Origin of the sequence: Winogradskyella sp. (genome assembly GCF_003712105.1) — a bacterium.
In the GTDB taxonomy this organism is placed as follows: Bacteria; Bacteroidota; Bacteroidia; order Flavobacteriales; family Flavobacteriaceae; genus Winogradskyella.
Genome location: NZ_RHLG01000004.1, coordinates 115,344 through 346,029, shown reverse-complemented (window position 1 = coordinate 346,029; position 230,686 = coordinate 115,344). Strand labels below are relative to the sequence as shown.

At 33.5% G+C, this 230,686-nt stretch carries 222 protein-coding genes, 7 tRNA genes, 1 other RNA gene and 2 pseudogenes (2 of these 232 only partly in view); 115 read left to right on the top strand and 117 right to left on the bottom strand.

The features are described from left to right. The 6 genes in view from ED556_RS11295 to kynU are tightly spaced (at most 58 nt apart) and all read right to left on the bottom strand, a layout consistent with a single transcriptional unit that may run on beyond the window. On the bottom strand, nucleotides 1–635 hold the 5' portion of the coding sequence (locus ED556_RS11295) for an SDR family oxidoreductase (RefSeq protein ID WP_296323712.1). Its footprint begins 148 nt before the window's first position; 635 of the gene's 783 nt are visible here — the first part of the coding sequence; the start codon lies at nucleotides 633–635; its stop codon lies off the left edge, out of view. Next, nucleotides 636–1,160, bottom strand: coding sequence for a hypothetical protein (locus ED556_RS11290; protein ID WP_296323709.1), 525 nt, complete (start codon nucleotides 1,158–1,160; stop codon nucleotides 636–638). Nucleotides 1,161–1,218: 58 nt separating this feature from the next. After that, complete coding sequence (locus ED556_RS11285) at nucleotides 1,219–2,658, bottom strand: aldehyde dehydrogenase (protein ID WP_296323706.1); 1,440 nt, start codon at nucleotides 2,656–2,658, stop codon at nucleotides 1,219–1,221. A 35-nt stretch (nucleotides 2,659–2,693) separates the two neighbouring features. Further along, on the bottom strand, nucleotides 2,694–3,095 hold the full coding sequence (locus ED556_RS11280; RefSeq protein ID WP_296323704.1) for a RidA family protein: 402 nt from the start codon (nucleotides 3,093–3,095) through the stop codon (nucleotides 2,694–2,696). 5 nt (nucleotides 3,096–3,100) lie between these two features. Beyond that, nucleotides 3,101–4,501 (bottom strand): NAD(P)/FAD-dependent oxidoreductase, encoded by a 1,401-nt coding sequence (locus ED556_RS11275; protein ID WP_296323701.1) that lies wholly within the window; start codon nucleotides 4,499–4,501, stop codon nucleotides 3,101–3,103. Next, the gene (gene kynU / locus ED556_RS11270; protein WP_296323698.1) at nucleotides 4,498–5,763 is read right to left on the bottom strand and encodes a kynureninase; all 1,266 of its coding nucleotides are present in this window, start codon (nucleotides 5,761–5,763) and stop codon (nucleotides 4,498–4,500) included. Before kynU ends, ED556_RS11275 begins: the two co-directional genes overlap by 4 nt. Nucleotides 5,764–5,871: 108 nt before the next feature. Between kynU and ED556_RS11265 the strand changes: the two genes are divergently transcribed. Then, entirely contained in the window at nucleotides 5,872–6,291 is a 420-nt protein-coding gene (locus tag ED556_RS11265) for a (4Fe-4S)-binding protein (protein ID WP_296323695.1), read from the top strand. Nucleotides 6,292–6,398: 107 nt separating this feature from the next. On the opposite strand, the gene ED556_RS11260 is transcribed toward ED556_RS11265, so the two are convergent. Next, nucleotides 6,399–7,058, bottom strand: a complete 660-nt coding sequence (locus ED556_RS11260) for a hypothetical protein (protein WP_296323692.1) — start codon at nucleotides 7,056–7,058, stop codon at nucleotides 6,399–6,401. A 57-nt stretch (nucleotides 7,059–7,115) separates the two neighbouring features. Here ED556_RS11260 and ED556_RS11255 point away from each other — a divergent pair, with 57 nt between their 5' ends. Then, nucleotides 7,116–7,922: a class I SAM-dependent methyltransferase gene (locus tag ED556_RS11255; RefSeq protein WP_296323689.1), complete on the top strand. Its 807-nt coding sequence runs from the start codon at nucleotides 7,116–7,118 to the stop codon at nucleotides 7,920–7,922. Here ED556_RS11255 and ED556_RS11250 read toward each other — a convergent pair. From ED556_RS11250 to ED556_RS11215, 8 genes are all read right to left on the bottom strand, one after another. Beyond that, a complete protein-coding gene (locus ED556_RS11250; protein WP_296323686.1) occupies nucleotides 7,912–8,454 on the bottom strand; it encodes a hypothetical protein in 543 nt (180 codons plus the stop codon). The genes ED556_RS11255 and ED556_RS11250 overlap by 11 nt on opposite strands. Before the next feature lie 57 nt (nucleotides 8,455–8,511). After that, nucleotides 8,512–8,931, bottom strand: coding sequence for a hypothetical protein (locus ED556_RS11245; RefSeq protein WP_296323685.1), 420 nt, complete (start codon nucleotides 8,929–8,931; stop codon nucleotides 8,512–8,514). Continuing rightward, nucleotides 8,897–9,079 (bottom strand): hypothetical protein, encoded by a 183-nt coding sequence (locus tag ED556_RS11240; protein ID WP_296323682.1) that lies wholly within the window; start codon nucleotides 9,077–9,079, stop codon nucleotides 8,897–8,899. Before ED556_RS11240 ends, ED556_RS11245 begins: the two co-directional genes overlap by 35 nt. A gap of 49 nt (nucleotides 9,080–9,128) precedes the next feature. After that, nucleotides 9,129–9,758: a hypothetical protein gene (locus tag ED556_RS11235; RefSeq protein ID WP_296323679.1), complete on the bottom strand. Its 630-nt coding sequence runs from the start codon at nucleotides 9,756–9,758 to the stop codon at nucleotides 9,129–9,131. Continuing rightward, nucleotides 9,748–11,370: a hypothetical protein gene (locus ED556_RS11230; protein ID WP_296323676.1), complete on the bottom strand. Its 1,623-nt coding sequence runs from the start codon at nucleotides 11,368–11,370 to the stop codon at nucleotides 9,748–9,750. The genes ED556_RS11235 and ED556_RS11230 overlap by 11 nt, the downstream gene beginning before the upstream one ends. A gap of 274 nt (nucleotides 11,371–11,644) precedes the next feature. Beyond that, nucleotides 11,645–12,307: a peptide-methionine (S)-S-oxide reductase MsrA gene (msrA, locus tag ED556_RS11225; protein ID WP_296323673.1), complete on the bottom strand. Its 663-nt coding sequence runs from the start codon at nucleotides 12,305–12,307 to the stop codon at nucleotides 11,645–11,647. Between the two features lie 128 nt (nucleotides 12,308–12,435). Then, the gene (locus ED556_RS11220) at nucleotides 12,436–13,218 is read right to left on the bottom strand and encodes a C4-type zinc ribbon domain-containing protein (protein WP_296323670.1); all 783 of its coding nucleotides are present in this window, start codon (nucleotides 13,216–13,218) and stop codon (nucleotides 12,436–12,438) included. A 2-nt stretch (nucleotides 13,219–13,220) separates the two neighbouring features. Beyond that, nucleotides 13,221–14,315: a Nif3-like dinuclear metal center hexameric protein gene (locus ED556_RS11215; RefSeq protein WP_296323667.1), complete on the bottom strand. Its 1,095-nt coding sequence runs from the start codon at nucleotides 14,313–14,315 to the stop codon at nucleotides 13,221–13,223. A 180-nt stretch (nucleotides 14,316–14,495) separates the two neighbouring features. On the opposite strand from ED556_RS11215, the gene lpxK reads away from it, so the two are divergent. Further along, nucleotides 14,496–15,494 (top strand): tetraacyldisaccharide 4'-kinase, encoded by a 999-nt coding sequence (gene lpxK, locus ED556_RS11210; RefSeq protein WP_296323665.1) that lies wholly within the window; start codon nucleotides 14,496–14,498, stop codon nucleotides 15,492–15,494. A gap of 3 nt (nucleotides 15,495–15,497) precedes the next feature. On the opposite strand, the gene ED556_RS11205 is transcribed toward lpxK, so the two are convergent. Genes ED556_RS11205 through ED556_RS11175 form a run of 7 tightly spaced genes read right to left on the bottom strand, consistent with a single transcriptional unit; the run spans nucleotide 15,498 to nucleotide 22,791 of the window. Further along, on the bottom strand, nucleotides 15,498–17,720 hold the full coding sequence (locus tag ED556_RS11205; protein WP_296323662.1) for an ATP-binding protein: 2,223 nt from the start codon (nucleotides 17,718–17,720) through the stop codon (nucleotides 15,498–15,500). Nucleotides 17,721–17,747: 27 nt separating this feature from the next. Continuing rightward, nucleotides 17,748–18,764, bottom strand: coding sequence for a type I glyceraldehyde-3-phosphate dehydrogenase (gap, locus tag ED556_RS11200; RefSeq protein WP_296323659.1), 1,017 nt, complete (start codon nucleotides 18,762–18,764; stop codon nucleotides 17,748–17,750). After that, nucleotides 18,764–19,636, bottom strand: coding sequence for a lipoyl synthase (lipA, locus tag ED556_RS11195; protein ID WP_296323657.1), 873 nt, complete (start codon nucleotides 19,634–19,636; stop codon nucleotides 18,764–18,766). The genes gap and lipA overlap by 1 nt, the downstream gene beginning before the upstream one ends. 50 nt (nucleotides 19,637–19,686) lie before the next feature. Further along, nucleotides 19,687–20,928 (bottom strand): divalent metal cation transporter, encoded by a 1,242-nt coding sequence (locus tag ED556_RS11190; RefSeq protein ID WP_296323654.1) that lies wholly within the window; start codon nucleotides 20,926–20,928, stop codon nucleotides 19,687–19,689. After that, nucleotides 20,921–21,478 (bottom strand): sigma-70 family RNA polymerase sigma factor, encoded by a 558-nt coding sequence (locus tag ED556_RS11185; protein WP_296323651.1) that lies wholly within the window; start codon nucleotides 21,476–21,478, stop codon nucleotides 20,921–20,923. The genes ED556_RS11190 and ED556_RS11185 overlap by 8 nt, the downstream gene beginning before the upstream one ends. Next, a complete protein-coding gene (locus tag ED556_RS11180) occupies nucleotides 21,469–22,581 on the bottom strand; it encodes a glycosyltransferase (RefSeq protein ID WP_296323648.1) in 1,113 nt (370 codons plus the stop codon). Before ED556_RS11180 ends, ED556_RS11185 begins: the two co-directional genes overlap by 10 nt. Nucleotides 22,582–22,587: 6 nt before the next feature. After that, a complete protein-coding gene (locus ED556_RS11175; protein WP_296323644.1) occupies nucleotides 22,588–22,791 on the bottom strand; it encodes a membrane or secreted protein in 204 nt (67 codons plus the stop codon). A gap of 124 nt (nucleotides 22,792–22,915) precedes the next feature. Here ED556_RS11175 and aqpZ point away from each other — a divergent pair, with 124 nt between their 5' ends. Beyond that, on the top strand, nucleotides 22,916–23,587 hold the full coding sequence (gene aqpZ / locus ED556_RS11170; RefSeq protein ID WP_296323640.1) for an aquaporin Z: 672 nt from the start codon (nucleotides 22,916–22,918) through the stop codon (nucleotides 23,585–23,587). Between the two features lie 70 nt (nucleotides 23,588–23,657). Here the strand turns inward: aqpZ and ED556_RS11165 are convergent, their stop codons facing one another. The 4 genes from ED556_RS11165 to ED556_RS11150 are packed head-to-tail and all read right to left on the bottom strand — an operon-like array spanning nucleotide 23,658 to nucleotide 27,232. Next, nucleotides 23,658–24,443 carry an RNA polymerase subunit sigma-70 gene (locus tag ED556_RS11165; protein WP_296323638.1) on the bottom strand — a complete coding sequence of 262 codons (786 nt, stop codon included), beginning with the start codon at nucleotides 24,441–24,443 and terminating at the stop codon, nucleotides 23,658–23,660. A gap of 11 nt (nucleotides 24,444–24,454) precedes the next feature. Then, nucleotides 24,455–24,985 (bottom strand): RNA polymerase sigma factor, encoded by a 531-nt coding sequence (locus tag ED556_RS11160; protein ID WP_296323634.1) that lies wholly within the window; start codon nucleotides 24,983–24,985, stop codon nucleotides 24,455–24,457. 42 nt (nucleotides 24,986–25,027) lie between these two features. Next, complete coding sequence (murB, locus tag ED556_RS11155; RefSeq protein ID WP_296323631.1) at nucleotides 25,028–26,041, bottom strand: UDP-N-acetylmuramate dehydrogenase; 1,014 nt, start codon at nucleotides 26,039–26,041, stop codon at nucleotides 25,028–25,030. Further along, a complete protein-coding gene (locus tag ED556_RS11150) occupies nucleotides 26,042–27,232 on the bottom strand; it encodes a pyridoxal phosphate-dependent aminotransferase (RefSeq protein WP_296323627.1) in 1,191 nt (396 codons plus the stop codon). A 248-nt stretch (nucleotides 27,233–27,480) separates the two neighbouring features. On the opposite strand from ED556_RS11150, the gene ED556_RS11145 reads away from it, so the two are divergent. Then, complete coding sequence (locus ED556_RS11145; RefSeq protein ID WP_296323623.1) at nucleotides 27,481–28,716, top strand: aspartyl protease family protein; 1,236 nt, start codon at nucleotides 27,481–27,483, stop codon at nucleotides 28,714–28,716. A gap of 16 nt (nucleotides 28,717–28,732) precedes the next feature. On the opposite strand, the gene ED556_RS11140 is transcribed toward ED556_RS11145, so the two are convergent. Next, complete coding sequence (locus ED556_RS11140) at nucleotides 28,733–29,161, bottom strand: DUF1573 domain-containing protein (protein ID WP_296323620.1); 429 nt, start codon at nucleotides 29,159–29,161, stop codon at nucleotides 28,733–28,735. A gap of 184 nt (nucleotides 29,162–29,345) precedes the next feature. On the opposite strand from ED556_RS11140, the gene ED556_RS11135 reads away from it, so the two are divergent. Further along, a complete protein-coding gene (locus ED556_RS11135; protein ID WP_296323617.1) occupies nucleotides 29,346–31,982 on the top strand; it encodes a valine--tRNA ligase in 2,637 nt (878 codons plus the stop codon). A 42-nt stretch (nucleotides 31,983–32,024) separates the two neighbouring features. On the opposite strand, the gene ED556_RS11130 is transcribed toward ED556_RS11135, so the two are convergent. The 11 genes from ED556_RS11130 to purH form a co-directional block, all read right to left on the bottom strand. Beyond that, entirely contained in the window at nucleotides 32,025–32,486 is a 462-nt protein-coding gene (locus tag ED556_RS11130) for an anthrone oxygenase family protein (RefSeq protein ID WP_296323615.1), read from the bottom strand. Between the two features lies 1 nt (nucleotide 32,487). Beyond that, nucleotides 32,488–32,919: a hypothetical protein gene (locus ED556_RS11125; protein ID WP_296323612.1), complete on the bottom strand. Its 432-nt coding sequence runs from the start codon at nucleotides 32,917–32,919 to the stop codon at nucleotides 32,488–32,490. Further along, nucleotides 32,912–33,421, bottom strand: a complete 510-nt coding sequence (locus ED556_RS11120) for a hypothetical protein (protein WP_296323610.1) — start codon at nucleotides 33,419–33,421, stop codon at nucleotides 32,912–32,914. The genes ED556_RS11125 and ED556_RS11120 overlap by 8 nt, the downstream gene beginning before the upstream one ends. Nucleotides 33,422–33,667: 246 nt before the next feature. Next, entirely contained in the window at nucleotides 33,668–34,543 is an 876-nt protein-coding gene (locus ED556_RS11115) for an RNA polymerase sigma factor (RefSeq protein ID WP_296323607.1), read from the bottom strand. A gap of 108 nt (nucleotides 34,544–34,651) precedes the next feature. Next, nucleotides 34,652–35,176, bottom strand: coding sequence for a DinB family protein (locus tag ED556_RS11110; RefSeq protein WP_296323604.1), 525 nt, complete (start codon nucleotides 35,174–35,176; stop codon nucleotides 34,652–34,654). A gap of 46 nt (nucleotides 35,177–35,222) precedes the next feature. Beyond that, a complete protein-coding gene (gene rodA / locus ED556_RS11105; RefSeq protein WP_296323602.1) occupies nucleotides 35,223–36,503 on the bottom strand; it encodes a rod shape-determining protein RodA in 1,281 nt (426 codons plus the stop codon). Next, a complete protein-coding gene (mrdA, locus tag ED556_RS11100; protein WP_296323599.1) occupies nucleotides 36,500–38,431 on the bottom strand; it encodes a penicillin-binding protein 2 in 1,932 nt (643 codons plus the stop codon). The genes rodA and mrdA overlap by 4 nt, the downstream gene beginning before the upstream one ends. Further along, complete coding sequence (locus tag ED556_RS11095; protein WP_296323596.1) at nucleotides 38,428–38,931, bottom strand: rod shape-determining protein MreD; 504 nt, start codon at nucleotides 38,929–38,931, stop codon at nucleotides 38,428–38,430. The genes mrdA and ED556_RS11095 overlap by 4 nt, the downstream gene beginning before the upstream one ends. Beyond that, nucleotides 38,924–39,739, bottom strand: coding sequence for a rod shape-determining protein MreC (gene mreC, locus ED556_RS11090; RefSeq protein ID WP_296323593.1), 816 nt, complete (start codon nucleotides 39,737–39,739; stop codon nucleotides 38,924–38,926). Before mreC ends, ED556_RS11095 begins: the two co-directional genes overlap by 8 nt. Before the next feature lie 10 nt (nucleotides 39,740–39,749). Then, nucleotides 39,750–40,778 (bottom strand): rod shape-determining protein, encoded by a 1,029-nt coding sequence (locus tag ED556_RS11085; protein ID WP_296323590.1) that lies wholly within the window; start codon nucleotides 40,776–40,778, stop codon nucleotides 39,750–39,752. 111 nt (nucleotides 40,779–40,889) lie between these two features. Further along, on the bottom strand, nucleotides 40,890–42,416 hold the full coding sequence (gene purH / locus ED556_RS11080) for a bifunctional phosphoribosylaminoimidazolecarboxamide formyltransferase/IMP cyclohydrolase (protein ID WP_296323587.1): 1,527 nt from the start codon (nucleotides 42,414–42,416) through the stop codon (nucleotides 40,890–40,892). 145 nt (nucleotides 42,417–42,561) lie between these two features. Here purH and ED556_RS11075 point away from each other — a divergent pair, with 145 nt between their 5' ends. Further along, a complete protein-coding gene (locus tag ED556_RS11075; protein WP_296323581.1) occupies nucleotides 42,562–43,812 on the top strand; it encodes an ABC transporter permease in 1,251 nt (416 codons plus the stop codon). A 73-nt stretch (nucleotides 43,813–43,885) separates the two neighbouring features. Further along, nucleotides 43,886–45,139: an ABC transporter permease gene (locus ED556_RS11070; RefSeq protein ID WP_296323578.1), complete on the top strand. Its 1,254-nt coding sequence runs from the start codon at nucleotides 43,886–43,888 to the stop codon at nucleotides 45,137–45,139. 6 nt (nucleotides 45,140–45,145) lie between these two features. Here ED556_RS11070 and ED556_RS11065 read toward each other — a convergent pair whose 3' ends face one another. Then, entirely contained in the window at nucleotides 45,146–45,601 is a 456-nt protein-coding gene (locus ED556_RS11065; RefSeq protein ID WP_296323575.1) for a GAF domain-containing protein, read from the bottom strand. 92 nt (nucleotides 45,602–45,693) lie between these two features. Here ED556_RS11065 and xrtF point away from each other — a divergent pair, with 92 nt between their 5' ends. The 5 genes from xrtF (at nucleotide 45,694) to ED556_RS11040 (ending at nucleotide 49,797) form a co-directional block, all read left to right on the top strand. Beyond that, entirely contained in the window at nucleotides 45,694–46,248 is a 555-nt protein-coding gene (gene xrtF, locus ED556_RS11060; protein ID WP_296323573.1) for an exosortase family protein XrtF, read from the top strand. Beyond that, nucleotides 46,241–46,669, top strand: coding sequence for an exosortase F system-associated protein (locus tag ED556_RS11055; protein ID WP_296323570.1), 429 nt, complete (start codon nucleotides 46,241–46,243; stop codon nucleotides 46,667–46,669). Before xrtF ends, ED556_RS11055 begins: the two co-directional genes overlap by 8 nt. Nucleotides 46,670–46,719: 50 nt before the next feature. Further along, the gene (locus ED556_RS11050; RefSeq protein WP_296323568.1) at nucleotides 46,720–47,124 is read left to right on the top strand and encodes a hypothetical protein; all 405 of its coding nucleotides are present in this window, start codon (nucleotides 46,720–46,722) and stop codon (nucleotides 47,122–47,124) included. 68 nt (nucleotides 47,125–47,192) lie between these two features. Beyond that, nucleotides 47,193–49,430, top strand: a complete 2,238-nt coding sequence (locus ED556_RS11045) for a TonB-dependent receptor (RefSeq protein ID WP_296323565.1) — start codon at nucleotides 47,193–47,195, stop codon at nucleotides 49,428–49,430. A gap of 1 nt (nucleotide 49,431) precedes the next feature. Further along, on the top strand, nucleotides 49,432–49,797 hold the full coding sequence (locus ED556_RS11040; RefSeq protein ID WP_296323562.1) for a heavy-metal-associated domain-containing protein: 366 nt from the start codon (nucleotides 49,432–49,434) through the stop codon (nucleotides 49,795–49,797). 44 nt (nucleotides 49,798–49,841) lie between these two features. On the opposite strand, the gene ED556_RS11035 is transcribed toward ED556_RS11040, so the two are convergent. Both ED556_RS11035 and ED556_RS11030 read right to left on the bottom strand, forming a co-directional pair. Continuing rightward, a complete protein-coding gene (locus tag ED556_RS11035; RefSeq protein ID WP_296323557.1) occupies nucleotides 49,842–50,648 on the bottom strand; it encodes a DNA alkylation repair protein in 807 nt (268 codons plus the stop codon). Continuing rightward, on the bottom strand, nucleotides 50,645–51,004 hold the full coding sequence (locus ED556_RS11030) for a hypothetical protein (protein WP_296323555.1): 360 nt from the start codon (nucleotides 51,002–51,004) through the stop codon (nucleotides 50,645–50,647). The genes ED556_RS11035 and ED556_RS11030 overlap by 4 nt, the downstream gene beginning before the upstream one ends. A gap of 97 nt (nucleotides 51,005–51,101) precedes the next feature. On the opposite strand from ED556_RS11030, the pseudogene ED556_RS11020 reads away from it, so the two are divergent. The 5 genes and pseudogenes from ED556_RS11020 to ED556_RS11000 all read left to right on the top strand — a co-directional run bounded on the left by ED556_RS11020 (nucleotide 51,102) and on the right by ED556_RS11000 (nucleotide 55,975). Further along, nucleotides 51,102–52,168, top strand: a pseudogene (locus tag ED556_RS11020) (DUF2652 domain-containing protein). Then, on the top strand, nucleotides 52,165–53,877 hold the full coding sequence (locus tag ED556_RS11015) for a LytTR family transcriptional regulator DNA-binding domain-containing protein (RefSeq protein ID WP_296323547.1): 1,713 nt from the start codon (nucleotides 52,165–52,167) through the stop codon (nucleotides 53,875–53,877). The pseudogene ED556_RS11020 and the gene ED556_RS11015 overlap by 4 nt, the downstream one beginning before the upstream one ends. A gap of 134 nt (nucleotides 53,878–54,011) precedes the next feature. Beyond that, a complete protein-coding gene (locus ED556_RS11010; protein ID WP_296323545.1) occupies nucleotides 54,012–54,806 on the top strand; it encodes a DUF1330 domain-containing protein in 795 nt (264 codons plus the stop codon). Nucleotides 54,807–54,834: 28 nt separating this feature from the next. Further along, nucleotides 54,835–55,440: a hypothetical protein gene (locus ED556_RS11005; protein WP_296323542.1), complete on the top strand. Its 606-nt coding sequence runs from the start codon at nucleotides 54,835–54,837 to the stop codon at nucleotides 55,438–55,440. A gap of 145 nt (nucleotides 55,441–55,585) precedes the next feature. Continuing rightward, nucleotides 55,586–55,975, top strand: a complete 390-nt coding sequence (locus ED556_RS11000) for a hypothetical protein (RefSeq protein ID WP_296323539.1) — start codon at nucleotides 55,586–55,588, stop codon at nucleotides 55,973–55,975. Between the two features lie 72 nt (nucleotides 55,976–56,047). Here ED556_RS11000 and groL read toward each other — a convergent pair whose 3' ends face one another. The 7 genes from groL to miaB form a co-directional block, all read right to left on the bottom strand. Next, nucleotides 56,048–57,679 (bottom strand): chaperonin GroEL, encoded by a 1,632-nt coding sequence (gene groL / locus ED556_RS10995; protein WP_296323536.1) that lies wholly within the window; start codon nucleotides 57,677–57,679, stop codon nucleotides 56,048–56,050. Nucleotides 57,680–57,803: 124 nt separating this feature from the next. Beyond that, a complete protein-coding gene (locus tag ED556_RS10990; RefSeq protein ID WP_296323533.1) occupies nucleotides 57,804–58,079 on the bottom strand; it encodes a co-chaperone GroES in 276 nt (91 codons plus the stop codon). A gap of 143 nt (nucleotides 58,080–58,222) precedes the next feature. Continuing rightward, nucleotides 58,223–58,558 carry a preprotein translocase subunit SecG gene (gene secG / locus ED556_RS10985; RefSeq protein ID WP_296323531.1) on the bottom strand — a complete coding sequence of 112 codons (336 nt, stop codon included), beginning with the start codon at nucleotides 58,556–58,558 and terminating at the stop codon, nucleotides 58,223–58,225. Next, on the bottom strand, nucleotides 58,551–59,432 hold the full coding sequence (locus ED556_RS10980; RefSeq protein WP_296323527.1) for a hypothetical protein: 882 nt from the start codon (nucleotides 59,430–59,432) through the stop codon (nucleotides 58,551–58,553). Before ED556_RS10980 ends, secG begins: the two co-directional genes overlap by 8 nt. Nucleotide 59,433: 1 nt before the next feature. Beyond that, nucleotides 59,434–59,934, bottom strand: a complete 501-nt coding sequence (locus ED556_RS10975; RefSeq protein WP_296323525.1) for an LptE family protein — start codon at nucleotides 59,932–59,934, stop codon at nucleotides 59,434–59,436. Between the two features lie 29 nt (nucleotides 59,935–59,963). Next, nucleotides 59,964–61,232 carry a sigma-54 dependent transcriptional regulator gene (locus ED556_RS10970; protein WP_296323522.1) on the bottom strand — a complete coding sequence of 423 codons (1,269 nt, stop codon included), beginning with the start codon at nucleotides 61,230–61,232 and terminating at the stop codon, nucleotides 59,964–59,966. Between the two features lies 1 nt (nucleotide 61,233). Continuing rightward, on the bottom strand, nucleotides 61,234–62,679 hold the full coding sequence (miaB, locus tag ED556_RS10965) for a tRNA (N6-isopentenyl adenosine(37)-C2)-methylthiotransferase MiaB (protein ID WP_296323520.1): 1,446 nt from the start codon (nucleotides 62,677–62,679) through the stop codon (nucleotides 61,234–61,236). Between the two features lie 237 nt (nucleotides 62,680–62,916). On the opposite strand from miaB, the gene topA reads away from it, so the two are divergent. The 7 genes from topA to ED556_RS10930 all read left to right on the top strand — a co-directional run bounded on the left by topA (nucleotide 62,917) and on the right by ED556_RS10930 (nucleotide 72,571). After that, a complete protein-coding gene (gene topA / locus ED556_RS10960) occupies nucleotides 62,917–65,412 on the top strand; it encodes a type I DNA topoisomerase (protein WP_296323517.1) in 2,496 nt (831 codons plus the stop codon). A 6-nt stretch (nucleotides 65,413–65,418) separates the two neighbouring features. Beyond that, on the top strand, nucleotides 65,419–66,585 hold the full coding sequence (locus ED556_RS10955) for a formimidoylglutamase (RefSeq protein ID WP_296323514.1): 1,167 nt from the start codon (nucleotides 65,419–65,421) through the stop codon (nucleotides 66,583–66,585). Between the two features lie 159 nt (nucleotides 66,586–66,744). Beyond that, nucleotides 66,745–68,097, top strand: a complete 1,353-nt coding sequence (gldK, locus tag ED556_RS10950) for a gliding motility lipoprotein GldK (RefSeq protein WP_296323512.1) — start codon at nucleotides 66,745–66,747, stop codon at nucleotides 68,095–68,097. An 80-nt stretch (nucleotides 68,098–68,177) separates the two neighbouring features. After that, nucleotides 68,178–68,801, top strand: coding sequence for a gliding motility protein GldL (gene gldL, locus ED556_RS10945; protein ID WP_296323509.1), 624 nt, complete (start codon nucleotides 68,178–68,180; stop codon nucleotides 68,799–68,801). Nucleotides 68,802–68,841: 40 nt separating this feature from the next. Continuing rightward, nucleotides 68,842–70,413, top strand: a complete 1,572-nt coding sequence (gene gldM / locus ED556_RS10940) for a gliding motility protein GldM (protein WP_296323506.1) — start codon at nucleotides 68,842–68,844, stop codon at nucleotides 70,411–70,413. A 65-nt stretch (nucleotides 70,414–70,478) separates the two neighbouring features. Further along, a complete protein-coding gene (gene gldN, locus ED556_RS10935) occupies nucleotides 70,479–71,426 on the top strand; it encodes a gliding motility protein GldN (RefSeq protein WP_296323503.1) in 948 nt (315 codons plus the stop codon). A 95-nt stretch (nucleotides 71,427–71,521) separates the two neighbouring features. Further along, nucleotides 71,522–72,571, top strand: a complete 1,050-nt coding sequence (locus tag ED556_RS10930; RefSeq protein ID WP_296323501.1) for an FAD-dependent oxidoreductase — start codon at nucleotides 71,522–71,524, stop codon at nucleotides 72,569–72,571. A 7-nt stretch (nucleotides 72,572–72,578) separates the two neighbouring features. On the opposite strand, the gene ED556_RS10925 is transcribed toward ED556_RS10930, so the two are convergent. Beyond that, nucleotides 72,579–72,962: a DUF983 domain-containing protein gene (locus tag ED556_RS10925; RefSeq protein WP_296323498.1), complete on the bottom strand. Its 384-nt coding sequence runs from the start codon at nucleotides 72,960–72,962 to the stop codon at nucleotides 72,579–72,581. Nucleotides 72,963–73,073: 111 nt separating this feature from the next. On the opposite strand from ED556_RS10925, the gene ED556_RS10920 reads away from it, so the two are divergent. From ED556_RS10920 to ED556_RS10885, 8 genes are all read left to right on the top strand, one after another. Further along, nucleotides 73,074–74,993, top strand: a complete 1,920-nt coding sequence (locus ED556_RS10920; protein WP_296323495.1) for an ABC-F family ATP-binding cassette domain-containing protein — start codon at nucleotides 73,074–73,076, stop codon at nucleotides 74,991–74,993. A 61-nt stretch (nucleotides 74,994–75,054) separates the two neighbouring features. Further along, nucleotides 75,055–76,191, top strand: a complete 1,137-nt coding sequence (locus ED556_RS10915) for an HlyD family efflux transporter periplasmic adaptor subunit (protein ID WP_296323493.1) — start codon at nucleotides 75,055–75,057, stop codon at nucleotides 76,189–76,191. Between the two features lie 2 nt (nucleotides 76,192–76,193). After that, nucleotides 76,194–79,433 (top strand): efflux RND transporter permease subunit, encoded by a 3,240-nt coding sequence (locus tag ED556_RS10910; RefSeq protein WP_296323490.1) that lies wholly within the window; start codon nucleotides 76,194–76,196, stop codon nucleotides 79,431–79,433. 49 nt (nucleotides 79,434–79,482) lie between these two features. Then, nucleotides 79,483–80,808, top strand: coding sequence for a TolC family protein (locus tag ED556_RS10905; protein ID WP_296323487.1), 1,326 nt, complete (start codon nucleotides 79,483–79,485; stop codon nucleotides 80,806–80,808). 9 nt (nucleotides 80,809–80,817) lie between these two features. Further along, nucleotides 80,818–81,000 (top strand): CPXCG motif-containing cysteine-rich protein, encoded by a 183-nt coding sequence (locus tag ED556_RS10900; RefSeq protein WP_296323484.1) that lies wholly within the window; start codon nucleotides 80,818–80,820, stop codon nucleotides 80,998–81,000. Nucleotides 81,001–81,129: 129 nt separating this feature from the next. Beyond that, entirely contained in the window at nucleotides 81,130–81,975 is an 846-nt protein-coding gene (locus ED556_RS10895) for a Two component regulator three Y domain protein (protein ID WP_296323482.1), read from the top strand. Nucleotides 81,976–82,089: 114 nt separating this feature from the next. Continuing rightward, a tRNA-Met gene (locus ED556_RS10890) sits at nucleotides 82,090–82,162 on the top strand. A 544-nt stretch (nucleotides 82,163–82,706) separates the two neighbouring features. Continuing rightward, entirely contained in the window at nucleotides 82,707–83,558 is an 852-nt protein-coding gene (locus ED556_RS10885) for a histidine kinase (protein ID WP_296323479.1), read from the top strand. A 7-nt stretch (nucleotides 83,559–83,565) separates the two neighbouring features. On the opposite strand, the gene ED556_RS10880 is transcribed toward ED556_RS10885, so the two are convergent. Continuing rightward, entirely contained in the window at nucleotides 83,566–84,309 is a 744-nt protein-coding gene (locus ED556_RS10880) for a LytTR family DNA-binding domain-containing protein (protein WP_296323476.1), read from the bottom strand. 265 nt (nucleotides 84,310–84,574) lie between these two features. After that, entirely contained in the window at nucleotides 84,575–85,300 is a 726-nt protein-coding gene (locus ED556_RS10875; protein WP_296323473.1) for a DNA/RNA non-specific endonuclease, read from the bottom strand. Nucleotides 85,301–85,446: 146 nt separating this feature from the next. Here ED556_RS10875 and ED556_RS10870 point away from each other — a divergent pair, with 146 nt between their 5' ends. From ED556_RS10870 to era, 4 genes are all read left to right on the top strand, one after another. Next, complete coding sequence (locus ED556_RS10870) at nucleotides 85,447–86,205, top strand: DUF481 domain-containing protein (RefSeq protein WP_296323472.1); 759 nt, start codon at nucleotides 85,447–85,449, stop codon at nucleotides 86,203–86,205. A 582-nt stretch (nucleotides 86,206–86,787) separates the two neighbouring features. After that, nucleotides 86,788–90,150 (top strand): T9SS type A sorting domain-containing protein, encoded by a 3,363-nt coding sequence (locus ED556_RS10865; RefSeq protein ID WP_296323469.1) that lies wholly within the window; start codon nucleotides 86,788–86,790, stop codon nucleotides 90,148–90,150. Nucleotides 90,151–90,175: 25 nt separating this feature from the next. Continuing rightward, the gene (locus ED556_RS10860; RefSeq protein ID WP_296323466.1) at nucleotides 90,176–90,634 is read left to right on the top strand and encodes an RNA methyltransferase; all 459 of its coding nucleotides are present in this window, start codon (nucleotides 90,176–90,178) and stop codon (nucleotides 90,632–90,634) included. A 21-nt stretch (nucleotides 90,635–90,655) separates the two neighbouring features. Beyond that, nucleotides 90,656–91,537, top strand: coding sequence for a GTPase Era (gene era, locus ED556_RS10855; protein ID WP_296323463.1), 882 nt, complete (start codon nucleotides 90,656–90,658; stop codon nucleotides 91,535–91,537). A gap of 11 nt (nucleotides 91,538–91,548) precedes the next feature. On the opposite strand, the gene ED556_RS10850 is transcribed toward era, so the two are convergent. After that, complete coding sequence (locus tag ED556_RS10850; RefSeq protein ID WP_296323460.1) at nucleotides 91,549–92,061, bottom strand: GTP-binding protein; 513 nt, start codon at nucleotides 92,059–92,061, stop codon at nucleotides 91,549–91,551. A 101-nt stretch (nucleotides 92,062–92,162) separates the two neighbouring features. Here ED556_RS10850 and der point away from each other — a divergent pair, with 101 nt between their 5' ends. Beyond that, a complete protein-coding gene (gene der / locus ED556_RS10845; RefSeq protein ID WP_296323457.1) occupies nucleotides 92,163–93,470 on the top strand; it encodes a ribosome biogenesis GTPase Der in 1,308 nt (435 codons plus the stop codon). Nucleotides 93,471–93,485: 15 nt separating this feature from the next. Continuing rightward, complete coding sequence (locus ED556_RS10840) at nucleotides 93,486–95,903, top strand: T9SS type B sorting domain-containing protein (protein ID WP_296323454.1); 2,418 nt, start codon at nucleotides 93,486–93,488, stop codon at nucleotides 95,901–95,903. Nucleotides 95,904–95,907: 4 nt separating this feature from the next. On the opposite strand, the gene ED556_RS10835 is transcribed toward ED556_RS10840, so the two are convergent. The 5 genes from ED556_RS10835 to ED556_RS10815 are packed head-to-tail and all read right to left on the bottom strand — an operon-like array spanning nucleotide 95,908 to nucleotide 99,079. Further along, nucleotides 95,908–96,723, bottom strand: a complete 816-nt coding sequence (locus ED556_RS10835; RefSeq protein WP_296323451.1) for a YgcG family protein — start codon at nucleotides 96,721–96,723, stop codon at nucleotides 95,908–95,910. 7 nt (nucleotides 96,724–96,730) lie between these two features. Further along, nucleotides 96,731–97,168: a TPM domain-containing protein gene (locus ED556_RS10830; RefSeq protein ID WP_296323448.1), complete on the bottom strand. Its 438-nt coding sequence runs from the start codon at nucleotides 97,166–97,168 to the stop codon at nucleotides 96,731–96,733. A gap of 9 nt (nucleotides 97,169–97,177) precedes the next feature. Continuing rightward, complete coding sequence (locus tag ED556_RS10825; protein WP_296323445.1) at nucleotides 97,178–97,762, bottom strand: LemA family protein; 585 nt, start codon at nucleotides 97,760–97,762, stop codon at nucleotides 97,178–97,180. Nucleotides 97,763–97,774: 12 nt separating this feature from the next. Beyond that, nucleotides 97,775–98,104 carry a MerR family transcriptional regulator gene (locus ED556_RS10820; RefSeq protein ID WP_296323442.1) on the bottom strand — a complete coding sequence of 110 codons (330 nt, stop codon included), beginning with the start codon at nucleotides 98,102–98,104 and terminating at the stop codon, nucleotides 97,775–97,777. Nucleotides 98,105–98,107: 3 nt separating this feature from the next. Beyond that, nucleotides 98,108–99,079, bottom strand: coding sequence for a M23 family metallopeptidase (locus ED556_RS10815; RefSeq protein ID WP_296323439.1), 972 nt, complete (start codon nucleotides 99,077–99,079; stop codon nucleotides 98,108–98,110). A gap of 137 nt (nucleotides 99,080–99,216) precedes the next feature. On the opposite strand from ED556_RS10815, the gene alaS reads away from it, so the two are divergent. The 3 genes from alaS (at nucleotide 99,217) to ED556_RS10800 (ending at nucleotide 103,564) form a co-directional block, all read left to right on the top strand. Beyond that, nucleotides 99,217–101,829: an alanine--tRNA ligase gene (gene alaS / locus ED556_RS10810; protein WP_296323437.1), complete on the top strand. Its 2,613-nt coding sequence runs from the start codon at nucleotides 99,217–99,219 to the stop codon at nucleotides 101,827–101,829. Further along, a complete protein-coding gene (locus tag ED556_RS10805) occupies nucleotides 101,830–102,789 on the top strand; it encodes a GSCFA domain-containing protein (RefSeq protein WP_296323433.1) in 960 nt (319 codons plus the stop codon). 67 nt (nucleotides 102,790–102,856) lie between these two features. Continuing rightward, a complete protein-coding gene (locus ED556_RS10800; protein WP_296323429.1) occupies nucleotides 102,857–103,564 on the top strand; it encodes a DUF6498-containing protein in 708 nt (235 codons plus the stop codon). Between the two features lie 8 nt (nucleotides 103,565–103,572). On the opposite strand, the gene ED556_RS10795 is transcribed toward ED556_RS10800, so the two are convergent. From ED556_RS10795 to ED556_RS10780, 4 genes are read right to left on the bottom strand one after another with little or no spacing between them, the layout of a single operon-like run. Beyond that, nucleotides 103,573–104,019 carry a HEAT repeat domain-containing protein gene (locus tag ED556_RS10795; RefSeq protein WP_296323426.1) on the bottom strand — a complete coding sequence of 149 codons (447 nt, stop codon included), beginning with the start codon at nucleotides 104,017–104,019 and terminating at the stop codon, nucleotides 103,573–103,575. Between the two features lie 46 nt (nucleotides 104,020–104,065). Next, nucleotides 104,066–104,521 (bottom strand): pantetheine-phosphate adenylyltransferase, encoded by a 456-nt coding sequence (gene coaD / locus ED556_RS10790; RefSeq protein ID WP_296323423.1) that lies wholly within the window; start codon nucleotides 104,519–104,521, stop codon nucleotides 104,066–104,068. Continuing rightward, complete coding sequence (locus ED556_RS10785; RefSeq protein WP_296323421.1) at nucleotides 104,521–104,922, bottom strand: hypothetical protein; 402 nt, start codon at nucleotides 104,920–104,922, stop codon at nucleotides 104,521–104,523. The genes coaD and ED556_RS10785 overlap by 1 nt, the downstream gene beginning before the upstream one ends. Before the next feature lie 6 nt (nucleotides 104,923–104,928). Continuing rightward, a complete protein-coding gene (locus ED556_RS10780; RefSeq protein WP_296323420.1) occupies nucleotides 104,929–105,906 on the bottom strand; it encodes a D-alanine--D-alanine ligase in 978 nt (325 codons plus the stop codon). 128 nt (nucleotides 105,907–106,034) lie between these two features. On the opposite strand from ED556_RS10780, the gene ED556_RS10775 reads away from it, so the two are divergent. The 5 genes from ED556_RS10775 to ED556_RS10755 all read left to right on the top strand — a co-directional run bounded on the left by ED556_RS10775 (nucleotide 106,035) and on the right by ED556_RS10755 (nucleotide 110,247). Continuing rightward, entirely contained in the window at nucleotides 106,035–106,598 is a 564-nt protein-coding gene (locus tag ED556_RS10775) for a PASTA domain-containing protein (RefSeq protein ID WP_296323418.1), read from the top strand. 9 nt (nucleotides 106,599–106,607) lie between these two features. Further along, nucleotides 106,608–107,630 (top strand): RluA family pseudouridine synthase, encoded by a 1,023-nt coding sequence (locus ED556_RS10770; RefSeq protein WP_296323415.1) that lies wholly within the window; start codon nucleotides 106,608–106,610, stop codon nucleotides 107,628–107,630. 234 nt (nucleotides 107,631–107,864) lie between these two features. After that, nucleotides 107,865–108,623, top strand: a complete 759-nt coding sequence (yaaA, locus tag ED556_RS10765; RefSeq protein WP_296323412.1) for a peroxide stress protein YaaA — start codon at nucleotides 107,865–107,867, stop codon at nucleotides 108,621–108,623. 29 nt (nucleotides 108,624–108,652) lie between these two features. Beyond that, on the top strand, nucleotides 108,653–109,375 hold the full coding sequence (locus ED556_RS10760) for a hypothetical protein (protein ID WP_296323409.1): 723 nt from the start codon (nucleotides 108,653–108,655) through the stop codon (nucleotides 109,373–109,375). A 131-nt stretch (nucleotides 109,376–109,506) separates the two neighbouring features. Then, the gene (locus ED556_RS10755; RefSeq protein ID WP_296323407.1) at nucleotides 109,507–110,247 is read left to right on the top strand and encodes a uracil-DNA glycosylase family protein; all 741 of its coding nucleotides are present in this window, start codon (nucleotides 109,507–109,509) and stop codon (nucleotides 110,245–110,247) included. A gap of 97 nt (nucleotides 110,248–110,344) precedes the next feature. On the opposite strand, the gene ED556_RS10750 is transcribed toward ED556_RS10755, so the two are convergent. From ED556_RS10750 to ED556_RS10690, 13 genes are all read right to left on the bottom strand, one after another. Further along, a complete protein-coding gene (locus ED556_RS10750; RefSeq protein ID WP_296323405.1) occupies nucleotides 110,345–110,686 on the bottom strand; it encodes a ribose-5-phosphate isomerase in 342 nt (113 codons plus the stop codon). A gap of 3 nt (nucleotides 110,687–110,689) precedes the next feature. Further along, on the bottom strand, nucleotides 110,690–111,580 hold the full coding sequence (locus ED556_RS10745; RefSeq protein WP_296323403.1) for a YitT family protein: 891 nt from the start codon (nucleotides 111,578–111,580) through the stop codon (nucleotides 110,690–110,692). 5 nt (nucleotides 111,581–111,585) lie between these two features. Next, the gene (locus ED556_RS10740) at nucleotides 111,586–113,394 is read right to left on the bottom strand and encodes a glycoside hydrolase family 2 TIM barrel-domain containing protein (protein WP_296323398.1); all 1,809 of its coding nucleotides are present in this window, start codon (nucleotides 113,392–113,394) and stop codon (nucleotides 111,586–111,588) included. A 110-nt stretch (nucleotides 113,395–113,504) separates the two neighbouring features. Then, entirely contained in the window at nucleotides 113,505–113,960 is a 456-nt protein-coding gene (locus tag ED556_RS10735) for a tRNA (cytidine(34)-2'-O)-methyltransferase (RefSeq protein ID WP_296323396.1), read from the bottom strand. Between the two features lie 36 nt (nucleotides 113,961–113,996). After that, nucleotides 113,997–114,761, bottom strand: a complete 765-nt coding sequence (trpA, locus tag ED556_RS10730; RefSeq protein WP_296323393.1) for a tryptophan synthase subunit alpha — start codon at nucleotides 114,759–114,761, stop codon at nucleotides 113,997–113,999. A gap of 2 nt (nucleotides 114,762–114,763) precedes the next feature. Next, nucleotides 114,764–115,945, bottom strand: a complete 1,182-nt coding sequence (trpB, locus tag ED556_RS10725) for a tryptophan synthase subunit beta (protein WP_296323390.1) — start codon at nucleotides 115,943–115,945, stop codon at nucleotides 114,764–114,766. Next, nucleotides 115,929–116,543 carry a phosphoribosylanthranilate isomerase gene (locus ED556_RS10720; RefSeq protein ID WP_296323387.1) on the bottom strand — a complete coding sequence of 205 codons (615 nt, stop codon included), beginning with the start codon at nucleotides 116,541–116,543 and terminating at the stop codon, nucleotides 115,929–115,931. Before ED556_RS10720 ends, trpB begins: the two co-directional genes overlap by 17 nt. Before the next feature lie 280 nt (nucleotides 116,544–116,823). After that, entirely contained in the window at nucleotides 116,824–117,612 is a 789-nt protein-coding gene (gene trpC / locus ED556_RS10715; RefSeq protein WP_296323385.1) for an indole-3-glycerol phosphate synthase TrpC, read from the bottom strand. Nucleotides 117,613–117,725: 113 nt separating this feature from the next. Continuing rightward, the gene (gene trpD / locus ED556_RS10710; protein WP_296323383.1) at nucleotides 117,726–118,718 is read right to left on the bottom strand and encodes an anthranilate phosphoribosyltransferase; all 993 of its coding nucleotides are present in this window, start codon (nucleotides 118,716–118,718) and stop codon (nucleotides 117,726–117,728) included. 110 nt (nucleotides 118,719–118,828) lie between these two features. Next, entirely contained in the window at nucleotides 118,829–119,395 is a 567-nt protein-coding gene (locus tag ED556_RS10705) for an aminodeoxychorismate/anthranilate synthase component II (RefSeq protein ID WP_296323380.1), read from the bottom strand. A gap of 1 nt (nucleotide 119,396) precedes the next feature. Next, entirely contained in the window at nucleotides 119,397–120,803 is a 1,407-nt protein-coding gene (locus ED556_RS10700; RefSeq protein WP_296323377.1) for an anthranilate synthase component I family protein, read from the bottom strand. 200 nt (nucleotides 120,804–121,003) lie between these two features. Then, on the bottom strand, nucleotides 121,004–121,567 hold the full coding sequence (locus tag ED556_RS10695; RefSeq protein WP_296323371.1) for a YceI family protein: 564 nt from the start codon (nucleotides 121,565–121,567) through the stop codon (nucleotides 121,004–121,006). Between the two features lie 11 nt (nucleotides 121,568–121,578). Continuing rightward, the gene (locus ED556_RS10690; protein WP_296323369.1) at nucleotides 121,579–122,034 is read right to left on the bottom strand and encodes a MarR family transcriptional regulator; all 456 of its coding nucleotides are present in this window, start codon (nucleotides 122,032–122,034) and stop codon (nucleotides 121,579–121,581) included. A 103-nt stretch (nucleotides 122,035–122,137) separates the two neighbouring features. Here ED556_RS10690 and ED556_RS10685 point away from each other — a divergent pair, with 103 nt between their 5' ends. The 5 genes from ED556_RS10685 (at nucleotide 122,138) to ED556_RS10665 (ending at nucleotide 126,303) form a co-directional block, all read left to right on the top strand. Next, nucleotides 122,138–122,671, top strand: a complete 534-nt coding sequence (locus tag ED556_RS10685; protein WP_296323366.1) for a TlpA disulfide reductase family protein — start codon at nucleotides 122,138–122,140, stop codon at nucleotides 122,669–122,671. Nucleotides 122,672–122,700: 29 nt separating this feature from the next. Then, a complete protein-coding gene (locus ED556_RS10680; protein WP_296323362.1) occupies nucleotides 122,701–123,315 on the top strand; it encodes a thioredoxin family protein in 615 nt (204 codons plus the stop codon). A 106-nt stretch (nucleotides 123,316–123,421) separates the two neighbouring features. Continuing rightward, entirely contained in the window at nucleotides 123,422–123,742 is a 321-nt protein-coding gene (locus tag ED556_RS10675; protein WP_296323359.1) for a rhodanese-like domain-containing protein, read from the top strand. A gap of 21 nt (nucleotides 123,743–123,763) precedes the next feature. Then, nucleotides 123,764–124,174: a rhodanese-like domain-containing protein gene (locus ED556_RS10670; RefSeq protein WP_296323356.1), complete on the top strand. Its 411-nt coding sequence runs from the start codon at nucleotides 123,764–123,766 to the stop codon at nucleotides 124,172–124,174. Between the two features lie 131 nt (nucleotides 124,175–124,305). Further along, complete coding sequence (locus tag ED556_RS10665) at nucleotides 124,306–126,303, top strand: cytochrome c biogenesis protein CcdA (protein WP_296323354.1); 1,998 nt, start codon at nucleotides 124,306–124,308, stop codon at nucleotides 126,301–126,303. Here the strand turns inward: ED556_RS10665 and ED556_RS10660 are convergent, their stop codons facing one another. The 6 genes from ED556_RS10660 to msrB are packed head-to-tail and all read right to left on the bottom strand — an operon-like array spanning nucleotide 126,304 to nucleotide 130,103. Beyond that, complete coding sequence (locus ED556_RS10660) at nucleotides 126,304–127,032, bottom strand: nitroreductase family protein (RefSeq protein WP_296323352.1); 729 nt, start codon at nucleotides 127,030–127,032, stop codon at nucleotides 126,304–126,306. Then, nucleotides 127,033–127,272, bottom strand: coding sequence for a hypothetical protein (locus tag ED556_RS10655; protein ID WP_296323349.1), 240 nt, complete (start codon nucleotides 127,270–127,272; stop codon nucleotides 127,033–127,035). A gap of 8 nt (nucleotides 127,273–127,280) precedes the next feature. Further along, entirely contained in the window at nucleotides 127,281–128,843 is a 1,563-nt protein-coding gene (locus ED556_RS10650; RefSeq protein WP_296323346.1) for a protein adenylyltransferase SelO, read from the bottom strand. After that, nucleotides 128,828–129,091, bottom strand: coding sequence for a glutaredoxin domain-containing protein (locus ED556_RS10645; RefSeq protein ID WP_296323344.1), 264 nt, complete (start codon nucleotides 129,089–129,091; stop codon nucleotides 128,828–128,830). The genes ED556_RS10650 and ED556_RS10645 overlap by 16 nt, the downstream gene beginning before the upstream one ends. Nucleotides 129,092–129,109: 18 nt before the next feature. Then, nucleotides 129,110–129,652, bottom strand: a complete 543-nt coding sequence (gene msrA / locus ED556_RS10640) for a peptide-methionine (S)-S-oxide reductase MsrA (protein ID WP_296323341.1) — start codon at nucleotides 129,650–129,652, stop codon at nucleotides 129,110–129,112. After that, nucleotides 129,645–130,103, bottom strand: a complete 459-nt coding sequence (gene msrB / locus ED556_RS10635; RefSeq protein WP_296323338.1) for a peptide-methionine (R)-S-oxide reductase MsrB — start codon at nucleotides 130,101–130,103, stop codon at nucleotides 129,645–129,647. Before msrB ends, msrA (ED556_RS10640) begins: the two co-directional genes overlap by 8 nt. A gap of 632 nt (nucleotides 130,104–130,735) precedes the next feature. Between msrB and ED556_RS10630 the strand changes: the two genes are divergently transcribed. From ED556_RS10630 to ED556_RS10590, 9 genes are all read left to right on the top strand, one after another. After that, nucleotides 130,736–132,748, top strand: a complete 2,013-nt coding sequence (locus ED556_RS10630; protein ID WP_296323336.1) for an ATP-binding protein — start codon at nucleotides 130,736–130,738, stop codon at nucleotides 132,746–132,748. Further along, nucleotides 132,745–133,392 carry a response regulator transcription factor gene (locus tag ED556_RS10625; RefSeq protein ID WP_296323333.1) on the top strand — a complete coding sequence of 216 codons (648 nt, stop codon included), beginning with the start codon at nucleotides 132,745–132,747 and terminating at the stop codon, nucleotides 133,390–133,392. The genes ED556_RS10630 and ED556_RS10625 overlap by 4 nt, the downstream gene beginning before the upstream one ends. 201 nt (nucleotides 133,393–133,593) lie before the next feature. Then, nucleotides 133,594–133,857, top strand: coding sequence for a hypothetical protein (locus tag ED556_RS10620; protein WP_296323330.1), 264 nt, complete (start codon nucleotides 133,594–133,596; stop codon nucleotides 133,855–133,857). A 398-nt stretch (nucleotides 133,858–134,255) separates the two neighbouring features. Beyond that, complete coding sequence (locus ED556_RS10615; protein WP_296323327.1) at nucleotides 134,256–141,815, top strand: HYR domain-containing protein; 7,560 nt, start codon at nucleotides 134,256–134,258, stop codon at nucleotides 141,813–141,815. 29 nt (nucleotides 141,816–141,844) lie between these two features. Then, nucleotides 141,845–142,636, top strand: coding sequence for a T9SS type A sorting domain-containing protein (locus ED556_RS10610; RefSeq protein ID WP_296323324.1), 792 nt, complete (start codon nucleotides 141,845–141,847; stop codon nucleotides 142,634–142,636). Nucleotides 142,637–142,807: 171 nt separating this feature from the next. After that, on the top strand, nucleotides 142,808–143,662 hold the full coding sequence (locus ED556_RS10605) for an AraC family transcriptional regulator (protein ID WP_296323321.1): 855 nt from the start codon (nucleotides 142,808–142,810) through the stop codon (nucleotides 143,660–143,662). A 92-nt stretch (nucleotides 143,663–143,754) separates the two neighbouring features. Continuing rightward, nucleotides 143,755–144,156, top strand: a complete 402-nt coding sequence (locus ED556_RS10600) for a DUF5367 family protein (protein WP_296323318.1) — start codon at nucleotides 143,755–143,757, stop codon at nucleotides 144,154–144,156. A 4-nt stretch (nucleotides 144,157–144,160) separates the two neighbouring features. After that, nucleotides 144,161–144,658, top strand: a complete 498-nt coding sequence (locus tag ED556_RS10595) for a DUF1772 domain-containing protein (RefSeq protein WP_296323315.1) — start codon at nucleotides 144,161–144,163, stop codon at nucleotides 144,656–144,658. Nucleotides 144,659–144,670: 12 nt separating this feature from the next. Then, complete coding sequence (locus ED556_RS10590) at nucleotides 144,671–145,513, top strand: NAD(P)H-binding protein (RefSeq protein ID WP_296323314.1); 843 nt, start codon at nucleotides 144,671–144,673, stop codon at nucleotides 145,511–145,513. A gap of 749 nt (nucleotides 145,514–146,262) precedes the next feature. Here ED556_RS10590 and ssrA read toward each other — a convergent pair. After that, nucleotides 146,263–146,656: a transfer-messenger RNA gene (gene ssrA, locus ED556_RS10585) on the bottom strand. A 208-nt stretch (nucleotides 146,657–146,864) separates the two neighbouring features. Between ssrA and ED556_RS10580 the strand changes: the two genes are divergently transcribed. Then, nucleotides 146,865–148,082: an NAD(P)-dependent oxidoreductase gene (locus tag ED556_RS10580; RefSeq protein WP_296323311.1), complete on the top strand. Its 1,218-nt coding sequence runs from the start codon at nucleotides 146,865–146,867 to the stop codon at nucleotides 148,080–148,082. Here the strand turns inward: ED556_RS10580 and ED556_RS10575 are convergent. The 8 genes from ED556_RS10575 to ED556_RS10535 form a co-directional block, all read right to left on the bottom strand. Beyond that, a complete protein-coding gene (locus ED556_RS10575) occupies nucleotides 148,036–148,704 on the bottom strand; it encodes a DUF1361 domain-containing protein (RefSeq protein ID WP_296323308.1) in 669 nt (222 codons plus the stop codon). The two genes, ED556_RS10580 and ED556_RS10575, sit on opposite strands and share 47 nt — an antisense overlap. 4 nt (nucleotides 148,705–148,708) lie before the next feature. Further along, the gene (locus tag ED556_RS14640; RefSeq protein ID WP_366663750.1) at nucleotides 148,709–149,734 is read right to left on the bottom strand and encodes a DUF2809 domain-containing protein; all 1,026 of its coding nucleotides are present in this window, start codon (nucleotides 149,732–149,734) and stop codon (nucleotides 148,709–148,711) included. Beyond that, nucleotides 149,735–150,217, bottom strand: coding sequence for a Coq4 family protein (locus ED556_RS10560; RefSeq protein WP_296323305.1), 483 nt, complete (start codon nucleotides 150,215–150,217; stop codon nucleotides 149,735–149,737). 367 nt (nucleotides 150,218–150,584) lie between these two features. Further along, nucleotides 150,585–151,970 (bottom strand): DUF4153 domain-containing protein, encoded by a 1,386-nt coding sequence (locus ED556_RS10555; RefSeq protein ID WP_296323302.1) that lies wholly within the window; start codon nucleotides 151,968–151,970, stop codon nucleotides 150,585–150,587. Nucleotides 151,971–152,037: 67 nt separating this feature from the next. Then, the gene (locus ED556_RS10550; RefSeq protein WP_296323299.1) at nucleotides 152,038–152,331 is read right to left on the bottom strand and encodes a transcriptional regulator; all 294 of its coding nucleotides are present in this window, start codon (nucleotides 152,329–152,331) and stop codon (nucleotides 152,038–152,040) included. Nucleotides 152,332–152,338: 7 nt separating this feature from the next. Continuing rightward, nucleotides 152,339–152,620, bottom strand: a complete 282-nt coding sequence (locus ED556_RS10545) for a hypothetical protein (protein ID WP_296323298.1) — start codon at nucleotides 152,618–152,620, stop codon at nucleotides 152,339–152,341. Between the two features lie 7 nt (nucleotides 152,621–152,627). Beyond that, nucleotides 152,628–153,239 (bottom strand): hypothetical protein, encoded by a 612-nt coding sequence (locus ED556_RS10540; RefSeq protein ID WP_296323295.1) that lies wholly within the window; start codon nucleotides 153,237–153,239, stop codon nucleotides 152,628–152,630. 59 nt (nucleotides 153,240–153,298) lie between these two features. Beyond that, nucleotides 153,299–155,656 (bottom strand): T9SS type B sorting domain-containing protein, encoded by a 2,358-nt coding sequence (locus ED556_RS10535; protein ID WP_296323292.1) that lies wholly within the window; start codon nucleotides 155,654–155,656, stop codon nucleotides 153,299–153,301. Between the two features lie 195 nt (nucleotides 155,657–155,851). Between ED556_RS10535 and ED556_RS10530 the strand changes: the two genes are divergently transcribed. Further along, nucleotides 155,852–156,205 (top strand): hypothetical protein, encoded by a 354-nt coding sequence (locus tag ED556_RS10530; protein WP_296323289.1) that lies wholly within the window; start codon nucleotides 155,852–155,854, stop codon nucleotides 156,203–156,205. An 8-nt stretch (nucleotides 156,206–156,213) separates the two neighbouring features. Beyond that, a complete protein-coding gene (locus ED556_RS10525) occupies nucleotides 156,214–156,600 on the top strand; it encodes a DUF1801 domain-containing protein (RefSeq protein ID WP_296323286.1) in 387 nt (128 codons plus the stop codon). Here the strand turns inward: ED556_RS10525 and kdsA are convergent. Next, on the bottom strand, nucleotides 156,590–157,408 hold the full coding sequence (gene kdsA / locus ED556_RS10520) for a 3-deoxy-8-phosphooctulonate synthase (RefSeq protein ID WP_296323283.1): 819 nt from the start codon (nucleotides 157,406–157,408) through the stop codon (nucleotides 156,590–156,592). The two genes, ED556_RS10525 and kdsA, sit on opposite strands and share 11 nt — an antisense overlap. Nucleotides 157,409–157,506: 98 nt before the next feature. On the opposite strand from kdsA, the gene typA reads away from it, so the two are divergent. The 5 genes from typA (at nucleotide 157,507) to ED556_RS10490 (ending at nucleotide 165,041) form a co-directional block, all read left to right on the top strand. Then, the gene (gene typA, locus ED556_RS10515) at nucleotides 157,507–159,306 is read left to right on the top strand and encodes a translational GTPase TypA (protein ID WP_296323280.1); all 1,800 of its coding nucleotides are present in this window, start codon (nucleotides 157,507–157,509) and stop codon (nucleotides 159,304–159,306) included. Nucleotides 159,307–159,643: 337 nt separating this feature from the next. Next, nucleotides 159,644–160,942, top strand: coding sequence for an O-antigen translocase (locus tag ED556_RS10505; RefSeq protein ID WP_296323275.1), 1,299 nt, complete (start codon nucleotides 159,644–159,646; stop codon nucleotides 160,940–160,942). A gap of 133 nt (nucleotides 160,943–161,075) precedes the next feature. Then, nucleotides 161,076–162,368, top strand: coding sequence for an O-antigen translocase (locus tag ED556_RS10500; RefSeq protein ID WP_296323273.1), 1,293 nt, complete (start codon nucleotides 161,076–161,078; stop codon nucleotides 162,366–162,368). Continuing rightward, nucleotides 162,334–163,941 carry a phosphoethanolamine transferase gene (locus ED556_RS10495; RefSeq protein ID WP_296323270.1) on the top strand — a complete coding sequence of 536 codons (1,608 nt, stop codon included), beginning with the start codon at nucleotides 162,334–162,336 and terminating at the stop codon, nucleotides 163,939–163,941. The genes ED556_RS10500 and ED556_RS10495 overlap by 35 nt, the downstream gene beginning before the upstream one ends. Next, nucleotides 163,941–165,041: a glycosyltransferase gene (locus ED556_RS10490; RefSeq protein ID WP_296323267.1), complete on the top strand. Its 1,101-nt coding sequence runs from the start codon at nucleotides 163,941–163,943 to the stop codon at nucleotides 165,039–165,041. Before ED556_RS10495 ends, ED556_RS10490 begins: the two co-directional genes overlap by 1 nt. Here ED556_RS10490 and ED556_RS10485 read toward each other — a convergent pair. Genes ED556_RS10485 through ED556_RS10475 form a run of 3 tightly spaced genes read right to left on the bottom strand, consistent with a single transcriptional unit; the run spans nucleotide 165,022 to nucleotide 167,952 of the window. Continuing rightward, complete coding sequence (locus ED556_RS10485; protein ID WP_296323265.1) at nucleotides 165,022–165,969, bottom strand: glycosyltransferase family A protein; 948 nt, start codon at nucleotides 165,967–165,969, stop codon at nucleotides 165,022–165,024. The two genes, ED556_RS10490 and ED556_RS10485, sit on opposite strands and share 20 nt — an antisense overlap. Continuing rightward, nucleotides 165,962–167,269 carry a hypothetical protein gene (locus ED556_RS10480; RefSeq protein ID WP_296323262.1) on the bottom strand — a complete coding sequence of 436 codons (1,308 nt, stop codon included), beginning with the start codon at nucleotides 167,267–167,269 and terminating at the stop codon, nucleotides 165,962–165,964. The genes ED556_RS10485 and ED556_RS10480 overlap by 8 nt, the downstream gene beginning before the upstream one ends. A gap of 2 nt (nucleotides 167,270–167,271) precedes the next feature. Next, on the bottom strand, nucleotides 167,272–167,952 hold the full coding sequence (locus tag ED556_RS10475; RefSeq protein ID WP_296323259.1) for an ATP-binding cassette domain-containing protein: 681 nt from the start codon (nucleotides 167,950–167,952) through the stop codon (nucleotides 167,272–167,274). 245 nt (nucleotides 167,953–168,197) lie between these two features. On the opposite strand from ED556_RS10475, the gene ED556_RS10470 reads away from it, so the two are divergent. The 3 genes from ED556_RS10470 (at nucleotide 168,198) to ED556_RS10460 (ending at nucleotide 174,829) form a co-directional block, all read left to right on the top strand. After that, nucleotides 168,198–171,221, top strand: coding sequence for a tetratricopeptide repeat protein (locus ED556_RS10470; protein WP_296323255.1), 3,024 nt, complete (start codon nucleotides 168,198–168,200; stop codon nucleotides 171,219–171,221). Nucleotides 171,222–171,294: 73 nt separating this feature from the next. Continuing rightward, a complete protein-coding gene (locus ED556_RS10465) occupies nucleotides 171,295–173,019 on the top strand; it encodes a TonB-dependent receptor (RefSeq protein ID WP_296323252.1) in 1,725 nt (574 codons plus the stop codon). Between the two features lie 193 nt (nucleotides 173,020–173,212). Then, nucleotides 173,213–174,829 (top strand): amidohydrolase, encoded by a 1,617-nt coding sequence (locus ED556_RS10460; protein WP_296323249.1) that lies wholly within the window; start codon nucleotides 173,213–173,215, stop codon nucleotides 174,827–174,829. Between the two features lie 6 nt (nucleotides 174,830–174,835). On the opposite strand, the gene ED556_RS10455 is transcribed toward ED556_RS10460, so the two are convergent. Then, nucleotides 174,836–175,534 (bottom strand): class I SAM-dependent methyltransferase, encoded by a 699-nt coding sequence (locus ED556_RS10455; protein ID WP_296323246.1) that lies wholly within the window; start codon nucleotides 175,532–175,534, stop codon nucleotides 174,836–174,838. 302 nt (nucleotides 175,535–175,836) lie between these two features. On the opposite strand from ED556_RS10455, the gene ED556_RS10450 reads away from it, so the two are divergent. The 5 genes from ED556_RS10450 (at nucleotide 175,837) to ED556_RS10430 (ending at nucleotide 179,410) form a co-directional block, all read left to right on the top strand. Further along, nucleotides 175,837–176,331, top strand: coding sequence for a YkgJ family cysteine cluster protein (locus ED556_RS10450; protein ID WP_296323243.1), 495 nt, complete (start codon nucleotides 175,837–175,839; stop codon nucleotides 176,329–176,331). A 3-nt stretch (nucleotides 176,332–176,334) separates the two neighbouring features. Continuing rightward, nucleotides 176,335–177,237 (top strand): hypothetical protein, encoded by a 903-nt coding sequence (locus tag ED556_RS10445; protein ID WP_296323240.1) that lies wholly within the window; start codon nucleotides 176,335–176,337, stop codon nucleotides 177,235–177,237. Between the two features lie 3 nt (nucleotides 177,238–177,240). Further along, nucleotides 177,241–178,083 (top strand): sterol desaturase family protein, encoded by an 843-nt coding sequence (locus ED556_RS10440; RefSeq protein ID WP_296323236.1) that lies wholly within the window; start codon nucleotides 177,241–177,243, stop codon nucleotides 178,081–178,083. Continuing rightward, nucleotides 178,046–178,939 (top strand): glycerophosphodiester phosphodiesterase family protein, encoded by an 894-nt coding sequence (locus ED556_RS10435; protein ID WP_296323232.1) that lies wholly within the window; start codon nucleotides 178,046–178,048, stop codon nucleotides 178,937–178,939. The genes ED556_RS10440 and ED556_RS10435 overlap by 38 nt, the downstream gene beginning before the upstream one ends. 111 nt (nucleotides 178,940–179,050) lie before the next feature. Continuing rightward, the gene (locus tag ED556_RS10430; protein ID WP_296323229.1) at nucleotides 179,051–179,410 is read left to right on the top strand and encodes a hypothetical protein; all 360 of its coding nucleotides are present in this window, start codon (nucleotides 179,051–179,053) and stop codon (nucleotides 179,408–179,410) included. Between the two features lie 6 nt (nucleotides 179,411–179,416). Here ED556_RS10430 and ED556_RS10425 read toward each other — a convergent pair whose 3' ends face one another. Continuing rightward, nucleotides 179,417–180,664, bottom strand: coding sequence for a DUF1343 domain-containing protein (locus ED556_RS10425; protein WP_296323227.1), 1,248 nt, complete (start codon nucleotides 180,662–180,664; stop codon nucleotides 179,417–179,419). Between the two features lie 8 nt (nucleotides 180,665–180,672). On the opposite strand from ED556_RS10425, the gene ED556_RS10420 reads away from it, so the two are divergent. The 27 genes and pseudogenes from ED556_RS10420 (at nucleotide 180,673) to ED556_RS10290 (ending at nucleotide 206,413) form a co-directional block, all read left to right on the top strand. Beyond that, on the top strand, nucleotides 180,673–181,905 hold the full coding sequence (locus ED556_RS10420) for an FtsX-like permease family protein (RefSeq protein ID WP_296323223.1): 1,233 nt from the start codon (nucleotides 180,673–180,675) through the stop codon (nucleotides 181,903–181,905). A 68-nt stretch (nucleotides 181,906–181,973) separates the two neighbouring features. Continuing rightward, nucleotides 181,974–182,954: a pyridoxal-phosphate dependent enzyme gene (locus tag ED556_RS10415; RefSeq protein ID WP_296323220.1), complete on the top strand. Its 981-nt coding sequence runs from the start codon at nucleotides 181,974–181,976 to the stop codon at nucleotides 182,952–182,954. 61 nt (nucleotides 182,955–183,015) lie between these two features. Further along, nucleotides 183,016–184,289: pseudogene (locus tag ED556_RS10410) on the top strand (DUF2851 family protein). Between the two features lie 8 nt (nucleotides 184,290–184,297). After that, on the top strand, nucleotides 184,298–184,525 hold the full coding sequence (locus tag ED556_RS10405; protein ID WP_296323217.1) for a PspC domain-containing protein: 228 nt from the start codon (nucleotides 184,298–184,300) through the stop codon (nucleotides 184,523–184,525). Nucleotides 184,526–184,528: 3 nt separating this feature from the next. Further along, the gene (locus ED556_RS10400) at nucleotides 184,529–185,548 is read left to right on the top strand and encodes a TrkA family potassium uptake protein (RefSeq protein WP_296323214.1); all 1,020 of its coding nucleotides are present in this window, start codon (nucleotides 184,529–184,531) and stop codon (nucleotides 185,546–185,548) included. A 96-nt stretch (nucleotides 185,549–185,644) separates the two neighbouring features. Next, complete coding sequence (locus ED556_RS10395; protein ID WP_296323211.1) at nucleotides 185,645–187,279, top strand: alanine/glycine:cation symporter family protein; 1,635 nt, start codon at nucleotides 185,645–185,647, stop codon at nucleotides 187,277–187,279. Between the two features lie 24 nt (nucleotides 187,280–187,303). After that, nucleotides 187,304–188,176, top strand: coding sequence for a helix-hairpin-helix domain-containing protein (locus ED556_RS10390; protein WP_296323207.1), 873 nt, complete (start codon nucleotides 187,304–187,306; stop codon nucleotides 188,174–188,176). 15 nt (nucleotides 188,177–188,191) lie between these two features. Next, nucleotides 188,192–189,358 (top strand): acyl-CoA dehydrogenase family protein, encoded by a 1,167-nt coding sequence (locus ED556_RS10385; protein WP_296323204.1) that lies wholly within the window; start codon nucleotides 188,192–188,194, stop codon nucleotides 189,356–189,358. A 127-nt stretch (nucleotides 189,359–189,485) separates the two neighbouring features. Further along, nucleotides 189,486–190,916 carry a carboxypeptidase-like regulatory domain-containing protein gene (locus ED556_RS10380; protein ID WP_296323201.1) on the top strand — a complete coding sequence of 477 codons (1,431 nt, stop codon included), beginning with the start codon at nucleotides 189,486–189,488 and terminating at the stop codon, nucleotides 190,914–190,916. An 87-nt stretch (nucleotides 190,917–191,003) separates the two neighbouring features. Next, complete coding sequence (gene rpsU / locus ED556_RS10375; RefSeq protein ID WP_296323198.1) at nucleotides 191,004–191,198, top strand: 30S ribosomal protein S21; 195 nt, start codon at nucleotides 191,004–191,006, stop codon at nucleotides 191,196–191,198. Nucleotides 191,199–191,312: 114 nt separating this feature from the next. Continuing rightward, a complete protein-coding gene (locus ED556_RS10370; RefSeq protein ID WP_296323196.1) occupies nucleotides 191,313–192,203 on the top strand; it encodes a tyrosine-type recombinase/integrase in 891 nt (296 codons plus the stop codon). A 20-nt stretch (nucleotides 192,204–192,223) separates the two neighbouring features. Then, complete coding sequence (gene raiA / locus ED556_RS10365; RefSeq protein WP_296323193.1) at nucleotides 192,224–192,526, top strand: ribosome-associated translation inhibitor RaiA; 303 nt, start codon at nucleotides 192,224–192,226, stop codon at nucleotides 192,524–192,526. 113 nt (nucleotides 192,527–192,639) lie between these two features. Continuing rightward, nucleotides 192,640–192,713 (top strand) — tRNA-Thr (locus tag ED556_RS10360). 86 nt (nucleotides 192,714–192,799) lie between these two features. Further along, nucleotides 192,800–192,882, top strand: a tRNA-Tyr gene (locus tag ED556_RS10355). Between the two features lie 125 nt (nucleotides 192,883–193,007). Continuing rightward, nucleotides 193,008–193,080: transfer RNA gene (locus ED556_RS10350), tRNA-Gly, on the top strand. 57 nt (nucleotides 193,081–193,137) lie between these two features. Then, a tRNA-Thr gene (locus ED556_RS10345) sits at nucleotides 193,138–193,209 on the top strand. A 57-nt stretch (nucleotides 193,210–193,266) separates the two neighbouring features. Next, nucleotides 193,267–194,454, top strand: a complete 1,188-nt coding sequence (tuf, locus tag ED556_RS10340) for an elongation factor Tu (protein WP_296323191.1) — start codon at nucleotides 193,267–193,269, stop codon at nucleotides 194,452–194,454. A gap of 61 nt (nucleotides 194,455–194,515) precedes the next feature. Then, nucleotides 194,516–194,588: transfer RNA gene (locus ED556_RS10335), tRNA-Trp, on the top strand. A gap of 15 nt (nucleotides 194,589–194,603) precedes the next feature. Then, nucleotides 194,604–194,798 (top strand): preprotein translocase subunit SecE, encoded by a 195-nt coding sequence (secE, locus tag ED556_RS10330; protein WP_296323188.1) that lies wholly within the window; start codon nucleotides 194,604–194,606, stop codon nucleotides 194,796–194,798. A 15-nt stretch (nucleotides 194,799–194,813) separates the two neighbouring features. Next, complete coding sequence (gene nusG, locus ED556_RS10325; protein ID WP_296323185.1) at nucleotides 194,814–195,371, top strand: transcription termination/antitermination protein NusG; 558 nt, start codon at nucleotides 194,814–194,816, stop codon at nucleotides 195,369–195,371. Between the two features lie 71 nt (nucleotides 195,372–195,442). Next, a complete protein-coding gene (gene rplK / locus ED556_RS10320; protein WP_296323182.1) occupies nucleotides 195,443–195,883 on the top strand; it encodes a 50S ribosomal protein L11 in 441 nt (146 codons plus the stop codon). 10 nt (nucleotides 195,884–195,893) lie between these two features. After that, on the top strand, nucleotides 195,894–196,583 hold the full coding sequence (gene rplA / locus ED556_RS10315) for a 50S ribosomal protein L1 (RefSeq protein WP_296323179.1): 690 nt from the start codon (nucleotides 195,894–195,896) through the stop codon (nucleotides 196,581–196,583). A gap of 19 nt (nucleotides 196,584–196,602) precedes the next feature. Further along, entirely contained in the window at nucleotides 196,603–197,124 is a 522-nt protein-coding gene (gene rplJ / locus ED556_RS10310) for a 50S ribosomal protein L10 (RefSeq protein ID WP_296323176.1), read from the top strand. 60 nt (nucleotides 197,125–197,184) lie between these two features. Beyond that, on the top strand, nucleotides 197,185–197,562 hold the full coding sequence (rplL, locus tag ED556_RS10305; protein WP_296323174.1) for a 50S ribosomal protein L7/L12: 378 nt from the start codon (nucleotides 197,185–197,187) through the stop codon (nucleotides 197,560–197,562). A 132-nt stretch (nucleotides 197,563–197,694) separates the two neighbouring features. Continuing rightward, a complete protein-coding gene (gene rpoB, locus ED556_RS10300; RefSeq protein WP_296323171.1) occupies nucleotides 197,695–201,507 on the top strand; it encodes a DNA-directed RNA polymerase subunit beta in 3,813 nt (1,270 codons plus the stop codon). Nucleotides 201,508–201,565: 58 nt separating this feature from the next. After that, nucleotides 201,566–205,867 carry a DNA-directed RNA polymerase subunit beta' gene (rpoC, locus tag ED556_RS10295; protein ID WP_296323167.1) on the top strand — a complete coding sequence of 1,434 codons (4,302 nt, stop codon included), beginning with the start codon at nucleotides 201,566–201,568 and terminating at the stop codon, nucleotides 205,865–205,867. Nucleotides 205,868–206,095: 228 nt separating this feature from the next. Next, nucleotides 206,096–206,413, top strand: a complete 318-nt coding sequence (locus ED556_RS10290) for a DUF3467 domain-containing protein (RefSeq protein WP_296323165.1) — start codon at nucleotides 206,096–206,098, stop codon at nucleotides 206,411–206,413. Nucleotides 206,414–206,496: 83 nt separating this feature from the next. On the opposite strand, the gene ED556_RS10285 is transcribed toward ED556_RS10290, so the two are convergent. The 5 genes from ED556_RS10285 to ED556_RS10265 are packed head-to-tail and all read right to left on the bottom strand — an operon-like array spanning nucleotide 206,497 to nucleotide 211,256. Beyond that, a complete protein-coding gene (locus ED556_RS10285; protein WP_296323162.1) occupies nucleotides 206,497–208,083 on the bottom strand; it encodes a peptide chain release factor 3 in 1,587 nt (528 codons plus the stop codon). Nucleotides 208,084–208,109: 26 nt separating this feature from the next. Continuing rightward, the gene (locus ED556_RS10280) at nucleotides 208,110–209,606 is read right to left on the bottom strand and encodes an ATP-binding protein (RefSeq protein WP_296323159.1); all 1,497 of its coding nucleotides are present in this window, start codon (nucleotides 209,604–209,606) and stop codon (nucleotides 208,110–208,112) included. Then, on the bottom strand, nucleotides 209,603–210,094 hold the full coding sequence (locus ED556_RS10275; protein ID WP_296323156.1) for a Rab family GTPase: 492 nt from the start codon (nucleotides 210,092–210,094) through the stop codon (nucleotides 209,603–209,605). Before ED556_RS10275 ends, ED556_RS10280 begins: the two co-directional genes overlap by 4 nt. Then, complete coding sequence (locus tag ED556_RS10270) at nucleotides 210,094–210,897, bottom strand: cell envelope biogenesis protein OmpA (RefSeq protein ID WP_296323154.1); 804 nt, start codon at nucleotides 210,895–210,897, stop codon at nucleotides 210,094–210,096. The genes ED556_RS10275 and ED556_RS10270 overlap by 1 nt, the downstream gene beginning before the upstream one ends. 5 nt (nucleotides 210,898–210,902) lie before the next feature. After that, nucleotides 210,903–211,256: a fructose 1,6-bisphosphatase gene (locus ED556_RS10265; protein ID WP_296323151.1), complete on the bottom strand. Its 354-nt coding sequence runs from the start codon at nucleotides 211,254–211,256 to the stop codon at nucleotides 210,903–210,905. Nucleotides 211,257–211,500: 244 nt separating this feature from the next. On the opposite strand from ED556_RS10265, the gene idi reads away from it, so the two are divergent. From idi to ED556_RS10240, 5 genes are all read left to right on the top strand, one after another. Next, nucleotides 211,501–212,025, top strand: coding sequence for an isopentenyl-diphosphate Delta-isomerase (gene idi, locus ED556_RS10260; protein WP_296323146.1), 525 nt, complete (start codon nucleotides 211,501–211,503; stop codon nucleotides 212,023–212,025). Beyond that, complete coding sequence (locus ED556_RS10255) at nucleotides 212,022–212,429, top strand: 6-carboxytetrahydropterin synthase (RefSeq protein ID WP_296323144.1); 408 nt, start codon at nucleotides 212,022–212,024, stop codon at nucleotides 212,427–212,429. Before idi ends, ED556_RS10255 begins: the two co-directional genes overlap by 4 nt. Before the next feature lie 9 nt (nucleotides 212,430–212,438). Continuing rightward, complete coding sequence (locus ED556_RS10250; RefSeq protein ID WP_296323751.1) at nucleotides 212,439–213,404, top strand: type I phosphomannose isomerase catalytic subunit; 966 nt, start codon at nucleotides 212,439–212,441, stop codon at nucleotides 213,402–213,404. Between the two features lie 72 nt (nucleotides 213,405–213,476). After that, entirely contained in the window at nucleotides 213,477–213,746 is a 270-nt protein-coding gene (locus tag ED556_RS10245) for a hypothetical protein (RefSeq protein ID WP_296323141.1), read from the top strand. A 49-nt stretch (nucleotides 213,747–213,795) separates the two neighbouring features. Continuing rightward, nucleotides 213,796–213,869: transfer RNA gene (locus ED556_RS10240), tRNA-Thr, on the top strand. Between the two features lie 289 nt (nucleotides 213,870–214,158). On the opposite strand, the gene ED556_RS10235 is transcribed toward ED556_RS10240, so the two are convergent. From ED556_RS10235 to ED556_RS10190, 10 genes are all read right to left on the bottom strand, one after another. Continuing rightward, complete coding sequence (locus ED556_RS10235) at nucleotides 214,159–214,872, bottom strand: DUF4369 domain-containing protein (protein ID WP_296323138.1); 714 nt, start codon at nucleotides 214,870–214,872, stop codon at nucleotides 214,159–214,161. 49 nt (nucleotides 214,873–214,921) lie between these two features. After that, a complete protein-coding gene (locus ED556_RS10230; protein WP_296323136.1) occupies nucleotides 214,922–216,232 on the bottom strand; it encodes a DUF819 family protein in 1,311 nt (436 codons plus the stop codon). A gap of 62 nt (nucleotides 216,233–216,294) precedes the next feature. Further along, entirely contained in the window at nucleotides 216,295–216,462 is a 168-nt protein-coding gene (locus ED556_RS10225; protein ID WP_296323133.1) for an Arc family DNA-binding protein, read from the bottom strand. Beyond that, nucleotides 216,455–216,961, bottom strand: a complete 507-nt coding sequence (locus ED556_RS10220; RefSeq protein ID WP_296323129.1) for a hypothetical protein — start codon at nucleotides 216,959–216,961, stop codon at nucleotides 216,455–216,457. The genes ED556_RS10225 and ED556_RS10220 overlap by 8 nt, the downstream gene beginning before the upstream one ends. Further along, nucleotides 216,961–217,119 (bottom strand): DUF4177 domain-containing protein, encoded by a 159-nt coding sequence (locus ED556_RS10215; protein WP_296323127.1) that lies wholly within the window; start codon nucleotides 217,117–217,119, stop codon nucleotides 216,961–216,963. Before ED556_RS10215 ends, ED556_RS10220 begins: the two co-directional genes overlap by 1 nt. Nucleotide 217,120: 1 nt before the next feature. Further along, nucleotides 217,121–217,603 (bottom strand): hypothetical protein, encoded by a 483-nt coding sequence (locus ED556_RS10210; RefSeq protein ID WP_296323123.1) that lies wholly within the window; start codon nucleotides 217,601–217,603, stop codon nucleotides 217,121–217,123. Continuing rightward, the gene (locus ED556_RS10205) at nucleotides 217,596–217,775 is read right to left on the bottom strand and encodes a hypothetical protein (RefSeq protein WP_296323121.1); all 180 of its coding nucleotides are present in this window, start codon (nucleotides 217,773–217,775) and stop codon (nucleotides 217,596–217,598) included. The genes ED556_RS10210 and ED556_RS10205 overlap by 8 nt, the downstream gene beginning before the upstream one ends. A 1-nt stretch (nucleotide 217,776) precedes the next feature. Beyond that, the gene (locus ED556_RS10200; protein ID WP_296323119.1) at nucleotides 217,777–218,637 is read right to left on the bottom strand and encodes an SPFH domain-containing protein; all 861 of its coding nucleotides are present in this window, start codon (nucleotides 218,635–218,637) and stop codon (nucleotides 217,777–217,779) included. A gap of 298 nt (nucleotides 218,638–218,935) precedes the next feature. Beyond that, nucleotides 218,936–219,868: an alpha/beta hydrolase gene (locus ED556_RS10195; protein WP_296323118.1), complete on the bottom strand. Its 933-nt coding sequence runs from the start codon at nucleotides 219,866–219,868 to the stop codon at nucleotides 218,936–218,938. A gap of 360 nt (nucleotides 219,869–220,228) precedes the next feature. Beyond that, nucleotides 220,229–220,834: an alpha-ketoglutarate-dependent dioxygenase AlkB gene (locus ED556_RS10190; protein ID WP_296323117.1), complete on the bottom strand. Its 606-nt coding sequence runs from the start codon at nucleotides 220,832–220,834 to the stop codon at nucleotides 220,229–220,231. Nucleotides 220,835–220,861: 27 nt separating this feature from the next. On the opposite strand from ED556_RS10190, the gene ED556_RS10185 reads away from it, so the two are divergent. After that, on the top strand, nucleotides 220,862–221,548 hold the full coding sequence (locus ED556_RS10185; protein ID WP_296323115.1) for a M15 family metallopeptidase: 687 nt from the start codon (nucleotides 220,862–220,864) through the stop codon (nucleotides 221,546–221,548). On the opposite strand, the gene ED556_RS10180 is transcribed toward ED556_RS10185, so the two are convergent. Next, nucleotides 221,549–222,538 carry a hypothetical protein gene (locus ED556_RS10180; protein ID WP_296323113.1) on the bottom strand — a complete coding sequence of 330 codons (990 nt, stop codon included), beginning with the start codon at nucleotides 222,536–222,538 and terminating at the stop codon, nucleotides 221,549–221,551. An 88-nt stretch (nucleotides 222,539–222,626) separates the two neighbouring features. Continuing rightward, complete coding sequence (locus tag ED556_RS10175) at nucleotides 222,627–222,971, bottom strand: DUF6249 domain-containing protein (RefSeq protein WP_296323111.1); 345 nt, start codon at nucleotides 222,969–222,971, stop codon at nucleotides 222,627–222,629. Nucleotides 222,972–223,105: 134 nt separating this feature from the next. Between ED556_RS10175 and ED556_RS10170 the strand changes: the two genes are divergently transcribed. Continuing rightward, nucleotides 223,106–223,684 (top strand): RNA polymerase sigma factor, encoded by a 579-nt coding sequence (locus ED556_RS10170; RefSeq protein WP_296323108.1) that lies wholly within the window; start codon nucleotides 223,106–223,108, stop codon nucleotides 223,682–223,684. After that, entirely contained in the window at nucleotides 223,674–224,072 is a 399-nt protein-coding gene (locus tag ED556_RS10165; protein ID WP_296323106.1) for a hypothetical protein, read from the top strand. The genes ED556_RS10170 and ED556_RS10165 overlap by 11 nt, the downstream gene beginning before the upstream one ends. Here the strand turns inward: ED556_RS10165 and ED556_RS10160 are convergent. The 5 genes from ED556_RS10160 to ED556_RS10140 are packed head-to-tail and all read right to left on the bottom strand — an operon-like array spanning nucleotide 224,069 to nucleotide 228,422. Beyond that, the gene (locus tag ED556_RS10160) at nucleotides 224,069–225,394 is read right to left on the bottom strand and encodes a hypothetical protein (protein WP_296323104.1); all 1,326 of its coding nucleotides are present in this window, start codon (nucleotides 225,392–225,394) and stop codon (nucleotides 224,069–224,071) included. The two genes, ED556_RS10165 and ED556_RS10160, sit on opposite strands and share 4 nt — an antisense overlap. A 44-nt stretch (nucleotides 225,395–225,438) precedes the next feature. Next, complete coding sequence (locus ED556_RS10155; RefSeq protein ID WP_296323102.1) at nucleotides 225,439–226,674, bottom strand: DEAD/DEAH box helicase; 1,236 nt, start codon at nucleotides 226,672–226,674, stop codon at nucleotides 225,439–225,441. Next, nucleotides 226,675–227,085 carry a hypothetical protein gene (locus tag ED556_RS10150; RefSeq protein WP_296323100.1) on the bottom strand — a complete coding sequence of 137 codons (411 nt, stop codon included), beginning with the start codon at nucleotides 227,083–227,085 and terminating at the stop codon, nucleotides 226,675–226,677. 17 nt (nucleotides 227,086–227,102) lie between these two features. After that, a complete protein-coding gene (locus tag ED556_RS10145) occupies nucleotides 227,103–227,870 on the bottom strand; it encodes an anti-sigma factor (RefSeq protein ID WP_296323098.1) in 768 nt (255 codons plus the stop codon). Between the two features lie 3 nt (nucleotides 227,871–227,873). Then, on the bottom strand, nucleotides 227,874–228,422 hold the full coding sequence (locus ED556_RS10140; protein WP_296323095.1) for an RNA polymerase sigma factor: 549 nt from the start codon (nucleotides 228,420–228,422) through the stop codon (nucleotides 227,874–227,876). A 131-nt stretch (nucleotides 228,423–228,553) separates the two neighbouring features. Between ED556_RS10140 and ED556_RS10135 the strand changes: the two genes are divergently transcribed. The 3 genes from ED556_RS10135 to dnaJ form a co-directional block, all read left to right on the top strand. Beyond that, complete coding sequence (locus ED556_RS10135; RefSeq protein ID WP_296323093.1) at nucleotides 228,554–229,066, top strand: fasciclin domain-containing protein; 513 nt, start codon at nucleotides 228,554–228,556, stop codon at nucleotides 229,064–229,066. Between the two features lie 166 nt (nucleotides 229,067–229,232). Next, on the top strand, nucleotides 229,233–229,784 hold the full coding sequence (locus ED556_RS10130) for a nucleotide exchange factor GrpE (protein ID WP_296323092.1): 552 nt from the start codon (nucleotides 229,233–229,235) through the stop codon (nucleotides 229,782–229,784). Nucleotides 229,785–229,827: 43 nt separating this feature from the next. Next, nucleotides 229,828–230,686: the 5' portion of a molecular chaperone DnaJ gene (gene dnaJ / locus ED556_RS10125; RefSeq protein WP_296323089.1), read on the top strand. Its footprint extends 251 nt past the window's final position; only the first 859 of its 1,110 coding nucleotides appear in the window; it begins with the start codon at nucleotides 229,828–229,830; its stop codon lies off the right edge, out of view.

Here is a 230,686-nt window from a genome sequence, read left to right as displayed (position 1 = left end):
GATGATTCTTCCTCAGATTTACCTGTTTTAGCCGATTTGTTTTTTATAATTTGGGTTAAACGCTCAGTTGCAGTTGCGCCAGGTAATACATTGTTTACTGTAATACCAAATTGACCTAGTTCGTTAGCCAGAGTCTTACTCCAATTGGCTACAGCTCCGCGAATAGTATTACTAACTCCTAAGCCGTCCAATGGTTGTTTTACCGAAGTAGAAATTACATTAATTACTCTTCCGTAAGCTTCACTTTTCATAAAAGGAGCTAAAGCTTGTACCAATACGTGATTACATTTGAGATGCTGTGTAAAAGCAGTTTGAAACTCTTCAACTTCAGCAGAAAAAATGGGTCCACCAGGAGGACCACCAGTGTTGTTTATTAGAATATGAAAGCCGTGGTTCGACGATATGTAATTATCTAATTTTTCTTTTAATTCAGTTGGGTCGGAAAAGTCAGCGACGATGTAATTGTGATTTCTGTGTTGAGGTAATTCAGCCAATGTAGCTTTTAACTTGTCTTCATTTCTAGCAATTAACACTACATTTACACCTTCTTCTGCAAGAGCTATCGCTGTTGCTTTTCCTATACCTGCCGTACTACCGCAAACCAGTGCATATTTATTATTTAGACCTAAGTCCATTTAATTCACAAATTTAAAGCTCTTCATCATGGCGTCAGCAGCTTTAACATAATCATCATATTCTGAAACTGTACTTGAAAACGTTAATGCATAACCGGAATCACCTCGCGTAAAAATAAATTGATTGAATTTTAAAACCATACTATTCCCAAAATCTGCAGACCATATAATTTGTTCACCTTCTATACCATTAATTGTAACAGGCTCATTAGAAATAATATTGGCATTAGGGATTTGAGCTTTAACTTGGTCAAGGGATATTTTAGCATATTCTGAAGTGCTTATTTTTTGTCCTCGAAGTGACTCTTTAGACAAGTTTAAGTTTTCTCTAAACTTATCTTTAGCTTGAGTAGACTCATCAGACAGAATAATAAACTGAACTGAAGGTTGAACTTTTTGTTCGCTAGATGCCCAAGTAGCTGGATAATCTATGGTATAGTTGTTCTTTGTGAATGTCTTCATTTCTTGTGCAGAAAGGGTAATAGACATAAATAATACAATCAAAAATAAAATTCTAGTTTTCATAATTTCTAGGTTTTAGACTAACAAGATGACTAAATAAATTCAAGAAGACAAATAAGTTTTAATATTTAATACACACATTTTTGGGTTCGGTAAAGAATCGTAATGCTTCAAATCCACCTTCACGACCTACTCCAGAGTTTTTAACACCACCAAAAGGTGTACGTAAATCTCGCATTAACCAAGTATTTACCCATACAATTCCTGCTTGTAATTGGTTGCTAATTCGCATTGTACGTTTCAGATCATTAGTCCAAAGTGTTGCAGATAATCCATACACTACTTTGTTAGCCATATTAAGAACTTCCTTCTCAGTATTAAAAGGCATTATAGTAACTACTGGTCCAAATATTTCTTCTTGATTTACGCGACATTCGTCTGTTGGTACTTCAATAACTGTTGGTTGCATATAGTAACCGTTTTCATAACCTTCGATAGTCACACTATTTCCACCGCAAAGTACAATTCCGCCGTCTTCTTTAGCAATTTCCACATAACTCATCACTTTGTCTAGATGGGCTTTTGAAACCAAAGCACCAACTTTTGTATCCGATTCTGAAGGATGTCCAACCTTTAAGGCTTTAACCTTATTGACAAAGTCAGTTTTGAATTGCTCATAAATAGAGGCCTCAACAAAAATGCGACTTCCACAAAGACATATTTGCCCTTGATTTGCAAAGGACGAACGCACAGTAGTTGCCATCATATCTTCGTAATCACAATCAGCAAAAATGATATTAGGGTTTTTGCCACCAAGTTCTAAAGACAATTTCTTAAACATTGGAGCAGCAATCTTAGCAATATGTGCTCCTGTGGTTGTACCTCCTGTAAAACTAATAGCTTTAATATTAGGATGCTCAATAATTGCCTGACCGGTTGAAGTTCCTAAACCATGTACAATATTCAAAACACCTTTAGGTAAACCGGCTTCATTGCATATGTCACCGAGTAAATAAGCTGTCATAGGCGTCACTTCACTTGGTTTAGCAACAACACAATTACCGGCAGCAATTGCTGGAGCAATTTTCCATGTAAATAGGTATAACGGTAAATTCCATGGGCTAATACAACCTACAACTCCAATAGGTTGACGTAAGGTGTAATTAATAGCATTTTGACCGATACTCTCGTGACTTTCACTAGCAAATTGAGTAATGGCATTCGCAAAGAATCTAAAATTACTCGATGCTCTTGGTATATCAACAGCTTTTGCTAACCAAAGTGGTTTGCCATTGTCTTTGCTTTCTGCTTCGGCAAGTTTATCTAGATTAGCTTCGATCAGTTCTGAAATTTTCAGCATTATTCGGCTTCGTTCTTCTAAAGTAGTGTTACTCCAAAGCTTAAAAGCTGATTTGGCACTTTGGTAAGCTTGCTCAATATCTTCTTTGTTAGAGTTTGGAATCTGACCATAAACTTCGCCATTAGATGGGTTATAGTTATCTATCCAATTGTTAGAAATTGGGTTTTGAAAGTTGCCGTTTATGTAGTTTTTTATATCCATTAAGCCATTTGTGCTCGACGTAACATTAATTTTAATTACAACGGCTTATAAGCCATAACTTTAATTTCTACAACCAAATCCGGATGTGGTAATTGATGTACAGCAACTGTTGTACGGGTTGGTCCGGTTTCTTTATCAAAAAACTCAGCATAAGCTTTATTATAGCCAGCAAAATCATTCATATTAACTAAAAACGATGTCACATCAACCACATCTTTTAAAGACGCTCCCACTTTTTGCAAATTCCTGTCGATATTTTGCAAAACCTCACGAGTTTGTACTTCGATATTTAATCGCTTGGTACCCATGTTGTCTATAATATCTACTCCTGCAATGGTATTATCAGCGCGTCTTGAACTGGTGCCTGATACAAATATAAAGTCGCCCACACGTTTTGTATGTGGATAAGCACCTCTGGGTGTTACATTATTACTCATAGTTATTAGCCTAATCCAGCAACTCTATCATCTTCAAGAATTGCTTCAGTTTCTGTTTTTACTTTATCTAAAATATCTTTTATATCGTCTGAGGTTGAAATAACACCATCAGATAACATATTTAATATGGCTTTGTCCTGAGCTCGACCTCTTAACATAGCTTCTCTATAACCAATATCTTCATTGAAAGTTACTAAACTATATTTAGAAGAATAATCTTCAGGAAATTCTTTTTCTAAAGCCATTTCAATCTTACGTTTTTCTTGAAAAATAGCTTGACCGACATGGTCTTTCATTTCATGAAAATTATCGATCGCTAAATCAGCTATAGCATCGGTATCTTTCTTGCGTTGTTTCTCGTATTCTGAATATACCGTTTCCCAATCACCTTCAAACTTGTCTAATACACTATCAAAAACAACAACATCTTCAAAAGAGGCATTCATGCCTTGTCCATAAAACGGTACTATGGCATGTGCAGAATCACCCATCAATAATGTATTGCCTTTATAATGCCATGGCGAACATTTTACGGTACCTAAGGGCGCAGTTGGATTCTCGAAAAACTCTTCTGTAAGGTTTGGCATTAACTCTAAGGCATCTGGAAATTCTTTTTGAAAGAATTCGGTAACAATTTCAGGAGTAGTAAGATTATTAAAATTATACTCGCCTTCATCATAACTCAAAAATAATGTTACCGTAAAACTGCCATCTAAGTTGGGTAATGCAATAATCATAAAATCGCCTCTAGGCCATATATGTAAAGCATTTTTGTAGGTTTTATAACCACCATTTTCGGTAGGAAGTATGCTCAGTTCTTTATAACCGTGGGTCAACCATTCTTGAGAAAAACTGAACAAAAACTTTTTCTCTAAATAATAGCTCTTTCGTAAAGCCGAACCAGCACCATCAGTGGCAATAATACAATCTGCATCTTCTATAAATTCGTCTTTAGTATGATAGTCCGAAAATAGGGCAGTGGTATTTTCAAAATCTACAGACTCACATCTTTTATTAAAATGGATAGCTACATTTTTATGTTTTTCTGCTTCATCTAGCAATAAAGCGTTTAGTTCTTGTCTTGAAATCGAGTTGATATATTCGTAATCACGACCACTGTAGTTAGATAGGAATGTATTTCCGTCTTTATCATGAAGCATACGTCCATTCATAGGAATACAAAGATCTCTAACCTTATCTTCTATGTCTACCATTTTCATGGCTTTATTGCCTCTGTCAGAAAATGCTAAATTAATAGAGCGACCTGCAGAGATATCAGTACGACGTAGGTCTGGACGCATCTCATATACGGTTACATTATAACCACGCTGACCGAGGCGTAATGCTAACAAGCTTCCACAAAGCCCAGCACCAATAATAAGTATGTTTTGTTGGTTATTGCTCATAGTACTATTTTCAATATTTCTACAAATTCATACACATCAATGAACGAATTATACAGTGGTACAGGTGCGCAACGTATTACATCTGGTTCGCGCCAATCGGTTACAATGCCGGCTTTTGTAAGTTTATCATGCAATGTTTTATCGGCATTTTTTACTTGAATAGAAAGCTGACAGCCACGTTCGTCAGGGTTTGCTGGTGTTATAATTTTAATATCAGAATTATTTAACTCATTAATTAAAAACTCAAAGTAGCCAGTTAAGTCTTTAGACTTTAAACATAACTTATCAAAACCTGCTTTTTTAAACACATCGAGAGATGCTCTAATTGCAGCCATTGATAAAATAGGCGGATTACTCAATTGCCATCCTTCAGCACCTGGAAGTTGGTCAAACTCATCACGCATAATAAAACGGGTTTCTTTATTATGACTCCACCAACCTGTAAATCGGTTGAGGTCTTTTCTGTTTGCGTGACGTTCATGTACAAATGCACCTGATAAGCTTCCTGGTCCAGAATTAAGATATTTATACGTGCACCAAACCGCAAAATCGGCACCAGAATTATGAAGATTTAACTGCACATTCCCAGCGCCATGAGCGCAATCAAATCCAACAGTACAGCCGTAAGAATGTCCTAGTTCTGTTATGCGTTTTAAATCAAAAAATTGTCCGGTGTAGTAGTTAACACCACCAATCATTATTAATGCAATTTCCTCACCATGTTGAGCTAAAATCGATTCTAAATCATCGTAGTTAGCAAGTTCTTCACCTTCACGAGCTTTCCAAAGGATTAAACCTTCTTTATCATCATAACCATGGTGTCTTAGTTGAGACTCCACAGCATATTTATCAGACGGAAAAGCGTCTGCTTCGATTAATATCTTATAGCGTTCTTTGGTAGGTTTGTAGAAGCTGACCATCATAAAATGAAGGTTTGCAGTAAGTGAATTCATTACAACAACTTCAAGTGGTTTTGCACCAACAATACTTGCCATAGTTTCGGTTAAGAATTCATGATAATGTAACCATGGGTTTTTACCTTCTGTATGGCCTTCAACTCCTAAGTTTGCCCAATCTTCAAGTTCTTGTTGAATATAATCTTTGGTGATTTTTGGTTGTAAACCTAAGGAATTGCCAGTCATATAAATAAGCTCATTTCCATTTTCATCTTTTGGAATATGAAACTCGTTTCTAAACTGAGATAATTGATCATTTCGGTCCAGTTCTTTAGCAAAATCTAAACCTAATTTATAGCTGGGCAACGTGTGATTGAGTTTTGGTGTCTAACAAAAATAAGAATTAATAATGACTGTTTAAAGTGCTTTTGTTTCATCTTAATTATTACTAACTTTAAAACAAATTCGAATGCTATGGCTAAAATTAAAGAATACACTAATGGTGATGTTACTGTGGTTTGGGAAGCTGAAAAATGCATACATTCTGCAATGTGCGTTAAAGGCTTACCTCATGTTTTTAAACCCAAAGAACGTCCTTGGATTTCTGTTGATGCTGCATCGACAGACGAACTTATTGAGACTATAAAAAAATGCCCTTCCGGAGCTTTGAGTTATTATATGAATGCTCAAGACAATAATGAAGCCGTAAAACTCGAAACCCAAGTCGAGGTTTTAGAAAATGGGCCGTTATTAGTTTATGGCACTCTGAATGTCACCCATAAAGATGGCTCTCAAGAAACCAAAAACAGAACCACTGCGTTTTGTAGATGTGGTGCTTCTCAAAACAAACCTTATTGTGATGGCGCTCACGTAAAACTAGAATTTAAAGGATAAAAAAAGCGCCTTGTAAACAAAGCGCAGGAGAATATATATGGACGCCTAATGGCGGGAATGTAAGATATACATCTTATGTCGAAACATAAACGCTAACCTTACATATATTAATTAACTTTTATATCATCAAGGACTAAATTCCAGCTGCCATCTTCTTGCTTATGGTCTTCGGCTATTTTGATGCCATTAAAATCGTTATAGTTTTCGAATGTTGTAGATAATGTAGGGTCTTCAGAATTCCCTTTTCTAAAGGTCCATTCTCTAATCATATAACCCTTATCAAAATAAATATCATAAGCATCGCCTGGTGTGTAACCACCTTCGCTTGGATAGGTAATAGTAATCATATCCATTTGGGTTTTACTTATAGGAGCTTCTGCTACTTTTGCTTCTGAAATTGTTGCTGAGCTATCCCAAATTAATTGAAAAGGTACCAAAAGCCAATACTTATCATTTATAAAAGCCCTATCAATATTAGTAGGTATGTTACTCTTATCAGCTAAGCTGTACTTTACAATTTGGTCACCAGCTTGCATAACAACACTGTCTTTTTTGGTTAGCCATGTCCAAGAGCGCGCATTTCCTTTAATGGTATCTCTGTCAACTCTAAAGCTGAATTCTACATGTTCTATATTTTCCCAATTTTCAAAACCGTGAGCTTGGGCTATTTTTTCTGCAGTAGAAAGTGGTTTGGTAGTTTCTTTTTTGTCAGATTTGCAACTTACAATAAGAAATAAAAGTAAGAGAAAAGGCGATAAAGACTTCATATTTAAAAATGATAATTTAATTTTGAGTGGCATTAAGTTGCGTAAAATTAAGAAACCATGAACGAGAATACTAATTATTTTGAAACCAATAAAGTCACTTGGAATAGAAAGGTTGCAGTACATGCACAAAGCGAGATGTATGATATGGAGGCTTTTAAGTCTGGTAAAAGCTCTTTGATGCCATATGAGTTAAAAGCTTTGGGTGATGTTAATGGTAAATCTTTGTTGCATTTACAATGTCATTTTGGTCAGGATACGTTAAGCTGGAGTCGTATGGGTGCCAAATGTATGGGTGTTGACTTGAGTGATGAAGGCATAAAACTGGCGCAACAACTTAATACTGAATTGGGGTTAGATGCAGAATTTGTGTGCTGCAATGTTTTGGATGTATCACAACATATTTCTCAACAGTTTGATATTGTGTATACGAGCTATGGTGTTATAGGTTGGTTGCCAGATTTAAAGCCTTGGGCACAGATGATTGCTGAACGCTTAAAACCTGGTGGCGTGTTCTATATGGTTGAGTTTCACCCAATTTTATGGATGTTCGATTATACTGATGGTAAGCCAAAGATGAAATATCACTATAACCAAGATGAGGTTATTTATGAAGAATACGAAGGTACTTATGCTGATGGAAGCTCGAATATGGTAAGTAAAGAATATGGTTGGAATCACGGCTTAGGTGAAGTGATCAATGCACTTATTGAAGCAGGATTGACTATTGATTATCTTAACGAATACGACGAAAGCCCATACGATGTATTCCCAGATTTAGTAAAAGGTGATGATGGAATGTATACCATGAAAGACCAACTATTCCCTATGATTTTTGAGGTGAAGGCGGTTAAGTCTAGTCAATGACTTTTAAAGAATTTAGGTGTAATAACACCGAGTTTCCACTAACATTAAAACACGCGCCACTAACACCTTTGTAATCTATATGAAACGCCATGATATCTTTACTCATAAAAGTAACCCCAAACTCGTCTAAATTAAAATGTCTAAAATTTATCTGCTTGACACAATTCTTTAAGTCAGGATACTTCAAGTCAGTATTATAGTCTTCTTTTAGTTTTTTATTAAGTAGTTCCTCAATCAGTTTTGTTTTATCTTTAAAAAAGTTTGAGTTTTTTGTTTTTGTAGTGTCAGTACCAACTATCTTGAATATTTGATATTCATACGAATATCTCCCTTTATAATCAGGAATTCCAACAGATTTAAATAAATGATTTTTATAAAAACATTCTTTAATTATTACCGAGTCTATAGTTTCTGAATTTTCTACATATGTCTCCGAACAGATTGGAGTAGTATTTATTTCATGACTACTAGGCCTAATATTAAATGCTATTATTAAAGTTACTATTGCTAAAATGAATTTTACTTCTTTCATGAATTCGTGGGTTTACTGTGCTTTTAATTATTGAGTTTTCTAAAACTTTATTGATCGTTAGTTTTTTGTAGTGTCTACTTTTGTAGTTGTATGCACTTTAACTTTGAACTTTTTCTTAAACTCTTCAAGCTCTTTTATATCGTTAATAAATAATGCTTTACTTGAATCTATATCTTTAAGACTAACGGCTCTATAATTTTTACCTTCAAAAACTCTATTTATTTCTAAAATTGTTAATAGTCTTTTTGGAGAATAATTTGAACGAAAAAAAGAATCTAAAATAGCTGATGCTTTCTCTCTTGTTAAAGAGTCTTTGACTGATAATTTGAGTTCATTAATTACCGCTTTATTGTCTTTAATCTTCTTGAAATCTTTCTTTCTAATACTGAACTCTTTCTTTAATTGATTGTAATTTTTTGTATTCTGAGAAACTATCTTGTCACTACATTCTAAAGTTATACCAATAACAATATTCATTTGTAAAAACCCACTTGCTATCGGTGTCATTTTCAAGTATCCAACTACCTATAATATCTTCATCAAGATTATTGAAAGAGGTTAACAATATGAATCCTAATAAGGTTAAAGAGGATAAAATAGCTCCTGTTTTTAACATATTTTTCATCTATAAGTTTTTTTATTTACAATCAATTGAGTCTTTAGCTTTAGGAGACTCATTTTCTATTTTCTTTATAGACTAAAATCCATTTATCATCAATTTTTTTTAAAAAATAAAGTGTCCTATCTCTCCAACTAATTGTTGATTTTTTTGTAAAAACAATTGATTTATTTTTATCTAAGTTATATAATGGTTTAGAAATAGAGAATGATTTTTGAGCAATCTCTCTTTCACTCAAAAAATTATTTTTATGACTGCCATTCAAATTCCATGTAATACTATCAATTATCTTATAGTTAAAAGTATCTTTTAAAAATTCTTCAGCGTCTTTATTTATTCCCTTACCCATGATTATGTAATTATCAGTCTTAATCTCACTTATATTTTGGATTAATTTCCTATTAAAGTCTATAACACTATCATTGGTTTTAACATCTATCTGATTTTTAGCAATAGGTTGGATTACAAAAAACTCCTTATTTCTATCTCCAAAAAAATCTATTACTCTCTTGTTGGATGCGTTATTTATAAAAAATATTGAGTCTTCTATTTTGAAATTATTTTCATTTAAAACAAATTCTAATATTTTATAATCATCAATATGTGTTTTTTCTACACATGATAAAGCGAATAATATGTAGATAAGAAAAAATCCTAAAATATTTTTTTTGTTATTAACAATCATCTCCTAGAGCATTTTCAGTGTTTTCTTGTTCATTATATGTTTTATCTCTAAGGTCTTCTGCTGTGCTATTTCCTGTATTGATTTCCTCCATTGCCGGTGTATGATAAAAAGAACCTTTAACAATATCTGTACAATACTGGTGGTCAATATTGTTCATACCAACACGTTCTGCATATTTGAAAAGAGAATATGACATTTGACCTATGAAATCTACCATGGCTTTATGAGATTCATCTAATGCTATTTGCCCATTTTCTGACGACCTATTTTCTAGGAAAATATCAAAACTTTCTTTTAAAGTAGTATATTGGGGATACTGTGCCAATAAATTACCTTCAAGATAAGAATATATTAATTTTGCATGCACCATTTCATGTATTAATACAAGTGCAATAGAAAGTTTTGTTGGATTATTATTAAGATAATTTTCAGAAACTGTTATAATTATATTATATGTTCCATTATCTATAGCAGTTTGTTCATCAAAATCTGTAGCGGCAAGGGCATTTTCTGGTACATCTTCATCATCCCTGAAAAATAAAGTAACATCTGAATCATAAAAGAATATATTTCTGATATCATTCAAAAGGTTTGTATAGACCCCTTCGCTAGTACCTAGTAAATTATTTTGAATCATTAACCTTGCACAGTCATTGTCAAGATTATTTATACTAATATTTTCATCAAACAGACATGAATCTGTACTATTGCCAGATAAAACACAATCGCAAATATTTTCATTATTCTGTTCTAATAAGCATAATTCATAGTCACTTAATTCACAATCTAGATTTATATCCCCTTCAACAGGTTCTATGCAGGAGTCAGAACTCAAACACCCATCAGCCGTAGAAATCCCAACATCACCTCTTTGGTTCTCACAAGTATCTGGAGGTATTGGTGTGGTATGTGGATTATCATTTGGCTCCATACCGGTGCCTGTTCCACCGCCACCTCCATCTCCTGCATCAATAATAACTGTTGTAGGATCTTCTTGGCAAACCAAAGTAGTTTCTGTCCACATAAACGCTGGTGTACAATTAGGTCCGGCATCATGAGTGTCATCACACTCATTTCCCCAAGACCAACAACAATAGGTATTTGAAACCATTTGACAAAAACGTTGAGCTCTTCCAACACTATTACCAATTGATTCGTACTCAACTGTACCTTGAAATGCTGTTTGGTGATAATCTACATAGTTGTTAAGATACTCTTGAGTTGGCACATAGTTAAGTATAAACTCTTCTTCAGGGTGACCGTTAACATATTTAATTACTAAGTTACTAAAACCAAACTCCGAATGGTTTACCTTTTGTATGGGTAAGGTAAAAGTTGTGCCTAGCGTATCAGAAAATATATAAGCGTCTATATGTTCTAGTAGTGTATAATACACTTCATTTTCGGTACGCAACAATTGCCTAGATTTCGATAATTCAATAGCATAAGATTTAACTTCTGGGAAGTTATTAATATTAGCCCATTGTATAAAATTATTTGTGCCATGTGCTAATGGTGTCCAGTTATTAATTTGCGTTGGCTCCCTTTCACAGGATAGCATCGTATTACCTAATATAAAAATAAGTAGTAGCTTAAAAATTATTTTCTTCATCTAAAATTTGGGATTGATTCAGCGTATTATATTTCAGATTTAAACTCATGTTGTTCTGATGTAATATGTAAAACTAAGTCAAGATGAAGCTTAAAAAATGCGCCATCGTTTTAACGGCGCGTACTATTTGTTAAGCGGACAGAATTGTAGATTTTAGGTAAAAATAATTGGTGCGTCTACTCAATTATTTGTGTAGTTTTTATCAATTGGTATAAAATAAAAAAGCCAATACAACAAAATGTTTATTGGCTTTAAGTGTTTGAATTTTTGTTCTTTAATGCTTAGCATTCTTTTTTAAGACCTCAGGCATTTTGGCTTGAAAACGTCTTAAACGCGGTATGGATACACCTTGTATATATCTTTGATTTGGATGTAGACGTTCATAATTTTGATGGTAAGCTTCAGCTACCCAAAATTTTTGAAACGGATATACCTCTGCTGCAATTTTAGCATTTAACTTTTTGGCTAAAGCCGCTTTCTTTTCTTCAATAATTTTTTTCTGTTCATCATTTTGATAAAAAATGATAGAACGATATTGCGAACCTCGATCTGGACCTTGGCCATTAACCTGTGTAGGATTCTGAGACGCAAAATAGACATCTACTAGTGTTGCAAAACTCACCACGTTTGGGTCGTAAATAATCTCTACAGCCTCTGCATGTCCGGTTCTACCAGTATTACTAGCCTCGTAAGTTGGGTTTTTAGTATAACCGCCAGAGTAGCCACTTATGGATTCTTCTACACCTTCAACGCTTTCGTAAATAGCTTCTACACACCAAAAACAACCACTAGCAAAATAAGCTCTTGCTTTTCCTTTTTTTAGTGGTACTACAACTGGATCAGCATCAATAACTGCCTGTTGTTTCGGGTTAACTTGTGCTTGATTATGACAGCTAAATAATAAGGCTGCGGTTAAAATGTATACTAGTTTTTTCATGGTTCTAATTTTCTTTTTCAATAGACGTATAAAAATACGATTCCTTAACAAGACATTTTTTAAAATTATGCTAAAACAAAAGCCACTGAAATTTCAGTGGCTTTTAAGAATTACTATTGGGTTAATTATTAGCTAAGCTTAGCAAATAACTTTTCCATTTTTTCTTTTTCTTCTTGTGCTAAAACCGCATCCACTAGTATACGACCACTATGCTCATCAGTAATTACTTTTTTACGAGCTGCAATCTCTACTTGTACTTGTGGTGGAATTGTAAAGAACGAACCACCAGAAGCACCTCTTTCGATAGGTACAACTGCAAGGCCATTTTTTACGTTGTTTCTAATGCGTTTGTACGCAACAACTAAACGCTCTTCGATTTTCTTTTGGAATTCTTCAGACTTTTCTATTAAAGCTTTTTCTTCTTTTTCAGTCTCTTTAAGAATCTCGTCTAACTCACTTTTCTTATGCTTTAAGTGCTCAGTACGATCTTTTAATTTATCCTTAGTTTCAGAAATAACTTCTTTCTTCTGCTCAATTTGCGCTTTAAATTCTTTAATGTGTTTTTCAGCTAATTGAATTTCTAATTCTTGGAACTCAATCTCTTTACTTAAAGAATTATACTCTCTGTTATTTCTTACGTTCTTTTGTTGTTCGTTGTATTTGCTGATTAAAGCTTTAGATTCTTCAATTAAGTTTTTCTTAGATTTAATCTCTTGGTCAATGGTTTCAAGATTGTCGTTTAATTTATCTAATCTTGTATTTAGGCCAGCAACATCGTCTTCTAAATCTCTTACTTCTAAAGGAAGTTCACCTCTGATGTTTCTAATTTCGTCTACTCTAGAATCGATAAGTTGTAAATCGTATAATGCTCTTAATCGTTGTTCTACAGTAGCTTCCGCTTTTTTTGCCATAGTTATAAATACTTTACCGGATTTGTATTTGTGTTTGATAAAATGATTGCAAAATTAGTAATTTTTTTTGAGAGATAGTCGACTAAAAACGTTTTTGTGAATTGTTCGCTCTCATAGTGTCCAATATCTGCTAAAACAATTTTATTTTCAGCACTGAAAAAATCATGATATTTAAGGTCTGCAGTAATAAAAACATCAGCACCAGCAGCCTTTGCAGCACCAATTGCAAAACTACCCGAGCCACCTAAAACGGCTACTTTTTTTACGGGTTTGTTTAATAATTTTGAATGCCTTACAACTCCAGCATTCATTTTTTCTTTTACATAGCCCAAAAATTGACGTTCTGATTGCTCGGAATCAAGCTCGCCAATCATACCCATGCCAATTTTTTGATTGGTATTTTCTAATGTGATCACCTCATAAGCGACTTCTTCGTATGGATGGGCATCAAATAACGCTTTTAGAACACTAGATTCTACATGTTTTTTATAGGTAACACTAACCATAGTTTCATCTTCGGTATGGAGCTTTCCTTTTACGCCAATAGTTGGGTTAGATTCATCATTACCTTTATAAGTACCTTTACCTTCTGAATTAAAACTACAAGAAGCGTAGTTGCCAATATCACCAGCTCCAGCTTCGAACAGTTGCGTTCTTAATTCTTCTGCATTCGCCTTAGGAACATAAGTAGTAAGCTTCTTTATAGTCTCTTTTTGTGGAATTAAAATGCGTTTATTTTTAAGCTCAAGCTGATCACAGATAATACTATTAACACCTTGGAAAGCGTTATCGAGCGCAGTATGAATAGCAAAAATTGAAATATTATGTCTTATAGCCTTGATGGCTACACGCTCTACATAGTTTTTACCAGTGAGTTTTTTTAAACCTTTAAAAATGATTGGATGAAAACTCACAATAAGGTTACAGTTTTTCTCAATTGCCTCATCAACCACATCTTCAAGTGTATCAAGCGTTACCAAAACACCAGTAATTTTCTGGTTTTTATCACCTACCAAAAGACCAACATTATCAAAGTCTTCGGCGTAGGCTAGAGGCGCTAAATGGTGTAAATGGTTAATAACATCTTGTACAATCATTGTATATGGGTTTTATCAAATATAAATATATATTACTTTCGTTATCATGAAATGAGCATAAACAAAATTTATTTTTTGTATCAACCCTAAAAATAAATTTTTTTATGTGAAAGCTCTGCGGTTGATTTCAGCAGAAAATTTTTATTTGTTTCATTTTAATGGAATAAAAATTTTGAATAAATGAAAATTCTTAGAATCCTATTGTTTCCTGTTATGCCGATCTACTTTTTTGCAACATGGTTAAGAAATAAACTTTACGATTCTGGGAAGATGACATCAAAATCTTACGATTTCCCTGTGATTTGTGTTGGTAACCTTAGTACAGGTGGTACAGGAAAAACCCCAATGATAGAATACCTCGTAAGATTGCTTTCTAAAGATAAGAAAGTAGCGACTTTAAGTCGTGGATACAAACGTGTCTCTAGTGGTTTTTTGTTGGCAGACCAGTCAGTAAATGTCCATACGCTTGGTGATGAACCTTTTCAGTTTTATCATAAGTTTAATGATGTATATGTTGCAGTTGATGAAAACAGACAAAATGGTATTTCTGAGCTGAGAAGATTAAATCCGCAGCCCGAGGTTATATTATTAGATGATGCGTATCAGCATCGTAAAGTAAAAGCTGGTTTAAATATTCTTCTTACGGCTTATAATAATCTTTATACCAAAGATGTTGTTTTACCTAGTGGAAATTTAAGAGAACCTAGGTCTGGCGCTAAACGAGCCAATATCATTGTAGTTACAAAATGTCCTGAAACTATTTCCGATTCAGAAAAGGAAACCATAGTGAAAGGTATTAAACCAAATTCTAATCAAGAGGTCTTTTTTAGTCACATCAAATATTCTGAAACTATTTTTAGTAATAATGATTCTAAAAACTTATCTGACTTTAAAAATTTTACACTCGTAACAGGCATAGCTAATGCACAACCATTAGTGAAATATTTAGAATCGAAATCTCCTGATTTTGAGCATTTAGAATATGGTGATCATTACAATTTTACACCTAAGGATATAGAAGTATTACAGACAAAAGATAGAATACTTACAACAGAGAAAGATTATATGCGGCTATTTGAAGTAGAAAGCCTACAACGTAAACTTTACTATTTACCTATAGAGCTAATGATAGATAAAACTTCAAGGTTTAATGAGATGATTAAAAGCTTCGTAGAATGAGAATTAACCTGCGACTTCAGTTTTTTCTGAAAGTGCAACAAACAATTTTTTCTCAAATGTATCTTGCTTAAATGGTTTAGAGATGATGTCATCAAAACCAGCTTCTTCAAACTCATGCATTTTGTCCTCAAGAGTTACAGCTGTTAAGGCAAAAATGGTAAGCTCTTTATTAAATCCACGGATGCGTTTAGTAGCTTCTAAACCACTTATTCCTGGCATGTGAATATCCATTAATACAACATTGTATTCAATGTTTCTTACCTTTTCAACGGCATCTTCTCCATTATCAACAATATCACATTCTAGTCCCATTTTATTGAGGATCTTCTTTGTAATCATCTGGTTGATTTTGTTATCCTCAACCACCAAAATTTTAATGTTTTCTATGTCCAATGATTTAATGTTTTCGATGTGTTTACTTTCTTTTTTAACGTCTTCCTTTTGTTTAGGTTCTACGTGCTTTAGAGGGATTTCGAAGAAGAAACTTGTACCTTTCCCGAGTTGACTCTTCAGGTAAATTTTACCATCAAGAATCTTAATTAATCCTTTCACAATAGAAAGTCCTAAACCAGTACCACCATATTTCCTGTTAATCTGAATGGAACCTTGAGAGAAACTTTCGAACATTTGTTCTTGTTTTTCTTTAGAGATGCCAATACCATTATCCTGGATTTCGAAATGCAATTTATAAGTGTCTTTCCTTGATGACTTTTTATTAACTCTTACCCAGATATCACCATCTTTTGTAAACTTAATAGCATTACCAAGCAGATTAATAAGTATCTGTGAAATCTTAAGTTGATCGCCCACATACGTTTGAGGTAATTTATCTTCGTACTCAAAATGAATTTTGGTATTGTTGTCTTTGGCAGAGTTGTTTAAAGCCGCGATGACGTTTTCAATTTTTACTTTAAGATTAAACTCTTCTGGGTCAAGCTCTACCTTATTAGCTTCAATTTTATTTATCTGAAGGATATCATTAATAAACGTTAGAAGGTAATCTCCAGAAAATTTCAAAGATTTAAGATGCGGAATCTGCTTTTCTTTTGGTTCCTCATCTAGTAATAAATTGGTCAATCCTGTAACAGCATAAAGTGGCGTTCTAAGCTCGTGTGTAACAGTTGATAAAAAGTTTGCTTTAGTTTTTGAAGCTAACTCAGCCTTTTCTTTTGCAACAATAAGTTCATCGTTTTTCTTTTGAAGCATATTGTTTGTCCTTAACCTAATGTTGTTGTTCTTGTATAATGAGAGTGTTAACAAGGATAAGATTGTAATCAAGGATATACTCAGAATCGTTGTAATTCTGGCTAGGTTACTGCTTGTCTCTGCTTCTGATACTTGGTCCTCAAGTTGTTTATCTTCTGGATTCAAATTTTTTAGAATCCCTGTTGCTACAAAGTTTTCTTTTTCAGAATTATAAATTGAATCTGTAAGTTTTAGGTGCTTGTTTAAATAATTATTAGCGGATTTAAATTGATTTTTACTTTGGTAAATTTTACTCAATATTAAATAAGCATCATTAATATTATCTGTAGAATTTGCTTCTATTGCAATATCAAGTCCAGATTGTGCTTGATCGAGAGCTAAATTGTAGGCTTCTTTTCTAAAGTAAATGTCAGCATTTTTTAAATAACTGCTACTTAGTACCCGATTTAAATCGTATTTTTTTGCAATAAGTATGGCGCGTTCAAGTCTTTCTTGAGCTACTTCGTCTTTGCTTTGTTTTAGAAAAACCCTAGCTTCATTTAGGTTAACTTCGGCAAGATATTGCTCTGAATTTCTTTCCTGAAGACTTTGTCTGGCATTTGAAAAATATTTTAATGCCGTATCGTACTGTTTTAAGTTGCTATGAATAACTCCTTGAATATTATAGGTTAAGCCAAGGTTAGTATTGTCATTAATTTCTCTCTGAATTTTTATAGCTTTAGACAGCGATGATATAGCCTGCTCTGGTTGATTTAGCAGATATTCGAGTTTAGCTATTTTGGTATGTATTGTACCTTCACTTTTCTTGTTATCAGAAGAAATGGCGACTTCAAGTGCTTTTTTAAGATTATCCTTTGCATTGGTATAATCTCCTCTTTCAGAAAATAGCTTTGCTTGGTCTAGGTTTTGCTGTAGTGCTATTTCTGGTTCTTCTATATCAATTTCTGACTGCGATAGAGCTTCAAAATTGACTAAAAAACATAGAAAAAATAAGAATATGTAAGGTTTAATTTGGGACATTACAATCTATTTATCAAACAAATATAATTATTTATTCGATAAAAGTGTATTTTTTTCCGATAAATTACATATGAGGTCAATTAATCTAGAGCTGTAGCCTGTCTCATTATCGTACCAGCCTATAATTTTTATCATGTTCCCTATTACCGAAGTCATTAATGAATCAAAAATGCAAGAATGTGTATTTCCAACTATATCAATGGATACAATTGGATCTTCAGTATATTGAAGTATGTGTTTTAGCTTACCATTAGCAGCATTTTTAAAAAGACTATTTACTGTTTCAATAGATACCTCTTTTTCAACATTAAAAGTTATATCTGTTAATGACCCATTAGGTACTGGAACTCTTATTCCACAACCGCCTATAACATCAGATAGGTCAGGAAATATTTTTGTAAGTGCTTTTGCGGCTCCAGTAGTTGTAGGTACAATAGATTGTCCCGCAGCTCTAGCACGTCGCAAGTCTCTATGTGGTTGATCATGCAAACTTTGATCTGTGGTATAGCTATGAATAGTAGTTATGTATGCTTGGGTAACAGTAAAGTTTGAGTGAATTAAGTCAAACATCGGAGCAGCATTATTCGTAGTACATGAAGCATTAGAGATTATCTTTTCGTGACCATCCAAAATCTGTTCATTAACACCAAGAACAACTGTCTTTATGCTATCATCAATAGGTGGTACCGATAATACAACCCGTTTGGCACCATTTTTTATGTGATGATTAAGTTGTGCTTTAGTTTTAAATTTACCGGTAGCTTCTAAAACAAAATCTGGTTGAAAAGCAGACCAGTTAATGTTCTCAATTTTAGGCTCGTTTAGCAAAGGAATAGTAGTCTCATCTGCAGTGATACCCTTGTCATTGTGAGATACATTTTTGTTTAAAACACCATGAATACTATCGTATTTTAGTAGGTGGCTTAATGTTTTGGCATCAGCTAAATCATTGATGGCGACAACCTTAATGTTTGGATTATCCAATGCAAGTCTGAAGAATCGCCTACCGATTCGTCCAAAACCATTTATAGCAACAGTAATCATTAATTGATATGCTTTTGAGCTTTATAAGAGGAACGCACTAATGCACTACTTTCAACATGTCTAAACCCTAATTCTAAGCCGATAGATTTGTACTCATCAAATTCTTCAGGATTAATAAAACGTCTAACAGGCAAGTGCTTTTTACTTGGTTGAAGGTATTGACCAATAGTAACAACATCGACATCATTTTCTCTTAAATCATGAAGTGTTTGGATAACTTCTTCACGCGCTTCACCTAAACCAAGCATTATACCAGATTTTGTTCTTCGTTGTCCTTGTTGTTTAAGGTATTTTAAAACACCCATGCTACGATCATATTTTGCTTGTATTCTAACTTCACGAGTAAGTCTTCTAACCGTTTCTATATTGTGCGAAACAACTTCAGGAGCCACATCGATAATACGGTCGATATGTCTTTCAACACCTTGAAAATCTGGAATAAGTGTTTCTAGTGTAGTGTTAGGATTCATGCGCCGTACAGCTTTTACTGTTTCAGCCCACATGATGCTTCCCATGTCTTTTAAATCATCTCTATCAACACTAGTTAAAACAGCATGTTTAATGTCCATGATTTTAATAGAACGTGCTACTTTTTCTGGTTCATCCCAATCTACTGTTTCTGGACGGCCTGTTTTTACCCCACAAAAGCCACAAGAACGTGTACATACGTTACCAAGGATCATGAAAGTAGCGGTGCCTTCTCCCCAACATTCTCCCATATTTGGGCAACTTCCTGAGGTACAAATCGTATTTAATTTGTACTTGTCTACAAGACTTCTTAACTCGGTATATTTTTTACCAGTAGGTAACTTAACTCTAAGCCATTTAGGCTTACGCTCAGGTAATATATTTGAAGCTGTATGTGTTTCCATTGAACGTTAATTTCAATACACAAAGATACGAAGTAAATACTTAAATAATCCTAAAGAATAGTAATATACCAAATGCTAAATCCTAATAGAAAAATAATTCCTAACCAACTTAAAATTTGTAATTTCTGTTTTGGTCGCCATTCTTCAGGAACATGTTTTGAATTGATAAGTTTATAATTTACTATAGCGTAGAAGGGTGCAGTTAAAAAAGATAATACGGTAGCTGTTTTGACTAATGTTCCCAATTCTGAACTTAGAAAAAAGAATATTATTAGTGTGCCAAGAACCAATACAATAAGCCATGAGTTATAGCTGTTTTTTACTTTTGAATAAGACAATAAAGTTGTAGTTCGTTCCATCACTCTAGGTGATGCATCTAGCGTTGTAATTGTAGTACTTAGCATAGTAGTAAAAGCAGCAAGGCCAATAATTATATACGCCCAATCTCCTAAACTCTGAGTATACATTTCTATAAGCTGAGAAGAAAATCCTGCAGCGGTTGTACTCAAAGTTTCTCCAGAATTAAAGAAGACTAAAGCGCCTAAAAGCAAAAATCCTAAACCTAAAATAAGCGTTGTTATATATCCGATATTAAAATCGAAAAGTGCTGTTTTGGTATTAAATTCGGTTTCGTCTTTTTGTTTTTCTATTGACCATAACGAATGCCAAATCGAAATATCTAATGGTGCCGGCATCCAACCCATAAAAGCAATAAGAAAAACCCAGCTTGTTTTTTCTGGAAAAATCTGCTGAAAACTAAGAGTATTTTCGGTATTAAAACCTGATGCAAATACAGCTAGTACAGTCGAAATTGTAAGTGTTAGTATAATAAACTTCATAAGTTTGTCTAACAACTTATAACGACCAATTGTAAGCATTATAGAACACAAAAGTAAAAGGATCACTGTCCATATTTGAACACTGCTTAATGTAAAACTAAAAATAGTTATTGATTGAAATTCGTATATAACAAATGATGCCAAACTAGCAGTTACAATTGTTACTGCAGTTTGTATGGTAAACATGGTAGCTAATGTTAGGATAAAATAAAAGACTAACACCCCTTTACCAAGACGTTTGTATCCATCTATTAAACTTTCTCCAGTAGCCATTGCATACCTTGGTCCAAACTGAAAAAAAGGGTACTTAAATAAGTTAACCAGAACAAGAGCCCAAAGCAAACCTAGTCCAAAATTTGCACCAGCTCTTGTAGATTGCACTAAGTGAGACACACCAATAGCAGCACCAGCAAATAATAATCCGGGTCCTAATTTTTTTAAAAATTTAAACATTTGGGTTAGTAATTATTTGAGCTAATAGTTTTTTTGCACGTAGTAGTTTAACTTTAACATTATTAATGGGTTCATCTAATTCTTTCGAGATGTCCTTATAGCTTAATTCCTGAAAATATCTAAGATTAATAATTTCTTGATAATGCGGTTTAAGTTTTTTGATGTCTTTTAGAAGTTTAGCTAAATTCTGTTCTCTAATAATCTTATCCTCAGGAGTAGGAGACTCATCAGGGATATTGTAAACGATATCGTCGTCATCATTAGAGTGTGTTTTACTATTTATTGAAGACTGATACTTTCGTACCAAATCAATATGTATGTTTTTTGAAATGGTAATTAGCCAAGTTTTAAAAACATACTTGTCATTATAACTATCAATTTTGTCAAAAGCTTTTGAAAATGTTTGAATCGTAATGTCTTCAGCATCATTTTCGTTTTTGGTACGTTTTAGCTGAAAATTATAAATATCATTCCAATAGGTATCTAGTAGAAAATTAAAAGCAGCTTGGTCATTTTGCTTAGCAAGTTCAATAGCTTTCTTTATTTCCAATGTTTTGGTTTTGAAATGAGATTAGCACTAAAGATAGTTAATTGAAATAGAATTAAGAAAATTTCTAAAATGGGTAACAATACAATGAGATCAGATGATTTTAATTTTTTAGCAGATATACCAAGCGAGATCATTTGCAAAAATATCCTAACACCCAAAAGCGTCAGTACAATTTTCCAATGAAATAAAAATGACAATAATAGTAGTGCTAATGACCAAAATAAAAATTGACTTAAAAAATATAAACCAAGCAGAAACTTATGAGCTGGCTTATAATATTTTGCGGTACTTATATGTCGTCGTTTTTGTCTAAACCAATCTCTAAAAGAAGTCTTAGGTTCTGATAATGTAAACCCTTCTTCAGAACAACATAAAGCAGTATTATTTTTATTCGCGACCGTATTGATGAATAAATCATCATCACCAGATTTAATAGTCATATGTTCCTTAAATCCTGAGTTGTTGAAAAATAGTTCTTTTCTGTACGCCAAATTTCTACCAACACCCATGTATGGCAATCCAATTCTTGCATAAGAAAAGTATTGGACAGCAGTTAATAGTGTTTCAAAACGTATAAGTTTATTTAGTAATGAAAATTTTATTTTTTTATGAGCTCCAAATCCCAAAATAATAGACTTTGTATTACTAAAATGGCTGCTCATTTCTTTAATCCAATGCTTGGAATTTGGAATGCAATCGGCATCGGTAAAAAGCAAAAAGTCATGATTTGAAGCTTTTATACCAAGCGTTAAAGCATATTTTTTATTACCCCAAAAATGTTCAATGGGTTTAACATTAACGATACTTATATTTTGGTGTTTAGATGCAAAACTTTCCATGACTTCTAACGTGTCATCGGAAGAATTATCATTAATCAGTATAATTTCAAAGTTGTTATAATCTTGATTAATGATTGTTGGTAAGTTATCTTTTAAGTTTTCGGCTTCATTTTTAGCGCAAATTATGACTGAAATAGGAATATTATTCCGACTTACAGAAGTCTTTTTTTGTAATGCAAAATAATTTAGAAATCCTAAGTAAAAGAAAAATTGTATTACACCAACACCAATGAAACAATAGAAAAGTACGTGTAGTACAGCCATTAAATGCTAAGAATGTTGAGGTTCTGTACAACTGTCAAATTGGTCAGGAGTTTTGCCACAAAAACCACATGCTTCACCATCTTGATTTAACATTGGGTTTTGGCTAGCGCACGTACCTGCAAATTTACCATCTTTTTTAGCCCAAATTTTAATTGCGATTCCGGCAACAGCTAACAATAAAAGCCCAAGGGTTATAAGTAAAAGTTTCATTGCGTGAAAAATGCTTAATTTAAATGCAAAGATACACCTTTTGACTTAGTTACTATTTTAATTAAAGTGACTTTTTCCTCAATAGGTGTGTCCAAAATTTAATATTAACTAACAACAACATATTATGAAAAAATTATTTGCAGAATTTTTTGGAACATTTTGGCTTGTCTTTGGTGGTTGTGGTAGTGCTTTATTTGCTGCTTCAGTAGATTTAGGTATTGGCTATACAGGTGTTGCTTTAGCATTCGGTCTTACAGTATTGACTATGGCTTATGCCGTTGGGCATATCTCTGGAGGACATTTTAACCCAGCCGTTTCTATTGGATTATGGGCAGGTGGAAAGTTTAGTGCTAAAGACTTACCAGGATATATTGCGTCGCAAGTATTAGGAGCAATTGTAGCTGCTTTAGCTTTAAAAGCAATTTTAGCTGATAAAGGTGTTGGTAGCTTTGCTTCTAATGGATATGGTGAGTTATCACCAGAAAATTATGGAATGGTTTCTGTAATTATTGCTGAAGTGATTTTAACTGCGTTCTTTTTATTCATTATTTTAGGAAGTACTAGTGAAAAAGCGCCTAAAGGATTTGCTCCAATTGCTATTGGTTTGGGATTAACACTTATACATTTAATAAGTATCCCTATATCTAATACATCAGTAAATCCAGCGCGTTCAACAAGCCAGGCCTTATTTGCTGATGGTGCTTATTTATCTCAAGTTTGGGTGTTTTGGCTAGCTCCAATTGCAGGTGCAATTATTGCTGGAATAATCTATAAAACACTTTTTGATAAAGACTAATATAAATTCTGTCTAACAAAAAAAGCCCATAAGCAAAGAGCTTATGGGCTATTACATTTATGACAACTATCTAATTGTTTCTAAGTGAAATTTCCGCAACTTCTTCTTCATCAGACGCGTTGGAAGTAGAATCTCTATTTTCAATAACAATACTTAGCGCTAATGCATCTTCAAAATAAGGAATTGGTTTAAGAGTTCTTTGGTAATCTTCAAGATGACCCAAACTTACCATTCTGTCTTCTAATTCCGCCCGTAATTGATAAACCTTGTCTTCAGGAAGTTTAGGTAATGACACAACATCTATCATTGATGTTTTGTCTACTGAGTTTATATATGCGACCGTTTTCAAGTCTTTTGCACGGTCATTACCTTCAAGTAAGTACTTTTTTGAATCAGGATTATTAAGCTTTTGCAGTTCTAATGCTATGGCGTCAAGCTTAGAATTATTTTTTTCTAAATCACCTCTTAAATCAAAAATTTCTTCTACAACAACATCATTCTCGTTTAAAAGTGCTTTGTTTTTTATATAATAATAGGTTGTAGATGCTGCAAAAGCTAAAGCAGTTACACTGGCAGCAATACTGTACCAAGGTGTTTTTCGTCTTGGAAGCTCAATAACTTTAGTATCTTGTTTTGTAGCTTGCAAAATCTTATTCAAACTTCCTAAAGGCGGCTCAACAGCATTTGCTTTGGCTACAATTTCAAGATTAGTTTGCAATATATTATAGGCTTCAGCTGCTTCGCGATAATTTGTTATGAAGTGTTCAGCTTCTAAATTTTCAGCTATAGAGGTATCACCTACTAGATAACGCTCTAATAAGCCAGAGTTTAAAAAAGAATGTAGTTTTTCTTCCATAGTTTTAAATTTTAAAAATCATAGACTTTTCTGAGCTCACGCAAGCCAATTTTTAATCTAGATTTTACAGTTCCTAAAGGTATTTCTAACTCATCACTTGCCTCTTGTTGCGTCATACCTTCAAAAAATAAAGCATTAAGTACGATTTGGTACTTTTCTTCTAATCCAGAAACATGTTCTCTAATGTCAAGGACATCTTGGTTGAGGTTAGTTCCTGGGAGAATATATACGTTAGATTTATCTATTTGGACTTCTTTATGAAAACGGTTATTAAAACTTCTTAATTTATCTATTGCTGTATTTCGCGCAATTCTAAATAACCAAGTAAAGAGTTTTGCTTTTGTTGGATCGTATTTTTGCGCATTTTTCCATACCTTAATAAAGGTTTCTTGCAAAGCATCCTCTGCTATTTCTTCATTCTTTGTAACCTTTAAAATTGCACCATATAGACTGTCTGAATAATTTTCATATAGCAGATTAAGCGCATATTGATCATTGCGCTTTAGTAGTTTTATTATCTGTGTTTCTATAGTACTACTCAATGGTTTTAATTTAGTTTTGGTCGAGCAAATACGCGATTAAAATTAAATGATATTTACTTCAGTCTCTATATTGATATTAAAAAGTCTTAAAATTGTTTTTTGAATAAGTATAGCCAACTCATGGATGTCTCTACCTTTAGCATTTCCGTAATTAACGAGAACGAGAGCCTGTTTAGTATGAACTCCATAGTCATTAAAACGTTTGCCTTTAAATCCTGCGGTTTCGATTAACCAGCCCGCTGGTACTTTAACGTCATTATCTGATACTATATAATGAGGCACATTTGGGAAATTGATTTTTAGTTTTTCAAAATCAGATTTAGATATAACTGGATTTTTAAAGAAACTACCACTGTTGCCAATCTCTTTTGGATTAGGAAGCTTACTTTCTCTAATTTTTATAACAGCTTTTGAAACATCTTTTATACCAGGATTGTCAATACCAATTGATTGCAATTCGTTTTTGATAGCGCCGTATTCTATATTAATTTTGTGGTTTTTTTTGGTAAGCTTTAAGCGAACGCTTGTGATAATAAATTGGCCTTTAAGCTCTTGCTTAAAAACGGATTCTCTATAATCAAACCTACACTCTGAATTGGTGAAGGTTCTAATGTTTTGGTTAGAAATGTTAATTGCAGTACAGCTCTCAAAAACATCTTTTAGTTCAACGCCGTAGGCGCCTATATTTTGAATAGGAGCTGTGCCTATATTTCCAGGAATTAATGAAAGATTTTCTATACCACCTAAATTATTTTCTAAACACCAAAGTACAAACTCATGCCAATTTTCTCCTGCTTTAGCCTCAACGACAGCATAATCTTCGTTTTCTTCAATAATTGAAATTCCTCTAAGATTGAGGTGTAAGACCAATGCATCAATGTCTTTTGTTAGCAGCATGTTACTGCCGCCTCCAAGCACAAATAGAGCGTCTTTATTTTTAGACTTTAGTATAGTTTTTAACGATGAAAGACTTTGTACATCTGCATATAATTTTGCTTTGGCATCGATACCAAACGTATTATATGTCTTTAATGATACATTTTCTTGTATTGTCATTTAGTCTTTGTAGGTTTTTAGAGCTTCAGCGATAATGTTAACAGCTTTAATTAGACGCTCTTCTTTAAGTACGTATGCAATTCGGATTTGGTTTAGACCAATGTTTGGGGAAGAGTAAAAACCAGCCGCTGGAGCAACCATAACTGTCTCATTATCAACAGAAAAATGTTCTAAAAGCCATTGAGCAAATTTGTCAGAATTTTTTATGGGTAGTTGAGCAATACAGTAAAATGCTCCATTTGGTTTTGCCACTTTTACACCTTCTATTTTTTCTAATTCTCTAATTAGGGTATTACGACGATTAACATATTCTTCGTTAACCTCTTTAAAATAACTGTCTGGCGTATCCAGGGCTGCCTCACTAGCAATTTGTGCTAAAGTCGGAGGACTTAATCGGGCTTGAGCAAATTTAAGTGCAGTAGCGATAAGAGTTTTGTTCTTTGAAACCAAATAGCCAATTCTTGCACCACACATGCTATAACGTTTAGAGACAGAATCAATGACAATAGCATGTTCTTGCAACCCGTGTTCTTGAAGTATTGAGTAGTGTGAAACGCCATCATAAACAAACTCACGATATACTTCATCAGCAATTAAAAATAAATCATGCTTTTTTACTAATGCAGCTAATTTTTTAATCTCGTCTTTTGAATATAAATACCCAGTTGGATTACCCGGATTACAAATAAGTATGGCTTTAGTTTTAGAAGAAATTAGCGTTTCGAAATCTTCAATTGGTGGCAAGGCAAAATTATCTTCAATTTTAGATACAACTGGTACAACTTTTACACCTGATGAAGCCGAAAATCCGTTGTAATTGGCATAAAAAGGTTCAGGGATTATTATTTCATCATCGACATCCATAATACTACCAAAAGCAAAAAGTAAAGCCTCACTACCACCTGTAGTTACAATAATATCGTCATGATTAACACTTATATCATTTTTAGCATAATAGTCTGCTATTTTTTGGCGGTATGTTTCTGAACCTTCTGACCTTGAATATGCCAAAATATCTAGAGTAGTATTAGTTATAGCATCTAAAGCAACTTGGGGTGTTTTAATGTCTGGTTGACCTATATTAAGATAGTAAACTGTTTTACCTTCTTTAGTGGCTTGCTCTGCATAAGGAACAAGTTTTCTTATTGGAGACGAAGGCATATGATGTCCTTTTTTAGAAATCTTTGGCATGGTTGGCGTTATTTTATTTCAAAAATTATAACTTTCTTAAAGTTTAATTAAAAATTAAGTACAAAATTAAGCTATTGCAACTAGAATTGTATTTTAATGTTATGATTTTAAAACTAACTAAATTAAAATTCACCCTTTTGGTATTTAGTTTGTGCTTTGGTTCTATATTATTAGCGCAGACAAGTTTTAATCTTAAGAAAGTTAAAAGCTCTAAAATTAGATTTCAGCTTATAAATAACATTATTGTTTTGCCCATTGAATTAAATGGTGTAAAGCTTTCTTTCGTGCTTGATACAGGTGTAAGCAGGCCAATACTTTTTAATCTCGCTAACTTAGATTCACTTCAAATAAAAAATACTGAACAATCATTTTTAAGAGGATTAGGCAATAAGGGCACCATTACTGCTATTAGATCAAGAGGTAATCTCATTAAAGTTGGTGAAGCCATTGCTGTTAATCGTGATATTTCTATGGTCTTTGATCCAACAATAAATTTCACATCACGATTAGGCGTGCCAGTTCATGGAATCATTGGGTACGATATTTTTAAGGATTTTATTGTTGAAATGAATTATCAATCAAAATATATTCGCCTGCATAAACAGCATTCTTTCAAAAAACCTAAGTCTTCAAGTTGGCAAGAGGTTGGTATTGAAATTATTAAGCGAAAACCATATATCAATGGTGTCGTCTATGATAACAGTAATACTATACCAGTAAAGTTGCTTATAGATACAGGAGGTAGTGATGCTCTATGGTTGTTTGAAGGCAGTAAGCAAGACATTAAAATTCCGGAAGACAAATACTTCAAAGATTTTTTAGGTAAAGGATTAAGCGGTCCAGTCTACGGTAAACGTTCTAAGGTTAATGCATTTTCATTAGGTGATTTTAGGCTTAATGATGTTAATGTGGCATATCCTGATTCTTTGTATCTAAGTATTGCGACTAAAATTAAAGAGCGCAACGGCAGCGTGTCCGGTAATATTTTAAGACGGTTTAACTTATTCTTTGACTATCAAAGTGGTCGACTATGGTTTAAAAAAAATAGTAGTTTTAAGTTACCATTTTACTATAATAATAGTGGTATTACAGTTGAGCAGAATGGCTACAGAGTTGTGAAAGAAAAGCAAACCTCTTCGCGCTTAGACTCATATGGGCGTAATATTAGTGATAACTCTAAAGGCATTGATTTGACCGATATATATAGGTTGGTACTAAGACCTTCATTTCAAGTTGTTGAGTTAAGAGAAAATTCTAATGCCAAACACGCAGGTGTTCAACTAGGTGATATTATTTTAAGCATAAATGGCAATGAAACTAGTGCCATGTCACTTCAAGAGGTTAATTCATATTTTTACGATAGAAAAGGAAAAATGATTCGACTTAAAATAGAACGAGATAAAGAAGTGATTGTAATGAGGTTTGCTTTGGATGATGTGTTTCAAAAAAAAGAGCCTATAGTAAACTCTATAGACTCTAACTAATTGCAGTTTAATTTATTTATTGTTCGACCGAACTTTTCTTTTTCTTTTCTAAAACACTTGTTTTACTAGGGTCAACTACTAATCCTTTAATTTTTAATGCCACAGTTGGTGTGTCTGCATTAGATAAAACTGTAATAGTTTTTCTAATAGGTCTTACCAAGTTTGTATTGTATTTAACCTCTATTTCTCCCGTTTCACCTGGCATAATAGGGCCTTTCGGCTTTTTAGGAATTGTACAGCCACAAGTAGATTTTACATTAGAAATTATAAGTGGTGCGTTACCAGTGTTTGTAAACTCAAATGTACGTACACCATCTGCTCCTTTTTCAATAGTTCCGTAATCAATGACGTCTGTCTTAAATTCTATTTTAGCAACCTTCTTCTCTTGTGCAGTTAAACCCAAGCTCATTACACCAATAAATAAAATAGTAATTATATTTTTCATCTTTTAAAATTTTATTTGACTTTCAAAACTAGGTACTTTTTGTTTCTATTCAAAATTAATACGTTGTAATGCACTTATATTTAACACAAAGTTCAATTAAAAGTCACATTATTTAAGCATTTATTCCTCAAAAAAAGAAATATAAGTACTTTTGTCAGTCATTATTCAAAAAGTATTCCAAAGTATGAGTATTCCATCTAAATATGATGCAAGTTTAGTAGAAGGTAAGTGGTACGATTACTGGATGAAAAACAACTATTTTCATTCAGAACCAGATGAGAGAGAATCATATACTATTGTAATTCCACCGCCAAACGTTACAGGTGTTTTACATATGGGGCACATGCTCAATAATACGATACAAGATGTACTAATTCGTCGCGCACGTTTACTTGGTAAAAATGCGTGCTGGGTGCCTGGAACTGATCACGCATCTATTGCTACTGAGGCAAAAGTTGTTGCTAAGTTAAAGGAACAAGGAATTGATAAAAACGATTTAACCCGAGAAGAGTTTTTAAAACACGCATGGGATTGGACAGAAGAATATGGCGGAGTCATCCTTGAACAACTCAAAAAATTAGGTTGTTCTTGCGATTGGGATAGAACTAAATTTACCATGGATGATGATATGGTAGAAGGTGTAATTAAGGTATTTGTAGACTTGTACAATAAAGGCCTTATTTACAGAGGTTATCGTATGGTGAATTGGGATCCTGAAGCTAAAACTACTTTGTCTGACGAAGAGGTTGAATATGTTGAAAAACAAGGCAAACTCTACTATGTAAATTATAAAATTGAAGGCAGCGATGATGTTTTAACTATTGCCACCACAAGGCCTGAAACTATTTTAGGAGATACAGCTATTTGTATTAACCCTAATGATGAAAGACATCAAAATTTAAGGGGTAAAAAAGCTATTGTTCCTATTAGTAATCGTGTAATTCCGATTATTGAAGATGACTATGTAGATGTTGAGTTTGGTACAGGTTGTCTTAAGGTAACACCAGCTCATGACGAGAATGATAAAGTTCTAGGCGATAAGCATAATCTTGAAACTATAGACATCTTTAATGAAGATGCTACATTGAATAGCTTTGGCTTACATTATGAAGGTCAAGACCGATTTGTTGTACGTAAAGCAATTGTTAAAGAGTTAGAAGAGCTGGGTCATATCTATAAAATTGAAGATTATACCAATCGTGTGGGTATTTCTGAACGTACTAAGGCCATTATAGAACCTCGATTAAGCGATCAGTGGTTCTTAAAAATGGAAGAATTGGTTAAGCCAGCTATCGAAGCTGTTCTGGGAGATGACCGTGATGTAAAGCTATTTCCTAGAAAGTTCGAAAATACATACCGTCATTGGGTAGAAAATATTAGAGATTGGAATATTTCTAGACAGCTGCGATGGGGACAACAAATCCCTGCGTATTATTATGGTGATGGAAAGGAAGATTTTGTTGTAGCAGAAACAATAGAAGGCGCTTTAAAATTAGCTCAAGAGAAGACTTTAAATCCTGGCCTTCAGATATCTGATTTAAAACAAGAATCTGATGTGGTAGATACATGGTTTTCAGCTTGGTTATGGCCAATGAGTGTTTTTGATGGTATCCGTAATCCTGAAAATAAAGATATTAAATACTACTACCCAACAAATGATTTGGTAACTGGACCAGACATTCTATTCTTCTGGGTAATTCGCATGATTATTGCGGGTTATGAGTTCAAAGATGCTCGTCCTTTTGAGAATGTTTACTTAACAGGATTGGTACGCGATAAGCAACGTCGTAAGATGAGTAAATCTTTGGGCAATTCGCCAGATGCATTAAAATTAATCGAAGAATTTGGTGCAGATGGAGTTCGTGTTGGTTTACTATTAAGTTCTGCAGCAGGAAATGATTTGCTATTTGATGAAGCTTTATGTCAGCAAGGTAAAGGCTTAGCCAATAAGGTTTGGAGTGCATTTTATCTCACCACGCTTTGGGATGTGTCTGACACGGTTGAGCAACCACAATCTAGTACCATTGCAATTGATTGGTATCGCTCTAAATTCCAAAAGGCATTTATTGATATAGAAGACCACTTTAGTAAGTATAGACTATCTGATGCTTTAATGGCTATCTATAAGCTTATTTATGATGATTTTTGTGGCTTATTCCTAGAGTTGGTAAAACCACCATATCAACAGCCAATAGATGCTAAAACCTATAATGAAGTTATTGCCATTTTTGAAGATAACTTAAAGTTGTTACATCCGTTTATGCCGTTCTTAACTGAAGAAGTATGGCAAACTTTAAAGTCTCGAACAGCAGAAGAAGCATTGATTATTGCAAACTATCCTAAGCAGACAACTTTTAACGCGCAGTTAATTACAGATATGGATTTTGTGTCAGATATTATTTCTGGTCTAAGAACTGTGCGTAAAGAAAAGAATATAGCGTTTAAAGATGCTATTGAAGTTTTTGTAATTAATAATGAAAGCTTCTCTGACACGTATAATTTAGTTATTCAAAAATTAACTAATGCTTCTAGTATAACAGCTATTAAAGATAAAGTTGACGGCGCATCTTTTAGAGTAAAGTCTAACGAGTATTTCGTGCCTATTTCTTTAGATAATATTAATGTTGAAGAAGAAATTGAAAAGCTGACTAAAGAATTAAAACGTGCCGAAGGCTTTTTAATAGGTGTGCAAAAAAAGCTATCTAATGAACGCTTTGTATCTAATGCACCAGAACAAGTAATTGCACTAGAACGCAAAAAAGAAAGCGATACTTTAGCAAAAATTGAGACGCTAAAAACAAGTTTGGCAAGTCTGAATTAGTTTTTTTGAAAGTGCCCTAAACAATAATTTTGTAAGAACTTTTTATTCCTTTTTTAAGGCACTTTCAAAACCTTTCAATGCAAATATTCCTGCAAGAATAGCAACTGCAACCCGTAGCCAATGAAAAAACAACCAAGAGTTGAGTTTTCCTGCTACCTCACCAATAGTAATTTTTTGATTTATAAAATCAATATTTAAAGGTAAAAAGTAAGCAACAGTAAAAACACTAATTAACAAAAGGCTAAACAACGCATATAGCCAATACTTTTTGGTTAATGATTTTCTCTGACTCATAAAAAACACCAACATTGTTGATATAAATGCAGGAAGTAATGTAGTAGCTGTAGGTAACAGCAGTAAGGTGAAGTCTGTTGCGAAACTCTCCATGAAAGAAATAGGTTCCAAAGATTTCCATTGAATTCCATAGCTTAAGCCTATGTTTATCATATTACCTGTAAAAGCAGCAATGGCTATAATTGCAATAAACGAAATCACCTTTTTCATATTAAGAATTTTTAGTTATTCCAAAATGATTCATAACACTTGTTTTGAACAATAATAGGATTGCTGTAAGCTGAAATATTATCGACGCAGTTAGTGATGCAAATACCAATTTTTCACTTACCATTTCTTTTGGTAAAGGATCTTGCCATTGTGTAATTAAGCCATTTAAGTAATCGAATGCCCCAATTACACTATATATTAAAATCAACGCCCAAGTTTTTATGCCTTTCCCCTTTAAAATGAAATAAATAATTACTGGTAATAATAGCCCTAAAATTGAATCAGTTACCCAAGGTCCAAGCCAAGCATTTGGACTATGACCTTCAAACATTTCTAAACTAGAAATAAACATTCCAGCCTGGATACGTGTAATAGTAAGACCCGTTAATATGGCAATTATGTATATTATTTTTGGTGTTTTTTTTCTATCCATGATTCGTTGTTTTTTGTTTTTTTAAATTTTTAAAAAGGCGATAGAAAATATAGAAGTGGGTAAACGTCATAAATGGACCTACAATTACAAATAAGAACCAAATGCCACCAATGTCATAATTATAAAATTCAAGGCCAAACGTGTTTGGAAATGCATACATGAGATCCACAAATCCATAAATATTAAATACCCATACTAACGGAATCGCATACTTCCATTTTATCTTTAGTGTATATGAAGTAATCATTGCTAAAATTGCAACTGAAAAATCCCAAAGACCTATCGTCTGCCCAATATCTTTTGGGAAGTCATCATAAATCATTTGGTTGTCTACCATGAACATCATTCCTAAGTAGCGCAGACTATGAACAAATACTAATGGTAATAAAACATCATAAATACTTAGATTAGTAATTCTTGGAGTAACCCACCATCTAAAAAAGAGGTAGATCATAATTAAAGCAGTAAAAGTTTGTAAGTTGATAATTGTGAAATTGTCCATAATTTTTATTTTTTGTGGTTATAAGAATGATTTAGCAATTTGAATGGGTTCATTTAGGATTCTGCTAGTAAAACCTCTCATTTCATAATATTCGATTGAAGGGAATTATTTGGTAAATCGAAAGTTCGGTAATTGCACTTTTACCATTAATAATTATGAATGTTCTTGTTTTCTCCATTCGCACCAAGGGTGTTTTTACCTTTTAGACAAGGAAAAAACTTAGGTGTGACCACTTTGAAGAAAAAATTAATTTAAGTTGAGGTTGTTTTGCCAGTTAGGACTTTCTAGAATAGATTGAAGAAAACTTTTTTTATCAAATTGAGTTTTAAAGCTGTGCTCTCTATGTAATTGGTTGTAAAATTGCTCTGATTCTTCAATTAATAAGTTAGCCTTTGGCTCAATTTCTTTTTGAAATGTAGAATATTCTTTTCTGTTAAACAGTAGGTTTTTTGCATCTACTAGTCCTTTTTCAAGAGCGATAGTAACTTTTTTATGGCATTTACATGGGTTTGATTTATCTACTAAACCGCACTTGTTTTTCATAAAATTGTGGAGATGTGTTCTGGCTCTACTTAACTTTTTTCTGTAAGTGTCTTTTGAAACAGACATTATTTCAGAACCTATATTATGGTCTGCATCAAAAATATCTCCGATAATATAAACCAATCTTTGTTCCTTGGTTAAGCAAAGCAACATACCTGAAAGGCATTGCAAACGAACTTCTCTAATCTCTGCTTTCTTAGCTTCTTGTTCTTCTAAAGAAATGTCAAAACTTGGAGCATTATCTAGAGCGTTACCTAAATCCTCAAAGTTATCTTGAAAAGGTGTTTTAGGTTTATTAGTCATATTTAAAAAGTGATTCCAAACGATTTGATAGGCCCATGTTCTAAATGTACTTTTACCTTTGAATGAGCTTAAATTAGAAACTATTTTTAATAATGCTTCTTGAGTCAGATCCTGTGCTTCCACAGAATCGCCAATCATTTTCCAAGCAATGTTATATATAAAAGGTTGATGTTTTTGTATAAGACTATTTAAGGATTTCTTATCTCCTTTCAATATTTCTTCAATTAATAAATCATCAGTTTTATCCGTATTGTACGAGGAGGAAAAAGGATTCATTTGCCGTTATAAATTAACATCATTTTTATATGTTGAACGAAGTTCGTGAAATTTTCTGATAATTTCAACCCTAATAATTACTGCTCATTAATACAATTACAATCTCGGTTAATTTTTCAAAACACCTAGATAATTTATCCACGGCCCAACTTCTTTTGAGTATTGTTTTGCCATGACTCTAGAGATCTGAGCTATATGTCCTAAATCGTGAACTGCCCAAGTAGAAATTAATTGTTGAAGAGTTACAGGTCCAAATTCTGGATGAATACCAACGCGATTAAAATCTTTTGAAGTAATTTTTAATGAAGCCAATTCTTCCAGGTTTTTTTCTCTCAATATCTTAAATTCTTTAATCAAGGTATCGATAGGTTTGTTTTGGTCTTCATTTAATTGAGCAAATCTATCAAAAGGTTCAAAACGTTTATTTTCGGATTCATCTAAAATGATTTTAATTCGTACAATCCAATCGGTTTTTTCGCCAAATATTAAATGACCAACAACATCATAAGGACTCCAAGTAGTCTTACCTTCATTATTTCTATACCATTCTTCGGATAGACCGGTTAAAAGCGTATCAATTACTTGAGGTGTTCGCTTTAAGATTTCTATGGATTTGTCTAATTCAAAATTCATTTTAAAAGAATGCTCTTTAAGACACTAATAAATTAGCCAGAAGTAATTACCATTCATTTATTCGGTTACTATCGAGTTTAATAAAGATAAACAACAAAATAGTAAAGGCCCATAGATTAGAACCGCCAGCACTAAAAAAGGGTAGAGGTATACCAACAGTAGGTATAAGTCCCATAACCATTCCTATGTTGACTGTAAAGTGCACAAAAAAGATAGATGCAACGCCATAACCATATACACGGCTAAACTGTGACTTTTGCCGCTCGGCTAAAACTAATAACCTTATAATTAGTATAGTAAATAATATAACAACTGCTGCTGAGCCTAAAAACCCCCATTCTTCGCCAACTGTACTAAAGATGTAGTCTGTATCTTGCTCAGGTACAAATTTTCCCTTTGTTCGGGTACCTTCCATAAAGCCTTTTCCCCAAAATCCTCCTGAGCTAATGGCTTGCTCGGATTGTATAAGGTTGTAAGCTTCACGCTTCTTCATAAGCTCTAGTTTCTTAGGATCTTTTTCGAGTCGTAACCAAAGACTAATTCGGTTTTGCTGGTGTATTTTTAATCCGTGATTATAAAACTGTTTTACACCATAAGCAAATACAACACAAGCCAATAGAATGGTTATATGTTGCAACAAACTACCTCGTTTTTGTTTCTTAAAAAAGTAAACGCTGAAGATGATTAATGCCGCCACTAGTATTGCAATAAGTGTCCCAAACTTGAGCGCTAAAACAGCTAGAATAACCAAAGAAAAACCAATTATAACGTAGATTTGTTGTAGGCCTTCGCGATAAAACACAAAGAAAAATGCTGCATAAACCAACGTACTTCCGGCATCGTTTTGTAATAATATTAATAGTGCGGGCACAAAAATGAGAAGTACTGCTTTTATTTGATCTCTTATAGTTTTTAGATTAGTTTGTATATCACTGATATATTTGGCAACTGCTAATGCCGTGGCAAACTTTGCAAATTCACTAGGCTGAATCGTCATGCTTCCGATGCCATACCATGATCGTGCACCGTTAATATCTTTTCCAAATACAAAAAGGCCTAAAAGTGAGACAATTGCAATAACATATATCAATCCAGAAAAGCGTTCATAAAATTTGGCTTCAACAGATAGAATCAATACAATTAACACTAAAGAGAGTCCAATAAATATTAAATGTTTACCGTAAGATTGGCCTATATCAAAATAGTTGATGGTGTCTCCAGTATGTGATGCAGACATTATATTTAAATACCCAAAAGCCACCAAAAGCATGTAAATAATAATAGTAGTCCAATCAAACTTAAAGCGCCTCTGATTCTCTCGTATCATTTACTATCGATTTTTGCTTTTAGATACTTAAGCGCTTCATATTCTTCCGTAGGAATTGTCTCAAGAGTGGTTTCTCTATTAATCTTAAACGGTTCTCCTGAATATGGTTTTTGGTATTCATGTTCAAGTGTATGACTTAGAACAAAGTTTTCTAAATCAGTTCTTGAAATTTCTTTTTTAAGATATTTCTCAATCATTAAACTTGCCATTTTTCCTGCAAAACGACTTCCGAAATAACCATTCTCTATAAATACTGCTAAGGCTATTTTGGGATTATCTTTTGGAGCAAAAGCCACAAAAATAGAGTGGTCAGTAAGCTGTGTTTTTTTGCCGTCAATTATGGCGAAGTTTTCAGCAGTACCAGTTTTTCCGCAGATTTCAATACCATTAACTTGTACATATTTGGCAGTTCCTTTGTTATATACATCAAACATGCCTTGTACAATAGGTTCAAAATGCTCCTTATCTATAGTTGTGTATTTAGGAGTGGTAAATTTTGAAGGTATAGTATCGCCTTCAACCTTTTTAATAATATGCGGTGTATAGTAATATCCGCGATTACCAATGGCAGCAGCCATATTTGCCAGCTGAATCGGAGTTGCTAAAACTTCACCTTGACCAATAGCATTCGATATAGTAAAGGTCGGATACCATTTGCCTTTTCCGTATGCTCTATTGTAGGTGTTAGATGTTGGTATTTTTCCGGGTTGACCTACAGATAAATCATTATTTAAATAATTTCCTAAACCAAAACTCTTCACATGTTTACTCCATACATCCATAGCAACAGCAGGAGAATCGTATTTGTCCATTATTCGGCGGTAAACATTCGCAAAATAGGCATTACATGATTCGTATATTCCTAAGTTCATATCAGCTGGACTTCTATGTACATGGCAACCCATTTTACGGTTTCCATATCTATATCCCAAAGCACACGAAAATCGATCTCCAGTTGATACAACATTTTCTTGTAAGCCAATTAACGCGTTGATCGTTTTAAAAGGCGACCCAGGTGGATACATAGCTTGTAAACTTCTATCGAACAAAGGTTTTGCTAAACTATCGTTGTATAGTTTATTAAAGTTTTTGGAACGCTCACGACCAACCAGTAAATTAGGATTGTACGTTGGGCCAGACACCATTGCTAGAATTTCTCCACTGCTTGGTTCGATAGCTATAATTCCACCTCGTTTGTTGGTCATTAATAATTCGCCATATTCCTGAAGCTTAGAATCAATGGTAATGGTGATATCTTTTCCTGGAATTGCAATAGTGTCTAAGGTTCCATTTTGAAACGGACCAATATCACGGTTAAAACGGTCTTTTTGAATAAGCTTGAGACCTTTTGTGCCTCTGAGCGTTTTCTCATAAGTTTTTTCAACACCTTGCTTGCCAATTAAATCACCTTTACTGTAATAGGCATCATTGTTTATTATGCTCTGATTTACTTCACCAATATCGCCGAGAACATTAGCTCCAATAGATTTTCGATACGTTCGTATTGAGCGCCTTTGGATGTAAAAACCGTCATATTTCCGCATTTTTTCCTGCAGATACGCATAGTCTTCTTTGGATAAATTAGATAGGAAGACATAAGGTAACCTCGGCGAATAGTTTTTTGCTTTATTGTATGTTTTAATAAAATCTGCCTTGGTTATTTTTAATAATGAGCAAAACTCTAAAGTATCTAGAGGTTCAACTTCTCTAGGAATTACCATGACATCGTACGATGGTTTGTTTGCTACAAGAAGCTCTCCATTTCTATCATATACATAACCACGCTTAGGATAAGTATATACTTTTCTTATTGCAGAATCTTCAATAGGATTGTAGGTTTTAGAATCATAAACCTGCAGGTAGAAAAGCCTTGCTAAAAATGCAAGTCCTACAATAGTTACAAGTCCTAAAAGTAAAAGTTTTCTCATTTACGAGGTCTAAACAATAAAATGATAATAGTGCTTAATATGATAGTTAAAATACTAGTAAATAACGTCTTTTTTAATATGAGGAGTATTTGATAAATGTTAAAAATTTCGAGAATAAATAGAATAAAATGATGGAAGAATGCAGTTAGCGCTATATAACCGAACAGTTGTCCAAAACCGAGGTTGCCAAACTTAATGGTTTGATGGTCGTATAAGGTTCCAAATGTATATTTAAGAAATATTGGTCTTGCATAAGCTAAAAAAACAGATGCGCCGGCATGTACACCTCCAGAATCCAAAAACATATCTACCAATAAGCCTAAATTAAATGCACAGATTAAGAATAGTAAACGATTGGCATTAATAGGAAATAGAATAATGAAGATGATGTAGATGTATGGATTGATATAGCCCAGAAAATTAATGGAACTGCAAATACTCACCTGAATTATTAGGAGTGCAATAAATCTTATAATATTAGCAACTAAGCCATTAGTCATCGTTCTGAGCTTCTAAATTTATAAGTTCTTCTAAGTCATTATTCTTAATAATATAGACATGCTGAAGTGTGGTAAAATCATTAAACAATTTTACTTCAATTGTATACGTGTCGCCACTTTCGTCCGATTCAAAGCTATCTACTGTTCCTATATTAATTCCTTTAGGGAATATAGCAGATTGCCCACCTGTAACTATGGTATCACCAACTTGGAGATTAGCAAACTTAGATACATCTTCTAGTTGAACATAATAGGGAGAATCGCCATTCCAAGTTAAAGAACCGCTTTGATCAGAGGTTTTCAGTTTTGCATTGATTCGGCTTTTTTTACTCAAAATTGAAAGTACAGTTGAAAACTTTCTTGATGTATTATCTATTATTCCCACAATACCTTTTGATGATATTACACCATAATCTTGAGCAACACTATCACGTTTTCCTCTATTTATAGTTAGGTAATTATTAGAAGCGCTATAACTATTTTTATAAACTTCGGCTGACAAGATTGCGAACCTTTCATCATCATAGTTAGAATTTATGTTTGAAGATGCTATAGTAGAATTTATTACTTGTTTTCGCAGTATTTCGTTTTCTTCAATAAGCAAATCGTTTTGCTCTTTTAAATCAAAGTATTGCCCAACACTATTTACAGTACCATAAACACCTCCAGTTAAGCTATTGGCAGAATTAATAAATTGACTTTTATGGTATGAATGTGATTGAATCGTTAGCGCTAATGCAAGGCCAAACAGTAATAAAAACAAGAGAAATGTTTTGTTTCTTATTACAAAATTGAGGATTTGTTGCATTAGTTATGCTTTATTTTATCAACACACTTTTGTATTTAGCTATATTTTTGAGCGTAATACCTGTACCTCTAACTACTGCTCTTAAAGGATCTTCAGCAATATAAACTGGTAAGTCGGTTTTTTGAGACAGACGTTTGTCTAGACCTCTTAACATAGAACCTCCACCAGCTAAATAGATGCCTGTATTGTATATATCTGCTGCTAATTCTGGTGGCGTTTGGGATAAAGTTTCCATCACAGAGTCTTCAATACGAAGTATAGACTTGTCCAATGCTTTTGCAATTTCACGATAAGAAATCTGTACCTGTTTTGGCTTTCCAGTTAGTAGGTCTCTACCTTGAACACTCATGTCTTCTGGTGGTAATTCTAAATCTTCAGTTGCTGCACCAATTTGAATTTTAATCTTTTCAGCAGTTCTGTCACCAACATATAAATTATGCTGCGTACGCATGTAATAGATAATATCATTTGTGAAAACATCTCCAGCGACTTTCACAGATTTATCACAAACAATACCACCAAGTGCAATTACTGCAATTTCTGTTGTTCCACCACCGATATCTACAATCATGTTTCCTTTTGGCTGCATAATATCTACACCAATACCTATGGCAGCAGCCATAGGCTCATGAATTAAGTATACTTCTTTTCCATTAACACGTTCACATGATTCCTTTACTGCACGCATTTCTACTTCAGTAATTCCTGAAGGAATACATACGACCATGCGTAATGATGGATTAAAGAGCTTCTTCTTTAAAGCTGGTATGTTTTTGATAAATAAATTTATCATCTGCTCTGAAGCATCAAAATCTGCAATTACGCCATCTTTAAGTGGACGAATTGTTTTAATATTTTCATGGGTTTTTCCTTGCATCATGTTAGCTTCCTTACCAACTGCAATTATTTTTCCACTTAGTCTATCTCTTGCTACAATAGAAGGACTATCAACAACAACCTTGTCGTTGTGAATTATTAATGTATTTGCGGTACCTAAATCTATTGCTATCTCTTCCGTTAGGAAATCAAAAAATCCCATGTATTTAGTCTTGTTTTTGGGGTGTGAATTTTGTCTAAAAAATGATTAACTGTAAATGTAATAAATTATACGTTATTTCTAGAGTTATGGATGTTTTCTTATTTGTTTTTTTTAATGCTTAAAATGACGGGTACCAGTAAACACCATTGCCATGTTATTTTCATTGCAATAATTAATACTTAATTCATCTTTTATTGAGCCTCCAGGTTGAATAACAGCTTTAATTCCTGCATTGTCTGCAATCTCTACACAATCTGGAAATGGGAAAAACGCGTCACTTGCCATTACAGCACCCTTTAAGTCGAAATTAAAAGATTTTGCTTTATGTATAGCTTGGTTAAGAGCATCAACACGACTTGTTTGCCCTGTGCCACTTGCACAGAGTTGTTTGCCTTTTACTAGAACGATCGTATTAGACTTCGTGTGTTTGCAAATTTTTGAAGCAAATATTAAATCATCGATTTCATTAGACGAAGGCGTAGTGTTAGTAACCGTATTTAAGTCATCTGTGCTATCAGTTTTAGCATCTCTATCTTGTACTAAAACGCCATTCAGACATGTTCTCACTGTAGTTTGAGGTAATTCAACATCATTAAGAATAAGTAAAATTCTATTTTTCTTCCCTTTTAAAATATCCAAAGCTTCTTCAGAAAAAGATGGCGCAATAACGACTTCGCAGAATAGTTTATGTATTTCCTCAGCAGTTGCCTTATCAATCTCTACGTTCGAGATTAAAATACCCCCAAAAGCTGATACTGGATCTCCAGCTAATGCATCTACATAAGCTTGGTGAATGGTTTCTCGTTGCGCAAATCCACAAGCGTTATTGTGTTTTAAAATAGCGAAAGTAGGTGCTTCATTTTTAAATTCTAAAATCAAATTAACTGCAGCGTCAACATCCAAAAGGTTATTATAGCTTAACTCTTTTCCGTGAAGCTTTGTAAACATTGCGTCAAAATCACCAAAGAAAAATCCCCTTTGATGCGGGTTTTCACCATATCGAAGCACTTTACCGTTAGTTTCACTAATTTTTAAAACAGCCTGTTCATGGTTATTAAAATAATTAAATATTGCAGTGTCGTAATGCGAGGATACGTTAAACGCTTTAGTAGCAAAAAGCTTTCTGTCTTCTTCCGTAGTTTCCCCATTTTTTGAATTTAGTAATCCTAAAAACTCAGAATAATCTTCAACAGATGATACGCAAACAACATCAGCATAATTTTTCGCGGCAGCTCTAATTAAAGAAATGCCTCCGATGTCTATTTTTTCTATAATATCTTGATTGCTAGCACCCGAAGCTACTGTTTTTTCAAATGGGTATAAATCTACGATTACGAGGTCTATCTGAGGAATTTCAAATTCTGTTAATTCAGCAACATCACTACTGTTGTCTTGTCTGTTTAAAATGCCACCAAAAACTTTCGGGTGTAGTGTTTTTACGCGACCACCTAATATTGATGGGTAAGAAGTAACGTCTTCAACAGGAACAACATTTATTCCTAAATCTTTAATGAATTTTTCTGTACCACCAGTAGAGTATATTGTTACGCCGAGGTCATTTAATTTTTTTACAATTGGCTCTAAACCGTCTTTACTAAATACAGAAATTAGAGCTGAAGAGATGCGCTTGCTTGCCATGCCAAAATAAGTGTGAAATTTAAAGGCATAAAAATACTGATAACTCCAAAAAAATAGAGACTAAAGAAACACTTTGTTTAAGTTTTTTGTAACATATAATTGTTAACAACGTCTTATGGTTATATTTATAGAAAAATAAGGTTAAATGCTCGTTTATCTTCGCTTGTTTAAAGAGAGTTTTTCGTTTGCTATTAATGCATTGCGTAATAACAAACTCAGAACGTTTTTATCTTTGTTAGGCGTTACGGTTGGTATCTTTTCTATAATAGCTGTATTGGCAGCTGTAGATTCATTAGACCGAAACATCAAGGATAGTCTTTCAGGCCTTGATAAAAACACTATATATCTTACGAAATATTCTTTTGGGCCGACACAAGTTCCACGTTGGAAACGCGACAATTTTCCACAAGTCGAATATGATGATTATGAATTTGTACGACGAAACATATCAGATATTGAAGCTTCAGCGTACGTTATTTTTGGCTCTGGAGAAACAATTAGATATCAGGCTGAGACCATAACAGGTGTTGAGGTGACTCCAATTTCTGAAGGCATCTATATCATCGATGATTTAAAAATTGTAAAAGGTCGTTTTTATTCTGAATTAGAATCTGAAACAGGCGCACCAGTAATTGTACTAGGATATACTTTAGCAGAAAACTTATTTGATAATTCTAACCCAATAGGAAAGCAAATTAGAGTTTACGGACGTAAACTCACCGTAATTGGCGTTCTTAAAAAATACGGTACCGGTTTAGGAGATTCGCCTGATGGTAAAGCTTTTGTACCGGCAAATTTTGTAAGACGATTTAGGAATGGAGGTGCTAATGGATTGCCAGGAGCGGTTGTTATTAAACCAAAATCTGGCGTTGATATTGGCGCTTTTGAAAGTGTTTTGAAGCAAAAATATAGAGTTTACAGAGGATTAAAAGCAGATGAAGAAGATAACTTTTTTGTGAACAAACTTTCTGGTTTGGTCCAGGCAGTAGATAGTATAATTGGGGTTATGAATGGTATTGGATGGATGATTAGTCTCTTTTCACTTTTAGTTGGTGGTTTTGGTATAGCCAATATTATGTTTGTAAGTGTAAAAGAACGTACCAACCTTATTGGAATTCAAAAATCTCTTGGTGCGAAGAATAAGTTTATTCTATTTCAATTTTTATTTGAAGCAACAATTTTAGCGGTCGTTGGAGGTCTAGTAGGGTTAGGTTTAGTTTGGATTTTAACTTTAATTGCATCCAGTATGGCAGGAGATTTCAACTTTATTCTTTCAGCGCAAAATATGCTCTTAGGATTTGGACTATCGTCAGTTATTGGTCTCATATCAGGCGTGCTACCAGCAATAAGGGCTTCACGTCTAGATCCTGTAGAAGCTATTAGAACTGGTATGTAAACAGTTTTATAGTTTTTGTAACAGTTTTTTGATTATTCGATTTTATCTTTAGTCTTTAAAATGAAATCAATCAATGTTTGTCTATCTCAGATTATTAAAAGAGAGTTTTTCTTTTGCATTTAATGCTTTACGTAACAATAAACTAAGAACATTTCTGTCCTTGTTAGGAGTTACAATTGGTATATTCTCTATCATAGCTGTATTAGCAGCTGTTGATTCATTAGATAAGAATATTAAATCACAATTAAGCTCCTTAGATAGTAACACCATGTATCTTGCTCGTTTCTCATTTGGACCAACAGATGTCCCAAGATGGAAACGACAACAATTTGATAAGGTCAATTTTAACGAGTATAACTATTTAAAAGATAATCTTACGGGTGCAGAACATGTGGCATACCAATTGTTTGTTCGTCCAGAAAGTGTACGATATGAGTCTGAGGTAGTAAGCAATGTAAATACTGTGGTGGTCTCTCATCAGTTTACTGATATTCAAACCTTGGAGTTTTCTAAAGGACGTTTTTATAACGAAGCAGAATCCAATTCTGGTAAACCTGTTATTGTTATTGGCGATGAAATTGCAAATTCACTTTTTGGAGATTTAGAACCATTGGGTAAGCGTGTTAGACTTTATGGACAAAAATTCACGGTTATAGGTGTGGTTAAAAAAGAAGGCTCTGGATTGTTTGGTGATAGTAATGATGTATCTATTTTTTTGCCAGCTAATTTTGTAAGAAATCGTTATGGTGATAATAACAGAAACATTAACAATATTGTTATTATAAAACCTAAGCCAGATGCTGATATTGATGAATTAAAAGCTGAGGTAACTCAGATTATGCGGAATAGACGTGGATTAAAGCCAAATGAAATTAACACCTTTTTTATTAGTGTAATTTCAGGACTTAAAGATGCTATAGATAGCATTATAGGTAGTATGAATTTTATTGGTTGGTTGATTAGTTTGTTCTCACTTTTAGTTGGCGGTTTTGGAATTGCTAATATTATGTTTGTTAGTGTAAAAGAACGCACCAATCTTATCGGGATTCAGAAGTCTTTGGGTGCAAAAAATAAGTTTATACTATTTCAGTTTTTGTTTGAAGCTGTAATTTTGGCTATTGTTGGAGGTTTAGTAGGTCTATTGATGGTTTGGTTAGGTACTATGGTAGCTAGTAATATTGCAACAGATTTTGACTTTGTTCTATCTCCTCAAAATATGCTTCTTGGATTTAGTATCTCGTCTATAATCGGACTTATTTCTGGAGTGATTCCTGCATTGAGAGCTTCACGTTTAGATCCTGTTGAAGCTATAAGAACCGGAATGTAAAAAGGTCTATAGTAGTTCAGCTACTTCCTCACAGACAAATTCTAAAAAACGTTCATCTTTCTCTGTGAATGGGTCAGGTGTGTTAGAATCGATATCTATCTGACCAATATTTTCACCGTTTACAAAAATAGGAATTACAATTTCTGCCTTTACTGTAATACTACAGGCTATGTAGTTATCTTGTGCACTCACATCTGGTACAACAAAATTTTGATTGCTAACGGCCACTTGCCCGCAAATACCTTTCCCGAACGGAATAATAGTATGGTCTGTTGGCTCGCCAACGTATGGTCCTAGCTTTAGTTCGTTTTTATTGCCATTTTTAAAATAGAACCCAACCCAATTATAATAATCTATATTAGCTTCAAGAAGTTCGCAAATCTTCAGGAGTTTTTCATCAAGACTTAGAGTTTTGTCTGATGTTATAGCTGTTGTTAAGGATTTTAATTCTTCAAATATCATTGTCAATAAAAATTTTGGTAAAAATATCTAAAAAGTGCAACTTACAAATTGTAATTCTATAATTTTAACAGCACAGTAACATAAGTCATTTTTTGAGAGCATTACTTACAAAATACAAATTAGTCATTCGATTTATTCTCACATTTGTGTTGGTTTACAGTGTGTTGTCTTTTGCATATAAGTTTTATTTAGACTTTTCTGATGGGTCTAAATACTATCCAGATTATATGACGCATTTGGTTGGTAAACAAACCGAGGCTGTGCTTAATACATTAAACTATACCACTAACATTGTTCCTCATCCAGACGAACCTTCATTAATGGTGTTTATGGAGCAAAAGTATTTAGCTCGAATAATTGAAGGGTGCAACAGCTTGAGTGTTATTATCTTATTTATCTCGTTTGTAGTTGCATTTTCAGATACATTTAAGCGCACTTTTTTATTCATTCTAGCTGGTAGTGTATTGATATATTGTGTAAACCTGCTTAGAATTATTCTGCTTACTATAGGCTTGTATAAGTATCCTTGGCGTAGTGAGCTTATGCACGAAGTTATATTTCCACTAGCTATTTACGGAATGGTGTTTTTGCTGTGGATGTTTTGGGTAAACCAGTTTTCTAAACCAAAAAGAGTTGAAGATGACTAAAACAGTATCATACATTTTAGTAGCGATTTTGTTGTTACTTTTGATATTGGTTAGAGCCTACGAAGATGTTCTGTTCTATGATCCTTACCTCATTTTTTTTGAAAATGATTACTTATATATAGATAGTCCTAGACGTGAAGTAGCTAAACTGGTGTTTTTTACTTCGTTACGCTATGCCATTAATACGCTTCTATCCTTAGGTATTATTTACTGTGCTTTTAAGGATAAACAAATGATTAAGTTTTCAGTAGTAATTTATGCTATTGCTTATGTATGCTTTTTAATTCCTTTCATGTATTTTGTAATTAATCCTAAGCAAGAAGATTATTATTTATTCTTTAATGTACGTCGGTTTTTAATTCAACCAATACTATTACTGCTGTTACTTCCGGCCTTATATTATTACAAGCTTAAACGTTAATTGAATTATAATTAAAATAGCAGTTTTTTCTTTTTTACTAATTTTGCTGTGTGAAATATGTTTTATTACATAAGGTGTTTTCAGTGGCACTATCTACTTTAGTGTTGCTCTCTACATTTTCTTTTACCATCGAGAAGCATTATTGTGGTGACCGTTTGGTTGATGTTGCCCTATTTTCTGAAGTTGATGGTTGCGGAATGGAAATGGATAAACTTCCTGATCTTAAAAAGTCGTGTTGTAAAAATGAAGTTGATTTAATTGAAGGCCAAGATGAAATTACAATTAAAGCCTTTGATGATTTAGAAGATATTCAGCAACAGGTCTTATTTGCATATATATATTCATATTTCAATCTTTATGAAAGTCTTCCAAAAAAGGTAATACCTCATAAAGATTATTCACCGCCATTACTCATCAGTGACATTCAGGTCTTGAATGAGACTTACCTAATTTGATTTAGTATAACTTTTAGAATTAAAAGCACATATACGTGTGCTTATTGTTATACCTATAAATCAAATAAATGAAAAAATATTTAAAAATAAGTGTTATGTTTTTGGCGCTGAGTTTATCAGCGCAAGAACAACTTACTGGCATAATATTAGAGAAAAGTAGCTCTCAAGAAATACCGCTTTCTGGAGCTAATGTCTATTGGCTAGGTTCAAGTATTGGTGTCATAACTGGTGAAGATGGTACATTTTCTTTGCCGTATAAGTTTTCATTCAATAAGTTGGTGATTAGTTATGTTGGATTTAAAACAGATACATTAATAGTTAATGGCAACAAGTATATACGGCACGTTTTGAAAGCTTCTGATGAGCTGGATGCAGTAACTATCACTTCTCGAAAACAAACAACAGCGAGATCGTATTTAAAGGCCACAAATACATTTACAGTGAGCCGAGATGAATTACTTAAAGCAGCTTGTTGTAATCTTTCGGAGAGCTTTGAAACAAACCCGTCTATTGATGTGAATTTTTCTGATGCTGTTACCGGTACTAAACAAATAAAAATGCTAGGTTTAGATTCACCTTACATTTTGATTTCTACCGAAAATATTCCTGCAATCCGAGGTGCTGCTCAAACATATGGTTTGAGTTTTATCCCAGGAACATGGGTTGAGAGTATTCAAATTACTAAAGGCGCAGGTAGTGTTGTTAATGGTTATGAAAGTATTACTGGACAGATTAATGCAGAATTGGTAAAACCAATAACAGATGACAAGTTTTTTGTAAACCTATACGCTGCTACAAGTCAAAGGTTTGAGTTAAATACACATCTTAATACAAGCTTAAGCGAAAAATGGAGCACTGGCTTATACATACACGGAAATACATTGCAAGAGACACATGATGTTAACAATGATGGATTTTTAGATATGCCTTTGTATAACCAAGTTAATGTCATGAACCGTTGGCAATACACTGACGCAGAAAAAGGCATTGTGAGCTTTATCAACTTAAGATACTTGTATGACGAAAAACAATCGGGACAAGTTAATTTTAATCCAGATACAGATAGAGGTACTACAAATGCTTGGGGAAGTGAGATAAATACAGAGCGTTTTGATATTACAACTAAGCTAGGCTATGTAAATCCAGAAGTTCCATACCAGAGTTTAGGTTTTCAAACCGCATTTAGCCATCATAAACAAGACTCATATTTTGGTCTAAATATATATGATATAAGGCATAATAGCTTTTATTCTAACTTGGTTTATAATAGTATCATTTCAGACTCTAGGCACAAAATCAAAACTGGGATTAGTTTCACTTTAGACCATTACGATGAGTTAGTAAATACTCAAAATTTTGAACGAACTGAAAACTCATTCGGAGGCTTTTTTGAATACGCCTACGATGATTTAGATAAGTTAACTATGACTGCTGGTTTACGTGTAGACCAACATAACAGGTTTGGGTTTTTTGTAACACCTAGATTACATATGCGTTATACACCTTGGGAGAAATCAGCAATTAGATTATCTGCCGGTCGTGGTATAAGAAGCGCAAATATTTTTGCTGAGACACAGAATATGTTCTCAAGCTCTCGACAAATAAATATTATAAACTCAGGTGGAAAAATCTATGGGCTAGACCCTGAGATAGCCTGGAATTATGGTGTTAGCTATTTGCAAGGGTTTAATCTATTTGGTAGAAAAGCTGATATTACGTTTGATTTTTACAGAACAGACTTTAAAAATCAAGTGATCACAGACTGGGAAAATCCGTTTGAAATTAGTTTTTACAATCTTGATGGTAATAGCTTTGCTAATAGTTTTCAAGTTGAAATTAATTATGATTTATTTGAAGGCTTTGATTTGAGAACTGCTTATAAATATTACGATATACAAACAGATTATATATCAGGAAGATTACAAAAGCCTTTTATACCTCAGCATCGCTTTTTTGCTAATGCGGCGTATGAAACAGATAAAAAAGAAAATGATAGCCAATGGAAATTTGATGCTACCTATAATTGGGTTAGCGAGCAACGTTTCCCAAATACAAATTTAAGCGCGCCACAATTTCAATTGCCAGAAAAATCACCGACAGTAGGCACACTAAATTTACAAGTCACGAAGGTGTTTTCTCCAAAGTTTGAAGTGTACATAGGTGGCGAAAATGTAACTAATGTTAGACAACCAGACCCAATAATAAGTGCAGACAATCCGTTTGGTTCAAATTTTGATAGTAACTTTGTCTACGGGCCAATTTTTGGAAGCATGTATTATACAGGTCTAAGATTTAAAATAAATTAAAATGAAAAAACTACTAACTATTGCAATGCTAATTATGAGTGTATTAGCATTCTCACAAAATAAAAATGCAAAGGCATCGATAGAAGTTGATGGCGTTTGCGGTGAATGTAAAGAACGTATAGAGAAAGCTGCTATACGAACTAAAGGTGTAAAATCTGCAGTTTGGAATATTAAAACTCATGAGCTCAAACTTATATTTGATGAGCGTAAAACAGATTTAAAAACCATAGCTCAAAAGCTTGCTGATGTTGGTCATGATACCAAATATATCAAGGCAAGTGATAAAGCTTACGCTAAAGTAGATCCTTGTTGCAAGTATCGTGATGAAGATGTGGTAAAAGCACACAAGTCAGAAAATGAAAACTAATGCAAAAAGCCTGAACATATGTTCAGGCTTTTTAGTTACATCTATTATTTCTTTTTCTCAATAGTTCGTAATCCTTTTTTAATGATATAATCCGTTTCTTTAGTTTTTGATTCTTTCTCCCAGCGACTGCAAATAGATTTCACCCAATCAGGTCGCGATTTACTAGCATCATTAAGCCAATTGCCTACCGAATCTCGCACATATTTTGAAGCATCAGATTTTAAAGGTTCTAATAGGGGTAAACCTCTTTCGGGTGATTCTTGAAAAGCAGGAATCTTTTTTGTCCAAACACCAACTGGTCTAAGTGACTCAATAGCAAACCGACGTATATTTTCATCTTCATTTGATGTCCATTTAGAAAGAATATCTATAGCTGTGTCTAAATCTTCAATCATTCGTTCTTTACTCGCAAAAATCACAACTTCGCGCACACCAAAATGAGTATCGGCTGCATATGGTTGCATGGTTTTAATTAAGTCTGTTACTGAATCGTGATGTGTACTCTCAGCCCAACATGCCCAGCATCTTACCAAATCTGAAGTATGTGTTTTTAATGTTTTATAAATGGACATATCAGATGTCAATACACCTAGCGTTTCACCAATGACTTTGGTGTTACTATTGGCAGTTGGCTTTTTTTGAGCATTTACTGCAACTTCAAAATCTGTATGCCAATGGCGCTTTCCCAAATTATGTAGTACTAATTTTAATAATGCCAATTGGTCGGTAGCCAACCATTCCATGAGATTTTTGGTTTCTATCAGTCCTTTGTTGAGGTATTTAATTACTTCTGGGTTAAGATCTTTTAAGCTTCTGGCACCTTTTCTGTTTTGTATATGTTCTGGGATCATTGAGTTCTCTTTTTTTTTGGTTTTGGAATAATTCCGATGAGATCGCTATGTGCTTTTATAAGTTGAGCAATGTCATGCGCACGCTCTTCAAATTTTGGCTCATCTTCATGCAGCAAAAGCCACTTTTTAATATTATAGGTTTTTAAGTGTTGTAACTCAGGTATGAGCTTCTTGAGCTCATTATGGTATTCTATTTTTGTACCTATCCAAATACCATTGTCTTCAGGTTTGTCTTCTTTTTGACGTGTAGCCAAAATGATTTTTTCACCATAATATAAGGCTACATTGCCAAACATTTTTTGTGTTCTGATAGGTAAAGGATATAATAAATCTAGTATAAACTCGTGAGGAATCATTCAGAGATTTTTCTCAAAAATAAATTGATTTTCACACATTGTCTTCCCATTTACTACAAATTTCATTAATTATTGAGAATAACGCTACCTTTGTATTATGGGCAAATCTTTACTTTTTATTCCGGATATTTCAGGGTTTACGAACTTTGTTCAAACTACAGAAGCAGAACATAGTCAGCACGTTATTGCGGAGTTATTAGAGGTGTTGATAGCATCTAATACTCAAGAATTGAAATTGGCTGAAATCGAAGGTGATGCATTATTTTTTTTAAAGAAGAACAGATTTTATCTCAAGAAAAATTGTTGGCTCAGGTAGAAACCATGTATACTGCTTTTTACAGCCATCTTAAAATAATGGAGAAGAATAGAATCTGTCCCTGTCAAGCCTGTTCAAGCGCAGTAAATTTAGAATTAAAAATTATCGTTCACACTGGGAACCTGCAGTTTTTAACTGTACAAAACAATCGTAAACCTTTTGGAGAACCTGTAATACAAGCGCACCGTCTGCTTAAGAACTCAGTTGATAGTGATAACTACGTATTGCTTAGTAAAGAACTGGCTACTGACATAAATATGGCGATAAATTATAAAAGTTCACTATTCAATTTTTTTGAAGGAGTAGATACTTATGATAATAAAGAAATTGGTTATTTGTTTTCCGAAATTTCAACACAAAATTTAAAACTTAAACCGTTTCATGAAGAACACCTAGTAGAGTTTGATAGACCTCCAAACCTTGTTTTTGAGCGTAATTATAAAACAAGTACAACTGAACTTTTAGAACTAATCACTAATTATAAATACCGACATTTGTGGGCAGCAGGAGCTGACGAAATTCATTATGATGAAAATGAAGTCACACGATTAGGTACAGAGCATATGTGCGTTGTGGGTAATAAGCATCTTGATTTTAAGGTCATTACAAAACAAAACAAAACTGGAGAGCTAGTTTATGGCGAAGAAACTAGAAGTTTGCCACCTGTTGATGTGATGTATCAGTTTTTCAATATTTCTGCTGTTTCTGATAATGAAGTTGTTTTAAGAGTCGAACTTTTTTGGGAGGCTAAATCCATTTTCAAAAAGATAATGATTCAACTTCTAGCTAAAAAAGGATTTATTAAAAACATCAATCAATCCTTAGATAATCTCAATGGATTATTTTGATAAAGCGACTTGCCATATTACCTTTTAAGACTACGAGTACTAACATTCAATTTTTAACACCTATTATTCAAGAGGTACTCATATCTAATATTAGTACTGAGGCTACTTATACGGTTATCTCAAAAGACTCTACTAATATTAGCGTGCAGGACAATGCTAGTTTAAAAAGTATAGGCAAACAACTTAATGTCAATTATCTAGTCACTGGAGACTTAATTGAGATGAAAACATTTATTGAAGTTAGTCTTAATTATTACAATCTTAAAAAGGACGAAAGGCAGAACATTAGGTTTGAGGTTGACAAGACTAACTTGTTTCAATTAGGTGAACTGTCTCTGGTTCATCTAAAAAAGATGTTACACATATCTGGTAGTACAACTAAAACGACAAGTGAAGCGAAAATTCAAAATCCCGAAATCCATCAACTATTCGTACTGGGTAATTACCATTTTAATAGGTGGACTCAAGGCAATGTGAAGCTAGCCATTGATTATTATAAAAGAGTAATTAAATCAGAACCAGATTTTGCTCCTGCATATTTAAAGCTTGCAAAGTGTTTAGTGTTTCAGGCTGGACGTGGTTACGAATTACCAAAAACAGTATATCCTCAAGCTAGAGAATATATTCAGAAGGCATTAGACATTAATCCAAATTCTGGCGAAGCAATTATAGATAGAAATCTTATCGATTTTTTTTATGAGTTAGATTGGACTAACATTTATAACAGTATTGCAAAAGGTTTAGAAAACTATGTAGATGCTAGTGAAGCTTATCAGCAATTGTCCTTTTTTTGGTATGGTTTAAAAGAATATGACGCTTCAATAGATGCACTTTATTCTGCATTAGAATTTGACCCAATCTCCACTAGTATATTAAATATGATAGGCGATGTGCAATTGAGTGCCAAACGATACGAAGACTCTGAGAAAACGTTTCTATCCATATTAAAGATGATTCCAAACGATAATTCGTCGCTTGAAAACTTAATGTACATTTCAGCACTAAAAGGTAATGCACGTAAAGCTATGTCTTATCTCAATAAACTGAAAAAGGTACTTCCTGAAGAAATAGAATATATACCACGAATGGGCTATGTATTTGGTAAACTAGGAATGGACGAAGAAGCAGAGTCTTATTTAAATCATTTTAAAACCTTATCGCAAAATGAACCAAATCGAGTCCATCACAACTATTTTGCTCAAGTATATGCGGGCCGTGGTGATTGGGAGCAAACCATGAATCACATAGAGCGAGGATGGAAAGCACGTAGTGGTATCTTATTTATACTTACAGATCCACAGCTCGCACCTTTGTATAAATGGAAACGCTATCAGCAATTGGTGGCAGAAATTAAACTGCCTAAAGGTGTTGAGGACAATAATTACATTACTTTAAAAACTGATATAAAAGAAACTTTGCGCATTAACATTAATGCACTACTATTTGTAAAAGCTGAGGATAATTACGCGCGACTTTACTTATTCCAAAACTTTAGAGTAGAAGAACGATTAGTAAGAGCCACATTAAAAACGGTGGCGGCTCAACTGCCAGAACATTTCTCTAGAGTGCACCGTACGTATATGATTAATATGAATCAACCGTTTAGTGTTTATGGAAATGCCAAAACCCGATATATAACTCAAAAACAGCATGATATGGAGATTCCTGTGAGTAGAAGCTTCGATATATCTACTTTTGCAAAGGCATAACTTTCTTCCCATTCACTTCAAAAAAAAGCCTTTTTTTCTTTTTACTTTCCCATTAACTACACAAAAATAGTTTGAGGTTTTATGGTATGCATCTTTGTACTGTAATTATTAATTAAAATAAAAAAATACAAAAAATGAAAACTATTAAACTATTTACAATGTCGTTATTGTTGACTTCATTTGCAGCTTTTGCTTCTTGTAAAAACAACAATACTGAAGTTGAAGTATTAGCAGAGAATAATACAGAGCCAGTGAAGACTGAAGTGAAAACTGCAGATATCACTTTTAAAAAAGGAAAGCTTATTGAGGTTGCATTGCTTACAGTGAAACCAGATGGACAAAAAGCATTTATGGAAGAGTATTTTCCAAAGGTAATGCCAGTTGCTGTTCCTTATGGAGCAAAACCTATTGCGAGTTTTGCGGTTACTAAAACCGTGATGGGAAATAAGCCAAACCAAATGGTAGTATTTTTTGAGTGGGATAATGTTGATCAAAAAAGAGCTTTTGAACGTAACCCAGAATACTTAAAACTACGTAACATAAGAGATAATGCATTATCGTTTTTAAGCCAAGGATATTTCCAGGTAGAAAATGATGTTACTGTAACTATTTCTACTGATAAGACATACGATTTTGCAGGGTTGTTTATTAATCCTGAAAAAGCGAGTCAACTTCAAGAATATTTCCAAGCGGTATTACCAACTGCATCTAAACCAGAATTTGGCTATACACCAATTGTAAATCTTAATCCTTATAAAGGAGCGCATGATCAAAATTATCATCCTTCAGTTATAGCATTTGCAGAATGGAAAGGTGGTACAGATTCTCAAGAACGCTTCGAAAAAACTAAGGCATTTAAAGATAATGTAGCCAAAAGAACTGCCGGAGCTCCTTATATAGATGTTTTTCACATCGTTCCAATATTATAGTTAAAGAATAAGTAAAAAAGAATTAAAAATGGAAACAATAGAAAAGAAAAAAACGGTTAGAGGATTTGACTTAGAACTGCAACAAAATCCATCAAGTGAAGTACAAGCAGTTTACGATTGGTATAACGAAGTTTTTCAATTTGTACCAAACTTAGGAAAGCTTTTAAGTAACTCTGATGCAGCATTATTGTCTTATACACACATGCAATGGCATTTGCAAAAACTAGGTACATTAACACCCGAAGAAGATAATATTGTACAACTTACAATTGCCGTTGAAAATGAATGCAAATATTGTACTGCTGGACACACCTTAGCTGGAAAAGTATTGTTTAACAGTGCTGAAGAAGATTTAAATGCATTACGTAGTAGAACTGCTTTAAGTAGTAAGAAGTTTAATGCGTTACATGAGTTTACGAAAGCTGTATACCACACTAATGGACGAGTACGTGATAAAGTGCTAAATGATTTTAGAGACGCAGGATATAACAACTCACAAGCTTTAGATGTGATTACAAATATTTCTGCTAAGGTGTTATCTAATTTTGCTAATCAATTAGCAATGAATGAAGTGGATGAGCCTATTCAGCCATTCGCTGAAGGGTTAGAAGGTTTTTCCTCGGATTATAGATAATGATTGATTGATGGTTGAGCCCTTGTCTTCGTAGATAAGGGCTTTCATTTTAATAATTACAAAAGCAAAGTACAGAATGAAGAATACTACTATAATAATACTAATTGTCACAGTTTTTTTTAGCTACAATTCTAGTGCACAAAATATGGATGTTACAAAAACACCTAACGCTATGGAAATGACGCTTAGACCAATGAATAAAAAATCAAATAGTGAAGGACTAAATAAATTTTTAGCAAACCCTAGAAAGTATGCTTTTAAATGTGGTTGTGAAGCAGGTGAAATAAAATCAGCACTATTAAATGAGGACAGCACAATGAAAATGACATACTACTACATGTGCAATGGGAAAAAACTCCATGGTTTTCTTAATGGTAAATACAATAGTAACACCAAAAAATTTACTGGGATATATAATACCGAAAACAAAATGTTTTATGGTACTATTAAAATAAGCTGGAACGCTAAAGGTGAAGGTTCTGGTGTTTGGAATAACGGAGCAGGAACAGTGTCGATATACACTTTAAAAAAATAAAAAGCCCTTGATTTTCATCAAAGGCTTTTCAATTCTATAATTTCACTACTTAGTAGCTGAGTGAAGTCGAAGCTACATCATACCTGGCATTCCGCCGCCACCCATTGGAGGCATAGCAGGAGCATCCTCTTTAATATCTACTAAAGCACACTCTGTAGTCAAAATCATACCAGCAACAGACGCAGCATTTTCTAATGCGATTCGAGTTACTTTCTTAGGATCTATAATACCAGCTTTTAGCATATCTACATAAGCTTCAGATTTTGCATCGTAGCCAAAGTCTTTTTTACCTTCAAGTACTTTATTGATTACAACAGAACCTTCACCACCAGCATTTTCTACTATGGTTCTTAACGGTGATTCTATAGCTTTATTTACGATTTGCACACCCGTTGTTTCGTCCAAGTTATCTGTAGTAATTTTTTCTAATACTTTTTTAGCACGCACTAATGCAACACCACCACCAGCAACAATACCTTCTTCAACTGCCGCTCGAGTAGCATGTAATGCATCATCAACACGATCTTTCTTTTCTTTCATTTCTACTTCAGAAGCAGCACCAACATAAAGTACAGCAACACCACCAGCTAATTTAGCTAAACGCTCTTGAAGTTTTTCTCTATCATAGTCAGATGTTGTAGTTTCTATTTGTGCTTTGATTTGGTTTACTCTAGCTTTAATATCATTTCCTTTACCAGAACCGTTTACAATTGTTGTGTTGTCTTTATCGATTGTTACAGTCTCAGCTGTACCTAACATTGAAAGGTCCGCATTTTCAAGAGAGAATCCTCTTTCTTCAGAGATTACTGTACCACCAGTTAAGATAGCAATATCTTCTAGCATTGCTTTACGTCTGTCACCAAATCCTGGAGCTTTTACAGCAGCAATTTTTAAACCACCACGTAATTTGTTTACTACTAAAGTTGCTAACGCTTGTCCTTCAACATCTTCTGCAATAATCAATAATGGGCGACCAGATTGTGCAACCGGCTCAAGTATTGGAAGAATCTCTTGTAAATTAGAAATCTTCTTATCGAATAATAAGATATAAGGGTTTTCTAAATCGGCAATCATCTTATCAGCGTCAGTCACAAAGTATGGCGATAAATACCCTCTATCAAACTGCATACCTTCAACAACATCTACATAAGTATCTGTTCCTTTTGCTTCTTCAACAGTGATCACACCTTCTTTACCAACTTTTCCAAAAGCTTCGGCGATTAATTCACCAATAGTATTATCATTATTAGCTGAAATCGAAGCTACTTGTTGAATTTTTTCAGAAGAGTTACCAACTTTTTTAGCCTGCTTTTCAAGATCAGAAGTTAATGCATTAACGGCTTTGTCAATACCACGTTTTAAATCCATAGGGTTTGCACCAGCAGCAACATTTTTTAGCCCTTCTTTTACGATTGCTTGTGCTAAAACTGTAGCGGTCGTAGTACCGTCACCAGCAAGATCGTTAGTTTTAGAAGCCACTTCTTTTACCATTTGTGCTCCCATATTCTCAAGTTCATCTTCTAGTTCTATCTCCTTCGCTACAGAAACTCCATCTTTGGTTACTTGCGGTGCACCAAATGATTTTCCAATAATTACATTACGACCTTTAGGTCCTAAGGTTACTTTAACTGCATTTGCTAAAGCATCAACACCGCGTTTAAGACCATCGCGTGCTTCAATATCAAATTTTATATCTTTTGCCATTTTGTTATTTATTAGCTTTAAGCTAAAAGCATCAGGCGTTAAGCTTTGCTTTTAGCGGTTATTACAATTTTTGTTTTTAAAATCTCTCAAAGCTTTAAGCCTATCGCATAAAGCTTACAGCTATTTATACGATTGCTAAAATGTCGCTTTCTCGCATCATTAAGTAATCTTTACCTTCAAGCTTAAGTTCTGTACCACCATACTTACCATATAGAACTACATCACCAACTTTTACAGTTAGTGGTTCATCTTTTTTACCGTTGCCTACGGCTACTATGGTACCTTTTTGAGGTTTTTCTTTGGCATTGTCAGGAATAATAATACCAGAAGCTGTTTTAGTCTCAGCTTCCATTGGCTCTACGAGAACTCTATCTGCTAAAGGTTTAATGTTTAAGCTCATGCTTTAATATTTTTGGTTAATAAATTTTGTTTTAACGCTAAAGCGTTATTCGAAAATTGTGCCAAGTCAAATGGACTGACAAAGTTGCAGAAATAAAAAAAGCCAACTGTGAATGTTGGCTTTTTTGTTTAGTATTTATCTTTTTAGTTTCCTTCAGAATTATCGTCTGTAGATGATGGTGGCGTTACTGGTTGTTGTGTTGTTGTGTCGTCATCTAATGCTTTAGAATCGCTAACACCGCCAGCACCTTCAATTGTAATATTAGAAAGTAATATTAATGCAATTAATAGCGTTGCTAAAAACCACGTGCTCTTGTCTAAAAAGTCTCCAGTTTTTTTAACACCACCCAATTGCTGTGTGCCACCACCGCCAAAAGAAGATGATAATCCACCACCTTTAGGGTTTTGCACCATTATTACAACTACAAGTAAAAATGCTACTACTACGATTAACACTAAAAATATTGTAAACTTAGTCATTGTCTTTGTTATTTCGTTCTCTTAATTCTTTTACCGCTTCAATTTGGTCTGCAAAGAAAGTACTTTTTTCTGGATATTTCAAACTTAAAATTCGGTAAGATTGAATGGCCTTTTCATAGTTCTTTTGCTCTACATATATACGCGCCAAAGTCTCTGTCATTAGGCTATCTTCGATAGTTGTATTGTTATCTACGAGCTTCGGTTTTGGTGTATTTGTACTTGGTTTTATTTTAGGATTTTCTGCAATAAACTTATCTATAGTTTCAAGTTTGCTCATAAGCGGTGCATTTTCTTGCAAATTATCTTGAGACCTATCAATAGGCTTAAAGCTTGTGATTTTTAACCATTCTGAAAATGAATGGGTTTCGGTAGGTGAGAAATCTAAAGGTCTGCCAATTTGAAGTTTTTCTTCTATATCATCTCCTTGTTTTAAAGGATCTGAAATAGAAACTTTTTCCTCTACTTTTTCTTTAAAAAGATTTGGATCTAAAACACCTTCAGTAGCCTCAACGTGCCTTTTTAGGTTGTCATCGATTGTAATACTTCTATCAATTGAAATATCATCAATACCATTGACTTCAATTCCTTTGATGTATTCTGAGTTTTGTTTGATTTGCTCAGAAATTGTATTCTGATTAAAAACTTCAGAGGTAATAAAATCGAACAATATACTGCGGTCTGTTGTATAAGCGGCAGTTGTTTTTAAGGCATTGTTATACTTATAACTGTCTTTATTTTTTAATACTTTCAAATAAAGTGCACGTGCAGGTTGAAAATAAGGATATGCATCCACTACAGATTTTAATGTAGCAATTTGCTCCGGTTTAAGTGTTTCCGGATGTTGTAATATGGATGTAAATTCTTGTAAGTACATATTACCAATCTACTAAAGATTCTTGGAATATATCTTGAGTTATACGCTCAAAAATGGCTTCCCAAGCAGTATCACGTTGTCCGCCAGTTAAAAGTTCGCTACCTTCATAATCAAAGAAAAAAGAGAAACGTTGTTCAAAATCTTTCTCTTCATTTTTAGTATTAAAAAATCTAACATTTACGCCTATAGTCAATCGATTTTGAGCTGCCGTATTATTAGATGTTGCTGTAGTGGGACTAATGCGATATTCTACAATTTCACCTTCATAAATTACTTCGCCACCTGATTTTACCAGTGATGAACTGGTTTGATTTTGAATTAAATCTTGCAAAGCATTTGTAAATTGAATATCTAGACCTGGTTCTATTAATGGTGCATTATTTTGAAAGAAATTAACTTGGAAGGTTTCAGGAATATCTGTAGCTCCAGTAAAACTATATAATCCACATGCCGTAACACTGAGGCAAACAAATAAAAAGGAGATGTATCTAAATAGTTTCATGCATTCAATTTTCAGATAAAACGAAAAACTTATAAATCGTATTGCTTTATCTTTCTATATAAAGTTCGTTCACTAATACCAAGTTCGGCCGCTGCTAATTTACGTTTTCCGTTATGACGCTCAAGCGATTTTTTAATTAATTCTAATTCTTTATCGTGAAGTGATAGCGTTTCTTCTTCTTCAATCTCTTCAGCAAAGTGATATTTATCTTCTGTTTCTAAGGTAGTATCAATCGGGGTTTGGTTATGCTCAGGTATAGCTAATACTGGTAATTCGCCTGAAGAGCTCTCATAACTTTGTGGTTCTTCGTTTCCGTATATTTTTTGTATCAAGCCTTCATTATCCTTTTGAACGTCAGAAATATTACCACTTTTCATCAATTCCATGGTGAGCTTTTTAAGATCGTTCAAATCACTTTTCATATCAAACAACACCTTATATAAAATCTCACGTTCGGTACTAAAATCACTTTCAGCTTTTGAGTCGTTAATTACAGCTGGTAAATTTTGACCTGCACCAGAAGGCAAATACGATTGAAGCGCAGTTACGTTAATAGTTCGATTATGCTCTAATACAGAAACTTGCTCCGCAACATTACGTAATTGACGAATATTACCATTCCAACGGTAACGTAATAATAACTGAACGGCATCATCAGTTAGTTTTACCGTCGGCATCTTGTATTTTAAAGCAAAGTCGCTAGCAAATTTTCTGAACAATAAATGAATATCTTCTTTACGCTCGCGTAATGCCGGTAGATTAATTTCAACTGTACTTAATCTATAATATAAGTCTTCTCTGAACTTCTCTTTTTTAATCGCTTCAAACATATTAACGTTTGTAGCTGCTACAATTCTAACATTGGTTTTCTGAACCTTACTAGATCCAACTTTGATAAACTCGCCATTTTCTAAAACACGTAATAATCTTACTTGAGTGGTAAGCGGTAATTCTCCAACTTCATCTAAGAAAATGGTTCCACCATCTGCAACTTCAAAATAACCAGAGCGCGTAGAGGTAGCACCCGTAAAAGCACCTTTTTCGTGTCCAAACAATTCACTATCAATTGTACCTTCAGGAATAGCACCACAGTTTACAGCAATATACTTACCGTGTTTACGATGCGACAATTGATGTATAATTTTTGGGATACTTTCTTTACCAACACCACTTTCACCTGTAACTAAAATTGAAATATCAGTAGGTGCAACTTGTATCGCTTTTTCGATAGCACGATTAAGTTTAGCATCATTACCAATGATTCCGAAACGTTGTTTTATAGCTTGTACAGATTCCATATTAATTGTTATCAGAATAACCAACAGCTTCTCCTAATAAAGTAGCTGAGGTACAATCTGTAATTTTTACGTTAACAAAATCACCAACTTTATAATTCTCCTTTGGAAATACTACAACAGTGTTTTGAGTATTTCTGCCTGACCAATGTGCATCAGATTTTTTTGAAGCTTTTTCTATTAAAACTTCTTCAACTTTACCGACATGTTGTTTAGTTCTATACAAACTATGTTCACGTTGTAACGCTTGAATTTCGTTAAGTCTTCGTTTTTTTACATCAGCAGGAATATCATCTTCCATTCGACGTCCTGCAAGTGTACCTGGACGCTCAGAATAGGCAAACATAAATCCAAAATCGTACTTAACATATTCCATTAAGCTCAATGTATCTTGATGTTCTTCTTCCGTTTCAGTAGGGAAGCCTGCAATCATATCTTGGCTAATTGCCACTTCAGGAATTACACGACGTATATTATCGATAAGTTCAAAATATTCTTCACGTGTATGTAAGCGATTCATTTCTTTTAGGATGCGGTTGTTTCCACTTTGCACTGGTAAATGAATGTATTTGCAGATATTATCGTGCTTAGCCATGGTTTCAATAACATCCATGGTCATATCCTGTGGATTAGATGTGGAAAAACGAAAACGCATTTTTGGTTGTGCTTTTGCACACATACTTAAAAGCATTGCAAAGTTTACGGCAGTTGCTTTTTGCATTTCTGTAGCGTTCTTAAAATCTTTTTTAAGGCCGCCTCCATACCATAAATAACTATCTACATTTTGGCCAAGTAAAGTAACCTCTTTAAATCCTTTACTCCATAAATCATTGATTTCTTCAATAATAGATTGAGGTTCTCTACTACGTTCACGTCCACGAGTAAATGGCACGACGCAGAAGGTACACATATTGTCACAACCTCTAGTGATTGAAACAAAAGCAGTAACCCCATTACTATTTAGTCTTACGGGTGCAATATCACCGTATGTTTCTTCTTTAGATAAGATAACATTAATGGCATTACGACCATCATCAACTTCGCTAAGAAGATTTGGTAAATCTTTATAAGCATCTGGGCCAACCACTAAGTCAACCATTTTTTCTTCTTCTAAAAATTTGCTTTTAAGACGCTCGGCCATACATCCTAAAACACCAATTTTCATTTTAGGATTAATTTTCTTTACTGCATTATATTTTTCTAGACGTTTGCGAACGGTTTGTTCTGCTTTGTCTCTAATAGAACATGTGTTTACAAGAACCAAATCGGCATCCTCAAGAGAATTTGTAGTATTAAATCCTTCTTTAGAAAGTATCGAAGCCACAATCTCACTATCACTAAAATTCATCTGGCAACCATAACTTTCGATAAAAAGTTTTCTGTTGTTACCTTCTTTGGCTTCTAGAATAAGATGTTCACCTTGTTTATTTTCGTCTATAATTTTTTCCATCTGAGTGTTCCGTGTTAACGGAATAACTTTTAGTGTTCTACATGGTTCAATAAGCATGCAAAGATAAAAATAAATGCCAGTTTATGACAAACTGACAGTATGATTTTAGCTGCATAGAATGAAAATTCGGGAATAATATCAACTTATAAAAGTCTCTTAAAATTGAAGTTCTATTTAGATTCGATTAGGTTGATAAATTTTTTTTCCTATACCTTTGTGCCTTCAAAAAAATGAATTATGGCGAAGAATCTGGTCATTGTTGAGTCACCTGCTAAAGCAAAAACAATAGAAAAATTTCTTGGTAAAGATTTTAAGGTAGAGTCTAGTTTTGGACATATTGCAGATTTGCCTTCTAAGGAATTAGGTGTTGATGTTGATGGGGATTTTAAACCAAAATATCAAGTTTCTAAAGACAAAAGAGACGTCGTTAAGAAGCTCAAAGACTTAGCTAAAAAAGCTGACATGGTTTGGTTAGCCAGTGATGAAGATCGCGAAGGAGAAGCAATTGCATGGCATCTAGCCGAAACATTAGGTTTGGATTTGGAGAGGACTAAGCGTATTGTTTTTCATGAAATTACTAAAAGTGCAATACAACGTGCTATAGAAAATCCTCGAACTATTGATTATAACTTAGTTGATGCTCAACAAGCTAGACGTGTACTTGACAGAATAGTAGGTTATGAATTATCACCTGTGCTTTGGAGAAAAGTAAAAGGTGGGTTGTCTGCAGGTAGAGTGCAATCTGTATCTGTAAGATTAATCGTAGAGCGTGAGCGCGAAATTAACGCATTTAATGCCGAAGCATCATATAGAATAGATGCAGAATTCAAAACTCAAAGTGGTGCGTCTTTTAAAGCTAAGTTGCCAAAGAATTTTAAAACTAAAGCCGAAGCTGAAGATTTTTTAAAGAAAAATAGTTCTGCGAGCTACCAAGTTGCTAACTTGGAAAAAAAGCCAGTTAAGAAATCACCAGCACCACCTTTTACGACATCTACATTACAGCAAGAAGCATCGAGGAAACTTGGTTTTTCAGTAAGCAGAACAATGAGTAATGCCCAACGACTTTACGAAGCAGGTCTTATTACTTATATGAGAACAGATAGCGTTAACCTGTCTAATGAGGCAAAACAAGGTGCACAAAACCAAATTATTTCTGCTTATGGTGATGCATACAGTAAACCACGTAATTATAAAGGTAAAAGTAAAGGTGCTCAAGAAGCTCATGAGGCAATACGACCAACAAATTTTGCTAGCCATACGGTAAATGCTGAGCGCGACCAAGCCAGATTATATGAGTTAATTTGGAAACGTGCTATTGCATCTCAGATGAGCGAAGCAAACTTGGAGCGTACTAATGTTAAGATCAAAGTAAATAGCTCAACTCCTGTGAGCGAACTATTTGTTGCTAATGGAGAGATTATAACTTTTGATGGTTTCTTAAAAGTATACTTAGAAGGCACAGATGATGAAGACACTGAACAATCAGGATTATTGCCAGATTTAAAAGTTTCAGACAATCTTACTAATAATTACATCACAGCTACAGAACGTTTTACAAGACCACCGGCTAGATTTACAGAAGCTTCTTTAGTGAAGAAGTTAGAAGAATTAGGTATTGGTCGTCCTTCAACATATGCGCCTACAATTTCTACAATTCAAAATAGAAATTATATAGAAAAAGGTACAGTTGATGGTGTGGAACGTAAATATGTTCAATTAACTCTGGCTAATCAATCTGTTTCAGAAAAACAGCTTTCAGAAAAAGTAGGTTCAGATAAAGGAAAACTTGTACCTACAGATATTGGAATGATTGTGACTGATTTCTTGGTAAACCATTTTGAAAGTATTCTCGATTATAATTTTACTGCTAAAGTAGAAGAGAGTTTTGATGATATCGCTGAAGGTAAAGAAGATTGGCGTGCTATGATGAAAGACTTTTACAAAGGCTTTCATCCACAGGTTGAAGACGTCAAGGAAAATGCCGAAAGAGAATCCGGTGAGCGTATTTTGGGTGTTGATCCAGAAAGTGGACGCCAAGTAAGCGTGCGTTTGGGAAAGTTTGGTCCAATGGTTCAGGTTGGTACAGCAGATGAAGATGAGAAGCCAAAGTTTGCAAGTCTATCACCAGATCAACAATTGAGCTCCATAACTTTTGAAGAAGCTATGGACTTATTTAAACTTCCAAAATCATTAGGTCATTATAATGATGTTGAAGTTGAGGTAAGTAATGGTCGTTATGGGCCTTATGTAAGATATGGTAAAAAGTTTGTGTCGTTACCTAAAGGTGTAGATCCTTTAAGTGTAGATTATGATGCAGCAATAATATATATTAAGGAGAAAGAGCAAGCAGATGCACCTATATATAATTATCAAGGATTAGATGTTATTAAAGGTAAAGGACGTTTTGGCCCATTTATAAAGTGGAACAACATGTTTATAAATGTTAATAAAAAATACGATTGGGATAACTTATCTGAAAACGATATTGTTACTTTGATCGAAGATAAAATTCAGAAAGAAAAAGATAAGCTTATTCACGTTTGGGAAGCGGAAGGCATCAGAGTAGAAAAGGCAAGATGGGGTAGACATAATGTTATCAAGGGCAAACAAAAGGTAGAATTACCAAAAACAAGAGATGTGTCGAAAATGACATTAGAAGAGGCCATTGCTATCCTAGAGAAAAATGCACCGAAGAAAAAAACTACTAAAAAGAAAACGACTTCAAAAAAGTAAATCTAAATGAACTTTAATTTCCTATCTCCAGTTACAGATTCAGTATTAGCTCACAAGGAATTATTATCTAATCATACAATAGGAAAGAAAATTCAGGTTCACTCAGAACAAATAGGCATCCCTAATATTAACAATGCCAAACTTGCAATTATAGGTGTTAAGGAAAATAGGAATGATATTAATTATATCGGATCTGACATTAACTTTGATGATATTCGTAAAACATTTTACAGCTTATATCCAGGTAATTGGGATACAGCTATAGTTGATTTAGGTGATATTGAAAAAGGTGACTCTGTTGAAGATAGCTACTTTGCTTTACGAACCATTACCGAGTTACTTATCGAAAAATCTGTTATACCTATAATACTAGGCGGCAGTCAAGATTTAACGTATGCAAATTATAGGGCTTACGACAATTTACAACCGATGGTAAATATTGTAAATGTCGATACTAATTTTGATTTGGGCGATACATCAATGCCCATAAAGAACAATAACTTTTTAGGAAAGATTATACTCGAAGAACCCTTTAATCTCTTTAATTATTCTACAATAGGTTACCAAACTTATTTTAATTCTCAGGAAGAGATAGACTTGATGGAGCGTCTTTATTTCGAGGCTTACAGGTTAGGAGAAGTGTCTAATGCAATAACTAGTGTAGAGCCGGTGATGAGAGATGCACATATAGTAACTGTAGATTTAAAATCTGTTCGTGCAGCCGAAGTTGGGGAACGGTTAAAGTTCACGCCAAACGGTTTAGATGGAAAAGAAATTTGTGCTATTTCTAGGTATGCAGGTATTAGTAATAAAGTCTCATCTTTTGGTATATATGAGTATCATTTTGCACCAAAGGATACAATCACAGCTATGTTATTGGCTCAAATGATTTGGTACTTTATTGAAGGTGTAAATTGTAGAGTTAAGGATGATGATTTTACGAATGAAAACAATTATATAAAGTATAATGTGTTAATTGAAGAAGAGGAGCTAATCTTCTATAAAAGTAAAAAAACTGGCCGGTGGTGGATAGATATTCCATTTTTGGCAAATCTTAATAATAAATTAAAAAAGCACACGTTATTACCATGCGCACATGAAGATTATGTTGCGGCGACTGAAGGTAAGATACCTGAACGATGGTATAAAGCCTACAGGAAGAATAACTTTTAAAGTGTGCAGTTCGTCGATGTACAATGTGTTTTTCATCGATGAAATGCATTTTTATAGGGTTGAAATGCAAAAAAAATTGAAAAAAAGTTGTTTTTTCCGATTAATTGAAATATGTTTACATCCTCAAAATTTAAGGATACTAATTTAACCTATAGTTTTATGAAAATTAATAAGCTTGTTTTACTTATAACAGTGTTGGCTTTTATGGTAAGCTGTAACTCTGGAGATCGCGGTCAACTTGTCGGCGCGAAAGGTAAAAAATGGCACCCTGAAAAACCTTATGGAATGACCCTTATCCCAGGTGGAGCATTCATCATGGGTAAATCAGATGATGATTTAGCAGGAATGCAGGACTCTCCTACAAAAACTGCTACTGTTCCAGCTTTTTATATGGATGAAACTGAAATCACGAATAGTGAGTATAGACAGTTTGTTGAAGATGTAAGAAACAAAATGATTAGAGAAAAATTAGCAGAAATGGCTGATTTAGAATCAAAAGTTCCTGGTAATGGTGATATAGGAGAATTTGCATATGTAGATGCAGATACGTCTGATTTGACACCTTACCAACGGTATATGATTAATACCTATGGTAATCAACAACGTGAAATAAATTACGATATTGATTTGTACTTTGATACAGATGAGTATCCAGACGAATTGTATGCCGAAGTAATGGATGGTTTGTACCTACCATTAGAAGAATCATATAATGGACAACGTACTTGGGATGTATCTCAATTTGTATTTAAATATTCTGAAATGGATATACAAGCTGCAGCCAAGAATCCATTCTTGAAGCGTTCAGATGTTATTGAGCAGAAGGAAATTGTTGTATATCCAGACACCACAGTTTGGATACGTGATTTTGCATATTCGTACAATGAGCCAATGCACAACGATTATTTCTGGCACGATGCTTTTGGAGATTATCCTGTAGTAGGTGTATCATGGGATCAAGCAAAAGCGTTTTGCCAATGGAGAACAATTTACCATAATAATTACCAAAACAAAAAAGGTAAGCAACCGGTAAATGTCTACAGATTACCTAACGAAGCAGAGTGGGAATATGCTGCTCGTGGAGGGCTTCAAGGTGCTACATTCCCTTGGGGTAACAATTATACGATGAATGATAGAGGATGTTTCATGGCAAACTTTAAGCCATTAAGAGGTGACTATGCTGCTGATCAAGCATTATATACAGTTGAAGCAGATGCCTATGAACCTAATGATTTTAATCTTTATAATATGGCAGGTAATGTTTCGGAATGGGTGAACAGCTCATACTCAACATCATCTTACGAGTTTATGTCAAGCATTAGCCCTAGTGTAAATGACAAAAACAATCAACGTAAAGTGGTTCGTGGTGGATCTTGGAAAGATGTTGCATACTATTTGCAAGTAAGTTCAAGAGATTACGAATATGCAGATTCTGCAAGAAGCTATATCGGGTTTAGAACTGTACAAGATTATATGGGTACAGATAAAACGTTGAATGCTCAAAATAAATAATAATTAAACTTTAACTATAAACTTAAACAAACCTACATGTTGGGTGTCCTAAGCCCCCAACTTAACTAAAAACTTAAATTATGGCACAGAAAGGAAAACTAACGGTAACAAATTTTATATACGGAATGGGAGCGGCGATTGTAATTGTCGGCGCACTATTTAAAATTCAGAACTGGCCTTACGGTGGTCTTCTACTTACAATTGGTATGATTGTAGAAGCTGGTGTATTTGCTTGGTCAGCGTTCGAAAGACAAGAAGACGATTTAGATTGGTCTTTAGTATATCCTGAATTAGAAGGTGGTAAGTCTAAGAAAAAAGACGAACCTAAAGATCCACAAGGTGTACTATCTAAAAAATTAGATAACCTTCTTAAAGAAGCTAAGATTGATAGTGAGTTGTTTACTAGTCTTGGAGATAGCATCAAAAACTTTGAAGGTGCTGCAAGAAACTTAAACCCAACTGTTGATTCTCTTCAAGCTCAGAAGAAGTACAGCGAAGAAATGTCTTTAGCTGCAGCTCAAATGGAATCTTTAAACAGCTTGTATAAAGTACAGATGGAAAGTGCTAATCGTCAAGCAGCAATCAATGAAGAAGCTGTAGAAAATGCACAAAAGCTTAAAGAACAAATGCAATCATTAGCATCTAACTTATCTTCACTTAACGGTGTTTATGGTGGAATGCTTTCTGCAATGAATAAGAACTAATTAGTTTTTAAGTATAACCTATTAATTTAAAAAACTAATTATGGCAGGACAAGGAAAAATTTCTGCAAGGCAGAAAATGATTAACTTAATGTATCTCGTGTTTATTGCTATTATGGCAATGACTGTTGCTCCAGAAGTATTATCTGCTTTTGGATTGATGGAAGAAAAGTTTGAGAAGGCGAACGAGGTTACAACTGAAATGAATACTAGACTTTTAGCTGACTTAGATACTAAAGGTAAAGAAAATCCAAAAGAATTTGCAGCAGCGTCTAATAAATCCAAAATGGTGAGTACTGCTTCAGATAAATTTTACAGATTTATTGAAACTCAGAAGCAAGATATCTTAAGAATGGGTGGTTATGAAGCAGATGCTGCAACTGGCCGTTTACCTTTTGAGAAAATGAAAAAAGGTGATAAACTTGACGAAAAGTGGTTCACCGGAGATCGTTTGACTAAAGAAGGAGATAAGTTCATTAATGCTATCAATACGTATAAGAAAGAAATTAAAGACATTCTTGGAGTAGATCAATTCTATAGTAAATTCATTGAGAATTTTGAAAGAAAGTTTGATATCACTGAAGTTAAAGATAGCGAAGGCGTTAAAAAGAGTTGGTTAGATTATCACTTTAAAGGATTCCCTTCAATTGCGTCTTACACTAAGCTTACGGCAATGCAAAATGATGTAAAAGTAACTCAAGCAGATCTTAATAATTTGTTCTTAGGAAATGCTGCGGTTGAAGCTACGTCTTTAAATAAGTACCAAGCCATCGTTCTTGCTGATAAGTCTGCTTTTTTCGCGGGTGAAAAGTTCCAAGGAAAAATAGTTATTGGTAAATATGCAAATGTACCACCAACTGCACTTGAAGTTAATGGTCAGCAATATGATGTTTCCGAAGTAATTAATGAAGAAGGAGCAGCTGTAGTTGATTTTAATGTTGGAAATGTTGGTGAACATGAAATTTCAGGTAAGTTTACTTTTCTTGAAAATGGAGAGGAGTTACCAATAGAAATTAAAGGGAATTATGTTGTAGTTCCAAGACCAAATTCTGCGACTATTTCAGCTGATAAAATGAATGTAGTATACCGTGGTGTAGCTAACCCAATGACAATTTCTTTTGCTGGTGTTCCAGATAATAAAGTAAACGCTTCTGCACCTGGGCTGACTAAAACAGGAAACGGTAAATACGTTATGAGACCAGGTTCTGGTAGAGAAGTTAAAATTTCTGTGACAGGTACTTTAGATGATGGTTCTAAATCTAGCGATAGTAAAACATTTAGAATTAAAGATTTACCTAAACCTTTAGGAGCATTTAATGGTCAAAATGGTGTTAAATTACCAAGAAACAATGTTGAGATCGGAAGATTGTCAGCAAGTTTTGGAGATGATTTCGATTTTAACCTACCGTTAAACATTACATCATTTACAATGAAAGTGCCTGGTAAACCATCAGTAAACTGTTCTGGTAACAGACTTAATTCAGCAGCAAAAAATGCATTGCGTTCAGCGAGACGTGGAGATATTGTACAGTTTATAAATATTAAAGCAAAGGCTGAAGGTACATCTGTTAAAATTAAAACTGTAACTCCAATTGTAATTGAGTTAGCAAACTAATAAATTTTGAAGCTAAACACGTTTTAAGTAATAATAATAGCCTCAATCGTTTAAAACAATTAAAAATGAAACTTAAACACATATTACTAACAGGTCTTGGAATCCTTACCATCAATGGAGTAGTTGCACAGGCAAACATCTTGAATGCAAAAATCCCTGAAGAGATTGGTATGAAGACTGAAGAGCAGTTGTTACTAGACAATGATGAGCCTTTAGAGTATGGATATGTTGATGATAGAGACCGATTATATTCTAAAATGACTTGGGAAAGAGTAGTTTTGGATGAACGTGTTAACTTCCCATTATACTATCCTGTTGATACAAACAATATAGGACCTGATCGCCGTTCATTGTTTCATGTATTATGGAGCGCTGTAAAATCTGGAGATATTCCAAGAGCATATGGAGATTCTTATTTTTCACAAGAGCGTACATATGAGGAGTTATTGCAATCTATGCGTAAGGTAGATACATTAGATATTGGTTTTGATCAATTCAATGCTGATGGATTTGTAGATCCAGAATATATCATAGAACGTAATATAGAAGCTTACGACATCAAAGCATTTTTATTAAAAGGGCTTTGGTACTTTGACAAGCGTCAAGGCGAAATGAAATATCGCTTATTAGCTATTGCACCTGCTGCTCCGGATGTAAACTTTATCGATGGTGATGATTACTATGGAGAAGATAGTATTGGAACCAGCGGTGACGTAGGTGGAGATAATCCTAATCAAGAACCAATACCTTTGTTTTGGGTATTTTATCCTGAAGCTAGAGGATTATTACATGAGGCAAAAGCATATAATAATAAAAACAGTGCGATGCCAATTTCATTTGATCACATCTTAAACTCGAGACGTTTTAATGGTTATATGTACAAAGAGGAAAATGTATATGGTGACCGAGAAGTTAAAGATTATATAAAAGATAATGCACTTATGCAGCTTTTAGAATCTCAACGTATCAAGGATAAAATCCGAAATTTTGAACAAGATATGTGGAATTATTAATTCCGGATACTAATAAAGTAAAAAACGCTCACATTATGTGAGCGTTTTTTATTTCAAACAATTATAACCGCTATTAAATTTCATAGCTTTGTGCTGTGAAAACAGTCGATTATATAGTTGTAGGTTGTGGTTTGGCTAGTATCTCTTTTTGTGAGGTTTTACGAGCTAATAATAAAACTTTTGTTGTCTTTGATGACAACTCACAAAAATCTTCAATAGTCGCTGCTGGTCTGTATAATCCTGTAATATTGAAACGCTTTTCAGAAGTATGGAAATCCCAAGAGCAACTCAATTTAGCACTTCCAGTTTATGAAAACATAGAATCTAAATTAGAAACTAAACTAGATTTTAAGATTTCAATATTAAGACGTTTCAGTTCTATTGAAGAACAAAATCTTTGGTTTACAGCTTCAGATAAATCCAATTTGGAACCATTCCTGTCCGCAGTCATAGTGCAAAATTCTTATACATATGTAGACGCTCCATTTAATTTTGGTGAGGTTTTACATGCTGGTCGATTAGATACTGAGCAACTGATTATGAGTTACAAAGCACATCTTAAGCGAAACAATCAATTGCTCCAAAAACATTTTGATTATGATGAGTTATCAATATCACCACAACAGTTATCACATGGAGATATAACAGCTAACCAAATTGTATTTGCAGAAGGCTTTGGTGTGAAAAAAAATCCGTTTTTCAAACATATAGCGCTAAATGGAACCAAAGGTGAAGTATTAACTATAAAAGCTCCTGAACTGAGATTAGACGCTGCCATAAAATCATCTGTATTTATCATACCAATAGGTAATGATGAATATAAAGTTGGTGCTACATACGACTGGGTAGATAAAACAAATACACCTTCGGTTGAGGCTAGAGAAGAACTTATAACTAAGTTAAAAACCTTTATTACCTGTGATTTTGAGATTATTGACCACCGAGCTGGGATTCGGCCAACAACCAAAGACCGAAGACCATTAGTAGGCAGACATAGTCAATACAATAACCTTTATGTTTTAAATGGTTTAGGTACTCGTGGTGTTATGATTGGACCTTATGTGGCACGAAAACTCTACGATTATATCGAAACTGGTCAAGAGTTAGATAGAGAAATAGATATAAAACGCTTTGAGAATCTCTAGATGATTTTTATTTCTTAACAAGAGTCTTGTCATAACTCATAAACAAGTTAATCCATATATTTCTTGAAAGACGCATAATTATTGGCATAAAAGCGATTAATGTAGCGATTATGGCGATGAAAGCTGTTACTAAAGATGTTTCGAGAATAATAAAGCTTATAACAAATGCAGTGATTGCAAAAGCAATACCAACGCCATAACTAACATACATCGAGCCATAAAAAAATGAAGGCTCCATACGGTATTTAGTCTGGCAATGAGAACATTGGTCGTTGATTTTTAAAGTGTCAGAAATAATGTATGGGTTTTTCTCAACATACATTGATTCTTGGTGGCATTTAGGGCAACTACCAAACAAAATACTATAAAGCTTCATTCCTTTTCTAATCATAACTAAAAACGTTTACTTTTGCGTTCGGATTACAATACAAAATTAGGATTTTAGTTGTTGTAATCAGATAAGTTTATTCATGTTTTAACTATATAGTTATATTCAAAAACTATGCTCAATATTCATAATCTTTCTATCTCATTTCAAGGCGAATTTCTCTTTGAAGATATCACGTTTAAACTTGGTAATGGGGACCGAATAGGACTTATTGGTAAAAATGGAGCGGGTAAGTCAACGATGCTTCGTATTCTATCCAAAGAGCAAGAGTACGATAAAGGCCAGATTGCAGCAGATAAAGATTTAAAAATTGGTTTCTTAAAACAAGACATTGATTTTGACTTTGGGAAGACAGTATTAGAAGAATCTTATGAAGCATTTAAAGAAATAAAAACACTTGAAGCACAGCTAGAAAAAATTAATATTGATTTGGCTGAACGCACAGATTACGAAAGTGAATCTTATAATCAGTTAATGATTGATTTAAATGACATACAGCATCAATACGAAATTTTGGGCGGTTATAATTATCAAGGCGAAACAGAAAAGATTCTTCAAGGTTTAGGTTTTAAACGAGAAGATTTTAATAAACTAACCGATACATTTTCTGGAGGATGGCGCATGCGTATTGAATTAGCAAAACTATTACTTCAAAATAATGACCTATTGCTTTTAGATGAGCCTACAAACCATTTGGATATAGAATCTATTATTTGGTTAGAAGGTTTTCTGAAAACTTATTCAGGTGCAGTTGTCATTGTATCACATGATAAGATGTTCTTAGATAATGTAACTAACAGAACTATAGAAATCACTTTAGGTAGAATATATGACTATAATAAGCCTTATACAAAGTTCTTAGAGCTTAGAAATGAAATTAAAATACAACAGCTAGCAGCACAAAAAAATCAGGAAAAGCAAATTCAACAAACCGAAAAGCTTATCGATAAATTTAGAGCTAAGGCATCTAAAGCAACCATGGCGCAGTCACTGATTAAAAAATTAGAGCGAATGGATAGAATTGAAGTCGATGAAGAAGATAATGCTGTGATGACTTTAAACTTTCCTATTTCTATTATTCCCGGAAAAGTAGTGGTTGAGATTGAAAACGTTTCAAAGTTTTATGGTGACTTACAAGTGCTTCATAATGTAAGCCTTACAATTCCTAGAGATTCAAAAACTGCATTTGTTGGGCAGAATGGTCAGGGCAAGTCTACATTGGCAAAAATTATTGTTGGAGAAATTAAACATCAAGGTCAACTGTCTTTGGGGCATAATGTACAAATAGGATATTTTGCTCAAAACCAAGCTGAGTATTTAGATGGTAATAAGACGGTTTTAGATACAATGATTGATGCAGCAAATGAAAGTAATAGGAGTAAGGTAAGAGATATTCTTGGGGCATTTTTGTTTAGAGGTGAAGAAGTAGAAAAGTATGTAAAAGTGTTATCTGGTGGTGAGCGTAACAGATTGGCATTAGCCAAATTATTATTACAGCCATTAAATGTGCTCATAATGGATGAGCCTACGAATCATCTAGATATTAAGTCTAAAAATGTGCTTAAGGATGCGCTCAAAAAATTTGAAGGCACGCTAATTTTGGTGTCTCACGATAGGGATTTTCTTCAAGGATTAACAGAGACCGTTTATGAGTTTAAAGATCAAAAAGTAAAACAATATCTTGGTGATATCGACTATTATTTAGAACAACGAAACCTGCAAAATCTTCGTGAGGCTGAAAAGCGAACAGTTACCGAAAAAACTCAAAAAACTAGTGATAATAAAAAGTCTTATGAAGACCAAAAGCGCTTAAAATCTTTAAATAATAAACTCAGTAATATTGAATCTAAAATTAATGATTTAGAGAAAAGCATTAAAGAAGATGACGTATTGTTAGTTACCAATTATGACGAAACTGCTTCAAATCCAGAGTTTTTTGACTTATACCAAAATAAGAAGCAGCAACTCGATGCTTTAATGGAAGATTGGGAGAATGTACAGCATACAATAGATTCTCTAAATTTTAACAATTAAGATTATTTTAACGACACGCGCTTTTGGTTATAGGTAAATTTGTGCCTAAAATAACCATCAAATGCGAAATATTATTCTTTCCGCTTTAGGAGTATTACTTATTGTGGGCGCTATTTTTATAGGAAAAGAGATTGCCAATAGTAAGAAGAAACAACGACAAGCACCAGCAAAAGTTGTAAAGACAGTATTTACAGATACTGTTGATAATGCTGTTGTCCAGATAGTAATTCCTGCTACCGGAAATCTTGTTGCTAAGAGACGAGTTGAAATATTTAGTGAAGTTCAAGGTATATTTAGGTCAACAGGGAAATTGTTTCGTCCAGGTCAAGAATACCAAAACGGTCAAACCATAATTCGTGTAGATGCCACAGAGCATTATGCAAGTGTACAATCTGCTAAAAGTGTATTGTACAATTCAATTGCAGCAATAATGCCTGACTTAAGATTAGATTTTCCTGAGGTCTATTCAAAGTGGCAAAACTACCTTAATGGTTTTAAGTTAGATAACACTACGCCCAAATTACCCGAAATGACTTCAGAAAAAGAAAATTATTTCATCACAGGAAGAGGAATAATAACAAACTATTATAATGTTAAAAATTTAGAGCAACGATTAACAAAGTTTAATATCCGTGCACCATTCAAAGGCATTTTAATAGAAGCTTTAGTTACAGAAGGCTCATTGATACGTAATGGCCAAAAATTAGGAGAATTTATTGATCCATCGATTTATGAGATGGAAGTTGCATTAGGTAAATCTTACGCTAATTTGTTAAAAGTAGGCGAAACAGTAAGCTTAAATAACTTAGATAAAACACAAACTTATACGGGTAAAGTATCAAGAGTAAACGGAAGCATTGACGCCACTACCCAAACCATTAATGCATATCTAGAAGTGTCTGGAGCTAATCTAAAAGAGGGTATGTACTTAGAGGCAAATCTTAATGCTAAATCAGAAGATAATGCAATTGAGATTAATCGTAGTTTGGTGTTAGAAGGTGATAGAGTTTTTGTAGTTAGAGATAGTATTTTGGATATTGTTGATGTAAATCCTGTTTATTTTTCTGATACGAAAGCCGTTCTCAAAGGCCTGCCAAATGGAACTGTAATATTATCAAAATCGGTTCCAGGGGCTTATGCTGGTATGGCTGTAAAGCCATTTGAAAGTAATCCTAAAAGCACTTCCTTAGACAATTAACAATGAAACAGCTAATAACTTACTTTATTAGACATAGCGTTGCTGTTAATGTCGTGATTTTTGCTTTTTTGATATTTGGACTATTTGGAGCATCAAAATTAAAATCGTCTTTCTTTCCATTAGTTGATTCTAAAAATATAAGCATTAATGTGACCTATCCAGGTGCTTCTCCTCAAGAGGTAGAAGAAGGTATAGTGCTTAAAATTGAAGATAATCTTAAAGGGTTAAACGGTGTTGAGCGCGTAACTTCAACTTCGAGAGAAAATAGCGGAAATATAAACGTTGAAATTGAAAAAGGAAAAGACATTGATTTTATGCTTTTAGAGGTTAAAAATGCAGTAGATCGAGTACCATCTTTTCCTGTAGGTATGGAGCCTTTGGTAGTTGCAAAGCAAGAGGCATCGAGACCAACAATTACGTTTGCCATAAGTGGTAATAATATCCCTTTAGCTACTTTAAAACAAATTGGTCGTCAAGTTGAAAATGATTTAAGAGGAATTGATGGCATTTCTCAAATTCAAATTTCGGGTTATCCACAAGAAGAAATAGAAATAGCGATTGATGAGAATAGTTTATTAGCATATAATCTTACGTTTAATGAAGTCTCTCAAGCCATTAATCAGGCGAGCCTAATCAGTACTGGTGGTACTATTAAAACTGATGCTGAAGAATATTTAATACGCGCAAAAAATCGCTCATACTTTGCCGATGATTTATCAAACCTTATTGTAAAGTCAGACCCATCAGGTCGTAAAATTCAACTTAAAGATATTGCTATTGTTAGGGATCAATTCTCCGAAACGCCAAATGCTAGTTTTTACAATAATAATTTATCCATATCCGTAACTATAACGAGTACAAATTCTGAAGATTTAATTTCATCTGCAGAAAAGACTAAAGCTTATATTGAAGAATTCAATCAAAAATACGATAATGTACAGCTTAATGTTGTACGAGATTTATCTACAACACTTGTACAACGTACAGAATTGTTAACTGAAAATGCTATTGCCGGAATTATTCTGGTTTTAATTTTCTTATCCTTGTTTTTAAATACCCGTTTGGCGTTTTGGGTAGCTTTTGGTTTGCCTATTGCTTTTTTAGGTATGTTTATGTTTGCAGGCTATTTTAACGTAACAATCAACGTACTATCGCTCTTTGGGATGATTATCGTTATAGGTATTTTAGTAGACGACGGAATAGTAATAGCAGAAAATATTTACCAACATTACGAAAAAGGTAAGTCTCCAGAACAAGCTGCTGTTGATGGTGTAATGGAAGTACTTCCAGCTATTATTTCGGCTATTACAACAACAGTACTAGCTTTTGGGATATTTTTATTTTTAGATGGCCGTATTGGTGAGTTTTTTGGTGAAGTTTCAGTAGTCGTAATTCTCACTTTAGTAGTGTCATTAGTAGAGGCATTAATAATACTTCCTGCGCATTTAGCACATTCTAAGGCGTTACGAGCGCAAAATAAAAAGGAAAAAAAAGGATTGGCAGGATTCTTTCAAAAAGCATTTTCAAAATTACGATATATCAATACGTTTGGTGGTAAGGTAATGAACTGGCTACGAGATAATGTTTATAGTCCGAGCCTTAGATTTGCCTTAAAATATAAATTCCTAACCTTCTCGTTTTTTATAGTTTTTATGATACTTACGTTTTCTAGTATTGGTGGTGGTATTATAAGAGTTTCATTTTTTCCTCAAATTGCTAGTGATAGAGTAGCAGTGGATTTGAATATGCCAAATGGTACAAACCAATATGTAACTGATAGTATTATATCATTTATTGAAGAGAAGGCCATTGAGGTGACTAAAGAGATTGATGCAGAATATCTCGGTGCTGATTATGAGCAGGATTTAGTTGAGAATATGATTAAGACCATTGGTCCAGGATCGGCAACAGCTCAACTAGTCATTAATTTATTACCAGGCGAAGAACGGCCAAATGAAATCACTACCCAATTAGTTACAAATAGATTACGTGAACGCGTTGGGCCAGTTCTTGGTGTTGAGAGCTTAGTTTATGGTGGTGGCGGTAATTTTGGTGGTAATCCAGTATCAGTATCCTTACTAGGAAATAACATTTCTGATTTAAAAGCGGTTAAAAAAGAACTTAAGCAATACCTTGAAATTAATGTATTGCTTAAAGATGTAAAAGACAATGACCCAGCCGGAATAAAGGAAATCAGATTAGCACTTAAGGAAAGTGCCTATGCCTTAGGTTTAGATTTAAGAACTGTTATGAACCAAGTTAGAGCGGCATTTTTTGGGGCGCAAGCACAACGTTTTCAACGTGGTCAGGACGAAATAAGAGTCTGGGTTAGATACAATAGAGAAAACAGGTCATCAATTAATAATCTCGATGACATGCGAATTGTTACCCAAAATGGTAGTCGTATTCCTTTACGTGAAATCGCAAATTATTCAATAGAGCGTGGCGATGTAGCTATTAATCATTTAGAAGGACGACGAGAAATTCAGGTGACTGCAGATGTAAAAGACCCAAAAAAGACGAGTACTACAGATATCATGGCAGAGATACGAGACGAAGTTATGCCAGATATATTATCAAAATATCCAACTGTTTCACCGTCTTACGAAGGACAAAATAGAGAACGACTAAAACTTACCAATTCTTTAGGACCAGTTGGTTTAATAATTTTAGTCTTGATTTATGTAGTCATTGCCTTTACATTTAGAAGTTATAGTCAACCTCTAATTTTATTATTAATTATACCATTGAGCTTACCAGCAGTAGCTTGGGGTCATTGGATACATGATTTCCCACTAAATATTTTATCACTTCTAGGTATTATTGCATTAATAGGTATAATGGTTAATGATGGCCTTGTATTGATTACAAAGTTTAATTCAAATTTAAAAGAAGGACTATCCTTTGATGATGCTTTGTATGAGGCTGGTCGTTCGAGATTTAGAGCCATATTCTTAACGTCGATAACAACTGTTGCAGGATTAACACCGCTTATTTTTGAAGAAAGCCGTCAGGCACAATTTCTCATTCCTATGGCAGTATCTATTGCCTATGGAATTGGTTTTGCTACGGTATTGACATTAATCGTGCTTCCAATATTTTTATCCTTCAGCAATTTTATTAAGCAAAATGCGAAGTGGTTATATACAAATAAAAAGGTGACAAAAGAGGAAGTAGAAAGAGCAATTAAAGAACAAAAAGAGCTGGAGCATTTTGGCTCAGAATCACTTAAAATAGAATAATCTTCATTTAATGATTAGTTACAATTAAGTTGTTCAGAACAATAAGAAAATGAAACATTTTAAAATAAAAGTAATAGTTCTATTCATAATTTTTGGCTTTGGATTTTCAAAGTCACAGAATGTTGTGAAATCCTCTGAAGCCATTCAGCTGGCATTAGAACATAACTATGGCATCTTAATAGCTAATAATAATGTTGAATCTGCAGCTAATAATAAGAATATTTTAAATTCAGGTTATTTACCAACAATAACTGGTATAGCAGGCGGTAATATTGACCGTCAGGATGCAGAAGGACAATTGGCAAATGGCGATACAAGAGTTGCTGAAGGTGCTGAAACTAGGCGTTATAATGCCTCAATAAATCTTAACTATACACTCTTTGATGGACTGGGAAGATATTACAATTATAAACGTTTAAAAGAAGAATATAATTTATCTGAGCTTCAGGCAAGAGAGACCATTGAGAATACCATTGTACAATTACTTACGGTTTATTACAATGTGGCAAGACAGAGCGAGAACTTAAGGTCTTTTGAAGAAACCATAAACATTTCGAGAGATAGACTAACTCGCAGTCAGTATCAATTTGATTATGGACAGAATACCAAATTAGATGTTTTAAATGCTGAAGTCGATATTAATAACGATAGTATAAGTGTTATTAATTCTAGACAAAACCTAATTAATCTAAAACGTGATTTAAATTTGGTAACTGGAAATAAAATCACCAATACTTTTGAAATTGATACAACGGTCAACTTTTTAATTCAATTAGATAAAGAAAATTTGCTACAAAAACTCTACGCAAATAATGTTACGCTAATTCAGAATGAAAAGAATATCGCTATAAATGAGTTTACGCTCAAAGCTAATAAATCAGGTTATCTGCCTACAGTTGGTCTTACAGGTACTTACGGATGGAACGAGTCTAACAACAACAGTCCTCTAGCTTTTGTACTTCAAAATACGAGTACTAATGTAGCTGCAGGTGTTAATCTCACATGGAATTTATTTGATGGTGGCGGTACAATAACAAGGGTTAAAAATGCCAGAATAAATCTCGAAAATCAAAAACTTCAAAAAGAGCAGCTAAAAATTGAGATAGAACGTAATTTCAATAATGCTTGGGACGATTATAAAAACAAGCTTAGGATTTATGAAGTACAAGAGGATAATATAAAGACTGCAAAGAACAATTTTGACCGTACTGAAGAAAAATTTAAGCTAGGTCAAGTCACTTCTATAGAATTTAGACAGGCACAACTTAATCTTCTTAACGCGATTTTAAATAGGAATCAAGCTAAATACGATGCTAAACTAGCTGAGGTCATTGTATTACAAATTAGTGGCGAATTACTTAATACAGAACTCTAATTAAAGAACTTGGAGGAGCAGTTTTTTCAATGTCCATATTGTTGGGAAGAAATTTCCATGTTAATAGATGTTTCTATTACACAACAATCCTATATCGAAGACTGCGAAGTTTGCTGTAATCCTATACAAATAAGCGTCGTTACTAATGGTCTAGATGTAGAATTCCTAGAAGCTACAAGTATTGAACAATAGTATTTTGGGTTGAAAACTTAATTTTGATTATGCATTTCGTCGAAAAAACGGATTATTTTGTCGGATTTTGATAATTTTCTCCTATGTTTGATATGTTAAAACGGTTCCCTCGCCCAAATCGACCTAAAAATGAAAACGTTTTATCTATTCTTATCATGTGTGTTTTTAACTGCAATTTCGTTTGCAGAAGTTTCACAAACACAAAAAGATGCTCTCATAGATTTATATACTTCAACTAACGGCGAAAGCTGGAATACCTCTTGGGATTTAGAAGCTCCTGTATCAACTTGGTATGGACTTAAAATTGAAAACGATAATGTAGTAGCAATTAAGTTGAGCTTTAATAATTTATCAGGAAGCATTCCAAATACAATAAACCAGTTGACTGCTTTAAAGGTATTAGATTTATCATTTAATGCTATTGAAGGAGAATTACCTTCAGAATTTTCAGAGTTAACTCAATTACAATCTCTTAAATTATTTTCTAATAGGTTAAGTGGTGAAATACCAAGCGAGTTTGGTAAGCTTTCGAATTTGAAATTATTTGAAATATATAATAATAATATTACGGGAGAAATTCCGTCGACAATTGGTAATCTGCAAAAATTAGAAAATCTAAACTTAAGTAGTAATCAATTAATGGGTACATTACCAGAAAGTGTGTTAAAACTTAGTAACTTAAAAATACTTAGTGTATTCGATAATAAGTTATTTGGAAACATTCCTAGTAGAATAGGAAACTTGGCTAAACTTGAAGAATTAATATTATCTAACAATAGCTTTTATGGCGAGTTACCATCTAGCATTGCAAGATTAAACAACCTTAATACGCTGTTGTTAGGAAACAATAATTTCACAGGTAATTTTGCTAAACTTCAAGAGCAAATGCCAAACATTACAAATTTAGACATTGACGCTTCTAATAGAAAGGGTGAATTAGTAACTCTTGACGAAGAAGTAGATAACGATAATTGATTTAAGAAATTCATGTTTTTAAGTTAAAATAACCTTTGTATATCTGCAGAGGTTATTTTTTTTGCTTTAAGACTTGTTAAAATTAAAAAGGGTTGTATATTTGCCATCCAATATCGCGGGATAGAGCAGTAGGTAGCTCGTCGGGCTCATAACCCGAAGGTCACAGGTTCGAGTCCTGTTCCCGCTACGAAGAAAACCAATCGCATAAACGATTGGTTTTTTTATGCGCTAAAGCTAGATATTTATATCTATGCTTTAGAGTTTAAATTAAGTAATGACAAAGTCATTGGTTTTCTTTGTACAAGTTTCACTTATTCTGGTCCATTTCATTGCGAAGCAATCAAAATGAATCCTGTTCCCGCTACAACAAGCCAATAGGTTAAATGTGCCTCACATAAGGGTAAATCCTTATGTATTTTAGCATGAGGTGTCTCGATCTACCCTATGTCGTTTATGTCCTATCAGCACTGTTTTAAATTATTCGAAAAATTCCTGGCCTAATCATCTGTTTAGCGATTTAGGCATAATTCATAGACAGACTAGCTGAAAATTTACCAATTAATCCTAATATGAACCGATTATTACCTCACATTTAGAATTAGCTATCGGCTGAAATACTTTTACATCAAATTTTGATACTGGAAATTTAAAACCAGTTTAAGTATCTATTTACTTCAATAAGCAAGAAAATTGATAATACATATAGAGTAACATTTGGTGTTTTAGAACGTTTGAAATCTACTATAAATCATACAACAAGTTATTTTGACAATAATAGTTTAGAAACGGAAAGTATTTTGGCATTTTCCACTGAGCTGTTCGATAGGTTTTATCATACATCATGGTTATTATTTTTTATTATTATAGCTGTAATGGTTACTGGCATACTTTGGTTATTGTCCCATAAGAAAAAGAAAGAGAGCCAGAATAGATTACTTTTTATAGAACTGCAATCTAAATCATTATTAGCTCAAATGCATCCTCATTTTGCATTCAATACATTAAACACTATCAAACATAAAATGTCCTTAAATGACAAAAAAGGTGCTGAAGAATGCTTAGTTGATTTTTCTAAATTAATGCGTTCTACATTAGACCTAAGTCGAAACTCCTGGATAGCTATTACAGAAGAGATTAATTATTTAAAAACGTACACATCATTAAAAAATCTTGATAATCGTCGGGTAAAATTAGAGGTTATAAATAGTATTAGTTATAATCTTGATACTATAGAAATACCGCCATTGCTTTTACAACCTGTAGTAGAAAATAGTATTGAACATGGTTTTTCGAATCAAATGAAAGAACTCATTATAACTTTAGATTTGAGACAGATAAACTTTGATAATAATACATTGAAAGTAGTGATTATAGATAACGGTATAGGTATAAGGTCCAGCAATAAATTAAATACAAATTGTAGACGCAGATCGTATGGTTCTAAAATTTTAAAAGAGCGATTGTTACTTATGAATTCATTGCACACTAGTGCCAATTTATACTACACGGAATACCCAGAAGATAATCAAAATGGTGGCGCCAAAGTAGAGATGATAATATTGTGCCGAAAGGTGCTTTCATAGTAGATATTTATGCATCGCTATTAATTGCATTAAACAATTTAATCAAGTCAAATCGGCGTCTCCTCGCAACTGGAATATGATCTCCATTTTCAAGTACTATAGTACCATCACTGAAGTATTTTCGGACTTTAAGTAAATTTATAATATGAGCTTTGTGTACCCTATAAAATTCTTGATGTCCTTTTAATAGAGATGCATAATGGCCAATACCATAGGAGCTAAGATGCAGTGAGCCATCCGTCATATATATTTTTGCATAATTGTTAACACTCTCAATTCGCAATATCTCATGTATTTTAGAAATAAACGTACAACCTTGAGTACGTATTATAATTAAATCGGCCAATAGTTTTTCGGTAGTCATATTGGAAGACAAACTTTGCTTTTTATTACTTATAAAGTTTATAGCTTTTGTAACGGTAACAACAAATTCTGATTCCGAGTAAGGTTTTAGTAAAAAGCCTAATGCATGGTTTTTAAAAGCATCCAAAGCAAATTTCTGATGCGATGTAGAGAAAATTACTTCAGCATTATTTGGTGTTAACTTCTCTAAAAATTCAAGACCACTTAAACCTGCCATTTCAATATCAAGAATTATCAGATTAATTGTCGTAGTAGAACATAAGTCAATTGCCTTAACAGGGTCTTCAAATAAAAATACTTGTTCAATAAAAGAACCAAAGTTTTTTATCAGCATAGAATTAACTAGACTTAAATCATTAGGGTTATCATCTATGGCCACTATGTTCATAATTCGTCGAAGTTAGTTAGTGTTTAAAATGTAAACGCTAATATCAAAGATAATCTCATTTTCCATTAAAAATATACATATCAATTTAAAGGTTATTTAAATAATCTAAACGGTATTACTGATAAGTATAACGGTTTGTGCGAAACTGTAGATTTATCTAAAGCGCAGCGGTATTTATTGAATTTGACCTAATTTTAACTTCTGAAACAACCTTGGCACTAACTAATATTACTGCTAGTTTTAGTTGATTTGAGAAACCCAGATGCTAATGCTTCCACATTTTTCTGATTTTGTTCTTTTCTCGTTGCATTTTAGTACCAACAAGTGTGTCCCAAAGTACAAGACCAGATATTTTTTCAACTTTAGACGTCTCTACTAAAAAACTTTCAAGTGGCTCACTGGTGATTTTATTGGGTATAATAAAAGACCACATGTTTATTGTACCCGTATTGTTTTCGACCAAAATGGACTTAAAAAAAGCATGAGGTATTGGCAATGAGACATCAATTTTATCGTTGTTATCACCTATCATAACCACCTCTTCATCAAAAAAGAAAATAGGTCCAGAAATAACATATGTTTCAAATACCTTTTTTAAGGCATCTAAGTCTCTTACTGCAGTTTCTAATCGTTTCCAAATACCGCGATTAAACATGGGCTTTTGAGGTGCCATATTAGATAATAAGAAGGTTTCACTATTCTGAATATTTGCTTCAATTTGGTTAGCACTAGACACTAAATGACCTCTATCATATCCTGAGTTTTCATAAACGTCTAAGTCCGCTCTAAAGCGTTCAGGAATACGATAATCCGGTCTAAAATTGTCTAAGCGGCTGACATCAGTTTTGTCAGGATCTACAATTTCAAGTGCCCATTTTGCTTGCCTGAAATAATAGGAGTAGCCAATGGCATAATGCCTATTGTATAATATTTGATCTGCAGTTGGAATACCATATCTGGTCTCTCTTTTTAGGTTGGATAAGTGACGCATTTTTCTGTTGAGGTTAAAGTGAAAAGTGTTAAGTCTTAATAATCAGTAAGATACGTCAATTAATTTAAAAAAATAAGTTTATGTTTAATAATTTTAATTGACTAATTTTCGCCTGTTTTTAATGTATATCATTTTTTATTTTTTAAATGAAAAATTTAGCATTTGTTTTACTCTTTATTTCAAGTTTCCTTTCAGCGCAGATTAATGAAAGTGATTCGCTTAAACTTAAGGCAAATTTATCCTTAACCGGTTTTTGGCAAGGTGGTAATGTAAATACTTTAATATTTAGAGCTAAATCTGAGCTTAGTTATAAGCCTTGGAAAAAATGGGTATATAAAACCAGGAACTCATATGTCTATCAAGAGTTTGGTAAAGAAAAGGCAGATGAAGATATTCTGAGTTTAAACTTCCTGTATTTTAATCCAGAACGCAAAATTTACCCTTTAGTGCTAGGGTTTTTTAGTACAAACTTTAGACGTGAAATTGATTATAGATATATAGTAGGTGCTGGTGTTACGTTTCAGTTATATCAAAAAAATAAAGATTGGTTAAAGGTTTCAGTTTCTAGTGAATATGAAGAAACGGAGTTTGATAATACTTCATTTAATCTCACCCAATATAATGGAGAAGATACCATAGATACCTTTCGTGGAACAGTTTGGATTAATGGTAAATACCATTTGTTTAAGGGCAAGGTTATTGTTAATCACGAAAGTTATATTCAGCCATCATTAGAAGATGGCGATAACTATCGATGGCAAGCCGATTTGGGTGTAGAGTTTCCGATATGGAAGTTTTTGAACTTTAAAATTAATTACCTACATACCTTTGAGAGTATTGTTGTAGAGGGCCAACAACGCGAAGACCAATTTTTAACTTTTGGCTTTACGATTAAGAGTTATTAATACGTGTATGTATTTTTTCTTGTCGCACTTATTTTTGTACAGCTTTTAAATCCTTTAGTAAATTCAGAAAGGTTAATCTCAATTCTTTTAACCAAAAAAATTGTGTGGCAATATTATTACTTTCAAATAGTCATCCTAATCACGCCATCACATTTTTAAATAAGGCAATAAAATGTAATTACGTATAGGATTTTTCTTAATTTCTAAATTATGAATTTTAGTCGTTAGATGTCTTGTTTCTTTCATTATAAGTTTTATCTACTTCTTTGTGTTGTAAATTGATATGAGTTAAGCGATTAAATTGTAAGTTCAACTTTTTAAATACAACATTTAGACATGCCCTAAAATGTTCTAATCTGTTATATCTCTTTCAAATTGTGGCATTGAAAATTGATGGTTTACAATTACGATGTAATCTATTTCTTTCTCAGCGTACTCACAACAGTAGAAAATTAGGGGTGATTTTATACCCATTAATGGGTATTTTGATCTTAAAAACAACATAATTTGACATTTTCTTTCTAAAACAAGTTATATTTAAACATAAACATGTTAGAAAATTTCTGACAAAACTTAACAACTATGAAGCTATTAATCAACTCCCTTTTCTTGATTTTAGGGGCATCTTTTTTATTTGCTCAGAATTTGCCTTGGATGCAAGAAGCTTATCAAATATCTAATGAGCCATCGTATCAGGATTTCGTTGATGCGGGACATAATTATTTCTCCAACATAGATATAAATGAAAAAGGAAGTGGCTACAAACAATTTTTAAGATGGCAGTCTTTTGCGAGAAATTATGTTAAACCTGATGGACAACTATTAACCAATGCTGAAATTAATAATCTATCTGAATCATTTTTTCTTCAACGGCAAGCAAATAATACCGATTTAGCACAATGGGAAACTTTAGGTCCATTTAGTTATGAAGATACTCAGAATAGGATGAGCGGACAAGGTCGAGTTAATACTATTGTAATTAGTCCTCATGATGCAAATGAATACTGGATTGGTACTCCAGGTGGTGGTGCTTGGAAAAGCACAGATGCGGGTGCTACATGGAATCCAATGACCGATAATATGCCTAATCTAGGAGTATCGGCAATAGCAATAGATCCAGTAAACCCAATGATTGTTTATGTCGGGACTGGAGATGATGATGGATCTACATTCTCTGGTCAGGATGGTATTTACAAATCTGAAAATGGAGGCTCTACATGGACAAAATTGACCACTGGTTCTAATGATAATGGATTTATATGTGATATATATATTAATCCTAATGACAACACACAGATATATGCTGCTGGTAACTCAGGTTTTCTTAAATCGGTAAACGGTGGCTTAACTTGGTCAAATACCCAAAGTGGGTTTGGGCAAAATTTAAAGGTTAAACCAGGAGACTGGTCTACAGTTTATTTTAATACCAGAGATACATTTTATGTAAGTACGAATTCTGGTGATACATGGACCGAAACAACGTCAGGGCTTCCAACTACCTTTATACAAAGAATAATGATTGATGTCTCTCCAGATGCTCCGAATAATGTTTACGCAATTATTGCTGATTCTGGGTCTCTATTTCATGGAATTTATATATCAACTGATTCTGGTCAAAGTTTTTCACGACAAGATAATACCATGAATAATTTATTAGAAAGCAGCCAAGCTTTTTTTGATCTGGATATTGCTGTTGATCCAAGTGACTCTAATATCATATACACTGGTTGTCTAAATTTATGGAAATCGTTAGACCAAGGCATAGATTTCTCCAGGGTCAATGAGTGGGATAAGGATTACCAACCTACTTACACACATGCTGATATACATCAAATTCGATTTTATAATGGTGTAATTTTTGTTGCTAGTGATGGTGGAATTTATAGAAGTAATGACAATGGTTTAAGTTTTGAAGATATTACGCCAGGTATTGTTAATAGTGAGGTTTACGAAATTAATGCATCACCTGTCGATACAGATCATATTGTAGCTGGTCTTCAAGATAATGGCGGTTATGCCTATGATGGTAAGGTATGGCGCAATTGGCATTGGTCTGATGGTACATCAAACGCAATTGATCCCGTAAACCCTAACCGTATGCATGGATTATTTCAAACGGGAGCTGCTTATTTTAGAACTGAAGATTCAGGGCAAACTACACGTGATTTATTTGGTAATGGTTCAGGTGTTTTTGAAACGCCTATAGCTGTTAATTCCATAGGAGAAGTGTTTGTTGCAAATATATTTCTTGCAAAAAGAGTTAATGAGTCCTGGTCTAACTTGTTTCTATTTCCGAGCTTAGTTTATGCAATGGAAATTGCGCCTTCAAATGATGATATTATTTACGCTAATACTGGAGTAGAACTATTTAGAAGTGACGATGGCGGTGCTAATTTTACGTCTGTTAATAATTCTATCACAGGATTTGTTGAAGGTATTTCAATACATCATACTAATCCAGATATAGTATATGTCATTACTAGTAATCTAAATTCTGGTGGTATTTACCGAAGTATAGATGGAGGTCAGAATTTTACGAATATCAATTCTAACCTAGCGGGTAATTTACCTTTGAGAGTCTTGGAGTTACAACCAAATCATCCAGATAATCCTTTATATCTCGGTACCGATTTTGGAGTTTATAGATATGACGATATTGGCGGTACTTGGGAGGTATTTCAGTCCGGTATGCCGGGAGCTATAGTAAGGGACTTAAGTATCGATATTAGAGGCGAAGAATTAATTGCTGGAACCTACGGAAGAGGCGTATGGAAAACGGATTTACCGCAATACGTATTTAGTGATGATATTATTTTGGAGTCTATCTCAAAACCTAGTAGTGAAGTAGGTGTTCTTCCATATACTCCAGAAATTACCCTTAGAAATCGAGGTCAAAATACTGTTTCAAATCCTATTGTTAATTACACACTTAATGGATCTCCCAATACTAGCAATATATCAGCGACGCTTACTACTGGTCAATCTATTGATGTTTCCACAAATACAATTAATATCCGTGGATTTTATACCTTAGATTCTGATGTTGCAGTAACGTCTGATGACCAATTGTCTAATAATTCAAAAGAAATAAGATTTATTTTAAATGATTTTGGTCAAATAGGAGAGATTAATTCTTTTGAAAACACCTCTGATGCTTTAATTTCTATTAATAGTAGTGAAGTAGGTTCTATGTGGGAAAGAGGTATGCCAAGCGGTACATTACTCAATTCTGCTGCAACAGGGACTATGGTATATGGAACCAATTTGGATGGGTTTCACGACAGTTATACAAGGTCTTACTTATATACTCAATTCTATGATTTAACTAATGTTGTAAATCCTGAATTATCGTTTGATATGGCTTATGATATTGCTGCAGGTCATGCCTTGTATATACAATATAGCCTGGATAATGGTAATTCATGGGAGTTGTTAGGTTCGGCAAGTGATAGTAATTGGTATAATTCATCCGAGGAACAATGGCAGAGCCTCTCATCAGCGTGGCAAGGTGGTCAATGGTCTGGTGATACAAATGCCACAATAACGAACTATACATATGATTTATCAGCTTGGAATGGACAATCGTCATTTTTAATGCGTTTTGTTTTTGATACAAGATTTAACAGTAATCCATCAACTGCTAAAGAAGGAGTGATTATTGACAACCTAATGGTTAATGGCACTACACTATCAATAGATTCTCCTTTGAATGCTATCGATTTGAAAATATACCCAAATCCTACCTCAAAAAAATTAAATTTTATAAGTAATTCTTTTGATGATTACTCAGTAATTATTTATGACTTTTATGGTAAAGAAATCGATAGACTAAGAGTTGATAACAATAGTTATCAATTAGACACAAGCAGTCTTGTTTCTGGAATTTATATTCTAAAAATATTAATCGATGATTCCGTAATTCATAAAAAAATTATAAAGAATTAGAAATTAGTATTAAGTTGCATTCAGAATGAATGACAACTTTAAAAACGAATTTTTTGGTATAGGTATACAAAATGGTAAGACACCAGAAAACTTAGGTGTGCTCTGGCGTTCTGCTCAAAATCTTGGAGCAAGTTTTATTTTTACTATCGGTAATCGCTATGCCAAGCAGGCAAGTGACACTCATAATGCCGTAAAATCTATGCCCTACTTTCATTACGACACATTCGAAGATTTTTTTAAGAATATACCAAAAGGCGCCCGAATAGTTGGTGTTGAACTTACAGCTGAAGCCGAAGATTTAGAAACCTTTCATCACCCTAGACGTTGCGTATATTTGTTAGGAGCTGAGGATCATGGTTTGTCTAAGCAAGCCATTGAAAAAAGTCACTTTTTAGTAAAATTTAAGTCGCAATTAAGTCTTAATGTTTCTGTTGCAGGTAGTATAGTTATGTATGATAGAGGAATTAATAAATCAAGATCGTAACTTTGCACCAAAATTTTTTGAATGCATAAAGCAGGTTTTGTAAATATAATTGGTAATCCAAATGTTGGTAAATCTACATTGATGAATGCTTTTGTTGGCGAAAAACTATCCATCATCACATCAAAAGCACAAACTACACGCCATAGGATCCTCGGTATTGTTAATGGTGATGATTTCCAGGTGATACTCAGTGACACACCCGGAATTATTAAACCAGCTTATGAATTGCAAGAATCTATGATGGATTTTGTGAAGTCTGCTTTTGAGGATGCAGACGTCCTCGTATATATGGTTGAAATAGGCGAGAAGGCGTTAAAAGATGAAACGTTCTTTAAAAAAATCACTAGTTCAAAAATTCCAGTTCTTTTATTATTAAACAAAATCGATAATTCTGACCAAGAACAACTTGAAGCACAGGCCGAATTATGGCAGAGCAAAGTTCCAAATGCCGAGTTTTATCCTATTTCTGCATTAAATGGATTTAATGTTCAGAACGTATTTGACAGAATTGTTGAGTTACTACCAGATTCGCCACCATTTTATCCTAAAGACCAATTAACAGATAAACCTGAACGCTTTTTTGTAAATGAAGCGGTAAGAGAAAAGATTCTAATGCATTACAAAAAGGAGATTCCGTATGCTGTTGAGGTAGATACTGAGGAGTTTTTTGAATCTGAAGATATTATTAGAATTCGCTCTGTAATTATGGTTGAAAGAGATACTCAAAAAGGTATTATCATTGGTCATAAAGGTTCTGCTTTAAAGCGTGTAGGTGTTGAAGCACGAAAGGATTTAGAAGCATTTTTTGGCAAACAAGTTCATTTAGAGCTTTATGTGAAGGTCAACAAGAATTGGAGAAGTAATCAACAACAACTAAAACGTTTTGGTTACAACCAGAAGTAGATATAATTTTCTTAAACAGAATGAATACCTTCAGCACGAATAGTATCTCTCATAAAACTATGTAGTTTGTACATATCGGGCTTTCCTTTAGCTTTTCCCATTCGACCTATAAAATAAAGCGTAAACCAAATAACTATCATAAATAGAGTTAAAAAAAGCTGTATAGCATAAGGACTGTCTAAGGATATGTTTGTGTAGGTCCAGATTCCGAAAGCAATAAATAATCCAGCGACTATAAAATGAAAAAACATAAACATAGTCCATATGGTTGGATTAGGACCAAATAAACCATAAATCGTTGCATGAGTTTCATCCTTCTGGTTAATCTCTAGATGTAATTGAGGAGACCAGTAGTGTTGTTCTTTTTTAGGGAAACGAATAAAAACGTGTTCGTCTAAACATGTTATTATAAAATCAGACTGCAGAGTCTTTTGTTTTTCAAAACATGACAATAGTTTTTTATTAGTAGTTTCAACGTCAAATTTGAATCGTGGTCTTAAAACAATTTCGTTAGGTAAAGACATAAGAAATAGTAACTGGTTCTAAATTAAACATTTTCTTAGAGATATAATGCTATCTTTGCACCCGCTTACGGGATACGTAACGCAGAGTAAATTAGTTTGTTATGAGTAATATAGTAGCCATAGTTGGTCGTCCTAATGTAGGAAAATCCACATTCTTTAATCGATTAATTCAACGACGAGAAGCTATCGTTGATGCTGTTAGTGGCGTAACTAGAGATAGACATTACGGAAAAAGTGATTGGAATGGTAAAGAGTTTTCTTTAATTGATACTGGAGGATACGTTGTTGGTAGTGATGATATTTTTGAAGCTGAAATTGATAAGCAAGTAGAACTCGCTATTGAAGAAGCTGATGCTATAATTTTCATGGTAGATGTTGAAACTGGTGTTACCGGAATGGATGAAGATGTTGCTAGATTATTACGCAAAGTTGAGAAACCTGTTTTTCTTGCCGTAAATAAAGTAGACAATAACAAACGTGCCGAAGATGCTGTTGAGTTTTATGCTTTGGGGTTGGGCGAATATTATACTATTGCTAGTATTAATGGTAGTGGCACAGGTGATCTATTGGATGCTTTAGTAGAAGCTTTACCAGAAAAAGATGACACAAATATTGAAGAGCAACTGCCGCGTTTTGCTGTTGTTGGTAGACCAAATGCTGGTAAATCTTCTTTTATCAACGCACTTATTGGAGAAGACAGATATATAGTTACTGATATAGCTGGTACTACTCGCGATTCTATAGATACTAAATACAATCGTTTTGGTTTTGAATTTAATTTGGTAGATACTGCTGGGATTCGCCGTAAATCAAAAGTAAAAGAAGACTTAGAATTTTACTCTGTAATGCGAAGTGTAAGAGCCATAGAGCATAGCGATGTTTGCTTATTGGTGTTAGATGCTACTCGTGGTTTTGACGGTCAAGTGCAAAATATCTTTTGGCTAGCTGAACGCAATAGAAAAGGTATAGTGATATTGGTGAATAAATGGGATTTAGTTGAAAAGGAAACAAAAACTGCTAAGCAATTCGAAACCTTAATTCGTAAGCAAATCGAACCATTTACAGATGTGCCAATCGTATTCATTTCTGTCTTAAATAAACAGCGAATATTTAAGGCTATAGAAACTGCTGTTGAGGTGTATAAAAATCGTTCCAAAAGAATTAAGACGAGTACCTTAAATGAGGTGTTGTTGCCAATAATTGAGAATTATCCGCCACCAGCATATAAAGGTAAGTTCGTGAAGATTAAGTATATTATGCAATTGCCAACACCACAACCTCAATTTGCATTCTTTTGCAACCTTCCACAATATGTAAAAGAACCTTATAAACGTTTTTTAGAAAATAAGCTAAGAGAACATTTTAATTTTCATGGTGTGCCAGTAAGCGTGTACATGCGCAAAAAATAGTATTTTTACAATGCTATGAAAAAATGTAAGTTTATTTTTTTCTTACTCTGTTGTACAGTAGTAATACAGCCAACTATTGCTCAAGATTCTCCGCCAGAAATTAATGCTGTCGGGAATCAAAATTATTGCGGCAGTTCTACACCAATAGCTACGAGTGTAAGCATAGTTGATCCTGATGCAACAGACACTACCCTAGATTTGGTTTCAATTCAAATTTCTATTGGTTATGCTGAAGGATTTGACCAATTAACATTAACTGAGATGCATCCCAATATTGTACCCATGTGGCTTCCAGATTTAGGGATTTTGCAACTATCAGGTCCAGCAACTTTCACAGAATATGAAGCCGCAATATTAGACGTAGAATTTAGTACAACTCAAGTCGATTTTAATTCTAATAGAAGTTTCTCTATAAACTTAGGAAATGCTAATTATTTACCATCGACTGATCATTATTATTTTTATGTTGCAAGTATTGGAGTACCATGGAATATAGCAAGAGACCAAGCCGCATCTTTGGATTTTTTTGGATTGCAGGGATATCTTGCCACAATAACCACACAGGAGGAAGCCCAATTAACTGGAGAACAAGCCAAAGGAGCCGGATGGATTGGAGCGTCTGATGCTGGTAGTGAAGGTGTTTGGCAATGGGTAACGGGTCCAGAAGCAGGAACACAATTTTGGCAAGGTGATTTTAGTGGTTTTCCAATTAGTTTTTCGTTTTGGAACATAGGCGAACCCAATAATTTTGATGGAGATGAGGATTATGCGCATATTACGGATCCTAGTATTGGGCTTTTAGGTTCCTGGAATGATTTACCAGCTGCAGGGAATCCAGATCCCAATAACCCTTTTCACCCCAAAGGCTACATCGTAGAATTTGGCGGTATGCCTGGTGATCCAGATATAAGTCTATCTGCAGCCACAACACTTACCATGCCAGTTCTTGAAGTTTTTGATTTTATTGGTTGTGATAACGATACATTCAATCTCACAGTAGATAGTAATTTGGAAGAGATTATATGGTTTGATGATTCTCTTTTAACTAATCAAGTAAATATTGGAGACACTTATGATATTGTTTTAAATACTACAACAACATTCTATGTTGTTGGCAGATTTTCAGATTGTACAGAAACGCTTAATGGAGAGTTTACTGTTACTGTCAATCCTCTACCCGAAGCTGTAGATACAATTATAGAACAATGCGATGACCCCTCAGAAGATGGGATTTCTTTTTTTGTGTTAAATGATTATGCAAGCATTATTTCTAATGGTAGTTCTGTTAATAATGTTATTATGTATGGAGATGCAGCTTTGACACAACCACTAAATATGTTGAACTATGAGAATACCTCTAATGGCCAAATTGTCTATGCTCAAGTAATTAACCCCAATACAAACTGCTTTAGAGTTGCTACCGTAACATTGTCTGTGCGTCCACCTACTGATCAAACTTACAGTTTAGAGGTTTGTGATGATGACGTTGAAGATGGTTTAGCAGAGTTTAATTTGTCAGATTTGAATGATGACGTGTTATTAGGTTTTCCTGTTGCTTCTCAAGTATCCTATTTTAGTTCTTTTGAAGGTGCTGCTATTAATAATAATCCATTACCAAATAACTACACCAATAACATACCAAATACAGAAACTATATTTGCTAAAGTTTCTTTAGGTGTAACCTGTTTATCTATTAATGAAGTTTTTTTAACGGTCTCGCCACTATTAGAATTGCGTCCGGATGAAACAGTATATTATTGTACCGATACCTTTCCTATTCCAATTACTTTAGATGCAGGTGTAGTAAACGGAACACCTAATAACTTTTTGTACAACTGGTCTACTGGGGAAACTACAATCCAGATACAGGTCAATGAAATAGGGGCATACTTTGTAGATGTAACAGAAATAGATGGTTGTACAAATCGTAGAACAATTACTGTATTACCGTCGAATATTGCTGAAATTAATGTAGATATCGAAGATGCAATTGATAATAACAACATTGTAGTTAATACAACTGGTGAAGGAGATTACGAGTTTTCATTGACTTCTGAAAACGGACCGTATCAGGATAGCAACACTTTTGAAAATGTCCGTTCGGGCATTCGAACAGTTTATGTTAGAGATAAAAATGGCTGTGGTGTGGTTGCTGAATCATTCCCGGTTATAGGGTTTCCAAAGTTTTTTACACCAAATGGTGATGCTACAAATGATTTTTGGACTGTAGATGGCTTTAATGAAGAGTTTTTATCGAATTCTAGAGTTCAGATTTTTAACCGCCATGGTAAACTTCTGACTGAATTATCTGCCGAGAACCCGTTTTGGGATGGTATGTACAATGGTAATTTAATGCCGTCTGATGATTATTGGTTTACCGTAACTTTTCAAGATGGCCGTTCGTTTAGCAAGCACTTTGCTCTAAAGCGATAAATGCTTACCAGCCACCCGAGGCACCACCGCCACCGCTCATTCCACCGCCGAAACCACCGCCAAATCCTCCGCCAAAACTTCCTCCAGAGCTTCCGCTAAATCCTCCTGAAGAACCGCTTCTGTAGCTGCCACGGCCCATATTGCTTAAAATAATAGCCTCAAGAATACTGCCATCATTTCTTCTATAATTACCGCCACCACCACCGCCACCTTTATGTTTTGATATGACAATGATTAGAATAATAAAAAAGATAAATAGCACAAAAAAGACTGCAAAAGGAAATTCACCACTACCGCTAGATTGTCTTGTGCCTTGATACTCACCTTGTAGAACTTCAAAGATAGCATCAACACCGCGATTGAGGCCACCAGCATAATCATTACGCTTAAAATATGGAATAATATCGCGTTCAATGATACGTTTACACATAGCATCTGTTAATAGGTGCTCAACGCCATATCCGGTGGTTATTCCTATTCGTCTATCATTTTTGGCTAATATTATTAAGACACCATTATCTTTTTCTGCTTGCCCAATCCCCCAATCAGAAAGCCAATTAGCACCGAGGTAATTGATGTTTTCTCCATTTGTTGAAGAAATTGTTACAAGCACAATTTGAGTAGAAGTGGTGTCGGAATATCGTATTAGTTTTTGCTCTAGATTGTGTTTCTGTGTCTCAGAAAGTAGATTGACATAATCGTAGACACTTGTTTGAAAACTCGGAATATCTGGAATCTCATATTGCGCTTCAACATTCTGAAACCCTAAAAATGAAATTAATAGAAGTAAAAATGATGTATTTCTAAATGTAAATTTCATGTACTAATTAGCCTTTAGAAATACTATTGTCAAGTTCATTGGTGTCGCCATGTATCCATGGGAAATAATGCGATAATTCTTTACCTGCAAGCTCAATACCTTCAATTAAACCAAGTGCAAATTCACCTTCTCTAAAATGATTTGCGATGACATCTCTTGTTGAATTCCAGAAATCTTCACCAACAGCTTCATTAATACCTTTATCACCATAAATAACGAATGTTCTTTGATCTACGGCGACATAAATAAGGACACCGTTTTGTGCTTTAGTGTTGTCCATTTTAAGGTAATGAAATACTTCCATAGCATGCTCTAGTGCATCTGTGTCACAATTCTTTTCGATGTGCACACGGATTTCGCCTGAAGTGTTTTTTTCAGCTTTTCGAATTGCAGCAACTATGGCTTCTTCTTCAGAAGCGGTGAGAAAGTTTTCAATTACGGACATTGCGATTACTTAAAAATCAAACTCGACATCTGGTGCTTCATCTGCACCTTCTTCAGACTCAAAGTAAGCCTTTTTATCAAAGCCTGCGATATTGGCGACCAGACTTCTAGGAAACTTTCTTATATAACTATTGTAAGGCTCAACAGCTTTATTAAATCTAGTTCTAGCGACATCTATTCTATTTTCTGTTCCTTCTAATTGACTTTGCAATTCAATGAAATTTTGATTGGCTTTTAATTCTGGATAACGTTCTACAGTTACTAAAAGACTTTTTAGAGCACCAGAAAGACCACCTTGAACTTCATTAAATTTTGCAAGTTGCTCTGGCGTAACATTATTTGGATCAATATTAATTGAAGTTGCTTTCGCTCTTGCTTCTATTACTGCAGTTAAAGTACTCTTTTCAAAATCAGCAGCACCTTGTACTGTTTTTACTAAGTTACCAATGAGATCATTTCGTCTTTGATAACTGCTTTCTACATCTGCCCAAGATTTTCCTACTTTCTCATCTAAATCGACAGCATGATTATTAGTTCTTATTCCCCAAATTAAAATTGCTGCGATTAACAACAAAGGTATGAGCCACTTTTTCATATTGATTATAGTTTAAAGTTGTGATTTTATTTTGATAAGTTTTGCCTTAATACCTTCGAGTTTAGTTATAATCTCAAAGTTACTTAAAGCTTGTTTTCGTTCTTCTTTTATATGGGTTTTAGCACCTTCGAGCGTAAAACCTCTTTCCTTAACAAGATGATAAATAAATTTTAAATGCTTAATATCTTCAGGTGTAAACTTGCGGTTACCTTTTGCATTCTTCTTTGGTTTTATAATATCAAATTCTTTCTCCCAAAATCGAATTAGTGATGTATTTACATTAAATGCCTTGGCAACTTCTCCGATGCCATAATAACGTTTTTCTGGTAAATCGATATGCATAATCTAATCTAAAGATTGATTTTCTAAAGAGGCTTTTTCTAAGAGCTTGTTAAACTCTTCTGGAGATAAATTTCCATAATAGAAATTTATTGGATTAATACGCACACCATCTTTATGTACTTCATAATGTAGATGAGGTGCTTGAGAGCGTCCGGTACTGCCTACAAATCCAATTAAGTCGCCGCGCTTTACACGTTGATTAACACGAACATTGTACCGATATAAATGTGCATAAAGTGACACATAACCATAACCATGATCAATACGGATGTGCTTGCCAAAACCAGATGAGCTATTATCTGCACGTTTTACGATACCATCACCTGAAGCGTAAATTGGTGTTCCCCTTGGTGCTGTAAAATCCATGCCGTGATGGAACTTCCTTACCTTGGTGAATGGGTCAGTTCTAAAACCAAAACCAGAGGCCATACGTGTTAGATCTTCATTATTAACAGGTTGTATCGCCGGAATTGCTTCCAAAAACTTTTCTTTATTTTTTGCCAATATAGCTATTTCATCAAGTGACTTAGACTGGACTACCATTGCTTTTTCTAAAATATCTAGTCGTTTGTTACTTTCACGAATTAGAGCAGAATTATCAAAGCCATCATACTTTTTGTAACGATTGATGCCGCCAAATCCTGCACGACGTTGTTCTTCGGGAATTGGGTTAGCTTCAAAATACAAACGGTAAATAGCATTGTCACGCTCTTCAATATTTTCTAGAACAGAAATGGCATCATCCATACGTTTGTTAAGTAACTCATATTGCAATTCCATATTTTCCAACTCCCGAGACAGCTCGCGCTCTTTTGGTGATTCAATAAAATAACCGCTTGTAAAAAAAATAAAAAAACCAAAAAGTGCAGATGCTAATAAAAACGCCGCAGCATTTAGTATGGTTATACGTTTTTTACGCTCAATTTTACGGTAAGACAGCGTATCAGGATCGTAATAGTATTTTACTTTAGCCATATGTTAAAATGTTCTATTTTTGTGGCGAATTAGAACAATATACAAATATAAAAATACTTGGTGTTTGAAGCAATTCGTGAGACTATGATATATATAAACTCCAATTTTGAAGATTAAGTATTAAAATTAACATACAGATGACATCTCAAGACATCAGAAAAACATTTCTTGATTTTTTTAAATCTAAAGAACACTTAATCGTACCATCTGCACCTATGGTTGTAAAAAACGACCCAACCTTGATGTTCGTTAACTCTGGTATGGCACCTTTTAAGGAATACTTTTTAGGCAATTCACAACCAAAGAAAAATAGAATTGCCGATACACAAAAATGTCTTAGAGTATCAGGTAAGCACAATGATTTAGAAGAAGTTGGATACGATACTTACCATCATACATTGTTTGAGATGCTTGGTAATTGGAGTTTTGGAGATTATTTTAAAGAAGAGGCTATTGCATGGGCATGGGAGCTTCTTACCAAAGTTTATGGTATTAATAAAGATATGCTTTACGTTACTGTCTTTGAAGGTAGTAATGATAAAGACAATCTTAAAATGGATACCGAAGCTTATGATATCTGGAAAAAATACATTTCTGAAGATCGAATATTAAAAGGTAATAAAAAGGATAACTTCTGGGAAATGGGCGATCAAGGTCCATGTGGCCCTTGTAGTGAAATACATGTAGATATAAGATCTGATGCAGAAAAAGCTAAAGTAGATGGTAAAACTTTAGTAAATATGGATCATCCTCAGGTTGTAGAAATATGGAATCTTGTTTTTATGCAATACAACCGTAAAGCCAATGGTAGTTTAGAAATATTACCAAATAAGCATATCGACACAGGTATGGGCTTTGAGCGTTTATGTATGGTGCTGCAAGGCGTACAATCTAACTATGATACGGATGTATTTACACCAATTATTCGAGAGATTGAAACTATAACTAATTCAGATTACGAAACTGATGAAAAAGTTGATGTTGCTATTAGAGTAATTGCCGATCATGTTAGAGCAGTGGCGTTCTCAATTTCGGATGGTCAACTTCCAAGTAATACAGGAGCTGGATATGTAATACGTCGAATTTTAAGACGTGCTATACGATATGGTTTTACGTTTTTAAACCAAAAAGAGCCTTTTATCTATCGCCTAGTTGATATTCTAAGTAAAAAAATGGGTAGTGCGTTTCCGGAACTAAAAACGCAAAAACAGCTTATAGAAAATGTTATTAAAGAAGAAGAAGCCTCTTTTTTAAGAACCTTAGAACAAGGCTTAATACTATTAGATGGTGTGGTAAATTCTACCAAAGGAGATACGGTGTCTGGGGAAAAAGTATTTGAGCTGTACGACACTTATGGTTTCCCGATGGATTTAACGGCGTTGATTCTTTCTGAAAACAATTTAAAGTTAGATAAAAAAGGGTTTGAAGAACAACTGCAAATACAAAAAGACCGTTCGCGTGCTGCGAGTGAGACTTCTACTGAGGATTGGACAGTTTTAGTTGATGATAATATACAAGAGTTTATAGGTTATGACCATTTAGAAGCTAAGGTTAAAATTACCCGATACAGAAAGGTGACCTCCAAAAAGGAAGGCGAAATGTATCAGTTGGTATTTAATCTAACACCTTTTTATGCAGAAGGTGGTGGACAAGTTGGTGATAAAGGGTATTTACAGGATGCACATGGTGATGTAGTCTATATTGTAGACACCAAAAAAGAGAATAACATTATTATTCACTTTGTAAAGAATTTACCAAAGCATCTTAATGAAACATTTAATGCAGTAGTAGATGCTAAACAGCGTTACAGAACTGAATGTAATCATACGGCGACACATTTATTGCATCAAGCGTTACGCGAAGTTCTAGGAGAGCATGTTGAGCAAAAAGGTTCTGCAGTGCATTCTAAATATTTACGTTTTGACTTCTCACATTTTTCTAAGATGACAGTGGAAGAATTGAGAGATGTCGAAAATTTTGTGAATGCCAGAATTGATGGTAAATTACCATTACAAGAAAGCCGTAATGTGCCAGTCGATATCGCTTTGCAAGATGGTGCAATGGCACTATTTGGTGAAAAATATGGTGATACGGTGAGAACTGTTCGATTTGGCCAGTCTATAGAATTGTGTGGTGGGACACATGTAAATAATACTTCGGAGATATGGCATTTTAAGATTAGATCTGAAAGTGCTGTAGCATCTGGAATTAGACGTATTGAAGCTATTACTTATGATGCTGTCAAGGATTTTTATTTTGAAAATAATCGTGCATTCTTTGAAATGAAAGACATACTTAATGCTCAAGAGCCGGTTAAAGCATTAAAGAACTTGCAATCTGAAAATAGCCAACTTAAGAAGCAGATAGAGCAGCTGTTAAAAGACAAAGCTAAGAACTTAAAAAATGAGCTTAAAGCTGAAATTTCTGATATAAATGGGATACAGTTTCTGGCTAAAAAAGTAGACTTAGATGCAGGTGGAATAAAAGATTTAAGCTTTGAGCTTGGAAGTCAGTATAACAACTTGTTTTTACTATTTGGAAGTGAAACAAATGGAAAAGCTATTTTATCGTGTTACATATCTAAAGAGCTTGTTGCTAGCAAAGGCTTAAATGCAGGACATATAGTTAGAGAATTGGGTAAATTTATCCAAGGTGGTGGCGGCGGACAGCCATTTTTTGCGACAGCAGGCGGAAAACATCCTGCTGGAATTGATGATGCTTTAAATAAAGTAAAAGAATACATATCCTAGTTGAATTTTCAAACTCATATACCATTAGAGAGACAAAAACATAACCTTATAAGTTATGATTCTAAGGTTGTATTATTAGGGTCATGTTTTTCTGAAAATATCGGTGAGAAGTTTAATTATTTCAAGTTTCAAAATCTAGTAAACCCTTTTGGGATATTATTTCATCCATTAGCAATTGAGAATTTTATCACTAACGTGATAAATGAAAAGCAATATTCAGAAGACGACATATTTTATAATAACGAAGCTTGGCATTGTTTTGATGCACATTCGAGATTAAGTAATACGTCAAAAGAGCTACTATTAGAAGAATTAAATTCTAATATAACAACAACGCATCAATGCATTAAAAACACTACACATGTTGTAATCACTCTAGGTACAGCATGGGTTTATAGATATATTTCTACGGATAGTATCGTTGCTAATTGTCACAAAATACCACAGAAGCAATTTTTAAAAGAGCTGCTGTCTGTTGATGCAATTACTCAATCTCTTGAAGTTATAATTAGTTTGATTAGAACTATTAATCCAGACATAACATTTTTGTTTACGGTTTCTCCTGTGAGGCATCTTAAAGATGGTTTTGTTGAAAATACCCAAAGTAAATCTCACTTGATATCAGCAATTCATGATGTGGTTAATATTAAAAATAAGCAATTTTATTTTCCATCTTATGAATTAGTGATGGACGAATTAAGAGATTATCGTTTCTTTAAGGAAGATATGATTCATCCAAACGCAGTTGCCATAGATTATATTTGGGAGAAGTTTACTTCTGTTTGGTTTGCTGATAATAACTTCGCCATTATGGAAAGCGTAGATTCAATTCAGAAAAGTATAGCACATAAACCTTTTAATGCAACATCTGAAGCACATACCGCATTTAAAAAACAACTTGAAGAGAAAATAAGCAAGCTAGAATCTGAGATCCCTTCAATACGTTTTTCATCTAAATAATTTGGGTTACATTTACTAACATCAAGATTTAAATACCACTAGTCTTAGTACTAGGTAGATTATTTATATGCTAAAGAGTGTTTTTATACCTAATAGAACTAACAGCTTTGCTTGGGCTAATTTGTTGTTCTTAATTTTACTAATTGCAATAGGTAAGATTACGGCTTATACAGTTTTATTTGGGTACTTCTTTGAGACTATTATTATCGGTATATTTAATTGTTTTAAAATATATAGATGTTCTGCACATGAAAAAAAATCCTCTATAGGTACAATTCTCTTTTTCTGTGCTCATTATGGAGGTTTCATTGCGGTGCAATCCATTTTTTTGTTTTCTATTTTTTCTTTTTCTGGCGATGGAGAACTGTTTATGGAACCATTTCACTTAATAGATAATTATCAGATAGCAATAGGTTTTGAGGGTATGCATTGGATGCTTCTTATTTTATTTATTGGACAATTACTGAAGTATTATTTCGATTTCCTAGTCCCAAAAAAGTATACCAAGTTTACTGGTAAAGAGATCATGTTTAAGCCTTATTTAAGAATATTGATTCAGCAGTTTGTTGTTATTTTAGGTGGCTTTTTCATTATTTTATCAGAAGCTTCCATAATAACAGCTATTTTACTAGTGATTTTTAGATTTATCACTGACTTCTTCTTAGTGGCAATACGAGAAGATAGTAGAGTTTTAGATTACCTCGTAGACAAAATGAGTGAAACCGAAGAAGACAAAGACGAAATTCGAAAGCAATTATTGCTTTTCTCAGAGTAGATTTTATTCTACCATCGTATAGGTCTTTTCAGCCGTTCCTTTACCATATCAAATGTTTTTTTACTGCTTCTTTCCCATTTATAAATATTAGCCTTTCCGCGTTTTTTCTTTTGTGTATTGGCTTTTTTTGTTAGTAATTCGGTCCAATAAAAGCGTTTCCGAGTAATTATTTTACTTGTTTCCTTCTCAGTGTCCAATTGCTCTAAAGCATTAAGCGCAGTGATAGAAACATGGTGAATCCTATCATCTATTGATTCTAGTAATAAAGGAATGGAGGATTTATCATCAATATCAGCTAATGCTATAGCTGCTATTGGTCGTGTTTTATAATCGCCATATTTTAAGATAAAGCGCAACTTTTTTGCATCAGAATTTCTTGTCCAACCATTGAGTATTTTTTTATTTGGTTGAAGTATTCTTAGTTTAATTAATAGAAAAGTAATACGACCTAGCATAGTATATATAGGTCATTAGCAATAACAAAATGTTACAAGAATGCTATTACTTTACCCTAACGCTATCAGGAACTAGTAAGGTATAATCGCCATTATTTCTAATTACGTCGCGCACAATACTAGAAGAGATATATGAGGTGCTAGCAGCTGTAAGTAGAAAAACAGTTTCAATAGGCGCTAAATCTCTATTGGTATGCGCAATGGCTTTTTCAAATTCAAAGTCAGCAGGATTTCTTAAGCCTCTTAAAATGAAGTCGACATTATTTTCTTTACAAAAATCAACAGTAAGACCTTTATAAGTTACTACCTTTACTTTAGGTTCGTCTTTAAAAGCATTTTCAATAAAAGATTGCCGTTCTTCTAAAGAGAACATATATTTTTTATCAGCATTAATCCCAATAGCAACAATAACTTCATCAAAAAGTTTCACACTTCGTTTTATAATATCGTAATGTCCTAGAGTAATTGGGTCAAAAGAACCTGGGAAAATGGCGCGTTTCATTATTCTGATTTATTGAATAAAGATACAAAACCGTGAATAGATACACCAGCAAAAACAATGTACAAGCTATACCTAGATATAATACGTTCTATTTGATAGGCTGGTAATTCTGTAAAAAACGAATAAATAATTAGTACCGAAGCTATAATGATGAGCACAGAACCTAACAATTGCAAGCGTTTTAATATTTTTTGACGACTCGGTTTGTAATATGCACCTAAGGATATATGTATTAAACCAAAGAGAAGAATATATAAATGGCCTGTTCTAAATAAAGCTCTGGTCATTAACTCCATACCTTTTAGATGGTCATAGTTATGATGCATATACTGACCTGTAAGAAGAAAGATGATTACAATTATAATTCCTCCAAATAAGTGTATTTTCTTAAAAATTGACATTTAAGTTTAATCTTTAAGAGCTTCTTCAATGGCATTACTAAATAATTCCTCGAGTGAAATTCCTGCAGCATTGGCTTGTTGAGGTAAAATACTTTCTTTGGTTAAACCAGGAACAGTATTTACTTCTAATAGGTAAGGTTCATCATTTTTAAAGATATATTCGCTACGGCTAAAGCCTTTCATTTTAAGAACTTCGTATACTTTTTTAGCAACTATCCTTACTTTAGTCTCGTAATCTTCAGTTAGTCGAGCAGGTGTAATTTCTTGAGATTGGCCTTCGTATTTAGCTTTATAATCAAAAAAGTCATTCTCTGAAACAATCTCTGTTATCGGAAGAACTTTGGTTTCGCCTTTGTACGAAATCACACCAACCGAAACTTCGGTACCATCTAAAAATTCTTCGATAATAATTTCGTCATCTTCTTTAAAAGAAATTTCTATTGCAGCTTTAAGTTTTTCTTTTTTATACACTTTGCTAACACCAAAACTACTACCAGCTCTATTGGCTTTTACAAAACATGGTAATCCTACTGTTGCAATAATGTCATCTTCATTAATCTGATCACCTAAGTTTAAATAATAACTCTCAGCGGTTTTTATCCCAAAGGGTTTAAGTGTTGCCAGTAAGTCACGTTTGTTGAATGTTAATGCTGCTTGATACATATCGCAACTCGTATGTGGAATGCCTAAAAGCTCAAAATAACCTTGCATAAAACCATCTTCGCCAGGAGAACCATGTATGGCATTAAACACACAGTCAAAAGTTATTTTGCTATCAGCAACAGTAACGGAAAAATCATCTTTGTCTATTGGGTATTCTTTATTGTTTTCATCGACATAAACCCATTTATGTTTAAAGATATGTATAGCATAAGGTGCGAACTTTGTTCTGTCAAGAGTGTCAAAAACAACACCACCACTTTTAAGTGAGATCTCATACTCACTAGAGTAGCCACCCATAATTATTGCTATATTTTTCAACATAATAAGCTTAAGATTTTCTTGTTATGTAAAAGTATCATTTATTTTATTTTAACTGCAAAAATCGATTTGTATTTTACTATCGTATATAGAACAACAAATTTCACTAGTTTTGTGAACAATTCTTGGGTATGAGTATCATTAAATTTTTAACAAGTAAGACTTTTTTTAAGCACATAGCGTTAGCAATTTTAGCTGTGGTCGTATTTTGTTTTATTCTCTTAAAGTGGTTAGATATAACTACTAATAACGGACAATTTGTAACTGTCCCAGACTTAAAAGGTAAGTCTATTGAAACGGCCGAAATAGAACTCGATGATAATGATTTGGTGATGCAAGTGCAAGATTCGGCAAACTTTAATCCTAATTATCCAAAGTATTCGGTGATTGAGCAAGACCCAATTGCTGGAGCTCAGGTAAAAGAAAACAGAAAAATATATCTTACACTAAATCCATCAGGGTACAGAAAAGTTGCTGTTCCAGAAATTCTACGACGTACTTTTAGACAAGCAAAGCCAACCCTAGAAGCGTTAGGTTTTGTGGTAGGAGAGAAGACTTATATCGATAATATTGGTAAAGATGTGGTGCTCGGAATTAAGCATAAAGGACAAGATATTAAAGTAGGTGATATGTTACCATTAACCTCTAAGATTGATTTGGTTTTAGGTAATGGTAATCGTGCGTCTTCAAACTAGGTCATAGCTATGACACCACAACTTCCACAGAACGAGGATTTATTTGAGCATTACAGGTTTGTTGTAGAAAAAGGACAACAAGCACTCCGTATAGATAAATACTTAATGAATTTTATAGAAAATGCGACACGAAATAAAATTCAAGCGGCAGCAAAAGATGGCAGTATTTTCGTAAATGATACGCCTGTAAAATCGAATTACAAGGTAAAACCGAATGATGTTATTACTGTAAAATTCGAGCATCCACCACACGAGCATTTATTGGTTGGAGAAGATATAACTATCGATATCGTTTACGAAGATGACGATTTATTGGTTGTAAATAAACCTGCCGGAATGGTAGTACATCCAGGACATGGTAACTATTCAGGGACGTTGATTAATGCTCTTATTTTTCACTTTGATAATCTGCCAAAAAACTCAAGTGATAGACCAGGTTTGGTGCATCGCATAGATAAAGATACAAGCGGTTTATTGGTTGTTGCAAAGACCGAACATGCTATGAACCATTTGTCTAATCAGTTTGCTGAAAAAACCTCAGAACGTGAGTATTTAGCTTTGGTTTGGGGCAACTTAAATGAAGATTCCGGAACTATAGAGGGTAATATTGGCCGCCATCCAAAAAACAGATTACAGAATACCGTTTTTGAAGGTGATGATGCTTACAAAGGAAAACCTGCTGTTACGCATTATAATGTTGTGGAACGATTAGGATATGTAACCCTTGTAAGTTGTAAGCTCGAAACTGGACGTACGCATCAAATACGCGTGCATATGAAACATATTAGCCACACACTTTTTAATGACGAACGTTATGGTGGTGATGCCATACTTAAAGGCACAACCTTTACCAAGTACAAGCAATTTGTAGATAATGCGTTTAAAGTGTTGCCACGTCAAGCCTTACATGCAAAAACTCTTGGTTTTGAACATCCAACGACTGGAGAATTTATGCGTTTTTCTTCCGAAATCCCAGACGATATGCAACAGTGTATTGAAAAATGGCGCAGTTATGCCAAGCATCAAGCTTAATTCCTTCGAAAGAAGGAATCTTAAAGTAAATAGTTTGACGAGTTTAAAGCAATTCTATATATAAAGCTAAGTTTTATGAAGCTTTTGGAGTTTAATATCTTATGATAGTAATCGTTTATGCGACTATCTAGATTAGTTGTTGACAATACTTGAAACTGTTCTAATTACATCGTATTTTTACTCTCATAAATTAATGTTGAATTAAAAAGATTCCTGCATACGCAGTAAATGCATATGAAACTCGTATTATCACCAGCTAAGTCCTTAAATTTTGAAAGCAGTTTGCCAACGGCAAAAACAACAGAATCTTGTTTTTTGGCAGAGTCAGAACGCCTCAATAGATTATTAAAAAAGAAATCAGCCAGAAGTTTATCTAAACTTATGAGTATTTCTGATAATTTAGGACAACTGAATTACGAGCGTAACCAAGCATGGTCTTTACCTTTTACGAGTGAAAATGCTAGACCAGCACTATACGCATTTAGCGGTGATGTATATCGCGGATTGGATGCTTATAACATTGATACCAAAAAGCTTGATAAAGTTGAAGATACTGTGCGTATTATTTCTGGATTGTATGGATTACTGAAACCTCTGGATTTAATGCAACCTTACCGATTAGAAATGGGTACTAAGTTTCCTGTTGGGAAAAACAAAAACCTATACGAGTTTTGGAAAAAGAAAATCACTCAAGCACTTAATGATGAATTGGCTGATGATGAGTTGTTCTTAAACCTTGCGAGTAACGAATATTTTAAGGCTATAGACACTAAAGCCTTAAAAGTACCAGTGGTTACTGCGAATTTTAAGGATTTTAAAAACGGCCAATATAAAACCATTATGACCTTTGCTAAACTCGCTAGAGGTTATATGACGCGCTATATTATTGAGACCGATGCTAATACTATTGACGACGTTAAAGGCTTTAATTATGAAGGCTATGGTTTTAGTGAAGAATTGTCGTCAGAAAATGAGTTGGTGTTTACAAGATAGTTTCTATATTTAAGCATCAATACTAACTGATGCATTATTACTTAATTGTTGCCCTCAAGGTATTTTGCCTTTACCATATTTACAAAAATCGCAAACCCTATTATTGGTTCTTTGTTATTTTCTTAATTCCCGTTGTCGGTGCTGTGTTTTATATTATTACTCAGGTGTTAACAAGTAGAGATGTAGATACTATTCAGAAAGAAATTACATCGATAGTTAATCCTACTAAAAAGATAAAAGACTTAGAAAAGAAAATAGAATTTGCCGATACCTATGCTAATAGATTGGATTTGGCTGATGCTTATTTTGAAATCCAAGCTTATCAGAATGCAATTTTTAATTACGAGAAAACTCTAGAAGATGAGGTGCAAAATGCTACGTATGCCAACCAGAAATTAGTACAGAGTAATTTTGAAATTGAAGATTTTGAAAAGGTGATTTTTTATGCTGAAAAAATAAAGGCATTACCAGAGTTTAAAGCCTCTAAAGAACAGTTTTGTTATGGTTTAGCTCTGCAATCTATAGGTGAGATTGAAAAAGCTGAAACTGAATTGAAATCCATTGATAGGCCGTATTCTAATTATAGCGAAAGATTAGAATTGGCTAAGTTTTATCTCTCACATGATAAAACTGAAGATGGGCAAGCGTTGCTCGAAGAAATAAGCAATGAAGCCAAATACATGACAAAACAGAATAGGCGTTTGTTTAGAAAAACAATTACTGAAGTTGAGCAGATTTTAAAAACATTATAACGTCAATTCGAGAGAATTCTTATCTGATTGAGTTTGGTCACTGAGCATTGGTTGAAATCAAAATGTGGTTGCTGAGCGGAGTCGAAGCACCAATAATGAGAAAAGTCGAACTATAATAAAACCATTATTACGTGTTTTTCCACAAGCATCCTTACGAGCCCTTTATTCCAGAAAATGCCACCAAGCTGATTGTGGGTACATTACCACCACCACGATTTTCTACGGGCGACTTACATGAAAAAGATGTGGATTTCTGTTATGGTAGTTACCATAATTCGCTGTGGAAAAAAATAGATGCTATCCATAATTTGGGCTTACGTTACGATAACTCTCAAGACGCTATTGACGAACGCAAACAGTTTTTAATACAACGTAACATTGGTGTTTGTGATATTGTAGATAGTGCTGAACGCGAAAAGATTGATGCCTCTGATTTAGGCATGCAAAATATTAAGCTAAGAGATGTTATTGGCTATATAAAGCAATACCCAAATATTGATACACTATTATTTACTGGCGGTAATAGTAAGAATGGCCCAGAATACTTTTTTAGAAAACATATTAAAGCTTACAACATAAAGTTAGAACTAGTCTCTAACGAGGTGCCACGCATACACCAATTTTATTTACCCGTGGACACTGAGCGAAGTCGAAGTGCTACCAAAGTACATAATCAAAAAGTGGTTGCTGAGCGGAGTCGAAGCACCAATAATGAGCGCAGTCGAAGCATAAAAACCGTATCACTAACCTCTGGCTCTGGAGCAGCCAATATCTCCATAAGTAGATTGCCATTGTACAAGCAATTAAAAGCTAAAAATCCGAACTTTAATACTTTTGATTTTAGGGTAATGCAGTATCGGGAGTTTTTTTAAGAGTTTTGTCATTCCATATGGAGACTGCACTTCGACTTCGCTCAGTGACCACTTTCAGTTAGACATGGCGGAATGACAGCATAGGTCTTGGTTGTTTCTAATTAAACCAAACCGCGTAGCGTTGTCGTCTTAGTTGTAACGCCAAGGCTTTTTCTGCTTCTAGGGCTTCTTTTCGTGTTCTTAAAGGTTTGATATGGTTATACAAACTTGGGCGTAAATACGAGCCATATTTTTTAACAATGCTTGAGGATATAGTCACACCCTTTTTGGTTTTGTAACCTGTTTTATGCTGTAGAAAACGCTCTTTAGGTGTTTTGCTCGTCATGCCAACATATAAACATTCTAAAACACCATTAAACTGCGGATTGGCTTCACGAAATTTTCTACTCTCGGTATACACACGTTTAGAGAGTTCTACAACATAAATACGATAGGGCATAACTTAAACTTTGGGTAAAACCTTATTCTTTTTCTTATCTAAATAATGCCGCAATACACCACCTTTTACCGAGTTAACATCAAATTCAACAATAAAAGCATTACTGTCAATGGCATTAACAATACGGTACATTTTTTTAATATCGATACGGTTAATTACAGTATGTATAATATCAAAGTCTTCTTGCTTGCCTGTATTACCGATACCTCTGGTGCCTTTGTACAAGGTCATTCCAGTACCAAGATGTTGCATAATGGCAGCTTCTACAGCTTCGTACTTTTTGGAGACAATGGTAATACCTATAAAATCTTCGAAGCCTTCAATAATTAGGTCTGTGACTTTTGCAGTGACTATGTAGGTAAGGATAGAATAAAGTGCTACTTCAACTGTAAGTACAAATGCCGTAACACTAAACAAAATGATATTAAAGACTAGGATAATCTGCCCAATGCTAATACCAAACTTATCATTAAGGTACACACCCAAAATTTCTGAACCATCTAAAACAGAACCATTTCTAATAGCAATGCCAATACCAGCACCTAAAAACAGACCACCAAAAATGGAGATTAGTAATTTGTCGTCCGTGATAGTTTCAAAATTTTCGAAATAAATAAATAATGATAGGCCAATAATACTGATGATAGATTTTATAACAATACGCTTACTCACAGTGTATAAGCCTAGAATTATAAACGGAATACTAAATGCTATTAATAAAAATGAAATATTGATATCTACCTGAGTCCTTACCAAAAGCGCAATACCGGTAACACCACCATCTAAAAATCCATTAGGTAATAAAAATGCTTTGAGTCCAATACTGGCCAATATAATACCAATACATATTTGAACGTATTCGGAGATTACACTTCTAAGTTTTTGATACTTCATTTGTTTTACTCAAAGACTACATTATCGATATAGATATCCTGTTCTAGACCTCTACCACTAGAAAAAATAACAAGCCCCGATCTAATGCAACTTAAGTCTATATTTTTAAGCTTGAAGGTGTATTTTTTCCACTTGGTTTTTAGCTTTATTTCTTTGCTTTCCTTTGCTGTATCTGGATAGGGTTTGTCTTTTCCGATGAGCCCAAAACCTATGGTTGCCACAACATTGTCTGTACTAGCTTTAGCCCAAAAGCTAAAGGTCTCGGCGCCTTGTAAATCATAACCTCCAAGAATTTCGCCCCAATCGTTAGCTGGGTCAACTAATCCTAAACCAAACCAGTCATAGGCATCATAAGAAATTTTTAAAGCTGCTTTACCCTCAAAAACATCTTCGGTGTTGTTGAGGTCAACCGTCATATCTTTATAGTTACCCATATATGCCGATGGCGCAAAAGGCGAATCTTCACCGTCTTTATACACGTAAAACGGCAGCTCTACTTTAGGAACGAGGTATTTCTTAGTTTTAGCTTCATCGTCTTTAATAATGATACCTGTTGATTCAATACCTGTATTACCGTATTGGTCAGTTACGTTTGTATAGATTTTAGTGGCGCCATCTACTTTTGGTAGCAATATTTCGAATCCGCTAGCTAAATCACCACGATGTTGCAATGGTAAAATTTGGTCACGTCGTTTTCTGCTTCCTGTACGTTGGTTGTAATAAAAACTAACATTTAAAGTTTCATTTTCTTTATCGGATACTTCTAATGTTACTGGCATCCAAGCATTACTTTCAGAATTTGATTTGTTTAGACTAAAGCTTTTTATTTCTGGCCAATAATTAACGGGATTCTCACCAGTATAGGCTTTTCGAATGCCCCAATATTGTGGTCGGTATTTACCATTGTGATGCGTAAATAACCATGGCGAAATAAAATCCTTTCCGTCAGAATAGTGAAACATATACACACCTAAACAATTGGCTTTAGGTTTTATCCATTGGTCGTAACCATCAGTTAGTGCGCTGTACTTAGCTGCATCTGAAGGTTCTTGTTTTATGCCATTTACTTCAGCCTTAATATCCCATTCGCCAGTAACGCCAAATTCAGTGATTATGTAAGGCTTGTCAATATTTCTTTTTGTCAATTCTGAACTCAAAATACCAGCACCAGGACCATAACTATTCAATCCATAAATATCAATTGATGGTACATACTTTTCCCACCAATCCAAGCCAAATGTCCACGCTTCAACTGAGGTAATTAAATGATTTTGGTCAATAGCTTTTATTTTAGAACATATCTTTTCTAACAATAACGAATATGCCTTTTTTTCTTCGTCTGTAGCTGTATTTAAATACACTTCGTTACCAATGCCCCAAACCAAAACCGCAGGATGATTTTTGAAGGTTTCAACAACTTTAATGGCATTGGTATACATGTCTTCTTTGCCTTTGTTATCCTCCAGATAATTAAAGCTGTCATCATCTTCCATGCCTGGTCTACCATGACGCATCCAAATACCAACCATGACTTTAATGTCGTACTTATGGGCTGCATCTAATAATTTGATTGTTTGCTTATCTGTAGCCCAAAGACGTATGGTATTTACACCTAATGACTTAAGGTCTTTAAAGTAGATGTCGTAATTTTCGATATCGTCAACATAACCAAAGGTAGCGCCTTTGACTTCAAAAGGTTTGTCGTTAACAATGAGTTCCCAGTTGGAATCTGTTTTCTGAAGTTTCGTCTGCCCAAAAATAGAATTGCAAACTAAAGCTTGAATAAAAAGGATTAGTAGGATTCTGTTCTTCATCTATTTAATTTTTTGTAATGAGATATTGTTACAACATTTAATTATTTTAATTAGCATAAACCATTGCTTCCAAATGCCCATTATGGGCTATCATAGTTAGATGATTTAATTCAATTATGGATGTGCTTTAACGCTTCATAAGTTACGATACTTACAGCATTTGCTAAGTTAAGACTTCTTATATTTTTACTAAACATCGGAATTTTGAATAATTGGGTCTTGTATTTTTCTGTAATGGCTTTAGATAAACCAACAGATTCTTTACCGAAAATTAAGAATATATCATCTTCAAATTCAATATCCCAATGTGAGGTCGTGCCATGTGCAGATAAAAAAGCCATGGTTTTGTCTTTATGTATTTCGAAAAAATCCGCGCTAGAATCGTAATAGGTGACGTCGAGGTGTTGCCAATAATCTAATCCGGCACGCTTCAAGCGTTTATCGTCAATTTCAAAACCAAAAGGTTTTACCAGATGTAAATTAGAACCCGTAGCAAGTGCTAAACGGCCAATATTACCAGTATTGTTTGGGATTTCGGGTTCTATAAGGACGATGTTAATTGGCATGATGTTGTTAGTCCTGAGCATTCAGGAATCTATAATTTAATTCAAAATTCCTTTTACAAAAGCATCAATAGTATTTACACCTTTATTCGTTAAATGCTTAATAAACGCACTACCAATAATAGCACCCTTTGCATATTGTGTAGCTTGTGTAAACGTTTCGTTGTTACTGATTCCAAAACCAACAATTTGAGGGTTTTTTAGTTGCATCGAAGCTATTCGCTCAAAGTATTGTGTTTGTTCGTCACCAAAGCCAGATTTAGCACCTGTTGTGCTCGCCGAACTTACCATGTAGATAAATCCATCAGAAACCGAATCGATGAATTGAATACGCTCATTACTAGTCTGTGGCGTGATTAAAAAGATATTCTTTAAACCAAATTTCTCGAATGTGTCTTTATACTGCTCTGCGTACACATCGACTGGTAAGTCAGGAAGAATTAAACCATCAATACCTACCTCTTGGCATTTTTTGCAAAAGGCTTCTACACCATATTGTAACACTGGATTAAAATAGCCCATGATTATTAATGGAATAGATACTGTTTTACGGATATCTTTAATCTGCTCAAATAGCTTCTCAGTGGTCATTCCGTTTTTTAGAGCTTGTGTAGAGCTGGCTTGTATGGTTGGGCCATCGGCTAATGGATCACTAAACGGCAGACCAATTTCAATCATGTCTACGCCTGATTTTTCGAGGTCTTCAATAATTGAAACGGTGTCATTTATACTCGGATATCCAGCCGTAAAATATATAGATAAGAGTTTTTTGTTCTCTTGTAATTTTTGATGTATTCTGTTCATTTCTATAACTTAAAATAATCAATATAGTTCTGTAAATCTTTATCACCACGACCAGATAAACTGATCACAACAATATCTTCTGGTTTAAATGTTTTATGTTCAAAAATGGCCAATGCATGACTGGTTTCAATTGCAGGAATAATACCTTCTAATTGGGCTAACTCTAAGCCTGCGGTCATTGCTTCATCATCTGTAGCCGAATAAAATTCACCACGACCCGATTTGTACAAATGCGAATGTAATGGTCCAACACCCGGATAATCTAATCCTGCTGAAATAGAATATGGCTCAGTAATTTGTCCGTCATTAGTTTGCATCAGTAAGGTTTTACAACCATGAATAATGCCTTCTTTTCCTAATACTGAAGTCGCTGCACTCTCGCCAGAATCAATACCTTTTCCTGCGGCTTCGACCGCTATAATACCAACATCTTCATTATCTAAAAAGTGATAGTAAGTACCAGCAGCATTACTGCCACCACCAATACAAGCGACTACGTAATCTGGATTTTCTCTGCCTTCATGTACCTTGAGTTGCCATTTGATCTCTTCTGAAATAACCGACTGAAAACGTGTTACCATGTCAGGATATGGATGAGGTCCAATAGCAGACCCAATAATATAATGTGTGTTTACAGGGTTATTTATCCAATCTCTAATGGCTTCATTGGTAGCATCTTTTAGGGTGCGGCTTCCTGATAGCGCCGGATGAACCTCAGCACCAAGCATTTTCATACGGGCAACATTTGGTGCTTGTCGTGCGATATCTATTTCGCCCATGTACACAATACATTCTAGTCCCATGAGTGCACAAACTGTTGCTGTGGCCACACCATGTTGTCCTGCACCAGTTTCGGCAATAATTCGAGTTTTTCCTAAGCGTTTAGCCATAAGTATTTGCCCGATAGTATTATTGACTTTATGCGCACCAGTATGGTTGAGGTCTTCACGTTTTAAATACACTTTGGTAGTATACTTTTCTGACAAACGTTTGGCAAAATAGAGTGGAGAAGGACGACCAACATAATCCTTGAGTAACTGGTTGAACTCTTCTTGAAATTCTGGCTCTGCCATTACCTTGAGATAGTTTTGACGTAATTCTTCCACATTTGGATACAGCATTTCTGGAATAAATGCTCCGCCAAATTCTCCGTAATAGCCTTTGTTGTTAATGTTGTAGCTCATTTTTAAATTTTTCTAATTCTTCTATGTTTTTTAATCCAGGTTCAATTTCAAACTTGCTGTTGACATCAATAGCATAGCAAAATTTTGAAGCAGAACTTTCTTTAAAAGCTTTTAAATTTTCAATCTCATCTAGCCCAATGCCACCACTTAAAAAATAAGGTTTTGTTGATGAATAGTTATTTAGAACATTCCAATCAAACGTATAACCGTTACCGCCAGGATGTTTTCCTTTTGTATCAAATAAAAAGTAATCCACTACATCTTCATAAGGTTTTAATACGCTAAAATCGAATTCATCTTTGATACTAAATACTTTAATAATCTCTCTACCTGTAGCTTTTAATAACTTGCAGGCTTCTGGTGATTCATGACCATGAAGCTGAATAGCATCTAGTTGATACTTCTCAATAAGGTTTACTATGACTTCAATTTTTTCATCTACTAACACACCAACTTTTTTTATAGATGTATCTATTTCTGGGATGTTCACATCAAAATTACGAGGAGACTTTTCGTAAAATATAAAGCCTAGATAGTCTGGTTGCAACGCAGCAACTTCGGCACTATTATGTTTCATTCCGCAGACTTTTAACTTCATTTTTTATTTTTATTAAAGCGGAAACCTCTCCGCGTTTTTTGTTTTTGTTATTCCTGCCTTACGACTATCGCTCAAGATAAACTCCTAAAGAAATATTTTTTCTCTTTTGTTCATTTTGTCTTGATACAAAACGAACCAAAAAATCAAATTGAAATGAGGAATTTTTCCTTCTGAAAACCAAAAATAAAATCTAAATTTTCTCCAAGGCTTCGAAAATTTTCAACGATTTGATTTTTATATTCTGCATTTCAATAGTTTTCAATGCTTTGCATTGATTTGATTAATTATTTTCTAATTCATTTATAAAACCTGAAGCTGATACTCCAGGATTATCAGTTTTCATAAAGTTTTCGCCAATTAAAAAACCCTTGTAACCATAGGGTTGTAATGCTGTAATTGCTGAAACAGAACTAATACCACTTTCTGATACCTTTACAAAGTCATCTGGAATTAATGTGCTTAATGATTTACTCGTTTCAAGGCTTACTTCAAAGGTTTTTAAGTTTCTGTTGTTTACACCCAACATGTCTAGACTAGGCATAATAGATTTGTGTAATTCTTCTTCATTATGTACTTCGAGTAACACCTCCAAATCTAAGCTTTTAGCTAACTCTGAAAACTGTTTAATGTCTTCTTTCGATAAAATAGCGGCAATCAATAAAATAATATCAGCACCATATGCTTTGGCTTCAAGAATTTGATAATCATCTATAATGAATTCCTTTCGTAAAAGTGGAAGCTTACAACTCGCTCTAGCTAATAATAAATCATCTAGGCTGCCTCCAAAATATTTCCCGTCAGTTAAAACAGACATCCCGCAAACACCAGCATTTTCATAACCTTTGGCCACATCTTGAACATTAAGGCTTTGGTTGATTACCGATTTTGATGGTGATCGACGCTTATGCTCTGCAATGATTCCTGATTTACTATTTCGGAGATTATGTGCTAAAGAAAACGTGTCTCTGTCAAACAAAACCGATGCTTCCAATTGATTCGTTGGAATCAGCTCTTTTCGAAGTGCTACTTCTTTGCGTTTATCTATTACTATTTTATCTAATATGTTCATTTTATTAATGTCGACAGGTCGAGTGAAATTCTATTTTAGAATTTTGTATCGAGACCAAGACGTCTCGGTACGATTTTTTATACTTCAAAAATCACTTGAAGTGTCGTTTTTTTTCATTTACCTAATTCGATTAAAGCATTTAAACTTTCTTTTGCCTTACCACTAAACAGAGATTCTTTAGCCAATTCAAAACCTTCTTTATGAGAGATTTGTTTGCTAGTAGCTATAGCGAGACCTGCATTTGCGCAAACCACATTATTCTGCGCTTCAGTTCCGTTACCATTCACTATATCTACAAATATTTTAGCTGCATCTTGTATAGTATCACCACCAAAGATTTCAGATTGTTTTATAGAATTTAACCCTAGATCTCTAGGAGAAAATAATGTCTCCGAATGGTTAGAAATGATTTTAGCTTTTCCTGTTAAAGAAATTTCATCGTATCCATCAAGAGCAAAGACAATGTTATAATTCTTATCTGTCTTTTGATATAGAAAACTGTATAAACGTAAAATTTCTAAACTATAAACACCTAATAATTGGCTTTTTGGAAACGATGGATTTACCATTGGACCAAGCATATTGAAAAATGTTTTTACACCTAATTCTTTGCGAATTGGTGCCACATTTTTCATGGCAGGATGAAATAAAGGTGCGTGTAAAATGCAGATACCTGCTTTATCTAGGCAGCGTTTTAAATAATCTTCATCATTTGAAAACTTAACGCCCAAGTTCTCCATAACATTTGACGAACCCGATGTTGATGAGACACCATAGTTACCATGTTTAGAAACATGTACACCTGCACCTGCAGTAATAAATGATGATAATGTAGATATATTAAATGTGTTTTTACCATCGCCGCCAGTGCCTACAATATCGATAGCATTATAGTCTGAAAGGTCAATTGGCACACATAGCTCCAATAATGCATCTCTAAACCCTTGTAACTCTTCAATAGTAATACTCCTCATCATATACACAGATAAGAAACAAGCTATTTGACTAGGATTGTACATATCGTTAGATATGTTTACAATGACTTGCTTAGCTTCTTCTGAAGAGATAGTTTCATGAGCAATAAGTCTGTTTAATATGTCTTTCATATTTTATTAGTTTGTCAGGTCGAGTGAAATTCTTTTTCAGAATTTTGTATCGAGACCTAGATTTCTCGATACGATTTTTTCATACTTCAAAAATCACTCGAAGTGACACTTTAATTGTTTAACCAGTTCTTTAGTATTTTTTTGCCATCAGGTGTTAAAACCGATTCCGGATGATATTGTACACCTTTTACATCATACACTTTGTGACGTAGAGACATGATTTGTCCGTTTTCATCAAAAGATGTGGCTTCTAAACTTTCAGGTAAGTTGTTGCTAACAACCCATGAGTGATAACGACCAACTTCAAAAGTGTTATCTAAACCTTCAAAGAGAATTTCATCATCAACAGATAATGTCACATTAGTAGCTACGCCATGAAAAACACTATCAAGATTTTCTAGTTCACCACCAAAAACTTCACCAATAGCTTGCTGTCCTAAGCAGACACCTAGAATACTTTTTGTTGGAGCATACGTCTCGATAATGGCTTTTAATAATCCGGCTTCATCTGGAATTCCGGGACCAGGAGAAAGCACAATTTTATCAAAGGGTTTTACATCATCTAGCGTTAATTTATCATTTCTATAAACCGTAACATCACAGTTTAAATCTTCTAGATAGTGCACTAGATTGTATGTAAAACTATCGTAATTGTCTATGACTAATACTTTTTTCATATTATATCTCTTTAGCTAATTCAATGGCTTTATTTAAGGCACCTAATTTGTTGAATACTTCTTGTCTTTCACTTTCCGGGTTAGACTTTGATACTAATCCAGCACCTGCTTGCCAATTGAGTTTGTAATCTTTACTCAAAAAGGTTCTAATCATAATGGCATGATTAAAATTACCTTCAAAATCCATAAAACCTATTGCTCCGCCATAATAACCACGACTTGTTTTTTCGTATTGCTCTATCAGTTGCATGGCTCTATGCTTTGGTGCACCACTTAAAGTACCAGCAGGAAATGTATCTGCAACTACTTGTATTGTAGATGTAGTATCATGCTTTTGTCCTGTAACTTTACTTACTAAATGAATAACGTGCGAAAAGAATTGAACTTCTCTATACGTCTCTACTTTTACATTGCTTCCATGCCGACTTAAATCGTTTCGGGCTAAATCCACAAGCATGACATGTTCGGCATTTTCTTTTTCGTCTTTTACCAATTCTTCTGCCAGTAATGCATCCTGTTTGTCGTCTCCACTACGCTTAAATGTACCGGCTATAGGATGAATTTCTGCTAATCCATCAGTGACTATAAGTTGGGCTTCTGGAGAACTGCCGAAAATCTTAAAATCACCATAGTCGAAATAGAATAGATAAGGCGATGGGTTGATGCTTCTTAATGCACGATATACATTGAAATCATCTCCTGTAAATTCTTGAGAAAATCGTCGCGATAGTACCAATTGAAACACATCACCACGTGCGCAATGCTTTTTTGCATAATCTACATGTTGTAAAAACTCGTGGTCGGTTAAGTTAGAAGAAATATCTCCTTTTGGATCGAAGTTGAAAGATGCAAAATTCTGAACGTTTATAAGATTATCGATAGCATCAATATTGCTTGTTACACCTTCAGGACAATGTGCAAAAATGTAAGCTTCATTTTTAAAGTGATTTATGGCAATGATATTTTGATAAACGGCGTAATATACATCTGGTATTTCAACAGAGTTTTCCTTTTTGCCAATTTCTATGTCTTCAAAATACCTAACAGCATCATAAGAGGTATAGCCAAAAATGCCATTATTAATAAACTTGAATTTTTCTGTCGAGTTACTTTTGAATCGTTTTGTGAAATTGTAAATTTCATCAATTACATTGATATCATCTGTTATATTTATTTCAGAACTGTCTCCACTAGGAAACGTCTGTGTTATAACTTCATTTTCAATTTTTATCGAGGCTATTGGATTAAAACAGATATAAGAAAAGTTCTTGTGATTTCTGTGATAATCACCACTTTCTAATAAGATACTATTTGGATACTTATCCCTAATCTTGTAGTATACAGTTACAGGAGTGATGGTATCGGTTAAAATCTTTTTATAATGAGTTGTTAAATTAAATGTTTTCATTTCTGATTATTTCAGTGCACAATAATTAAAAAAGGCTTGTCGTGAATGACAAGCCTTTTGATATTTTAATTAACACAATGGACTAGTTCACGAACGTTTCGTTTGCAAAGTTCCACCACCATGTTTTATTGTTTCTCATTTGATGTCAAATATAGAAATGAAATTATTTATTTCAAATTAAATTTAAAATTTTTAATACATTAAAAAGATAACTTCACGTCTAGGTCAAAATTATCGTAGATAGCTTTGTCTTTTAAATTGTTGAAAAAGCTTGGTGAACCATACCTTACATCGAACTCGGCACGGTTAACAGTGACTTTAGCGCTCGCAGAATTAGCTTCCATAACTAAGGTAAAGTTAATAGGTTTGGTAATACCTTTAATCGTTAAATTACCTATGACCTCATAATCTTTTTTGTGCTTACTAACATTTGTAATCTTTAAAGTGGCTGTGTTATGCGCTGCAACTCCAAAGAAGTCATCAGATTTTAAGTGACCTTCTAAATTAGCTTTACCTTTTCCGGTTAAATCAGTTACAGTAATGGTTGTCATATCGATTACAAATTCACCACCTACTAAATTATCACCATCAAAAGCTAGCATACCGCTTTCGAAGTTTATTGTACCAACATGTTGGCCAGTTACTTTTTTACCTGTCCATTCTATTGTGCTTTCTTCAATGTTAATTTGCTTTTCAGTAAATACTGTAAAAGAGAAAAAAGACATGGCTAAGATTACTATTGCTAAATGTTTTAAATTCTTCATTTTCTGTTGTTTTAATTATTAAGTTTTAATAAAAGTTTATTTAATTGTTTTAATTCTTCATTATTAAGTGGAGCAGTTATGTTCTGCTCTGTATTATCGATAACGGCATCTAAGTCGTTTAATGTTTTTAATCCTAACTCGGTTATAGAGATTTCGACTTTTCTTCTGTTTTGCTTACATATAGTGCGTTTAACAAATCTCTTTTTTAATAGTTTATCAACTAGTCTAGTCGTATTACTCATCTTATTAATCATTCGTTCCTGTATGTCTTGGAGATTAAGAGGATTACCTTTTTGTCCTCTAAGGATGCGCATTACATTAAATTGTTCAATCGATAAATCGTGTGGTTTAAGATGAGTTAAGATGGTTTCTTTAATATAATTATTGATATGAAATATGCTAATTACCGCAGCTTTAGTGTCTGATATATTAGATGTTGAACTTATAATTTTTTCTAACTCTTTCATATACAACAATTGTATATACAAATGTATAACTAATTTTCATATTAACATTTAATTTTTTGTTAAAAATGAAACAGTTGGTTTTTTCGGGTTGTACTTTTAATGCATGAAGCAGCTGTTTTTACTATTTCTTTTTGTTTTGAGTGCATGTAAAGAAGCACCTAAAGATGCTCCACTTTCTGAAAATACATCAACTAAATTAGAGCAGAACGACGATATAGGTTTAGAAATATATGATTATGATGGCCTTAAACCTTTGATAAATGTTGATGACAATACTATACATGTGGTAAATTTTTGGGCTACTTGGTGTGCACCATGTATTAAAGAGCTGCCATATTTTGAAAAACTAAACGCAGATTACAAAGAAAAGAATGTTGAGGTTTTATTGGTTAGTTTAGATTTTCCAAGAAAATATGAAACTCACTTAATTCCGTTTTTAAAGAAGAATAGCATTCAATCTAAAGTTGTCTGTTTGGATGATGTAGACCAAAATAGATGGGTGCCTGCAATAAATGAAACATGGTCTGGTGCATTACCAGCCACAATAATATATAAAGGTGATAAGCGTAAGTTTTTTGAAAAATCTTTCACCTATGAAGAATTACAAAACGAAGTACAACAATTTTTAAACCCATAATGGGCATTAGATAATTAATAACTAAAATTATGAGAAATTTAAAATTAATAGCAGTATTTGTCTGCTTTATAAGCTTAACAGCATTTACTGTTACAGGAACTGCAGGCTATGACATAGGTGACATCGCCACGGATTTTTCCTTACAAAATATTGATGGTAAAAAAGTATCACTTTCAGATTATAACACAGCAAAAGGATTTATAGTTGTTTTTACTTGTAATACATGTCCATATGCCGTTGCATACGAAGATAGAATAGAAGCATTAAATAAAAAGTATGCCTCCAAAGGGTATCCTGTTATTGCTATTATGCCTAATGATACTGATGTAAAACCTGGCGATAATATGCAAGCTATGCAAGCTAGAGCCAAAGCTAAAGGATTTACTTTTCCGTATTTAATGGACGAAGGTCAAAAAATATATCCACAATATGGAGCGACCAAAACACCACATGTGTATGTTCTTGAGAAAACGACTAAAGGAAATGTTGTAAAATACATTGGTGCAATTGATGATAATTATCAAGATGCTTCTTTAGTAAAAACAAAATACGTGGAAAACGCTGTTAATGCACTATTGGAAGGAAAAGAAGTTGAGCAGACAAAGACTAGAGCAATTGGTTGTTCTATAAAAGTTAAAAGATAGTTTTTTACTAAATATGTTAAATATTAAATCTGAAGTGTAACACTTCAGATTTTTTTACGTCTATATCATAAAGAAATGTTAATTTTGTTTAATAAATTCCACGTAAATGGCTGATTTAGATCAAAAAAATTGGACAAAACAACTAAATGAAGATACTAACGCTATAATTTTGGACGTTAGAACACAAGAAGAAGTCGAAGAATTAGGAGTTATTCCTAAAGCTTTACATATAGATATTTACAAAGGGCAAGGTTTTATTGAAGACATTCAAAAATTAGATACCTCGAAGAACTACTATGTTTACTGTAGATCAGGAGGACGAAGTGCTCAAGCATGTGCAATTATGAATCAGTTAGGATTTGAAAATGCATATAATCTTTTGGGAGGTTTTACGGAATGGCAAGGTGAAGTCAGTCAACTAAATTAATCAATCAAAAAATCATTCATCATGAAGCAATTAACTAAAGTTTTACTAACAGGTATGCTTGTAATTTTTATTACAAGTTGTGTAGATCAGAAAGCAGATTCTGAAGATATAAAACTAGTAACTGCTGATGAGATGAAAACCATTATTGAACGAGAAGATGTTCAACTTATAGATGTAAGAACACCTTCGGAGTTTGAGTCGGTTCATATTAAATCTGCTCAGAATATAGATTTTAGATCACCAACCTTTGATGCCGATATACAAAAACTAGATAAGTCAAAGCCCGTATTACTGTACTGTAAATCTGGAGGACGCAGTGCAAAATGTGCAAAAAAACTAAAAGATGCGGGGTTCGAAAAAGTATATGACCTTGACGGAGGCATATCGAAATGGGAATATGCCGAATTACTCACTGCAGATGAAAAATCTTAAATACTAAAGGCCGAACACTACGTTCGGTTTTTTTATGACTTCAATTCTTAAGGTTTTTATAAATTAGTCGACCATTAATTGATAAAACAAGCACAACAATTACATTTGTGTGTAACAACTATTATACTCCAATGACTAGACGTCTTCTTTTTGCCCTATTAAGTGTTCTATTTACCTTAAGCTCTTTTTCTCAGATATTTAACCCAGCGAGTTGGGAAAATACTATAGAACAGATATCAGATACTGAATATCTAATTTCAATGGAAGTAACAGTTGCAGAAGGCTACAGCATATACTCCCAGCATAAGTTTGATGAAGAAGGATTTGCACCCGAGACTGATATTGAATTTTTAAATCAAGACGGAAATTATAAACTCATAGGAGAAACTACAGAGCCAGACTCAAAAGAAAAATTTGATTCTGTCTTTAAAGAATATGTGAAGAAATTCAGCGGGACTGTTCTATTCACACAGAAAATTTCTGTGACGAATCCTGAGTTTAAACAGATACAGATTTTAGCTCAGTACCAAACTTGTGATGATGAAAAGTGCATATTAGGTGATGATAGTTTTAAGCTTAATCTTGATGGAAGTGAAGTTATTGAAGAAGCGGCAACAGTAGATGATAAAAGTAAACAGCTATCAGATGAGCTTCAATTAAATGTAACAGGTTGGGACAAGTACCAAAAACAAGAGATAAAAGAAAAGAGTAACCTGTCTATATTTTTATTAGGATTTTTAGGTGGTCTTATTGCATTATTGACACCATGTGTGTTTCCGATGATTCCTTTGACGGTATCGTTTTTTACTAAAAGTTCTAGTGAATCAAAAAAAGGCTTATTTAATTCTATTCTTTATGGCTTTTTTATCTTTTTAATCTACGCTTTACTAAGTATTCCTTTTCATTTATTAGACTCTATTGACCCTGGAATACTTAATAGCATATCTACTAATGTGACGCTAAACATTATTTTCTTTGTCATTTTTGTGGTGTTTGCATTTTCATTCTTTGGATATTTTGAGCTGACATTACCACAAAGTTGGAGTGCTGCTATGGACAGTAGAGCTACAAAAATTGGTGGAGTTATTGGCGTGTTTTTCATGGCCTTAACCTTAGCTATTGTGTCTTTTTCATGCACAGGTCCAATTTTAGGGACTTTATTAGGAAGCTCCCTAACAGCAGATGGTGGAGCAATGCAATTAACAATGGGTATGAGTGGTTTTGGTTTGGCTTTAGCATTACCATTTAGTCTATTTGCAATGTTTCCTAAATGGTTAAATAGTTTGCCAAAATCTGGAGGTTGGCTAAATACAGTAAAGGTGGTTTTAGGTTTTATTGAATTAGCTTTAGCGCTCAAATTCTTATCTAATGCTGATTTAGTAGAGCATTGGGGCATATTGAAGCGTGAAGTGTTTATTGGACTTTGGATTATAATTGGAATTGGTCTGGTGTTGTATCTCTTTGGAAAAATTAAATTTCCGCATGATGGTCCACTACAAAAATTAGGCAAAGGCCGAATAACTACTGCACTACTATTTATAGCATTTGTTCTTTATTTAATGCCAGGGTTAACCAATACAAAATATGCTAATTTGAAATTGTTAAGTGGGTTTCCACCACCTATGTTTTATAGCCTATATGATAAAGCTTCTGAATGCCCTTTAGATTTAAACTGCAGTAAAGATTGGCAAGAAGGATTGGCAAAAGCCAAAACTGAGAATAAACCTATATTATTAGATTTTACAGGTTGGGCATGTGTTAATTGCCGTAAAATGGAAGAACAAGTTTGGAGTGCATCTGCCGTGTATGATATGTTGAGTGAAAACTATGTCATCATTTCGCTATATGTTGATGATAAGAAAGAATTACCAGAAGGCGAACAGTTTCAGTATTTAAGAGCTAATGGCACTGTAAAGGATATAGAAACTATTGGTGATAAATGGGCAACGCTACAAACCATTAATTTTGAAAATAATTCTCAGCCTTACTATGCATTACTAAACCATGATTTAGAATTGCTAAATACAACTAATGCATATGAGCCAGATGCAGATGCTTATTTTGAATGGCTGAAAACTGGATTGGAGAATTTTAAAAAAGGCGGTTTAAAACCGATTATTTTTCAGTAGTTAAACTTCGAAGTAAACATCTTCGAAAGGCACCCTAAAACGAGGTCCGTAAATCCCTTTTTCATCGCGTATCCCACAGCCAATTACCATATTTATTTCGGCACCTCTAGGTAAATCTAAAATTTGTTTTACTCTTAAGGTATCGCTGCCTTCCATAGGGCAAGTATCGTATCCGATAGCTGCCATACTGTTCATAAAATTCTGTGCCGCTAATCCAGCGCTTTTATGAGCAACAATGCGCATATCACTTAATCGCGCTTGACGATAGATAGGTCTATATATCCCTATGACATTAAACACTAGATATTTTAAAAAACCAAATATTCCCAAAAAATCTGAATACACAGTTGGAATTAGTTTTTGGTAATAATTAGTTGCCATTTTTTTGCGCTTTAAGTCGCGCTCGCTTAAATCTTCTTTATTGTAAACTTTATTCAAGAAATCAATATTGGCTTTTGCACGTTTACGCCATAAATCTTTTCTTGTTACAATAACAACTAATTGTTTCGCCGTTTTTGCCGCATTCTGGTTAAAACAAGCTTCAGCTAAATTTTTGAGCTTTTCCTCATTAGTTACATGATAAAATTCCCATAATTGTAAATTACTACTTGTTGGCGCTAAAGACGCATTAACTAAGCACTGTTTTACTTTTTCGGTATCTATAGGTGTGTCTTTGTAAACTCGTGTAGAACGTCTATAAGCTATAGCTTCTGAAACTGTTTTTTCCATTTAATTAAAAATTAGTTTGTAGATATAATCACCCATCCAATATCCAAACCCAAGGGATAGCGGATAAGCTAAAAATAACCATAAATAATCGATAAATCTTACTGAAATCTCAGATGAATTGGATTTGGTTAACACTGAAATATAGTCATACCAAGTAAGTATGTTTAATTTCATTGCAATAGCATTAGCTAAAATAGCTATGATTAATATTAAAATTCCTATGATATAAAGTCTTAGCATAGATGTGATTAAGAACTGCAAGATAGCATGGAGCAACCAACTTTATGCCTTGCCCATTCAGGACGTTTAGCAAACCATTTCTCAAATTCAGGTTGTTCAGAATAGGGTGTCTTTAGCAATGAGAACAACTCGTCAATCAACTTGTAGTTTCCATTATCTGCTTCGTCTATAGCTAATTGAGCCATATAATTGCGAAGCACATATTTTGGATTCACCGTATCCATTTTCCCTTTGCGTTCCTTATCAGATAACTCTTCTTTTGTTAATCGTAACTGATAATTTTCAAACCAATCGTACCATTGTTTTTTAATAGGATCAGTAATGGATTCAATATTGTAAAATGCCTTTTGAATTAGTTGAAAGCCATGAACTGAATTATCTTTCTTAAAATTAGATAGTAGCCTAAAGAAAATAGTCATATCAGTTTCAGTAAGATGAAGTGCATTTTCTAAAGATTGCACGAGTTTTATATCATCAGATTCATCATTAAACAAACCTAATTTAGATCTCATCATTATTAATGACTTTGTTTCAAAACCTGTTTTATAATCTTCTAGAATGTTTTCTAATGGTTCTACATCTTCAATCAATGGATACAAAGCATTAGCGAGTTGATACAAATTCCAAAGTCCAATACTTGGCTGGTTTCCATACCGGTAACGTTTATGTTGCGCATCCGTTGTATTTGGTGTCCAGCCAAAATTAAAATCGTCAAGCCAGCCGTAAGGCCCATAATCTATGGTTAAACCTAGGATAGACATGTTGTCTGTATTCATTACACCATGAACAAAACCAACTCGTTGCCAATGAATGATCATATCTAAAGTACGTTTCATAACGTCTCTAAAGAATTTGACATATGTGTCTTTAGAAGGCCCACCTAATTTCGGGAAATGATGCTTAATCGTATAATCTACAAGAGTTTTTAAGGTCTTATGGTCCTGTCTTGCTGCAAAAATTTCGTAATTACCAAAACGCAAGAAGGACGGGGCGACTCTTGATACAATGGCTCCTTTTTCGTAAGCTGAATTGCCATCATAAAGCATATCTCTTAAAACCTCATCACCTGTCAACGAAATTGAAAGTGCACGTGTTGTAGGTACACCCAAATAATGCATAGCTTCACTACATAAATACTCTCTAATAGATGAACGCAATACTGCTAATCCATCACCACTTCTGGAATATGGTGTTTTGCCAGCACCTTTAAGCTGAATTACCCAAGGTTTGTTATTGTGTTCAACTTCGAAAAGATTTATGGCTCTACCGTCACCTAATTGCCCAGCCCAATTTCCAAATTGGTGGCCACCATAACACATTGCATAAGGTTTTGTATCATCTAAAACGGTGTTACCTGTAAATACATTCAGAAAGTCTTCAGAATTAATATCACTCTTAGTTAAACCTATATTCTGCACCATTTCACTCGAAGTATGAATAAGTTCGGGCTTTTTTGTTGCTATTGGCGAAACATAAGAAAAACAGGCTTCCTTAACTTGCCTTATATAATTTTCAGTAATAGAATCTGAAGGAAGTTCGGTAGTGAATGAATGTTTTAGGTTAAGCTGCATAATTTGTCAATCCATTTTTGCAAATTTGTATCAGATGGATTTCTTAGTTTTTTTGTTCCAATTGTTATAGTTGGAAAGTTTAGTTTACGACTCATGTACAAGTTACGTAATTCTCGGGCATAAGATTCATTTTTTTCAACATCTAAAAAAGAATAATCTAAATTAAGATTCTCAAAAAAGTCTTTATAGTGTTGGGTTTTATGGCAACGTTCAACCCCAAAAAGTTTTATCTTTTGTTTGTCAATCATGCTTCATAAGGCTTATAATTAAGCGCTTTTTAATTTATCCGCATGTAATTGACGGAGTTTGTTGAGCTTTGGTGTTATTACAAAGCTACAATACCCTTGAGACTGATGTTCTCTATAATAATTTTGATGCTCTTGTTCAGCTTCAAAAAAAGTATCTAGTTGAGTAATTTCTGTAACTATCGAATTATCATAGTAAGGTGCTAATTCTTTGATAACAATCTCTGCAATTTCCTTTTGAGTGTCGTCATTATAAAAAATTACAGAACGGTACTGTGTACCTCTATCAGCACCTTGACGATTTAATGTTGTTGGATCATGCGTGGTCATAAAAATGACTAAAATGTCTTCGTAAGAAATAACGTTGGCATCAAAAGTAATTTGAATCACTTCGGCATGTCCTGTTAAACCAGAGCAAACTTCTCTGTATGTTGGTCTACCTGGAACAGTTCCACCTGAATATCCAGAAACTACTTTTTCAACACCTTTCACTTCTTGAAACACTGCTTCTGTACACCAAAAACAGCCACCGCCAACAGTTGCTAATTGTATGTTTTTATCCATTGCTAGTTGTTTTTTCTAAAACCATAGACTCGGAGTTGATGCAATAACGCAAACCACTCGGTTCTGGTCCATCGGGGAAAATATGTCCTAGATGTGCATCACAAGTGTTACACATTACCTCGACACGTACCATTCCATAAGATGTGTCCCTTTCATACTTAATAGCATTTTCCTTTATAGGTTGAGTAAAGCTCGGCCAACCAGTACCAGAACTAAATTTTATGGTAGAATCAAATAGTGGCGTATTGCAACATACGCAGTTATATTTACCAGCATCATAAATAGAGCACAACGCACCTGAATGTGCCATTTCAGTGCCTTTTTGCCTTGTAATTCTATATTGTTCTGGTGTTAATTGAGCTTTCCATTCTGCGTCGGTTTTTACTACACGATTATCAGGTTTTGGACTCCCATTTACAGAGAAATTGATAATATCTTTCCAGGTTAGCATACGTTGAGTTCCTTTCTTTTCTAGTTAATAATATGCCTTTGTAAATATAATAATATAGACGAAACATTTAAGGTATTCTTACAGGTTAAAATGAAGTGAATTCTAAAAGAAAACACTACAACATTGAGAGTGTTGTAGTGCTTTATCAATTTTAATCCATTAGACAATAACAGAAGAATTACTAAGCTATTAATTTAAAGAAAATTATAAGTTATTGTCTATTCCAAAAATGTGAATAAAAGCCTATGTTTTGAAATACGATGTAATAAACGGTAGAATACGTGAATAAATGACACATTTGTAGAGAATATAAAAGATTTAAAAGCAGTTTTAATAATACCTATACAAGAACGAGCACTACTATTATAATTTCTACGACTTTTATAAAAAAAATTAAACCTTATAATTTAATGAATTCCATTCGAAAATGCATTCAAATCAGAGTGGGCTAAAACAATTTACGGCTTCGTACTGCCACGTATACAATACGTATTGGTACGTATTCTATGCCATGCAAAAATCAAATAGTTTTGGGTTGTCAATATCAAAAATAAATACTGATTTTTTTAAAAGAATTTAAAGAAATCAATAGAAGTCAGTATATTTAGTTTTAACAATTTTATCCTAACCCAATGATTAAAAAGAGTTTAGTATTTATTACTCTAATTTTTAGCTCTTTTACGTTTGCACAAGTGCAACCGACTAGCGATACAGTTAAGGCATTAAAAAATAAGATTCAGGATTCTGATGGATTAGAGAAGCTAAAACTACTTGACAGTCTCTGTTGGTTAACAAGAGATAAATTAGAATTTAAATACGATTCTATTGTAAAAGTTACTATAGACCATGCCATTAACTTAGATTCATTTAATATAGCCAATAGGCAAGCTGCTAGGTTAATTTGGTCCTATACTAATAGATTGGGTAAACCTAATGAAGGTAAGGCATTTTTTGAAGATTTTGACGCCAAAAAATTACCCGTTACTAATAATGCTTTATTGGCGAGATTTTATCTTAATGGCGGTGACAGCTATTATTTTTCTGAAGAAGTTGAGAAAGCTATAGAGATATATAATATTGCTTCGGATTATGCAATAAAGGAAGGTGATTCCATATTATTTGGTATTTCAAAAAAATATATTGCTGACGCATACATACGTATAGGTAAATTAGCTGATGCTTCTAAGATGTTACAGGAAGTAGAGGCAATTTATCAGAGAACAAAAGACACTATTAGGCTGGTAAACACAAAAAGTTCTAGAGCCGATTTGTACAGTATGAGTGGTTTTTATGATGAGGCAAAGATTGAAAGAGATGAAGTAGTAGAACTTGCCAAAGCCATAAGCTACGAATCTGGAATAATATCTGCACTTTTAAATTCTGCTATAGATAATAGCTTTATTGAAAATAAATCAGAGGCATTACTAAATTTGAATGCTGCACTGGATTATGCCCAAAATTCTGATGAAGTAAAAGACAGGTACGAACCTCAAATACTAAACAAGCTACTTCAAGCATATGCTTCAGTAGATAGCTTAGAAAAAGCTACAGAGATTCTGAAAAGGATTCAATCTAACCCAGAACGTTATACAAAAGGCTATTTTGAAGATGCTCATAACAAAAGTCTTGGGCTCTATTATTTAGCAAAAAAAGAGTATTCTCTATCTCTAGAGTTTGCAAAAAAACATTATGATTTTCAAATAAAGAATAGCTCTGTTGAGCAAAAAAAGAGCGCTAACATATTACTTTATGAAGTTTATCAAGCAATGGGAGATTCTAAATCAGCATTATTTCATTTTGAAGAGGCTACAAAGATTAACGATTCTTTATTAAGTATAAGGCGTTCAAATGCATTGTCGTATTATCAAACCTTGTATGAAACTGAAAAAAGAGATGTTCAAATTGCAAAGAATGAAACACAAATTGAAATTCTTAATGGTAAGAATAGAGATAAACAACGTTGGATAATTTTTGGTGGGCTTTCATTATTAGCAATATTCACTATTGCATACTTATCACGTATCCGAAAATTTGAACGAAAAAAGCAGAAACTGCAAAACAAATTCTCTCAAGACTTAATTAATGCACAAGAGAATGAACGTGGTCGTATAGCAAGAGAATTACATGATAGTGTAGGACAAAAATTAATGCTTCTTAGTAAATCTACCGATAATGAAAATTCCAAGAGTCTAGCAAAAGATACTTTAGAAGAGGTCAGAAGTATTTCAAGAGGATTACATCCATCAAATTTAGAGCGCTTAGGGTTAACTGAATCCATCAATGCCCTTGTATATAACATTAATGCAACTACAGATTTATTTTTTAGTGAAGACATTGAGAATATAGATAATACTGTTTCTAAAAATGTTGAACTACATGTATACAGAATAATTCAAGAAGCGCTGAGTAACATAGTAAAACACTCAGAAGCTAAGGCTGTAAAAATGAAAATTTCCAAAACCAAAGACGAAATTGATGTCACGGTTAGCGATAATGGTAAAGGATTTGATTTTCAGACGAAATACAAGGACATGAGTTTAGGTCTTAAGACTTTAAAAGAACGTGCGAAAATTATAGGTGCCAAAATACATTTTGAAAGTCAAGAAAATCAGGGTACTGTTATGCAGTTAAATATTCCTATATGAGCAAAGAAGATATTAAAATAGTGACCGCAGATGATCATCCTATGCTTTTAAAAGGGTTAAATGATGAACTTGAAAAAAATGGTTACACTATTATTGGTCAAGCAAGCAATGGCATACAGGCGCTAGAGCTAATTCTTAAACTAAACCCTACCATAGCTTTTCTTGACATTGATATGCCAATGCTTAATGGTTTTGAAGTTATAAAAATGGCTCGAGAAAAAGGCTCTAAAACTAAGTTTATCATCTTATCCTTCCATAAAGAATCGTATTATCTAGTTCAGGCCAAGACGTTTCAGATTAATGGTTATTTATTAAAAGAAGATAGTTTTTTTGAGATAGAGAATTGTATTAAGGAAGTCGTTTCTGGTAACATCTATTTTAGTAAGTCTATAGATAACCAACCGATAATAGAAGCGACTGAAGAGTTAAAAAGGCTTAGTCTTTTAACGCTTTCAGAAACAAAAATTCTAAAACTAATAGCCCAAGAGGTTTCTAACCAAGAAATAGCAGATACATTGTCACTTTCTATAAGAACTATTGAAAAACATAGAAGTAATATTATTGATAAACTAGGCTTAAAAAAAGGTAATAACGCTTTAACCAATTGGTCTTTAGTGAATAGAAGTACAATACTCTCTCAATAATACGTGCCAACACCTATTTTTTAAGAGCTAATACGTATTTATAGGTTTTTGGCGTTGGTTTTAATTTGTAGAAATTAATCCAAAACTCATCTTGCCATAATAATTGCCCATAAAAATAAGGCATTTGCAAAACACCTTGAAGAGCTTTTACTCGGTCATGGTTTTAATAATATTGAATTATCTCACGGTGGATTTGAGACTTTGGGTCATATTATTAGTAAACGCCCTAAGCTTATAATTTTACATAACAAACTTCCTGATTTAACTGCCAATGACATTATAAAGGCAACTATTTTTAAAGGTATAAAATCAAACTTTATAGTATTGTCCGATACCTCACGTAAACATTATAAGAGCAGCTTTTTAAACAAAATAAAATATATAGACCTTAATAATAAAGACTTTATACACAATCTCATCGAAGCATTGAATTCAATAAAATTAGAAGTCATTAGTGATACCTGAATCCAATTATTGATTTAAGTGTTAATACTTAAAATTTACGCACTACCTCTTATTTGATGTTAGGTTTAGCCAAAATAATTTGCACCATATTATCGTCTAGTTATAGTTGCGATAATAAAATAACTTCATTTTAGCAAATGAATAGCATAATTTGGGTTAAGCTATACCAGAATTTGTTAAAGGGTTAATAGTTGATAGTTGATAGGTACGTAATAGCTGTTAGATATAGGGAAATTAACTAATTATGTGCCAAAACCTCCTTAAATTATTAAGGGGGTTTTTCTTTGTCCAAATTCTGGAACAGATATACGTGCCAGTACGTAAAAATTAAGAGTTATTACTTATTTCTTAAGCTATATCCCAAGAATAATTTTGTACTTGATTTTAATCTTATAATCATGAAAATAAATACCCCTTTAGTTTTAGTTTTTATCTTATTTAGTTTGTGGCAAACACCCACAAAGGCGCAGTGCGATAGCACTAACGATATTATTCAATCTGTAGGACCAAGTTTTTATGCAATGAATTCTTCAAGGCCAGACAATGTTGGTCAAACATTTACTCCGTCATGCAGTAGTACAATAGAAGGCGTTTCTTTTTGGACCGATGGTGTTTTAGGCGGGACAATAGGTGGCGTATCTGTTACAGCAGAATTATGGAGATTTCCTTCATTGAACTCGAGAACACTTATTGCCTCAGAAACTCGTGACATACCGTTTAATCTTTCAAATGACGATATTGAGCAATATTTTGCATTTGATGACGCGCCTACCTTAAATGCTGGTACTGAATACGGAATAGTTTTCACTAATAATGAAACTGATAAGATTATTGAGGTACTAGTCAACACCAATGATGTATTTACAAATGGTAAAATGATACGAGATTTTTCTTCTGTTTCAATAAGTGGTTGGGATCTTGAATTTAGAGTGTATTACGAAGATAATGTGGCGCCAAATGCCAATTGCAGAAACATTACTCGAACTTTAGGTGCCGATGGTACCGTTAGTATTAGTGCAAATAATATTAATAATAATTCTACAGATGCAGATTCAGGGATTGTCTCATTTTCCATCTCTCAAAGTAATTTCGATTGTTCAGATATTGGAGATAATATAGTGACCTTAACAGTGGGCGATCAAAATAGTAATTTTAATTCTTGTCAAGCAACTGTAACTATTTTAGATGGATCTGCTCCAGAATTAACTTGTCCAGGAGATATGACGGTATTTACAGATCCTGGAATACCAGCAGTAGTCAATTATGATGATATTTTATACAATGATTGTACTGTAGAAACACCAACCGGTTTTGATAGTTTAGGTGTTTGGAATGGCAAAAGTTATTTTCTGTCACAAACCGCTCTTGTGCCAAGTCAAGCATACTCTAACGCTGAATCTATTGGCGGGTATTTAGCAACTATAGAGGATGCAGCGCATAATGAATTCATTAGATCCACAGCAGCAGCCCTAGGAGAGACAGGCTTTCTATTCGGATATAGTGACGTAGATGTTGAGGATTCCTTTGTTTGGCATGATCCAGATGCTACATCTACCTATACCAATTGGGCAACAATAGAACCAAATGACGCAGGATCAGGTGAAGATTATACACAAATGAACGGTGGAGGTAAATGGAACGATATAAATAATAATACTCCAAGAAAATATGTTATTGAGTTATCTCAATCCACAATAACTCAAACAACTGGTCTTGCTTCAGGAAGTGTGTTCCCTTTAGGGACAACAACAAATACATTTGAGGCCACTGATGCCTTTGGTAACGTCGGTAGCTGTGAATTTGAAGTAACTGTTGTTGAAAATCCTTTTGAGACTTCAGTTGAACTTAGTGGTGGTAAATTGACTATTACAGATATTGAAAATGATTCTGATGACCAAATCACATTATCAAGTGACGGCACAACACTAACTATTGGGGATTTGGTAGTGCCAACTGTATCTGGACCAGGCGTAGTAAAAACAGACCCAACTACAGTTACCGTTCCGATTTCTAATATTACAGATGGTTTTGAATTTATAGGTGGAAACGGAACCAATAGTATTTCTGTAGATTCTGATCTAAATATTACTGGGGATTTTGATATTAAAAATATAAATACGTTTACTCAAAACGGAGCCATTACAACTACAGGAGCTTTTAAAGTTTCTGAAAGTATAGCTCTAGACCTTACAGTCCGAAGAGCGTTAACAGCCGGAAGTTTAGACATATCAGGAATAAATTCTTTAAATGATCAATTTCCTGGATTTCCAATAACAATAACAGGTACTACAATTATCCAAACTAACGAAAATGTGGATGTAAGTTTGGGAGCTACTGCACCACATACTTTTGGTGGATCTGTAAGTATAAGTGCATCTTCCATTTTCCTTGCATCTTCACAATCCGTAAATCTTGGGACTATAACCGCAACAGATATTGATGATAGCATCAGAAATGAAATTTTTGTAGGTTCTGGAGATTTAACACTAACAGCAGATGTGATTACTGCTGGAGATTCTGATTTATATCTAAGGGCAGAGAATACAATTAACAAACCTACAGGAACCATTACGACAGATAAGTTGTTTTTTGATGGAAGCGATAACGGAGATACGGTAGCTCTATTCTTTGGAGATAATGATATAAATATGATTGAGGTAGAAAGTGGACGCACCATGGGTCTCATTGTATTTAATGATATCGATGATATGGAGATTGGTCTATTAAACATTGGAGATGCAAGTCTGTTTGCCCCAATCATGAATCTTACTGAGAATACAAATATTATTAAAAATGGAACGGGGTCATTATCCATAGGTACAGATACAAGTACAATTAATATTACCAACCCAATAACTAATTCCGTAGCTAATATTGAACATAATGCAGGTACAGTAGAATTTTTTGGAAGTACAATTACAATTGAAAAGTTAGATTATACAGGTGTTTCAGGAACAAGGACACGATTTTTGGATGCTAATACAACTTTTAATGATTTAGATCTGTCATTAGAATTTGGAACATTAATTATACAAGCACCAGTAAATATCGGATCTAGTGGTATAACTATTGAAGTTGTTGATGAATTATTATTAGATAGGTCTAATAGTGTTTTATCTGGTTCTGGAACATTTACAGGGACATCAACAACAGTTGAGCAAGAAGGTACTATTGCACCGGGTAATGGCATAACACCATCTATACTGACTGTTAGAAGCATCGAATTTAATGATGGCGTTTTTGCACCATTTATAGATAGTGATGTAGCATTTGACCAATTAAATGTTATTGGTACGGTTACTTTAACGGATGCAGATTTTGCACCTACAGGTGATTTTAGCATTGATTCAGGTACAGAGGAAATTATTCTTATTAATAATGATGGAAATGATGCTGTCGTAGGAACATTTAATGGATTAGTTGAAGGTGCACAAGTGACATTGCCTGGAACAAGTGACATTTTTATAATCAGTTATGCTGGTGGAAATGGTAATGACGTAACCTTATCACGAGACTCTCAAGCACCAATTTTAACTTGTCCTCAGGATTTAACTATTGATTGTGCTGATGCAGCAACTGTCTTTGCTCTTGGTGTAAGTACAGACACACCAATCGATATTCCTGACAATGATGGTACAGGTATTACAAGCATAGCCAATATTACAGGTTTAGATGCTGATTTGGAAGTTACCAATATTACTGTACAAACTGCTATTAATCATACATGGACTGGTGATTTATCCATAGAACTTATTGCACCCGGTGGTGAAACTGTGACTTTATTTGCAGAATCTTTAAATGAGGCCAGTGATTTAAATGCTGACTTTCCTATAACATTTACTGATTCTGCGACTACACGCGCTAATGATATTGGAGCAACTGTTGGAAATAGTGAAGCTGCCTGTCAGGTCGATAATATCTGCGAATATACCGCCATGGGAGGTGTTGATGCTTTTGAACAACTCATAGCAGAGATTAATGCGAATGGGAACTCTTTTAATGGAGATTGGAGTTTGACTGTACTTGACCTAGCTAATAATGATACAGGTAATTTAGTGTCTTGGCAGATTAATATTACGGCAATAGACCCTGATGCAATTGCAGGTTCTGTAAATACAGACCCATCAGTAACAGGTACTGCTGTTGCGACAGATAGTTGCAATACGCCAGATTGTAATGTTACTATAAGCTACGAAGATTCCGTGGTAGATGGCTGTGGTATTTCTGAGGTCATTACACGTACATGGACAGCGGTTGATGCTTCTGGCAATTCGAGTAGTTGTATTCAAACCATTACAGTTACAGATACAGTTGCGCCAATATTAGATACATGTCCTGAGGATATTCTATTCGAACTAGCACCAGGAGAAACAGAGGCTATTGTGACCTATGATTTACCGACAGCAACAGATGTTTGTGGAGATGTTACAATCACACAAACGGAAGGATTCGCCTCTGGTGAGTTATTTCCTGAAGGTGATACCATAAATACATTTTCCATAACAGATGCTTGTGGTAATGAGACGATTTGTTCGTTTACTGTAACCGTTTCTCTACCAGAAACTTTAGTTGAATTTATAGGAGGAAAGCTTACTATTACAGATATTAATGGCGGTATTTCAGATGATGATCTCTTTCTTTCAAATTTTGCATCACCAGTATTAACCATAAGTAATTTAACTGCACCAGTTCAAGTGTCAGGCGATGTTACTGTAATAGATGAGACGACAGTATCAGTACCATATGCAGATATCACCAATGGTATGGAATTTATTGCCGGCGATGGCATCAATAAAGTGACAATGTCTGAAGTATTCATTTTTACTGGAGACGATAATGACTTGAAATTTGATAATTTACAAGCTTTCAATGTTATAGGGTTTATTAATACCGAAGCTGATTTAGAGATTACTGGTAACGGTAATTTAAACCTCGATATAGGTCCATGGACTGTAGAAAATTTTTCCGTAAATAATGCGAGTAATATTACTGATCGACCAGGTCCAGGAATTACCGTTACAGGGGCTACTAATTTCAGTGCTTCGAATGAGATTGTCATAAATGGTGGCGAAGGCTTTCATGAATTTAATGGTCCTGTTACTTTAGAAGCAGACAGAATTACATTTACGGCTGGAGCAGATCTTACTTTCAATGAAGTGAACATCAGGGCAACAGACGCACTTCAGAACTTTTTAGTAGCTTCTCCAGGAACAATTACTTTAAACGGTAATATTAATGTCACCGAAAGAAATACAAACTTATTTATAGGGAGTAATAACGGCATCACGCAACAAAGTGGAATTATAAATGAGTGTTTTTTAATTCTACAAGGAACTGGTCTGGCTACTGCTACATTAAATGGAGCAAATACTGTCGGAGCAATAACTGCTATAAACCCTATTAACGCTGATGAAAGTGCATTCACCAATTTATCTTTTACTAACGCTACTAATACGTTTTTAGAACAGATTATAGTTGATGAATTTACTTTAACAGCACCACAATTTGATTTAGAACCAGACTTTACTGTCATTACAAAAAATGGAACAGGTGTTAGTAGTTTTAATGCAGATATAGATATTAATAATGGTACTGGTACAGCTATTTTTAATCATAGTGCAGGTACCATTAATTTTAATGGTGATACTAACGATTTTAATGGTCAAGTTACCTATAATGGAGCTGCTGGTACTATTACAAATCTAAATAGTCAATTTTCGGATTTTCCGCTTGGAGGAGGTGATAGAAGCTTCACTTTTGGAACATTAAACGGAACGGGTACGGTAGACGCAGGAGATATACCAATCACTGTTTTAGACGCTGCAAATTTCTCTGGAGTCTCAACTTTAGTAACAGGATTTCCATTTGTACAAGGTGCAATCACGACGATTTCTGACAATGCTACACTAACTCCTGGTGGTGGAACTACTGGTCTGAATTATACATTTGATGATTTGGTTATGGATACAGGAGCTACTTTTGCGCCGCGCATCGTAGGAGATGGAGGATTTGCGAATTCTGAATTTGATAGATTAACCGTAAACGGAAACATCACCTTAAATAATGCTAATCTTACACCAACCGGAGGTTACATTATAGAGCCTGATGATGAAATAATAATTATTGATAATAATGGTCCAAATGCTGTATCAGGAACTTTTAATAATCTGCCTGAAAATAGTGGAGTAGTCTTCGGAGATTTTGTAGGAATGATTAGCTATACAGGTGGTGATGGTAATGATGTAGTTTTAATACCTGATACTATAGACCCCGTTGCAGTATGTCAGGATTTAAACCTAACAGTTGGTGTTAATGGTATTACTGTTATTGGTAGTCAAATAGATGGTGGCTCATCGGACAATGGACCAATAACTGCGTTTCTAATAAATGGGCAGCCTTCAGTTAACTTCACAACTAGTGATGTCGGAGATAATATAGTAACGCTTACTGTAGTAGATGCAAACGGTAACACAGCAGAGTGTAATACGACAATAAATTTAGTCTCGAACATCAATGCAACACTACCAATACTAATCAGCGAATATCAACCAGTATTTGGAATTGATGAACCACAAACGATTGAGATTAAAGGAGAACCTGGAGAATCATTCAGTGGTGTCTTTGTTATTATTGACGGTGATAATAGTAGAAATGGTAGAGGTGTTGTTACTGATGTTAATACTATTTCTGGTGACTTTAATGCTGATGGTATATTAACCGCAATAGTCCCAAACTTGACAAACCCAACACATACAGCAGTTTTAACTAATTCGTTTACTGGTACTATTGATGTTACAGACATTGATGATGATAATGATGGTATTGCAGACGATTTATCGGCTTTTGGTACAATATTCGACGCAGTAGGTGTTAGTGATGGAGGCGCATGCTGTCCATTAGACGTCTTATATGGTACGGATTTTGGAGGCGTTGATTTACCTAGTATTGGAGCTATTCCTTCAGCTATATTTAGAGAAGGTAGTGTAGGTGATTTTTACCTGATATCCAATTTTGATGGTTCCATTTACGATAATAGTGGTGTAGACGTTGATGCCTCTAGTTTTGATATGACTCCAACCGACGTTGGCACTTTTGGAAGCATTAACCCATCAACAGTAGTAGTCTTAGATGTAAAAGTCTATCTGCAAGGCGCAGCTTTAGGAAGCTCTAACACACTTATGCGTGATGATTTGAGAGTCGCAGGATTACTGCCAACAACAAGTCCTTTTGAAGATGGATTAACGGCCACTTTCCCTAATGGAGAGCCTAATAATACCATAGTAGATTGGGTTTGGGTTGAGTTGAGAGATGAGACAGACAATACTTTAGTTGTTGATGGACAATCAGCTTTATTACAACGCGATGGTGATGTTGTAAAAGCAGACGGTACAGATGGTTTAAATTTTGCTATTCCATCAGATGATTACTACGTCGTTGTGAAACATCGTAATCATTTAGGAATAATGAGCGCTGCACCAATAACATTGAGTAGTAGTCCAACAACTGCTGATTTCACTGATGCTGCTAACCCAATTACTTTTGGTACAGAAGCGCAAACTACAATAGGTATGCCAGCCGGAGTGCTTGGAATGTGGGCAGGAGATGCAGATGGTGATGGAGAGGTAAGCTTTACCAACGATGGTAATATTATCCTTTTTGATGTTCTATTCGATCCAAGTAATGCATCATTTAGTTCACTGTTTACTGGTGCAAACGATTATTATGATGGCGATACAGATCTTAATGCTAATGCATCTTTTCAAGATGACTTAAACAATCTGTTATTTAATGTGCTGTTTCACCCATCTAATAGTTCGTTCAGTTCATTATTCACGTTTACAGAGCAATTACCAACTGGAGGTACTACCAGAGTAACTGACACATTTATACTTGAGCGTAGAGCCTATATAGAACAACAATTAATAGAGTTACAAAAACTCATAGATAACAACAACTAATAACCTACACATTTATAAAACAAAATATCATGAAACAATTATATACAACACTAATTATCTTAAGCTTATGCTTTACAGGATCAATAAGTTCTCAAAACATTCAGTTTGATTTACGTTGTAGCTCCGATGGCAATAGTTATGAGATTTATGTAACAAGAGATATAACTACTGCTCCTTTTTTGGCAGCCGGAAGTTCTACAATTACTCTAGTACTACCAACAGGAAGCTCTCGCACCGTGGCTCATACAAGCGAATCTGTAGTGACTTACAACCAGGTCACTCCAATAATAGATGGCAATGGCACAGGTAATGATTATTACCCGTTTAATTCTTCTGGAGGCGCAAATATATCAAGCATATTAACTGCTAATACTTCGGTGTTATGGCTGACCTTAACGCCATCAGATGGTACAAGCCAAGAGGCTAGGTTGTTTGTTAATAGCACAGACCCAAGTGATATTGGTGGTGTAAATGCATCTAATGTATTTACAACTTTAGCACCACCACCAACAGGAACATCTAATGAGTATTCTGGTAATGTAAGCGATGCCACAATAAATTGCACAACCTTATCGACTGATGATTTTGATACGATGGCACATGCCGTATCTGTATATCCAAATCCATTTGCAGACATACTTCAAATAGAGTCAACACAAAAAATTGAGCGTTTAGAAATGTATGATATAACTGGTAAACGCGTATATGCTGCTAAAAGTGAACAGCAATTATCATTAGGTCATTTACAACGTGGTGTTTATTTACTAACTATATATACACCAAGAGGGAAAGAAACTATTCGAGTAGTAAAAGATAGATAAAGTTATTAAAGTTAGTTTTTATGGATTGCTAGTTGATAGTTGATAGGCACAAAGAAGAGTTAGTTAGCAAAGGGGAATTAACATTGTTTGTGTCAAAACCTCCTTAAGAAATTAAGGAGGTTTTTTGTTGAGCTAATGTCTACGTTATTTTAAAAACAGTATCTTAGTTTTATGACCAGAGATATTATAGATATTAATGACTTTACTATATTGGTAGAAACTGCAAATTCTGAAAAGACTATTGAAGACTCTTGTTTTTTTGATGAGCCAGTCATAGCAGTAGCATTTTATGGTTCAGGTAATGTAGATTTAGAATTTAAATATCCTACAACATCAAAATTTTATAATTATACTAAAGGATTGGCCTTATCTTTTTATTCTGATGAAAAGGTGTTGTGTAAACATACAGTTTCAAAAGATTGCCCTTTAGAGTGTATTGTAATCGCAACCGCAACTAGGAATCTTCATAAATTACCAAATCAAGAAGGTGAATTATTTTCAGACCTTTTAGGGCAATTAGTAAATCCTAAAGATCATTATGTAGAAGGCCCGAGCTTCTTTATGACACCAGAAATGCAACAAATTGTAGATAGTATCTTTAATATTAAATATGAAGGTAAAGCTAGAATGATGTTTTTTAGGAGTCAGATTACAGCTTTATTATCACACTTCTTTGGACAATTAGCTATACAAAAAACTACTGATTTTAAAGAGAAAGATAGAAAGCGACTTGATGAGGTAAAAGAGATATTAGCTAAAAACCTTGATAGCCCACCATCTTTAACAGAGCTCTCTAAAATTATTGGCTTAAACACAACTAAACTAAAAAAGGAGTTTAAAGAAGTTTTTGGCGTGCCTGTATTTAAGTATTTACAAAATCAAAGACTTTCAACAGCGCATGACATGATTAGTAATGAAAACGCTACAGTTCAAGAAGCAGCATGGCATGTAGGCTATGATAGCCTAAGTTCTTTTTCTAATGCATTCGCCAAAAAATTTGGTTATAGACCTAGTCAAGTGAGGTAGTCTCGTCTTTTCAAACAAATCAAAAATCTTTTCAAATAAGTCTATGCTCTAAAGTGCAAATACTTTTGTCTTGTAATTAAAATTATTAAGACATGAGAACAATTAGAGCAATTTTAATAGGTGTAGCTATCTGGATACTAGGAGTAACCGCCTACATCGTTTCGTTTAATCTTTCAATATTGAAAGATAGAGAACTTCAGGCTGACATAGTGTTATTTTTATCTGTTATACCATTAGTATGGTTTGGTAGCGCTTTGTATTACAAGAATGATAAGACTATACTTGGATACAAATTAGGCCAGACTTTTTTACTTGTTAGTATTGCCTTAGATGCACTAATTACAGTACCATTTTTTATGAAGCCAGTTGGTATTGACCATCTTACTTTTTTTACATCATTCAGCTTTTGCTTAGTAGCATTTGAGTTTATTTCGGTAGCAGCATTATACTATTACATCAAGGTGTATTTAAGAACGATAAAAGTAAATCAATAAACCTATGGAACTCTCATTACAACACATCGTTTACTTACTCTTAGTCGTTTGTACAGGTCTAAGTGCAGGATTATGTTTTACATGGTTCAATTCTGTTACTCCAGGTATTGGTAGACTTGATGATTTAGATTTTTTGATGTCTTTTCAACAGATGAATCGAGCGATTTTAAACCCTGCTTTTTTTGCAGTGTTTTTTGGACCATTCTTTTTAGGGCTTGTTAATTTATTTCTTTTTAAAAATACATCCTCAAGCTTTTGGTGGTGGCTTTTAATAGCATTTCTAATCTACTTTGTAGGAGTTGTTTTAGTCACTGTTTTAGGAAACGTACCACTAAATGAAATACTCGATAAACACAACTTAAAGACCTTAAATGAAGTCAAAATAAAGGATTTAAGAAACACTTTTGAAACTAAATGGAACCAGTTGCATTTCATCAGAACTATAACCTCAATACTGTCATTTATAACCTTAGTTATACTAACAACACAAATCACAAAATAAAATTTTAAAATCATGAGAAAAGAACATTTTTTAATCACAGGCGGAACCGGAAAAACAGGTCGAAGAATAGTAGACCGTTTACAAAAATTAGGACACAAAGTTCGCATAGGCTCACGTTCAGCTAAACCAGCATTCGATTGGAATCAACCAGAAAACTGGAATCAAGTCTTAGATGGTATAGATAAAGTCTACATTACTTATCAGCCAGACTTGGCTGTGCCAGGTGCTAAAGAAGCCATTACAGAATTAGTAAAACAGGCTAAAAAAAGCAAGGTAAAAAAGTTAGTGCTTTTGTCTGGTAAAGGCGAAAAGGAAGCACAACTTTGCGAGAAAATAGTTATTAATTCGGGAATTGATTATACAATTGTTAGAGCAAGTTGGTTTAACCAAAATTTTAGTGAAAATTTCTTGCTAGAACCAATATTAGATGGTGTCGTTGCATTACCACAATCTAAGGTTAAAATACCTTTTGTTGATGCTAATGATATAGCTGATGTAGTTGTAGAGGTATTCTTAAATGATAAACATAATGGACAAATATATGAGCTAACAGGTGAGCAATTGTTCACTTTTAAAGAGGTGATTGATATCATTTCTAAAGTTTCAAACCAAAGCATCACATTTATTCCTGTTACCTTAGAAGAGTATAGTAATGCAATGAGAGAGATGCAATTACCCGAAGATTTTATATGGTTAATTGACTATTTATTCGATGTAGTTTTAGGTAATCCTGAAAATTCAATAGTCACAAATGATATAGAATTAGTATTAGGAAAAGCACCAATTTCATTTTCTGAATATGCTGAAAAGGTAGCTCAGACAGGAATTTGGAATCAAACTAAAGTAAAAGCTTAGCCAACCAATCTTTCATCAATCAAAATAAAAACCCTTGTATGTATTAGTAATATAGGGGTTTTAACTTTAGAGATTATTTAGATAAAATTTTAAATCCATACCTAATCAACAAGTAACTAATGATTGGTGTGATAATATAAAATATAATTAATGAGATTAGAAAGGTTATTGATATCCGTGATAGGCCAGACCTGGTAAAACTTGGGAGCAAAGAGTTACCACCTAATAGGATAAATAAAACTGAGAACAATAACAGTCCGATAATGATTAAAAAATAGGCTAAAACTTTCCTTAACATAATATATATGTTATAAAAATAAGGATTGTTACAAACAATTAAATCAGTAAGTTTTCAGAATAACTTCTTGATTATTGGATATACTTGAGCAATGAATGGTATTAATAATAGTAAAATACTAAGCTCCAAAATTGCAAACTTTTGTTTTTCAGTGATTCTATCTTTAAAGAAATAATACCCTATGTAACAGACAAAACCAATGAAACCTAATATATAGCTGTAAATCATGATTTATATTTAAAAATTACACTAAAAATAACAAAACCCTTGTATTTAATGATAATACAAAGGTTTATTATGGAGTCGGAGAGATTAACTTTGTTGTTCTCTAGTGACTCTAAAGTTGCAATTACAACTACCTGTCTTTACAAGACAGATGTCTTAAAACACAAAACCCACTCAAGCAAACTTGATGGGTTTTCTATTTTAAGTCACAACGCAGTTGTGAGTGTTGTGGAGTCGGAGAGAATCGAACTCTCGTCCAAACAAGTAACCAAAGAGCTTTCTACACGCTTAGTTTTTTCTTAGTTTTAGACCGTAAGCTGACAAAAAACAGCCTACTTACAGCTTAGCTTCTAAATCTCGAAAAGGCATTAAAGCGCTACCCAATCTTAGTTAATATTTACGATGCCTCTAAATAGAACGCCATTAACCAAGGCTTTCTGGAGACATAAAGCTTGCTCACCTAGTGAGCCGAGGCTTAATCTTACTATAATTCAGATTATGCAGCTAAAGCGTAGTTATTCTCGCCGTTTAAAATTTGGTTTAGCCTTTAACGTGTTTCAATACCATTACACGACGTGCTTACCATTTAATTAATCTCGCTGTCAAAACCAGTCGACCCCAAATGATAATTTTAAAAAGGATAGCGAAGTTACAAAAAAAGTTGTGCAACCTCTTAAATCCAGTTATTTTCGTGCAAAAATTATTCCAGATTTGGAATAATAGTTATGTTATCATCTTTTGTCATTTCGAACGAAGTTGAGAAATCTCGTTATTAAATTATAAAGATATTTCGACTGCGCTCAATGTGACAATTAAAGTTTAAATAATATGAAGTTTGCCATCATCAAAGAACGTAAAAATCCACCAGATCGACGTGTTGTGTTTTCTCCAGAAACTTTAGCAAAAGCTAGAGCGCAGTTTCCAGAAGCTGAGTTTATAGTTGAGTCTTCTGATATTAGAGTGTTTCCAGATGAAGCCTATGCTAATTTAGGGTTTGAAGTTACTGATGACGTATCGGATGCAGATGTAATGATAGGTGTAAAAGAAGTTCCGATAGAGCATTTAATTCCGAATAAAAAGTATTTCTATTTCTCACATACCATTAAAAAGCAGCCTTACAATAGAAAGTTGTTAATTGCTATGCTCGAGAAGAATATTGAAATGTACGATCATGAAACCATTGTTAACCAAGAAGGATTCCGTCTTATTGGCTTTGGTCGTTACGCTGGCTTAGTCGGTGCTTACAATGGTTTTCGAGCTTTGGGTTTAAGAGACGGATTATTTAATCTGCCAAAAGTAGAAACCCTAGCTGATTTAGATGAGGTAAAGTCCGAATTAGATAAGATAACGCTTCCAAATATTAAGATCTTACTATCTGGTACAGGAAAAGTTGCTCGTGGCGCTAAAGAAATTTTAGATCATTTAGGTATAAAAGAAGTAAGCGATGCCTTGTATTTAACTTCTGAGTTTACTGAACCTGTGTATTGTTTAGTAGATGTTATGGAATATGCAAAACGAAGTGATGGTAAAGTGGGAGACAAGTGGGAATTTTATAAAGACCCAACTGGTTACGAAAGTAATTTTATGCCTTACGCAAAGCAAACGGATTATTTTATTGCAGGTCATTTTTATGGCAATAATGCACCGTATTTATTTACAAGAGAAGACGCTAAGCAATCTGACTTTAAAATAAATTTGGTTGCAGATATCTCTTGCGATATTGATGGTCCTGTAGCAAGTACTATTCGGCCATCTACCATAGCAAAACCTTTTTATGGTTACGATCCACAAAATGAGACTGAAGTTGCTTTTAATACTAAAGATGCTATTACAGTCATGGCGGTAGACAACTTGCCATGTGAGTTACCTAAAGATGCAAGTGAAGGTTTTGGCGAAACATTTATTAAGCACGTCATTCCTGCTTTTTTTAATAAGGATGAAAAAGGCATTCTGGAGCGTTCTAGAATGACAACGGCAGATGGGCAATTAACTGAACGTTTTAGTTATCTTCAGGATTATGTTGATGATGATGGTAAAGCTCATTAAACATTCTATAGCTAACGTAAAGAAACACTCCATAACCAAAGGTAAATAACCAAACTTCGGAATTATTAACAGGGTGAATAATAACGTCAATAATATCCGATAACAGATTTAATGGGTTACTTATCATTTCCCACGAATTATATCTTAAAAATCGCCCAAGGTAGACTCCGAATCCACATAAAAAGATAATTACTGTAGTTAGATATCTTATTGGGACGTTTTTAAAATGTTCCGAGATTATAGATTTCATATCATTTACAGAAAAGAAGAACAGTAATAAACCTGTGCCAGCGAAAGACAACAAAACTAGAATATCTAACCATAACAAATGAGATTGACTCACCTTAAGATGAAGAAAATCTGTAACTATATAAGGCGCATTTGGCAAAAACAGTAGCCAAATACAAAACCAAAACCCTAGCTTAAATTTGGTGAGTGTTGTGGTTGTTAAATACATGGTAATGATATATGGAATAAATGCTAAAACTATATTCCAGATCAAGAACAGATAAAAGAATGATTTGTTGAGTTTTATTCTAAAGATTAATAAAAAACTACTCATTATTAAAGCAGTGAATAATAGAGATATAGTTTCAAATTTTTTGATGATGAGTGATTTCATAGGTCTATCTAATTGCTATTTTTTCTCCTAAGTATTTAGGCTTTTTATTAATGATAACGTCAAGTATAGCTTTACTTCTTGCTAAGTATTCTCTTATTGGTTTATTAAAGAATTGTGGAGTTTTTATATGTTTGGCATTAAAACCAACAGCATTAATGCCATGAGCTTGTGCTAAAAAGATGGCACGTTGACAATGAAATCTTTGCGAAATAATTGTGATATTATATTGGCCAAAAATCTCTTTTGCTCTAACTACAGAGTCTAGTGTTCTAAATCCTGCATAGTCAAGATAGATTTTGTCTTCCGGTATGCCTCTTTTAATTAAATCTTCTTTAAATAAACTAGGTTCATCGTAATCTTTTCTGCTATTATCACCACTAACCAAAATGTAATCTATTTTGTTGGCTTTATAAAGTTTAACTGCTGCATCTACTCTGTAGCGATAATATAGGTTAATACGTCCATTTTGAGTAAACTTACTAGCTCCTAAAACTAAACCAACCTTATTTTTTGGAATGTCTTCAGGATTGTAAAAGTTCTTTTGTTCAGCAGATTTTGCTACAATATAATTAGGAAGAATTAGGCACAATACTAATAATAAAAACCCGAAGCCTAGTATGAATTTTGACTTTAAATAACGACGAAGATGTATCTGTTTTTGATATTTTGTCTCGATAAACAGAATGGTAATAATACCTGTAGTGTAAGCCACCAAATCCATAAATTGAAACGTGGTACCAAAAATTAATTTGAAAACGTGATTGTTTTGTTGATGTAGTAATTCGACAATGTTGAGCAATTGAAGAAACTCAATTAAAAATGAAATAATAAGAACTATAATAGCGCTTCTCCAAACACTAATTGATGTTAATCCTCGTATCGCACAATACAGCAAAATAACCACTAGGAAATCACCCAAAGTATGTCTAATAAAACCTGTCTTAAATTGAAGTGCAATGATGACTTCAACTCCAAATAGCATTAAAGCACATATTAGGTAATGTTTATGAAATTTTAGAATGTTTTTCATTCACAGCGTTTTAATGGTGTTTTTAGAAAAAGTTATTGCTCTTAAATCTTTTAATGAGATATTTAATAATTTACTGTAATCGTGATGGTGAAATGGATTAGCCGATTTACCAATTGCATAAGACTTGTAATAGTAATTGTAATACTCCGGTAATAGAGCTGATCCAACAACTAAAACGCCAAATAAATACAAGCTTCGTTTTCCATTTCCATAGCATAGATATTGTAAAGCAATTTCATCTTCTACGTTTGTACCATAATTGCATAACACATGGTAGCAATCATGTCTCTCAACTTTAGGAATTAACTCATATCCGTTTTTATGTAAAAAATCACCCAATTGTTTGCCAAATGTTTCCTCGCTATACTTTAAGAGTTCTGCTCTGCTAATATTCCATGGTTGTTTATGCTTAAAGTACTTGGTATATACTTTTTGACTCACCTCAAATAACCATTCGATAAGTTGTTTTCTTAATTTTTGCATGAGTCTAAGTTTTAGAAAACCAAACCCAAGCCTGGCATGTTGTTATATATGCTGAGGTGAAAAATGCGATTATGCCTATATTAAAATCACTCATGAAGGCACCAAAACATGAAACAAAGAATACGATAACCGCATAGTATGGAAAGTAGTGTTTAAACACGAGAGTATTATTCTCATAATTACTCAACCAAAAAATGCTACATATGGTTATTAAAATGACAATACTAACTGAGAGAAAAATAGGAATCAGTGAGAAAATAATATACGGGAATAGATTAATATCAATATCATCAGTGAATACGATTACCCAAAATATAACTGCTGCTAATAATGTACTCCGAATTAAATTATGAGCTATGTTCATTGCTTATCGCTTATCAATTTTAAAATGGTTATATGTCATTTCTTGCCAATCAGATGTTTCAATACGTTGTAGATAGTGCCTATATTTAGATTCTATTCTTGCTTTGTCTATTTCAGAAATATTGAGTTGATCTTTTAATTCATAAAGTGCATTGGCATTATTATCAGATAGTCTAAGTAAGTAGTTAATATCAAAGTTTTCTACTTTGGTTAAATTGTATATAGTTATCGTATCATCCCAATTGATGCTGCTTAGAGTTATCAAGGTTAAGAAAGCAATGCTCGTATTTACTCTAAAGAGATAGGTAAGGTTTCTAATATTTAAGACCTTTATTAAAGTTGTACAAAGCCCAATTAGTGTTAAAAATATATAGATATGTACACCAATACGTTTGTAGGTTAATCCAAATGCTGATATGTAACTTTGATTTTTAAATGCTATAAGGGCAATGAGAACTATGTTAAGACTAATCCATGCATAGGTCAGAACCTTTAAAGACTTGTTTTTTTCAAAGAAGTTTAGGTTTCCTCTAAAGAAATATAAAATAATACTTATGGCAATGAGTATCGATGCTATCAAGGTATTAATACCATTATGTACTTCTGCAGATAGCCTTGAAGCTCTAGAATAATCTAATTGATAAATTGAGATTATATCAGTTGCTATATAAAAAACAAGAATAGCATTAAGGATGCCTAGAAGTGTTATTCCAAGCTGCACCTCTTTGCTTAGAGCGTCAATGTTAAAAGGTAGTTGCTTTTCAAGATTGTTATCTTTTTCAATATCTATATGAGTAGCTGGCTCAACAGAAACAGGCTTTGAAATATTGTTAAATACATAATATCCAAGAACAGTAAATAGTATCCATCGAATGTTTATAAAACTGAAATTGATGGCATTAATTAAATCCTTAAAAACCGGATTTCCGTTTTTGTAGAGCAGTATAAATATTATCACAAATACTAATGGTATACCTATAAGTTTAGCAAGATGAATAACATCAACATCCGTTTTAATCTTTACTTTCTCTTCGGTATTATTCACTTCAAAATTCCTATGGAATAGCCCAGCTATAGTTGAATATATTCCGTTTAACCATTTTATGTATACAGAAGAATTACTGTCTTGAATACTTCCTATTAGCGTAAAGAAAAGCACACAATTTGTGAATATTGATAAGGTAGAATTTTGAAAAAAGACAAATAATGCTGCAAGTACGTAGATCATTTGTAGAAGAATGTTATTTCTTTCTTTAGCTTTTTGAGGATGAGAAAACCATAGGAATATGATAGTTAAGATGCTGAATAAGAAAATGTTTAATCCAAGAGACTTATTGAAAAATAGAATACTGAATAGAATGGCAGAAGTGATAATAAATAGTTGTTTCATGTTGTATTATTTAAAAGTACTTTGAAATACAAAGTAGATACGTAAAAAAAATGTGTTTGGATGTTTACTATGTTTTATTAATTAATTTTTCGAGTGCATCGATATGTTTTTTAAATGCTTTTCTACCCAATTTTGTAGCGCTATATCTTGTGTTGGGTTTTTTGCCAATAAACTGTTTCTCTATAGATATGTACTCGGCTTTTTCAAGGGCTTTGGTATGGCTTGCTAAATTACCATCTGTTGCTCCAAGCAACTCTTTTAAAGTATTAAAATCGGCATATTCATTCACCATTAAAACAGACATAATACCTAAGCGTATTCTGTGATCAAAGAGTTTATTTATGTTGGTTATTATACTCATTAAATAATTAACTGCCTGCAATTGGAGAACCAAAAATACCAACTGCCATTTCTGTCCAAAGGAGCAAAAGTATAATTAAGATTGTTATGATAAGTATAACCTTTGATTTTCCTTTTTTACCAATTACAAAATTTATACTTATAGCAGCACTATATAATAAAATACCAGCAACAATAAAATCTGTAAAATTCCAATTAACCTCTTGTGTAAATTGCATAGCTATTAATGGAATTAGTAGTATCAAGGTAGCAATGCCTATTAAAATTTTTAGTCTTTTACTTATAATCATAATATTTTTATTTTGAATCATACTTAAAATGCATCCAAGTACCATAAATGATATGCATAATTCCAAAACCTAAAACCCAAAGCCAGAATCCATAACCAGGATAGGCTGCAGCAATAAGTCCAAGTAGTATCTCTGTATACCCTAAATACCGGATATCGCCTAAGCTATACTTGGAAGCACTCACTAATGCCAAACCATAAAAAATTAGCATTAAACCCGCAGTTTGCCCATAACGTCCTTGATATAATATTATTAAGCAGTAAATGCCGCCAACAGCTAACGGAATTAAAAAATTAAGTAATAACCGCTTAGAGGAAACATCCCAAATTTTTTCACCATTTTTTTTAGCTTTTCTTACAGTGAGAATTACACCTGTAGCAGCACTCAATAATGCTACCATGATCAGTATGGCCATACAGGTCCAAAATACCCAACCGTTAAATATGTATAACGTACCTCGACTAAAACTATTAACTAAATAAAATGCAACAGCAGCTCCAATTAATGCATATATACCCGCTAATATTCCAGATAAACCACTTAAAGAAATAAATCGTGAAGATTTGGTCATTAAGTTTTTAATTTCTGACAGGTCTTTGAGATAATGTTCGTTATTCATATTTAAAGTACTTTGAAATACAAAGTAAATAAAAATAATCGGACATAAAAAATGTTATGTTATCTTTTTAGGGTAAAATGACCATAGCGTACATCTCCATTTTCTCTAACAACTCTAAACCAATAATCCGAATTTGGCATTTTTGCTCCATTAAATGTGCCATCCCATCCGCGGTCATAATATTTAAGTTTGGATAATAATTTTCCAAATCTGTCAAATATGGCAATATCGATATTTTCTTCTCTACTAGCATTAATTACTTGCCAATAGTCATTTACTCCGTCTCCGTTTGGCGTGAAGAATTTATTGTAGTATAACAAAAAGAGCGTATCACTTTTTATTTCCTTTAAACAACGAGAATCCCTGACATATACGCAATAATCATTAATCGGAAGATTCAGGAAGACTGGTGATTCTTGGTAGTTAATGCCATCAACAGAGAATTCATAGATTCCTCTTCTGTTTAAAATCACTTCAATCGAATTATGATTTTGACTCCAATCAATTACTTTTATATCTTCTATTACAGGTAGCTCATCGCCTTCTAAAACAACAATCGTTATTTGAGCATCACAAATAAAGCTTCCAAAATCTTTCTCAACATATAGTGTGTATCTACCAGTATTAAAGACGGTTGTTGTTTGCGTATTAGCTCCATTAGACCAGGCATAACTCGAAAAACCATCAGGAGCTTCTAAAGTTAACCCTAATCTTGTATCACAGATATATTGTTCAGTCGGGATATCTATCGTAATATATTCTGGGACAATGATGTTAAAATTTAAAATTGTAAAACAACTAGGACTTAATTTGTTTTCAACTCTGACCCAGATTGGCGTAGTCCCAATTTCAGGAACTATTTCAGTAATTTCATTACTTCTTAATTGAGCGTCATTTTCAGATAGGTAGTATCGAACATTAAAAATAGTATTGTCCTCACCATTTAATATATCTTCATTGTAATTATTAAGAAATAAAGTTGTGTTTTCAGTACAAAAATAAATATCATCTAGATCCGAGAGCGAAGGAAGACTATATATTACTATTTCTTCAGTATCTGTAAAGATCACATTGCCATTTTCTTCATCAATTACATTTGCTGTAACTGTATACGTCCCTGGACTAGAATACGTGTATAAGATGTTTTCTCCAGTAGCGGTATTTCCATCTCCTAAATCCCACTCAATACGTGTTATTTCACGAAATTTCCCAGAGAAGTTAATTTGTGTTTCTTCTGCTTCACAAATATTGATATATGAAATTCCTTCTGGGTATTTTGCTCCAAGAAATACTGGTAAATCTAAAAGGTTCTCGGCATCGATACTTATAACATTATTTTCAAAATCACAATCAGGTCCAACAATGTCAGGAGCATTAATTGCCCCTAAAAAATAATCGTTAATTTTTGCAACATATATTTTTTTATTTGGTCCTCTTTTCACTGATGAAAATGACTGGTTTTCTTTGATGCCTATTTTATCTGGTATGTTATCAAGATCAGATAAATTGTATTGTTGTATCCCTGAATTTCCGTGGATGGTGTAAAGTATGTTACTATTATCAGAAAACTCTGCACCAGAGGTCGAGCTAGAGCCAAAAGGAGGTGAAGTAATAATTTGCTCTATTTCATCTTCATAGATCAAATCTAATCGACCGGTTAATGTATCAAAAGACAGTACATGTAACTCGCCCAATGCAGGAAAAATAGAAGCTATGGTTTCGTTATTCGGGGAAATTGACATCATACCATAATTGGCATTGGAACCATCAAAAAAATTAACGCCTTCTTCGGATGTTACCGGTGAGGTTGAAACTCCGTCTTCAGTCACTAAAAATGAAAAGTAAACCCCTTTACTCAAGCAAATTAACCATGTATTTCTTCCATTTGCATGTCTTGCAGTAAGTAACTGTTGACCTACATCTGTAGTTAATACAACATTGGTTTGTGATGGTAAAAGTGCCCCAAGACCATTGTTTAAGGACATATCGACTAATGTATAAGTAAGTTTAGATTTAAGACCATCTTGAATCGTAACAAATACATAAAATCTGTTTTCGTTAGATGGGTCTCTAGCAACCGCAGTTTGGGAATAATTAACTGCATATTCATTTGTTGGTGAGTTTTGAAGGTTGTCATGAAACCTATTTTTAAATCGTCTACCATCTGAATAAAAAAGTAGGTTCCCATCTGAATCTGTAACACAGATAATATTATCTGGACCTTCGATAATACCAAAAAAGACATTTCTTTCAAGTGAGTTATCGTTTATGCTTTCAACATTTCCATCGTCAAATTTTATACCAGCTTGTTGCCCAAAATACCATATATCTCTTTCGCTTTGACCATTTATTTTTAATCCAAGGAGCAATAGGCAAAGCACTAAAATAAAATGGCGATATGTGGTTTTAAATTTCACAATAGAATTCTATCTAAATAAAACTAAGTCGTAATATTTAGATTAAATAATTAATATTCAGTTAATTATAAGTCAAGAAATCTAAGTTCTGACATTTTTTAGATAAAAACAAAGATTTAAATACTATAAAACACTTTTTTCGTAACATTTTGGTAATTTTAGAGACATATTAGTTAAGATTTAATACATTTAAAAATGATAGGATTACTTTACACAATAGCTAAAATTACTGGTGGTATACTCTTGGGTCTTGCGACTTTAGATAAACTAGATGGTGATGCAAATTTTTTCAATAAAATTGCTAAAGCATTAGCACCTTTTCAGACCGTTATTGGCGGTGCACTTATTGTTTTTGCAATTATTACGTTTTGGAGTAATCTAATTTATACTGCTTTAAGTATTTTAGGAGGTTTATTATTATTAACACATGTGTTTGGTAAAGTACCTTCAATGGAAGCTTCACTTAGAAAGTTGTCCGCTAAACTAATGCCATTTAAGGCCATCATTGGTATTGCTTTATTAATTTTAGGAATACTTGGTTTGTTTTAGAGTAGGCAATGAACCCAGCTGAAGCCTATATTTTAAAACAGGAAGAACCTTATAAATCAATTCTTTTACAACTTCAAACGATAATTGAAGCGGTTGCACCAGACTGTGAATTATTGTACAAATGGCGCATTCCATTTTATTATGCAAATGGTATCCCGCTTTGTTTTTTAAACCAATCTAAAGATTATGTAGATTTAGCATTTTGGCATTTTGACAAAATGGAAAAGTTTACTGAACATTTTGTAGATGCCAATAGAAAGTCGATTCGATCACTACGCTATACATCTGTTGAACAAATCGATGATGAAGTTATAGTATATGTACTTCAGAAACAATTGGAGATAAATACTAATCCATTTACATTAATCTTAAAACCAAAACGGTCTAAAACGTAGAGACCAATTTTCTTATAGCTACTAGATTAGTAAGTAAATTTTCTAAATTATCTAAATGGAGCATATTTGCACCATCACTTTTTGCATTTGCTGGGTCAAAATGTGTTTCAATAAATAACCCATCTACATTATTTACAACCCCAGCTCTAGCAATAGTTTCAATCATATCTGGGCGTCCTCCAGTAACACCAATACTTTGGTTTGGCTGTTGTAGTGAGTGGGTAACATCTAAAACTGTCGGCGCATATCCTCTCATTGTTGGAATTCCTCTAAAGTCCACAACCATATCTTGGTAGCCAAACATAGTACCTCGATCCGTAATCCAAGCGTGTTCATTTCCAGCATCTTTAACTTTTTGTACAGCGTGTTTCATGGCTTCGGGACTCATAAACTGTCCTTTTTTTAGATTCACGGTTTTCCCAGTATTAGCCGCAGCTACTACTAAATCAGTTTGGCGTACTAAAAAAGCAGGTATTTGTAACACATCTACATATTCAGCTGCCATAGCAGCGTCAGACACCTCATGAATATCTGTAACAGTTGGCACGTCAAAAGTTTCAGATACTTTACGTAAAATTTTAAGTGCCTTTTCATTGCCTATTCCCGTAAAACTATCAATTCTACTTCGGTTTGCTTTTTTAAAACTGCCTTTAAACACATATGGGATTTCTAATTTATCAGTTATTGAAACAACTTTTTCAGCAATTCTAAGTGCCATATCTTCACCTTCAATCGCGCATGGTCCGCATAGTAGAAAGAAGTTATTTGCGTTGGTATGTTTAATATTAGGAATATTTTGAAGCGCCATAATTAAAACGTTAAGACTTTAAAGTGCAAATATACTATTAATGCAGATTTATAATCAATAAATAAAGACTACCTTTGCACGCTTAAAATCAAGACCTAATGGCTTCAATTAAAAATATAGCGATTATTGCTCACGTTGACCACGGTAAAACGACTTTGGTAGATAAGATTATGTACCACTGTCAGTTATTTCGTGAAAATGAAAATACTGGTGATTTAATTCTAGATAACAACGACTTAGAACGAGAACGTGGTATAACTATAACTTCAAAGAATGTTTCTGTTGTATACAAAGGCACTAAAATTAATATTATAGATACACCAGGTCACGCCGATTTTGGTGGTGAAGTAGAACGCGTGCTCAATATGGCAGATGGTGTTTTATTATTGGTAGATGCTTTTGAAGGGCCAATGCCTCAAACACGTTTTGTATTACAGAAGGCTATTGATTTAGGTCTTAAGCCTTGTGTTGTTATTAATAAAGTTGACAAAGAAAACTGTACTCCAGAGGAAGTACACGAAAAGGTATTCGATTTGATGTTTGAGCTTGGTGCCGAAGAATGGCAACTTGACTTTCCAACCGTATACGGTTCTGCAAAACAAAATTGGATGAGTGACGATTGGCAAAAACCAACTCAGAATATTGAGCCACTTTTGGATATGGTTATTGAGCATATTCCAGAACCTAAAATTGAATCCGGTTCTACGCAAATGCTAATTACATCCTTAGATTTCTCATCATTTACAGGACGAATTGCCATAGGTAGATTAACAAGAGGAACACTGAAACAAAATCAGCAAATATCTCTAGTTAAAAGAGATGGAACAATTGTAAAAAACAAGATAAAAGAACTACATACTTTTGAAGGATTAGGTCGCAAAAAGGTTGAAGAAGTGCAAGCAGGAGATATCTGTGCTATCGTTGGTCTAGAAGGTTTTGAAATAGGTGATACCGTTGCAGATTTCGAAAACCCTGAAGGTCTTAAAACTATAGCAATTGATGAGCCTACAATGAGTATGTTGTTCACCATTAATGACTCTCCGTTTTTTGGAAAGGACGGAAAATATGTTACCTCAAGACATATAAAAGAACGTTTAACAAAAGAGCTTGAAAAAAACTTAGCACTAAGAGTAGAAGAAACCGATAGTGCCGATAAGTTTATGGTTTTTGGACGTGGTGTTCTTCATTTATCGGTTTTGATAGAAACTATGCGTCGTGAAGGTTACGAGCTTCAGATTGGGCAACCACAAGTAATTATAAAAGAAATTGATGGTGTAAAGTGCGAACCTTTTGAAGAAATGACTATTGATTTACCGGAGCATGTTTCTGGTAAAGCAATTGAGATGGTGACTATGAGAAAAGGTGAGATGCTGAGTATGGAAGCTAAAGGGGATCGAATGGTTTGCGAATTTATAGTTCCATCTAGGGGTATTATTGGATTAAGAAACCAATTATTAACTGCTACTGCCGGTGAAGCCATAATGGCACATCGCTTTAAAGAATATCAACCCTTAAAAGGTGGAATTCCTGAGCGTCAAAATGGATCTTTAGTATCTATGGAAAATGGTACTGCTATTCCTTATTCTATTGATAAATTGCAAGAGCGTGGCAAGTTTTTTATAGATCCAGGAGAAGATATTTATGAAGGTCAAGTAATTGGTGAAAACTCTCGTGGCGATGATATGACGGTTAATGTTACTAAGACCAAAAAGTTAAGTAATGTGCGCTCAGCGGGTGCTGATGATAAGGCCAAAATTGTACCAGCAATTAAATTCTCATTAGAAGAAGCTTTAGAATACATTCAAAAAGACGAGTATGTTGAGGTGACACCAAATCATTTAAGATTACGCAAAATACTTTTAAAAGAAGTAGATCGTAAGCGCAATAAGGTTCATTAATACTACATGGAATTTTTTGGTATTACGGGAATAGAATATGTAGGTTATTTAGCCTCGTTTATGGTATTGCTTTCTTTTACCATGAAGACTGTAAGAAAGTTACGTTTGGTAAATATGTCAGGATGTATATTATTTATCATTTATGGATTTTTAATGCCTACCCTTAGAGTAGGGTTGCCAATTATCATTGCTAATTTTGCAATCTTAGCTGTAAATTTTTACTATTTAATTAGACCTTCTAGAACTTAGTAGGTTATTTTTTTTAAGTTAAGTTTGAAGTTAATAGCCTAAACAACTAGATTTGCTAATAAGCACTACAAAAAACACAAACTAGCCATTGAAGAAATTTAATAAGTACATCAATTCAAATGTATTGTTTAATGTAGCTAATCTTAATTCTTTTACGGTTACAATTAAGATAATAGCAGGTTTATTTACTTCAAAATTTATAGCAATTTTTATTGGTGCTGAAGGTTTAGCTCTTATAGGAAATATTTCAAATTTTCTTCGAGCGATTCAATCTTTTTCTGCGTTAGGATTTTATAAAGGATTAGTTAAATATATTGCTGAGTTCAGAGAAAATAATAAAGAGTTAGAGAAAGTACTTTCCACATCGTTTTACATTGGTTTTCTAAGTACTATTATTTCTGCTTTAGGTTGCTATTATTTTGCAGGTTATATCAATACATTTTTATTTGGTACATCAGACTATACAAATGTTATTGAGATATTGGCAATTGTTCTACCCTTTTATGGCTTAAATGCGTTTTGTTTTGGTATAATGAATGGTTACGCCAAGTATAAATTCCTATTAATAATAAATATTATAGGTCAGATAGCAGGCTTATTAATAACCTTGCTACTTATTTGGCAGAATAGATTAGATGGTGCCTTAGTGGCTATCGTGATTACACCAGGACTGATTTTTTTAATAACCTTAGTTGGTATATTATTCAGGACAAGTCTCATGCCTTTTATAAAGATTACTAGTGTGTCCTCAAGAATGTTATCTAAGTTAAGCCCGTACTCTATTATGGCTATTGCAACCACGGTAGCATTACCTTTAGTAATGATTTTTATAAGAAATTATATTACCAATGAAATTGGCTTAAAAGAGGCTGGTTATTGGGAAGCAATGAATCGTATCTCAGAGTATTATTTAATGTTTGTTAATTCTTTAATAGCATTGTACTTAGTGCCTAAATTAAAAAATATAGATACCAAAAAGGATTTCAGAAAAGAGGTAATAGGTTTTTACAAGAGCTTGATGCCATATTTTGTAGGTGTTCTTGTCATAATGTTTGTTCTTAGAAGGTATGTTGTAACTCTGATTTTTTCGGATGAATTTTTACCAACTGAAGATTTGTTTTTATGGCAATTGCTCGGTGATTTAATACGAGTTATGGCAATGGTGATTGCGTATCAGTTTTTGGCCAAAAAGATGTTTAGTCATTTTATAATTTTAGAGATATTCTTGTTTGTTACACTATATTTTTCTAGTATCTATCTCATAGATGTCTATGGATTAGAAGGTGCAGTTATGGGACATTTCTTTACACATTTGCTCCACTTTGGAATTGTTATTTTAATATTTAGCAGCTCGTTATTTGGTATAATTAGTGAAGATATTGAATAATTTTACGTTCAAAATTCGTAGAATTTTATTTTCTATATTTACTAAAATTTTAGTTTCCTTATCGTCTTAAGCCTGCAATAACAAACACATTAAAGTTTAAGAGTATTTTAGGTTGAAGCACCATGTATATAATATGAAACAGTTTTTTGCCAACTCAAAACTTCTATTTAAGGCATCATATTATAATTCAGTCATAGTCTTAGTTAGAATTCTGAAAGGTATAGTAGTCTCTAAAATTTTAGCGCATTATTTGGGCCCAAATGGTTTTGCACTATTAGGAAATCTTAAAAATTTCACACAAGTTATTACAGGATTTACAGCTGAAAGCTATCAAAATGCAGCTATTCGCTACACTTCTGAATATAAGGATAATGACAACTTACTCTCTAAAACGTATGCTACAATTTTTCAAGTTAGTCTTTCTATTTCCATAATTGCTGCGCTTATAATTTTGTTGTTTTCAGAGACTTTTAGTGTGTTGTTATTTCAAACAACACACTACGCTTATGTTCTAAAAATACTGGCTATTGGATTACCATTTATATCTTTTAATTTTATTATTCTTTATATACTTAATGGATTAGAGGCATATAAAAAGTTAACGGTAATTAATTTAAGTTTAAGCATAGTAAATTTAGTAATAACTGTTTTACTTGTTATTAATTATAATTTACCAGGTGCTTTAGTTTCTCTTATTTTTGGACCGATTTTGGTGTTCTTTTTAAATTTGGTTTGGCTAGGTGAATACAGAAAAATATTAATCAATATTTTCAATACAAAATTGTTTTCTATTGATATTTTGAAAAATATGAATAGGTATTTAATTATGGCAGTATATTCTACTGTTTTAGTGGCAATTGCTTATTTGTTGATTCGTAATATGATTATAGAGAAGTACAGTTTAAAAGAAGCAGGCTATTGGGATGCAATGAATAGAATTTCAGGTTTTTATGTGATGTTTTTTATAAGTTTAACCTCATTTTATTTGTTACCGAGATTAGCCAAGATTAATACCTTTAGATTATTTAAAAATGAACTTGGACGATTTTATAAACTTGTAATTCCACTTTTGATAGTGTCTTGTGTAATGATATATTACACTAGAGTTTTAATTCTAAAACTTTTTTTAAGTTCTGAATTTTTAGAAGTTGAAACCTTGTTTTTTTGGAGATTAATCGGCGATTTTATAAGTATTTTGGCTATTGCTTTGGTTAAACAATTCCATGCTAAATTATTGGTCAAGGCATACCTCATTTGTAATGGCTTACAATATGCTATGTATGTAGGGTTTAGTGCCATGTTTATTGAGAATCAAGGTGTAGTTGGGGTAATGAAGGCTTATACATTGAGTTACTTTATTTATCTTATACTCGTTGTGTTATTTGTGGCCAATGATTTCAAAAAAAATTCTAAATCCTATGTATAGTGATTACTTCAAAATAAGGGCTAAGAATTTAATGGTTATACTACTTTATCCTATGATCATTGGATTTATTCTCGAAGTGCTAGTACAAGGATTGAGCTTTACTACTTTCCCAAACCTTAGCGAAAATTTATTGTTTTCAATATTAATTTTCTTCCTTATAAATAGTATTGTTTGTTTTAGGTATGGTAAAAAGTTAGTAAATCTAGTAATTATTGTTTTTTATGCTATTCTTTTTATAGAAACAGGCCTATACTTATTGTTTCAAACCAGATTTAATGCTTCATATATATATGTTATTTTAAATACAAATTTTAACGAAATTCAAGAGTTTGGCTCAGTATATTATCAAAACAATTTGATTTGGTTGTCACTTTTTTTTCTTCCATTATTTAATTTTTTTCCTAAGACCATATTCGCTAAAGCCAAATTTAATCGTAAACATATTTTTTCGAGTAGTGCTATTGTGTTATTGATATTAATACTATTAAAGTTCTCGTCTTTAATAGTCTGGAACCTTCCATATATCTCAATTAAATCATATTTTCAATACAAGGCGCAAGTCGATTCTTTTGAAGCGTTTAATTCAAAAGAAAAGAATATTTCAACACAACTAGTTTTAGATAATGAAACTATTGTTATTGTTGTGGGTGAATCTACAACAAGTACCCATATGGGTCTCTATGGCTATAATAAAGAAACAACTCCAAGGTTAACTAATTTATCAGATTCGCTTTATGTTTATAAAGATGTCATAAGCTCGCATGTATATACAACAGCTTCGATTTATGATATTTTTACGCTTGCCAATTATGAGAATAATCTTCCAGCATTTACATTAATAGATTATATTAAAGATGCAGGATACAAAACCTATTGGTTGTCCAATCAAAGGCCTGTAGGTTTTCATGACAATATAGTTTCAAGATTAGCTTCTTCTTCAGACGAAACCTTGTTTTTAAGCTACAATGATTATAGACATAATACCTTATACGATGATGTTTTATTGCCCAAGCTTGAGGAGAAAATCGCCCAAAATGGGAAAAAAGTAATTTTTCTTCATATTATAGGTACGCACTATGACTACGCAAATAGATATCCAAAAGAATATGAAAAATTTAAATTAAATAAGAAAGATAGAAATAGGGATATCATAAATAGTTATGACAATGCAGTTTTATATAATGATTACGTCGTTTCTGAGGTCATTAAGTTAGTTAAGAATAAAACTAAAAAAAGCGCTGTACTTTATTTTTCAGATCATGGTGAGGAAGTATTCGATACTTCTGATTTCTTCGGACATTTTCAGGACAAACCAACAACTGGCATGTACCAAATTCCATTTTTAATGTATTTATCACCTGATTATGATAAACCTGAGGATTTTGAGGTTAAAACAGACAGGGCATATATGTTGGATGATTTCCCACATTCTTTAACACATTTGTTAGGTATTGAAAGTGAATTTTTAGATAAAAGAAGAAGTGTTTTTAGCTCTAACTTTTCTAAAAGACCTCGAATTGTTCAAGATAGTATAGATTATGATAAGACTTTTAAATTCAGATCTAATCAATGATGGATAAAGAACCCAAGAAAATTTGTCTTATTGTAGATTGTTTGTCTAATGGTGGTGCTGAAAAAATTGCGGCAAGGTTGTCACGTGCTTTAAGTGAAAAAGGGTTCACAGTTTCAATAATATCGTTACGCAATGAGATATCTTATGAGTATGGTGGTAGATTATATAATTTAGGAGAGAATGAATCAAAAATTAAGCATGTTAAACAGTTTAAAAAATTACTTAATTTAAGAAAGTCTTACAAAAAAATCAATGCAGATATATATGTTGACTTTAGAATGCGCAACCGATTTCTTATGGAATTAATTTTGCATTTATTTATTTTTAAGACACACAAAATGATAATGCGGATTAACAATTACAATATCCACTATCACATTCCAAAACATCAACTATTTTATAAATTATATAATAAAACAAAAGCAGTTGTTTCTCTTACAGACGAAATTACTGAGAGGTTAAATGGGCTATATAAGTTCAAGAATCTTGTGAAGATTTCGAACTTTTATACTAATACAATCTTAGACTTATCAAATGAACAAGACAATAAGCTGATTTATCAGGACTATGTTTTAGCTATAGGCAGATTATCAAATCGCGTAAAGCAGTTCGATAAGTTAATACTTACCTATAAAGACACTGAGCTTTTTAAAAAGGGTATTGCATTACTTATTCTAGGAGATGGTCCGGATAGGGAAATATTACAAAGATTAATTAAGCGCAATGGAATTGAGGACAACGTAAAACTTTTAGGTTTTAAGAATAACCCTTATAAATATATTAAACACAGCAGGTTTTTGCTTTTATCGAGTATTGAAGAAGGTTTTCCAAATGTAGTTTTAGAATCATTGGCCATTGGGACTCCAGTTATTTCGTTTAATTGCAAATCTGGACCCTCTGAGTTAATTATTGATAAAATGAATGGATTACTTGTTGAAGATCAAAATTTTAATGCACTCAGGGAAAATATTGATTTGTTTTATAAAGATTTAGAATTATATAATTATTGTAAACAACATGCTCATAAATCTGTTGAAAAATTCAATGAAGATTTTATTGTGAATCTTTGGATAGAGTTATTTAAAAACTCGTCATTCTAATATTTAATTTTAGCAGCATTTTCTTTACGTCAATTAGTCGCTTAATGATCCAATTTGGTTTACTTATTAGCATGCGTTGTTTGAAGGTTAAACTATCCATGTTAATAATTGAAATGATCTCTTTCTTCTTTTCTGTTTCTCCTGCTACTGCATATTTTATCCCAATTTTGTAAAGTTGCATATCTATGTAATTAAGTATGGTTTTATTGCCGCGATACTGTTTTTTATAAGCACTTAAATCTGGTAGTATTTTATTTGTTAATGCCGTTTTTGACATTTGATTGGCTTGAGAAAATTCTATATATGCTAGAGGTTTGTAGGTAATTACTACACTCTTATTAGTGCAATGATTCAGATAAAAATCTACATCTTCAAAATAGGTGATACTTTCGTCATAAAGCGGTAATTCAAAAGCATTTTTTCTTAGTACAATGGTGCTTTGACAAGGAATAAACTGTCTAATGTTTGCTGTAAAAAAATCGTTTAAAACAAAAGTTTTGCCTTTTAACCTCTGATCAATGTTGGTTATAATATCTAAAGCTTTGCCGTCTATAATTTGAGAATAACTCGTACCAAAGATCACTTCCTTTGGGAATGCCTCAATACTGGCTTTATGACTTAATAAATAATCTGGATGCCAATAATCGTCAGCATCTAAAAATGCAACATACTGACCCTCAGATAATCTAAAACCCTCATTTCTACTATACGACAGACCTTTGTTTAATTGGGTAATAATTCTTAATCTTCCTTTATTTATATAGGGTTTTAATTTTTCAAGACTTTTATCAGTACTACCATCATTTATAACTATAATTTCATAGTCATTAAAACTTTGATTAATAACACTTCTTAAAGTCCTTTCGATATAGTCCTCCTTATTGTACAGAGGAATCACCACAGAAAAAAACGGTATACTTTCAGTCATTAAAATGAGATATTTTTATTCTATTAGCAATTTCTGTAGCAGCACTTAAATGTTTATCAATAATTTTTCCAGAAACAAGATGTGTATATTCAAGATTCAATAAAAAGGTATCAATATTTTGTTTTTCAGGTTGAAAAGTTAGTGCTTTCAATAAATAATCTTTTAAATCGTCACCCGATTGATATACCAAACAAATGTTAGAATCCGAATAATATGAATTCCCTAACACAATAAGTGGTTTATACATTGATAAGACCTTAACTCCAATAGTTGAATTATTTACAATAACGACATCTGACAAATTTATAATCTTCGTAGCATTGTCAGAATGATCAAATTCAATATTGTTTTCATATGCATAATCATATAATTTTTGCTTGTATTTGCCCTTATAAACAGGATGCTCTCTAATAACCAATTTGGAGTGTTCTGGTAAGTTTTCAAAGCATTGTTTTACGATATCAAAATGATTTGAAAAATTTGGACTATGTAAAATCATATTCACATCTTGCGGTACTTGCAGAATCAACAAAAATAGGTGCTGTTTGTTCTTAGAAATAATTGGTTTATCAGCTGTTTTATTTAGAGGTAATTGAAAAATATCTGTAGACTTTAAATCTGGAGGATAAAGAATTGTTTTATGCAGTAGTTTATCAACTAAAAAATCTAAACCTCGGTATACATATGAGCGATTATATTTTTGATTGTTCTTATTGCTAATAAGTTGAGTAATTTTAGTTGTAACGTTGTGATTTTTAAATTGGTGATTTTGATCAACTTTCATGTTAGCGTTTACACCTTGAGAGTTAAAAATTGTTGTATCAAAAGGACCTTGTTCAATGAAATATACCTTTACATCAAATTTAATTGCAATGGCTTTGCTAACTTCAAAAAATAGCCTGCTATCTCCAATCATTATCACGACATCAGGTCTGTTTTTAGAAAATTGCTTATTCAAAATATCAATGTAAGAAATAGCTTGAAGCAGCAAATGTCTCCTTGGAATACCATTATCTAGTTTTTCATGAAATTGAATTAGGCTTTCAAAATTAATGCCTTTGTAAGTTTGGTTCTGCTCAATTATTTTCAAGTATTTTTTTCTATTAAAAAGTACATTAAACCAAGAGGAGAATGTAATTGGAATAGAACGTTTTAATCTTAGAAAAGAATAAAAAAAGCCACTTAATTGAGTGCTGTAATATTTAGACTTTAAGTCTTTAAACTCACGGCTTAATTCAAGGTCAATTTTATAGAAAAACCTAGAGAACTTATCAAAATAACCTAGAAAAAAAATGGTCATGACTATTTTCTTTGTACTACCTCAAACACCTTATTTTCATCACATTTAAACGTCTTACTTGGGTATCTAAGAAGTAATGCATAATCATGTGTTGCCATCAAAATAGTATTACCATTTTTATTAATGTCTTGTAACAACTCCATAACCTCTATACTTGTTTGCGGATCAAGATTTCCTGTAGGTTCATCAGCCAAAATTAGTTCAGGCTCATTGAGAAGTGCGCGAGCAATAGCCACGCGCTGTTGCTCACCGCCTGATAGTTCATGCGGAAACTTAAAACCTTTGGTTTTCATTCCAACTTTATCAAGTACAGTTTCAATTCGCTCACTAATTTCGGTTGTATCTTTCCAGCCAGTAGCTTTTAAAACAAATTCTAAATTTCCATTTACAGTTCTATCTGGAAGTAACTTGAAGTCCTGAAAAACAACACCAAGTTTTCTCCTTAGAAAAGGAATCTCCTTTTCTTTCAATTCTCGTAGATTAAACTCTACTATATGTCCTTCACCTTCAGTTAGTTCTAGGTCACCATAGAGTGTTTTCATAAAACTACTTTTACCGCTGCCTGTTTTACCAATAAGATATACAAAGTCGCCTTTTTGCAGTTCAATATTTACATTGCTTAATACCAGATTATCAGATTGGTAAATATTTGCGTCTTTGAGTTGTAAAACAGTTTGTGACATAAATTTTAGTTGTTCTAACGTTTGTGGCTATAAATGTATTGTAAAAAAATCAATTTTTAGTGAATAGTATTATGGCATAATTCTTGGCTAATAATTGAACTATATATCAGTTAATTCAAAAAATAGACTAAATATCTTTAATAAGTCAGTTTATAATTAAGATAATTTTTCTGCGTTAATACATAGGTATTGATTTACTTTTGAATTGATATTGATCATCATATTAAAAATCAAAAAATGAACATATGGTTCTACTAAAAAAACGGTTTGCTGTCTTTTTTATACTTGTATCCGCATTTGTTTTTTCTCAAGAGACAGCGATATACACAAGCCAATTTAAGTCCTATCAAAAAGCGTTAACCTTATACAACAATAAACAGTTCAAAGCAGCTCAATCTCTTTTTGATGATATAAAGTACGCCACAAAAGATGAGGTATTAAAGTCTGATTGTAGTTATTACATTGCCAATTGTGCTGTGCGCCTTAATCAAAAAAATGCTGATGACCTTGTTGAGGATTTTGTAAAAGAATATCCAACGAGTACAAAACGGAATACAGCGTTTGTAGATGTGGCCGATTACTATTTTGAAAACTCAGATTATGCCTACGCTCGTAAGTGGTATGAAAAGGTAGATGAAATGAGTATTGCTCGTAAAGAGCAAGAAAAATACAATTTCAATTATGGGTATAGCTTATACGCTACCAGAAACAAAAAAGGAGCAACTAAGTACTTAAATAGGGTTAAAGATACTGACGAATACGGTTCTCAGGCCAAATATTATTTGGGTTTTATGGCATACGAAGGTGACGACTACGATGCGGCTAATGATTACTTTGAACAAGTTTCGGATAACGAAAAATATAAAGAGAAACTTAATTACTATCAGGCAGATTTAAACTTCAAACTAGGTAAGTTCGAAAAAGCTATTGAGTTAGCTGAAGCTCAATTACCAAAAAGTAATGCTCAAGAAACTTCAGAACTTTCAAAAATAATAGGCGAAAGTTATTTCAATCTTAAAAAGTATACTGAAGCCATTCCGTATTTAAAAGTATATAAAGGTAAAAATGGACGTTGGAATAACACCGATTTTTACCAATTAGGGTATGCCTATTACAAACAGAATGACTTTGAGAATGCAATATCAGAGTTTAATAAAATAATTGATGGTAACGATTCTGTAGCACAAAATGCCTATTACCATTTAGGTGAGAGTTATATTAACTTAGATAAAAAACCTGAAGCACTTAATGCATTTAGAAATGCGTCTCAGATGAATTTTGATGAAAAAATCAAAGAAGATGCTTGGTTAAATTATGCAAAAATAAGTTACGAGATAGGTAACCCATATCAATCAGTACCGCAAGTATTGGCAGGCTATTTAGATGCATATCCAAAAACACCATATAAAGAAGACATTGAGGCTTTACTTATAGATTCTTATATCACGTCTAAAAACTATAAAGAAGCGCTGAATCTTCTAGAAGATAAAAAGAGTTTTGAAAATAAAGTTGCGTATCAAAAAGTGGCTTTCTATCGAGGAATTGAATTATATAATGAAGATAAATACAGTGAGGCTATAGAGTTGTTTAACAAATCTTTAGGCGAACAACGAGATAATATATACACTGCTAGAGCTACATTCTGGAAAGCTGAAACAGACTATAATCTTACAAATTATAACGAAGCATTAATCGGCTTTAAACAGTTTAAGCAGCAAGAAGGTGTTACTGATACTGAAGAGATTAAAAACCTGGATTACAATTTGGGATATACTTATTTTAAACTGAAAGATTATAACCAAGCTTCAAGCTACTTTAATGCATTTATCAAGTCAAATAAAGATGACAAATTAAGGGTAAATGACACTTATTTAAGACTGGGTGATGGTTATTTTGTGTCAAGCGATTATGCAAGTGCAATCAATGCTTATGATAAAGCCATCTCAATAAATGAAATCGAAACCGATTATGCTGCTTTTCAGAAGGCAATGAGTAATGGTTATATGGGTAAGGCTTCAACAAAGATTGCTGAACTTACAGGTTTTATCGAAGGTTATCCTAGGTCAGGATTACGAGACGATGCAATGTATGAGCTGGCAAACTCCTATGTAAAAGCTAATGATACAGACAAGGCAATGCGTATGTACGACCGTTTAAATTCTGAATACAAACGCAGTGCTTTTATTTCTAAATCGTTATTACGTCAAGGACTTATTCATTACAATGCCAGTGATAATGAATTAGCGCTAAGAAAGTTTAGAACTGTTGCAAAAGATTATGCTGGCTCGCAAGAAGCAGTGCAGGCAGTCTCAACTGCACGTTTAATCTATATTGATTTAGGCAGAGTAGATGAATATGCACGTTGGGTCAAAACTTTAGATTATGTTGAGGTTACTGATGCAGAACTAGATAACACAACATATCTGGCTGCAGAAAAACAATATTTAGATGGCAATACTGATGAAGCCATAACGCAATTCAATAAATATCTTAATGCGTTTCCAAATGGTATTCACGCTGTTAAATCACATTTCTATTTAGCCCAGCAATACTATAAAAAAGAACTTTTTGATAATGCAAAGCCACATTATAGAGCCGTTGTAGATGCTGCTAAAGGTGAGTATACTGAGCAGGCTATGGTAAAATTAAGTGAAATTTACCTGAATGATTCTGATTGGAATAATGCCATTACAGTTTTAGCGCGTTTAGAGTCAGAAGCTGATTACCCTCAAAATAGAATCTATGCGCAATCTAATTTGATGAATGCATATTATCAAACCAAGGACTATACTAATGCGGAAAGCTATGCTGAAAAAGTAGTGTCTAAATCTAATTTAGATTCTAAAATTAAAAACGATGCTCAGCTTGTTATTGCACGTTCGGCTTGGGAAACAGGTAATGAGTCTAAAGCAGAAACAGCGTATTCATTGGTGCAAAAAACGGCATCTGGTGGTGTAGCTGCAGAGGCATTATACTTTAGTGCGTATTTCAAGAATAAAAAAGGAAAGTATCAAGCTTCTAATGCTGAGGTGCAAAAGCTAGCTAAAGATTATAGCAGCTATAAGTTGTATTCTGCAAAAGGATTAATTGTCATGGCGAAGAACTATTATGCATTAGACGATGCATTCCAAGCAACTTATATTTTAGAAAGTGTTATTTCTAGTTTCCCAGAGTTTGATGATGTTGTGGCCGAAGCTAAACGAGAACTCGATATTATAAAATCTGAGGAAGCTAAAACAAATTCATCAATCGAATCTGATGACAATTAATAAATCTGTCAGGCTGAGAGTGGTCACTGAGCGTTAGTCGCAGTGAAGCCGAAGCCATCAAAATCAAAAATCAATGAACATCAATTATAAAATAACGTCACTTCTACTAGTTGTATCCTTTTTTGGGTTTTCGCAAGAGCGAACAAAAGATACTATTGATGACCAGAAAATAAACGTCATTAAGCCATATACGCCTACTATTTCTGATGCATTCAAAATTAAAGACAAGCCGTCTTTAGAAGATGCTAATACCATTAAGAAAAAAGAGGTAAAGTATAATATCTTTTCAATCCCTGTGGCGTCTACGTTTACGCCAGCAAAAGGAAGAGCTGCTAAGGTAGATAAAGCTAAACCTATAAAGTTATACGATAATTATGCATCATTAGGTGTTGGTTCTTACACCACCATATTAGGCGAAGTGTATTTAAATCATGAGTTAAGTAGTGGTGAAAATGTTGGAGGTTATTTTAGTCATCATTCATCACAAGGTGAAATAGATGGCGTCTTGTTAGATAATAATTTCTCCAAAACGGGACTTAATGTCAATTACTCCAAAAAGCTAAATGATTTTTCTTGGAAGTTAGATTTAGGAGCAGACCTCATGACTTACAATTGGTATGGCTTACCTCAGCAATTTTTTGGACCTACTGAAGCTGCTACCATTGACCCAAAGATTAGATATAATAGTTTTTATGTAGGTGGTAAGTTAAACTTTGATGATGCTATTATTAAAAACGGTAGTGTACGCTTTAGACGTTTTGGAGATGATAGAGATTCAGGCGAAAACCGTTTTGTGGCGAAGACAGAATTCGATGTGCCAATTCAAGATGAAATTATTGCAACCAAGTTAAGAGTAGATTATATCGGTGGCAATTTTGAGCGAAACTATATCACAACTTCTGGTATAGATTATGGCAATGTAAATGTAAGTCTAGCACCATCCTACCAAATAAAGCAAGATGATTTAACGGTAGATTTAGGTATACAATTAACCTATCTTAATGATACCGAAATGAGTGATAATAAGTTATTTCTCTATCCAAATATAGAAGCAACATATAGATTAGTTAATGATATCTTAATTGGTTATGCTGGAGTTAAAGGTGATTTAATACAAAACTCTTATTACGATTTTGTCAATGAGAATCCTTTTGTATCGCCAACGTTATTGGTAACACCGACAGATCAACAATATCATGGATTTATAGGGTTAAAAGGAAAACTTTCTAATTCCGTGAGTTACAACATTAAGGGTAATTATTTCGCCGAAGAAAGTAAGCCATTGTTTAAGGCTAATGATGCTCAAAGTTTTGCTACTGAAGATTATCAGTTTGGAAACTCGTTTAATGTGGTTTATGACAATGTCAAAACATTTTCTGTAGCAGGTGAATTAAATATTGACGTCAATCGTAATTTTAAATTAGCTATTAAAGGCGAATACTTTAATTACAATACAGATAATGAAGCAGAGGCTTGGAACTTACCAAATGTGACAGGTTCGGTATTTTTAGATTATCAAATTTCTGAAAAATGGTATATGGGCGGAAGCCTATTTTTCACAGGTGAACGCATGGACGAATCTGTATTGCTTGGAACATTATTACCACCGCAAAGAACTATGATAACTTTGGATAGCTTTTTTGATGCTAACGCACACCTTGGTTATAATGTAACAGATTATTTATCTGTATTTGGAAAAGTAAATAATATCGCAAATCAAGATTATCAACGTTGGCAGAACTTCCCAGTTCAAGGCATTCAATTTTTAGCGGGAGCCACCTACCAATTTGATTTTTAAAATATTGAGTATAGTGGGATAAAAATGTTAATCTTGGTCACTGAGCGAAAGTCGAAGTGCAGTTTTTAGCAGGTGCTACGTATCAGTTCGATTTCTAAACAGAATCTTTAAATAGCGTTAGAAATTTTCAAAAGCGTTCTGTATAGAACGCTTTTCGTATTTTTATACTTCAAAATTTAGCTAACAAAACCAAATGAAAAATTTACTTTTTATAATAATTCTATGCCTAATTGTTTCGTGTCAGGATAATACAGAACATGCCGATTTAATAGTTACTAACGCTAATATTTACACCGTAGATGATGGCTTTAGTAAAGCAGAAGCATTTGCTATAAAAGATGGGAAGTTTGTTGCAGTTGGTACTTCAGAAACGATAATCGAAAGTTTTAAATCAGATAATGTAGTTGACGCTAAAGGACAAACTATTACGCCTGGTTTAATTGATGCCCATTGCCATTTTCTAAACCTTGGGATTGGACTACAACAAGTGGATTTAATGGGTACCAAAAGTTATGATGAGGTCATTGAGCGTATTGTAGCTTTTCAAGGTGAAAAAAACCTCGATTTTATTATGGGTCGCGGTTGGGACCAAAACGATTGGGAAGATAAATCCTTTCCTAACAAGGCTAAACTCGATGAATTATTCCCAAATACACCAATTTCATTAACTCGTGTTGATGGTCATGCAATTTTGGCAAATCAGGCAGCATTAGATTTAGGAAAGGTGACTGAAAGCAGTAAAATAGACGGTGGCGAATTACTACTCGAAGATGGAAAGCTTACAGGCGTACTAATTGATAATGCAGAATCTTTAGTTATGGACCATTGGCCTGTATCTACTAAAGAAGAAGCTATTACAGCATTGCTCGATGCTCAAAAAGTTTGCTTTGATCTAGGATTAACAACCGTAAATGATGCAGGTTTGAGTATAGAAGCTATAAACCTTATAGATAGCTTACACCAAACAGGAGATTTAAAAATGCGTGTCTATGCCATGGCATCAGCAACACCCAAAAATTTAGACTATTTTATTAATAAAGGCATTATAAAAACAGATTTCTTAAACGTACGCTCATTTAAATTTTATGCCGATGGGGCATTAGGTTCTCGAGGAGCTATGTTGCGCGACCCTTATAGTGATAAGCCAGGACATTTTGGATTATTGGTTAATGATATTGCGACACTTCAGGAAACAGCTCAGCGAATTTCTAACTCTGAATATCAGATGAACACACATGCTATAGGAGATTCTGCCAATCATGCTGTATTAAACACTTATAGAAAGGTATTACAGGGTAAACCAAATCGCCGTTGGAAAATAGAACATGCTCAAGTGATTTCTCCTGAAGATTTTGCATTATTTAAGGATATCATTCCTTCCGTACAGCCAACACATGCTACTAGTGATATGTATTGGGCTGAAGATAGAGTAGGTGCTGAACGTATGAAAGGTGCTTATGCGTTTAAAGATTTATTAGAGCAATACGGAAAAGTCGCTTTAGGAACCGATTTCCCGGTAGAACGAGTTAACCCAATGTTGACGTTTTATGCGGCTGTTGCTCGACAAGATTTGGAGCAATATCCTGAAGGAGGTTTTCAGATGGAAAATGCATTGAGTAGAGAAGAAGCGTTGCGTGGTATGACCATTTGGGCAGCATATTCAAATTTTGAAGACCAAGAAAAAGGAAGTGTTGAAGTTGGGAAGTTTGCAGATTTTATCATTATCGATAAAGATATCATGACTGTTGATACGAAAGATATACCTGAGGCGAAGGTTGTGGGTACATATGTTGCAGGCAAAAAGCAATAGCTAATATTAGGTTAACCTAGCCAAATAATCATAATGCTCACCATCTCTAATTTTTTCGCAATTAAGACCTACAGAAGCACAAGCTATATTTAAGGTTTCAAAATCGATATAGAGCCATTTTATGGGTGTTTCTTCTTCGTCTTTGTATCTAAGGTAATAATCTAATTCCCCATAATAATTGGTATTAACATCTTGCCAATAACCACCATCATCGTCTTGATACATGTATTTAATATCTGATGAATCGATTAAGATTTGCCCATCGGGATTAAGCAATGTTTTTAAATGCTTCAAGTATTTAGGTGTATCTTCTAAGGTTTGAAAGATGCCAGTGCCATTCATAAGTAAAAGAATGGTGTCAAAAGTCTCTGTTTCTTCTAAAAGTGATTTATGTTCTACTTTTAAAACACCTCTAGATTTAGCAACTTCAGCTGCACCTTCAGAGATATCAATGGCTTTTATATCAAAGCCTTGTTTTTGTAACCACAAACTATGAGAACCCGAGCCACAACCAACATCTAAAACCTTTCCTTTTGAAAGATGTAAAGCCTTTTGTTCTAGCTTAGGCATTTCAGAAAAGTGTCTAAACAAATATGGAAGCGGTAACACATCTTCATCAGAAATACTGGTAGATGTGATCAGGTCTTCACTGTAATTGTTAGAATAATAATCTAAAAGTGCTTTTCCAAAAAGGTCTTTATCCATATTAATTTACCGTAAAATATAATCGTTAGGGAATAATACATCCGCAAGTCCCAACTATACCATATGTACATTGATAAATGTTAGATGGAAGAGCATAAGCAATTAACTCATACATTGGAATAAAAACTAAAAATAAGGTAAGAATAAAGGCAATAATTTTAAACCATATAGACACTTTGTTAGCTTCTACACATTCAAGGTTGATTGTATTAAAGTTTTGATTCATATTCAAAAATACACATTAATGTAGATAGTTTTAAATTCAATTTGATTCGGCTTAACATTCTAATTATCTTTACAATATGCAAGACCAAATCGATAGACTTCCAAAGTTGGCCAAAGATAAGTATAAGGAAAATAAAACCTTTTTTGCCAAACTAAGAAAAAAGCCTCCAAAACAGTTAGATTATATTATGCAAGACTTGCACGAAGAAGAGTTTGGTAAAACGGATTGCTTAGAGTGTGCTAATTGTTGTAAAACTACAGGACCATTATTTACAGATAAAGACATTGAGCGTATTGCAAAACATTTTAAAATGAAACCACAAAAGTTTGTGGAACAATTTTTGAGGCTAGACGAAGAAAATGATTATGTACTACAACGTGTGCCTTGTACGTTTTTAGGAGTAGATAATTATTGTAGCATATACGATGTAAGACCTAAGGCATGTAGAGAGTTTCCACATACCGATAGAAAGAAGTTTCAACAAATCTCAAATCTTACATTAAAAAATGTAGCGATATGCCCGGCGGCGTATAACATCGTAGAAGCTATGAAACAACAGATAAAATTGTAGTATATGAAGAGACTTGTATTGGGTATTTTAGTTTTTCTCTTGAGTTTTGCCAGTAACGCACAAGCGGACGATTGGATGGAATCTTTATCATTTGCAAAGCGCTTAGCACGTAGTCAAAATAAACCAATCTTGATGGTTTGGGAAGAAGCAACAGAGTATCCATTACCAGTTTTAATACGTAATGCTAATGGTAGAAATGTAGTTATAGATAACCTCTTTGAGTCACTAGAATTGAATCGTGTAATTTGGGAGTATTTTGTTCCATTAAAACTTAATGAGCAGTTATACGAGGATATTTACAATGACATTAAAGATACGCGCTCTCAAAGTTATATAGATAAGTTTAATAGTGATGCGCTAAAGGTGATGGATGCAAACGGAAATATTATTGGAACATCTGGTGCTTTTGTAGAATTGCTGAATTTTTCAAAATTCCTTTTTAAGTACAATTTGGATTTAACTTATGTAAAAGACGAAGCGTTTAGTTACCATACAAAAAAAGACTTCTATTCATCATTTTATTTGGCATCAAAATATATAGATTATAGTATTCTGGTTAATAAAAATGTACGTTCCGAGATACTAAAGCTTGCAGATATTTATTTTGATGAAGCCCTAACCTTTTTAAATGCAATTGAAGATGAAGGCAAAAAAAGTCAGTTGCAACGCCTTAACTTAACAAAGCTCAAAGAAGATTTAATAAGGAATAAGCCTAGAAGAGTATTACGACAATTAAAGAAGTTTGAAGACGAAGAAATAGACATGGTTAATAAACCACTCGTATCGTTTTTATATTATACGACTTATCGCTTATTAAACGAAAAAGAAAATTTTGAAGCTTTAGAAAGTGAGATTTCTTCACTAAATTTGAAGCAAGCTCAACTTATTGTAAATCTCAACCAATAACCTTTGGAAACCCTATATAATTATTTTGCAGATATTCCTTCTTCCCATAGGAGTATAATGCTAGTCTCTGGCATCACTTTTTTTTGGCTATTAGAAGGCGCAGTCCCTTTATTTAAATTTGATTATAAAAAATGGCGTCATGCTATTCCTAACCTATTCTTTACACTCACAACAATAGTTATAAACTTTGGATTAGCCTTTTTATTGCTATTTTCTGCAGATTGGGTAAAAGCTAATGAGTTTGGTATAATTAACTGGTTGCCCGAAATGCCGTTAGGGATATATATATTTTTAGGTGTGTTTCTACTGGATTTTTTTGGAGCCTATTTGGCGCATTTAGTAGAGCATCGCGTAAAACCGCTCTGGATGGTACATTTAGTACACCATACAGATCATAAGGTAGATACAACTACTGCTAATAGGCATCACCCTATAGAAAGTGTAATAAGATTTACATTTACGTTATTTGGAGTTTTTGCCGTAGGAACGCCTATTGCAATAGTAATGCTATATCAGGCGATGTCGCTAATATTTACTCAGTTTACGCATGCCAATATTAAGCTCCCAAAATCTGTTGATAAGGCTATAAGCTATTTTTTGATCTCACCAGACATGCATAAGATTCATCACCATTATAGATTACCTTATACTGATTCTAACTACGGAAATATTTTTTCGGTTTGGGATCGGTTATTAGGTACGTATATGTATATGGATCGTGAGAAATTGGTATATGGCGTAGATGTTTTTCCTGATGAAAAGAAGAATACAAACATTAAAGAATTACTGAAACAGCCTTTTCAACCTTATGAAAAACCAACACTTTCTGCCGATACTAAAGATTAGTATTTGCCTTCTATTGCTATTATTTATGGGATGTGAAGCAAAGCATAAAATAGATATACAAGGCCATAGAGGTTGTAGAGGATTATTACCTGAGAATTCACTTCCTGCATTTGAGAAAGCGATTGATTTAGGCGTTAATACATTAGAATTAGATATTGCAATTTCTAAATATAATAAGGTTGTGGTTACACACGAGCCTTATATGAATAGTGAAATCTGTTTAACTCCAGAAGGTCAATCAATATCGGAAAGTGAAGCCAAGAATTATAATCTTTATCAGATGGATTATGATCAGATAAAGGGTTTTGATTGTGGTACAAAATATCATCCAAGATTTCCGAAGCAAGAAAAAATAAAAGTGAATAAACCATTGCTTAGTGAGGTTTTTGGTTTGGTTAAGCGAAAAAGATCTGACGTAAAATTCAATATTGAAATCAAATCAGAACCAAGTTATTACGGAGTTTACACACCACATCCTGAAGATTATGTGCGTTTGGTTTTAGAAGACATTGAGTTGTCAGAATTCTCAAGTCGAGTAAATCTCCAATCTTTTGACGTGAATATTCTAGAAGAAATAAAACGCCAATCACCTAATATGGAAGTAGCTTTATTAGTTGATGAAAATGAAAGTATTAAGGATAAGCTTGCATTAGTTTCTTTCAAGCCAGAAATTATTAGTCCGTATTATGAGTTGTTAGACAAAGACACAGTAAATACATTAAGAAATGAAGATTATAAAATAGTTCCTTGGACATTAAACTCTCAAGAAGCTATGTTGCAGATGATTGATTATCAAGTTGATGGAATAATTACAGACTTTCCGGATGTGCTAATAAATTTGCTTTCTAAAAACTAAAATTCCTTAATTCTGATTCTTAAAAATCCATATTTCAATAATTCTCGTATATTCGTTGTCCTGATTAATTAATTCCTGTTGAGCTAAACAACCCGTTTAACTTAATAGTTTATGAAAATATTCCCCTTTTTTTTCGCAGCATTCCTTTACTTGGGATTTGCCAACATGTCTTATGCTCAAAAGGGAAGAGCTAGAATATATAAGAACAAAAATGTTCAAGCTTCAGAGTTATATCATGACTTTAACAGAACAAGAGATACGTTAATTCTTAAAAGTGACAAAAAGATTAACTATTTATATACTGCCAATAATTCAAAAGAAGATGTTAATGTAAGAGTGGATAGCAATTCTTACAAATTACCTCTTAATAAACTTAAAAAAGGTCGTAACGTTTTAGTGGCTATACAATCGCCATTGCGTATTGTATTTGTGGTAGATATATTAAAGGAATACCCTAAGTCTGGCAAATAGACACTATTAGTTATAGATAAGATACTTTTTCCGCATTGTATTATATTTTTCTAAATCCTCTTGCCAAGTTTCCTTTATTTCTTTTTCAGATAAACCGGCCTCAATTTTTTGCTGTAATTTTTTGGTGCCAGCATGAGTTGTAAAATTTGAGGTATTAAATACTTTTGATTTATCTGTTGCATTATTATACGCATCTATGATGTATTTTAGAGTAAAAGCCCTTTCAGATTTAATTTGAGATAAGTCAACACCATAACAGACTTCATTTTTATGTTTAGGATATTTAGCACCAAAATTTGCCACTGGTGTATAGCTAAATTGATAATGCGAACTATCTAAAAAAGGTGCTCCGTAACGCTGAAACTGAAACTCGGTACCTCTGCCTGCATTAATAGTAGTGCCTTCAAATAAACCTAAACTAGGATATAGTTTTATAGAATGGTCATTTGGTAAATTTGGTGAAGGCCTTATAGGTAAACTGTAAGTGCTGCTATGATTGTAATTTTTTAATGTTTTTACAGTAATCTCGCATGTAATTCCATTATTTAGCCAACCTTCCCCATTGATCATTTGTGCATACTCACCAATGGTCATGCCGTGAACTAACGGTATAGGATGCATGCCTAAAAAACTGCTATGGTCTTTCTCTAATGTTGGTCCATCTACATAATTACCATTTGGATTTGGTCGGTCTAAAATTAACAGAGGAATATTTTGTTCAGCACAGGCTTCCATCACATAATGTAGAGTAGATATGTAGGTGTAAAAACGTACACCTACATCTTGAATATCAAAAACCATGATATCAATGTCTTTAAGTTGAGCTTCGGCCGGTTTTTTGTGTTTGCCGTGCAGCGAATAGATTGGTAAGCCAGTTTTGGCATCTTTTCCGTCTTTTACTAATTCCCCAGCGTCTGCTTTGCCTCTAAAACCATGCTCTGGAGAGAATACTTTTTTGATATCAATTTTCAAATCAAGTAAAGAATCTACTAAATGTTTATAACTACCGTGTTCACTATTTTTAAAAATTACACTAGTCTGGTTTGCAACAATACCAACACGTTTACCTTCAAGAAGCTCTAGATAACTTTCGGTTTGATTTGCACCAACTATTATTGTACTATCTATTTGTTGGGAGTCTTTAATAATATTTTTGGCCTCCAAATTTTTATTACTTTGATTATTACTATTGCCGCAACCAACTGCTATTAAAACAAAGAATAAAACTGTATTTTTGAAAATCTTAAAGCCCATTTCAGATTGTGAATTTTGAGTTGTTTATAGCCAAACGTATTATTGGTAGTAAAACGTATAAAAGTAGTGTATCGGCACCAATAATTAAAATTGGTATCGCAGCTATAGCTATTGGTATGGTGGTTATGCTAATTGCCATTGCTACCGGTTTGGGTTTGCAACAAAAAATTAGAGATAAAGTAGTAGCCTTTAATGGGCACATTATTATTGATAATTACGACACTAATGCCTCTGATGAATCTCAAGTTCCAATAAGTTTAGCGCAAGAATTTTATCCTGATTTTAATAGTGTCGAAGGTCCTATTCATGTACAAGGTACAGCTCATAAATTTACAGTTATAAGAACTGCTACCGATTTTGAAGGAGTTGTTATTAAAGGCGTTGGTAAAGATTATAAATGGGATTATTTTGATGAGTTTCTTGTTGAAGGTAGATTACCTCAATTCTCTGGTAAATTAAATAATGAAATATTAATTTCAAACTATTTAGCTAATCGATTAGGCTTTAACATTGGGGATAAATTTCAATCATTATTTGGACAAGATTTAGAACGACCACCGCGTATTATTAGTTTTGAAATAGTCGGCATATACAATTCAGGATTTCAGGAATTAGATGAAAAATTCTGTATTGCAGATATTAGACATATCCAACGCATAAATAAATGGGGGAAAGATCAAGTTGGAGCCTTTGAAGTGTTTATAGACGATTTTTCAGAAATTGATAAAATTGGAGAAGCTGTATATAGAGAAATTCCTTCGTTAATGAAGTCTGTAACTGTAAAAGAAAAATATGCCTCAGTATTTCAGTGGATTGAAATATTTGACAATAATACTTACGGTATCATTGCTATAATGATATTGGTTGCAGGTATAAATATGATTACTGCTTTATTGGTTCTTATCTTAGAACGTACTCAAATGATAGGAGTATTAAAAGCCTTAGGGCAAGCCAATTGGTCTGTCCGCAAAGTGTTTTTATACAACGCATCTTATCTTGTTGGTTTAGGATTACTATGGGGAAATATAGTAGGATTAGGACTGCTTTTTGTTCAAAAATACTTCAAATTATTCCCATTAAATCCAGACACATATTATGTAACAGAAGCACCTGTTTATATAGGTTTAGACTACATTATATTGCTTAATATAGGAACTTTTGTTTTATGTCTGTTAATGTTGCTTATTCCTTCGGTAATTATATCAAGAATAGCACCAGTAAGGGCTATAAGATTTGATTAAAATATAATATCATTTTTTAACTTTACACTTATAACTTTTAACTTAAATTTGCGCAGCAAATTTGATATATGGATTACGCAGAAAATATACTTGAAACTATAGGTAATACACCTTTAGTAAAGATGAATAAATTGGTAGAAGATTTACCTTGTCTTGTACTTGCAAAATACGAAACCTTTAACCCAGGAAATTCTGTTAAAGATCGGATGGCCTTACAAATGATTGAAGATGCAGAGGCCGATGGACGCTTAAAACCTGGCGGAACAATTATCGAAGGTACTTCTGGTAATACTGGTATGGGATTAGCACTGGCGGCCATAGTAAAAGGTTACAAGTGTATTTTTGTGATGAGCGATAAGCAGTCCAAAGAAAAAATGGATATTCTCAGAGCTGTTGGTGCTGAGGTTGTCGTTTGCCCAACAGATGTAGAACCAGATGACCCACGAAGTTATTACTCTGTTTCAAAACGTATGGGAGAAGAAACCCCAAACTCGTGGTATGTTAATCAATATGATAATCCGAGTAATGCTAAAGGACATTATAAAACCACAGGTCCAGAAATTTGGAAACAAACCGATGGAAAAGTAACGCACTTCGTAGTAGGTGTTGGTACAGGAGGTACAGTTTCTGGAGTTGGAAAATACCTAAAAGAACAAAACCCAAATATTAAAGTTTGGGGAATTGATACCTATGGTTCAGTATTTAAAAAATACCATGAGACCGGAATTTTTGACGAAAAGGAAATCTATCCTTATGTAACAGAAGGCATAGGTGAGGACATATTACCTGCCAATGTAGATTTTGATATTATTGACGGATTCACCAAAGTAACTGATAAAGACGCAGCAGTATACACACAGAAATTAGCCAAAGAAGAAGGTATGTTTTTGGGCAATTCGGCAGGTGCAGCTATTAAGGGTGTGTTGCAATTAAAAGAACATTTTGGTCCAGATGACATAGTGGTAGTTTTATTCCATGACCATGGAAGTCGTTATGTAGGGAAAATGTTCAATGACGATTGGATGCGAGAAATGGGTTATATAGACTAAACCTGAATATAGAAGACATAAAAATCCTAAGAAATTTCTTAGGATTTTTTATTTTAGAACCATGCAAGAAGACTTTCTTCACCACGTATGGAAATATAAAAAATTCGATACATCTAAGCTGCTCTCAATCAATGGAGAAGCAATTTCTATTGCAAATTTTGGGCAATATAATCATAACTCTGGTCCAGATTTTTTTAATGCACAAATTAACATTGCGGGCCAATTATGGGCTGGAAATGTAGAAATTCATGTAAAATCTTCGGATTGGTATGTGCATAATCATGAAACCGATAGGGCATATGATAACGTCATTTTACATGTGGTTTGGCAGCACGATATCCCGATTCTTAGAAAAGACAATTCTGAAATTACAACGCTTCAACTTAAAGATAGGGTTGATAAACAATTGTATCACAGATATAGAGAATTAATAAATTCTAAAACCTGGATTAATTGCGAAAACAGTTTTAAAGATGTCGATGAATTTGTCATCGGCAATTGGCTTGAACGACTATACATTGAGCGCCTTGAAAGAAAATCTCATGAAATCTCAAAACTTTTAGAAACCTCAAAGAATGATTGGGAATCCGTTTTGTTTAAATTGCTTTGTAAAAACTTTGGATTAAAAGTAAATGGGAATCGTTTTATAGTTTAGCAAATTCATTTGATTTTTCTGTCCTGAGAAAAATAGCAAATGATGATATAAATATTGAAGCCTTATTATTTGGCCAAATAGGGTTTTTGGATAAAGAGATTCAGGATGTTTACTTTCAAGATTTAAAGTTGCGTTATCAATTTTTGAAACAAAAATTTCAACTAAAAAACCAAGGTGTTTTACCAGTTCATTTTTTTAGGTTGAGACCACCAAATTTTCCAACCATACGATTATCGCAACTGGCACAACTATATCATTGCGCGCAGAATCTGTTTTCAAAATTAATGGCTTGTAAAACCAAAAACGAAATCTACACACTATTTAATATTTCGACTTCAAGATTCTGGGAAACGCATTATACATTTGAGAAAACATCTAAAAAGCGTACAAAAAAGATTTCAGAATCTTTTGTGGATTTATTGATTATTAATACTATAATTCCGCTTAAGTTTTGTTATTCAAAATCACTGGGAAAGTCTGAGCCTGACCATAGCCTAAACATTATTAAGACATTAAATATTGAGAAAAATAGCATTACTAATAAGTTTATGAATTTTAGAAATTTTGAAGAAAATGCATTAACGTCACAATCACTAATTCAATTAAAGACCGAAAATTGTGATAAAAATAAATGCCTTCAATGTGCAATTGGCAGTGAATTAATCTCAAAAAATAGATAACTTGCAGTATGAAATATTTTTACATGCTTCTTTTGTATCTTCAAAAACGTGGTTACTACGTGTGTCAACGTATAGCAGACCGCATTGGGATAAGGGCTAAAGTAGTAAGAACAAGTTTTATGTATCTCACTTTTGTAACACTTGGATTCGGTTTTGCACTTTATTTATTTTTGGCCTTCTGGATTAGAATAAAAGATATTATTTATACAAAAAGGAGTTCTGTTTTTGATTTATAATCTATGAATCCATTATTTAAACTTTTTAGATCTAAAATATATACAGCACTAATTATGCTAATTATCATTATGGTAATTGGTGTATTTGGTTACAAATATATCTCAGATTATACCTGGGTAGATGCTGTATATATGACAGTTATAACCATCACAACAGTTGGGTTTTCGGAAGTAAACCCATTAGATATGGAGTCAAAGATTTTTACAATCTTCCTCATACTGTCTAGTATAGTTATTGTAGGTTATGCAATTTCTATTATTACAGAATATATATTAAGTCGCAACAATTTTGAAGATATTAAACAACGAAAGATGCAAAAGAAGATAGACAGCATGTCTAACCATATAATTATTTGTGGTTATGGACGCAACGGAAAACAAGCCGCAAAAAAGCTTTTAGCTTACAAAAAGCCTTTTGTTATTATAGAAAAAAATAAAGAAGTCATTGAAAAGTTTGGTGATGATAACACACCATTTGTATACGGTAATGCTGATGAGGACGAAACATTAATAGAAGCTGGTATAGAAAAGGCAGATACATTGATTTCTGCCTTACCTAGTGATGCAGATAATTTATTTGTTGTGCTATCTGCCAGGCAAATAAATAAGACAATGAACATTATTAGTAGAGCTTCACAAGAAGCTTCCTATAATAAGCTAAAATTGGCTGGAGCAAATAATGTAATATTGCCAGATAAAATAGGAGGTGATCATATGGCATCTTTGGTTGTAATTCCAGATTTGGTGGAGTTTATAGATAATCTTGGTATTGTAGGAGAACGCAATATTAATATTGAAGAAATAAAGGTTGAGCAACTCTATAATATAGATAATGTAAAAACCATTAGAGAGCTCGAGTTACGAAGCAAAACTGGATGCACAGTTATTGGTTTTAAAAATGAAAATGGAGAGTATATTGTTAATCCTGAGGCGAATACTAGATTAATACCTGGTTCTAAAATAATTGTACTAGGTAGACCAGAACAAATTCAAAAGCTTAATTCAGAATATAATATTGCATAAAACAGATTGCCATTTTAACGCCTAGTACTTTAAAAACTCATTTTTTTTTAGCATCTTGTCGGCTACTTTATAAATAAACTAACTAATACAATACTTATGAAGAAATATCTTCTCTCAATTTTTGCACTATTATTACCGTTATTAAACTTCACTCAAGAGGCCGAAAAAGGACTAGATGAAAAAGTTAACGATGCCTTTATGCCAATTGCTGAAGGTTGGGAAGGGTTTATTTTAACCTCGGTTTCACTCGGAGGTTACGATATTCCAATAGTAGTAATACTATTGGTATTGGGGGCCACTTTTTTCACAATATATTTTAAGGTACCAAGTTTTACCAAATTTCCATTGGCGATTAATACTGTTCGCGGAAAATACGATGATATTGAAGGTCATAGTGCCGAAGAAAAAGTAGCAGTGAATATAGTGGATGGAGATTTGCCAGATACTATACGAGATGAGAGTCAAGAAGGTGAAGTAAGTCACTTTCAGGCATTAGCCACTGCTGTTTCTGGTACTGTAGGATTAGGAAATATAGCAGGTGTAGCAGTTGCAATTGCATTAGGTGGTCCTGGTGCTACGTTTTGGATGATAGTGTGCGGTTTAATAGGTATGTCAACAAAATTTGTAGAGTGTACTTTAGGCGTAAAATATAGAGATGTTGGAGAAGATGGAACCGTTTATGGAGGACCAATGTATTACTTGTCAAAAGGTCTAAAAGAAAGAGGATTCTCTGTTATAGGTAAAGTTTTAGCTGTCATTTTTGCTATACTTTGTGTTGGGGCATCCTTTGGTGGTGGTAATGCTTTTCAATCTAACCAAGCAGCAGTACAATTAAGTTCGTTAATGAACTTGGAAGGCGGCTCAACTGGAATTATCATCGGATGCATTCTTGCTGTGCTAGTCGGAATTGTTATCATAGGTGGTATCAAAAGAATCGCTAAAATTACTGAAAAGATTGTTCCATTTATGGCAGGTATCTATGTGTTGGCTGCATTGATTATAATTTTTGCTAATTTCTCATATATAGATGACGCTTTTGGCTTAATTTTTAAGGGTGCATTTACACCAATGGCGGGACTTGGAGGTCTTGTTGGTGTTTTAATTGTTGGTTTTCAAAGAGCTGCGTTTTCTAATGAAGCCGGTGCTGGTTCTGCAGCAATTGCTCACTCAGCAGTTAAAACAAAATATCCAGCATCTGAGGGTGTTGTGGCTTTATTAGAACCATTCATCGATACTGTAGTAATTTGTACTATGACTGCTTTAGTAATTATTTTCTTTAATATAGATGGTGCAAATTTACAGAGTGTATTTCAATACGGTGCTGTTGAAGGAAGTAATGTATTAATTACTGCTACTGGTGAGCAACTAGGCGGCGTTGATTTAACTTCTAGAGCATTTGATTCTGTAATTCCTGGCTTCTCTTATGTGCTTACAATTGCAATAGTATTATTTGCATTTAGTACAATGATATCTTGGTCGTATTATGGTTTGCAATCGTGGAAATACCTTTTTGGAAAAGGAAAAAAAGCAGATTTAGCATATAAAATATTATTCTTAGTATTTGTAATTATTGGAGCTGCTGCAACATTAGATGCAGTTATTAAGTTCTCTGATGCTATGATACTTGCTTTAGTTTTCCCTAATATGATAGGTTTATTCTTCTTATTCCCTAAAGTAAGAGAAGAAATGGCAAAATATATTGCAGCTATAAAAGGAAACACTTCAGAATAGAAATTTTAGATATATTATAATAGCATGAAATCCCACTTTAAGTTTTCTAAGAAAAAGCAGAGTGGGATTTTTTCATTGGTTATTCTAATCATAGTAGTTCAATCCGTTTATTTCTTTCTTGATTTTCCGTTCAATTCAAAACACGATTCTTCAAATGATATTGCAATCGAAAGCTATAAGAATGAAATAGATTCTCTAAGGCAATTAGCACTTCAAAATAAAACACCTAAAATTTATCCGTTTAACCCAAATTTCATTTCTGATTATAAAGGTTATGCCTTAGGTATGTCGAATGAAGAAATAGACAGACTTCATGCGTTTAGAGCGAATAACAAATGGGTGAATTCTGCAATTCAGTTTCAAGAAGTTACAAAGGTTTCAGACTCATTTCTTGCTGAGATTTCTCCGTATTTTAAGTTTCCAGATTGGGTAACTAATCCAAAACCAAAGAAGGTTAATCAGTTATATAATAATGTGAACGTTGTTAAATCATTCGAACAAAAAATAGATTTAAATATTGCCACATCGAGCCAACTTCAAAAGGTTTATGGTATTGGAGAAAAGCTATCAGCTAACATTATAAAATACCGTAATACGTATGGCGGTTTTATTAATGAAATTGAGTTGTCGGAAATTTGGGGATTGACACCAGAAGTTATAGAGCGTGTTAATCAACAATTTACAGTTAAAACCCCGCGTTCGGTTGAAACATTCAATCTTAATTTTGCTACAAGAGCTCAACTCGTGACTATACCGCATATCGATTATGAGATTGCTAATAATATAATTGAAGAGCGTACACTTAGAGATGGATTCTCTGCGATTGAGGATTTAACAAAAGTTGAACAGTTTCCTCTTAAAAAATTACAGATTATTAAATTATATTTGCATCTGTAGAAAAATTGATAGTAAATGTCCAAATTATACTTCACCGAAGAGCACAATTTATTTAGAGAAAGCTTAAGAGAATTTCTTCAAAAAGAGGTTGTTCCTCATATTGATAAATGGGAAGAAACAGGCCATATTGAACGTTTTATATGGAAGAAATTTGGAGATATGGGCTATTTTGGTCTTGCCTACCCTGAAGCATATGGCGGGTTAGATTTAGATTTATTTTATACTGTAATTTTTCTAGAAGAATTGCAACGCATTAACTCTGGTGGATTTGCAGCGGCTATGTGGGCGCATGCATATTTAGCCATGACTCATCTTAATAAAGAAGGCGATGAACGTATAAAGCAAAAATATTTGGCGCCAAGTATATCTGGAGATAGCATCGGATGTTTGTGTATTACAGAACCATTTGGTGGTAGTGATGTGGCAGGTATGCGAACAACTGCGGTAAAAAAGGGTGATACTTATGTTATTAATGGTTCTAAGACATTTATAACAAATGGTGTTTATAGCGACTATTTAGTTGTTTCTGCTAAAACAAACCCTGAACTTGGTAATAAGGGTATAAGCATGTTTGTTATTGATAGAGAAGCTGAAGGCGTTTCTGCAACTAAGCTCGATAAATTAGGATGGAGAGCATCGGATACAGGTGAAATAGCTTTTGATAATGTTGTTATTCCTGCTGAAAATCTTATGGGTGAAGAAAACCAAGGCTTTGCGTACTTAATGCAACATTTAGCATTAGAGCGATTAATTATGGCAGTTAATGCGCATGCAAGAGCAGAGTATGCATTAGAATATGCAAAACAATACATGTCAGAGCGTACAGCATTTGGTAAAACAATAGATAGATTTCAAGCTCTTAGGCATACGTTTGCCGATTGTCAAACTCAAATGGAAATCTGCAAACAATACAATTATTATGTCACTAAATGCCTTGATTTGGGTGATTATGTGGTTAAAGAAGCAACCATGTCTAAACTGCAATCTACTAAAATGGCAGATGATGTGATTTATCACTGTTTACAATTTTTAGGAGGTTACGGTTACATGGAAGAATACCCATTAGCTAGATTAGCAAGAGACAGTCGATTAGGACCAATTGGTGGTGGAACCTCTGAAATCTTACGTGAGATTATCGCTAAAATGGTGATTGATAACAAAGATTATAAGCCTGCTACATAACTAATACTCTTTCACCTAAGGAGTAGATTCTCAGCTACTGATTAAAATAATTGATTAGTTTTGAAGTTTATATTAAACGGAATGGTATTTGCCATTACTACAATCAAAACATAATAATCAACTTATAATGCATTACACTAGGCTTAAAAAGGTTCTAATCCTAATCGTCTTTTTCACTTCATTTGTTAGCTTTTCACAAATTGAAATAAGAGGTAAAGTTGTTGACTTTATGGAGCTTTTACCGATAGAAAATGCTAGTATTTATATCAAGAATACTACCATTGGTACGATAAGTAATTCAGATGGACGCTTTGTGTTACTCGTTCCTAATCAACACGAAAACGATACCCTTGTGGTTTCATCGATAGGATTTAAAAGTTTTAAAGTAAAGGTTGGAGACTATGATGGCTCCGAAGATATTTTTCTTGAGGAAGATGTTGCAGCTCTTGATGAAATAGTTATTGTAGCAGACCCAAGACCAACAACTGGAAATGAAATAGTACTTAAGGCTTTAGAAAGATTATCAGAAAATATGCCTGATTCTGCGTATCTGCAAAAAGGATTTTTGCGCCATAAAGAACGAAATAAAATAGAATTTAAATGGCTCATTGAAAGTGCTATTACGGTATATGATTCAGGTTACAATTCTAAAAGCAATGAACATCTTAAAGTTAATGTAGATGAAATGCGTAAGAGTTATGATCTCAGAGATGTAGATAGCATATTTGCGTATGTGTCTTACAAAAACAGAAATGTAAAAAGAAACAGGTTAAGGGCTAATGATATTAGAAGGCAAGATGTAAGCAGATCTCAGCTAGTCAAATCTATTAAGTGGAATGATACCAGAGTTAACGGTCTTCAAAATATATTTCAAGGAAAACTTAATCTCCTGCGAAACTCACAAAATGCAAAAGCACTTTTTGGTGACGGTATATTAGATACGCATCAGTTTCAATTGGATACGATTCTAGTAGATGATTCTCGAAAGATTTATAAAATAAAAATCGACGAAAGCAAGGATTATGTTGGCTTAGGAACTAAAGGCATTTATAATGAAGGATATAAAGCACAGGGCTGGTTATACATTTATTACGATAACTATGCCATTAAAAAAATAGAGTATGAGCTCGTTGCAGCATCAGACGCTCAAAAAAGTAGAAGTAAACGATTATTAGGTACGCAGATAAATCATAAACTAATCATTAACTACATTGAGTATAATGATAAAATGTATCCGAACTATATATATTACGAAACGCCTAAACTGGTCAATGTAGGTTTAAAAACTACAGGAAGAGTATCGCAAAAAGAAATTGACAGATACAATAGGGAAGAACGCTATTATTCTACGGTTCAAGAAATATTATTTTCTGAAATAATCTTAGATAAAGAAATTATATATCAAGAGTTAAACACAAAGCCTTGGGACATGGATATTTTTGTCAGCAAACCTTATAATAAAGATTTCTGGAAAAATTATAATGTTCTTTTAGAGAGCGAAGAAGATGAGCAACTTATTGAAGACTTATCACAGCGCGCTTCATTATTTAAAGATTAACTTAAAAATCTAAAATTTACTTTTTCAAGTAGAATTTGTTTATATATTTGCACCGCAAAAATTTAAACAGAAAGGAGGTTAAGACCTATGTTAAAAATTAAGATAAACGAAGGAGAAAATATAGAAAGAGCTTTAAAACGATACAAACAAAAGTTTAATCGTACAAAGACTAGATTTCAATTACAGTCAAGAAAGCAGTACACAAAACCTTCTGTAGTGCGTAGAGCGCAAATTCAAAAAGCAGAGTATGTTCAAGGTCTCAAAGACGCAGAACAATTCTAACTAAACATTATATAAATTTTAAATCCCACAAACTATTATTGCTTGTGGGATTTTTTTATTCTTGCTTTTATCTCTTAATAATTAAGATTATTTTTAAGATTGAAATTTGTACTAATGTATCTAGATAAATTCTTAGAATATCTCCTATTAGAAAAAAACTATTCTAAGCACACTGTAACTGCCTATCAAAACGACATCGAAAGTTGTCAGCAATTCTTAGATGAAAACTATAAAGACGAAAAGGTAGAAGGCGTGGGTTATAATATAATTAGGCAATGGGTTGTTAGTCTGGTAAATTCTGGACTAACAAACAGAAGTATTAATAGAAAAGTATCATCTTTAAATTCCTATTACAAGTTTCTTATTAAAGTTGGTAATCTTGATATAAATCCATTAAAAACTCACAAGGCATTAAAGACCGAAAAAAAAGTTCAAGTCCCTTTTTCTCAAAAAGAGTTGGATTCTGTTTTAAAAGAATTGAATACTATTGTTGATTTTGAAAGTGCAAGAGATAAACTTATAGTAGAGCTATTTTATGCTACAGGAATACGACGAACAGAGCTTATACATATTAAATTATCAGACTTAGATAGTAACAATAAAATACTCAAAGTTATAGGTAAGCGTAATAAAGAACGTTTTATACCATTACTTCCAACAGTAATTGATTCTTACAATACTTATAATAATTACAGGAGCAAACTTGAGAATATTGAAGATAAAGAATATGTTTTTTTAACCAAAAAAGGGTCAAAAATATACGATACACTTGTTTATAGGATAATAAATAAGTATTTTAGTAAAGCATCTACAAAACTAAAATGTAGTCCACATGTTTTACGACACTCGTTTGCGACGCATTTACTAAATGAAGGTGCAGATATCAATTCTGTAAAAGAATTACTCGGTCATTCCAGTCTGGCAGCTACTCAAGTTTACACACATAGTAGCATAGCAGAATTAAAAAAAGTGTATGCGAAAACACATCCGAGAAATATTGACTAACCTAAAATTGAAATTAGCTTATGAAGGTAAACACTCAATCCATTAATTTTATAGCAGATATAAAATTGAAAGACTTTATTCAAAAGCGTTTTGAAAAACTAAATCTTTTTTACGACAAAATAATCCAAACAGACGTTTATTTAAAAGTCGAAAACACAAGTGATAAAGAAAACAAAATCTTTGAAGCTAAGATTATAGTTCCAGGAGATACATTTGTAGTTAAGAAGCAAACAAAATCATTTGAAGAGGGTGCAGATTTAGTTGCAGCTTCCTTAGAAAGACGTCTTAAAAAAAGAAAAGAAAAACTAAGGTCACATGCCTAGCAAAAATTTTTCAAAAATGTTTTGAAAGAAAAAATAAAACCTTACATTTGCAGTCCGTTAGAAATAGCGGACTTTTTTATGCTAAAATTTTAACATAAAAAAGGGCTAAAAAGGCCGATATAGCTCAGCTGGCTAGAGCAGCTGATTTGTAATCAGCAGGTCGTGGGTTCGAGTCCCTCTATCGGCTCTTTCTTTTAAAAAGGAATTTTGTTCTTTAATAGATTGAAAATATCAACAAAAAAGCTGTAATTTTGCAGCTTATTTAGAAAATTTGGGGAGATTCCAGAGCGGCCAAATGGGACGGACTGTAACTCCGTTGTCTTTCGACTTCGCAGGTTCGAATCCTGCTCTCCCCACATAGAATTTGAAATAATAGTTGTCGAAAGCTTGCTTTTGTAAAAGCTGTAAAATAAATTCTATGTTCGGGTCACCCGAACAGGAAGCACGAGCCAATAGCGAGTGAATCCAAAACTAATTAAAAGCGGGAGTAGCTCAGTTGGTAGAGCGTCAGCCTTCCAAGCTGAATGTCGCCGGTTCGAACCCGGTCTCCCGCTCAAATTCCTGTGAAGGCAGGAATCTCATTTTTTTAAATGAGAAAGTAAACTCTTTACGCCGGTGTAGCTCAGGGGTAGAGCGTTTCCTTGGTAAGGAAGAGGTCACGAGTTCAAATCTCGTCATTGGCTCTTTTTTGAAAATAAAAATTTGAACACTAATATTAAATAAGATTAAATAATTTAAACATGGCAAAGGGAACTTTTGATCGTTCGAAACCACACCTTAACATAGGTACTATCGGACACGTAGATCACGGTAAAACAACTTTAACTGCTGCTATAACAAAAGTTTTAGCAGATGCAGGTTTATCTGAAGCAAAAGATTTCGATCAAATCGATAACGCTCCTGAAGAAAAAGAAAGAGGTATTACAATTAATACTTCACACGTAGAGTATGCAACTGCAAACCGTCACTATGCGCACGTTGACTGTCCAGGTCACGCGGATTACGTGAAGAACATGGTTACTGGTGCTGCTCAAATGGATGGTGCTATCTTAGTTGTTGCTGCAACAGATGGTCCAATGCCACAAACACGTGAGCACATCCTTTTAGGTCGTCAAGTAGGTATTCCTCGTATTGTAGTATTCATGAATAAAGTGGATATGGTTGATGATGAGGAGCTTTTAGAATTAGTTGAAATGGAAATCAGAGATTTATTATCTTTCTATGAGTACGATGGAGATAATGGTCCTGTAATTGCTGGTTCTGCCTTAGGTGCACTTAACGGTGAGCAAAAGTGGGTTGATACAGTAATGGAATTAATGGAAGCTGTTGATTCTTGGATTGAAGAACCAACTCGTGAAATCGATAAGCCTTTCTTAATGCCTATCGAAGATGTATTCTCTATTACTGGTCGTGGTACTGTAGCAACTGGTCGTATTGAAACTGGTATTGCTAACACTGGTGACCCAGTAGAAATCATCGGTATGGGTGCTGAGAAATTAACGTCTACAATCACTGGTATTGAGATGTTCCGTCAAATATTAGATAGAGGTGAAGCTGGTGATAACGCTGGTATCTTATTAAGAGGTATTGAGAAAACTCAAATCTCTAGAGGTATGGTAATTACTGCGCCAGGTTCTGTAACACCACACCAAAAATTCAAAGCTGAGGTGTATATCCTTAAGAAAGAAGAAGGTGGTCGTCACACTCCATTCCACAACAACTATCGTCCACAGTTCTATGTACGTACAACTGACGTAACTGGTAATATTGCTTTACCTGATGGTGTTGAGATGGTAATGCCAGGAGATAACTTAACAATTACTGTTGAGTTAATTCAACCAATTGCAATGAACGTAGGTTTACGTTTCGCTATCCGTGAAGGTGGTCGTACAGTTGGTGCTGGTCAGGTTACTGAAATTTTAGACTAATAAACAAATCTAAATATACATTAAGGTGTCCCGTTTTTTCGGGATACCTTGATTTATGTTTACGGGTTTAGCTCAGTTGGTAGAGCACTGGTCTCCAAAACCAGGTGTCGTGAGTTCGAGTCTCGCAACCCGTGCAAATAGAAAAACAAATGGCAGGATTAATAACATACGTAAAAGAATCGTTTGAAGAATTAAAAAATAACGTAACATGGACACCTTGGTCAGAAGCCCAAAGGTTGACAATAGTTGTGGCTGTTTTTTCAATTATATTTTCTTTAGCTATTTGGGGTGTAGATACCGTTTTTAGTAGAGTCATTAAAGCATATTTTGGTTTAATTAATTAAGAAATAGCGTTAGCAATGTCTGAGAAAAACGGAAATAAAAAATGGTATGTTGTTAGGGCTGTTAGTGGTCAAGAAAACAAAATCAAAACGTATATTGAGAATGAAATCTCAAGACTAGGTTTAGGTGATTATGTTGATCAAGTTCTTGTACCTACCGAAAAAGTTATTCAAATCCGAAATGGAAAGAAGATAAACAAAGAACGTGTTTATTTTCCAGGATATATAATGATACAGGCCAACCTTAGTGGTGAAGTGCCTCATATTATAAAATCTATTACTAACGTGATTGGATTTTTAGGAGAAACTAAAGGTGGTGATCCAGTACCATTAAGACAATCTGAAGTGAATCGAATGCTAGGTAAAGTAGATGAGTTAGCATTAGAAGCTGATGCAAATGTTGCAATACCATTCACAATAGGAGAGACAGTTAAGGTTATTGATGGGCCATTCAATGGATTTGATGGAACTATTGAAAAAATAAATGAAGAAAAGCGTAAGCTTGAAGTAATGGTTAAAATTTTCGGAAGAAAAACACCATTAGAGTTAAGCTATATGCAAGTTGAAAAAGTATAATAATTGTTACATTATATAAGCGTAAGTATCTAAGCTTCCAATTTAAATACTACGCACAATTTTAATTTAAAATGGCAAAAGAACTAGACAAAGTAGTTAAATTACAAGTTCGGGGAGGTGCTGCGAATCCATCGCCACCGGTTGGACCCGCTTTAGGTGCTGCTGGAGTTAATATCATGGAGTTCTGTAAGCAATTTAATGCTAGAACCCAAGATAAGCCAGGTAAAGTATTACCTGTGGTAATTTCTGTTTACAAAGACAAATCTTTTGAGTTTGTAATCAAGACACCACCAGCTGCAGTGCAATTATTAGAAGCGGCCAAAGTAAAGAAAGGATCTGGAGAACCAAACCGACGTAAAGTAGCAAAAGTAACTTGGGATCAAGTTAAGACTATTGCAGAAGACAAAATGCAAGATTTAAATGCATTTACTGTTGAATCAGCTATGAAAATGGTAGCTGGTACAGCAAGATCGATGGGTATCACAGTTAAAGGTGGAGACGCACCAAACTAAATTTTTTGAAATGGCAAGATTAACAAAAAAGCAAAAAGAAGCTAGAGCTAAAGTTGATAGAAATAAGCTTTACTCTATAGAAGAAGCTTCAGCTTTACTTAAGGAAATCACATACACAAAGTTTGATGCATCAGTAGATTTAGCCGTAAGATTAGGCGTAGATCCACGTAAAGCAAACCAAATGGTTCGTGGTGTAGTTTCTCTACCACATGGTACAGGTAAAGACATGAAGGTTCTTGCATTAGTAACTCCTGATAAAGAAGCTGAAGCTAAAGAAGCTGGTGCTGATTATGTAGGATTAGATGAATACTTACAAAAAATTAAAGATGGTTGGACAGATGTTGACGTTATCGTTACTATGCCAAGCATTATGGGTAAGTTAGGACCATTAGGTAGAGTATTAGGACCAAGAGGTCTTATGCCAAACCCTAAAACAGGAACAGTAACTATGGATGTGGCCAAAGCGGTTAGCGAAGTAAAAGCTGGTAAGATAGATTTTAAAGTAGATAAAACAGGTATCGTTCACGCACCTATTGGAAAAGCATCTTTTAGTGCTGAAAAATTAGTAGGTAACGCAAACGAATTACTTTCAACTTTAATGAAATTAAAACCAACTGCTGCCAAAGGTACTTATGTAAAGAGTATTTACATGTCAAGTACTATGAGCCCAAGTATAGCAATTGATACAAAAATAGGATAGTAGTTAAACTTAGAATATTATGACAAGAGAAGAAAAATCCCTAGTAATTGAAGAGTTAACTGCACAATTAGCTGATAATTCTAATATCTATTTAACAGATATTTCTGGATTAAATGCAGTTGATACTTCAAACTTACGTAGAGCATGCTTTAAAGCAAACGTTAGTTTATCGGTTGTAAAGAACACATTATTAGAAAAGGCAATGGAAGCTTCAGACAAAGATTTTGGAGACTTACCATCTACCTTAAAAGGTAATACCTCTGTAATGTACTCTGAAACTGGTAACGGACCAGCAAAAGTGATTAAGGCTTTCCGTAAAAAATCAGAAAGACCTTTATTAAAAGGTGCTTTTATTGAAGAGTCTATTTATATAGGTGATGACCAATTAGATGCCTTAGTAGAAATCAAATCTAGAGAAGAATTACTAGGAGAAATCATTGGATTATTACAATCACCTGCTAAAAATGTTATTTCAGCACTTAAATCTGGTGGTGGAACATTAGCAGGAATTATTAAAACTTTATCTGAGAAAGAAGGATAAAATTAGCGAGTACGCACTTAAAAATTAAAATAAAAACACACACATTAAAACGATAGAAAAATGGCAGATTTAAAAGATTTCGCAGAACAATTAGTTAATTTAACTGTAAAAGAAGTTAATGAATTAGCTGATATTTTAAAAGAAGAATACGGTATTGAGCCTGCTGCTGCTGCAGTAGCTGTTGCTGCTGGTGGTGGAGCTGCTGGTGGAGAAGCTGCAGAAGAGAAGACTGAATTTGACGTAATCCTTAAAGCCGCTGGTGGTTCTAAATTAGCAGTAGTAAAATTAGTTAAGGAATTAACTGGTTTAGGATTAAAAGACGCTAAAGGTCTTGTTGATGACGCACCAAGCGCTATCAAAGAAGGTGTTTCTAAAGATGAAGCTGAAGGATTAAAAGCATCATTAGAAGAAGCAGGAGCTGAGGTTGAGCTTAAGTAAGCTTAACTTACCAACATTATTCGGTTTAGGTTTATCCCGCAAAAAGATGCGGGATAATGCCTAGACCATTTTGTGTATATAAATGGTATGTACACACATTACATATTTTTTTAATCAAAATCTCGTTCATCGATGTTAGCAAAACAAGCTGAAAGATTAAATTTTTCTTCTATTGTAAACAAAACTGAATATCCAGACTTCTTAGATATTCAGATTAAATCCTTTCAGGATTTTTTCCAGTTGGAGACAAAATCAGATCAAAGAGGTAATGAAGGACTTTATAATACCTTCATGGAAAACTTTCCAATTACCGACACAAGAAACCAATTCGTATTAGAATTCTTGGATTACTTTATTGATCCTCCAAGATATTCAATCGAAGAATGTATAGAAAGAGGTCTAACATATAGTGTGCCACTAAAAGCACGTCTAAAATTATATTGTACGGATCCTGAACATGAAGATTTCGAAACTATTGTTCAAGATGTGTATTTAGGGACAATCCCTTACATGACACCTAGTGGAACATTTTGTATTAATGGTGCAGAACGTGTTGTTGTATCGCAATTACACAGATCACCAGGTGTATTCTTTAGCCAATCTTTTCATGCTAACGGTACCAAACTATACTCGGCAAGAGTTATTCCTTTCAAAGGATCTTGGATAGAATTTGCTACTGATATCAATAGCGTAATGTACGCTTACATCGATAGAAAGAAAAAATTACCTGTTACTACACTGTTCAGAGCTATAGGTTTTGAGCGTGATAAAGATATTCTTGAAATCTTTGACCTTGCTGAAGAGGTTAAAGTATCAAAGTCAGGTCTTAAAAAAGTTATCGGTCGTAAACTTGCTGCTCGTGTTTTAAATACATGGCACGAAGATTTCGTTGATGAAGATACTGGTGAAGTAGTATCTATTGAGCGTAACGAAATTGTTTTAGATCGTGATACAATTGTAGATAAAGAAAATATTGAAGAAATCCTTGAAGCTGGAGTAAAAACTATTCTTTTACATAAAGAAAGCGCTCAACAAGGCGATTACGCAATTATACATAATACATTACAAAAAGATCCAACAAACTCTGAAAAAGAAGCTGTTGAACATATTTACCGTCAATTACGTAATGCAGAACCGCCAGATGAGGAAACTGCACGTGGAATTATTGACAAGTTATTCTTCTCTGACCAACGATACTCTTTAGGTGAAGTAGGTCGTTATAGAATGAATAAAAAATTAGGTCTTGATATCGGTATGGACAAGCAAGTGCTTACTAAAGAAGATATCATCACTATCATAAAATATTTAATTGAGCTTATCAACTCTAAAGCAGAGATTGATGATATCGATCACTTATCTAACCGTCGTGTACGTACTGTAGGTGAGCAGTTATCATCACAATTTGGTGTTGGTTTAGCTCGTATGGCACGTACTATCCGTGAGCGAATGAATGTTCGTGATAACGAAGTATTTACACCTATAGATTTGATTAATGCTAAGACCTTATCTTCAGTTATTAATTCATTCTTTGGTACAAACCAGTTATCACAGTTTATGGATCAAACAAATCCATTAGCTGAAATTACGCACAAGCGTCGTTTATCTGCTCTAGGACCAGGAGGACTTTCTAGAGAAAGAGCAGGTTTTGAGGTTCGTGATGTTCACTATACACACTACGGAAGACTTTGTCCGATTGAAACACCAGAAGGTCCAAATATTGGTCTTATTTCTTCACTTTCAGTATATGCCAAAGTAAATTCAATGGGATTCATTGAAACGCCATACAGAAAAGTAGAAGACGGTGTTGTAGATATTAAAAATGAACCAACTTACCTAAGTGCCGAGGAAGAAGAAGATATGATGATTGCACAAGCAACGATCGAAGTTGATGATAAAGGTAAAGTTACTCACGATAAGATTATTGCACGTCAAGAAGGTGATTTCCCTGTTGTTGAGCCAACAAAAGTAAATTATACAGATGTTGCGCCAAATCAAATCGCTTCTATTTCAGCTTCGTTAATTCCATTCTTAGAGCATGATGATGCAAACCGAGCGTTAATGGGATCTAACATGATGCGTCAAGCAGTACCATTATTACGCCCTGAAGCACCAATCGTTGGTACTGGATTAGAGCGTCAAGTAGCTTCAGATTCGAGAGTATTAATTAATGCTGAAGGTGAAGGTGTAGTTGAGTACGTTGATGCAGATAAGATTGTTATTAAATACGAGCGTACAAAAGAGGAAGCAATGGTAAGCTTTGATAGCGATACTAAAGAATATCCTCTTGTTAAATTTAGAAAAACAAATCAAGGGACATCAATTAACTTAAAGCCAATTGTTCAGAAAGGCGATAAGGTTACTAGAGGTCAAGTACTTTGTGAAGGATATGCAACTCAAAATGGTGAGTTAGCGCTAGGACGTAACATGAAAGTAGCATTTATGCCATGGAAAGGTTACAACTTTGAGGATGCAATTGTAATTTCTGAAAAAGTAGTCCGTGATGATATATTCACATCTATTCATATAGATGAGTACTCTTTAGAAGTTAGAGATACCAAATTAGGTAATGAAGAATTAACTAATGATATTCCTAATGTTTCTGAAGAAGCGACCAAAGATTTAGATGAAAACGGTATGATTCGCGTTGGAGCTGAGATTAAGCCAGGAGATATCTTAATTGGTAAGATTACTCCAAAAGGTGAATCTGATCCAACTCCAGAAGAGAAGTTACTTCGTGCAATTTTTGGTGATAAAGCAGGCGATGTTAAAGATGCATCTCTTAAAGCTTCACCATCACTTAACGGTGTTGTTATTGACAAGAAGTTATTTGCAAGAGCAATTAAAGATAAACGCAAGAGAGCTCAAGACAAAGAGGATATCGAAGCATTAGAAAATGCCTATGATAACCGCTTTGATGATCTTCAAAATATATTAGTAGAGAAGTTATTTGCTATCGTTAATGGTAAAACAGCTCAAGGTATCTACAATGACTTAGGTGAGGAAATTATCCCTAAAGGAAAGAAATATACCTTAAAGATGTTGAATGCTGTTGATGATTATACGCACCTAACTTCAGGAAAATGGACAACTGACGATGCTACTAATGAATTAGTGGTAGACTTAATCCATAACTACAAGATTAAGGAGAATGATCTTCAAGGTTCTTTACGTCGTGAGAAGTTTACAATCTCAGTAGGTGACGAATTACCTGCAGGAATCATCAAATTAGCCAAAGTTTACATTGCTAAAAAGCGTAAGCTTAAAGTAGGAGATAAGATGGCAGGACGTCACGGTAACAAAGGTATTGTTGCTCGTATTGTTCGTCAAGAAGATATGCCTTTCTTAGAAGATGGAACTCCAGTGGATATCGTATTGAATCCATTAGGTGTACCTTCACGTATGAATATCGGTCAGATCTATGAAACTGTTCTTGGTTGGGCAGGTCAAAAATTAGGTAGAACATATGCTACGCCTATTTTTGATGGTGCTACATTAGATCAAATCAATGGATTTACTGATGAAGCAGGCGTACCACGTTTTGGTCATACACATTTATATGATGGTGGTACAGGTGAGCGTTTTGATCAAGCTGCTACAGTTGGTGTTATCTATATGATAAAACTAGGTCATATGATTGATGATAAGATGCACGCACGTTCTATCGGACCATACTCATTAATTACACAACAACCTTTAGGTGGTAAAGCCCAATTTGGTGGTCAGCGTTTTGGTGAGATGGAAGTTTGGGCACTTGAAGCCTATGGAGCATCAAGTACATTACGTGAAATCTTAACTGTAAAATCAGATGACGTTATTGGTAGAGCAAAAACTTACGAGGCAATCGTTAAGGGTGAGCCAATGCCAGAGCCAGGACTACCTGAATCTTTCAACGTATTAATGCACGAATTGAAAGGATTAGGATTAGATATTAGATTAGAAGAGTAAAACTTATAGGCATTGTTGCTTTAGCTATAAAGCAACAATGTTGAATACCATAAATAAAATGGCAAGAAAACAAGATAAGAATAAAGTACAGAAGTTTAATAAAATTTCTATCGGTTTAGCATCACCTGAGTCTGTATTGGCTGCATCTAGAGGTGAAGTATTAAAACCAGAAACTATTAATTATCGAACTCACAAACCAGAACGTGATGGTTTGTTTTGCGAGCGTATTTTTGGTCCTGTTAAGGATTTTGAATGTGCTTGTGGAAAATATAAAAGAATACGTTATAAAGGTATTGTTTGTGACCGATGTGGTGTTGAGGTGACAGAGAAAAAAGTACGTAGAGATAGAGTAGGTCACATTAATTTAGTTGTACCTGTAGCTCATATCTGGTATTTCCGTTCATTACCAAATAAAATTGGATACTTACTAGGTTTACCTTCTAAGAAATTAGATATGATTATTTACTACGAACGTTACGTAGTAATTCAGCCTGGTATTGCTATGAACGCTGAAGGAGAACCATTACAAAAAATGGATTTCTTAACTGAAGAAGAGTATCTAAATATTTTAGAAACTATCCCTCAAGAAAATCAATATTTAGAAGATACAGATCCTAATAAGTTTATCGCTAAAATGGGTGCAGAATGTCTTATAGATATTTTAGCACGTATAGATTTGGATGCTTTATCTTACGATTTAAGACATAAGGCAAACAACGAAACATCTAAGCAACGTAAAACAGAAGCTTTAAAGCGTTTACAAGTAGTAGAAGCTTTTAGAGAATCTAATATGAATAGAGAGAATAAGCCAGAATGGATGATCATGAAGGCTATTCCTGTTATACCGCCAGAATTAAGACCATTAGTACCTCTTGATGGTGGACGTTTTGCTACTTCAGATTTAAATGATTTATACCGTCGTGTAATTATCCGTAACAATCGTCTTAAGAGATTAGTTGAGATAAAAGCACCTGAAGTAATTTTACGTAATGAGAAACGTATGTTACAAGAATCTGTAGATTCGTTATTCGATAACACACGTAAATCATCTGCAGTAAAAACAGATTCTAACAGACCATTAAAATCATTATCAGATTCGTTAAAAGGTAAGCAAGGACGTTTCCGTCAAAACTTACTTGGTAAGCGTGTTGACTATTCTGCACGTTCTGTAATTGTTGTTGGTCCAGAATTAAAGTTATTCGAGTGTGGATTGCCAAAAAATATGGCAGCAGAGCTTTATAAGCCTTTTATCATTAGAAAATTAATCGAAAGAGGAATTGTAAAAACTGTAAAATCTGCAAAGAAAATTATAGATAGAAAAGAGCCTGTTGTTTGGGATATCTTGGAGAATGTTCTTAAAGGACATCCAGTATTACTAAACCGTGCTCCTACATTACATAGATTGGGAATTCAAGCTTTCCAACCAAAACTTATTGAAGGTAAAGCAATACAATTACACCCATTAGTATGTACAGCATTTAATGCCGATTTTGATGGTGACCAAATGGCGGTACATTTACCGTTAGGACCAGAGGCTATTTTAGAAGCGCAACTATTAATGTTAGCGTCTCATAATATCCTTAACCCAGCAAATGGTTCACCTGTGACTGTACCATCTCAAGATATGGTACTTGGTTTATACTATATGACCAAGCACAGAAAATCTACTAAAGAGTTAGTAATTAAAGGTGAAGGATTAACATTCTATTCTCCTGAAGAAGTTACTATTGCTTACAATGAGAAGAAAGTAGATTTAAATGCAGGTATTAAGGTACGTACAAAAGACTTTAATGAAGAAGGTGAGTTAACAACTCAAATTATAGAAACAACTGTAGGTCGTGTACTTTTCAACGAAAAAGTACCTGAGAAAGCAGGATACATTAATACAGTACTTACCAAAAAAGCGCTTAGAGATATTATTGGTGGTATTCTAAAAGTAACAAGTGTTCCTGAAACGGCCGAGTTCTTGGATGAGATTAAAACATTAGGTTATAAGTTTGCATTCCAAGGTGGTCTATCATTTAGTTTAGGAGATATTATTATCCCTGAAGAGAAACACGGACTTATTGCTTCTGCTAATAAACAAGTGGATGGTATTGTAGGTAACTATAATATGGGTCTTATTACTAATAACGAGCGTTATAACCAAGTTATTGATATCTGGACGTCTACAAATGCTGAATTGACAGAGTTGTCTATGAAGCGTATTAGTGAAGACCAACAAGGATTTAACTCAGTGTATATGATGTTAGATTCTGGAGCCCGTGGTTCTAAAGAGCAAATTCGTCAGTTAACCGGTATGCGTGGATTAATGGCTAAGCCTAAAAAATCTAACGCAGGTGGTGGTGAGATTATTGAGAATCCGATCCTTTCAAACTTTAAAGAAGGACTTTCAATTTTAGAATACTTTATTTCTACTCACGGTGCGCGTAAAGGTCTTGCCGATACAGCACTTAAAACTGCCGATGCTGGTTATTTAACACGTAGATTGGTAGATGTTTCTCAGGATGTTATTGTATACCAAGAAGATTGTGGTACTTTAAGAGGAATCGAAGTTTCTGCATTAAAGAAGAACGAAGAAGTTGTTGAAAAATTAGAATCTAGAATCGTTGGTAGAACATCTGTTAATGATGTTTATAACCCGCTTACTGAAGAATTATTAGTTGAAGCTGGTGGACATATTGACGATGTAATCGCTAAGAAAATTGGTGATTCACCAGTTGAGACAATTGAAGTACGTTCTCCATTAACTTGTGAGGCTAAAAAAGGTATCTGTGTTAAATGTTACGGACGTAACTTAGCTACAGGCAAAATGGTTCAGCGTGGTGAAGCCGTTGGTGTAGTAGCAGCGCAGTCTATTGGCGAGCCTGGTACACAGCTTACACTACGTACATTCCACGTAGGTGGTATTGCAGGTAACATTTCTGAAGAGAATAAATTAGTTACTAAGTTTGATGGTGTAGCAGAAATTGAAGACCTTAAAACAGTAGCAACTAAAGACAATGAAGGAAATGATGTAGATGTAGTAATCTCTCGTACTTCTGAATTAAAATTAGTTGATGCTAAAACAGGAATTGTATTAAGTACAAACAATATTCCTTATGGTTCTTATATTTATGTAAAACCAGGAAGTAAGCTTAAGAAAGGTGATGTAGTATGTCAGTGGGATCCATATAATGGTGTTATTATTTCGGAATTTGCTGGTAAAGTGAAGTACGAAAATATTGAGCAAGGTATTACATACCAAGTAGAGATTGATGAACAAACAGGATTCCAAGAAAAAGTAATTTCAGAATCTAGAAACAAGAAATTAATTCCTACATTACTTATTGAAGATAAAAAAGGAGAAGTTATCCGTTCTTACAACTTACCAGTTGGAGCGCATATAATGATTGACGATGGCGATAAGATTGAAATTGGTAAAGTCTTAGTTAAAATACCTCGTAAATCTGCTAAGGCTGGTGATATTACAGGTGGTCTTCCTCGTGTAACTGAGTTATTCGAAGCGCGTAACCCATCTAATCCAGCAGTAGTTTCTGAGATTGACGGTGTTGTGTCTTTCGGTAAAATTAAGCGTGGTAACCGTGAGATTATTATTGAATCTAAGACTGGAGAAATTAAGAAATACTTAGTGAAATTATCTAATCAGATTCTTGTTCAAGAAAATGATTATGTAAAAGCTGGTATGCCATTATCTGATGGTTCAATTACTCCTAATGACATCTTAAATATTAAAGGACCTTCTGCGGTTCAGCAATATTTAGTAAACGAAGTACAAGAAGTATACCGTCTACAAGGTGTGAAGATTAACGATAAGCACTTCGAAGTTGTTGTAAGACAAATGATGCGTAAAGTTAGAATTATTGATTCTGGTGATACTATTTTCTTAGAGAACCAATTGGTGCATAAGTCTGACTTTATAGAAGAGAATGATAAGATTTTTGGAATGAAAGTTATCGAGGATGCAGGAGGTTCTGAAAACTTAAAATCTGGTCAAATTGTTTCAACACGTCAGTTAAGAGATGAGAACTCAATACTTAGAAGAGAAGATAAAACTTTAGTAACAGCTCGTGATGCACAACCTGCTACAGCGACACCTATATTACAAGGTATTACTAGAGCATCTTTACAAACTAAGTCATTTATCTCAGCTGCATCGTTCCAAGAGACTACAAAAGTACTTAACGAAGCCGCAGTAAACGGTAAGGTTGATACTCTTGAAGGTCTTAAAGAAAATGTAATTGTAGGTCATAGAATACCTGCAGGTACTGGAGTTAGAGACTACGATAATATTATTGTAGGGTCTAAGTCTGAGTTCGATGAGATGATGAAACAGAAAGAAGAGATGAACTATAACTAATTAGTTATCAATTCCTGCGAAGGTAGGAATCTATAAAATAAAAGCCTTCATGCAATTAATTAGCTTGAAGGCTTTTTCTTTATTAATAAGCGTCAGTTCGAGTATTTTGTTTTTGTATAAAACAAAATGTGTCGAGAACAAGGTTTTTCATAACCTAGTGGGTATATTTACAAATCATATTAAATAAAAAGACTTCCAATTATGTTGGAAGTGAAAAATAAATTTTCAATGGCAGACGATAAAAATCAACCTAAAAAGGGACAAATAAATATTGAGTTAGACGAATCTGTTGCTCAAGGAACATACTCTAATTTGGCAATTATTAATCACTCAGTTTCAGAATTTGTAGTGGACTTTGTAAATATTATGCCTGGTACGCCAAAGAGTAAAGTAAAATCTCGAATAATTCTTACACCACAACATGCAAAGCGTTTGGTAAAGGCATTAAATGAAAATGTAAAACGCTTCGAGCAGGCTAATGGAACCATAAAAGACTACGAGCAACCACAAGTACCAATTAATTTTGGACCAACAGGACAAGCTTAGAAGCAAATTCTAATTAATAGAAAAAAGCATAGTATTACTCAATAAGTTACTATGCTTTTTTGTTTAATTTCTAGTAAAGAATTTTAGAACTCTGAAGTGTAATGAAATTTTATACTTGGATATTTTTGTTCAGTCATTTGTAATGTAAACATAGAGTCTGCTAGAAACACCAATTGATCACTCTTATCCTTGGCCAAATAACGTTGTTTAACGCGTTTAAACTCTTTAAACTCTTCGTTCTTTTCATCTTCAGCATCTACCCAGCATGCTTTATGTACATTAAGATTTTCATAAGTACACTTAGCACCATATTCATGCTCTAATCTGTACTGAATAACTTCATATTGTAATGCACCAACAGTACCAATGACTTTTCTACCATTGAGCTCTAAAGTAAAAAGTTGAGCTACACCTTCGTCCATCAATTGGTCAATGCCTTTGTATAATTGCTTCGATTTTAATGGGTCTGCATTATTAATGTATCTAAAATGTTCAGGCGAAAAGCTTGGAATACCTTTATAATTTAATATTTCACCTTCAGTAAGTGTGTCACCAATTTTAAAGTTGCCTGTATCCTGTAAACCTACAATATCACCAGGATATGAGATATCTACTATTTCCTTTTTTTCAGCAAAAAAAGCATTAGGGCTTGAGAATTTCACCTTTTTGTTATGGCGTACATGAAGATATGGTGTATTGCGCTTAAACTCTCCAGAGACTATTTTTACAAATGCCAATCGGTTTCTATGGTTTGGATCCATATTAGCATGGATTTTAAACACAAAACCACTAAATTTTTCTTCATCGGGTTTTACAAGGCGTTCTTCGCTATGCTTAGCACGAGGTTTAGGAGCAATATCTACAAAACAGTCTAGCAATTCTCTTACCCCAAAGTTGTTTAAGGCCGATCCAAAAAACACGGGTTGTTGCTCACCGTTTAAATAAGCATCTTTATCAAATTCAGGATAGATACCATTAACTAATTCAATATTGTCCCTAAGATCATTAGCATGATTTTCTCCAACCAATTGTTCTAATTCTGGAGAAGATAAATCAGTAATTTCAACAGTATCTTCAATATCTTTTTTACTATCTCCTGTAAAAAGATTTACATTTTTCTCCCATATATTATAAATACCTTTAAAGTCGTATCCCATTCCTACAGGAAAACTTAAAGGGCATACTTTAAGCCCTAGTTTTTGTTCTACTTCATCCAATAAGTCAAAGGCGTCTTTTCCTTCTCGGTCAAGTTTATTGATAAAAACTATCATGGGAATATTTCGCATTCGACAGACTTCAACTAGCTTTTCAGTCTGTTCTTCAACACCTTTAGCAACATCAATAACAACAATAACGCTATCCACAGCAGTAAGTGTTCTAAACGTATCTTCAGCAAAATCTTTGTGACCAGGCGTATCAAGAATGTTTATTTTAATGCCATTGTATTCAAAAGCAAGTACAGAAGTAGCTACCGAAATACCTCTTTGCCGTTCAATCTCCATAAAATCACTGGTAGCACCTTTTTTAATTTTATTACTCTTTACTGCACCAGCTTCTTGTATAGCACCACCAAAGAGTAATAGCTTTTCAGTTAAGGTAGTTTTTCCAGCATCAGGATGCGAAATAATACCAAATGTTCGTCTTCTATTGATTTCGGATATAAAACTCATAACATTTATAAAGAGCGCAAAAATAATTATTTTATATGCATTTTTATGCGTTCTATGAGAGTTTCCGGAAGAAAAGGTTTATTTATGATGTCGTTGACATACCTATGGTATTGCTGAAGCAAAGATTCGTTTATTTTAATACCGGTTACCATAATAATAGGTGTTTTATTTCTTTTACCCTTATTAATAAGTTTACTTGCTTCTAAACCATCGATGGAATTGAGTTTATAATCCATCAGGATTAAATCATAATCTTTTTGTTTATGCATTTTTACAGCTTCATTCCCATTTTGAGCTATATCAATAAAATAAGATTTAGTCGAGGCTAAAATCTTAAATAAACTTAGTTGATCTGATTGGTTATCTTCTACGAGTAATACCTCTTTTTTAGTAGAATCGTTTGATGGGTTTTCAGGTTTAGATTCTTTATTTGGTGCTCTGAGTGGTGTAGTCACGCGAAATGTTACTGTAAATGTAGATCCTTGATTAGGAATACTTTTTACATTGATTTCGCCACCCATTAGTCCAATAATATCTTTAGTTATAGAAAGCCCTAATCCGTTGCCTTGTGTTGCTTTTGTAGTTTCTAATCTATTAAAGCGCTCAAAGATATAGTCGTGATACTCTTTTGCAATTCCGATACCAGTATCACTAACCTTAATGTTGAATGTTAACTTCCTAGCTCTACGATATACAGTGTCTATAGCTACAGTGACTGAACCGGTTTCAGTATATTTTAGAGCATTATTGAGAAGGTTTGAAATAATCTGATTCACTCTTAGTTTATCACTAACAATATAATCTGGCATATCATGAGCATAGATGATTTCAAAATCTAAATTTTTACGTCTAAATCGTCTGCTATAGTCAGCTTTTATAACCTTAACTAGTCGTTTTAAACTAAACCTTTTGTTGACGATATCAAGGTTTCCTGTTTCAATTTTGGTGATGTCAAAAATGTCATTAACCATGTTTTTAAGAGTATCGCTAGAAGAAAGGATAATTTCAGAATAATCTTTTTGTTCAGGTGTTAACTGGGTTTTTTTAAGTGCATCAGAAAATGTAAGTAAACTCAATATTGGTGATACAAGTTCGTGATTAAAGTTGGCGATAAATTTATCTTTAAAGGCTTGTTTTTTATTGAGGATATAATTTTCAATTTCCATTAATTCGGAAGCAATAGCCGTTTCATTTCGCGATTGAGCTAAACTCTGAAAAGAATTGTAATGCGTAGAAAAATCTGAGATTATAATTAAAATATAACTGTTATGCTTTTTAACCGAGATATCGCATATTAATTCTTTGTTGTTAATATCTAAATGCACACAGGTAAGATCATATGAGTCATCTAGATTCAGGTGGTTTATGCTCAAAAAAAATGGGTGTATATCTGTTATAAGGTTTTCAATTTCACAGTGAAACAAAACATTATCACTCTCTTTAATAATACCTTCATTATCAATTAAAATAAACTGAGTATTTTTTTCTATATACGATTCTCTTATGGATTTTAGAATACTCATTTGGAAAATTCTAAGGCCAAGTCATTGAACAAAGGTTCAATGTTCTCACCAGTTTTAGCACTGGTTAAATAATCTGTTTTTTCAATAATGCTTTTATAAGCATCCGAGTCGATATTAACTTCAGAAATCAAATCCAGCTTATTCCCAATAATTTTAAACAAAGTATTTGGGAATGCATTTCTAAGCCCATCGATTTGATCAAGTAAATTTTTATAGGTAGCTGGTCGCGATATATCGTAGGTAAAAACAAAAGCATGTGAGCCAAGTAAATAAGCTTGGCTTATTTGATTAATATGGTCAGTACCTTCAATATCCCAGAGAATAAGTGATATCAACTCATCTTTTATTAACACCTCTTTTTTAAGTATATGAACTCCTATTGTAACTTTGTAGTCCGACGAAAACTCATTTGTTACAAACTGCCTAATAATTGATGTTTTACCAACACCATAATGTCCTAAAAGCACTATTTTTTTAGAAATTGACATTATGAGAACATATCTTTAAGTGATTCGGAGATTTCTACTCTTGATTTAGATGCCTTGTAATGTTTTTGGGAGAAGGTAAGTAAATCTTCCTCGAGTTTTTCTTTAAAAGTAGAATCGAAAACGCCATGCAAAACAACAGCTATGTAGTAGGTCTTAAAATTTTGAATATATATATTATAAAGCCCATATTCAATGGTTTCTAGTTGCTCATCTCCAGTTTTGAGCGCATCTTCGACAAAACTCTTGATTGCCGTAAGCATACCAGATAATACCTCTTTGTCAATGGTATTTGTTTTTGAAAAACTTCCTTTAAGTATTCCAGAATTTTTTTCTACAACAAAAACCTCTTGTATCTGAGTATCCGATAATTCAGAGATTATGATATCCTCTTCTTTAACACCGGTAAATATTGACTTTAACTTTCTTGCTATGGATTTTAATGAAAATCTGTGATTTACCTGATAATTTATTTTGTCTGATAGCTTCTGAAACTCCTTTTGGATATAACGTTTAATAAGTTTACCAATAATAGGGTATAGTGCATCTACTATGGTGTCTTTAGATTTTTCTATTTCGTTTTTTAATGTCTTGGTAATTGTTGGACCAAGTTTTTCTGGGATGTCTTCTGTGTATAAGTTGAGATATTTGGTAATGATAGGACCTACTTTACCGTCAAGTTCTTTCTCTGTTTCAATAAGTAATTTTAAGTCTTCAAGCTCTTGTTTAAGGGCATTAGTAGTGTCTCTATCTTCCTGAAGAAGAAGGCGTTGGAGCTCTTCTATTTTATAGTCTTCAGATTGCAAGGTGTTTAATCATTTAGTTTATTGCCCAGCTTAATAAAGAGGTCACCAAGAACTTTTTTACTAACTTTGTTGTCTTCTAAAAGTTCCATACTATTCTGAAGTTTATCATCTAACTCAGTAATTCTAATGTTTAAATCCGTGGATAAATTATCAATAGCGGTATCTAATTCAGTCTTGGTGTCAGCTATTAAATCTAAAAGCTCTTGTCTCTTATTTAAGATGTCTTTTTTTACAGACTCGAACTCTTGGTCGTAATTTTGAATATTTTCACCAAAAAGAATATCCTTTATAGCTTCAAATTTTGAAACTTCTGCCTCTTTTTTAGTATTATTTAACTTACCATTTGTCTTAGTTTTCATAGTCGATACGTTTGTAAATTGCAATATAGAAAAACATTACCTAATATAATAGCTTTAAAAATAAGAAAATACTTACATTAAAAATGAAATCTATTGCCATATTAATATTGCATAAGTGTAGGTATACATTTAATTATGAATAAGAGGCAATTTCATATAATGATTTGTAATTGTTTAGTTTTTAAACGGCTATTTTTATGAAATCATTATAATTATATATAAATATACGCCTTAATTTTGCGTTATGATTGAAGAACAGGTAATACTCGTTAACGAAAAAGACGAGAAAATAGGTCTAATGCCAAAACTAGAAGCTCACGAAAAAGCAGTTTTGCATCGTGCATTTTCAGTATTTATATTCAATGATAAAAATGAACTCATGCTTCAACAACGTGCACTTCATAAATATCACTCTCCTGGTTTATGGACAAATACATGCTGCAGTCATCAGCGTGATGGTGAAAGCAATTTAGAAGCGGGAAGAAGACGATTGCAAGAGGAGATGGGTTTTGTTACATCGTTAAAAGAAACAACTTCTTTTATTTACAAAGCGCCTTTTGATAATGGGTTAACCGAACATGAGTTAGATCATATAATGATTGGAAACTATAACGACGAACCAATTATTAACACTGAAGAAGTAGCTGATTGGAAATGGATGGCTCTTGAGGATGTAAGAGAAGATATCGAACACAACCCTGATTTGTATACAGCTTGGTTTAAGATTATCTTTGAAAAGTTTTACGAACATATTAATATTACCCAATGAGAGTAACTGTATCCAGAAAAGCACATTTTAACGCGGCGCATAGATTATATCGTCAAGATTGGAGCTTTGAGAAAAACGATGCAGTTTTTGGGAAATGTAATAATCCGCATTTTCACGGGCACAACTATGAACTCATTGCAAGCGTTACAGGAGAAATAGACCCTGAAACAGGTTATGTTATAGACGTGAAAATCTTAAAAGATATTATAAAGTCCGAGGTCGAAGATGCTTTTGATCATAAAAACCTTAATCTTGAGGTTCCTGAATTTAAAGAGTTAAATCCAACTGCAGAAAACATAGTGGTCGTCATCTATAATAAGATAAAAGCAAAGTTAGATCCAAAGCTCGACTTAGAAGTTACACTATACGAAACACCTCGTAACTTTGTTAAATACTCAGGTTAGTTGAATAAAGTGCCTTTATATCCATTAAAGTTCAATCCAATTTTGAAAGAAAAAATTTGGGGTGGAACAAAATTATCTCAGGTCCTTGGAAAAAAATCAAACTCAGATTATATAGGAGAAAGCTGGGAATTAAGTGATGTAGATGGCGATGTGTCAACGATTAGCAATGGCGCATTAAAAGGTAAAACACTTAAGCAGATTATTGCTAATTATGGCGCCGAGTTGCTAGGAGAGAAGAATAGGCTTGTATTTGGGAATAAGTTTCCATTACTCATAAAGTTTATCGATGCCAAACAAGATCTAAGCATTCAGTTGCACCCTAATGATAAACTGGCGGCTGAGCGTCATAATTCTTTTGGAAAGACAGAAATGTGGCACGTCTTACAGGCTGAGGATAATGCCAATTTAATTGTAGGTTTTAATCAAAAAATTACACCAAAAAAATACCTTCAGCATCTTAATGACAAAACCCTTACAGAGATTTTAAATTTTGATAAAGTAAAAAAAGGAGATACTTATTTTATAGAAGTTGGTAGAGTACATGCTATAGGCGCTGGTGTTATGCTGGCAGAGATTCAACAAACTAGTGATATTACGTATCGCGTATACGATTGGGATAGAGTAGATGATAAGGGTAACCAACGAGAGTTGCATAATGATTTGGCCATAGATGCAATTGATTTTAATATGGAAGATGATTTTAGAGTCGATTATGATAAAGTCAAGAACCGGTCTAATCCAATGGTGAGTTGCCAGTATTTTACAACTAATTATCTAGCAATAGATTCAGCTATAAAAAAGGAAAACACATTCGACTCATTTATAATATATATATGCGTAGATGGCGCATTAGATATAGTTACAAATGATGGTAAAGAATCCGTTAATAAAGGTGAAACTATTCTTATACCTGCTTCCATAAAAGAGTACACTTTAGTAGCAAAAAATGCTGAAGTTTTAGAGGTGTACATTTAGGTTCAATTCTTCATTAAAATGAAATAAAGATTACAGGGATTTATTACTTTTGTGGTTTAAAATAAATTCATTATGGCAAACAAAAGAGATTTAAAAAAAGACATAAATTATGTGTTGGGTGATATTATAGAAGCAGTTTATGTTTGGGAATTAGCCAATGCAGAAAAGCCTACTAAAGAAAGTAATGCAATAATTGATGAAGCCATTGCAACATTTGATGATTTAATTGCTAAGGTTAATGACCGTAGCGCTGAAGATAAAAAAGCGCACTTTAAATCAATTAACAACGAACTCGAGTCTAGAGGACGTGAGCTAATCGAAAAAATTAATAAGTTAGGTTAATATTGATTTGCAAATTTGATTTAGAAGATTAAATTTGCGCTTCAATTTTGCCGATATAGCTCAGCTGGCTAGAGCAGCTGATTTGTAATCAGCAGGTCGTGGGTTCGAGTCCCTCTATCGGCTCTAAATTAATAACTCCAAGTGGTATTTCCATTAGGAGTTTTTTTATTGTCTTTACTGAGATTAATTGGGACGAGAAGTTTACACTGAGCGTCGTCGAAGTGAGTCCCTCTATCGGCTCTAAATTACTAACTCCGAATGGTTGTATCCATTTGGAGTTTTTTAATGTCTTTATTGAGATTAATTGGGACGAGAAGTTAATACTGAGCGTCGTCGAAGTGAGTCCCTCTATCGGCTCTAAATTACTAACTCCAAGTGGTTCTGTCTATTTGGAGTTTTTTGTTTAGTGGTATTATTTTAATTCTGTCTTAAAATCAGAAATGGATTTTTCAAGAATTTTCCCGTAATGAGATGTTTTAATCCTGTCTGTAAGATTATTATAAATACTATCGAGATATTTTATGCTGGTATCTGGTATTTCGTATAAGGCTAAATATGGAGCAACTTCGCTGTCATTATTATTAAGTGCAAAGTTTATTGTAGATGCGTATTTTAATCGCAATAGCCGTTCGGATTGTTTTACTATAGAATCTGAAGCAATAGAATCTTTACGTTTTAGGGCTTCGTAATTAGCTTTTATTAAATCTAAATTCTTATTCTTGAAATCATCCATTAATGTTAAATAACCCTCTAAGACTTTTTGTTGTTCAGCGCCATTAATTTCTGCGCTTGTATTAAATGATTTTAATGTGGTTTTTATTTGAGTTTCACCTTCATCTGCAAAGAATGGGATAAAATGCTCTTGCCCATCATTTTTTTCAAGTTTTAGATATAAAAGAATAGGTTCTTCGATGGTCGTGCTTAATAAAAATTCTGGTTGTCCTTTTATAACTACTGAGTCTAAATCTATGACAGAAGAATCCCCATCTTTTTGTAAATAAACAACACCTTTTTTTAAGTCTTTAATAGACCCTTTAAGTATAAAGTTGTTTTCTTTTTCTTTACTACAAGAAACGATTAACGTAAGAGCTATAAAGATGAATAGACTGTTTTTAATGACTTTCATATTGGTGATGTAAATTTTGGGCAAATATCTAATTTAGAATTTACAAATACTAACCACCAGCAACAATTTGCATTAAAATTGTACATCCAATTGCAGCTATCGTACCAACGGCATAACCAAATACTGCTAACAGTACACCAACTGTTGCTAATGATGGGTGAAAGGCCGATGCTACTATTGGCGCAGATGCTGCTCCACCAACATTAGCTTGGCTACCTACAGCAAGGAAGAAATAAGGTGCCTTAATTAGTTTTGCAACACCTATTAGAATTAGTGCATGGATTGACATCCAAATTATACCAATGGCTACGAGCCAAAAATTATCAAAGATTAGTGTTAAGTCCATTTTCATGCCAATGGTAGCAACAAGAATATAGATAAATACACTACCAAATTTGCTTGCTCCTGCACCTTCATAATTTCTTGCTTTTGTAAATGATAAACCTATAGCAATTAGTGTGGCTATACTAATCATCCAGAAGAATTTAGAGCCCAAAAATGTAAATACATTCCTAGTCATCTGATTTTCTATTCCACCTATAAAATCACCAAAAAATGGTGCCAAATAATCTGAAGATAAATGCGCAAAACTTACTGCTCCGAAGGCGAGGGCAGCAATGATCATAATATCAGTTAGAGATGGATTTCGTTTTACACTTTCAGAAAATGTTGAGACTTTTTGTTTTAAGTCTTCAATTGCAGATGTGTCTGCTTTAAGCCACTTATTGAAAATATTACGCTTGCCAATGCCAATTAAAATTAAGGCCATCCAGATATTTGCTACTACAATGTCTACAAATACCATAGCACCATAAAGCTTTTGGTTGTAGCCATAAATTTCAAGCATGGCGGTTTGATTTGCGCCACCACCAATCCAACTACCAGCTAACGTAGAAAGTCCTCTCCAAACAGCATCTGGACCAGTAACTCCAATTAAATCCGGATTCAACTGGGCTATTAAAAGCAAAGCGATTGGCCCGCCAATAACAATACCTATGGTACCTGCAAAAAACATGACTAGAGCTTTCCATCCTAAATTAAAAACTCCTTTTAAATCGATGCTTAATGTCATAAGTACTAGCGCAGCAGGTAATAAGTATCGACTCGACATGTAGTACAAATTAGAGCTTCCTTTTACGATTTCACCGCTTTCGGATGTAGATTCCCATTCAGGTGCAATTAAACCGGTTGTAGTTAAAACAGCTGGTAGCATATATGCCATAAATAGACCAGGAACGATTTTGTAAAATTTTGACCAGAATCCTGTTTTTATAGACTCTGTGTAAAACACAAAACCTAGAGTAAGCATTAAAAGTCCAAATACAATAGCATCGTTAGTAATTAGAGGTATATTTTCCATTGAGTTAGTTATTTGTATCGCAAAATACAAAAATCAAGACATAAAAAAAGTGACTATAAAAGTCACTCTTTTTCTTTTCTTTTGGGCTGACGCTTATGCTGTTTCAGGTGTTGCATTAGCATCCATTCTATCTGACCATTTGTACTACGAAATTCGTCAGCAGCCCATTTCTCGATAGCTTTAAGCATATCTTCATTTAGTCTTAATGCAAATGCTTTTTTCTTAGCCATGATTCATTTTTTGTTTGTACGTTTCTATTGTACGTTCTGACTTATCCTTTTGCTGGGTACCAATAAGGAGCTTTTTCCCATTTTTAAGCTCAAGTTGTATTCCAATATCACCACTAATATTAATAGCCGTACCTTTGGCTTTATTCCATAGAGCACCACCTTTTAATCCCCAACCACCATACTCGCTTAGGGCATCATATTTACGTATGTAAGCTTTGTCTATCTCTGACCATTTTATAATCTTAAATCTTAGATGTATAGGGAAAAACTTATAGTGGATACCTAGCTCATCAATTTTTGTAGTCAGCTTAAAGAAGAAGATAAAGCCCGATGCAAGCAGAACAATAGCCATAATTAATATAAGCTCACTGGCGGTAAATGCATTAGGATTTTTAAAGTAGCTCGCTAAAATAATTACAGCAGGTACTAAGCCACTTATAATGACTAATATAATCAACCATAGTTGAGTAAAGCGTTGTTCTTCTTTATAAGCTTTCATTATCTATTTTTATCTCGCTCCAAAATTACCATTGAAGAATTTGGTACTATGTGTTTTACTTCCCAGCCTTCTCTGGCATATTGATTCAATATATCTTCATATTTCTGAACTCTATTTTTTAATCCTAATTTTGGGTGTATAACTTTATATTCTTTCATCTTAAATATAGTTTATTAAAACTCTTGAATTTCTTTTTTTAATGGCCTCTAAAAATGGCTGTAACTGATTTTCTAGTTTTCTAAATATTAATGTTTTTGTTCTTTTTGATTTTGTAATTAATGAAACTTCGTATTCAAATTCGTCTTCACTATCAATTTCAATCTTTGAAATTTCTACAATTTCAATTAAGTTGCTCCATTTGTGTCTAAACACTAGATAGACGGATAGACTAATAATGAAAATTAAGCCCAAACTTTGTAACCCTATAGAAATATAGTCTGATAATTTTTCAGAAAAGTCGGTCGTATATTTTCTTATAATATTGCCAGTTAGTACAACACCAATAACAATCAACCACCCATTGTTTTTACTAAATAACTCATTTTTAATCCGTCTTCCTTTTTTATCTATAATATTTATTTGATTGTTAGATATATCCAAATAACGGTCCACTAGTATAAAGCGCTCGCTAGATTTATTCATCTTTATTGTCTTTAAAAATTAAAATTGCAAGTACAACGCCAATTACGGTTCCAATCATTGAGCCATAAACCGTACCCATGGCAATACTTCCTGTAATAGCACCATTGGTAGTACCAATACTAGTGCCAATGGCACTACCTATACCGATGCTAAGTATTTGATTTTTATTCATATTAATGACTTAATGTTCCGGTATTTACAACCGGTGATGCATCCTTATCACCACAAAGAACAACCATAAGGTTGCTGACCATAGCAGCTTTACGTTCTTCGTCCAAATCTACAACCTCATTTTTATTCAGTTCTTCAATAGCCATTTCTACCATGCTAACTGCACCTTCAACGATCTTATGTCGCGCAGCAACAATTGCTGTAGCTTGTTGACGTTTAAGCATAGCATTCGCAATCTCTTGAGCATATGCTAAGTAACCAATACGAGCTTCTAATACCTCAATACCTGCAATAGAAAGTCTTTCGTCAATTTCTTTTTCTAGAGCATTACTAACTTCATTTACACTAGAACGTAATGTAATGTCTTCAACTTTACCTTCATCTGCAAAGTTATCGTATGGATACATACTCGCTAGCTTACGTACAGCAGCATCAGTTTGTACACGAACAAAGTTTTCGTAATTGTCTACATCAAAAGCAGCTTTGTAAGTATTTTGAACACGCCATACTAAAATGGTGCTGATCATTACAGGGTTACCAAGCTTATCATTTACTTTTAAGCGCTCACTGTCAAAATTGCTAGCGCGAAGTGATATTTTCTTTTTTGTATAAAATGGATTGACCCAGTAGTATCCGTTTTTCTTAACGGTGCCAACATATTTTCCGAAAAGTAATAATACCCGTGATCCATTTGGTTGAACCATAACAAAACCAAATGCCAAAATTAATGCAGTTACGATTCCGATAGCTGGCCATACCGTTTCATATATAGGTATTAATGCTATGCTTCCGAAGAAGAGCGCTAGAAATATAAATAACATAAGATAGCCGTTAGCAGGAACAATGATTCTTTCTTCTTTCATGATCTAAATAATTTAAGTGGTTAATCTTTTTAAAAATCAATATGATATTAAAATGATATCATAAAGATATAATTTAAATTGTTAGTATGCAAAAAGATTTTATTGTTACACTAAAAAAATATTTTTTCAGAAAAAAAGTTTGGCACGGGGTTTGTTATTAAGTAAGTGTAATGATTTATGCGATAGTCGGCTGGTTACCGACATACTACAAACGCTTTCATTACGATTGGTTGGTTAGTTAGTAAAAAAGCCGTTTCGATTCTGAAACGGCTTTTTTAATATGTTTAAATTTTGGAGTTTATTTTTCGTTAATAAATGAAACAATAGCCTCAATCATTATTGGGTTTAGTTTTCTGAATGCTTCATTATAAGATTTAGAATTTTCTAGTTTATCACCTTCAATTGTAAATAATACGTGATTCATGTTTTCGATAATTTTTAATTCAGCATTGGAGTTCGCTTCGCTTAAAAGCTTCGCTTCTTCTACAGATACTTGCAAGTCTTTTGTACCATTAACCAATAGTATAGGTAGTTTTAATTCTGAAATAATTGCTGTTGGCTCATATGCCATCCAAGATATCATAAATGGTTGTGTATCCATATTAAACATAGAAGCTAGTGCAGGAGGAAAGTCTGTGGTAGTTTCTCCTTTTTTTAATTTTTCTACAACTACCTTGGTTTCTTCAGCAAATTGTCGGGCGGTGTTATTAATCTGTTCAACTATGACATCACCAATGTTTTGTCCGGCGCCTGCCAAAGAAATAAGCCCATCAATTTTGTCATCTGTTGCTAACATGGCAACTAAGCTTCCTTGGCTGTGACCTATTAAATATATTCGAGAAAATTGATCGCTATCATGAAAATATGATACTACGGCTTTTGCATCATCGACAAAATCATCAAAACGCATATCCTTTACATTTACCTTACCAAGTTTTATTTGCTTTACAATGCGTTTATCGTATCTAAAAGAAGCAATTTTATTATCCGCTAGTCTATGCGCTAGTTTTTTAAGGTTATTACTTTTTAAGAAATTTTGGTTTCCGTTACGATTTGTAGGACCAGAACCAGCAATAATTATAACTAATGGAGGCTTAGAAACATTTTCAGGTAGGAGTAGGCTACCATCAATTAACGGCGTAATACTTACCTCTGTGTCTGAGTACTTTTGTTCTTGTGATAATAAAGTACAAGAGAATAGTAGTAAAATGAAATATGAAATTGTCTTCATTTTTAAATATGTTTCTTATGTAACGCTAATATAGGCTTAAAATTTTGTTCTCATTTAGAACTTTATTTTCACATTTCTTTCAATTTTTGAAGTGATAATTTTTGTGCATTTCATCGATTAAAACGTGTTTTTCAAGGATAAATGTTAAAATTTTATGCATTTCATCGATAAATAGAGTTTTTAAACGGTAAATTTAAAATCCCCGTTTATATTTGTCGAGTACTAAATTAGTTTTTAGTTCAATGGATTAATTAATTAAATATTTGCATTATGTTGTTGGCTTAGGAATCCCGAATCTACCGGCATAAAATCAAAGCAAATTAGAGAAGTCGAGATTGAGGGATCTCGACTTCTCATTTTTTATATACCTATTATAGTTCTAAAAGTAAGATTAATTCGTTCCTCAATAACCTTTCTTGTTTTCGCTATCTGATGTAACCAATGCGATTGCATGGTGCCTTTCATTATTAAAAGACTACCGTGTTTTAAAATTATTTTATGACGTTGTTCTTTTAATTGTCTATGTTTAAAGTGAAATGGTCGTTCTTCACCAAACGTAACCGATGCAATTATTGGATGTTTTCCAAGTTCTTTTTCATTATCTGAATGCCAGCCATTGCTATCATTTCCATTTCTGTAAAGGTTCAGCAAAACTGTATTGAATTCATGATGAGCAATACTTTCTACTCTCTTTTTTATATCCAGAATATAGCCTGGAAACGGTTTGGGATACATTGTAATATTAGAATAAGAATATGGTCTTAAGGAGCTTCCGTATAGTGCAGTTAACCTTGGTTGTTTGTAGGTTTTTCCAAATACAGTAATATCATCTTGTTGCCAATCTGTCTGTTTTAATATTGAATTAAAATAATTATCTGCTTCTGTCTGAGAAAAGAAATTTGGGATGTAAATTAACTCAGCATCAGGAAGATTTAATGGTTGATGTGTTTCTGAGAACAAATCCATAACTATTTTTAACTAAATTAGCTTCAAATGAAGTTTTACAAAAATAGCTTATTTCTTTTGTTAGTCTGCTATTCTCTTTTAGCAGTACGTCAAGATAATTCCATTCCAAAAGACTTTATAAAAGTTTCTGAAGTTATTCCTGATTTAAATGTGGAATTGAAATATTATTCTACTCATAATTTTGTTGGAGATACTATTGAAGGATATAAGTCTAACACCTTATACCTTACAAAAGCTGCTGCAACACAATTGAAGCTTGTACATGATTATTTGCAGAACGAAAACTTGTGTCTTAAGGTTTACGACGGTTATAGACCACAGCGTGCTGTAAATCATTTTGTACGTTGGGCAAGACAGATTAATGATACATTAAAAAAGTCTGAGTTTTATCCGGATGTTAAAAAACGAAATCTATTTAAAGAAGGTTATATAGCTAGCAAGTCTGGTCATAGCCGAGGTAGTACTGTGGACTTAACTATTATCAGTGGCGAGACGGGAATTCCTCTAGATATGGGAAGTGCCTTCGATTTTTTTGGGGAAGCTTCTTGGGTTGATTATCAAAATATAACTGAACAACAAAAGCTAAACAGGAAAAAACTTCAGGATGTCATGTTAAAATTTGGATTTAGAAATTACCCAAAAGAATGGTGGCATTTTACACTCAGAGGTGAACCATTTCCTGATACTTTTTTTAATTTTGAAATTGCGGAGTGATTAGTCTTTAAATATATCCAAATCCAAACCTATACCGTAATTGTTTAGTCCTTTTCCAAGTAATGTTGACGAAAACCCATTGCCGTTCTTAAATAACACCCAGTTATTTCCATTTATAAATACACGTTTCACATAGGTTCGATGTTCTTTAATTTCACCTGTAAATGGTAAAAGTGGCCTAAAATTGGTTGGTATTTTTACAATCCCATTTTTTCCATTTATTTCCTTGTATTTTTTGTTAGGCAATAGTTTACCATTCTTATCTGTATACCCTAAAACTTGTAGAGAAACAAACACACCTTCTTTCGGCATTACAATATCTTCTTCTCTAATGTCTAGATTGTAATAATCACCATCTGTTTCGGTAGCTCGAAAAACAATAGTATTGGTATTTAAATTTTTCCCAGGTTTGCCATCTTTATATTCATAAAGATTAACCTTAAATAGCGTTGAAAATTTCTTTTTATCCTTATTGGCTCGCTTACGTTTTTTCCAATCCTTAGACTCAAGTGCAATAGGGAATTTTACTGCTGCAATACGTTTTAGTTTTTCACTTTTATTTGGGAAATAAACGGCTATTTCAGACTCAATAGTTGGTAACCAACACGAGTAATAATCATCATCTAGATATGGTTTAAGACTTGTGGTTTTGTATTTTTTGTTCGTTGTCTTATTGAGTTTTACACCAATAATAACCTCATCTAACTCATCCGCTTGAGGTCGTAGAAATAATTCAGTTTTTAAATTATTTGAAGCTATAGATAAGTCCTTATAACCCAATGCTGAAATAAAAAGTGAATCAATATCTGGGTAAAGTTTTTTTGTAAATAGAAAATAGCCTTCATTATCGGCTACAATTCCATTTCCGTTGCCAAAAGAAACAGAGGCATAAGATACAGGCAGTTTAGATTCGGAGTCAATAATTGTAATTTGTGCTTCGCTTTGCAATACAATTATGAAGCATAGGATGAGGTTAAGTTGTTTCAACATAATATTAAAGATACATTTTTCTTAACACAAAAAACGCCGCTATCAATAATTATGATAGCGGCGTTTTTAATTGGGTTGATTGATTTGTTTAGTCTTCTAATGCTTTTTTAGTTTGTGTGAAGCCTACATATAGTCCTACACCAGCCATTAAGAATATCATGGCAGGATATACAGCTTCGTCGTCTAAACCAGAATACGTGTCTAAAATATTAGCTATAAAGACACCTAACCCGATGCCCATTAAAAGAAAAGCTAAGTTTAGAACCACAACTTTCCAAGATGAACCTGTTCGCTTTCCAAGGTTAAAAATACTAGCGTCAGCTCCTTTTTCTATTAATGCAAGTCTTTCTTTATTTCTTGTAGAAAAGTATAAGTAAACGATTCCGAAAATTGCTGCAAATAGACTGATAGGTATTAAAATATCTTCATCCATAATGTTTGTTATTTAATTGATTATTTTTAATGTGTTCATAGCTTATGACGACAAGTTTTAAAATTAGGTTACAGCATTTTTTATTTTTTTTTATTTCTGTAACCTAACTTACTATTTGGTCGTCTTAAATATAAATGACCACTAACGACAATCAACTTATTAAATCTATTATTGATGGCGACCATCGTGCCTATGGGCAGTTGGTAGACCGTTACAAGGATTTAGTGTTCACATTGTCGTTACGTATGATGAAGCACAGAGAAGAGGCAGAAGAGGTTGCGCAGGACGCATTTATAAAGGTATATAGGTCATTAAATAAATTTAAAGGAGATTCTAAATTTTCTACATGGATTTATAGGGTGACTTATAACACCTGCTTAGATAGAATAAAAAAGAATAAGAAACATTTTAATGATGTTCCTATTGATGAATTTAGTTTTAATAAACTAGAATCTGTAGATAACGCTTTAGAAGGAATGATTAAAACAGAAAAATCTAACCTTATAAAACAATGTATTGAAATGTTACCTAGTGATGATAGTTATATATTAACACTTTACTATTTTGAAGAATTATCATTAGATGAAATGTCTGAAATAATTGGAGCTTCATCTAATACAATAAAAGTGAAACTTTTTAGAGCTCGAAAAAAATTAGCTGTAATTTTAGAAAAGCATCTAAAGACAGAAAAAATAAGTAGTTATGGAACCTAATGAAAAGAAACTTGAAGCATTTATAGACAGGCTTATGGCTGATGATACATTAGATAAACCATCAGTAGATTTTACAAATGCTATTGTAGAAAAGTTAGAGGTCAAATCACGTATTACTGCTTACAAACCTTTAATATCTAAAAAAGTTTGGGGCGTTGTAATTATATCTCTCATAGCGCTTTTAATATATGTCTTCCTAAACCAAGGAGAATCAGATTCAAGAGTTTCAGAACTCTTAAATTTGTCGCAAATAAAGTTGAATCCTTTAAATGACTTAAATTTTACATTTCCTAAGAAGTTGATGTACGCTATGGTAGTGTTAGCTGTAATGATAGGCCTGCAAGTAACCTTCCTAAAATCTTATGTCAATAAGAGAATACAATTTTAGTTAGGAAAATACCAAAACGGTATTTTTCGTATGCCAAAATATACAGTGTCGTTATTACGGTTTAACCCCATTCTTTTGAACTCTAATACATGCTTGCCTTTCGGTAGTCCCTCAATTGATAAGAACGTCTCAAAACCCAGAGTACCTTTTTTAGTTTGGCTAACAATAAATTCAGAATCAACTACTGTCGTATCAATTTTGGTGTAATAAATTTTATTAAAGGTTGACAAATATTCTCGTCTTAGACTGTCTCTATTTCTCACATTATTACCATTACTAAAAACAATGATGTCGGTATCTAAACCACGAATATCTTTTTCTGGTCTTAGACCTTCATTAAATGCGAATACTCTATTTTCAATACGTTCAGAATAAGGCACAAATACCTTGATATAGTTCTCTTTTATCACTTTAGATTGAATGACAACATTGTCGACAAATCCTGATTTCTCATCTAGCAAATCTTCATAGTTTTCTCTATTAGAAATGTAATCATTGGATTGGTTTTCAGTACTGAAATAATTCGAGAAATTATACTCTAAAGAGAAAGAGATAGCGATAATAATAAATAAGGGCAGTAGCAACATGCTAAAACGCCTTCCAAACTTATTATCCAAGAAATTATAAACAATGGGTCTATATAAAAAGGCCAGCGTTATAAAACTAAACACCCAATAAAATGGAAAATAAATCTTTGATATCCATTTCTTTTTCTTCAAAAACCCCTGAGTAACATAGTCGATAAAGGTGAGTATCATACCTATCACGACAAATAACATAAGCGGTATGCCAATTACGGCGATCATCCAGTCAGGTAAAAAATCACTACTTAGTATATTGTTGGCGATAAACCCAATTGTAATAATTACAAAGGTCATAGCTAAGACATAAAATATTAGAAGAAAGGAGGCAGCAAATATAATACTGCAGTAGTTTTCTAAAGTGGCAATATATTTATCAAAAGAGCCTACTTTTTTCTTTAGGTACTTGGTGAATTTCTCACTATAATTTAGTTCTTCATAGTCTATTTCTCCAGAAACATAACGAAGTCCTAATGCACCTATCCATATACCTCTGAGTAAGACATGGATGAGTAGGCTAAATATTAATATAATACAAGAAATCCTTGCTACCGTAAATACAGCTCTTTGATACTCTTGTCCAGTAGCAATAGATTCGCTATGGTACATAATTATAGGCTCATAAGCTGTAAACAATCCAAATATTGCAAAACCGGATATTAGTAATTCTAATTGCCAGCTTTCTTCTTGTAACTTCTCTAAAAGCTTTTTGAAAGCAGGATTATTGTAATCTTTGCTCATGTGGTTGTATTAGTTGGCATTAAAAACTAAATATAATCATATATTTAATACCAGCGCTTCTTTTTCTTTTTTGAGCCAGAACCTTTACGTCCTTTTTTGTACTTGCTACCTTTCTTTTTGTGTACTATAGGTTTTGCCTTTGGGTCTAATGGATAGGGATGTTCAGTTTCAATAGGAATTTGCACGTTAATGGCCTCTTGAATCTTTTTAATGTAGCTCTTTTCATCAGCAGAACATAGGGAGAAAGCTGCTCCAATATTTCCTGCGCGTCCAGTTCGGCCTATACGGTGAATGTAGGTTTCTGGAACGCTAGGCAAATCGAAATTAATGACAGCATCTAATTCACTAATGTCGATTCCTCTTGCTGCTACATCTGTAGCAATTAAAATTTTTACGTACCCAGTTTTAAACTTATTAAGTGCTGTTTGCCTATCGCTTTGAGATTTGTCGCCATGAATACTATCTGCTTTATAGCCATTTTTAAGAAGTGTTTTTTCAAGCTTATCAACTCCAAATTTGGTACGTCTAAATATTAAAATTCTCCCTTTTACAGTATTCCTTAATAAATGAAGACATAGCTCAATTTTATTGCGTTTAGGTACGTAATATAGTACTTGATTTATACTGCTTATGCTCGAATTCTCAGGCGTAACATCGATACGAATTGGTTCTGCTAAGATTGAATTTGCAAGCTGTTCAACTTTGTATGGTATTGTGGCTGAAAAAAGGAGGCTTTGTTTGTGAGTTGGGCATAAGCGTTCAATCTTTTTAATATCATCAATAAACCCCATGTCTAACATCAAGTCAGCTTCATCAAGCACAAAGACTTCAACATGATCTAGATTTACATAATCTTGTTTATGCAAATCTAAAAGTCTACCTGGAGTTGCTATCAGAATATCTATTCCTTTTTTAAGTATGTCAATTTGTGGTTCAATAGATGTGCCACCAAATAGAACAGACGAACGCAAGTTAGTATACTTCGCGTAGGTTTTAAAATTCTCATTTATCTGAACAGCTAATTCTCTAGTAGGACTAACAATTAGCGAGCGAATTTTTTTTTGCCGTTTCGGTGCATCTTGTTTATCTGATAATAACTGTAATATTGGTAGTGCAAAACCTGCAGTTTTTCCTGTTCCTGTTTGGGCAGAGGCAATTACATTTTTTTTATCTAAAATTGGAGGAATACAACGTTCTTGAATCAAAGTTGGTTCGTCATAACCAGATTCGGCGATAGCTTTTAATAGTGGTTTGTTAAGTTTTAGGTCTTTGAAGGACATTTAGTTGATTTCGGTTTCTAGAGATAAGAACATTGCTTTAGTTTCAGGTTTGGTTATTTCTATAAGCGTAAATACTCCAAGTAAAATACCCAAAATGCCAGTTAAGCAATTTAAAAATGCTGCCACAAAGATAAAGTTATATTGGCGACGTTCTTTGATGTATTTCGATGCTAATAACGTTACAATTCCAATTGAAACACAGATGATAAATCCAATAATACCAATAATAACAAAAATTGAACCTGGATTAAAAGGTAAATCTTCAGTACTCGTATTTTCAAAAATAGTCTTAAACGTCATACCCAAACCTGCATATAACACGAAGAATAAAGAAAACACAAGTGTTAGGATACCTTTAACTAGATATAAAATTTGAAATGTTCTCAGTTTGCTTTCAATGGCTTCGTTCATATAATGCTATTAAAAATTTAATCCAAATACACATTAGTTATTAAACGTTCAACGGTTGGGTGATCGTTGCCACCTAGCGGTTCTATAGTAACATTTAGAGATTCGGCGTTTTCAATATAGGTCATTGCCATCAAGGTTTTATCTTTTGCTATTACTCCCATATTTATCATTTCGCCATCAACATCTGCCCACATCTGGTAATCATGATCTTTGTCTAGTTCTGGTAGTTCTTGAGTATTAATAATTACAGACTTATTCTCATGATTTACAAAACTCACAATCTTGGTTTCAGGAGATAATGTATTGCCTTTTAAAATATACTGTTGTGCATCAGGATTGGATAATTCATCATTCCAATTTTTAACAACAACATAATCTTGAGTAATGTTGTTTAGGTCTTTTTGCAAAGATTCATTCTGTTCTGAAACAATTTTTAAGTCATTCTTTATCGTACCCATTTCAGAATACAACCAAATATTGCCTAACAAAAATAATCCTGCGAAACCTGCAGCAACTCTCAACCATAATTTTGAACTATCAGATGTACTAGTTTCGGTTTTTTTAATGCCTAGTAGCACATTCCGTTTTACAAACTCTGGTGGATTAATACTATTCTCTTGAGCAAGGTTTTCAAAATTAAGTTCAATGTCATCTAAAAGCGCTGCGATTTCAGAATCTGAAATACGCAACTGCTCAATAATACTTTCTTCTTTTTCGTTAAGCTCGCCAAGAACATATTGTTCGAGTAATCCTTCTTTTATGATATCTTCCTTTGTCATCTTCATCTTCTATTGTGATATTAAAATTAAAACTATGATAGCTTTACCATAAATCTGTCTTAATTGTTTTAAAGCCTGTTGAATGTACGACTTAAATGTGCCAAGAGGTACATCCATTTCTTTGTAAGCTTCTCTATGAGTTAAACCTTGAAAGTAAACTAATTCAAGGGCCTTTTGATGGTGTTTTTCGAGTTTCAAAATAGCGCCTTTTAGTTTTGTGATATCCTCATCTGTCTTTTTAGGTTCATCCTCAATTTTATATACACTTAAATCATCCTTTTGGATGAGTATTTCTCGCTTTCGTATTAAATTTAACACTTTGTTCTTCGCAATACGGTATGCCCAAGTGTAAAAACGCCCTTTAGAATGGTTGTATTGATCAGACTTATCCCAAATGGTAATAAATGTTTCCTGCAATACATCTTGAGCAACACCTTCGTCCTTAACTATTTTTAAAATCATGGTATACAACGCCCCAGAATATTTATCGTAAAGCAATGACAATGCACGTTCTTCCTTGTTTTTAAGTTGTTGTATTAAAAGTGCGTCTTCTTGCATTTGTGTTAAAGATTTGCCAAAAAAAGCCATCTGTTCATCCAAGGCTTATGGGCTTGTGTAAATATAGTTGAAAGCACATAAAAACAAAACAGGTGCTAAATATTTAACCAAAAAATTTAAAACAAACAATTATGAAAAAGTTAGTATTCATTTTTACAACAGTAGTAGCGTTAGCATTTAGTAACGTAGCGACAGCTCAAAAAACAATTGTAGATGTTGCAGTAGGCAACCAAGATTTCTCAACATTAGTAACAGCATTAAAAGCTGCAGATTTAGTATCAGCATTACAAGGTGACGGACCATTTACAGTATTTGCACCAACAAATGCAGCATTTGGAAAGATTGATAAAGCGGCTCTTGGTAATTTATTAAAGCCAGAAAACAAAAAAGCTTTAACAAATGTATTAACGTATCACGTTGTACCAGCTAAATTAATGGCTAGCGACGTTGTAGCAGCCTTAAAAAAGAACAACGGTAAGGTTGAAGTGAAAGGACTTAACGGTCAAGTATTAACAGTAATGTCTAAAAATGGCAAAATCTGGATTAAAGACCAAAACGGTAATTACAGTGAAATAGTGGCGACAGATGTAAAGGCTGATAATGGTGTTATTCACGTAATTGACACAGTGGTTATGCCTAAATAGGCTAGGTTAAACTGCTATGGAAAAGAGAAACACCTGCTGAAAAGTGGGTGTTTTTTATTGGTATAAATATTTTAAAAAAAATACTTGTGACATTTTGACATTTTCTCATTAATGGCAGTACTTTTGCCATCTGTAAATCGAAGATTTAAAAAGAATCATCAATACAATGAGTAAGAAAGACAAAAAACAAGAAGACATAGAAAATAATCAGGTAGATGCAACTGCTACTGAAACTATAGAAGAAAAGGAGGAAATACAACAAACTCCTGAAGAGAAATTACAGGATGAGTTAGCTTCCGAGAAAGATAAGTTTATGCGTTTGTTTGCTGAGTTCGAAAACTATAAAAAACGAACCAACAAAGAACGATTAGATTTATTTAAAACGGCTAGCCAGGATGTAATGGTTGCCATTCTTCCAGTTTTAGATGACTTTGAGCGTGCATTGATGCATATTGAAGAAGATAAAGAAGCTGAAGAACTTCGTAAAGGTGTATTATTAATCTATAATAAACTAGTTAACACTTTAGGGCAAAAAGGATTAACAAAGATTGAAATCAAAAAGGGTGACGATTTTAATGCAGATGACCACGAAGCTGTTACACAAATACCTGCACCAAGCGATGATTTAAAGGGCAAAATTATTGATGTTATTGAGCATGGTTACAAACTTGGTGAAAAAGTAATTCGTTTTCCAAAAGTTGTAATCGGTCAACAATAATGACTACTAACTATAAAGATAGCCAATTAATTAGGCAGTAAATATGAAAGAAGATTTTTACGATATATTAGGAGTTGACAAAAGTGCATCAGCAGCTGAGATAAAAAAGGCCTACCGTAAAATGGCGCTTAAATATCATCCAGATAAAAATCCTGATGATAAAGATGCAGAAGAAAAGTTTAAAAAGGCAGCTGAAGCTTATGAGGTATTGAGCGATACTGATAAGAAAGCACGCTATGATCAATTTGGTCACCAAGCCTTTGAAGGTGGTGGCTTTGGAGGCGGCGGTATGAATATGGATGACATATTCAGTCAGTTTGGAGATATCTTTGGCGGCGCTTTTGGTGGCGGAGGTTTTAGTGGATTTGGCGGTGGCGGCCGTCGTGTTGTAAAAGGTAGTAATCTACGTATTAGAGTTAAACTTACTTTAGAAGAAATTGCTACTGGTGTTGAGAAAAAAATAAAAGTAAAACGCAAAGTTCAAGCTGATGGTGTGACGTATAAGACTTGTAATACTTGTAATGGACAAGGGCAAGTTACAAGAGTTACTAATACCATTTTAGGACGTATGCAAACTGCCTCTACTTGCCCTACTTGTAATGGTGCTGGTCAGATTATAGATAAAAGACCTAGTAATGCAGATGCGCAAGGACTTATCTCTGAAGAAGAGACGGTAACTGTAAAAATACCTGCTGGTGTAGTTGATGGTATGCAGCTGAAAGTAACAGGAAAAGGTAATGCAGCTCCAGGTAACGGGATTTCTGGAGATTTGTTAGTAGCAATACAAGAACAAGAGCATGAAACCTTAAAACGTGAAGGAGATAATTTACACTACGACTTGTATGTAAGTTTACCAGACGCTGTTTTAGGTTCTTCTACAGAAATTGACACAGTTTCAGGCA

Coding starts and splice junctions, on each gene's coding strand:
- ED556_RS11075 (WP_296323581.1), top strand. CDS start 42,562: ATGCTCGTTTATCTTCGCTTGTTTAAAGAGAGTTTTTCGTTTGCTATT.
- ED556_RS14640 (WP_366663750.1), bottom strand. CDS start 149,734: ATGAAAAACATTCTAAAATTTCATAAACATTACCTAATATGTGCTTTA.
- ED556_RS10575 (WP_296323308.1), bottom strand. CDS start 148,704: ATGAAATCACTCATCATCAAAAAATTTGAAACTATATCTCTATTATTC.
- ED556_RS10695 (WP_296323371.1), bottom strand. CDS start 121,567: ATGAAGAATTTAAAACATTTAGCAATAGTAATCTTAGCCATGTCTTTT.
- ED556_RS10655 (WP_296323349.1), bottom strand. CDS start 127,272: ATGCTAAGACTTTATATCATAGGAATTTTAATATTAATCATAGCTATT.
- rplJ (WP_296323176.1), top strand. CDS start 196,603: ATGACAAGAGAAGAAAAATCCCTAGTAATTGAAGAGTTAACTGCACAA.
- ED556_RS10820 (WP_296323442.1), bottom strand. CDS start 98,104: ATGCATATCGATTTACCAGAAAAACGTTATTATGGCATCGGAGAAGTT.
- ED556_RS11220 (WP_296323670.1), bottom strand. CDS start 13,218: ATGGCAAAAAAAGCGGAAGCTACTGTAGAACAACGATTAAGAGCATTA.
- ED556_RS10830 (WP_296323448.1), bottom strand. CDS start 97,168: ATGTCCGTAATTGAAAACTTTCTCACCGCTTCTGAAGAAGAAGCCATA.
- era (WP_296323463.1), top strand. CDS start 90,656: ATGCATAAAGCAGGTTTTGTAAATATAATTGGTAATCCAAATGTTGGT.
- ED556_RS10275 (WP_296323156.1), bottom strand. CDS start 210,094: ATGTCAATTTCTAAAAAAATAGTGCTTTTAGGACATTATGGTGTTGGT.
- ED556_RS10735 (WP_296323396.1), bottom strand. CDS start 113,960: ATGCCAATTAACATCGTCCTTATAGAACCCGAAATCCCAAACAATACT.
- ED556_RS10180 (WP_296323113.1), bottom strand. CDS start 222,538: ATGTTGAAACAACTTAACCTCATCCTATGCTTCATAATTGTATTGCAA.
- ED556_RS10255 (WP_296323144.1), top strand. CDS start 212,022: ATGAGAGTAACTGTATCCAGAAAAGCACATTTTAACGCGGCGCATAGA.
- ED556_RS10495 (WP_296323270.1), top strand. CDS start 162,334: ATGATTTCAAAAAAAATTCTAAATCCTATGTATAGTGATTACTTCAAA.
- rplA (WP_296323179.1), top strand. CDS start 195,894: ATGGCAAGATTAACAAAAAAGCAAAAAGAAGCTAGAGCTAAAGTTGAT.
- ED556_RS10795 (WP_296323426.1), bottom strand. CDS start 104,019: ATGCTAGGTCGTATTACTTTTCTATTAATTAAACTAAGAATACTTCAA.
- ED556_RS11135 (WP_296323617.1), top strand. CDS start 29,346: ATGAGTATTCCATCTAAATATGATGCAAGTTTAGTAGAAGGTAAGTGG.
- mreC (WP_296323593.1), bottom strand. CDS start 39,739: ATGCAACAAATCCTCAATTTTGTAATAAGAAACAAAACATTTCTCTTG.
- ED556_RS11055 (WP_296323570.1), top strand. CDS start 46,241: ATGACTAAAACAGTATCATACATTTTAGTAGCGATTTTGTTGTTACTT.
- ED556_RS10605 (WP_296323321.1), top strand. CDS start 142,808: ATGACCAGAGATATTATAGATATTAATGACTTTACTATATTGGTAGAA.
- rpoB (WP_296323171.1), top strand. CDS start 197,695: ATGTTAGCAAAACAAGCTGAAAGATTAAATTTTTCTTCTATTGTAAAC.
- secE (WP_296323188.1), top strand. CDS start 194,604: ATGGCAGGATTAATAACATACGTAAAAGAATCGTTTGAAGAATTAAAA.
- ED556_RS10190 (WP_296323117.1), bottom strand. CDS start 220,834: ATGGATTTGTTCTCAGAAACACATCAACCATTAAATCTTCCTGATGCT.
- murB (WP_296323631.1), bottom strand. CDS start 26,041: ATGACAATACAAGAAAATGTATCATTAAAGACATATAATACGTTTGGT.
- ED556_RS10770 (WP_296323415.1), top strand. CDS start 106,608: ATGACACCACAACTTCCACAGAACGAGGATTTATTTGAGCATTACAGG.
- msrB (WP_296323338.1), bottom strand. CDS start 130,103: ATGCTAACCTGGAAAGATATTATCAATTTCTCTGTAAATGGGAGTCCA.
- ED556_RS10210 (WP_296323123.1), bottom strand. CDS start 217,603: ATGAATAAATCTAGCGAGCGCTTTATACTAGTGGACCGTTATTTGGAT.
- ED556_RS10675 (WP_296323359.1), top strand. CDS start 123,422: ATGGCTGATTTAGATCAAAAAAATTGGACAAAACAACTAAATGAAGAT.
- msrA (WP_296323341.1), bottom strand. CDS start 129,652: ATGGATAAAAACATACAATTAGCAACTGTTGGCGGTGGCTGTTTTTGG.
- ED556_RS11230 (WP_296323676.1), bottom strand. CDS start 11,370: ATGAAGAAAATAATTTTTAAGCTACTACTTATTTTTATATTAGGTAAT.
- der (WP_296323457.1), top strand. CDS start 92,163: ATGAGTAATATAGTAGCCATAGTTGGTCGTCCTAATGTAGGAAAATCC.
- ED556_RS10285 (WP_296323162.1), bottom strand. CDS start 208,083: ATGAGTTTTATATCCGAAATCAATAGAAGACGAACATTTGGTATTATT.
- ED556_RS11120 (WP_296323610.1), bottom strand. CDS start 33,421: ATGGACAATTTCACAATTATCAACTTACAAACTTTTACTGCTTTAATT.
- ED556_RS10745 (WP_296323403.1), bottom strand. CDS start 111,580: ATGAAGTATCAAAAACTTAGAAGTGTAATCTCCGAATACGTTCAAATA.
- ED556_RS10825 (WP_296323445.1), bottom strand. CDS start 97,762: ATGAAAAAGTGGCTCATACCTTTGTTGTTAATCGCAGCAATTTTAATT.
- ED556_RS10145 (WP_296323098.1), bottom strand. CDS start 227,870: ATGAAGATGACAAAGGAAGATATCATAAAAGAAGGATTACTCGAACAA.
- ED556_RS11010 (WP_296323545.1), top strand. CDS start 54,012: ATGAAAACTATTAAACTATTTACAATGTCGTTATTGTTGACTTCATTT.
- ED556_RS10430 (WP_296323229.1), top strand. CDS start 179,051: ATGAAAATATTCCCCTTTTTTTTCGCAGCATTCCTTTACTTGGGATTT.
- ED556_RS10915 (WP_296323493.1), top strand. CDS start 75,055: ATGCGAAATATTATTCTTTCCGCTTTAGGAGTATTACTTATTGTGGGC.
- ED556_RS10530 (WP_296323289.1), top strand. CDS start 155,852: ATGATAGGATTACTTTACACAATAGCTAAAATTACTGGTGGTATACTC.
- ED556_RS10380 (WP_296323201.1), top strand. CDS start 189,486: ATGCATTACACTAGGCTTAAAAAGGTTCTAATCCTAATCGTCTTTTTC.
- rpoC (WP_296323167.1), top strand. CDS start 201,566: ATGGCAAGAAAACAAGATAAGAATAAAGTACAGAAGTTTAATAAAATT.
- ED556_RS10610 (WP_296323324.1), top strand. CDS start 141,845: ATGAAACAATTATATACAACACTAATTATCTTAAGCTTATGCTTTACA.
- ED556_RS10835 (WP_296323451.1), bottom strand. CDS start 96,723: ATGAAATTTACATTTAGAAATACATCATTTTTACTTCTATTAATTTCA.
- ED556_RS11285 (WP_296323706.1), bottom strand. CDS start 2,658: ATGGATATAAAAAACTACATAAACGGCAACTTTCAAAACCCAATTTCT.
- ED556_RS11005 (WP_296323542.1), top strand. CDS start 54,835: ATGGAAACAATAGAAAAGAAAAAAACGGTTAGAGGATTTGACTTAGAA.
- ED556_RS10660 (WP_296323352.1), bottom strand. CDS start 127,032: ATGGAAAAAACAGTTTCAGAAGCTATAGCTTATAGACGTTCTACACGA.
- yaaA (WP_296323412.1), top strand. CDS start 107,865: ATGAAACTCGTATTATCACCAGCTAAGTCCTTAAATTTTGAAAGCAGT.
- ED556_RS10400 (WP_296323214.1), top strand. CDS start 184,529: ATGAATCCATTATTTAAACTTTTTAGATCTAAAATATATACAGCACTA.
- ED556_RS10405 (WP_296323217.1), top strand. CDS start 184,298: ATGAAATATTTTTACATGCTTCTTTTGTATCTTCAAAAACGTGGTTAC.
- ED556_RS11215 (WP_296323667.1), bottom strand. CDS start 14,315: ATGATTGTACAAGATGTTATTAACCATTTACACCATTTAGCGCCTCTA.
- ED556_RS11130 (WP_296323615.1), bottom strand. CDS start 32,486: ATGAAAAAGGTGATTTCGTTTATTGCAATTATAGCCATTGCTGCTTTT.
- ED556_RS10970 (WP_296323522.1), bottom strand. CDS start 61,232: ATGGAATCTGTACAAGCTATAAAACAACGTTTCGGAATCATTGGTAAT.
- ED556_RS11150 (WP_296323627.1), bottom strand. CDS start 27,232: ATGCCAAAGATTTCTAAAAAAGGACATCATATGCCTTCGTCTCCAATA.
- ED556_RS11040 (WP_296323562.1), top strand. CDS start 49,432: ATGAAAAAACTACTAACTATTGCAATGCTAATTATGAGTGTATTAGCA.
- ED556_RS11265 (WP_296323695.1), top strand. CDS start 5,872: ATGGCTAAAATTAAAGAATACACTAATGGTGATGTTACTGTGGTTTGG.
- ED556_RS10280 (WP_296323159.1), bottom strand. CDS start 209,606: ATGAGTATTCTAAAATCCATAAGAGAATCGTATATAGAAAAAAATACT.
- ED556_RS10290 (WP_296323165.1), top strand. CDS start 206,096: ATGGCAGACGATAAAAATCAACCTAAAAAGGGACAAATAAATATTGAG.
- groL (WP_296323536.1), bottom strand. CDS start 57,679: ATGGCAAAAGATATAAAATTTGATATTGAAGCACGCGATGGTCTTAAA.
- ED556_RS11275 (WP_296323701.1), bottom strand. CDS start 4,501: ATGAGCAATAACCAACAAAACATACTTATTATTGGTGCTGGGCTTTGT.
- ED556_RS10690 (WP_296323369.1), bottom strand. CDS start 122,034: ATGAAAGAGTTAGAAAAAATTATAAGTTCAACATCTAATATATCAGAC.
- ED556_RS10720 (WP_296323387.1), bottom strand. CDS start 116,543: ATGAAGTTAAAAGTCTGCGGAATGAAACATAATAGTGCCGAAGTTGCT.
- ED556_RS10740 (WP_296323398.1), bottom strand. CDS start 113,394: ATGAAGAACAGAATCCTACTAATCCTTTTTATTCAAGCTTTAGTTTGC.
- ED556_RS10470 (WP_296323255.1), top strand. CDS start 168,198: ATGGTTCTACTAAAAAAACGGTTTGCTGTCTTTTTTATACTTGTATCC.
- ED556_RS10880 (WP_296323476.1), bottom strand. CDS start 84,309: ATGAACATAGTGGCCATAGATGATAACCCTAATGATTTAAGTCTAGTT.
- ED556_RS11240 (WP_296323682.1), bottom strand. CDS start 9,079: ATGAAAAATATGTTAAAAACAGGAGCTATTTTATCCTCTTTAACCTTA.
- mrdA (WP_296323599.1), bottom strand. CDS start 38,431: ATGAGAAAACTTTTACTTTTAGGACTTGTAACTATTGTAGGACTTGCA.
- ED556_RS11290 (WP_296323709.1), bottom strand. CDS start 1,160: ATGAAAACTAGAATTTTATTTTTGATTGTATTATTTATGTCTATTACC.
- ED556_RS10685 (WP_296323366.1), top strand. CDS start 122,138: ATGAAGCAGCTGTTTTTACTATTTCTTTTTGTTTTGAGTGCATGTAAA.
- ED556_RS10760 (WP_296323409.1), top strand. CDS start 108,653: ATGCATTATTACTTAATTGTTGCCCTCAAGGTATTTTGCCTTTACCAT.
- ED556_RS11095 (WP_296323596.1), bottom strand. CDS start 38,931: ATGACTAATGGCTTAGTTGCTAATATTATAAGATTTATTGCACTCCTA.
- ED556_RS10370 (WP_296323196.1), top strand. CDS start 191,313: ATGTATCTAGATAAATTCTTAGAATATCTCCTATTAGAAAAAAACTAT.
- ED556_RS10485 (WP_296323265.1), bottom strand. CDS start 165,969: ATGACTGAAAGTATACCGTTTTTTTCTGTGGTGATTCCTCTGTACAAT.
- ED556_RS10175 (WP_296323111.1), bottom strand. CDS start 222,971: ATGGATGAAGATATTTTAATACCTATCAGTCTATTTGCAGCAATTTTC.
- ED556_RS10155 (WP_296323102.1), bottom strand. CDS start 226,674: ATGTCCTTCAAAGACCTAAAACTTAACAAACCACTATTAAAAGCTATC.
- ED556_RS10230 (WP_296323136.1), bottom strand. CDS start 216,232: ATGGAAAATATACCTCTAATTACTAACGATGCTATTGTATTTGGACTT.
- ED556_RS10170 (WP_296323108.1), top strand. CDS start 223,106: ATGACCACTAACGACAATCAACTTATTAAATCTATTATTGATGGCGAC.
- purH (WP_296323587.1), bottom strand. CDS start 42,416: ATGGCAAGCAAGCGCATCTCTTCAGCTCTAATTTCTGTATTTAGTAAA.
- ED556_RS10245 (WP_296323141.1), top strand. CDS start 213,477: ATGGCAAACAAAAGAGATTTAAAAAAAGACATAAATTATGTGTTGGGT.
- ED556_RS11250 (WP_296323686.1), bottom strand. CDS start 8,454: ATGAAAGAAGTAAAATTCATTTTAGCAATAGTAACTTTAATAATAGCA.
- ED556_RS11125 (WP_296323612.1), bottom strand. CDS start 32,919: ATGGATAGAAAAAAAACACCAAAAATAATATACATAATTGCCATATTA.
- ED556_RS10555 (WP_296323302.1), bottom strand. CDS start 151,970: ATGAAACAACTATTTATTATCACTTCTGCCATTCTATTCAGTATTCTA.
- ED556_RS10590 (WP_296323314.1), top strand. CDS start 144,671: ATGAGAAAAGAACATTTTTTAATCACAGGCGGAACCGGAAAAACAGGT.
- ED556_RS11205 (WP_296323662.1), bottom strand. CDS start 17,720: ATGTCCCAAATTAAACCTTACATATTCTTATTTTTTCTATGTTTTTTA.
- gldN (WP_296323503.1), top strand. CDS start 70,479: ATGAAACTTAAACACATATTACTAACAGGTCTTGGAATCCTTACCATC.
- ED556_RS10425 (WP_296323227.1), bottom strand. CDS start 180,664: ATGGGCTTTAAGATTTTCAAAAATACAGTTTTATTCTTTGTTTTAATA.
- ED556_RS10490 (WP_296323267.1), top strand. CDS start 163,941: ATGGATAAAGAACCCAAGAAAATTTGTCTTATTGTAGATTGTTTGTCT.
- ED556_RS10415 (WP_296323220.1), top strand. CDS start 181,974: ATGGATTACGCAGAAAATATACTTGAAACTATAGGTAATACACCTTTA.
- ED556_RS10680 (WP_296323362.1), top strand. CDS start 122,701: ATGAGAAATTTAAAATTAATAGCAGTATTTGTCTGCTTTATAAGCTTA.
- ED556_RS10160 (WP_296323104.1), bottom strand. CDS start 225,394: ATGAGCAAAGATTACAATAATCCTGCTTTCAAAAAGCTTTTAGAGAAG.
- idi (WP_296323146.1), top strand. CDS start 211,501: ATGATTGAAGAACAGGTAATACTCGTTAACGAAAAAGACGAGAAAATA.
- ED556_RS10860 (WP_296323466.1), top strand. CDS start 90,176: ATGAATGACAACTTTAAAAACGAATTTTTTGGTATAGGTATACAAAAT.
- gldL (WP_296323509.1), top strand. CDS start 68,178: ATGGCACAGAAAGGAAAACTAACGGTAACAAATTTTATATACGGAATG.
- ED556_RS10185 (WP_296323115.1), top strand. CDS start 220,862: ATGAAGTTTTACAAAAATAGCTTATTTCTTTTGTTAGTCTGCTATTCT.
- ED556_RS10670 (WP_296323356.1), top strand. CDS start 123,764: ATGAAGCAATTAACTAAAGTTTTACTAACAGGTATGCTTGTAATTTTT.
- ED556_RS10165 (WP_296323106.1), top strand. CDS start 223,674: ATGGAACCTAATGAAAAGAAACTTGAAGCATTTATAGACAGGCTTATG.
- trpA (WP_296323393.1), bottom strand. CDS start 114,761: ATGAACAGAATACATCAAAAATTACAAGAGAACAAAAAACTCTTATCT.
- raiA (WP_296323193.1), top strand. CDS start 192,224: ATGAAGGTAAACACTCAATCCATTAATTTTATAGCAGATATAAAATTG.
- ED556_RS11115 (WP_296323607.1), bottom strand. CDS start 34,543: ATGAATCCTTTTTCCTCCTCGTACAATACGGATAAAACTGATGATTTA.
- ED556_RS11035 (WP_296323557.1), bottom strand. CDS start 50,648: ATGATCCCAGAACATATACAAAACAGAAAAGGTGCCAGAAGCTTAAAA.
- ED556_RS10600 (WP_296323318.1), top strand. CDS start 143,755: ATGAGAACAATTAGAGCAATTTTAATAGGTGTAGCTATCTGGATACTA.
- aqpZ (WP_296323640.1), top strand. CDS start 22,916: ATGAAAAAATTATTTGCAGAATTTTTTGGAACATTTTGGCTTGTCTTT.
- ED556_RS10905 (WP_296323487.1), top strand. CDS start 79,483: ATGAAACATTTTAAAATAAAAGTAATAGTTCTATTCATAATTTTTGGC.
- ED556_RS10910 (WP_296323490.1), top strand. CDS start 76,194: ATGAAACAGCTAATAACTTACTTTATTAGACATAGCGTTGCTGTTAAT.
- ED556_RS11140 (WP_296323620.1), bottom strand. CDS start 29,161: ATGAAAAATATAATTACTATTTTATTTATTGGTGTAATGAGCTTGGGT.
- ED556_RS10955 (WP_296323514.1), top strand. CDS start 65,419: ATGAACTTTAATTTCCTATCTCCAGTTACAGATTCAGTATTAGCTCAC.
- ED556_RS10150 (WP_296323100.1), bottom strand. CDS start 227,085: ATGAACGAAGCCATTGAAAGCAAACTGAGAACATTTCAAATTTTATAT.
- ED556_RS10265 (WP_296323151.1), bottom strand. CDS start 211,256: ATGAAAACTAAGACAAATGGTAAGTTAAATAATACTAAAAAAGAGGCA.
- miaB (WP_296323520.1), bottom strand. CDS start 62,679: ATGGAAAAAATTATAGACGAAAATAAACAAGGTGAACATCTTATTCTA.
- ED556_RS10455 (WP_296323246.1), bottom strand. CDS start 175,534: ATGGATAAAGACCTTTTTGGAAAAGCACTTTTAGATTATTATTCTAAC.
- ED556_RS10990 (WP_296323533.1), bottom strand. CDS start 58,079: ATGAGCTTAAACATTAAACCTTTAGCAGATAGAGTTCTCGTAGAGCCA.
- ED556_RS10875 (WP_296323473.1), bottom strand. CDS start 85,300: ATGCGTCACTTATCCAACCTAAAAAGAGAGACCAGATATGGTATTCCA.
- ED556_RS10865 (WP_296323469.1), top strand. CDS start 86,788: ATGAAGCTATTAATCAACTCCCTTTTCTTGATTTTAGGGGCATCTTTT.
- gap (WP_296323659.1), bottom strand. CDS start 18,764: ATGATTACTGTTGCTATAAATGGTTTTGGACGAATCGGTAGGCGATTC.
- ED556_RS10130 (WP_296323092.1), top strand. CDS start 229,233: ATGAGTAAGAAAGACAAAAAACAAGAAGACATAGAAAATAATCAGGTA.
- ED556_RS11245 (WP_296323685.1), bottom strand. CDS start 8,931: ATGAATATTGTTATTGGTATAACTTTAGAATGTAGTGACAAGATAGTT.
- ED556_RS10925 (WP_296323498.1), bottom strand. CDS start 72,962: ATGATTAGAAAAGGAATGAAGCTTTATAGTATTTTGTTTGGTAGTTGC.
- ED556_RS10550 (WP_296323299.1), bottom strand. CDS start 152,331: ATGAGTATAATAACCAACATAAATAAACTCTTTGATCACAGAATACGC.
- ED556_RS10235 (WP_296323138.1), bottom strand. CDS start 214,872: ATGAAAGTCATTAAAAACAGTCTATTCATCTTTATAGCTCTTACGTTA.
- ED556_RS10975 (WP_296323525.1), bottom strand. CDS start 59,934: ATGAAACTATTTAGATACATCTCCTTTTTATTTGTTTGCCTCAGTGTT.
- ED556_RS10465 (WP_296323252.1), top strand. CDS start 171,295: ATGAACATCAATTATAAAATAACGTCACTTCTACTAGTTGTATCCTTT.
- ED556_RS11190 (WP_296323654.1), bottom strand. CDS start 20,928: ATGTTTAAATTTTTAAAAAAATTAGGACCCGGATTATTATTTGCTGGT.
- rplK (WP_296323182.1), top strand. CDS start 195,443: ATGGCAAAAGAACTAGACAAAGTAGTTAAATTACAAGTTCGGGGAGGT.
- ED556_RS10525 (WP_296323286.1), top strand. CDS start 156,214: ATGAACCCAGCTGAAGCCTATATTTTAAAACAGGAAGAACCTTATAAA.
- ED556_RS10980 (WP_296323527.1), bottom strand. CDS start 59,432: ATGTACTTACAAGAATTTACATCCATATTACAACATCCGGAAACACTT.
- ED556_RS10460 (WP_296323249.1), top strand. CDS start 173,213: ATGAAAAATTTACTTTTTATAATAATTCTATGCCTAATTGTTTCGTGT.
- ED556_RS10140 (WP_296323095.1), bottom strand. CDS start 228,422: ATGCAAGAAGACGCACTTTTAATACAACAACTTAAAAACAAGGAAGAA.
- ED556_RS10775 (WP_296323418.1), top strand. CDS start 106,035: ATGAGTATCATTAAATTTTTAACAAGTAAGACTTTTTTTAAGCACATA.
- gldM (WP_296323506.1), top strand. CDS start 68,842: ATGGCAGGACAAGGAAAAATTTCTGCAAGGCAGAAAATGATTAACTTA.
- kdsA (WP_296323283.1), bottom strand. CDS start 157,408: ATGGCGCTTCAAAATATTCCTAATATTAAACATACCAACGCAAATAAC.
- ED556_RS10840 (WP_296323454.1), top strand. CDS start 93,486: ATGAAAAAATGTAAGTTTATTTTTTTCTTACTCTGTTGTACAGTAGTA.
- nusG (WP_296323185.1), top strand. CDS start 194,814: ATGTCTGAGAAAAACGGAAATAAAAAATGGTATGTTGTTAGGGCTGTT.
- ED556_RS10545 (WP_296323298.1), bottom strand. CDS start 152,620: ATGATTATAAGTAAAAGACTAAAAATTTTAATAGGCATTGCTACCTTG.
- ED556_RS10700 (WP_296323377.1), bottom strand. CDS start 120,803: ATGAAAACATTTAATTTAACAACTCATTATAAAAAGATTTTAACCGAT.
- ED556_RS11175 (WP_296323644.1), bottom strand. CDS start 22,791: ATGAAACTTTTACTTATAACCCTTGGGCTTTTATTGTTAGCTGTTGCC.
- trpB (WP_296323390.1), bottom strand. CDS start 115,945: ATGAGCTACAACATTAACAACAAAGGCTATTACGGAGAATTTGGCGGA.
- ED556_RS11180 (WP_296323648.1), bottom strand. CDS start 22,581: ATGGCTGTACTACACGTACTTTTCTATTGTTTCATTGGTGTTGGTGTA.
- ED556_RS10815 (WP_296323439.1), bottom strand. CDS start 99,079: ATGGCTAAAGTAAAATACTATTACGATCCTGATACGCTGTCTTACCGT.
- ED556_RS10195 (WP_296323118.1), bottom strand. CDS start 219,868: ATGAAGACAATTTCATATTTCATTTTACTACTATTCTCTTGTACTTTA.
- coaD (WP_296323423.1), bottom strand. CDS start 104,521: ATGAAACGCGCCATTTTCCCAGGTTCTTTTGACCCAATTACTCTAGGA.
- ED556_RS10850 (WP_296323460.1), bottom strand. CDS start 92,061: ATGTCTTTACCTAACGAAATTGTTTTAAGACCACGATTCAAATTTGAC.
- ED556_RS11070 (WP_296323578.1), top strand. CDS start 43,886: ATGTTTGTCTATCTCAGATTATTAAAAGAGAGTTTTTCTTTTGCATTT.
- ED556_RS10785 (WP_296323421.1), bottom strand. CDS start 104,922: ATGTCAATTTTTAAGAAAATACACTTATTTGGAGGAATTATAATTGTA.
- alaS (WP_296323437.1), top strand. CDS start 99,217: ATGACATCTCAAGACATCAGAAAAACATTTCTTGATTTTTTTAAATCT.
- ED556_RS10390 (WP_296323207.1), top strand. CDS start 187,304: ATGAAATCCCACTTTAAGTTTTCTAAGAAAAAGCAGAGTGGGATTTTT.
- ED556_RS11085 (WP_296323590.1), bottom strand. CDS start 40,778: ATGGGATTTTTTGATTTCCTAACGGAAGAGATAGCAATAGATTTAGGT.
- ED556_RS10475 (WP_296323259.1), bottom strand. CDS start 167,952: ATGTCACAAACTGTTTTACAACTCAAAGACGCAAATATTTACCAATCT.
- ED556_RS10800 (WP_296323429.1), top strand. CDS start 102,857: ATGCTAAAGAGTGTTTTTATACCTAATAGAACTAACAGCTTTGCTTGG.
- ED556_RS10385 (WP_296323204.1), top strand. CDS start 188,192: ATGTCCAAATTATACTTCACCGAAGAGCACAATTTATTTAGAGAAAGC.
- secG (WP_296323531.1), bottom strand. CDS start 58,558: ATGACTAAGTTTACAATATTTTTAGTGTTAATCGTAGTAGTAGCATTT.
- ED556_RS10665 (WP_296323354.1), top strand. CDS start 124,306: ATGACTAGACGTCTTCTTTTTGCCCTATTAAGTGTTCTATTTACCTTA.
- ED556_RS11165 (WP_296323638.1), bottom strand. CDS start 24,443: ATGGAAGAAAAACTACATTCTTTTTTAAACTCTGGCTTATTAGAGCGT.
- ED556_RS11110 (WP_296323604.1), bottom strand. CDS start 35,176: ATGAATTTTGAATTAGACAAATCCATAGAAATCTTAAAGCGAACACCT.
- rplL (WP_296323174.1), top strand. CDS start 197,185: ATGGCAGATTTAAAAGATTTCGCAGAACAATTAGTTAATTTAACTGTA.
- ED556_RS10560 (WP_296323305.1), bottom strand. CDS start 150,217: ATGCAAAAATTAAGAAAACAACTTATCGAATGGTTATTTGAGGTGAGT.
- rodA (WP_296323602.1), bottom strand. CDS start 36,503: ATGATACGAGAGAATCAGAGGCGCTTTAAGTTTGATTGGACTACTATT.
- ED556_RS10650 (WP_296323346.1), bottom strand. CDS start 128,843: ATGCAGCTTAACCTAAAACATTCATTCACTACCGAACTTCCTTCAGAT.
- ED556_RS10870 (WP_296323472.1), top strand. CDS start 85,447: ATGAAAAATTTAGCATTTGTTTTACTCTTTATTTCAAGTTTCCTTTCA.
- trpC (WP_296323385.1), bottom strand. CDS start 117,612: ATGAACATATTAGATAAAATAGTAATAGATAAACGCAAAGAAGTAGCA.
- lpxK (WP_296323665.1), top strand. CDS start 14,496: ATGAAAATTCTTAGAATCCTATTGTTTCCTGTTATGCCGATCTACTTT.
- ED556_RS10780 (WP_296323420.1), bottom strand. CDS start 105,906: ATGTTGAAAAATATAGCAATAATTATGGGTGGCTACTCTAGTGAGTAT.
- ED556_RS10220 (WP_296323129.1), bottom strand. CDS start 216,961: ATGAAAGCTTATAAAGAAGAACAACGCTTTACTCAACTATGGTTGATT.
- ED556_RS10920 (WP_296323495.1), top strand. CDS start 73,074: ATGCTCAATATTCATAATCTTTCTATCTCATTTCAAGGCGAATTTCTC.
- ED556_RS10750 (WP_296323405.1), bottom strand. CDS start 110,686: ATGCCCTATCGTATTTATGTTGTAGAACTCTCTAAACGTGTGTATACC.
- ED556_RS10595 (WP_296323315.1), top strand. CDS start 144,161: ATGGAACTCTCATTACAACACATCGTTTACTTACTCTTAGTCGTTTGT.
- ED556_RS10895 (WP_296323482.1), top strand. CDS start 81,130: ATGAAAACGTTTTATCTATTCTTATCATGTGTGTTTTTAACTGCAATT.
- ED556_RS10480 (WP_296323262.1), bottom strand. CDS start 167,269: ATGACCATTTTTTTTCTAGGTTATTTTGATAAGTTCTCTAGGTTTTTC.
- ED556_RS11260 (WP_296323692.1), bottom strand. CDS start 7,058: ATGAAGTCTTTATCGCCTTTTCTCTTACTTTTATTTCTTATTGTAAGT.
- msrA (WP_296323673.1), bottom strand. CDS start 12,307: ATGAAAAAACTAGTATACATTTTAACCGCAGCCTTATTATTTAGCTGT.
- ED556_RS10205 (WP_296323121.1), bottom strand. CDS start 217,775: ATGAATAAAAATCAAATACTTAGCATCGGTATAGGTAGTGCCATTGGC.
- rpsU (WP_296323198.1), top strand. CDS start 191,004: ATGTTAAAAATTAAGATAAACGAAGGAGAAAATATAGAAAGAGCTTTA.
- topA (WP_296323517.1), top strand. CDS start 62,917: ATGGCGAAGAATCTGGTCATTGTTGAGTCACCTGCTAAAGCAAAAACA.
- tuf (WP_296323191.1), top strand. CDS start 193,267: ATGGCAAAGGGAACTTTTGATCGTTCGAAACCACACCTTAACATAGGT.
- ED556_RS11235 (WP_296323679.1), bottom strand. CDS start 9,758: ATGATTGTTAATAACAAAAAAAATATTTTAGGATTTTTTCTTATCTAC.
- ED556_RS10200 (WP_296323119.1), bottom strand. CDS start 218,637: ATGAAAGAAGAAAGAATCATTGTTCCTGCTAACGGCTATCTTATGTTA.
- ED556_RS11065 (WP_296323575.1), bottom strand. CDS start 45,601: ATGATATTTGAAGAATTAAAATCCTTAACAACAGCTATAACATCAGAC.
- ED556_RS10215 (WP_296323127.1), bottom strand. CDS start 217,119: ATGAAAGAATATAAAGTTATACACCCAAAATTAGGATTAAAAAATAGA.
- ED556_RS10615 (WP_296323327.1), top strand. CDS start 134,256: ATGAAAATAAATACCCCTTTAGTTTTAGTTTTTATCTTATTTAGTTTG.
- ED556_RS11255 (WP_296323689.1), top strand. CDS start 7,116: ATGAACGAGAATACTAATTATTTTGAAACCAATAAAGTCACTTGGAAT.
- gldK (WP_296323512.1), top strand. CDS start 66,745: ATGAAAATTAATAAGCTTGTTTTACTTATAACAGTGTTGGCTTTTATG.
- ED556_RS11280 (WP_296323704.1), bottom strand. CDS start 3,095: ATGAGTAATAATGTAACACCCAGAGGTGCTTATCCACATACAAAACGT.
- ED556_RS10225 (WP_296323133.1), bottom strand. CDS start 216,462: ATGGCTAAGAAAAAAGCATTTGCATTAAGACTAAATGAAGATATGCTT.
- ED556_RS10705 (WP_296323380.1), bottom strand. CDS start 119,395: ATGAAAAAAGTATTAGTCATAGACAATTACGATAGTTTTACATACAAT.
- ED556_RS10540 (WP_296323295.1), bottom strand. CDS start 153,239: ATGAATAACGAACATTATCTCAAAGACCTGTCAGAAATTAAAAACTTA.
- ED556_RS10395 (WP_296323211.1), top strand. CDS start 185,645: ATGAAGAAATATCTTCTCTCAATTTTTGCACTATTATTACCGTTATTA.
- lipA (WP_296323657.1), bottom strand. CDS start 19,636: ATGGAAACACATACAGCTTCAAATATATTACCTGAGCGTAAGCCTAAA.
- ED556_RS10630 (WP_296323336.1), top strand. CDS start 130,736: ATGATTAAAAAGAGTTTAGTATTTATTACTCTAATTTTTAGCTCTTTT.
- ED556_RS10435 (WP_296323232.1), top strand. CDS start 178,046: ATGAAAAACCAACACTTTCTGCCGATACTAAAGATTAGTATTTGCCTT.
- ED556_RS11000 (WP_296323539.1), top strand. CDS start 55,586: ATGGATGTTACAAAAACACCTAACGCTATGGAAATGACGCTTAGACCA.
- ED556_RS10135 (WP_296323093.1), top strand. CDS start 228,554: ATGAAAAAGTTAGTATTCATTTTTACAACAGTAGTAGCGTTAGCATTT.
- ED556_RS10625 (WP_296323333.1), top strand. CDS start 132,745: ATGAGCAAAGAAGATATTAAAATAGTGACCGCAGATGATCATCCTATG.
- ED556_RS10445 (WP_296323240.1), top strand. CDS start 176,335: ATGAAGAGACTTGTATTGGGTATTTTAGTTTTTCTCTTGAGTTTTGCC.
- ED556_RS10580 (WP_296323311.1), top strand. CDS start 146,865: ATGAAGTTTGCCATCATCAAAGAACGTAAAAATCCACCAGATCGACGT.
- ED556_RS10450 (WP_296323243.1), top strand. CDS start 175,837: ATGCAAGACCAAATCGATAGACTTCCAAAGTTGGCCAAAGATAAGTAT.
- trpD (WP_296323383.1), bottom strand. CDS start 118,718: ATGAAAGACATATTAAACAGACTTATTGCTCATGAAACTATCTCTTCA.
- ED556_RS10645 (WP_296323344.1), bottom strand. CDS start 129,091: ATGATTGACAAACAAAAGATAAAACTTTTTGGGGTTGAACGTTGCCAT.
- ED556_RS10500 (WP_296323273.1), top strand. CDS start 161,076: ATGAAACAGTTTTTTGCCAACTCAAAACTTCTATTTAAGGCATCATAT.
- ED556_RS11030 (WP_296323555.1), bottom strand. CDS start 51,004: ATGATTCCTCACGAGTTTATACTAGATTTATTATATCCTTTACCTATC.
- ED556_RS11045 (WP_296323565.1), top strand. CDS start 47,193: ATGAAAAAATATTTAAAAATAAGTGTTATGTTTTTGGCGCTGAGTTTA.
- typA (WP_296323280.1), top strand. CDS start 157,507: ATGGCTTCAATTAAAAATATAGCGATTATTGCTCACGTTGACCACGGT.